Below are 226092 nucleotides of genomic sequence, written 5' to 3'. Positions count from 1 at the left end.
TCTCCAACGACGAGATCCTCAAGTCGGTGAAGGTGATTTCCGGTGGTGAACAAGGTCGCATGCTGTTCGGCAAGCTGATCCTGCAGAAGCCGAACGTGCTGGTGATGGACGAGCCGACCAACCACCTGGACATGGAATCGATCGAAGCGCTGAACCTGGCGCTGGAAAACTACCCGGGTACCCTGCTGTTCGTCAGCCACGACCGTGAGTTCGTGTCGTCGCTGGCCACGCGCATCATCGAGCTGTCGGCCGATGGTGTGGTGGACTTCAGCGGTACTTACGATGACTACCTGCGTAGCCAGGGTGTGCTGGTCTGATTGAAGGCCAAGGCCTGACCACCTTGTGTGGCTAGGCCTCTTCGCGGGCTTGCCCGCGAAGCCCCCCTCCCACCGACTGACACTACCCGACGAATAATTCGTTAGCCTGCTTTCTTTTACTTCGCGCACCAGCCATGATGGGTCCACGCCCAACCGCCCGCCCGCGAAAGAGCCCATGACCGCGCAACAACCTGCCCCCGCCAGTAACACGCTGCACATCACCCTGCAGATCCTGTCGATCGTTTTCTATACCTTCATTGCCTTCCTCTGCATCGGCCTGCCGATTGCGGTACTGCCCAGCTATGTGCACGACCAACTCGGCTTTGGCGCAGTAGTCGCCGGTGTAACGATTGGCCTGCAGTATCTGGCCACGCTGCTGAGCCGCCCGTTTGCAGGGAGGGTGGCGGACACCTTGGGAGGGAAACAGGCCATCCGCTTTGGCCTGCTGGGGATTGCCGGTTGTGGGGTGTTGACGTTGCTGTCAGCCTGGACCCTCACCTTACCGCTGCTGAGCCTGGCACTGCTGCTCGGTGGACGTTTGCTGCTGGGCATCGCCCAAGGGCTGATCGGCGTGGCCACCTTGAGCTGGGGCATCAGCCAGGTCGGCCCCGAGCACACTGCCAGGGTTATCTCGTGGAACGGTATCGCCTCCTATGGCGCGATCGCCATCGGTGCGCCAGTTGGCGTGCTGGCCGTGGACGGGCTGGACTTCAGCGTGCTGGGGCCGGCTTTGCTGGTGCTGGCAACCCTTGCCCTGCTGGTGCTTCGCAAGCGCCCCGACGTGGTCGTGGTACGCGGCGAGCGCCTGCCCTTCTGGTCGGCGTTCGGCCGGGTTGCCCCGTGCGGTCTGGGTTTGACCCTGGCCTCGATCGGTTACGGCACCCTGACCACCTTCGTCACCTTGTATTACCTCGAGCGCGGCTGGGCCGGCGCGGCCTGGTGCCTGAGTGCATTTGGCGTGTGCTTCATCATCTCGCGGCTGCTGTTCGTCAACGCGGTCAACCGCTTTGGCGGCTACAACGTGGCGGTCGCCTGCATGGCCACCGAAGTGCTCGGCCTGAGCCTTCTGTGGCTGGCGCCCTCGCCGCCCTGGGCGCTGGTTGGCGCCGGGCTGACCGGTTTCGGGCTGTCGCTGGTGTACCCGGCATTGGGCGTGGAGGCGATCAGGCAAGTCCCCAGCAGCAGCCGCGGTGCGGGGCTGGGTGCCTATGCAGTGTTCTTCGACATGGCCTTGGCCATTGCCGGCCCAGTGATGGGGGCCGTCGCTGCGCACCTGGGGTATGCCTCGATCTTCTGCGTGGCTGCCCTGCTCGCCTTGGCCGGGGTCGGCCTAACGTTGTTGCTGGCGCGGCGCGCCCGTCGCAGCTGAACGCTCAGCCGGCGCTGGCGCACCCAGCGCCTGGCTGAAGAACGCCGCCGTTTCTCGCTGCAGCGAGCGATGGATATGCCGGCGGTCGACGCCGTCGGCATCCTTGCACAGCGCCACCATCCGCGCGTACTGCTCGGCATCGCAACGGGCCATGAACACGAAGTGCCCGGCACCGGCCAACAGGCGGTAGTCCGGTGTGACCGGGAGTTTGCGGGCCAGAGCCTCGGCATTACGGTCCACAGCCACAAGCTGATCGCTGTCGCCACTGTAGATCAGCACGGGTACCTGCACCCCGGCCAAGGCATGGCGCCCGAACAACAGGCTCAGCGGCGCCATCAACATGACCGCACCCACCCGCGGGTCGGTCTGAGGCGCCAGTTCGCTGCGGTCGGCAATCAGTATGCCGTGGGTTTTGCAGGCGTCTGCGTCCTTCGGGCGCTCCAGGCAGTACCGATGCAGGCGGTCCAGATCAGGGCGTGCGCCAGACAGGATCAACGCGGTTTCTCCGCCGGCCGAGTAGCCGATAACACCCACCTTGCCTTCGTTCAGATAAGGCCCGACCACCCTATCAGCGCGCGCTGCGGTGATCGCCGCGCTGAGTTGTAGCGGCCGTCCATAAAGGTTGCTCAGGGTGCCAAGGCGACTGTGGTCGCGCACGTTGTCCCCCGGGTGCACAACCGCCACCACCACGAACCCTTGCCGCGCCAGCGACGTGGCCAGGTAATGCAGGGCCAATGGGCTGCCCGTATTGCCGTGAGACAGCACCAGCAACGGGAATCGGCCCATGGCGACGGGCGCCTCTTCGGCCACATCGACGGGATACCCGTCTATTCGGCTGCGACGGGTCTTGCCAATGGCCGGGTAGAACGCAAGCGCTTGCATTGGGCGGCTATCGACTGGGTCGGTCAAGGTCATAGGGTGCAGGCCGGCAACCCATGGCGCGGCCTCGGCGCGGGCCAACAGGCCGCCGAGCAGGACCAGCGCCAACACGCAGCGTGCAATGGTCATCGGCCAGCGGTTCCTTGCAGGACGAGGAGATAGCTCAGCATAAAGACGGCCGGGCTCGTGCCGGATGAAAACTGGATGAAACCGCCGTCATGCATGTTGCGCCGGCGCCCCGTGCATTTGCGTATCGTATCGAACCCGTGGCATAGATGCAGGTCCACGTTGTTACGTGACGTTCTCGCGCCATTGAAGGAGATTCATGCATGAGCAAGCCTGCCTATGTGCCACCCAAAGTCTGGCGCAACGACGCAGCCTCCGGCGGCCAGTTCGCCAGCATCAACCGCCCGGTAGCCGGCCCGACTCACGACAAGGACCTGCCGCTGGGCAAGCACCCGCTGCAGCTGTATTCCCTGGCCACGCCCAATGGCGTCAAGGTCACCATTGCCCTTGAGGAGCTGCTTGCCCTGGGTCACGCCGGTGCCGAATACGATGCCTGGCTGATTCGCATCGGCGAGGGTGATCAGTTTTCCAGTGGCTTCGTCCAGGTCAACCCCAACTCGAAGATTCCTGCCCTGCTCGACCGTAGCGTGGAGCCGCCGGTGCGGGTGTTCGAGTCAGGCTCGATCCTGCTGTACCTGGCTGAGAAGTTCGCAGCTTTGCTGCCAAAATCGCCGGCTGCGCGCACCGAAAGCCTGAACTGGTTGTTCTGGCAGATGGGTGCGGCGCCTTACCTGGGCGGTGGCTTTGGCCACTTCTACGTGTATGCACCAGAAAAGTTCGAGTACGCCATCAACCGCTTCACCATGGAGGCCAAACGTCAGCTGGACGTACTTGATCGTCGCTTGGCCGAAAGCCGTTATCTGGGCGGCGAGGAATACAGTATTGCCGATATTGCCGTGTGGCCTTGGTATGGCCAGCTGGTACGCGGCAACCTGTATGACGCCGCACAGTTCCTGGCGGTTGACGAGTACCCGAACGTACAGCGCTGGGCCGAGGAAATTGCCCTGCGCCCTGCGGTGCAGCGCGGTACACGGGTGAACCGTACCTGGGGAGATGAAAACAGCCAGGTGCCGGAGCGCCATAGCGCCGCAGACCTGGCCGGTTGACGCATACGGTGTGGGGGCGGCCTTTGTCAACAAAAGGCCGCCCCGGCAAAGGACCGCGTAATGCCTGTTAATGCCCCCCGACAATGCCCCCCTGCATAAAACCATTTGCCCCTGCGCAAACCTGCGCCCACCAAGCCCTTCTTGTACACTCCTCGCATTAGCCCCTACCTGCACATTTTTTTTTGGTGAACGCATGATCGAGGTAACCGAGGTTTCCATTGCCGAGCTGCGCGACGCGCTCGAGTCGGGCCGCACGACGGCGGTCGAGCTGGTCAAGGCCTACCTGGCACGTATCGACGCCTACGATGGCGCCGACACCGCCACTGCCCTCAACGCCGTAGTGGTACGCAACCCGGAGGCGCTGAAAGAAGCCGAGGCCTCCGACGCTCGCCGTGCCAAGGGCCAGGTGCTTAGCCCGCTGGACGGTATCCCCTACACCGCCAAGGACAGCTACCTGGTCAAAGGTTTGACTGCCGCCTCCGGCAGCCCTGCCTTCAAGGACCTGGTCGCCCAGCGCGACGCCTTCACCATCGAGCGCCTGCGCGCCGCCGGAGCCGTGTGCCTGGGCAAGACCAACATGCCGCCCATGGCTAACGGTGGCATGCAGCGCGGCGTCTATGGCCGCGCCGAAAGCCCGTACAACGCCAACTACCTGACCGCGCCCTTCGCCTCGGGCTCGTCCAACGGTGCCGGCACCGCCACCGCAGCCAGTTTCAGCGCCTTTGGCCTGGCCGAAGAAACCTGGTCCAGCGGCCGTGGCCCGGCGTCCAACAACGGCCTGTGTGCCTACACCCCGTCGCGCGGAGTGATTTCGGTGCGTGGCAACTGGCCGCTGACGCCGACCATGGACGTGGTGGTGCCCTATGCCCGCACCATGGCCGACCTGCTGGAAATCCTCGACGTGGTGGTCGCCGATGACGCCGACAAGCGCGGCGACCTGTGGCGCCTGCAGCCGTGGGTGCCGATCCCGGCTGCCTCGACGGTACGTCCGACGTCTTACCTTGACCTGGCGGCGGATGCCAGCGCGCTCAAGGGCAAGCGCTTTGGCGTACCACGCATGTATATAAATGCCGACCCCGAAGCAGGCACCTCCGAAAAACCGGGCATCGGCGGGCCGACCGGCCAACGCATCAACACCCGCGCTACGGTGATCGACCTGTGGCAACAAGCACGCCAGGCCTTGGAAGCAGCGGGTGCCGAAGTACTGGAAGTGGACTTCCCGCTGGTGTCCAACTGTGAAGGTGACCGCCCAGGCGCGCCGACCGTGTACAACCGTGGCATCGTCAGCAAAGCGTTCCTGCATGACGAACTGTGGGAACTGTCGGGCTGGGCCTTTGACGACTTCCTGCGCGCCAACGATGACCCCAAGCTTAACCGCCTGGCCGATGTCGACGGGCTGAAGATCTTCCCGCACGACCCGGGCACCTTGCCCAACCGTGAAGACGACCTGGCTGCCGGCATGGACGAGTACGTCAACATGGCCAAACGCGGTCTGAAGACCTGGGACCAGATCGAAACACTGCCCGACGGCCTGCGCGGCCTGGAGCAGACCCGCAAGCTGGACCTGGAAGACTGGATGGACAAGCTGGGCCTGGACGCGGTGCTGTTCCCCACCGTAGCCGACGTTGGCCCGGCCGATGCCGATATCAACCCGGTATCGGCGGACATCGCCTGGAGCAACGGTATCTGGGTAGCCAACGGCAACCTGGCAATCCGTCACCTGGGCGTTCCGACCGTGACCGTGCCGATGGGCGTGATGGCCGATATCGGTATGCCGGTGGGGCTGACCTTTGCCGGGAAGGCCTATAGCGACAACGCGCTGCTGAGTTTTGCTGCCGCCTTCGAGTCGACCGGCTCGCGCCGGATGATCCCGCCGCGCACGCCGGCGCTTGGCTGAGTCTTACAGGGCCCCTAAAAGCAGATCGCGAATTTCAACCATATGTGTAAAAATACACAAACAGTTGATTTTGCGATCTGCCATGCCTATCACCCCCAGCGAAGAACGCCAACTCACCCTCACCGTGCTCAAGGCCGCCATCCAGGCCCTGGGCAGCGTTGCCGCGCGCAACATGGAAATTCTCCTGCACGACCTTGACCACCCCGAGCACTCGGTGGTGGCGATCGTCAATGGTCATCTTTCCGGCCGCAGCCTGGGCAGCCCGATCCTCGCCGCACCGGAGCAGGACCAGGGTTTCAAGGCACTGATGCAGGCCTCGGCCGACCAGCACGGCTGTGAGCCGGTGGTGCTGCCCGATTACCCCACTACGCTCAAAGGCCGCACGCTACGAAGTGCCACGGCAATTTTCCGTGACAGCAGCGGCCACCCGTTCGCCAGCCTGTGCGTCAACACCGACGTCACCGGCCTCGATGCTGCCATGAGCTTTCTCCAGCAGTTGCAGCCGCTGGGGGCCATACCGGCGGTCAACGAACCAGCCGACATGGAGCTGCTGATGAGCGAGATCATCCAGGCCGCCCTGCATCGCAGCGGCCAGGGGCGAATGAACAAACAGGCCAAGGTCGAGGCCGTGCGCGTCATGCAGGAACGCGGCCTGTTCATCGTCAAGGGCGGCGTCGAGAAGGCTGCCAGCGCCCTCGGCGTGACGCGCTACACCATTTACAACTACCTCGAGCAACTACGCGGAGCCAGCCAATGACCTTGCACATTCATACACCCCTGATCGAATCGCGCCCGCTGTCGTTGGCTGCCGGCCGTAATATCTGGCTCAAGCTCGACGCCCTGCAACCCTGCGGTTCGTTCAAACTGCGCGGTGTAGGCCACGCCTGCGAGGTACACCAGGCGCTCGGTGCCCGGCACTTTGTGTCCTCGTCAGGCGGCAATGCCGGTTTGGCAGTCGCCTACGCCGGACGCAAGCTGGGGGTGCCGGTGACCGTGGTGGTACCCGAAACCACCACCGAACGGGCCAAGGAGCTGCTGCACCTGGAAAACGCCAAGGTGGTGGTGCACGGCAGTTCCTGGCAAGAGGCCAACGCCCTGGCACAGACACTAGTAGGCCCGAACGATGCCTTCATCCACCCATTCGACGACCCACTGCTGTGGGCCGGGCATGCCAGCCTGGTGGATGAAGTGGCCGAAGCCGGCCTGAAGCCGGACGCGGTGGTGTTGTCAGTCGGCGGTGGCGGCTTGCTCAGCGGCGTGGTGGAGGGCCTGAAGCGCAATGGCTGGGGCGACGTGCCGGTGCTGGCGGTAGAAACCGAGGGCGCGGCGTCGCTGCATGCGGCCATGCAGGCCGGCCATTCGGTGGAGCTGGAGCGTATCGCCTCGGTGGCGACGTCGCTGGGGGCCAAGCGTGTGGCTGATCAGGCGCTGATATGCGTGCAGCAGCATCCGGTGCACAGCCACCTGGTCAGCGATCGCGCAGCGCTGGAGGCCTGTGAGCGGTTCCTGCTGGACCACCGTGTGCTGGTCGAGCCCGCGTGCGGGGCGGCGCTGGCAGTGGCCTATGATGCCAAGGCACTGGGCGCCTTGCGCAATGTACTGGTGGTGGTCTGTGGCGGCGCTACCGCAACACTGGAGCAGATCAGGGCGTGGCTGCAGCAGGCAGACTGAAGCTGCCATCTGTCGGGGGTGATTACGACAGTCACATGCACCTGATCTACTAGGCTCGCCGCAACCGAAAAGCCCTCGCAATCGCGTCAACCCTGACGAAATGCGTATCCCGCCCTTTCGGTCTGCGGCAAGTGAAGGCACAATGCGTGTCCTTTTTTTGGCCGGCCTGGCCGGGGGCCTTTAAATGATCAAGACGCCGTATTACCTCATCGATAAAACCAAGCTGCTCAGCAACATGGAGAAGATCGCCTACGTGCGCGAACACTCCGGTGCCAAGGCGCTGCTCGCCCTCAAGTGCTTCGCCACCTGGTCGGTGTTCGACCTGATGCAGCAGTACATGGACGGCACCACCTCGTCCTCCCTGTTCGAGCTCAAGCTCGGCCGCCAGAAGTTCGCCGGCGAAACCCATGCCTATAGCGTGGCCTGGGCCGACGACGAGGTCGAGGAGATGCTTGAGAACTGCGACAAGATCATCTTCAACTCAATCGGCCAGCTGCAGCGCTTTGCCGAACAGTCCGAAGGCAAAGTGCGTGGTCTGCGCGTCAACCCGCAGGTCAGCAGCTCCGACTACCTGCTGGCCGACCCGGCCCGCCCGTTCAGCCGCCTGGGCGAATGGGACCCGGCCAAGATCGAGCAGGTGATCGAACAGATTTCCGGTTTCATGTTCCACAACAACTGCGAGAACGGTGACTTCGGCCTGTTCGACAAGATGCTCACGCACATCGAAGAGCGTTTCGGCCACCTGCTGCACAAGGTCGAGTGGGTCAGCCTTGGTGGCGGCATTCACTTCACCGGTGAAGACTATGCAGTGGACGCCTTCTGCGCGCGCCTGAAGGCGTTCTCGGAAAAATACGGCGTGCAGGTATACCTGGAGCCCGGCGAAGCAGCCATCACCAACAGCGCCTCGCTGGAAGTGACCGTGCTCGATACCCTGTACAACGGCAAGCACCTGGCCGTGGTCGACAGCTCGATCGAAGCGCACCTGCTCGACCTGCTGATCTACCGCCTCAACGCCAAGATGGCCCCCAATGACGGCGAGCATACCTACATGGTCTGCGGCAAGTCATGCCTGGCCGGTGATATCTTCGGCGAGTACCAATTCGACCGTCCGCTGGCCATTGGCGATCGCCTGTCGTTCATCGACACGGCGGGTTACACCATGGTCAAGAAAAACTGGTTCAACGGGCTGAAGATGCCTTCCATCGTGGTCAAGCAGCTCGACGGCAGCGTCGAAGTCGTCCGCGAGTTCGGTTTCGAAGACTACGTTTCCAGCCTGTCGTAAGACCGGCTTTCAAGTAAGGAGCAAAAGGTAAATTGAAGAAGAACGTTCTTATCATTGGTGCAGGAGGTGTCGCCAAGGTGGTGGCCCACAAGTGCGCGCAGCATAACGACGAACTGGGTCGTATCGCTATCGCGTCACGGAACATCTCCAAATGCCAGGCCATCATCGACAGCGTCAAGGCCAAGGGTAGCCTCAAGGTGCCCGCCGACATCCAGGCCTTCTCGCTCAATGCCCTCGATGTCGAGGCAACCAAGGCACTGATCCGCGAAACCGAATCGCAGATTGTGATCAATGTGGGTTCCGCCTTCCTCAACATGTCGGTGCTGCGTGCCTGCATCGATACGGGTGCCGCCTATCTGGACACCGCCATCCACGAAGAGCCGGGCAAGATCTGCGAGACCCCGCCGTGGTACGGCAACTACGAGTGGAAACACCTCGAAGAGTGCCAGGCCAAGAACATTACCGCCATTCTCGGCGTCGGATTCGACCCGGGTGTGGTGAACAGCTACGCCAAGCTGGCGCAGCAGCAATATTTCGACAGCATTGATTCGATCGATATTCTCGACGTCAATGCCGGTTCCCATGGCAAGTACTTTGCCACCAACTTCGACCCGGAAATCAACTTCCGCGAGTTCACCGGACAAGTGTGGAGCTGGCAGAACAGCCAGTGGACCAGCAACACCATGTTCGAGGTCAAGCGTACCGACGACCTGCCAGTGGTAGGCTCGCAAAACCTGTACCTGACCGGCCACGATGAAGTTCACTCGATTTCGAAGAACCTCAATGTACCGAACGTGCGCTTCTGGATGAGCTTCGGCGAGCACTACATCAACGTGTTCACTGTTCTGAAAAACCTGGGCCTGCTCAGCGAGCAGCCGGTGAAAACCGCCGAAGGCCTGGAAGTGGTGCCGCTGAAAGTGGTCAAGGCCGTACTGCCAGACCCAGCCTCGCTGGCCCCTGGCTACACCGGCAAGACCTGCATCGGTGACCTGGTCAAAGGCACCAAGGATGGCCAGCCGCGCGAAGTGTTCATCTACAACGTGGCTGACCACGAAGAAGCCTACGCCGAGACCGACAGCCAGGGCATTTCCTACACCGCCGGCGTACCACCAGTGGCTGCCGCCCTGCTGGTTGCCCGTGGCGAGTGGGATGCCAAGCGCATGGTCAACGTCGAGGAGTTGCCAGCCGAGCCGTTCCTCAAGGCGCTGGACGTGATGGGCCTGCCGACCCGCGTCAAAGATGAAAAAGGCGATCGTCCTTGGGACGCTGAAGCCTAAGCAACAAACAGAAGGGGCGCCACATGGCGCCCCTTCTGCTTTCCAGGTCCAGGATCGTCACAGGCCTGAAACAAGCACGTAACCTGTGGGAGATCACCCAGCCCTTCCGGGCTGCGCTGTCGCGCAGCAAACATGAGGTGTACGGCTTTAGATCCGCAGCGACGCTGACATTTTGAAAAAGAAAAGGCGGTTGGCCCGGTAGGGCCAGCCGCCTTTTGCTTTGTTAGGGTTCGTGTGCGCGGGACAGAGATCGTAGCCAGCACTGGTGTGTGTCCGCACACCCGCGTGGGAGAGTGATCCGCACGGTATCGGCGTGAAGTCCCTGTAGGCATCAGCTGATTCAGCTGTGACCACGTATGAGAGAGTGAACCCTTTCGCCACCGTGTGCCCCGCGCGCCCTTTATCCTGCGAGGATTCATCATGGCGCGCAAGCCTTCCAAGCAACGCTTTACCGTCGTCCATCCCGATTGCGCAGCGATCGATGTCGGTGGTCGAGAGCATTTCGTGGCGGTCGATCCCCGGCACGAAAATCCCGTCCAGTCGTTCACGTCCTTTACTGACGACCTGCTCAAGATGGCTAACTGGCTTGAAAGCCTGGGGATCAAGGTCGTTGCCATGGAATCCACGGGGGTTTATTGGATTCCAATTTACGAGATTCTCAGCGAGCGCGGTTTTGAGGTTTATCTCGTCAATGCCAGAGCAACTCGGCAAATCACGGGCCGTAAATCAGATGTGCTGGATTGCCAGTGGATTTGGCAGCTGATGACTCATGGACTGCTCAGAGGCGCATTCCGCCCCGATGATCTGACCTGCTGCGTCCGGTCATTGGTCAGGCAGCGTGCTTCCAAAGTGAAAGACCAGGCGCAGACGCTGAACCGGATGCAAAAGGCCATGAGCCAAATGAACATCCAGCTGGCCAATGTCATCAGTGATATTTCCGGCGTAACTGGCATGAAGATTTTGCGAGCCATCTGCGCAGGTGAACGGGACCCAGTGCAACTGGCTGAACTGACCGACCGCCGCATCAAGGCAGGCAAGGAGGCTGTCGCTCGGAGTCTTCATGGCAATTGGCGACGCGAGCATTTGCATGCGCTAACTCAGGAATTGGCTGCCTATGACTTCCTGGAGCAGCAAATTGCTGATTGTGACGACGCCATAAAAGCCGCGTTAGAGCAGTTGCCGGTGCTGCAAAACAAGCCAGAGCCATCCAATAAGCCTTTACGGAGCCCGCACCGAAACGGTGCCCAACAGACTGAACTGCATCAGACATTATGGAAAGTTCTTGGCGTGGACCTAACCGCAATTCCAACCATTGGGGTGGACACTGCATTAGTGCTGGCAGGGGAGATCGGTACAGATCTATCACGTTTCCCGTCCTCACAGCACTTCTGCTCTTGGTTGGGACTGGCTCCCCCTACTCGAATTTCCGGCGGTCATCGACTGGCAGGTGGTGGGCCAAAAATAGTCAATCGAGCAGCTCAAGCACTCAAGCAGGCTGCATCCAATGCCCGTAACGACAAGGGTTTCATTGGTGCATCGCACCGAGCCAGACTGACTCGAATGGATACCAGCTGCGCCATCAAGGCCACTGCGCATCAGTTGGCACGTCTGGTGTACAACCTTTTAACCAAGAAGCAGGCTTATGTTGAAAAAGGTCTTGAGGAGTTCGAAACCAGAAGCCAGGACCGGCAGGTCCGGGCTTTGCTCCGCAAAGCCCGGAAACTGGGGTATCAGCTGGTGGCCGCTTGAGTGCTTAGAAAACAGTGGGTTGTATTTTGTTTGATGAGAGCGGGCAAGCCCGCGAAGAGGCCGGCGCAGGCTTACCTCTACTTGCGGGCCTCCAGAATCAGGTTGAACGGCGTCTGCGTCGCCCGGCGGAACCTGCTGAACCCCGCCTCCTCGAAGACGGCCCGCAAGCGCGCTTCTCCGGCCTGTGCGCCCAGCCCGAGGCCCACCTCCTGCGACAGCGAATTCGGCGTGCAGATGAAGGTAGACGCGGCATAGAACAACCGTCCGACCGGTGTCAGGTTACCCTCCAGCGAGTCCTCGGCATAAGGCTCTACCAGCATGACCGTGCCATCCGCCTTCAAAGCACGGTAGGCATGCCGGGCTGCCCCGACCGGGTCACCCATGTCGTGCAGGCAATCGAAGAAACACACCAGGTCATGGTCATGCCCCGGATAGTCCTTGGCGCTGGCCTGCTGGAAGCTCACCCGCGCCTCCAGCCCCGCTTCACGTGCACGCTCGTTGGCGGTTGCGATCGAAGGCTCATGATAGTCGTACCCCACGAAGGTCGACGCCGGAAACGCCTGCGCCATCACCAGCGTCGAGGCACCATGACCGCACCCCACGTCCGCCACCTTGGCGCCCGCCTGCAGCTTGGCCACCACACCCTCCAGCGCCGGCAGCCAATCCGCCACCAGAAAGGTGCGATACCCCGGCCGGAAAAACCGCTCGGTACCACTGAACATGCACGGGTGGTGATCGCCCCAGGCCAGCCCGCCATCGCCACGCATGGCGGCTACCAGCTTGTCCTTGTCATGGAACAGCGCTGCCACCACTGCCGCGCCGCCGGCCATGTAGGCCGGGGAGTCCTCCAGCGCCAGGGCCATGGCCTGTTCCTCAGGCAGCACGAAATGGCCCTTCTCATGGACCATGTAACCCGAGGCCGCCTGGGCATTCAACCATTCGCGCACCAGCCGCGGGTGGCAGCCGGTCTTTTCCGCCAGTTGCTCCGGGGTGACCGCCTGGCTGTCCGCCAAGGCCCGGTACAGCCCCAGTTCATCGCCGAGGATGACGTTGGCCAGCGTCGCCGCTGCGCCCATGTCGCTCACCAGCTTGCCCATGAAATCGTGAAGCTTTGCCTCGTCCATGACCTGCCCTCCTCTGCAAGAAGGCCATCGCCAGCGAGGGACGTCCACTCCGGGGAGGCGGTGGTCGGTTCAAGGGTGTCGGTTCGCGGTACGATTCGCTACCGCGAGCTGTCAGTAAGTTTAGATGCTCTGCCTGGGCACCGTGGAATAACGGCCTCATGGCCCACGAAACATCCTTCAGGTAACAATTCCTAAACAACGATGTGACATTTTTTTTCAGCTTTCTTATCAAGGAGCTGTCAAATGAAGGTCACGGTTTTCGGAACCGGCTACGTCGGCCTGACCCAGGCGGTGTGTCTGGCCCAGGTGGGCCATTCGGTGCTGTGCATGGATGTCGATGCCGATCGGGTTGCCAGCCTGAGTGAAGGACATTGCCCGATCTTCGAGCCCGGCCTTGCGCCGCTGCTGAAGAAGAACCTCGCCTGCGGTCGCCTGTCCTTCACCACCGACGCCGCAGCGGCCGCCAACTATGCCAGGTTGCAGTTCATTGCCGTCGGAACCCCGCCGCAAGCCGACGGCAGCGCCGACCTGAAGCATGTTTTTGCCGTGGTCGACAGCATCCTCGAACATGCCGACGGGCCCAAAGTGATCGTCAACAAGTCCACCGTGCCGGTGGGTACGGTACACCGCATCAAGGCTCGCATCGCCCAGGCCGTGGCCGATACCAGCCGCTTCCAGGTGATCAGCAACCCGGAGTTTCTCAAGGAAGGCTCTGCGGTGGATGACTGCATGCGCCCCGAACGCATCATCATCGGCGGCGCAGAGGCGCCCGAAGTGGAGTTGCTACGCGAGCTTTACCTGCCGTTCAGCCGCAACCGCGAAAAGCTTATGGTCATGGACGCGCGCAGCGCCGAGCTGACAAAGTACGCGGCCAACTGCATGCTGGCCACCAAGATTTCCTTCATCAACGAAATCGCCAACCTGGCCGAGCACCTGGGGGCCGACATCGAAATGGTGCGCCGTGGCATCGGCTCGGACCCGCGCATCGGTTATGACTTCATCTACGCCGGCTGCGGTTTTGGCGGTTCTTGCTTCCCCAAAGACCTGCAAGCTCTGCGCCACAGTGCCGAGGCAGAAGGCTTCGAGACACAGTTGCTGCGCGCAGTAGAGTCGGTCAACGAGCAGCAGAAGGGCCGGCTGTTCAGCAAGATCCAGCGCCACTACCCCGGCGGCCTGCGGGGCAAGGTGTTTGCCCTGTGGGGGTTGTCGTTCAAGCCCAATACCAATGATATCCGCGAAGCCTCCAGCCGGGTCTTGCTGGAAGCGTTGTGGGCCGCGGGTGCGCGGGTCCAGGCCCACGACCCTCAGGCCATGGAAGAAATCCGGCGCCACTACGGCCCGCGTGCCGACTTGCAACTGGTGCCCTGCAAGGACGATGCATTAAAGGGCGCAGATGCCTTGGTGATCGTCACCGAGTGGCAGGACTACCGCGTACTCAATCTGGACAAGGTGCCGCAGCAGTTGACCGACCGGGTGGTGTTCGACGGGCGCAACCTGTTCGAGCCCGAGCACATGGCCGCCGCCGGCCTGACTTATTACGGGATCGGCCGTGGCCAGGTGCAGCCAGTATGCCCGTACTGATTACCGGTGTGGCAGGTTTCATTGGCTACCACGTGGCGCGGCGCCTGTGCGAGGCCGGCATCGAAGTGGTCGGTATCGACAACCTTAATGCCTACTACAGCGTCGAGCTCAAGCGGGCGCGCCTGCAGGCGTTGTTCGGTTTTTCCAGCTTCCACTTCCATACCCTCGACATCGCCAACCCTGCCGATTTGCAACCGCTGTTCGCCAGGCAGGCGTTCAGCGAGGTGATCCACCTGGCAGCCCAGGCCGGCGTGCGCTATTCACTGGACAACCCTGGTGCCTACGGGCAGGCCAACCTGGTTGGTTTCCTCAATGTTCTCGAGGCCTGCCGAGCGCAGCCACCACGCCACTTGATCTACGCCTCCAGCAGCTCCGTGTACGGGGCCAATGCCAAGCTGCCGTTCAGCATCGACGACCCGGTCGAGCAGCCAGTGTCGCTCTATGCCGCCAGCAAGCGCGCCAATGAACTGATGGCGCACAGCTACGCGCACCTGTACCGCCTGCCGACCACCGGCCTGCGTTTTTTTACCGTCTATGGCCCCTGGGGCCGCCCCGACATGGCGCTGTTCAAGTTCACCCGCGCCATGCTCGAAGGCCGGCCGATAGCGCTTTACAACAACGGCCTGATGGGCCGCGACTTCACCTACATCGACGACATCGTCGAGAGCATCGTGCGCCTGCGCCTGAAACCGCCCCGCCCGGTCGAAGGGAAACCACCCTGCCAACTGTTCAATATCGGCCGCGGTCAGCCGGTAAGGCTGCTGCACTTTGTCGACTGCCTGGAGGACGCCTTGGGTATCAAGGCCCAGCGCGACTACCTACCGCTGCAAGCGGGGGACGTACTGGAAACCTGGGCCGACGTAAGCTCACTGACACGCTGGATCGACTTCTCCCCTGGCACGTCGCTGGAACATGGCGTCAACGCCTTCGTTGGTTGGTACCGGGGTTTCTACCGGGTTTGATCCACGCACTCACAACACGATCACAGGTAGCCTCATGAGCGATCCACTTGACCTCTCGGTACTCATCCCCGCCAAGAACGAGGTCGACAACCTGCCGTCACTGCTGATGGAGATTCGTGCTGCACTCACGGCCGAAGACTACGAAGTGTTGGTGGTCGACGACGGCAGCAGCGACGGCACCCTGAACGTACTGCAACAACTGAAAAGCCAGGGCTACAGGCAATTGCGCATCCTGCGTCACGACCGTTCGCTGGGCCAGAGCACCTCGCTGTGGCATGCCGCCCAGGTGGCCCGTGGCCACTGGCTGGCGACCCTGGATGGCGACGGCCAGAACGACCCGGCAGACATCCCCGGCATGCTAGCCCTGGTGCGCGCCAGCCAGAACCTGGCCGGCGGCGTCAAGTTGGTGGCAGGGCACCGGGTCAACCGGCGTGACAGCGCCAGCAAGCGCTGGGCCTCGCGCTTTGCCAACGGCCTACGCAGCCGCCTGCTCAAGGATGCCACGCCCGACACCGGCTGCGGGCTGAAGCTGATCGAGCGGGCAGCCTTCCTGCACCTGCCCTACTTCGACCACATGCACCGCTACATTCCGGCACTGATCCTGCGCCACAACGGCCGCATGCTGGTGCACCCGGTCAACCACCGGCCACGCCACGCCGGTGTCTCCAAGTACGGCAACCTGGACCGCGCCCTGGTCGGCATCCTCGACTTGTTCGGGGTGTGGTGGCTAATCCGCCGCACCCGCCTGCACAGCCGCCCGCAGGAGCTTGAAGGATGACCCGCGAAACCCTCTGGCTGATCATCGGCTTCGCGGGTCAGGCCGTTTTCACCGGGCGCTTCGTGCTGCAGTGGCTGTACAGCGAACTCAAACGCCGTAGCGTGATCCCGGTGGGCTTCTGGTACCTGAGCATGCTCGGCAGCGCGCTACTGCTGACTTACGCCATCTACCGCCAGGACCCGGTCTTCATTATCGGCCAAAGCTTCGGCTTTCTGGTCTACCTGCGCAACCTGCAACTGATTGCCCGTCACCAGCACCTGAAGGAATAGCCCTTTGCCTAAGTTCAAGACAATCGGGGCCGAACGCCTGGCCCTGATCGCCCTCGCCGTGTTGCTGGTGGGCGCGGGAATCGGCTGGCGTCAGCCGATGAATGTCGATGAAGAACGCTTCCTCGGCGTGGCCCTGGAAATGCTCCAGAGTGGCGACTGGTTCATTCCGCACCGGGCAGCGGAGATCTATGGCGACAAGCCACCGCTGTTCATGTGGACCGTGGCGCTGTTCAGCTACCTGACCGGCGCACCCAAAGTTGCTCTCTACCTGCCAGGGCTGCTGTCGGCGGCGACCATCACCTGGGTGCTGCATGACCTCGGGCGGCGCCTGTGGAACCGGCGCACCGGCGTGATCGCTGCCTTGTTGTTCCTGGCCACCTACCAGAGCTACAGCATCCTGCGCACCGGGCAGATCGACAGTTTCCTGTGCCTTTGGGTTGCGCTGGGCCTCTACGGCATGCTGCGCCACTTGCTGCTGGGGCCCGCCTGGGGCTGGTTCTACCTGGCTTGCGCTGCCATGGGCCTGGGCGTTATCAGCAAGGGGGTGGGTTTTGTCCCGGCGCTGATACTGCTGCCTTATGCCTGGGCGGTGCGCCAGCGCTGGCGCGGCGTTGTCGCCATGCCCGGCCAAGGATGGCGCTGGAGCCTGGGGCTGCTGTGGTTACTCGCCGGTTGCGCCGTGTGGCTGCTGCCATTGTTGGTGTCGATCGCCCATGGCGGCGGCGCCGCAGAGCTGGCCTACCTGAAGGAAATCCTGCTGCGTCAGACCGCCAGCCGCTACGCCAATGCCTGGGACCATCGCGAGCCGTTCTGGTACTTCTTCGTCAAGGTCATCCCCAAGTACTGGCTACCTCTGATCCTGGCCCTGCCCTGGCTGATACCGGCCTGGCGCCGGCAACTGCAAAAGCGCGATGGCCGCTTCCTGCTACTGCTTGGCTGGGTGGCATTGGTGCTGCTGTTCTTCAGCCTCAGCACCGGCAAGCGCAAGCTGTACATTTTCCCGGCGCTGCCTGGCTTGATTCTGGCGATGGCGCCGCTCGTGCCGTGGCTGCTCAAGCGCTGGTGGCAGCGCCGGCCGGGCTGGCGCAAGGCGTTTACCACAGTAGCCCTGGTATGGTTCGCCCTGTGGTTCGCGCGTGGTTTCGTCGAGCCCGCCAAGGAGGGCCGCAACCCGCATGAGACGCTGATGAGCGACGCCGCACAGGCCACTGCTGGTGCCGAACTGGTGCTGGTCAACTGGCGCGAGGGGCATTGGCTGTTTGCCCGGCAACCCATCGTGCACTTCGGTTTCACCGGCCAATCCAAAGTGGATGCAGCGGTCTACTGGCTGCGCCAGCACCCCACCGCCTTCGCCTTGGTTCCTGCCAACCAACTGGGCCAGTGCTTTAGCGCCGACAAGGCCCGCAAGCTGGGTGAGACCTCGCGGGCCGAATGGTATGTAGTCGGTGCAGATGCCGACAACGGCCAGTGTCAGGCCAGTGCCCCCAACAACGTCTACCACTTCGCCTGGGCCGACACGGGGCACAGCCCGCCGGCGGTTGAGGAACGGACCGGGCATTGACCAGCCGGCCCCTGCCGAGTGGGTGTTCTGGCGAATGACGACTCAAGGTCGAACTCGCGCTCCCCCGCCCATGACGCTTGCAATCCATCAAATCTCAAAATACTGTATGAATATTCAGTATAGCGAGACACCGCCATGCAACTCATCGCCAAACTCGGCATCCTGGCAGACGCCGCCAAGTACGACGCTTCCTGCGCCAGCAGCGGCGCGCCCAAGCGTAACTCGCGTGGTGCTGACGGCCTGGGTGCTACCAATGGCATGGGTATCTGTCATAGCTACACACCTGACGGTCGCTGCGTATCTCTGCTCAAGGTACTGCTGACCAACTTCTGCCTGTATGACTGCCAGTACTGCGTCAACCGCCGCTCCAGCAACGTGCCACGCGCGCGCTTCAGCCCCGAGGAAGTGGTACGCCTGACCCTGGACTTCTACCGGCGCAACTGCATCAGCGGCCTGTTCCTCAGCTCCGGCATCATCCGCTCAGCGGACTACACCATGGAGCAGCTGATCCGTGTGGCCCGGCTGTTGCGCGAAGAGCACAGCTTCCGCGGCTACATCCACCTCAAGGCCATCCCCGATGCCGACCCGCTGCTGATCGAAGAGGCCGGGCGCCTGGCCGATCGCCTCAGCGTCAACATCGAACTGCCCACCGAGGCCAGCCTCAAGCGCCTGGCGCCGGAAAAGCAAGGGCGCACCATTCGCCAGGCCATGGGCGTGATTCATCAGGGCCAGCAGGCCGTGGCCAATGAGCCCAGGGCGCCGCGCTTTACCCCGGCCGGTCAAAGCACTCAGGTCATCGTCGGCGCCGACAGCACCGACGACAGCACCTTGCTGCGCAATGCCGAATCGCTGTACCAAGGCTACGGCCTCAAGCGCGTGTACTATTCCGCCTTCAGCCCGATCCCCGACAGCCCCGGCAGCGTGCCCCTCGCCGCACCACCGCTGCTGCGCGAACACCGCCTGTATCAAGCCGACTTCCTGCTGCGTGGCTATGGCTACAAGGCTGGCGAGCTGCTGGGCCACAGCGGTAACCTGGCACTGGACATCGACCCCAAACTGGCTTGGGCACTGGCCAACCGCGACGTGTTCCCACTGGACGTGAACCGCGCCGAACCGGCGTTACTGGCGCGTATCCCCGGCATCGGCCTGCGCAGCGTACAGCGCCTGGTCGCCCTGCGGCGGGAGCGGCGCATCCGTTATGACGACCTGATCCAGCTGCGCTGCGTGCTGGACAAGGCACGTCCATTCATCGTCACCAGCGACTACCGCCCCGCCCAGGCCGAACTGCGCAGCGGCTTGCTGCGAGCGCGCTTGAGTGAGCCGCCAGCGCCCGTGCAGATGGGGTTATGGGGGTGATCGCGCTCGACTGCGACGACCTGTTCGCCACCTGGCGCGATCAGGCCCGGGGCTTGTTGGGGCATGGCATCGACCCATCGGAAGTCACCTGGTCGCAAGGCCCGATGGCGGACCTGCTGGCCGTGCCGGCAGCGCCGCCTGAAGGGCCTGGCCCTTTCCGGGCCAAAGTCCCGGCCGCACTGCTGAGCCAGTTGGAGCAGGCCTCTCGCTACCGTGGCGAACAGCGCTGGAACCTGCTGTATGAAGTGCTGTGGCGCGTCGCCCATGGCGACCGCACGGCAATGTTGGCGGGTGACCGGCTGGGCAGTGAGCTGCAACGGCGCATCAAGCAGGTAACCCGCGAGGCGCATCACTTGCACGCGTTTGTACGCTTCGTGCCGCTGCCTGAGGAACTGGCTGAGCACTTGCAGCTCGACTTGGTGGCCTATCACGAGCCTGCACACGACATTCTGCAAAGTGCCAGCGCGCACTTCGCCGACCGCCTGGGGCGTTTGCGCTGGTTGATTGCCACGCCACAGGATGGCATTCGCTTCGACGGCCAGGCGTTCGACTACCAGCGCCATTGCCCCGAGCCCTGGCGCCAGTGGGCCCGCAACGCCGAAGACCCCGGCGCCGAACTCTGGCGCACCTATTACCGCCACACCTTCAACCCGGCCCGCCTCAACCCGGACGCCTTGCGCCTGCACATGCCAGGGCGGTTCTGGCGGCATTTGCCGGAAGGCATGCTGATACCGCAGCTTGAAGGCCTGGCGCGCCAAGGCAAACAGCGGGACGGCCAAGCCCTTGAGGTGGCCTCGCAAACCGGCAAGACCATCAGCAAGCCTGCGCGCTCGGTGTAGCCGCGGAGCCTGTTGCGGCCCCGTCTAGACACAAGGCCGCTGCTACGCCGAAGCCATTATCCTCAACTGAAGAGCCTGGCCAGGCAGGCCAGCTTCTTCTTGTACGAACGCCGCGCCTCCAGTGCCTGCTCCAGACTCACCGGCAGGAACCGCGCCTGCTGGTTGGGCTGCATCTGCCCGATCAGGTCGAGGTCGGCGCTGATCACCGTGCCGATCATGGCGTAGCCGCCCCCCGACACTGCATCGCGATGCAGGATGATCGGTTCCAACCCTGCCGGCACCTGGATCGATCCGATCGGGTAGCAGCTGTCGACGATATTGGACGGGTCCGACCCCGCACCGAACGGCTGCTCGCGCGGTTGGAAACTCAAGGCGCTGCCGCCTTTGTAGCGATAGCCGATACGGTCCGCTTCGGAGCCAACCGTCCAGGCGTCGGTGAAGAAACGTTGCGCTGCAGCTTCGGTCAGGCGGTGGAAGTACAGCCCAGGCACCACCCGCAACACCACCTCGCCCCCCAGGGCCTGACGCAGGGCCATGGGCAAGCTTGCACCGGCACGGGTCTTGCCGCTGGGCACGCCCACCGGCAGCAGGTCGCCCGCCATCAGTTTGCGCCCATGAAAGCCACCCAACGCGCCCAGCACGTAGGTGGACCGGCTACCCAGTACCTCGGGCACATCGATGCCTCCGGCCACTGCCAGGTAGGCCCGGGCGCCCGCTGTTGGAAACCCGAAACGCAACACTTGCCCCGCCCGCACGGCAAACGCAGTGTCCGGGCGCTGCTCGCGGCCATCGAGCAACGCTGGCATCTGCGCACCGCACACAGCGACCAGTGCGTCCTGCTGGAACTCCAGCTCCGGCCCCACCAGTGCACACTCCAGGCCCGCAGCGCCGGCCGGGTTGCCCACCAGGTGATTGGCTGCGCTCAAGGCGTACTGGTCGAGTGCGCCGGACGGAGGGATACCCAGGTGGTAGTAACCTTCGCGGCCCAGGTCCTGTACAGAAGTGGCCAGCCCCGGTTTGAGTACCTTGATCATGCCAGCACCTCCTGCAACGATTTGGGGTAGCCGACCGGGTCGGCGAGAAAGGCGTCCAGGAAAAACTCCACGGGACGAATGCGCAGGTCAAAACGGCCCTCCTCCACATCCGCCACCGCCTGGTCATAGGCACGGCGGTCGATGGGTTTGAACTGCACGATGTCACCCGGGCGGAAGAACACCATGTGCTCCTTGAGGTAGTTCAAGGTCTGTTGCGGGTCGTAGATCGGTGCCGGGGTGACGCCGAACATCTGGTAGCCGCCAGCCCCGCGCACCGAGTAGATGCAACCAAAGCAGCCGCCATGGCCCAGGGTGAGCTTGGGCGTGTCGGTACGGGGGCGCAGGTATTTGGGCACCTGCAGCTGCCGCTCGCGCTCGACCATCTGGAACATGAACGGCAGGCCGGCGACAAAGCCCACCATCGACACGAACCATGGCGCGCCACTGTGGGCGGCGATGAATGCCTCGACATCGGCCAGGCCGTTGATGCGCGCGGCGTACTCCAGGTCTGTGCTGGTCGGGTCCTGGTGGCGATCCCGAAAGCGCATCAGGGTTTCATGGGTCCAGGGGTCGTTGTACAGCACCGGGATCTCGATGATCCGCGTCTGCAACGAACGCTCGGCCACCGCCTGCGCCTCGGCGCCGCGCACGGCTTCAAGCAGTGCCTCGGGGGCGATACGGTCCGGGTCGAAGCGGATCTGGAAAGACGCGTTGGCCAGGCATACATCAAGCACGCCATCCAGGGCCAGCCGCTCCACCGCCCGGGTGACGGCCATACCCTTGAAAAAGGCCTCCAGCGACATGCTTTCGCTGACTTCGGCAAACAGGTGCTCGTCGGCGCCGAAGCTATAACGAATCGGGGTTGTAGCAAGCGGTTCGGCCATGACAGTTCCTTTTCTTGGAATCTTTATAGAAAGGCAGGCGAAAACAAAATGCACGGGCTCCGGCTTGTGTGTTTGCCGGATACCTGACGGGTTCAGCGCGGTGCACGCACCACGATGCCAGCCGTATCCAGGGCCTTGCGCGTGGCCTCGACCAGGTCCAGCGCGCCCGGGGTGTCACTGTGCAGGCAGATGGAGTCGAATTCGATGGCCAGGTCCTGGCCTTCGACCGTGCGCACCACGCCTTGGCGGCAAGCGCGCAGCACCCGCTCAGCGACCGCCTGGGGCTCGTAGCCCCGCACATTACGGGTAAACACGATCGACCCGCTCAGGTCGTACTCGCGGTCGGCGTAGAACTCACGAACTACCGGCTGGCCCAGTGCCTGGGCAATGCGACAGATCACCGAACCTGGCATGCAGAACAGCAGCAGTTCCGGCTCGATCACCCGCAGGTTTTCCACCAGCAAATGTGCGGCTTCTTCGTCACGCGCCAGGTGCATGTACAACGCCCCGTGCGGTTTGATGTGCTGCAGACGCACGCCCTGGGCACGGGCTATTTCGCGCAGCGCGCCCAGTTGGTAGAGCATGTCGTCGACCAGCTCCTGCGCCGGTGCATTGATGTGCCGGCGGCCAAAGCCGACCAGGTCACGGAACCCCGGGTGTGCACCCACCGCAACGCCCAGCGCCTTGGCGCGCTCGACGGTGCGGCGCATGGTGCCGGGGTCACCGGCATGGAAACCAGTGGCGATGTTGGCGCTGCTGATGTACCCCATCAGCTCATTGTCGACGCCATCGCCAATGGTCCACGGGCCAAAGCCCTCGCCCATGTCCGAGTTGAAGTCTACTGCTTGCATGACGGCATCTCCTGGCACTTGTGACTGCATGCAAGCCACGTTAGATTCTCCGCACCCCCTTGGGAAGATCTATAAACAGATGGGGTGTCTTCTGAAAATCAGATACTCCGGGAGCCTACCGTGTCACTCACCCTGCGCCAGGTCCGCTACTTCGTTGCCACCGCTGAAATCGGCCAGATCTCCCAAGCGGCGATCCACCTGAACATCTCCCAGTCGGCAGTGACCACGGCCATCAAGGAGCTGGAAGCGATGCTCGGTGTGCTGTTGTTCCAGCGCTCGGCCCAAGGCATGAGCCTGACCGAGGCCGGCCGGCACTTTTTGAACCGTGCCTACGTCATCCTGCGCAGTGTCGACGATGCGTTGAACAGCCCGCTTCCGGACGTGCGCGCCAGTGGCCTGTTGCGCCTGGCGGCAAGTTACACGGTGATCGGCTACTTCCTGCCGCACCACCTGCAACGCCTGGAGCACTGGCATCCGGGGGTGACCCTGGAGCTGTACGAGCAGGAGCGCAGCGCCATCGAACAAGGGCTGCTGGAGGGGCGTTTCGACATGGCGGTGGTGCTCACCGCCAACCTCACCCACCCCGACATCGTCTCAGAAACCCTGTTCAACTCCGAGCGCCGGCTGTGGTTGCCCGCACACCACCCGCTGTGCGAACGCTCGGCGGTGAGCCTGGCCGATGTGGCCTGTGAGCCGTTCATCCTGTTGACCGTGGATGAGGCCGAGCAAAGTGCCATGCGTTACTGGGAGCAGGCCGGGCAGCGCCCGGGCGTAAGGGTGCGTACCAGCTCGGTGGAGGCCGTGCGCAGCATGGTGGCCAATGGCAGTGGCGTGGCAATCCTGTCGGACCTGGTGCACCGGCCGTGGTCGCTGGAGGGCAAGCGCATCGAGACGGTGACCATCAGCGACCCGGTGACGCCAATGAGCGTAGGGTTGGCCTGGCACCGGGAACGGGCATTCAGCCCGGCGATGCAGGCGGTGCGCAATTACTTCCATGATGCGTTTCTGGCGCCGCAGCAGTTGTCGGCCCGGCGCTGAGCCTGCCTTTGCAGGCCCGGCCTCTTCGCGGGCGCGCCCGCTCCCACAGGTGCAGCGCAAATCTTCAGCGGTATGGGAGCCTGTGAGAGCGGGCAAGCCCGCGAAGGAACCAACCCCCATCTCAAGCCGAACGTTCAGGCCGCAATGCCGTCATAATCTGAGCCGGTGCCGACACGCAAAGAGGACGCGAAATGACCCAGCCTGACCCGTCATACGTCAAATGGCTCGAAGACCGCGCCATGCTCAAGGCCTCCCAGGACCGCGCCAGCCTGTACTCAGGCCAGTCGCGCCTGTGGCAACAACCCTACGCCGAGGCCCAGCCCCGCCGCGCCACGGAAATCGCCTCGGTGTGGCTCACCGTCTACCCCGACGCCATCATCGCCCCTGAGGGCTGCTCGGTGCTCGGTGCCCTGGCCCACGAAGCATTGTGGAAGCGCCTGTCAGAAATCGGCGTGCAGGGCCTGCACACCGGCCCGATCAAGCTGTCCGGCGGCATTCGCGGCCGCGAGCTTACCCCCAGCGTGGACGGCAACTTCGACCGCATCAGCTTCGACATCGACCCGCTGTACGGCAGCGAGCAGGAGCTGATCCAGATGAGCCGCATGGCCGCAGCGCACAATGCCGTGACCATCGACGACCTGATCCCCTCGCACACCGGCAAGGGCGCCGACTTCCGCCTGGCCGAGATCGCCCATGGCCCTTACCCTGGGCTGTACCACATGGTCGAGATCCGCGAAGAAGACTGGCCGCTGCTGCCCGAGGTGCCCGCCGGACGCGATGCGGTCAACCTGCTGCCCGCGCAGTGTGACGAGCTGAAGGCGCGCCATTACATCGTTGGCCAGCTGCAACGGGTGATCTTCTTCGAGCCGGGCGTGAAGGAAACCGACTGGAGCGCCACGCCACCGGTCACGGGCGTGGACGGCAAGACCCGCCGCTGGGTGTACCTGCACTACTTCAAAGAGGGCCAGCCGTCGCTGAACTGGCTGGACCCGACCTTCGCCGCCCAACAAATGATCATTGGTGATGCGTTGCACGCCCTGGACTGCCTCGGTGCCCGCGGCCTGCGCCTGGACGCCAACGGCTTTCTCGGCGTGGAAACCCGCGCCAGCGGCACCGCCTGGTCGGAAAGCCACCCGCTGTCGATCGTCGGCAACCAGTTGATCGGCGGCATGATCCGCAAGGCCGGCGGTTTCAGCTTCCAGGAGCTGAACCTGACCCTCGATGACATTGCGCAGATGTCCAGGGGCGGTGCCGACCTGTCCTACGATTTCATTACCCGGCCGGCCTACCAGCATGCGCTGCTGACCGGCGACACCGAGTTCCTGCGCCTGATGCTCAAGGAGATGCACGCCTTCGGCATCGACCCGGCCTCGCTGATCCATGCCTTGCAAAACCATGACGAACTGACCGTGGAGCTGGTGCACTTCTGGACACTGCACGCGCACGACATGTACCTGTACAAAGGCCAGACCCTGCCTGGCAGCATCCTGCGCGAACATATCCGCGAAGAGATCTACGAACGGCTGTCGGGAGAGCATGCCCCGTACAACCTGCGTTTCGTGACCAACGGCATTGCCTGCACCACCGCCAGCCTGATCGCCGCTGCACTGGGTATTCGCGACCTCGAACAGATTGGCGCAGCGGATATCGAATTGATCAAGAAGGTGCACCTGCTGCTGGTCATGTACAACGCCATGCAGCCGGGGGTAGTCGCCTTGTCCGGTTGGGATCTGGTCGGCGCCCTGCCCCTGCCCGCCGAAGCGGTTGCCGAACGCATGCTCGATGGCGATACCCGATGGATTCACCGGGGCGGCTATGACCTCGCCGGGCTCGACCCGCAGGCAGAGGCTTCAGTGCGTGGCATGCCGCGCGCCAGGGCGCTGTACGGCAGCCTCGACAGCCAGCTGGACGAGGGTGATTCATTTGCCTGCAAGGTGAAGAAACTGCTGGCTGTGCGCCAGGCTTACGGCATCGCTACCAGCCGTCAGGTGCTGGTACCTGAGGTGAGCAGCCCGGGGCTGCTGGTGATGGTGCATGAGCTGCCAGCCGGGCGTGGTATCCAGATCAGTGCGCTGAACTTCGGCCAGGACGCGATTGCCGAGGAACTGCTGTTGACGGGGTTCACACCTGGGCCGGTGGTCGACATGATCAACGAGACGGTTGAAGGCGATTTGACCGAGGACGGGCGCCTGATGGTGAACCTGGACCCGTACGAGGCACTGTGCCTGCGGATCGTCAACAGCAGCGGGCATGTTTGAATCTGGTGTGGCCCTGCCGTCGGCAAACCGGTTTCGCCCACAAGCACGCCGCCTGCCCAACGCTGGCGCCAGACCCGCAAGCCGGCTTGCCAACCAAGAAGCCGGTCTTGCATTTACTGCGCTACGGGCATAGCGTTCGGAAGTTTTCTTTTCCGTGCCCAGGAGCAACACCATGTACACCGGCATCGTCCAGGCCGTCCGCCCTCTGCTTGATGTGACCACCTATCCGGGCCACAACCAGTTCACCATCGACCTCACCCCGGAATTGCTCGACGAGCTGAAAATCGGTGCCAGCGTCAGTGTCGAAGGTACCTGCCTGTCCGTGACCGAAATCGACGGCAGCCAAGTCAGGTTCGACGCCATGACCGCTACCCTCGAGCGCACCAATCTGCGCAACTTCAAGCCCGGCCAGCACGTGAACATCGAACGTTCAGCGAAGATGAACGCCGAAGTCGGCGGTCACCTGATGGCCGGCCACATCGCCACCACCGCCGAAATCGTCGAGCTGTCGATCAAGGAAACCGGCGCCTTCATCAAGTTCCGCATGCCGCCGCAATGGGGCAAGTACGTGTTTCCCCGCGGTTTCATCGGGGTCAATGGCTGCAGCCTGACGGTCGCTGACGTGGAGGACAACGTGATCACTATCAATTTGATCCCGGAAACCCTGCGCCAGACCACCTTCGCCAGCTACCGTGCCGGTGAGCTGCTCAATATCGAGGTCGACCACCAGACCATGGTGCTGGTCGACGTGGTGGAGCGCACCATCAAAGGTACCCTGGCCCGCGAAAACCTGCTGCCCTGAGGCCTGCGCATGCTCCCTAACGCCCTCCCCGCGCGCACAGCCAGGCGTTTGCGCCTGCAGGTAATGCGTGGTCGCGTCGGCCTCGGCCTGGTCGCCGCCCTGTCGGTGCTGGCCGGCATGACCGATGCCATCGGCTTGCTGGCACTGGGCGATTTCGTCTCGTTCATGAGTGGCAACACCACACGCCTGGCGGTGGCCATCAGTGAAGCAGACCTGGCCCTGGTACTGCGCCTCAGTGGCGCCGTACTGGGCTTTGTCGCGGGCAATGCGCTGGGCGTGCTCCTGGCTCACGGATTGCGCCGTCGAGCCTGGCCGGTGCTGCTGGTGGTTGCCGCACTGCTGGCTTTCGCGGCAGCGTGGCCGTTACCAGCCACCTTCCCCGCGCTGTTGGCCGCCACGCTGGCCATGGGCATGATCAATGCGGTAGTCGAGCAGGTGAATGGCCTGCCCATCGGCCTGACTTACGTGACTGGCGCCCTTTCGCGTTTCGGCCGCGGCCTGGGGCGCTGGCTGCTGGGCGAGCGGCGCAATGGCTGGCGGGTGCAGTTGGTGCCTTGGGCAGGCATGCTGCTGGGCGCCGCACTCGGCGCCTGGTTGCAACAACACCTGGGCCTGCAGGCGCTGGCCGGCAGCTGCGCGCTGGCCTGCGTGCTGGCGCTGGTATCGCGGTTCATCCCGCGGTCCTGGCAGCGTGGCTACATGCCGCGCTGATCATTCGATACGCGGGTGCTGCAGGGCCAGTTTCTCGCGTTTGGCTTCCAGCTCGGCGATCTGCGCATCGATGTCCTCGATTTTCTGCTCGATGTTGTCGTGGTGCTCCTGCAGCAGTTCACGCGCCTCTTCGATGTCCGATGCCGCGGGTGCCGCGCCGCGCAGGGGCTTGTTGGCAGTTTCCTTCATGGTCAGGCCGGTGACCAGCCCGACAGCGGCGATCACCATCAGGTAATAGGCCGGCATGTACAGGTCGCCTGTGCTCTCCACCAGCCACGCAGCGAGGGTCGGGGTAAGGCCGGCGATCAGCACCGAGATGTTGAAGGCGCTGGCCAGGGCACTGTAGCGGATGTGCGTGGGGAACATGGCCGGCAGCGTCGAGGCCATCACGCCGATGAAGAAATTCAGCAGCACGGCAATGATCAGCAGGCCGGCGAAAATAAGCCCGAGCACACCACTGTTGATCAGCATGAACGCCGGAATGGCCAAGGCCAACAGGCCGACACTGCCGACGATGATGAACGGCCGTCGGCCGAACTTGTCGCTGAGCAGGCCGATCATCGGCTGCACGAACAGCATGCCGACCATGATCGCGATGATGATCAGCACGCCATGGTCTTCGCTGTAGTGCAGGTTGTGCGACAGGTAGCTTGGCATGTAGGTAAGCAGCATGTAGTAGGTGACGTTGGTGGCAATCACCACGCCGATGCAGGTCACCAGGCTGCGCCAGTGCTGGGTGGCCACTTCCTTGAACGACACCTTGGGCCCGGAGGCCAGGCCTTCACGATCGCCCTGCTCCAGCTTGTCGACGTGCTGCTGGAACGCAGGTGTTTCTTCCAGCGCATGGCGCAGGTAGAGGCCGATGATGCCCAGCGGCAGGGCCAGGAAGAACGGCAGGCGCCAGCCCCATTCGAGGAACTGTTCTTCACCCAGCACCGTGGAAATGAGCACCACCACCCCTGCGCCCAGCACAAAGCCGGCAATCGAACCGAAATCCAGCCAGCTGCCGAGAAAACCGCGCTTGCGGTCAGGTGCGTACTCGGCAACGAAGATCGAGGCGCCGGTGTATTCACCGCCCACCGAAAAGCCTTGGGCCATCTTGGCCAGCAACAACAGGATCGGCGCCCAGATACCAATGCTCGCGTAGGACGGTATCAGGCCGATGGCGAAGGTGCTGAGGGACATGATCACGATGGTCGCGGCGAGGATTTTCTGCCGCCCGAACCTGTCGCCCAAGGCACCGAAGAACAGCCCGCCAAGAGGCCGGATCAGGAACGGCACCGAGAAGGTGGCCAGGGCCGCGATCATTTGCACGCCGGGGTCGGCGTTGGGGAAGAACACCTTGCCCAAGGCATAAGCGACGAAGCCGTATACGCCAAAGTCGAACCACTCCATGGCGTTGCCCAGCGCGGCGGCTGTGATCGCCTTCTTCATCTTGGCGTCGTCGACGATGGTGATGTCCTTCAGGCCGATTGGCTGGACGCTTTTCTTGCGAGGTTTCATACCCGTATCCCTGTCGATGAATGCTCTAAGGGATCAGATACAACAGGACACTAAATAATTCAGCGCTTACTGTTTTTTTGTGCGTTTGCGGCACCACCAAACGGCGCCCAAAGAAAAGCCGCTGCAATGGCAGCGGCTTTCATGCCGAAGGCCTGGCTTCAGATACCTTCGCGCGCCAGGTCCATGGCGAAGTAGGTCAGGATCAGGTCGGCACCGGCACGCTTGATTGCGCCAATGCTTTCGCGCACCACCCGGCCTTCGTCGATGGCACCGGCCAGGCCGCCGAACTTGATCATCGCATACTCGCCGCTCACCTGGTACGCCGCCAGTGGCAGGCGCGAAGCGGCGCGGATGTCGGCGATCACATCAAGGTAGGCACCGGCCGGCTTGACCATCAGCACGTCCGCCCCTTCCTGCTCGTCGAGCAGCGACTCGCGCACCGCTTCGCGGCGGTTCATCGGGTTCATCTGGTAGCTTTTGCGGTCGCCCTTCAGGGCGGTGCCACCGGCCTCACGGAACGGGCCATACAACGACGAGGCGAACTTGGTGGAGTAGGCCATGATCGCGGTGTCGTGGAAACCGGCACCGTCCAGGGCGCTGCGGATTGCCTGCACCTGGCCGTCCATCGCCGCCGAAGGGGCAATGAAGTCGGCACCGGCAGCGGCGGCGATGACAGCCTGCTTGCCCAGGTTGGCCAGGGTGGCGTCGTTGTCCACGCCATGGTCATGCAGCACGCCGCAGTGGCCGTGGCTGGTGTATTCGCAGAAGCAGGTGTCGGACATCACCACCATTTCCGGCACGGTGTCCTTGCAGATACGCGACATGCGCGCAACCAGGCCGTTTTCGTTCCAGGTGTCGCTGCCATCGGCATCCAGGTGGTGCGATACGCCAAAGGTCATCACCGACTTGATACCGGCGCGGGCATAGCGCTCGATTTCCTGGGCCAACAGCTTCTCGGGGATACGATTGACACCGGGCATGCTGGTGATCGGCACGAAATCATCGATGCCCTCTTCGACGAAGATCGGCAGGATCAGGTCTTCAAGGCGGAACTCGGTTTCCTGGAAGATCGTGCGCAGGGACTCGTTCTGGCGCAGGCGGCGGGGACGAACGGACGGGAATTGGTTGGACATGACAGCTCCAGGGAATTTGAACGGCGTATACCTTATGCCTGTCGCGCGCCAGTGAAAAGGCTAAATGACGAGATTGTGTCTTGCGTCAATGGCAACGCCCGGGGTTTGCCTGTGTTGGCCTCTTCGCGGGTAAACCCGCGCCTGCAAATCCCGTAGGAACGGGTTTACCCGCGAAGCGGCCGGCACAGGCACTGAATTACTGCAGCCAGGGCGGCGTCACCTCCTCTGCCTTGGCCGGCCCATGCTCAGCTTCGGCGCGTGCTGCACGGCGGCGAGCGTCGTCCATCCGGGCGGCGTCGATCTCGCGCATCACCCCGGTTACGTCAGCCTCATGTTCATCATCCTCGAACACCCCGGTCAACGGGCTGTCGGGCAGCAACTCGCCGGCCTCGTACAACGCCCACATCTCCTGCGCATAGCGGGTGCTTTTCAGCTCCGGGGCAAAGCGCCCGAAATAATGGGCCATGTTGTCCACATCGCGCTGCAGCATGCTGAAGGCGTGGTTGTTGGCGGCGGCATCCACTGCCTGCGGCAGGTCGATGATCACCGGCCCGTCCGGGCCGAGCAGCACGTTGAACTCGGACAAATCGCCATGCACCATTCCGGCGCACAGCATCAACACGATCTGGCGAATGACGAAGGCATGGAACGCGCGGGCATCTTCAACTTCCAGGTGTACGTCGTTCAGGCGCGGGGCCGCATCGCCATCGGCATCGGTCACCAGTTCCATCAGTAGCACGCCGTCCTGGAAGTCGTAAGGCTTGGGCACCCGTACACCCGCACCGGCCAAACGGAACAGCGCAGCCACTTCGGCGTTCTGCCAGGCATCCTCGGCTTCTTTGCGGCCGTACTTGCTGCCCTTGGCCATGGCCCGGGCCTGACGGCTGTTGCGTACCTTGCGGCCTTCCTGGTATTCGGCGGCCTGGCGGAAGCTGCGCTTGTTGGCTTCTTTGTAGACCTTGGCGCAGCGTACCTCGCTGCCACAGCGCACCACGTACACAGCGGCTTCCTTGCCACTCATCAACGGCCGTAGTACTTCGTCGACAAGGCCGTCTTCGATCAACGGTTCGATTCTTTTAGGTGTCTTCATCAGGCTGCGTTCAGGGTCCTGGCTTTGTTGGCGGACATCCTCTCACAGCCTGATGCGACTTGCTCGTCTGTCTTCAGGCCAGACGAATCAGGCGCGCTGCCCTACGCCAGCAACCGCCGCCCCGCGCGCCCGGCGTCGGGTCACCAGCACCCCCGAGCACACCACCAACACCGCCAGCACCATCGTCGAGACCACTTCCAGGCGATGATCCGGGCGGAACAGCATCAATACCAGTACGCCGCTGATGAACAGGATCACGCCCCAGGTCAGCCACGGGAACAGCCACATGCGGTAACCGAGCGTCTTGCCCTGTGCCGTCAGGCGCTGGCGCAAGCGCAACTGGGAAATGGCGATGACCAGATACACCAGCAGGGCGATGGCGCCGGAGCTTGCCATGAGGAAGCCAAACACCTTGGCCGGCACCAGGTAGTTGGCGATCACCGCCAGGAATGCAGCCCCCGTCGACAACAACACGGCCACCACGGGTGTACCACTGCGGCTGGTTATCTGGGCACAGGCCGGGGCATCACCACGACGGCTAAGCGAATAGACCATGCGCGAGGCGGTGTACAGCGACGAGTTGAGGCAACTGGTCACCGAGGTCAGCACCACGAAGTCGATGATGGCCTTGGCATTTGGCACGCCCAGGGTGTCCAGCACCGTGACATAAGAGCCTTCGGTAGCTAGGCGTGGGTCAGTCCACGGTACCAGTGCGATGACGATGAAGATCGACAGGATGTAGAACAGCGTTATCCGCCAGATCACCGAATTGGTGGCCTTGGAAATATGCTTGCCCGCCTCGTCGGATTCAGCCGCAGCAATGGTCACCACCTCGGCCCCGAGGAACGAGAACATGGTGATCAGCATGGCGCTCAGCACCGCACCAAAGCCGTTGGGCATGAAACCACCGGTATCCCACAGGCGCGAGACGCCGCTGACGCCGGACCCAGGCAACAGGCCGAAAATGGCGCAAACACCCAGGGCGATGAAGCAGACGATGGCCACCACCTTGACCAGTGCCAACCAGAACTCGAACTCACCGTAGTTCTTCACGCTGAACAGGTTGGTGGCCGTTAGCAGCAACGTGATCACCAACGACAGCACCCAGATCTCCAGCTGCGGGACCCAGGAGTTGATGATGGTAGCGGCGATATTGGCCTCGATCGGGATGATCAGTACCCAGAACCACCAGTACAGCCAACCGATGGTGTATCCGGCCCATTTGCCGATGGCGAGGTCGGCGTAGGTTGAGAACGAGCCGGTGTCCGGAGAGGCAACGGCCATTTCGGCCAGCATGCGCATCACCAGCACCACCAGGCCGCCCGCCAGGATATAGGCCAGGATGGTGGCCGGCCCCGCTTCGGCGATGGCGCGGCCAGAGCCGACAAACAGCCCGGCGCCGATCACGCCGGCAATGGACAGCATGGTGACATGCCGTGATTTCAATCCATGACTCAAATTGTTCTTGTGGGTTTGCATGGCGCTACCTTGTTGTTTTTGTCATGCCCACGCAGGGGCCGCCGGCTGCACGTCACCGACGCAGGCGCGAAAAAGCCCGCCCTGCCCTGAATGGTGAGCAGGGCAGTACGGGTTGAGTAAAACGAAACCGCAGAAGGTGTTACCGGGCTGTCAGCTGGCAGCCCTCTGGCTGGCCGACAGGTCGGCCTTGGGGAAGTTGCCGCCCTGCAGGCCGACCTGCTCGCACACTTTCTCGACGATGTAGGCGCCGATCGGTATGGCCGAGGTAGCGGCTGGTGACGGTGCGTTGCACACGTTGACACTGCGTGCAGTGTTGACGAACAGGAAATCGTCGATCAGCTTGCCGTCGCGCGACACCGCCTGGGCACGCACGCCGGCCGGGTAAGGCGTGAGGTCGGCTTTGGTAATGCTCGGGCAGTACTTCTGCACCTGCTTGAGGTACCCGCCCTTGAACAGCGAGTTCTTCATCTCGATCAGGCCCGGGCGGAAGTTCTTCGCCAGCACCTTGAGGATGCCGGGCGTGGTCAGGGTCTGGAACAGGTCGCTGGGGCTGACATCGGTCTTGCGGTAGCCCTCGCGCTTCATCGCCAGGACGGCGTTGGGGCCTACGGTGACGGTGCCGTCGATCATGCGGGTAAGGTGCACCCCCAGGAAGGGCATCGACGGGTCGGGAATCGGGTAGATCAGGTGGTTGACGATCTGATTGTGCTGCTTGGGCAACAGGTAGTATTCGCCGCGGAACGGGCAGATCACGAACTCGGTACGCAGCCCGAGCATGCCCACCACGCGGTCGGCCATCAGCCCCGAGCAGGTCACCAGGAAACGGCTGCGCAGTTCATCACGCTGAGTGCGCACGATCACTTCATTTGCCTGTTCCTGCAGGCCGACCACTTCTGCGCCATAGCGGATTTCGCCACCGGCACGCTGGAACTCTGCGGCCATCGCAGCGGTTACCTGGGCGTAATTGACGATGCCGCTGGACGGTACGAAGATGCCCCCCATACCAACGATGTTGGGCTCACGCTCGCGCAACTCCTCAGCCGACAGCCAGTAGCGCTCCAGGCCATTGGCCGCCGTGCGCTCCCACAGCGCCTTCATGCGCTGCATTTCCAGATCGTTGGTGGCGACCAGCAGCTTGCCGCACTCATCGAAGCGGATGCCATGTTGGGTGCAGAAGGCTTTGGTCGCCTTGTTGCCTTCAAGGCAGAAGCGCGCCTTGAGGCTGCCGGGGGTGTAATACACGCCGGCGTGGATCACGCCGCTGTTATGGCCGGTCTGATGGCGGGCCGGGCCAGACTCTTTCTCCAGCAGGAGCATCTTCGCATCCGGGTAGACCTTGATCAGGTGCATGGCCGTGGACATGCCCACAATCCCGCCGCCAATAATGATGAAATCGTACACAGCCTTACCTCACACGCAGGCATTGCCTGGCAGGCTCACCAAGGCCCGCACGGGGCCTGGTGGCATTGTTATGTGCAAAAACGCATGGGCGGGCGCCCGCCCCGCGCCCTGTCATTATTGCCCGCGCTGGTACAGCGGCTTGGGGAAGGCGACGTAACCACGCTGGCGCATCAGTTCGCGGCGCAGGCCCTCGTGCGGGGTGAAGCGATCGCGGCCATGCAGCCAGAACAGGTTGTTGATCAGCAGGAAACTGCCTACGCCAACCGGCACCGAGACTTTCTTGCCGCTGCCTTCCAGCGACTCGGACAAGGCATTCAGCCAGATACCTTCCTCGTAGTTTTCCGGCTGCACGAACTGGTCAATGTAGCGCATGGTCGGCCGGCCTTCGGCATCGGTGTCGAATACCGAATGGAACACATCTTCGGCAACCTTTTTGCTCGGCGGTGCGGTCCAGCGCATTTCGCGGCGGGCCATCGGGTGACGGAAGAACGCCTCGCACTCCTCCCAGTCGTCCAGGTGCAGCAGCAGCGAGTTGCCCCCTTCCATGTTCTTTTCGTCGATCTTCAGCATCAGCACGTAGTCGGTGATCTGGTTCACGAACGTGCCGTCGTTGTGCAGCTCCATGACCCGGTGCGGCTGGCGCAGGTAGCTGTCGGAGTTGTCGCTGTTGACCACCACGAAGCGCGCATAGAACTGGCCACTCATGGCGTCATAGTTGGAACGGCCGATCAGGTGGGCGCAGGCGGTGGTGAACTTGACCATGTCTTCGGCCTGGCTCACATCATCCAGGCCGATCGGGGTAATCAGCATGCCACCTGTGGCGCGGTCGAGGATGGTGTTGAGCAGCACCGGGCGCAGCGTGCCCTGGCACAGCTCGTCAAGGATCTCGCCTACGCGAAAACGCAGGAACGACTTGTACTCCAATGCCTGCACCGGCCATTGGGCAACGGCCTGCATGAACGCTTCGACGGTTTCCCGGGCAAAGGTCAGTTCCAGCAGGCGCGGCGACTGTTTCGAGGGGGCGATGGTATAGCCCTGCGGTTCGAGTGGCAGCGGCATGACAAGTTCGTCGATCTGCGTAAAAGCGTTCATGGCAATGTCCTGGCTAAAAAAGTAGGTGGCGCCGTCCGGTCATGACCTGGATCAGTGCGGGCGAGGTAAAAATATCGTCACTAGATTAAAATGTCTACATTTTTATGTTTAGGCGACACTGCTTGCTTTTGTCCATTGTTTTTCGTGGGCAGAGGGTTTCGGTATGATCGGCAAAACGTTTTGAGGAACAGGATCTTGGAAGCGCTCGCCCCCCGACAAAACTCAGCATTCAGCGGGTATGAGAGGCTCAAACAGGACATCATCCGCGGGGTGTTCAAGCCCGGTGAAAAATTGCTGATGAGCGCCCTCAAGGAACGCTACGACCTGGGTGTGGGCCCGCTGCGCGAAGCGCTGTCGCAACTGGTGGCCGAGCACCTGGTCAACGCGATCAGCCAGAAAGGCTACCGGGTAGCGCCCATGTCGCTGGATGAGATGAACGACATCTACGACGCCCGCGCCAACCTGGAAGCGATGATCATTGCCCTGGCCATCGAGCGCGGCGACGACGCCTGGGAGGCGTCTGTGCTGGCTCACTCGCATACCCTGGCCAAGGTGGTGGAAGTGAAAACCCGCGAGCAGCGGCTGGATGTATGGGACGAGCGGCACAAGGCGTTCCACACTGCCATTGCCTCGGGCTGCGGCTCCAAGCACCTGCTGCAGGCACGCACCTACCTGTTCGACCAGGCCGAGCGCTATCGCCACCTGTGGCTGACGCAGACGGTGTTTTCCGAACAGGCGCTGGCACTAAAGCGCCAGGAGCATGCGGCACTGGTCGAGGTGATCCTCGCCCGTGATGCCAAACGCGCCAGTGCCATGATGCGTTCACACCTGATGACACCGGTGCCAATCATCGCGCAGATCATGCATGCCGAAGGCATTGGCGCACGCTAGATGAATTTTTCTTAAATCGCCGGTTGTCTATTCTTTGGCACAATCAAATCTCCATTAGATGCCCGGGAACCAGCATGCCTCGCGTACTGACCATCGAAGACGACGCCGTCACCGGCCAGGAAATCGTCGCCGAACTTACCAGCCACGGCCTGGAGGTGGATTGGGCCGACAATGGCCGTGAAGGCCTGGCCAAGGCCATTGCCGGCGGCTACGACCTGATCACCCTGGACCGTATGCTGCCCGAGGTCGACGGCCTGACCATCGTCACTACCCTGCGCAACCTCAAGATTGCTACGCCGATCCTGATGATCAGCGCCCTCTCCGACGTCGATGAGCGGGTGCGCGGCCTGCGTGCCGGCGGAGACGACTACCTGACCAAGCCGTTCGCCTCCGACGAAATGGCCGCGCGAGTCGAGGTATTGCTGCGCCGCAACAGCGTGCCCATGACCCAGACCCGCTTGCAGGTTGCCGACCTGCAGCTGGACCTGATCAGCCACGAGGCGCGCCGCGGTGACAATACCCTCAACCTGCTGCCCACCGAGTACAAGCTGCTGGAGTACCTGATGCGCCACAGTGGCCAGGTGATCACACGGATGATGATTTTCGAGGAAGTCTGGGGCTATCACTTCGACCCGGGCACCAACCTGATCGACGTGCACATCGGCCGCCTGCGCAAGAAGATCGACTCCCCCGGCCAGTCGCCGCTGATCCGTACGGTACGGGGCTCCGGCTATGCCATTGCTGAACCCGTCTAAGGGCTGGAGCTCCTCTACCAGCCGCCTGCTGGCACTCTACAGCTTTCTGTTCGTGGCCTGGAGCAGCATCCTCATGGGGGTGCTGTATTTCGAAGTGTCCAGCTACCTGAGCAAACTCACCCGTCACTCCATGCTGCAGCGCCAGCACCTGTTCGCACACATGAGCGGCAAGCAGCTGGACGATGCCCTGATTGCCAGCCAGGCCTTCGAGGAGCGCAGCTTTGACGCCTACGGCCTGTTCGACCCCCAGCTCAACCCGATTGGCGGCAGCGTGCGGGCCTTGCCCCCAGAGCTCAGGCTGGACGGCAAGATCCATGAGTTGAAACGCTGCCTGGATGCCGACGATCCTCGCATGCCTCGCGACAGCTGCGACGCAGTGGCAATCAAGGTACAGGATGGCCGGTGGCTGGTGCTGGTGCGTGACAACGGCTCGCTGTTCGTGGTTACCCGAATCATCCTGCACGCCCTGCTCTGGGGCATCTCGCTAACTCTGATACCGGGTTTTGCCGGTTGGTACCTGCTAAGGCGCAGGCCGCTCAAACGTATACGTGCGATCCAGGCCCAGGCCGAACTGATCGTCGCCGGCGACCTGACCCACCGCCTGCCTCTGTCGGCCCGCCGTGACGAGCTGGACATGCTTGCGGCGATCGTCAATGCCATGCTCGACCGTATCGAACGACTGATGCACGAGGTCAAGGGTGTGTGCGACAACATTGCCCATGACCTGCGCACACCGCTGACCCGCCTGCGCGCCCAGCTGTACCGTATTCGCCAGCAAAGCGCCGTGGATTCTGCGCAAGCCGAAGCACTGGACCAGGCCATCGGCGAAACCGACACCTTGATGGCGCGTTTTCGCGGGTTGTTGCGCATCAGCGAGCTGGAAGACCGCCAGCGCCGCGCCGGCTTCGTCCAGCTTGACCCGCATGAACTGCTGGTAGAACTGTACGATTTTTACCTGCCGTTGGCCGAGGATGGCGGCATTCACCTGCAATTGCACCAACCTGCGCAGCTACCGGCACTGCACGGCGACCGCGAACTGCTGTTCGAGGCCTTGGCGAATCTGGTGGGCAACGCGATCAAGTTCACACCCGAGGGGGGTCGTGTGCGCATAAGCGCTACGCTGGATGACAACGGCGTGCACATGGCGATCGAGGATAGCGGGCCTGGAATTCCCGAAGCAGAGCGAACGGCCGTACTGAAACGGTTCTATCGCAGCGATGAAGGCCACCGCCATGCCGGCTTCGGGCTGGGGCTGTCGATCGTGGCGGCGATCGTCGACCTGCATGGGTTCGGGCTGGAGATTGGCGAGAGCGAATTGGGTGGGGCCAGGCTGGTACTGCACTGCCCGCTTGCGGGTCTAGCGAAGTAAAAGCAGGGGCCGCTTTGCGGCCCTTCGCGGACACGCCCGCTCCCACAGGGATAGCGCACACTTGAAATGTCGCGCCAACCTGTGGGAGCGGGCGTGCCCGCGAAGGGCTGCAACGCAGCCCCAGTTACTTCAGTCAGCCAGACGCCAGGTAGTCGTGCCCTTGCTGTCTTCCAGCACTACACCCATGGCGGTCAGCTGATCGCGAATGCGGTCGGACTCGGCCCAGTTCTTGTCCGCACGTGCCTGCAGGCGCGCCTGGATCAAGCCCTCGACTTCAGCCGCATCGACCTTGCCTTCGGCACCGGCACGCAGGAAGTCATCGGCCTCCAGCTGCAGCACACCCAGCACATCCCCCAGTTCACGCAGTCGACCGGCCAGACCGGCAGCCGCTTCCGGGTCGCTGTCACGCAGGCGGTTGATCTCGCGCACCAGGTCGAACAGAACGGCACAGGCTTCGGGGGTGCCGAAGTCGTCGTTCATCGCCACGCTGAAGCGCTCGACAAAGGCTTCGCCACCCTTGGCCGCCACCCGTGGCAGGCCGCGCAGGGCGTGGTAGAAGCGCTCCAGTGCGCCCTTGGCATCCCGCAGGCTGTCTTCCGAGTAGTTGATCGCGCTGCGGTAGTGGCTGGCCACCAGCAGGTAGCGCACCACCTCCGGGTGGTACTTCTCGAGCACGTCGCGGATGGTGAAGAAGTTGTTCAACGACTTGGACATCTTCTCGCCGTTGATACGGATCATGCCGCAATGCATCCAGGCGTTGGCGTACTGCTTGCCAGTGGCCGCCTCGCTCTGGGCAATCTCGTTCTCGTGGTGCGGGAACTCCAGGTCGCTGCCGCCGCCGTGAATGTCGAAGCTCTCGCCCAGGCAGCAGGTGGACATCACCGAGCACTCGATGTGCCAGCCCGGGCGACCCGGGCCCCATGGCGATTCCCAGCTCGGCTCGCCCGGCTTGACGCCCTTCCACAGTACGAAGTCGAGCGGGTCCTGCTTGGCTTCGTCGACCTCGATGCGTGCACCGATACGCAGGTCTTCGATCTTCTTGCGCGACAGCTTGCCGTAACCGACGAACTTGCCGACCCGGTAGTACACGTCGCCATTGCCTGGCGCGTAGGCGTACCCCTTGTCGATCAGGGTCTGGATCATCGCGTGCATGCCGGCGATATGGTCGGTGGCACGCGGTTCCTGGTCTGGCGGCAGGATGTTCAGGCGGCGTTCGTCTTCGTGCATCGCGTCGATCATGCGAGCAGTCAGGGCGTCGAAACTTTCGCCGTTCTCGTTGGCCCGGTTGATGATCTTGTCATCGATGTCGGTGATGTTGCGCACGTAGGTGAGCTCATAGCCACTCTTGCGCAGCCAGCGGGTGACCAGGTCGAAGGCCACCATGCTGCGGCCATGGCCCAGGTGGCAGTAGTCGTACACGGTCATGCCGCACACGTACATGCGCACCTTGTTGCCATCCAGCGGCTTGAAGACTTCCTTGGTTTTGCTCAGGGTGTTGTAGATGGTAAGCACGGCGGTTCCTCAGCTGCCCCAGGAGTCACGCAGGGTGACAGTGCGGTTGAACACCGGGCGGCCCGGCTGGCTGTCTTTCAGGTCAGCGCAGAAGTAGCCTTCGCGCTCGAACTGGAAGCGGTCCTCGGGCTGCGCCTGGGCCAGCGACGGCTCGGCACGGCAACCGCTGAGCACTTGCAGCGAAGCAGGGTTGATGTTGTCCAGGAAGCTGCCGCCCTCCTCGGTCTTTTCCGGGTTCGGCGAGCGGAACAGGCGGTCGTACAGGCGCACTTCGCACTCGACGCTGCCCTCGGCCGGCACCCAGTGGATCACGCCCTTGACCTTGCGGCCTTCAGGGTTCTTGCCCAGGGTGTCCGGGTCGTACGAGCAACGCAGTTCGACGATATTGCCGTCTGCGTCCTTGACCGCCTCGTCAGCACGAATCACGTAGCTGCCGCGCAGGCGCACTTCACCGGCCGGTTCCAGACGCTTGTAGCCCTTGGGCGGTTCTTCCATGAAGTCGTCGCGGTCGATGTACAGCTCGCGGGAAAACGGCAGCACACGCACGCCCATGTCTTCCTTCGGGTGACGTGGCAGCTCAAGCTGCTCGACCTGGCCTTCCGGGTAGTTGGTGATGACCACTTTCAGCGGGCGCAGCACGCACATGGCGCGTGGCGCGGTGCGGTCCAGGTCGTCACGGATGCTGAACTCGAGCATCGACATGTCGACCACACCGTCGGAGCGGTTGGTGCCGATCATTTCGCAGAAGTTGCGGATCGAAGCCGGCGTGTAGCCACGGCGACGGAAGCCGGACAGGGTCGACATGCGTGGGTCGTCCCAGGCGTCGACATGCTTCTCGTCCACAAGCTGCTTGAGCTTGCGCTTGGAGGTGATGGTGTAGTTCAGGTTCAGGCGGCTGAACTCGTACTGGCGCGGGTGTGCCGGCACCGGCAGGTTGTCGAGGAACCAGTCGTACAGCGGACGATGCCCTTCGAACTCCAGGGTGCAGATCGAGTGGGTAATGCCCTCGATGGCGTCCGACTGGCCGTGGGTAAAGTCGTAGTTGGGGTAGATGCACCACTTGTCGCCGGTCTGGTGGTGGTGGGCATGGCGAATGCGGTACAGGATAGGGTCGCGCAGGTTCATGTTTGGCGAGGCCATGTCGATCTTGGCCCGCAGCACGCGCTCGCCGTCCTTGAACTCGCCGGCCTTCATGCGGGCGAACAGGTCGAGGTTTTCTTCCACGCTGCGCTCGCGGAACGGGCTGTTCTTGCCCGGCTCCTTGAGGTTGCCGCGGTATTCCTTGGCTTGCTCAGGGGTGAGGTCGCAGACATAGGCCTTGCCACGCTTGATCAACTCGACCGCCCAGTCGTGCAACTGGTCGAAGTAGTCGGAGGCATAGCGCACGTCGCCGCCCCACTCGAAGCCCAGCCATTTGACATCGCTCTGGATGGCGTCGATGTACTCCTGGTCTTCCTTGGCCGGGTTGGTATCGTCGAAACGCAGGTGGCAGACGCCGCCGAACTCCTTGGCCAGGCCGAAGTTGACGCAGATCGACTTGGCGTGGCCGATGTGCAGGTAACCATTGGGCTCCGGCGGGAAACGGGTGACGATGCTGCTGTGCTTGCCCGAGTCCAGGTCGGCCTGGATGATCGGCCGCAGGAAGTTCGCAGGGACAGCGGGGGCGCCTTTGGCAGCGGCGTTGGGCGCGTTGTCGGCAGTGGGCTTGCTCATAGGATCCTTGAATGCGTGTGTCCAGCCTGGGTAGGCCGATTGAATCAAAGGGCCTATCATAGCCGAAGCAGTCAAGCTGCTGACAGCCGCGCCCGGACAAACTGATGTGATTTATCACGGCTTTTTGCCGCAGCCTGGCAAAATGGCCGGTGCGCGCCATGTGTCGCGATCGCCTGATCCTGCGTCTGGTGATAACCCGCGCCCTGCGCACCCTATTTCTGATTGCCTTGAAAGAGCGAGTTTCAGCATGTCCAAAGTCAAACTGACCACCAACCACGGCGACATCGTCCTGCAACTGGACGCCGAGAAAGCGCCGCTGACTACCGAAAACTTCGTTCAGTACGTCAAGGACGGCCACTACAATGGCACCGTATTCCACCGTGTGATCAAAGGCTTCATGATTCAGGGCGGCGGCTTCGAAGCCGGCATGAACCAGAAGAAAACCCGCGCCAGCATCCAGAACGAAGCCGACAACGGCCTGAAGAACAAGAAGTACAGCATCGCCATGGCCCGCACCATGGAGCCGCACTCTGCCTCGGCGCAGTTCTTCATCAACGCCTCCGACAACGACTTCCTCAACCACAGCGGCAAGAACGTGCAAGGCTGGGGCTACGCCGTATTCGGCGAAGTGATCGAAGGCCGTGAAGTGGTCGACGCCATCGAAAAGGTCGCCACCGGTTCCAAAGCTGGCCACCAGGACGTACCGGCAGACGACGTGATCATCGAGAAAGCCGAGATCATTGAGTGATTCTGCTGATCTCTGATCTGCACCTGCAAGAAGAACGCCCGGATATTTCCCGGGCGTTTCTTGATCTGCTCGATGGCCGCGCCCGCCACGCCAAGGCCCTGTACATCCTTGGTGACTTCTTCGAAGCGTGGATTGGCGACGATGCCATGACGCCCTTCCAGCAGTCGATCTGCCAGGCCATGCGCCGGCTGAGCGACAGTGGCACGGCCATCTACCTGATGCATGGCAACCGTGACTTCCTGATTGGCCAGGCCTTTTGCGAAGCTGCGGGCTGCACGCTGTTGAACGACCCCAGCGTGATCGAGCTGGGTGGTGAGCAGGTGCTGCTGATGCATGGCGACACCCTGTGCACCCGCGACCTGGGCTACATAAAGATGCGCCGCCTGCTGCGCAATCCGCTGAGCTTGTGGATCCTGCGCCACCTGCCGCTGTCGGCCCGCTACAAGCTGGCACGCAAGCTGCGCAGCGAAAGCCGCACGCAAGTGCGGATGAAGTCCACCGAAATCGTCGACGTCACGCCAGAAGAAGTCCCCAAGGTGATGGCGGCGCATGGCGTGCGCACCTTGGTGCACGGCCATACCCATCGGCCAGCGATTCACAAGCTGATGGTCGACGGCCAGCCGGCCCGGCGCATCGTGCTGGGCGACTGGGACCGCCGCGGTTGGGCCTTGCAGGTTGACGAGCAGGGCTTTCAGCTGGCGCCGTTCGAGTTTTCCTGACGTTACACGGCCGGCCCTTTCGCGGGCAAGCCCGCTCCCACAGGCCCCTGTAGGAGCGGGCTTGCCCGCGAAGAGGCCAGCATGCCTTACTGCTGCGCAACTGCCCCCTTGTCCCGCTCACTGATCACCACTTCCCGATACTCCGGGTCTGCCTTGATCTGCGCCTCGGTAAACGGAATCACCGCCAATTGCTTGGCCGCAAATGCCTTGGTCTGGTCACTGGCATGCGCCGAAGCCTTCTCACTCGACTGGGAAAACGCCAGCAGGCCACGGGCTTCTGGCCCCTTGTCAGTAAAGCTGACCAGTTGCAGGTAGCTGGTGCCACTCACCACCAGCCGCTTGCCCTGCCCGTGCGGCACGCTGTAGATCGCGTTGTACACCCCTAGCGCCTGCGGGCCGCCCGGTACCGGCGTGCCATCAAGGGACTGTTGCACCTGCCCCCACCGTGCCTCTCCGGCAACGCCACTTTCACTGACCTGCTTGAGCGACGCCAGTGCTGCCTGATGTACCCGCCTGCTCACTACCGCCTGCTCGACAGCCAGGCCGCGCGGGGTGTGTTGCGGGTCGGCCGGGTTGAATGCCACTCGCCAGCTTTCCGGGTGCTCGGCCAGCGCACTGAACAGGTTCTGGAAGTGCACCAGGCCCATACCACTGTCGAGGTCGGCCTTGCCGTTCCAGGCGGCAAGGCTGCTGCACACGGCCTGCACATCTGCGCTGGCACCTTTGCACCATTGCAGCAGGTCTGGCAACACCAGGCTGGCCAGGTACACCTCGTCATCGGTGACCATGCGCTGCAGTTCATCTACTCCTAACCGGGCTTTGCCCTGCAGGCGCTGCAAGGCAAAGCGGCCACGCATACCCAGTGGCTGGTCATTGCGGCTGACCAGTGGTGAGTAGCCGGTCAGCGGCTGCGCCGGGTTGGCCATCCAGGCCGGGTCGTTGGAGTTCTGCACGAAGTCGTCTCGCTCCAGGCTTGGCAGCAGCCGCGCCGGGAAGATGCCCGGTTGCGCCGCCTGCGCGTCAACTTTCCACTGGCATGCACTGCGCGAGCCATCCAGCACCACCAGCTGCCCTTGCGCCTGCGGGTTGCTGCAAGCATCCAGCAAGTGCTGGTCGACGTAGGGCACCACCGACTGGTTCAGGTACAAGGCCCGCCCCCCTTCGTCCACCGCCAGCGTGTTGACCCATGGGATACCCTGCAACTGCTCGACCGATCCCCTCAATGCCGCCAGGTTGTCGGCTCGGTTGATCTGGTACCACTGCTGCAACACCCGCGAATTCTCAAGGTTGGCGTCTCGCACGCTGTAGGCCGCCCGCGCATCCCAGTCCAGGCGACCTGGCCATTGCACCACCGGGCCGAACTGCGAACTGTAGACCGGCCGCTCAATCTGGCTCAGGCGGCCATCCGCGCCCTTGACCGCAACACGGAGGGTTTGCCGGGCCATCGGCAGCGACTTGCCATCAAGCATATAGCGCGTCGGGTCTTTGGGGTCGAGTTGCAGGCGATAAAGCGTGAAGTGCTTGGAAGTGTCGACGGTGTGCGTCCACGCCAGGTGTTGGTTGAAACCAATGTTGACCACCGGCAGGCCCGGTAGCGCCGCGCCCATCACATCGAGCTGGCCAGGAATGGTCAGTTGCATCTGGTAGAAGCGCATGCCGCCCATCCACGGGAAGTGCGGGTTGGCCAGCAACAGGCCGCGGCCATTGGCTGAACGCTGTGCGCCTACTGCCACTGCATTGCTGCCGCGCTCTGCGGCGAACCGCGCCTGACGCGCCAAAGCGGCGGCAAAGCCCGCTGACGATTGCTGGCTGGTCAGCGTTGGCGGTTGCGCCCCCGCCAACGCCTCGACGAACTGCCCGACACCGCCCTCGGCCAGTAAACGGCGGGTCAGTTTGACCAGATCCTGGCTGCTGATGGGCCGCACCCACTCACCATCGCCACACTCGGCGGGCAGCCCTTGACGACGGCGTTCGGCCAACGCCCGGTTGTAGCCGCTGGCATAACCCGCCAGCAACGCCTGCACCGGCGCGGGTTGCGCCTGCAGGAAGGCATCGACCGCCGCTGGGCTATTGAGCCAGGTGAAGAACAGGTCGCTGGTCAGGTTGTCACGCTGCTCCAGGGTCTTGCCCTTGGCGCCGAAATAGCGTGAGCGCTCGCCGCTTACGGTCAGCACTTCATTGGCGAGCAGGCACAGGTTGTCCTGGGCGTAGGCATAGCCGACGCCATAGCCCAGGCCACGCTCATCCTTGGCCACGATATGCGGTACGCCGTAACGGGTGTAACGGATCTGGGCACTGGCGTCGGCTGGCGCGGGCTGCGCCTGCACACCGACGCTGAAGGCCACCAGGGCAGCGGCCAGGCCGGCGCAAGTCATGGGACGGCAAAATGGAAACACGGGCACTCCTCGGGTTCGGGGGTCATCCCGATCAGACGAATGGCCAGATGAATATTTTACGTATTACAAGGCGATGGAACGTCTTGATGAGAAACAGGCTTTTTTTCACGAATGGGTTGCAGTTTTTGCGTTCTCATTCGTCCTAGTAAGTGAGCCACCCACATTTCGGGTTCGTCCACGAAAAGGAGCATTCGCATGCACAACCCGCAAACCTCGATCCAGGCCGGGCGCGCGCCAGGCAAAGCGTCCAAGGGACAGGACGTATTTGCTGAAGAACGAATCGGCAACGAACAGATCCGCGAGCTGTTACGCACCTTCGGCCTGCGCACCAGCCTGATCCGCCTCAAGGTTATCGACGCCTTGCACGCCGCCGACCGCAATGGCCGCAGTATTGGCGTGCGCGGGGTGCACGCACAACTGGAACAACTGGATATCCCGCTGTCGTTCCTCAGTGTGCGCGAAGTGCTCAAGCGCCTGTGCACCGAAGGTGTCATACAACTGGGTAGCGACAAATGTTACAGGCTCAACCCCCAGGCGCGCGCCGTACTGGAGCAAACACCCTCGCGCTGAGCGAATGGCCGGCCATGCCTGGCCGGCCCGCGCAGATCAGGGCTTGACCTTGCGCCGCAGAATGCCGTTGATAACCACGACCACCACGGCAATGGCGATGGCCAGCATCTGGAAGGTCTGCTCACTGATCGTGCCCTGCTTCTGCAGGTGGGACAGGCCCAGCATCAGGCCCAGTACCACCAGGATGATCAGAAGTGAATATTTGAGGCGCTGCACATGTGTCATCGAATGTTCCTTGCAACATCAGGGGCAAATGGCTCGCAACGAGCCGCGCAATGATACAACGGTCACCGCCCCCGGCGCTGGATTTCCTGCTGGGTGGGGTGACGTCAGCCTGAAAGCATGGGGCTTCCTAGCACCCACGCCGGAGGCACCATGTACAAACCCCTGTTGTTCGCATCGCTGTTACTGACCCCGCTCTCCCTTCATGCACTGGACACCCAGCAGACGCCGGCCGAACACCTGCTCGAACTGGGCCGCGAGTTGGCCACCCATGCCGGTGCCAGCCAATGGCAACAACTGTGGCAGCGCGTACGCCAGGCCGGCTACCTGCAGCCCGATGCTGCACCGGTACATTTCAGCGTGCCCACTACCCGCTTGCCCGACCTGGCCCGACTGACACTGGCACAGGCCGACCAGGCACAGCCACTGCGTCAGACCCAGGTACTGTACCGCCGCCACTTTGCCGACCAGGTCATCGGCCAGCGCAACGGCCAGCCATTGCACGCGCTGTGCCTGCTGGTCGATTGGCGCACGCTGCCAACGGGCATGCGCGCCACCCCTCAAGCCTATCTGGGTAGCGCCAGCTTGCTGAGCAGCTACCCGTGCGATTGAGGGGTACCGCACCCACTGCGCGTCATTGCGAGTGACCCGACAGGAAACCAGGCGGCACAGACAGATGTCGACGCCATTTCCTACAGCGCCAGATATCGCTGCCTGCAAATCCTGTTCACCGAAACTACAACCCCCAACCCCTATGCCGCCTAGCGACGCGCCTCGGCTGTCGCACAGAATTTGCTCACACCTTCGACATAACGCCGCGGGTGATCGGGTCGCACATCCCATCTACCCCGAAGGAGCGCCATATGCAAAAGCCAGATTTGAGCCAGATCGATATCAGCCAACTGCCCCACTCGCTGCAGGCCCTGATCGACTGTATAGGCATCGAAAACGCCTACCAACTGACCTGCGCCTACGGTGGCAGGCCCAAGTACATCCCCAAGCACCGCGAGCGCACCAAGCTCGCTGACGTGCTGCCGGCCGAAGCGCTCGACGCACTGATCAAGCGCTTTGCCGGGGTCGCCCTGGAGATCCCCAAGGCTGACCACTTTCTGCGTCAGCTGCGCAACCAGCAGATCCAGAAGGAAAGCGCCAACGGTTTGTCCCGCAGCCTGCTGGCCAACAAGTACGGCCTGAGCCTGCGGCAGATCGGCAACATCCGGCGCCAGGAGCTTTGCACGCGCTGACGCCCGAACACCTTGGCTGCTATTTGCGGCTGACTTACCCCACTAGAGTGAGCTTCTCGATATGTCGTTAGATAACAGCCTTATAGGCTCCGTGATCAATGCCCTGCCGATGGACCGCATGATCGCCGGTCCCTTGCAGGCCATGGTCCAGGCGCAGGTAACCGCCAGCAAATCGTACGCCGACTTCCTGATGCAGGTATGCGTTCAGGATGGCAAGGCAGTCGCCATCCAGTTCGACTACGACGAAACCATCGTCGACGAACAGGGCGAATACAAAGGCGTGGTCAGCAAGACCATGAAAGTGCCGCTGATGGCGGCCATTACCCACCCGAACATTTCCATCGAAGAGGGTAATGTAGAGTTCGAGCTGGTTATCAACCAGATGTCGGAAGATGTTTCCAGCAAGGACATGAATGCAGAAGCTACCGGCTCACTGGGATGGGGGCCGTTCAGGCTGAACGTGAAAGGCAGCGTGAGCCACAAATCCACGCAAACCCGCAAAACAGATACCCGCGCCCGCTATGCCTTCAACACGACCCTGAAACGTCAGGAACCGCCCGAAGCGATGATGAGGGTAATCGAGTTCCTCACTGACGCCGCAACCAAGCCAACCGTTGTCCGAACCGCCGAACTGGAATGCCCGGACGAAATCTCCCAGGCGGATACCTTGAAACGACCTGCGCCTGCAAACCTGCCGACCCCGTAAACCGCTGGCGCTTGACCCGATTGCCCCTCCTGCCGGTTTTGGGAGGGGCACACCCTGGCCTGAGGAGTCGAATCGTTGCAAAAGCCCCCCGCCCCCATGACCTCCATTGACCTGCGTGAAATTACCCGTGGCCTGCAAGAAGCCGCCAGTGCCACCAATAGCCTGATTGCCCAGCAGTACATCAACCTGTTTGACCAGTTTTTCGAATGCGACACTGAAGCACTGGGCGCCCCCATGAAAGCCAAGATGGTCGAGGTGGCCATGGATGGGCAGCACATCATGCGCGTCCCCTTGTTTGCGCTGGTGTCACCGAAAGGCCTGGCCCTGGAGCGCATGCAGGTCGACCTGTCGGTAAGGGTCAAAGGCACCGAGGCGCAGCAGGCACTGCTGACCGCAAGCGAGAGCAAGACCGCAAGCTTCAAGGTCACCATTGGCGGCCAAGGCCGTCAGGGCGAAAACCGAGACCCGGACGAAGTGCAGATCCGCATGCAGTTCCAGGCAAGCGAACCGCCAGAGGCTCTGAACCGGTTGATCGAGGAATACACCAACCTGATCGTTCCGGTACGCGCCACCACTCCACCACCCTCACCCGACACCAACGAGTTCATCGAGGCGGCCACCGTCCGTTGATGGCCGCCACGCTGCGGGCTTAGAAGTCGCGTTTGTAGAAGATGTCCAGTGAGCTTGCCAGCCCACTGGCGGCCTCGAGGTAGACCTTCTTGCTTAGCTTGTAGCGCAACGCGATCGTGTTGGCCGGCTCGAACACCCCCACCCCGTAACGAAGGCTCAGCTTCTCGGTGATGTTACCGCTGGCGACCACGCTGGTGCTGTTGCCGGAACCTTCGGTATCCAGTTGAAAGTCGTCAATTCCCAGGCTCGACGCCAGGCTGCCGGTGATGCCGGCGCTCCCGGCAAGGCCCAGGCCCAGCGCTGCCTCGGCGAGCATGTTGTTATCTTCACCGGTATTGCCCAATGGCCGCCCCAATACCAGGTACGAAAGCGCCTGCTCCTGGCTCATGGCCGGCTCCGAGAACACTTTGGTCGTCGGCTGTTCGGCGCTGCCACTCAGGCGGATACCGGCTATCACATCGTCAACCTTGCGGATCGCTTCGATGTCCAGGTACGGCTGGTCGATCGGTCCGGCGAACAGCAGTCGCGCCCGCCGTATGGTGAGGCGCTGGCCGTAGGCACGGTAGCGGCCGTCCGCCAGGCTCAGTTCACCACGGGTATCGAGGTTATCGCCGATGTGCACATGGCCAAGCAGGTTGGCGGTAAGCCCGAAGCCGCTGAATGACAGCTTTTCGCGGCCCACTTCGACATCGATGTCCATGGCCATTGCCATGGGTGGTTTGCCTTCCTCGGTCTGGTGACCGACGATTACCGTGTCATCCGACACCTTGACCGTGGACGGCGGCAGCTCACGCACAGTGATCTTGCCCTTGGGCACCTGCACCTTGCCGGTCACCGCCAGCTTGTCATCGATCAGGCGCAACGTCAGGTCCGGGGCAACTTCCAGTGTGGCGTAGGGCTCGACCGCGACCGGCAGTTGCTGACCTTGCAGACGCACGTCCATGCCCAGTGCCTGCCCCCAGGTGAGGTTGCCGCTCAACTGGCCACGTCCCGCCTCGCCACTGCGCCAATTGCCGTTGAGCTGCACCTGCTCGCCGGCAATCAGCGCCTGCAATGACAGGTCCTGAAGGCTGGCCGGCAGCTCGGCACCACTGACTTCGCCACCGCTGAGCATCAGGTTGCCGTTGACCTGTGGTGCCAGCAAGGTGCCTGAAAGCCGACCACTGCCATTGAGCTGCCCGGCCAGGCGTTCGACCATGGGCACGAACGGACGGGCCACCGACAAGTCCAGCCCGGCCAGGCGGAAATCACCCGACAACGGTTTGTTCTTGCCCAGCGGATCGAGCCGGGCGTTGACGTTCAGCTCACCCAGGCGCTCACCGCGAAACGCCAGGCGCGTATCGATGCGCCGCGGTGCCAGCGTGCTGTCCAGGCGCAGGGCCTGATAAGGGAAATCGATCCAGCGGCCTTTGTCGCGCACGCGCAGGGTGCCGCCACTGGCATCGACAACGACAGTGCCCTTGGGGCCGCTGGCCGGGATGTCCAGGTTGATATCGGCATTGAGCAGGCCTTGCCAGGCAAAGTCCTTCGGCAGCCACTGGGCCAGGCTGCCCAGCGGGAACTGCTTGAGGTGGTAGCGCAGGCGCGGTTCGGGGGCGAGCCGCTGATCATCGCCACACAGGCTTGCCTGGCCGGAGCGCCAGCAGTGGGCCCCGAAGTCGAGCTGGCCGCTGGCCAGCCGCTGCAGACGTGCAGGCGCCTGCAACTGCCAGTCCTGGCCGCCGGCCTGGATTCGGCCCGTGGCAAGGCGCCCGCGCCAGTCACCTTTGTTCAACTGGCCATCCAAACCAAGGTCGAGCTTGAGCTGCGGGCCGTCCAGCGCCAGCGTCAAGGCCTGCTGGCGAATGTCGCCTTTGCCGTTGGCCTGCAACGTGCCCAAGGCTGTGTCACCCAGGTGGATACCGGTTGCCTTGAGCTCGAGTACACCGCGCTGGGCGCTGTCCAGGCGCGCATCCAGGTCCAACTGCTGCAGACGGTTTTCGGCCTGGGCCAAGCGCTGGCCCTGCAGGCTCAGCGTACCTTGCGGGGCCTGCAAGGTGCCGGCGACATCCAGCCGGCCCTTGACCCGGCCTTGCAACCTTGGCCACAGCTGGCCCAGGCGCGGCAGGTCGAGGTCGATTCGCCCCGCCAGGCGCTGTTGCAGGCTGCCACTGCCGTTGATGCGGTTGTCACCCAGCTGGATAGCCAGTGCGCCCAGGGTCCAGCTCTGCCCTGCCCCTTGGGCCTCGACCTTGAGTATGGCTGGCTGGCCACGCAGGCGGCCTTTGAGGTCAAGCTGGGCGTCGAGGGTAAGCGCATCGCCTTTCAGTTCGCCTTTGCTGCGCAGTGGCCCCGCCAAGGTACCGGGCAGTTCGGCCAGCCAATAGGCCGGGTCGAGCGCGGACAGCTGCAGGTCGACCTCCCAGGCCAGGGTGTCGGCAAAACGTAAGGCGACACTCCCGGCTGCCTTGCCCTGGCCGGCGGTCAGCGCCAACTGTGGCAGTTTCACCTGGGTGAGGTCACCTTCGAACGGGCTGGCTAAGCTGAACGCTCCCGCCGGGCCATCCAGGTCGCCCATGAAGGTGCCCTGGTAATTGCCATCGCGATAATGCACTTGGGTATTGAAGCGCTTGAGCGTGACCTCGGGGGGTGTTTCCAGTGGGTACAGGCGAAACCACGGGAAGTCCTGCCAGTCCAGCTGCGCATCGGCGCTCAGGCCTTGCTGCCAGTCAGCCGTGGCTTGCAGCTTGACCCGTTGGCTGTCGCTGGCGGTCAGGTCGAGGGCATCGAGCCTGGCCCCTTTACTGTCGACCAGTCCGGACAGGACCAAGGCGATGGGTGACTGCTCGGCCGGCAGGCTGGCCCTGCCAGACAGTTGATAGCCATCGAGCAGATCGCCCTTGGCATCGAGCTCGAGCGCGTTCAATTGCATGGTGTCAGGCAACGCACCAGCCGGTTTGAACGCCTCGGAGCGGATGCTCAAGGTCGCCGGCAGGTGCTCGGCCAATGCCTGCAACTGCCCACTCAATGTGGCATCAAGGTAACCACTGCTGGTGCCGGCGAGTTCCAACGTCTTCTGCAATTGGCCATTGGCCGTCAGCGCCAGTTGCCAGGGTTTTTCGTCTACCGCAGGCAACTGCAACTGCGCCTGCAATTGCACCGGCCAGTCGCCTTCGGGTTGCAGGTCACCCTGCAGGCTCAATTGCAGGTCGTCGCGCAGCAGCCGCAGGCTGTCGATGCGTATCCCGCTGTGGGTCCAGTGCGCAGCCAGTTGCAAGTCGCCAAGCAGGTCACTGCCATCCAGGCGCAACTGCCCGACCTTGACCTCGCCCAGTTCGATGGCCAGCGGCAACCGCAGCGTCGGCAATTGCAGCGGGCCGCTCTCGGCCGGTTCGGTGCTTGGCGCAAAGGCCATGTCAATGCGGTCTGCCTGCAACCGGTCAATGCACAAGGTAGCGCGCAGCAAACAAGCCGGCGACCAGGCCAGCAACGGCGCTTGTAACTCTACCTTGCTGCCGGCGTCGGCCCAGCTCAGCCGGCTGGCCTGCCAACTGCCCGCCAGGCGCCCCTGGAAGTCGGCCACTTCAAGCCCAGGCACCTTGCCCAGTGCCCAGCGGCTGCCAGCCTGGGTACCCAGCAGCAAGCCGAGCACCAGGCCCACGCTCGCGACGACCCCAAGCAGGCCCAGTGAAATATGTTTGATCACGCGTTTCACAGCTCGGGCCCCATGGAAAAGTGCAGGCGAATGCCCCCTTCGTCATCCAGCGCCTTGGCCAGGTCCAGGCGCAGCGGCCCGACCGGCGATACCCAGCGCACACCAAAGCCGACACCGGTCTTGAGGCTGGGCAGCTCCAGGTCGTTGAACGAGTTGCCTTGGTCGACGAACGTCGCGACCCGCCATTTTTCGGTCAGCGAATACTGGTACTCGACACTGCCTGCCACCAGATAGCGCCCACCAATACGGTCACCGTCGCTGTTCTTCGGCGACAGGGTCTGGTAGTCATAACCGCGCACACTCTGGTCGCCACCCGCGAAGAACCGCAGCGACGGCGGAATGTTGTTCTTGAAGCCATTGGTCGCACTGCCGCCAAACTGTACGCGCCCGAGAAAGCGGTGGTTGTGGCCGAGCGTGGTCAGGCCTTTGAGCAATACGTTGCCGTGTAGCAGGTTGGTGTCGGAAACCAGCCCTTCCTTGGCGACTTGAACATCGAACTGCAGGCGATAGCCGTTGTGCGGATCGATGCGGTTGTCACTGCGCAGGAAGGAATAGCTGACGCCCGGCATCAGCAGGTTGCTCAAACCGGAGTCGTCACCCAGGCGATATTCTTCGCGTTGGTACTTGAGCGAAATCACCCGCTGCCAGCCACTGGGCAGCTTGCTGTGCCACTCGGGGCCGACTGTCAACAGCTTGCTGAGCGAGTCGGTGCCGGCAAGCTCCTCATTCTGGTAGCCACCGGCAAAGCGCAGCTTGTCGGTCAGCGGCGGGTCGAGCGGAATGTCGTACCACAGGCCGACGTTCTGGCGCGGTGCCGACAGTTCGGTTTCCCAGCCATAGCTGTGGCCTTGCGGGTTGACCCAGTGGCGGGTCCAGTTGGCCTTGCCACGCGGCCCGACGTCGGTCGAGAAGCCCAGGCCAAGGCCCATGGTGCGAGGTTTACGGGTTTCCAGGTGAACATCCACCGGGATGTCTTCGCCCACAGCAGCAGTGGGCGCCGCATCAACACGCACGCCTTCGAAATAGCCGCTCGATTGCAGGTCGTTGTTCAGTTCTGCGATCAGTTCCGAGTCGTAAGGGGTGCCCGGCTGGAACGAAACCATACGCTGCAGCAGGTCCTCGTCCAGCGGCGTGTCGCCACCGAACGTGACGGCGCCCAGGCGATAACGTGGGCCACTCTGATAGACCAGGTCGATATCGGCCACACCGGCTTGCGGGTCGACGGCCAGGCGCTGGCTACTGAAGCGCCCACTGAAGAAGCCATAGCGCGACGCCTGGTTCTGGATCAACCGCTTGGCATCCTCGTAATGGCCGTGATTGAGCTGTTCACCCGCACGCAGCGCCTTGCTGTCAGGCACACGGAAGGCTTTCATTTCGCTGGCCGGGCCCTCGATGCGCACGGTCACGTTGCGCAGGCGAATCGGTTCGCCCGGGTTGATGCTGATGATCAGTTGTGGGGGATGGTCTGCGTCGCTGGCGGGCTTGACCTCGGTAACGATCTGCGCCTGATAGTAGCCGAGTGCCTGCGCCGCTTTGCGCGCCTGCTCCTCTGCCCCGCGACTGAAGCGCAAAAGTGCTTCTTCGTCGCGGTCACCCAAGGTACCTATATAGCCTTCGACATTGGCCTTGAGCGCCTTGTTGGCCGGCTTCACCTTCACCAACAACTCGCTCTGGCCCCATGCTGCGAAACTGGCAACCCAGAAAACCAGGCCCCAGGTCAATCTTCCTGAATACGTCATGCGGCGCATGCTACCAGAGCCAGGCGCTCAAGGGAGCCGCCTGGCGGCCTGTTCAGGCAAAAGCGGGTTTTGAAGAGACTGGATTAGGATGAAAGAACACCCTCTCTCGGATCGGTCCTACAGCTACCTCACCAATTTCCTCATAACCCTGGCGCTGGTAAAAAGCCAGGTAGTGCTCGTTACCGGTGTCCAGCACCACCCCTTGGGTACCCGGGTCCTCCGCGCACCAGTTGTGCACAGCTTGTAACAATTGCTCGCCGTAGTGCTTGCCCTGGAATTGCGGATGCACACCCAACAACGGCAGCACATGCACCTGGTCAGTGGGCAGGCAGGCGGCCAACGCGGCCTGGTAATCCATGTAGCGCCGCGTACAGCGCAGGCCGGTCCCCAGCATCATGCGCAGGCGCCAGGCCCAGCTGTCAGCCACGCCCAGCCGGCGCAGCGGCGGCACGATCAGGGCCAGGGCAATCAGGCGGTCCTCGACCAACAGGCCGATGGCGGGCAGTTGCAGGTAGAAGTGCTGGCGCACCCATTCGCGCACCATCACCCGCAGGCGCCGCTCATACCCCGGGCGCTGGGCTTCGAAGATATAGGCGAAGGTGGGCTCGTGGCGGTAGGCGTTGTACAGCAGCGAACGTGCCTCGCGGCTGTAACCATCGTCGAGCAGGCAGACACGGGCCGGGGCGGCTGTGGTTTCGGGCATTGCGGAAAGACCTCCTGGAATGGGCGTTCAGTGCCTTGGAGGTGCCCCAGCGCGCTTCGTTCACCCCCAACAGCACGTTAGCAGCAGGCTCGCCTGGCCGCCATGCTGGTGATGCAGGTCGATGTCGGCTAGCATCGCGCCTTTTACCGGGATTGTCTTTCCATGAAGATCGTCTGTTTCAACATCAACGGCCTGCGGGCCCGCCCGCATCAGCTGGCGGCGCTGATCGAAAAGCACCAGCCGGACGTGATCGGCCTGCAGGAAACCAAGGTCAGCGACGATCAGTTCCCGCTGGCCGACGTGCAGGCACTGGGTTACCACGTGCACTACCATGGCCAGAAAGGCCACTACGGCGTGGCCCTGCTGTCGCGCCAGGCGCCGCTGAGCCTGCACAAGGGCTTTGCCACCGACGAAGAAGATGCCCAGCGCCGCTTCATCTGGGGTACCTTCGCCGATGCTGACGGCAGCCCGATCACCATCATGAACGGCTATTTCCCCCAGGGTGAAAGCCGCGACCACCCCACCAAGTTCCCAGCCAAGCAGCGCTTCTACAGTGACCTGCAGGCACTGCTGGAAAGCCAGTTCCGCAACGACCATCCAGTGCTGGTGATGGGCGACATGAACATCTCGCCGCAAGACTGTGATATCGGCATTGGCCCGGACAACGCCAAACGCTGGCTGAAGACCGGCAAGTGCAGCTTCCTGCCGGAAGAGCGTGAGTGGATGGAACGTTTGAAAGGCTGGGGGTTGGTAGACAGCTTCCGCCACCTGTACCCGGACGTGACCGACCGTTTCAGCTGGTTCGACTACCGAAGCCGCGGCTTCGAGGACGAGCCCAAGCGCGGCCTGCGCATCGACCTGATCATGGCCTCGCAACCGCTGGTGCCGCGCATCAAGGCAGCGGGGGTGGACTATGAACTGCGCGGGATGGAAAAGCCGTCGGACCATGCGCCGATCTGGCTGGAACTGAGCTGATTCTGGTGGTGGGCCCTCGTTGCACACCTTGGGCCCACACTTACAACCCCAGCCTCAACGCCTCCCCCACCCCCGCTCCACGCACATCGTCCGCTGCGCTGACCAAGGCAAAGTTATAAGCCCCATGCGACCAGTACCGCGCCTCCAACTGGCCATCGACCCGTTGCCCGTCCGGCATGCGCCGATAAAGGTCGCCCGGCGAGCGCAGGAACAGGCTGATGCGCTGGCCCTTGCCATCCTCGAACACCAACAGCGCCGCCGGCCCTTGCTCGTTGCTGAGCAAGCGCGCGCCCACTGGCTTGAAGCCGTAGCCGGCCAGGTCCGGTAACTGGCCCACCCGGCTGAAATGGCGCCCCAGCCAGTCGCGCAGCTGCCCAGGATCACTGGCCTGGATATCCAGTGCTTCACTGCTGGCGAACAAACGGTGTGCCTGAACAGCATCAGCCATGGGCAGGTCGGCTCGTGCAAGGGTTGCATCGCGCGCTTGCCAGCCGCCCAAGCCCCCCACACCCAACGCCAGCATCACCACCGCCGCCGCAGCCCAGCGTCGCTGCCGACGCTGGCGCAGTTGCCGACGCAACTGGCCAAGGTCCAACTGCGCCGCGCCGGGCAGTTCGCCCAATCCGGCCAGCGCTGTGCGCAGCCTTCGGGCATCGGCGCGCCAGCCTTCCACCCGTGCCGCAGCTTGCGGGTTGGCCGCCAGCCAGGCCTGCACCTCGGCCCGGCGCACAGGTTCCAGGCGCTCATCGACGTAAGCGTGCAATTCATCATCGCTGGGGATCAGGCGCGTCATTTCAGTCTCCGCAAGGCCGGGGGCTGGGGGTTGTCCTCGGTCAGTTCGCGCAAGGCATTGCGCGCGCGCGAAAGGCGCGACATCACAGTGCCGATGGGGATGCCCAAAGCCTGGGCGGCCTCCTTGTAACTCAAGCCTTCGATGCTGACCAGCAGCAACAAGGCACGCTGCTCCGCCGACAGCCGGGCAAAGGCCTGTAGGTCAGCCTGGGCCAGGACGATGGCTTCGATGTTGTCACCCGCCGGCTCTTCGTCGCGCTCGTTGCGGCCGAACCAGGACAGCCAGCGCGCATGCAAGCGCTCGCGACGCTTACCGTCGAGGAACTGTCGATAAAGGATGGTGAACAGCCAGGCACGCAGAGCATCAGCGTCGCGCTGCTGGTCGCGGCGGCTCAGGGCCCGCTCGACCGTCGCCTGCACCAGGTCGTCGGCGCTGCCCGGCTCGCGGGTCAGCCACACGGCAAAGCGGCGCAGGCGGGCCAGCAGCTCGCGCCACTGGTGGTCGTCCAAATCGTGCATGGTCAGGTACCGGCCTCTGGGGTTGTCAGTGTAAAGGGCAGACGCCTCTGAACAAATTCTATTCCCGATGAGGGAATAACTTTTTCCCTGCCCCGTCGTACTGGCACCTTCACTGAACCGGACAATGACCATGAACACACCCTTGCACGGCCCGGCCAAAGCCTTGCGCCTGGCCGCCATTGGCGGCGTGATGCTGGCCGCAGGTGCCGGCTTTGCCTATGCCGCCGGCTGGCTCGGCGAACCCCGACTGACGCCACAGCGCATCATCGACACCTTCGAAGCCCAGGCCGGGCATTACCCCGGCTATCGCAAGAACCACGCCAAGGGCTTGTGCGTGAGCGGCTACTTCCAGGCCAGCGGGCAGGCCGCCAACCTGTCCACGGCGCGCGCCTTCAGCCAGCAACGGGTGCCGGTGGTGGGCCGTTTTGCCATCGGCGGTGCCAACCCGTTCGCCCCGGATACCGCTATACCCGTTCGCAGCCTGGCGATTCAGCTAAGCACCGACGACGGTCAGGTCTGGCGGACGGGCATGAACAACCCACCGGTGCTGGCAGTCAGCACGCCGCAAGCTTTCTACCAACAAGTACTGGCGAGCACACCAGACCCGGCTACCGGCAAACCGGACCCTGGCAAGCTGCAGGCGTTCTTTGCCGCCCACCCGGAAAGCGCGGCGTTTCGCCAATGGGCGGCGGGCTACAAACCCAGCGACAGCTTCGCCAACACGCAATACCACAGTATCAATGCCTTCCGCCTGATCGACGCAGCTGGCGCGGCCCACCCGGTGCGTTGGCAGCTTGAGCCACAAACTGCATTTGCGGCATTGCCCACCCAGGTTGATGACAAGCAATTCCTGCAACACGACTTGCAGCAACGCCTTGCCCAAGGCCCGTTGCGCTGGAAGCTGCGTCTGGTGCTGGCCGAACCGGGCGACGCCGTGGACGACCCTGCCCGGCCGTGGCCCACCGAGCGGCGTAGCGTGGACGCCGGCACCCTGGTGCTGGAACAGGTAGACGCCCCCGAGCAAGGGGCCTGCCGCGACCTCAACTTCGACCCGCTGATCCTGCCGCGCGGTATAGAGGCATCGGCCGATCCGATCCTCGCCGCCCGCTCGGCCGCCTATTCGGAATCGTTCAACCGCCGTAGCCGCGAATCGCTCAGCACCGGAGCCAAGCCATGAAACCTGAAGCCTTCCACCCTTTTGCCCGTTTGCTGCATTGGCTGATGGCCGTGCTGATACTGGCCATGTTGTTCATCGGTGTGAGCATGGTCGCCGACCTGTCGCTACGCCACCCGGTGCTGATCAGCCTGCACAAGGCCACCGGCCTGGCCCTGCTGGTGCTGGTGGTGCTGCGCATTGCTGCGCGCCTGACCCTACCTCATCCGCCCCTGCCGAACGACCTGCCAAAACTGCAGCGCTGGACCGCCGGAGCCTCGCATCTGCTGCTCTATGGCCTGATGCTGGCCATGCCGCTGCTGGGCTGGGCCATGCTGTCGGCCGGCGATTACCCGCGCCCGCTCGGCTTGCCCGCCATTGCCCCCCACAACCTTCAACTGTATGCCGTGTTGCGCCAGGCCCATGGCTGGGCGGGCTACCTGCTGTTCGCCACGGTGCTGGTGCATGTGGGTGCAGCCTTGATGCACGCGTGGGTGCGCCGCGACGGTGTGTTGCGTAGCATGTGGCCTGGCCCCCTGCGCCGCAGTGATTGAGCTGCAGCAGCCCAGGGATTCGACACTCGATAATAGTTCTTAATAATATCGGCTTTTATTTGCCGCACTGCCCTGGACCGCTCATGAACGTCGCAAAGGATCCTGCAACCCTTCTGCCTGCCAGCACCCTGGACTTGCGCCCGCTGCTGCTGGCCAACATGGCCTGCACCATGTCGATGATGGCCTTCGTCGCCCTGATCGGCCCGATAGCCCGCCAGCTTGGCATGGCCACCTGGCAAGCCGGCGCCGCCATAACCGTGGCCGGCGTGGTCTGGGTGCTGCTGGCCCGGCCCTGGGGGCGCGCGGCAGACCGCCTGGGCCGTCGGCGCATCCTGCTGCTGGGCAGCGCCGGCTTTACCCTGGCTTACTGGCTGCTGTGCCTGTTCGTCGAAGGCGCACTGCGCTGGCTGCCGGGGGCAACCTTGGCGTTCATCGGCCTTATGATCGCGCGCGGTTGCATCGGCGCCTTCTATGCCGCCATCCCGGTAGGCTGCAATGCGCTGATCGCCGACCATGTCGAGCCGCAACGCCGGGCGCGGGCCATGGCCTCACTGGGGGCGGCCAACGCCGTCGGCCTGGTGGTCGGGCCAGCACTGGCCGCACTGCTGGCGCGTCACAGCCTGAGCCTGCCGTTCCATATCATGTCGCTGCTGCCGGCCACTGCCTTCCTCGTGCTGTTTTTTACCCTCAAACCACAGGCGCTGCCGCACAGCCACGCCCCCAGTCCGGTGCGGCTGAACGACCCGCGCCTGCGCCGGCCGCTGCTGGTGGCATTCAGCGCCATGCTCAGTGTGACCGTGTCGCAGATCATCGTCGGTTTCTTTGCCCTTGACCGCTTGCATCTGGGCCCTGCCGAAGCCGCCCAGGCGGCTGGCATCGCCCTGACCACCGTGGGTGTGGCACTGATGCTGGCACAGGTGATCCTGCGCCAACTGGAGTGGCCACCGCTGAAGATGATCCGGGTGGGTGCCACGGTATCGGCACTGGGCTTTGCCTGTGGCTCACTGGCCACCACGGCCCCCTGGCTGTGGGCTTGCTATTTTGTTGCGGCAGCGGGCATGGGCTTCGTGTTCCCGGCGTTTTCGGCACTGGCGGCCAATGCCATGCAGGCCTCCGAACAAGGCGCCACAGCCGGCTCCATTGGCGCCGCCCAAGGCATGGGCGCGGTGATCGGGCCGCTCGCCGGTACCTTGGTGTATGCCCTTGATCCACGCTTGCCATTCTTGGCCGTGGCCGTGCTGTTGCTGCTGGTCGGGCTGTGGCCAATGCCGCGTGAGCAGCGGGTTTGAGAAGCACAGCGCGCAAGGGCGCAGAGTGTGTTTTAATGCGCATCGCTCATTATTATTGACACCTCTGATTACAAGGCGGCTATGGACACGGGGACGCGACTCAAACTGGTGCGTGAACGCAACAACCTCTCCCAACGGGAATTGGCCCGCCGCAGCGGGCTGACCAATTCGACGATCTCGCAGATCGAGCAGAATCGCGTCAGCCCTTCGGTCAGCTCCCTGAAAAAACTGCTCGAGGGCATTCCCATGAGCCTGGCGGAGTTTTTCAGCTTCGACGAGCCGGTGCGTGAGGAACGCTACGTATTCCGTGGTGGCGAACAACCCGACCTGGGCCGCAATGGCCTGCGCATGCTGCTGGTCGGCGCCAGCGTCGAAGGCCGGCAGATGCGCATGCTGCGTGAGCTGTACGCACCCGGCGCCGACTCTGGCGAGCCGATCGTGCATGCTGAAGGCGAAGAATGCGGGCTGGTCACCCGTGGTACCGTCGAGCTGTGGGTCGACGGCCAGGTCAGCGTGCTCAACTCGGGCGACGGTTACTACATCCCCACGACCCTGCCGCACAGTTTCAAGAACATCGGCCCGGATGAGGCCGAGATCATCAGCGCCAACACGCCGGCGAATTTCTGATCTTGATCCACAGACGTTCACTGAGCGCCCGGGATGTCTACCAGTGCCTGCGCAATGTGGCGCTTGGCGTGCATCACCTTGAGGTGGTTGCACGCCGCGAGGGCGGCTTGGTCGATGTCGGTATCCAGGGCTGGCAACTGACATTGGCCCTGGATACTGAGGGCTTGGCGCATTGCGTTCATTGCCAAGCCCCCGGCGGCGAACAGGCCGGGCTCGAGCACTGGCAGCGCTATGGCACCAACCCCACCGACCTGCTCAGCCTGTGGGAGATCACCCAGCCCTTCCGGGCTGCGCTGTCGCGCAGCAAACATGAGGTGTACGGCTTTAGATCCGCAGCGACGCTGACATTTTGAAAAAGAAAAGGCGGTTGGCCCGGTAGGGCCAGCCGCCTTTTGCTTTGTTAGGGTTCGTGTGCGCGGGACAGAGATCGTAGCCAGCACTGGTGTGTGTCCGCACACCCGCGTGGGAGAGTGATCCGCACGGTATCGGCGTGAAGTCCCTGTAGGCATCAGCTGATTCAGCTGTGACCACGTATGAGAGAGTGAACCCTTTCGCCACCGTGTGCCCCGCGCGCCCTTTATCCTGCGAGGATTCATCATGGCGCGCAAGCCTTCCAAGCAACGCTTTACCGTCGTCCATCCCGATTGCGCAGCGATCGATGTCGGTGGTCGAGAGCATTTCGTGGCGGTCGATCCCCGGCACGAAAATCCCGTCCAGTCGTTCACGTCCTTTACTGACGACCTGCTCAAGATGGCTAACTGGCTTGAAAGCCTGGGGATCAAGGTCGTTGCCATGGAATCCACGGGGGTTTATTGGATTCCAATTTACGAGATTCTCAGCGAGCGCGGTTTTGAGGTTTATCTCGTCAATGCCAGAGCAACTCGGCAAATCACGGGCCGTAAATCAGATGTGCTGGATTGCCAGTGGATTTGGCAGCTGATGACTCATGGACTGCTCAGAGGCGCATTCCGCCCCGATGATCTGACCTGCTGCGTCCGGTCATTGGTCAGGCAGCGTGCTTCCAAAGTGAAAGACCAGGCGCAGACGCTGAACCGGATGCAAAAGGCCATGAGCCAAATGAACATCCAGCTGGCCAATGTCATCAGTGATATTTCCGGCGTAACTGGCATGAAGATTTTGCGAGCCATCTGCGCAGGTGAACGGGACCCAGTGCAACTGGCTGAACTGACCGACCGCCGCATCAAGGCAGGCAAGGAGGCTGTCGCTCGGAGTCTTCATGGCAATTGGCGACGCGAGCATTTGCATGCGCTAACTCAGGAATTGGCTGCCTATGACTTCCTGGAGCAGCAAATTGCTGATTGTGACGACGCCATAAAAGCCGCGTTAGAGCAGTTGCCGGTGCTGCAAAACAAGCCAGAGCCATCCAATAAGCCTTTACGGAGCCCGCACCGAAACGGTGCCCAACAGACTGAACTGCATCAGACATTATGGAAAGTTCTTGGCGTGGACCTAACCGCAATTCCAACCATTGGGGTGGACACTGCATTAGTGCTGGCAGGGGAGATCGGTACAGATCTATCACGTTTCCCGTCCTCACAGCACTTCTGCTCTTGGTTGGGACTGGCTCCCCCTACTCGAATTTCCGGCGGTCATCGACTGGCAGGTGGTGGGCCAAAAATAGTCAATCGAGCAGCTCAAGCACTCAAGCAGGCTGCATCCAATGCCCGTAACGACAAGGGTTTCATTGGTGCATCGCACCGAGCCAGACTGACTCGAATGGATACCAGCTGCGCCATCAAGGCCACTGCGCATCAGTTGGCACGTCTGGTGTACAACCTTTTAACCAAGAAGCAGGCTTATGTTGAAAAAGGTCTTGAGGAGTTCGAAACCAGAAGCCAGGACCGGCAGGTCCGGGCTTTGCTCCGCAAAGCCCGGAAACTGGGGTATCAGCTGGTGGCCGCTTGAGTGCTTAGAAAACAGTGGGTTGTATTTTGTTTGATGAGAGCGCACTCAGCTGGAGAGGCTGTTGGCGCTCTGACGCAGCGCCTCCTCGACAAAGTCCAGGCGGTCCTGGCCGAAGAACATCCCATCACCGACAAAACAGGTGGGCGCGCCAAACACCCCGCGCGCCACAGCGGCCTCGGTCGCCTGCTTTAGCGCGGCTTTTACTTCGCTGTCAGCGGCCAGGGCATGAAAAACCTGCGGGTCGAAGCCTGCCTGCGCGAGTGTTTCATTCAGCACAGCGCTGTCGCTCAGGTTGCGGCGCTGTACCCACAGCCCGGTGAACAGCACCGTTAGCAATGCCTCGAACCGATCCGGTGAATGCAACTGGGTACCCGTCACGCCACGCATCAAAGTCAGGGTATTGACCGGGAAGCCCGGCGGCATCCCGAACGGCACTCCATAGCGTTCGGCAAAGCGGGCCAGGTCGGTGAACATGTAGCGCCCTTTGGCCGGGATCATGGCCGGCGAAGCATTGCCGGTAGCCTGGAAAACCCCGCCAAGCAGCATTGGCCGGTAGTGCAGCGCGGCCCCCTGGCGGGCGCACAGGTTCGGCAGTTGGGTCCAGGCCAGGTAGCTGGCTGGGCTGCCCAGGTCAAAAAAGAAATCGACAGACGTGTGCATGGTTACGGTCCTTGCGAGTTAACGGGGGTTTACCAGCGTTCCATCCAGGGGCGCAGGTCCAGCTCGAAGGTCCAGGCGTCGCGGGGCTGGGCGTGCAGGAACCAGTAACTGTCGGCAATGTGCGCCGGGTCAAGGATGCCATCCTGGTCCTTGAGGGCATAGCGCTCGGGGAAGCTGTCGCGGATGAAGGCCGTGTCGATGGCACCGTCCACCACCACATGGGCGACATGGATGTTGCGTGGCCCCAACTCGCGCGCCATGCTCTGTGCCAAGGCACGCAAGCCATGCTTGGCCCCGGCGAAAGCGGCAAAACCGGCTGCACCGCGAGTGCCGGCTGTAGCACCGGTGAACAGGAGGGTGCCACGCTCACGCTGAACCATGCGCCGGGCCACCGCCTGCGCGGTGAGGAAACCGGCAAAGCAGGCCATTTCCCAGATCTTGAAGTACTTGCGCGGGGTTTCCTCGAGGATGCTGCACGGTACATTCGCACCGATATTGAAGACAAATGCCTCAATCGGGCCTATATCACGCTCGATAGTCTCCACCAGCGCGGCCACCTCCTCTTCCTTGCGCGCATCAGAGCCAAAACCGTAGGCCCGGCCGCCAGCGGCCTGTATTTCCTCCAGCAGCGGCTGCAGTTTGTCGGCCTGGCGCCGGGTTACGCAGGCAATGTAACCCTCACGCGCAAAGCGCTTGGCGATTTCGCCCCCAGTGGCGTCGCCCGCCCCGATCACCAGCACGACTTTTTGTTGTTCTGACATGCCTGCCTCCATGGGTAAATGATCGTTTAGTAAACGAACGCTATGCTATGATCGCGGTCATCGTCAAGCCTGTCTGTCGAGGCATGTGAATGCGCTATTCCAACGAACACAAACAGCAAACCCGCGAACGGCTGCTGGCCAGCAGCGGCGCGCTGGCCAAGCGCGGGGGGTTTGCCAGTACCGGCGTGGCCGGGCTGATGAAAGCGATCGGCCTGACCGGCGGTGCCTTCTACAACCACTTCCCGTCCAAGGACGACCTGTTTACCGAGGTGGTACGCCAGGAGCTGAGCAACAGCCCCCTGATACGCCTGGCCTGCCAGGGCGCCAACCGCGAACGCCTTGGCCGCTGCCTGCAGCAGTACCTGAGCCTGGCCCACCTGCGCAATGCCGAAGGTGGATGCCCATTGCCGCCGTTGGGTGTGGAAATCGCCCGGGCCGACACACCGGTGCGTGAAGTGGCGGAGCACTGGCTGGTAGAACTGCACCAGGCCTGGAGCACAACCCTGGAGGATGAGCAACTGGCCTGGGTGCTGATCAGCCAGTGCGTAGGGGCATTGCTGGTCGGGCGCATGCTGGCCAGTGAAAGCGTGCAAGCGCAAGTACTGGGCGCCAGCCGCCAGTTTGTCGAACAGGCCCTGCATGAGGCGGATTAGTGCGCTGCTGGGGTTGCTGCTGGCCCTGCCAGCGCATGCCGAACAGGCCTGCCCGCCCGGGCAGTATCAGGTGTGCCTGATGGGCTGTTTCTGCGCCCCGATCGACCCAGGCCAGGCCGGGCAGATCCTCAAGGATGTGGAGGTCATGGCCTCGTCCAGCCTGACCTACGCCTTGCGCCAGGCCCGTGACGAAGCCACGGCCAGCGGTGTGCAGCCGATTCCGTTGCATATCCGGGCGCAGCTTGAACCTTGGTATGACTTTGCCGTGCTCGACGCGGCGCGCTTTCGGGTGGGGGATGAGCAACAAATGAGCGCAGCCAATGCGCTATTGCAGAACCCCGATGTGAACGCCGTTACACTGATCGACACGATCATCTTCCGCCGGGCCGCCGATGCCGAGGACAACGTTGCCTTGTGGGCGCACGAGCTCAAGCATGTGCAGCAGTATCAGGAACTGGGCGTGGAGGAGTTTGCCCGACGCTATACGCGCAACTTCGACGACCTGGAGGGGCCGGCCTACAAGATCGAGGCCGAAGTCGGCAAGGCGCTGCGCGAGCGTCGTTCAGGCCAGGCCCGCTGATCGCTGCCATTGCGCTCCTGCATGGGAGCGCGAAGGCGTTCAGGACACCGCCGAGGCTTCCACCGCCTGGTCACGGCTGGCATAGCGCTGCGCCAGCACAGCACACACCATCAGCTGTATCTGGTGGAACAGCATTAGCGGCAAGATCATCGCGCCAATGCCACTGCCCACGAACAACACCTGGGCCATGGGCACCCCCGTGGCCAGGCTTTTCTTGGAGCCGGCAAACAGGATGGTGATGCGATCCTCAAGGTCGAAGCCCAGCGCCTTGCCAAGCATGCGTGTGCCAAACAGCACCACTGCCAGCAGAATTGCGCACACCACGAACAACCCCGCCAGGTGCTGCGGCGATACGGTGTGCCACAGCCCGGTAACCACGGCCTCACTGAAGGCGGTGTACACCACCAGCAGGATCGAACCCTGGTCCACCACCTTGAGCCAGCGCGCATTGCGCTTGACCCAGGCACCGATCCAGCGCCGCGCGATCTGCCCGGCAACGAACGGCACCAGCAGCTGCAAAGTGATCTTCAATACCGCATCCAGACCGGACCCCGTATCACCACTGGCACCCAGCAACAACATCACCAGCAACGGTGTGAGGAAGATACCCAGCAGGCTGGAGGCCGCCGCGCTGCAGATGGCCGCTGGCACGTTACCGCGGGCCAGCGAAGTAAAGGCAATGGCCGACTGCACGGTGGCAGGCAAGGCACACAGGTACAGGATGCCAAGGTAAAGCTCGTTACCCACCAGCGGTACGAACAGAGGTTTGAACGCCAGGCCCAGCAGTGGGAACAATACGAAAGTACAGGAGAACACCAGTAGGTGCAGGCGCCAGTGCCCGGCACCGGTAATGATGGCTTCACGCGACAGTTTGGCGCCATGCAGGAAGAACAACAGGCCAATGGCCAGGTTGGTCAGCCAGCCGAAATATACCGCGCCATCGCCCGAGCAAGGCAGCACGGTGGCGATGAGTACCACACCGAGCAAGGCCAGGGTGAAATTGTCAAATAACATGCGCAAATACTTCATCACTGTATCCATCTTGTCATGGTGGCTGGGCAGACGATAAGTTCTTTGGCTCTCCGTCGCTAACGCCGGAACCCCGAGTGATATCGCTCAACGGACACGCTCCACAAAAGGACCCACCATGTTCCGCCCACGTCTGGCTGTACTTGCAGCCGCCATCACCCTCGCTTTTGGCCATACCAGCGCCCAGGCCGACGACCAGTTACAGGCCAAGGTCGACCAGATCATCCGCCCGCTCATGCAGGAACAAGGCATCACCGGCATGGCTGTGGCCATCTATGCACGCGACCACGCGCATTACTTCAGCTACGGCGTGGCCAGCAAGGCCGACAACGTACCGGTGAGCCGCGATACGCTGTTCGAGATTGGTTCGCTGAGCAAGACCTACACTGCCACACTGGCCGCGCTTGCCAGCGCCGAGGGCAAGCTTGACCTCCAGGCCCCGGCCAAGCGCTACCACCCGGCACTGGCCGGCGCCCCCATCGGCGACGCAACGGTGCTGGAACTGGGCGCCTATAGCGCCGACTGCCTGCCACTGCAGTTCCCCGAATCTGTGCAAACGCCGCAACAGGTAGTCGATTTCTTCCGCCACTGGCAACCTCGCGCCAAACCCGGCACCCAGCGCTGCTACTCGAACCCCAGCCTGGGCTTGTTCGGTGACCTTGCCGCCCGTGCGCAGCACCAACCGTTTTCCACGCTGATGAATGAGGGCCTGCTGACGAAGATGGGCCTGAAAAATACCTACCTTCAGGTTCCGGCCAGCGCCCAGGGCCTTTATGCCCAAGGGTATGACGCCGCCGACAAGCCGGTGCGCATGGGTCCGGGCCCTTACGCCGACGAGGCCTACGGCATCAAAACCAGCGCCAGCGACCTGCTGCGCTATGTGCGCCTGCACATGCAGCCGCAGGGCCTGCCGCCGGCCTTGGTGAAAGCCACCGCCATTACCCAGCAAGGCTATTTCCAGGTCGGCGCCATGACGCAAGGCCTGGGCTGGGAACGCTACCCCTACCCGGTCACGCTGCGCACACTGATCGATGGCAACAGCTCGCTGCTGATCCGTGAACCGCAGGCAACCACTCGCTTGCAGCCGGCCCTGCCCGCGCTACCGGCAGCCTGGTACAACAAGACTGGTTCCACCAATGGCTTCGGCGCGTATGCCGCGTTTGTACCCGCAGAACAGCTGGCAGTCGTGTTGCTGGCCAATCGGAATTACCCCAACCAAGCGCGGGTGCAAGCCGCCTTCGACATCCTTTCCGGCTTGTGACGCGAGCTGTGATTGTCGGACAAAACGACAGAATGTAGTGAGCAAAAAAAATCACTACAAAACGGTTGACGCCGTTCATCGCCCTTGGGCATGATGAAGCCGTCTCCCCGATCGGGAGCGGTGGCAAGGGTGTTCCAGACGGCCTGCGCGGTAACGCAGGCCGTCCGTGGAGAGGGAAACTGTCCAAAAGGCAGCGTGAGAAAGCCCCTGTTGCGATGCTGCTGTAGCAGCCTTGGTAGTGCGCTACACCGTGATAGCGCCAACTGTGAAAATCACCTATGAATGGGTAATGGGGGCTTTATGATGAACTTGAACAACAATCCGACTATCGACCAATTGGCCCAGCTGTTTGCCGTGCGCAAGGACAGCCTTGACGACCATCTGCTGTGGGTTAGCCAAACCGGTGAAGTGCGCCTCGACCGCCTGCCACCGAACACCGTCGAAGATGAATTTGAAGAGCACCTGCCCAGCATGCGTGCCCGCTTCAAGGTCTACCGCCGTGGCCAAGGCTACGTCGGCAAGAAAGCCGCCGCAGACACCGAATTCGTCGGCCGCGTGCTGCAGACCCTGCAACAAGAATGGCCCGCTGCCCGTGAGCAGCAGGCAGTCAAGGTGATCGAACCGCTGAATTGAGGGTTCGCACCCTTACCAAAGCCCGGCCCGCACAGGCCGGGCTTTTTCATGCCTGGCGCCGCTGCAAGCGGGTTTCCGGCAAAGGCAAGGCGCCCGTTGCCATCGCCCTGGCGCGGTCGACACCCCACACCAGCGCACGGGTCATGGTCTCGCCCGGCAGCGCCGGGTAATACTCTTCCAGCACCGCCCGCCCATCCCCGGCGTACACCCCCAGAAACAACTGCGTCGCCCCCAGGCGCGACAAGCGCACCTGCACGTCCAGTGTGGTGCCGTCGCTGAGTGCTTCGTCGTGGCAGCGGCTGTGCAACTGTGCGTCGGCCCACTGCCAATAGGTTTCTTCCCTGACTCGCATGAGCATTCAATCCTCCGTCGCTGGAATGCCGCGCCAGAAAACCACAGGCCGGGCCATCCGGCGAGCGCTACCGGGCAATACCATGAGGCGGATCAACGAATGGCAATAAAAACCCCGCCGTTGGGCGGGGGGCGTGTGCAGGCGCGGGCTCACTTCTTGATCGGTACCCGCGGCATGAAGCGGCCTTTTTTGCTGCGCTGCAAATGTGCAGGCTGGAGCTGTTCGGAATCATCCAGCGTCATGTGGGCGAAACCCAGGCGAAATGCCGCCTGGCCGCAACGCACCTGGCTGTTGATAGGGAACGCATCGTTCAGGTCTTCGAAAAAGGATTCGCTCATGCCCAGTGTCCCTCCGGTGGCGGTCGCGCCGGCAACCAGACAAGTTGCCCAGGAAACGCGGCCTGTGAGAGTGAGACTAGCTGGTCATTTGCGGACCGACCGGACAAGAACCTTGTAGCCGACCAGTGGCAGAAGGCTTTACCTCAGGCGTACTGCTGTGCCGGTAGCAAATACCACGACCATGCCACCCTGTACCGACGGCATGCTGATCTCAAAGTCCACCCCCACTACCGCATCGGCTTGCAACTGTCGTGCCCGGGCCTTGAGTTCTTCAGTGGCCTGCTCCCGGGCCTCGCGCAACGCGCTTTCCAGGGTTTGCGAACGACCGCCGAAGAAGTCGCGAAACCGTGTAAAGAAATCGCGCACGAAGTTGATGCCCTGCACCGATTCGGAACTGACCACGCCCAGGTATTCGGCAATCGGGCGGCCTTCGAGCTGGCTGGTGGTGGAAATGATCATGGATGCGCTCCGTTGGCCTGACAAAAAGAGGCCGATTCTAACAGAGCGCAGCTCAGCAGATTTAAGCGCCTACGCGTTGGCAGCTCGCAAGCGCTGACCGATGCGCGCACCGAATACATTCACCAGCAGCCCGGCCATCACCAGCAATGCGCCCCAGCCCTGAGTGGCGGTCAGGCGCTCTCCCAGCAGCAAAGCCGACGAACTCAGGCCAATCACCGGTACCAGCAGCGAGAACGGCGCCACCTTGCCTGCCGGGTGACGCGACAGCAACTTGCTCCACAGGCTGTAGCCGAGCATGGTGGCCACAAAGGCCAGATACGCCAGGGCCAGCACCGAACTCCAACTGATATTGGCCAAGGCATGGCCAATGCGGTCGGGGCCTTCCAGCCACCAGGACAGTGCCAGGAATGGCAGTGGCGGTATCAGCCCACCCCAGATCACCAACGCGACCAGGTCGACCGAGCCGAACCGCCGGGTAATGATGTTCCCCAGGCCCCACATTGCACCGCCACACAGGGTCAGCACCAACGCCAGCATGGGCACATGGCCGCCGTCTTCGCTGCCGATCAGTGCCAGGCCGCCGGCCGCCACCAGCAGCCCCAGCACGCTGGCCAGGCGCAGCCGCTCACCGAGAAACAACGCAGCAAAACCGAGGGTGAAGAAAGCTTGCGACTGCAGGATCAACGAAGCCAACCCTGGCGGCATGCCGCTGTACATGGCCTGAAACAGGAACGCGAACTGGCCCAGTGAAATGGTCGCACCGTAAGCGATCAGCCAGCGCCATGGCAGTTTGGGCCGTCTGACCAGCAAGATCGCCGGGAACGCCACCAGCAAGAAACGCAATGCCCCCAGCAGCATCGGCGGCAGCCCGTCGAGGCCAACCTTGATGACCACAAAGTTGACTCCCCAGGCGACAATCACCACCAGGGCGATAAGCAGGTCCTTGAGTGGCATTGCGACTTCCTTCTGCAGGCTTTTTTAGACATATTTCGTTACAGCATAAAGGCATTCCATAAAAACGGACCAGCACAGTTGAAACCAATGGTTGCACTACAGTGACTGTTCCGTCCGCCCGCTGTCGGCTGGACGTCAACGTTGCCAAATCAAAGAACAGGTTCAATCCTGATAACCAGGTGCCACCTTTTCCAGCATTCGCAACAATGCCGCCCACGCCAATTGCAGCGCATCCGGGTCGGTCAGTTCCCCCTGCTTCAAGCCTCTCCCCGGCGCGTTGAACTGCCGCTCGGTATGCCTGCACACTTCAGTCGACGGCAATATCAGTTGCCCAGCACTCTGCGCCGCCAATTGGATCTCGCAAGCCTTTTCCAGGTAGTACATGCGCAGGAAGGCTTCAGCCACACTGCGTCCCGTGGTCAACAGCCCATGGTTGCGCAGAATCATCACCGGCTTGTTGCCCAGGTCAGCCACCAGCCGTTGCTGTTCATCCATGTCCAGCGCAATGCCCTCGTAGCCGTGGTAAGCCACATTGCCGTAAAACTCCATGGACATCTGGTTGATCGGCAGCAAGCCACACTCCAGTGCGGCCACCGCGCAACCTGCTCGGGTGTGGGTGTGCAGCACGCACCGGGCATCCTCGCGGGCAGCGTGAATGGCACTGTGAATGACGAACCCGGCCGGGTTGACTGGATGACGGGCAGCGCCCACCGGCCGCCCTTGCAGGTCGATCTTCACCAGACTGGAAGCTGTAATCTCATCGAAGAGCAGGCCATAAGGGTTGATCAGGAAATGGTGCTCCGGCCCAGGCAGACGCAGGGAGATATGCGTGAAGATCAGATCGCTCATGCGAAAATGCGCGATCAGCCGGTAGCAGGCAGCCAGCTCCCGACGCAGGCTTTGTTCCGTTGCAGTCATCTTGTTTTCCTTTACCGAACGCTATTTGCTGGCCCAGGCGTTGAAGCGCTGCTCCAGTTCTTCGCCATGATCGACCCAGAATTCCACGTTCATGGCCAGCGCCCCTTGCAGGTTCTGTGGCGAAGTGGGTACCCAGTTGGCCAGCGCCGGGTCAAGCCTGGCTGCGGCCTGGGTATTGGTCGGCCCATAGGGTATCTGCTGCACATACCGCACCTGGGTATCCGGCTGATTGGCATAGGCAATCAGCCGCTTGGCCTGGTCGACATGCCGCGAGCCTTTGATGATCGCCCAATAGTCCATACCGTACAGGCTGCCAGGCCATACCACAGCCAACGGGCTGCCCTGCTGCGCCGCCACCGCAATTCGTCCGCTGTAGGTGGAGGTCATCACCACGTCGCCGGCTGCCAGCCATTGCGCGGGTTGAGCGCCGGCGTCCCACCACTGGATATGGGGCTTGAGTTCGCTGAGTTTGGCGAAGGCCCGCTCGACACCCGCCGGCGTGGACAGCACGCGGTAAACGTCCTCGACCTTGACCCCGTCAGCCAACAGCGCGAATTCCAGGTTGTACACCGCACGCTTGCGCAGGCCGCGCTTGCCTGGGTACTTGTTGATGTCCCAGAAATCGGCCCACGAGGCCGGCGCCTGGGCCAGCTTGTTGCGGTCATAGGCAATAGCCACGCTCCAGACCAGCGCGGCCGAACCACAATCCTGTGCGGCTTCCGGGATCAGTTCGGCTGCATGGCCCAGGCGCTGCCAGTCCAGGTGCTCGTATATCCCCTCGTCGCAGCCGCGCATCAAGTCAGGCCCTTCGATCTGCACCACGTCCCAATCGACGTGGCCGGTGTCAGCCATGACCTGGATCCGTGCCATTTCGCCGTTGTATTCACCCTGGATCAGCTGGCTGCCGTCCTGGGCAATGAAGGGCTTGAAAATTGCCTCATCCTGGGCCTTCTGGCCCGCGCCGCCATAACCGACCACGACCATCTGCTGCGCAGCTTGCGCATTGCCCAGGCCGAGGGCCAGCAAGGCTGCACAAAGGCCGGTCACTCCTGGAAATAGCTGCATCGTAGTTTCCTCCTGCCGGTGCCCGACGGGCCCGTTTTCTTGTTGTTCTGAGGTCACACCCTCGCCATGCGAGTGAGGAAAACCTAGACAGACGCCAGTAAAAAAACAAGTTGATTTTTTACTATTGCTACACTTTTATAAGAAAAAATAACAACCCTGTACCGGAGCCGCGTGATGCAGACCGCCTTCCCTCATCTGTTCGAGCCCTTGCAGATTCGCGGCAAACGTTTGAAGAACCGCATCATGTCCACCGGGCACGACACCTGCCTACCCACCGACAACCTGGTCAACGACAAACTGATCGCCTACCAGCGCGACCGTGCTGCCGGTGGCGTCGGCTTGATCGTGCTGCAGGTCGCCGGGGTGCACGACAGTGCCCGTTACACCTCGCATGTGCTAATGGCCACTGACGATGCCTGCATCGACGGCTACCGCCAGCTTGCCGAGGCCTGCCATGCGCACGGCACCGTGGTGCTGTCGCAACTGTTTCACCCCGGGCGGGAGATCATGGAGTCGGCAGACGGCCTGTTGGCGGTAGCCTACTCGGCCTCTGCGGTGCCCAATGAGCGCTTCCGGGTGATGCCGCGCGCGCTGGACCAGGCAATGATCGACGAAATCGTCCAGGGCTACGCCAGCGCCGCCCGCCGCCTGCACCAGGCCGGGCTGGATGGCGTCGAGGTGGTGGCCAGTCATGGCTACCTGCCCGCGCAGTTTCTCAACCCGCGGGTAAACGTACGCAGTGATGGCTACAACGGCGATCTGGATCAGCGCCTGAGGTTCTTGCGCGAAGTGCTGGCCGCGGTACGTGCCGCCACCGATGAGCAGTTCATCATTGGCCTGCGCATCAGCGCTGACGAGCGTGACAGCCAAGGCCTGAGCGAAGACGAGTCACTGGCTGCTGCCGTGGCCTTGCAGGGCCAGCTCGACTACCTGCATGTCGTCGCCGGCACCTCGGCCTCGCTGGGTGGCGCGGTCCATATCGTCCCGCCAATGGCTATCGAACCCGCGTACCTGGCCCGCGAGGCTGGCACCTTCAAGCGACAGCTGGCTATCCCCCTGTTCGTCACCGGGCGCATCAACCAGCCTCAGGAAGCCGAGCTGATCCTGGCTCGCGGCCAGGCTGATGTGTGCGGCATGACCCGGGCGCTGATCTGCGACCCGTTGATGCCAGTCAAAACCAAACGCGGCCAGGTCGAAGACGTGCGCGCCTGCATCGCCTGCAACCAGGCATGCATCGGCCATTTCCATCGTGGCTTGCCCATTTCCTGCATCCAGCACCCGGAAACCGGCCGAGAGTTACAGTACGGGCACCTTACGCCCACTTCCTCACCCAAGCGCATAATGGTCGCCGGCGGTGGGCCTGCAGGCATGAAGGCCGCGGCCGTGGCCGCTGCGCGCGGGCACCAGGTCACTCTGTACGAGGCGGGTCCGCAGCTCGGTGGGCAGGTGCTGCTCGCCCAGCTGCTGCCACGGCGCAGCGAGTTCGGGGGTGCCAGCACCAACCTGCAACGGGAAATGGCCTTGGCGGGGGTACAAGTGGTGCGCAACACCCGGGTCGACCGCGCACTGGTCGAACGTGAGCGCCCTGATCTGGTCATCGCTGCTACCGGCGCCATCCCCTACTGGCCTGCGTTCGAGCGTACCGGCGAACTTCAGATAGTGGACGCCTGGCAAGTGTTGCGCAACGAGGCGAAACCCGGGCGTTCGGTGCTGGTGATCGACTGGCGCTGTGACTGGATCGGCCCCGGTATCGCCGAACGCCTGGTGCGCGAAGGCCATCAGGTTCAGTTGGCGGTCAACGGCACTCATTGCGGCGAGAGCCTGCCGCTTTATGTACGTGACCAACTGGCCGGCGAGCTGCATCGCCTGGGTATCCCTGTCACCCCATACGCACGCCTTTATGGCTGCGACGACAACACGGTATACCTGCAGCACACCGCCAGCGGCGATCCGATGATCTTCGAAGATATCGACACCCTGGTGCTGTGCATGGGGCATCAACCTCAAGACCGCCTGGCCACTGAACTGGCTGGTGTGGTGGACGTGCGGCGGATTGGCGACTGCCTGGCGCCGCGCACGGCCGAAGAAGCGATTCACGATGGTCTGACGGTTGCCTGGGCACTCTGAGGCTGTACATACTGCGGCTTTTGCGATGGACCGACGTGCATGAGCCAACCCTCCCAGCCTCCCGCCAGCGAACCCGGGGGCGCCGCGCCGCAGTTCCTCGGCACCCGCATCCGCGGCCTGCGCAAGCGCCGCGGCATGACCCTGGCGGAGCTGGCCGCACACAGTGAACTGACCGCAGGCTACATCAGCCAGCTGGAGCGCAACCTCTCCTACCCGTCGATCCCGGCGCTGTTCAACATCGCCCGCAGCCTGGGCGTGACCATCCAGTGGTTCTTCGCCAGCGAGGCCACCACCGCGCCCGAAGACCAAGGCTATGTGGTGCGGCGCAACAGCCGCCTGAGCGTGCATTACGAAGATGGCATCGTCGATCAACTGCTCACCCCCCAGCCCAATCGCCAGCTGGAGATGCTGCACTCACGTTTCCCTCCGGGTACCTACAGCCAGCAAAGTTACAGCCACGACGGTGAAGAAGCCGGTTACCTGCTCAGCGGCACGTTTGAGCTGTGGGTAGGCGAGCGGCATTTCCAACTGAGTGAAGGCGACAGCTTCAGCTTCTCGAGCCAGGAACCTCATCGCTACGGCAACCCCGGTGAAGTAGATGCCGTGGTGATCTGGGTGATCACGCCGCCAACATTCTGAAGCACTCCAGCAAGCACTGGTAACACCGTTGACCGGCAACACGGTCTACCTTGTCCACCGAACTTCTAAGGAGCACAACCATGAAGCAGATCCTGATCATTGGTGCGGGCTTTGCCGGCCTGTGGAGCGCGCTCAGCGCCATCCGCCAGCTTGACCTCAACGCCAGCAAGGACGTCGAGGTCACCTTGCTCGCACCCCAGGCTGAACTGCATGTGCGTCCGCGCTTCTACGAGCCAGACGTGCATACCATGGCCGCACCACTGCAGGCACTGCTCGATGTTGTAAATGTCCGCTTCGTGCCGGGCACGGCATTCCATATCGATGAAGCGGCCCGCCGCGTGGGCTATCGCACCCGCAGTGGCACTCGGTGCGCCCTGCCCTACGACCGCCTGATCATGGCCTGCGGCAGTGTGCTCGATCGCCCTGACATGGTTGGCATCGAGCATGTCTTCGATGTCGACAAGCTCGACAGTGCCGCACGCCTGGAAATCCACCTGAAGTCGCTGGCCAGCCTGCCGAACACGCCGGCGCGCAATACCGTGGTGGTAGCCGGGGGCGGTTTTACCGGCATCGAAACGGCCACCGAACTGCCGGCCCGCTTGCGCGCGATACTGGGCGAAGACGCCGCGTTGCGCGTAGTGGTAATCGACCGCGGCGCCAGGATTGGCGCAGCCCTGGGTGACGGCATCCGCCCAGCCATCGAGCAGGCGTGCGAGGCCCTGGGCGTGGAGTGGGTTTGCGGTGCCACGGTGGTTTCGGTAGACCCTGCCGGTGTACAGCTGGACAACGGCCAGCGTATCGACGCCAGCACGGTGGTCTGGACTGTTGGCTTCAAGGCCAACCCGCTCACCGAACAGATCAGCGGCGAGCGCGACAACCGCGGCCGTTTGCATGTCGATGGCAACCTGAAGGTCAAGGGCAATGAGGCCGTGTATGCAGCTGGAGACGTGGCTTACGCCACCTGTGACGCGCTTGGCAATCATGCCGTGATGTCGTGCCAGCATGCGATTCCGCTGGGGCGCCATGCGGGCAACAATGCCGCTGCCGAGTTGCTGGGCGTGGCACCGATGGCTTACAGCCAGCCCAAGTACGTGACGTGCCTGGACCTGGGGGCCTGGGGCGCGGTGTACACCGAAGGATGGGACCGTGTGGTTTCGCCACCGGAGGACAAGACCGAAGCCAAGGCGCTGAAGCGCCAGATCAATTCAGTGTGGATTTATCCGCCAGCGGCTGACCGGGCAGCGGCCCTGGCGGCAGCTGATCCGCTTATCCCGGTGGCCTGAACGCTTCTACAGGTTGGAGTGGCCTTGTGCTTCGACAAGGCCACGCCTGCAACCAACCGCTCCCTTGATCAGGCAGCAGCAAACAGCTCGTTGGCGATCTGCGCCTGTGCAGCATCGATCGCCTGGCTGCGCTGCTCCGGGCCATAGGCCAGGCCGTGGGCGCGGACAATTTCCAGGTCGGTAATCCCAATGAAGCCCAGGAACACTTTCAGGAAGTCTTCATGCCCGGCGCCGGTCGGCTGGCCAGCGTGCAGGCCACCCGCGGTGGAAACCAGCACCACTTTCTTGTTGCCGCACAGGCCTTCCGGGCCTGCTTCAGTGTAACGGAATGTCTTGCCGGCGACGGCCACACGGTCAATCCAGGCTTTTAGCTGGGTCGGCACGGTGAAGTTGTACATTGGCGCGCCAATTACCACGGCATCGGCAGCCAGGAACTCTTCGAGCGTCTCTGCGCTGAGCTTGGCTTCGAAAGCCTGGGCCGCGTCGCGTACGTCTTCAGGGGTGCCTGCAGCCACCAGGGTGGCGGCGGAGAAGTGGGCAATGGCATCGGCAGCCAGGTCGCGGTAAATCACTTCAACGCTCGGGTCTGCAGCCTTCCAGGCTTCGACCACTTCACGGCTCAACTGGCGCGAGGCGGAATTGTCGCCCAGGATGCTCGAATCGATGTGCAACAGTTTCATGGGACTCTCCTGTGATTGAAGACCGCATCTGTGGGCGATCACGATGGGGTAGATCCTACCGAAGTGACCAATAGCTGATAAGTAAGCGAAAATGCGTTAGTTTGTCCCACAGATGGAACAGTGAGACATTCCCATGCAAGACCTCAACGACCTCTTCTATTTCGCGCGCGTCGTCGAAGCCGGCGGATTCGCCGCCGCCGGGCGCCAGCTGGGTATCCCCAAGTCGCGCCTGTCGCGGCGTATCGCCGAGCTTGAAGAGCGCCTTGGCACACGTCTGTTGCAGCGCACCACACGGCAACTCAAGCTCACCGCAGTAGGTGAACGTTACTTGCATCATTGTCAGGCCATGCTGCTGGAGGCCGAAGCCGCCGACGAAACCGTGGCCAGCATGAGCAGTGAGCCGCGCGGGCGTTTACGGGTTTCCTGCCCGGTGGCACTGGCACACGCCTTCCTGCCGGATGTGATCAGCCGCTTTCTTGAGCAGTACCCGCTGGTGCAACTGGACATGGTATTGCTCAACCGCCGGGTCGACCTGATTTCCGAAGGCATTGACGTAGCGTTGCGCGTACGCGACCTGGGCGACGAAGACCCGGCCCTGGTTACCCGCCGCCTGCGCCAGGCACAGATGCAACTGGTGGCCGCGCCCGGCTTTGCCGACCACATTCGCGAACCGGGCGAGTTGGCATCATTGCCAGTGCTGGGCGCAGCCGAAGCAGACCGACTGGTACACTTTCGCTTGATCGGCCCCCATGGCAAGCAGCAGGAAATAGCGCTGGAGCCGCGCTTGGCGATCGATGATTTCGTAGTACGTAATGCAGCTGTACGTGCCGGTCTGGGGTTCACTGCGCTGCCCAGCATGTTTTGTGAAGAGGAACTGGAACGCGGCGAACTGGTGCGCTTGCTGCCAGACTGGTCGCTGCCGGGTGGCTACCTGCAGGCGGTTTACCCACACCGGCGGGGCCTACTGCCTGCGGTCCGGGTGTGGATCGATCACCTGGCGGCGTCATTCGAGGCTTGTGGAGAGCGGTATGTCTGAACGGAAAATGAGCGAAGCCCAGGTGGCGGCATTTTGCCTGAGCCTGCCGGGTGCGCGGGAAGACTACAAATGGGGCGGCATCCGAGTGTTTTCGGTGGCAGAAAACAAGATGTTCGCGGTGCTCGACCTGGCGAGTGCCGGGTTGTCGTTCAAGGTGGCCGACGAGCTGTTTCTGGGTTATTGCGATCGCCCCGGGATACGGCCGGCACCCTACCTGGCGCGGGCGCGATGGGTCAGCATGGCGCCGCCCTACCCCATGGGGCGTGATGAACTGTGTGACCTGTTGCAGCACTCGCACCAGCTGGTAGTGCGTCGGTTGCCCAAGCGATTGCAGACGGGGTTGGTCATGTGATCTGGCTGTACCGGCCCTTTCGCGGCATTACCCGCGAAGAGGCCGGCACAACTGCACATCAACCAAAGGGCAGATAACGCCCCTCAAGAAACAGCCAGTCTGCCCAGAACACCTGATGCACCAGCACAATCCCCCAGCACACCAACTGGAACGAGACCTTGCGGGTCTTGTGCCGAAACAGTTGCTGCGCCAATAACGCCCCCGGCCAACCACCGAGCAGCTCACTGGCATGCAGCACTTTCTCGGATGTACGCCAGGCCTGCGTACGTGCCTGCTGCTTGTCCTGCCAATACAGCAACAGGCTGATCAGGCTCATGGCCGGGTACAACGCCAACGGCCACCAGGTCTGATCGTTCCAGGCCATGCGCGCCGCCCCCCAACCGGGCAACAGGCAAAGCACGCCCAACAGCAGCAGCTTCAGGCGCACATTGCGCACGCCTTCAGCCCGTTGCCCGCGCATTGCCTCAGCCATGAGCTGTGGACCAGTCAACCCAACCAAACTGCCAGGTCGCCAGAATGAGCAAGCCGAACACAATGCGATACCAGGCAAATGCCGCGTAGCTATGGTTGGCAATGAACTTGAGCAACGCCCGTACGGCGATCATGGCGAAGATGAACGAGGTCACGAAGCCGATCGCAAACACCGGCAGATCGCCGGGCTGGAACAGGTCGCGGTACTTGTAGCCCGAATACACCGCCGCACCGACCATGGTCGGCATTGCCAGGAAGAACGAGAACTCGGTCGCTGCCTTGCGCGACAGGCCGAACAGCAGGCCACCGATAATGGTCGAACCGGAGCGCGACGTGCCCGGGATCATCGCCAGGCACTGGACGAAGCCGATTTTCAGCGCATGGCTCCAGCGCATGTCGTCCACATGGTCTACCTGCACGCGGTGCTCACGGCGCTCGGCCCAGAGCATGATGACGCCACCCACCACCAGTGCCGCCGCCACGGTGACGGGGTTGAACAGGTATTCGTGAATAAGGTCAGCAAAAAGCACACCCAGTACCACCGCCGGCATGAACGCCAACAGCAGGTTGCCCGTGAAGCGGCGCGCCTTGGGCTGGTGGGTCAGGCCGAAGACCACTTCGAAAATCTTGCTGCGAAACTCCCACACCACCGCCAGGATCGCCGCCAACTGAATGATGATATTAAAAGCCATGGCCCGTTCGCCGCCAAAACCGATCAGGTCGGCGACGATAATCTGATGGCCCGTACTGGAGATCGGCAGAAACTCCGTCAGCCCTTCGACCACGCCTAAGATGATTGCCTGGAAGGCAGTCCAAAAATCCATCATTCCCCCGGATGAAGCGCTGCTTGTTGCAGGCCCCTTGTTCTTGATTTGCTTGAGATTGCCGTACATGGCCCGGCTGTTTTACAGCGACTGTTGGGCGCAACGCCAGTGGAAAAGTTCACGCCTGTTAAAGGTTTCATCTTGCGCGGCCGAAATCCTGACAGAGCCCCTTTGCAATCGCTTTACGCGACCTGCGGCAGACTATCACCAACATAGCACTTAGCCATTAGTCGGGTGGGGGCTCGCTGCAAAGCATGCTTCGATGCACCTCAATAAAAAGAACAATGCGGGAGCTGATGGATGAACACTCTGAGATCGATGTCAATCAGTCGGCGCCTGTGGCTGATCCTTGTAGTAGCGGTAGCCATGCTGGTGGTACTGGGCCTGCTGATGCTGCGGCAGATCCATGGTGACCTGTACCAGGCCAAGGCGGAGAAAACCCGCCATGTGGTGCAGACCGCCGCAGGTGTGTTGGCCTATTACCAAGGCCTGGAAGCTGCCGGCACGCTCAGCCGCGAAGCCGCCCAGCAACAGGCACTGCAGGTCGTGCGCGCGCTGCGCTACGACCATGACGACTATTTCTGGATCAACGACCTGGGGCCGAAGATGATCATGCATCCGGCCAACCCCAAGCTCGACGGCCAGGACCTTTCAGCCATCCGCGATCCCGATGGTTTCGCCGTGTTCAACGAAATGGTCGCCCTCGCCCGTCAGCAGGACGCCGGCCCCGTCAACTATCGCTGGCCCAAGCCCGGCGCCAGTGAGCCGGTAGCCAAGACTTCCTATATTCAGCTGTTCAAGCCGTGGGGCTGGATCATCGGTTCGGGCGTGTATGTGGATGATGTGCAGGCCGAATTTGCTCGCCAGTTGCGCGACGCTTCGCTGGTCGGCGTCGGCATTGCCCTGCTGATGGCGCTGGTGGTCATGCTGATTGCCCGCAGCATCGCCCGCCCGCTGCAGGAAGCGGTGCAGGCCATGGGCAACATCGCCAGCGGCGAAAGCGACCTGACCCGGCGCCTGGACACCCATGGCAGCGACGAAATCACCCACCTGGGCGAGCACTTCAACCGTTTCAACGGAAAACTCCAAGGCGTAGTCGGCCAACTGCAAGGCGCGGCCCACGCGCTGGCCCAGTCCGCCGGGCACGTCGGTGACAATGCGGGTGCCGCACAACAGCGCAGTGCCCAGCAATCGCTACAGATGGACCAGGTGGCCACTGCAGTCAATGAGGTGACCTACGCCGTGCAGGACGTGGCCAAGACCGCTGAACAGGCCGCCGGAGAGATGCGCACGGCACAACAACAAGTGACCCACGGCCAGCAGGCCATCCACGGCAGCCTGGCGCAGATCGACCGCCTGTCGCTGACCATCGATCAGGCCGTACAGGTGATTCGCGACCTGGCCGGGCACAGCACACGCATTGGCGGCGTGCTGGACGTGATTCGTTCCATTGCCGAACAGACCAACCTGCTGGCGCTGAATGCCGCCATCGAGGCGGCGCGGGCCGGCGAGCAAGGCCGAGGCTTTGCCGTAGTCGCCGACGAAGTGCGACTGCTGGCCCAGCGTACAGCCCAATCGACGGCCGAGATTCATACCATGATCGAGCACCTGCAGAGCCAGTCGGACGCTGCGGTCAAGGCCATCGATACCAGCAGCGAGGCATCGCGCCAGACCGTCGAACAGGCACGCGAGGCCGGCGCCAGCCTGGACGCCATCAACCAGGTACTTAACAACCTCACCGCATTGAATGCCTCCATCGCCAGCGCCACCTTGCAGCAGTCGCATGTGGTCGAAGAGATCAACCGCAATGTACTGGATACCGCCGGGTTGTCGCAGCAGACCGCCGATGCGGCGCGCCAGTCCAGCGATGCCGGGGTGGCGCTGGGGCAGTTGAGCGTGGAACTGGAGCAGTTGTTGCGCCAGTTCCGGGTCTGAGAACAAGCCCTTGTTGGGAGCGGGCATGCCTGCTCCTGCAGGTATCGAGTGACCTTGAGGCCTGCGCTGCGCCTGTGGGAGCGGGCATGCCCGCGAAGGAAGCAACGCGGTGGGCGGCACCGGCGCTGCCGGTGTTCGCGGGTGAACCCGCTCCTACCAGGGGGCATCCCGCCGCTGCGCCCTACACCTTCCGCGGCCGACCCGCTACAATCGCGCCCCTCCCCCGTAGCCTCCAAGGATCGCCGATGTCCGGCCTTGAACTCATTGCCGCCGTCCTCGGCGTAACCGCTGTCTGGCTCACGGTCAAGCAGAACGCCTGGTGCTGGCCTATCGGCCTGGTCATGGTGCTGATCTATGGTTGGCTGTTCTACGAGGTAAAGCTGTATTCGGGCATGTTGCTGCAAGTGGCCTACGCCATCCTGCAACTGTACGGCTGGTGGCAGTGGAAACGCCCCGACCACGCTGAAGACGCCCGCCAGGTCTCCCGCCTGCAACGCCCGGCATTGTTCACCGGCCTGACCGCCGGGGTGCTGCTGAGCGCCGCCCTGGGCGCAGCCATGGCCAACTGGACCGATGCCGCCCTGCCCTGGCTGGACGCCACCCTGACCGGCTTCAGCCTGGTGGCGCAACTGTGGATGGCACAGAAACGCCTGCAGTGCTGGCCACTGTGGGTCGTGGTCGACATCATCTATGTGGGCCAATACCTGCATCAGCAGCTGTATTTCACCGCAGGCTTCTTTGCCGTGCTCACCTTGATTGCTGTACGCGGCTGGCTGGAATGGCGCCGCGACCCGGCGCTGGTACAGCCATGAGTACGCAACAAGCCATGAAAGTGCTGGTACTGTGCGGCCCGGAATCCAGTGGCAAAAGCTGGCTTAGCGGGGTGATCCAGGCACATTTTGGTGGCGTGGTGGTGGGCGAGTACGTGCGCCACTTCATCGACCAGCAATGCCGTGACACCTGCTATGCCGATATTCCCGCCATCGCCCGCGGGCAATTGGCATGGGAGGACCGTGCGCGCGAGCAGGCGCCACCGCTGCTAATTCTCGACACCCACCTGCTGAGCAACATGCTTTGGAGCCGCGCGCTGTTCGACGACTGCCCAACCTGGCTGGAAGAAGCCCTGCTGGCACGGCGTTATGACCTGCACCTGTTGCTCAGCCCGCAAGGGGTGGACTGGATTGCCGATGGCCAGCGTTGCCAACCCGACCTCAGCGATCGTCAACGCTTTTTCGACGACAGCCTGGCCTGGCTGAAGCGGCATAACCAGCCGCGCCAAATCCTTAATGGCAATTGGCCGCAGCGCCAATTGCTGGCCTTGCAAGCGGTTGCTACGCTGCTTGGTGGCGATGCGCCAGCCTTCCCGACCGAGTGTTAAACCACTGATACATACCGCTGGGGCAAACCCCCCGAAATTGCGGGGTTCCCCCCCCGCCCAGGGCCAGTGTCAAGCGCGTGAAACACACTTGCAAAAACCCTTCCAATCAAGGCCGCTGCTGCCTTTGCCGGCAACGCTCAAGGCAGGCTGTTTCACTAATGAGACATGCAAGCGCCGTATTTTGTCAGCCTCTTGCCCTAACTATCTGACCTGAAAAGGATTCTAAAAAGCGGCACACCTTCTGCTCTGTCGTTCGCATTGCTGACCAGGGCCAAAGAAGGAGTTGCCGCCGTGAGGAAAAGTGACAAACGCCTCTATCACCTATTACTGGTGGGTTGTGTACTGGGGTCACTAAGCCTGACGGCTCAGGCGGACAAGGGGATCATCATCATCAAGCGCGATGTGCAGGTGCGCAACGCAACCATTCCCCCCCTGATCCCAGACCCAAGCCCTACCACCGTCAATGCCAACCCGTCGGCCTACGTGCTCAAGCAAACCAGCGAGCTGAGTGATGGCGACTTCGCCAGCGTCAGCAGTGGCGCAGGCATCAGCAACATGATCACCCAGCAGACCAACAACCTGGGTGGCAACCTCGGCAACCAGAACCAGCTTCCCAACTTGGCGGGCGGACGCGGTACGGGGTCGGGTAACGGTATCTCGAACATGGTCAACTCAAGCGTGCAGCGTGGCCTCGCGCCGCTGCAGATTCTGACCGGCGGGGGCAAGTGAGATGAAGCGCACATTGCTGATGCTGGCCGCCCTTTGCACTGCACCGGCCTTCGCGCAATCCCTGGTTCCCGTCATCAATAACGCCTATATCGACAGCTCCGGCAGCCGCTATCAGGGCAACCTCTCTGTCAACCAGGCCGCTGGCGACAAACAGCAGCAGGTCAATGCGCGTGCCATCGCCGTCGGCCCCGAAGCCCATGCAAGTACCCAGATCCGGCAACGGCTCAACACGCCCGCCGACCCCGCAATGGACGCCCGCTCGACCATCCAGGGCACCGCGTTCAGCAACGGCAGCGGCGCCCTGGGGGTCAACCAGAGTGCAGGCGCCAACACCCAGCAAGCCAACGCACTGAACATCAGCATTGGTGCGCAGCCGCAAAGCATCGACGACAGCGTCCTCATGCAACAGAACGTGGCGCTGATCAACAACTCCGGAGCAACTGACATTCCAGCAGGCTATCGCCAGGTCACCACCAGTGACCAGGCCTTCACCGGTAGCCGGGGGGTGATCCAGTTGAACCAGAGTGCCGGGGTGGGAAACCGAATGGCCAACACCTTGAGCATCCGGGTCGCGGATTGACCCTGCAGTTAAGAACGACACTTAACCTAATAGCGTACGGAGAATCACCATGAAACCCTCGATGGCAATCAAGCCTCTGGTTTTCGCAATTGCTGCGGTCATGGCTGTTGCTGTACAAGCTGGGCAAAATGATCGGCGTAATGACCACCATAACGGCCACCATAACAATGGTCATCACACGCCTCCACCCACCAAGATCCCTGTGTATGCAACGGCCAATGCCTGGGATACCCAGACCAGCACGCGTAACCGCATCACCAACCAAGGCACCATCAACGATGCCGAGATGAGTGACTCTGGCACCGGCTCCAGCGGCAACGTTGGCATAAACGTGGCGGCCGGTAACGGCAACCAGCAAGATAACGCCGCCGCCATTGCCAACGCAGGCTCCGACTCGAGCCTGGACAACAGCTTCGTGTTCGGCATGGCCAGTGCCACGGCTGACGTTGTGCAAACCAGCAGAAACAACCGGGTCGACAACTATTCGACCCAGTCTTCGGCTGTGATGAGCGGTTCAGCCAGCGGGGCTGAGGGCAACATTGGCATCAACATTGCCGGTGGCGACCTCAACCAGCAGAAAAACACCATGGCCATCGCCAACACCGGCGCCCCGTTGGGTAACGCCACCGCCACCGCTTCGGCCAATCAGGACGGCCCAGGCCTGATTGTAAACAACAGCGCTGACCGCACCTACCGTGTGGATACGATTACCATCACCAAGTCGGCCAGCGGTTCAAGCTCGCGTGATGGCTCGTTCAACTCGTCCGACGACCGCAGCTCGTCCTCGAGCTTCCGCCTTGCCGGTGCGCATAGCGCCAGCTCCAGCGGCTCCAGTGGCTGGAACTCCAGCGGCTCGCAATCCAGCAACGCCAGCGGCTCCCACAACTCGAGCGCAAGTGGCTCGAGCGGCTGGGGTGCCAGTGGCTCTGCCAGCGGCAGCCACAGCGCGTCGAGCAGCGCCAGCCTGTCAGCTTCGCTGGACGCTGCAGCCAACGCCACGAGTACCCATACCACCGACTATGGCCGTTACGAGCGCAGCCACACCAACTCCTTCGATGGTTCGCTGAGTGCGTCGCTGGATGCATCGGTCGACAAGTCGCACGAAAGTGCATACGACTCGTCGTTCGAGAAAGCATTCGACTCCAACTACGACAAGTCGCATCAATCGGCGTATGACAAGTCGAAAGACTCTTCGTATTCCAAGTCTCACGACTCTTCGTACGAGAATGCTTCAGCGTCCGATTTCTCGAAGTCTGGCGAGCAATCGAAACAATCCTCGAACGACGTTTCGAAGAGCTACAGCGAAAGCAGCGCTTACGACTTGAGCAATACTGTGTCCTTCCAAGTGCTGACCCCGACCGGCTGGGCCAACCCAGTTACCAACACTGCAACCCTTAGCGGTTCGGTGAATGGTGGCAGCGGTAACCTGGGCGTGAACGTAGCAGCCGGTGTGGGCAACCAGCAAAGCAACTCGCTGGCCATCTCCAACACCTCGTTCTGACCGCTGTGCTTGAGGCCCCCTTCGGGGGGCCTTTCTTCAACACACCGTAAGGCACCCGATCATGCGTATTTTCGCCTTGGCGTTTTTGCTGTGCCTGGCCAGCGTGAGCGAAGCTGCACAAATGCCCCTGTCCGTCCTGCCGGGCGGCGCCGTGGTGTTCAAACCGATCCAGAGCTTGCGTGAACGCAAGTTCGCTGACCTGGTGCAACAAAAGACCGACTTCAGCTGCGGCGCCGCCGCGCTGGCAACCATCCTGCGCCAGGCCTACTGGCTGGATGTGGACGAACATCAGATCATCGAAGGCATGCTGGCCCACGCCGACCAGGACCTTGTGCGCACGCAAGGCTTCTCGATGCTCGACATGAAGCACTACGTCGAAAGCCTGGGGATGCGTGCCCGCGGTTACCGGGTGGCGCCCGAAACCCTGCACAGCGTGCGCATTCCCGTCGTGGTATTGATGGATGTGCGCGGCTACAAGCACTTCGTGGTCATGCAGAAAGTCGACAAAGGCTGGGTGTACATCGGTGATCCGGTGCTGGGCCACAAACGATACAAGGTCGATGATTTCCTCAAGGGCTGGAACGGCATCATCTTCGCGGTGATCGGCCAGGGTTACGACAAGAACAACATCCTGCTCGACCCGCCCATGCCACTGACCGCCAAGGGCCGGGTGAACAACTTCACCCCCGTGCAGGACTCAGAGTTGCTGGACTTCGGCTTCATCAGAAGCGACTTCTTCTAACGACTGTTCTAATGACAAGGAGCATGATGCTCCAGGGAGCATTTCATGAAGACTTCATTGTGGTTGGCCATGGCCTGTCTGGCAGCCAGCCTGCCCAGTCACGCAGAGGCATTCAAACCCATCGAACTGAAGGACCAGGAGCTGGCGAACCTGCGGGGCCGCTATGTGATGCCCGGACGAATCGTGAGCTTCGGTATCATCATGTCCAGCACCTGGCAAAATGCCAAAGGGGATGTGATCGGGGCAACGTCCACGCTGCAGGTTCAGCAATCGACCATCAAGCCCCAGTTCTATGTATCGATGATTGATAAAAAAGGCGCAGGTACGGCACCGAACAGCGCTTCTGCTGCCGGGACTGGCGTGGTAACGGGCGGCAACGGCCTGACCACCACCGAAGGTGTGACCCAGGTGGTGCGTGCAGCCGGTGACAACAACGCCGCTTACAACAACGTCGATATCAACGTGACCAAAGCCAACCACGCCCCCGCCGTACAACAGCACGGCCAGGTACTGGCCGCCGGCCAGACTCTGGTCGGGGAGAATGGCGCCGGCGCACTCAGTGTGTCTTCCAGCGGTGTGGGCGTGCAGCTCAACATCAATGCCAGCAACAACCAGGGCAGCAGCGTGCAACGCCTGGCCCAGGGTGGCTTGCTGCAGAACTCGACGCTGCTCGGCAACGGTAACCTGGTCAACAACGTCACCAGCCTGAACGTTGTCATGCGTGAGAGCGTGCCTACAGCGGCTTCGCTCAGCGGTAGCCTCGACCAGCTCAAAGGTCTTCGCACCTTCGGATACTGATCTACGCTCAGTCTCATCGAAAGTAGTTGGAAGGGACGGCAACTCCATGTACCGATCTTTTACGCTCAGAGCTTTTGTGTGCTTGACTGCCTTGGCCCCAGCCACAGCACTTTACGCAGCCGCCGACCCACAGGTCGAAGCGCTGAAACAGGAACTGATTGAACTCAAACGCCGCTATGAGGCACAACAACAGGCACTGATGGTGCTGGAGCAACGTGTGCGCCAGGTCGAGGAGACCCCTGCTGCAGCGCCGCCCAGACGCCTGGTCAGGTCTCCCGCCGAGGGGGTAAAAGGTGCGCAAACCGTCGCTTCTGGGGCTCCGGGCACTACAGGTAGCTCCTACGGCCAGGCGCTGACGGCCGACTCCCAGCCGGCGCAAAGCGTTACCAACCTGTATGACGAAGCCAGCGGATTCTTTGGCGGGGGCAAGTTCAGCTTCGAAACCGGCCTCACCTATACCCATTACGATACCCGTGCGCTGACCCTCAATGGCTTCCTGGCACTGGACTCGATCTTCCTCGGCAGCATCAACCTCGACCGGATCAAGGCTGACAACTGGACCCTGGACATGACCGCGCGCTATAACCTGGCGCAGCGCTGGCAGTTCGATATCAACGTCCCCGTGGTCTACCGCGAGTCCACCTATTCGTCTGGCGGTGCAGGGGGGGCCGGGGCAACCACTTCCGATGCCACCGTGACCCGCGACCCGGAAATCGGCGATATCAACGTCGGAGTGGCCTATAAATTCCTCGACGAGGACGAAACCTGGCCGGACGCTGTGGCTACCCTGCGAGTAAAGGCACCGACCGGCAAGGACCCCTATGGCATCAAACTGCGCGAAGTGGACGGCAACAACAACCTCGCGGTACCGGAAAGCCTACCGACGGGCAACGGTGTATGGTCGATCACACCGGGCATCTCACTGGTCAAGACCTTCGACCCGGCTGTGCTGTTCGGCAGCCTGTCCTACACCTACAACATGCAAGACTCGTTCAGCGACATCAGTCCACAGGTGAACAGCAAGGTGCCGGGTGACGTCAAGCTCGGCGACTCATGGCAGATCGGCGGCGGCATCGCCTTTGCCCTGAACGAAAAGATGAGCATGTCGTTCTCGGTGTCCGACCAGTTCGCCCGCAAGAGCAAGATCAAACCTGATGGCGGCGACTGGCAATCGATTTCCAACAGTGACTACAACGCCGCCAACTTCAACATTGGCATGACCTTCGCCGCCACCAACAACCTGACCATCGTACCCAACCTGTCCATTGGTCTGACCGATGATGCACCTGACTTTTCCTTCAGCCTGAAATTCCCTTATTACTTCTGATAGTTGCCATCGGCCGGGGCTGTGCGAACAACCCCGGCTTTGGTTACCAACCTTGTAATCGACCGCCTTCCCTGCCCTGGCCTGTTATCATCAAGCACAGATGCATGACGATTTAATGGCAAAAGGGAAGTTTTTGTGAAGAACCTGTCCGACCACCCACGCACCCGGTTTGCCGCTTTGGCGGCCCTGGTGTTGGTGATCCCACTGGGTACGCGCGCCATGCTGGGTTGGTCCAACCCGTTCGGTTACCTGTCCGACCTCGCCCTTGGCAGCCTGTTGATCGTGCTGCTACACCGCAGGCCGTGGTGGCTTGCGCTGCCCGTGCTGCTGGCCTGGGCGGCGCTGTGGGTGGCCTCGGCCGAACTGGTAAGCGCAGTGGGCCGACTGCCCACCAGCGCCGACCTGAACTACCTGTTCGACCCGCAATTCATGGAGAATTCAACCGGTGGCGGCCTGGCCCATGCCTGGCTGCCCTGGGCCCTGGGTGGCGGCTTGCTGGCTTGGCTGGCCTGTGCGTGGCGCAGCCGTGCACAGGCCAGCCAGCCACTGCCGCGCACGGCCTGGGCCATACCCGTACTGCTGTTTGGCGCGCATTGGGGCAGCCAGCAGTTGCTACCTTCCGATGCCGACCAGTGGCGGCAATACAACCTCCCCCACCAGTTGATGTCTGCCGGGGTCGGTAACCTGCAACGCCAGGTCGAAGGCTGGATGGGCCGCACACAAACCTTCACCCCGCTCGCCAGCAGCGGCCTGACTCAATCCGACCTGCATGGGCAAAGGCTGCTTGCCGGCCCGGGAAGCGCCCGCAACTTGCTGGTGATTACCATGGAAGGCATCCCCGGCGCCTACCTGCGGCCTAACCGCCAGGCGCTGAACAGTCGTTTCAATGAGGACTTGATGCCCAGGCTCAGCAAGTGGGCCGAGCGCGGCATGAACACCCCAGACTACGTGCTGCACACCCACCAGACCATCCGTGGCCTGTATGCGATGCTGTGCGGCGATTACGACAAGCTGGCCAATGGCACGCCCAAGGGCGTGGAACTGCTGACCCAGAACGAACGCAACCAGGCCTGTCTGCCGGCACAATTGCGCCAGGCCGGTTTCACCACCCACTACCTGCAAGGCGCGGGCCTGCGCTTCATGGCCAAAGACCGCATCATGCCGCACATCGGTTTCGATTCGGTGCATGGTCAGGAGTGGTTCAGCAACAAGAACTACCTGGACTTCCCATGGGGCAAGGATGACCGCGCCTTCTTCGAAGGCGCCCTGGGCTATGTGGGCCAGTTGCAGAAGCAGGACAAGCCATGGATGCTGACGCTGCTCACCGTGGGCACCCACCAGCCCTATTCGGCGCCGGCCGAGTACCTCAAGCGCTACGACACACCGAAACAGGCAGCGGTCGCCTACCTGGATGACGCGGTCGGGGCATTTCTAGACAATCTCGAGCGCCAGGGCGTCCTCAAGGACACACTGGTGGTGCTGACTTCCGACGAGTCCCACGGCATCGATGGCGTGCGCCTGGCCTCGTCCTGGGGCTTCAACCTTACCCTGGCGCCAGAGCAGGCCCAACTGCCAACCATCAAGCGCGGTACTTACGGTCACATCGACCTGGCCGCCTCGCTGCTCGACTACTTCGCACTGCCCATTCCTGTCGCGCTTGGCGGCCGCTCGTTGTACCGCGACTACGACAGCGGCCGAGAGATGATCTCTTACACCAACGGCATGCTGCGCTACCACAACGGCCAGGGCCTGTTCACCGAATGTGACTTCCAGCAGCGCTGCCGGCGTTATGCCAGTGAAGGCTTCATCGCCGACCAGGCCCGCTACCTCGGTCCGGCCGACAGACTGCTGGGCCAGCAGATCAGCGCCCTGGCCGGGGTGCTCGACCAATCCTTGCTGCAAACCCCGCTCAACCTGCGTTACCAGTTCGGCGGCCCTTCACCGATCAAGTTGCGCAAGCGCATTCACGATGACTGGGCCGACAACCTGATTGGCGCCCAGTACCTGGAAATGCCTGAAGGCTCGCACACCCGCGTGCGGGTCAAGGTACGCTCGCTGGACCCCAAACGTGTGGCCTATATCCGGCTCAAGGCCAAGCAGTTGGAACAAGACGTGCCGCTGGGCCTGCCAGAAGAGGTGAAGGTCACCGCCGACGCGCCCCTGGAGATGGAGTTCAGCTTCGACAACCCGACCGAGCGCAAGGCGTTTTCCTTCCATTTGCTGGGCTATGGCGGCGGCAAGGTAGAAGTCAGCGACTTCAGCGTAATCACCGCCCTGCCTGGCGAGGATGACGGCGCCGATGAACTGGCCGAGGGGCATATCGCCCATTCGGGCTGAGCCGGTACCGCTCATCGCCCGGCCACCGGTGCCTGTCGATTCGACCCGGTCGTACTCGACCAAGGTGTGAATCCCCAGCGAGGAGACAGCACCATGAGCACCAGCGCAAGCAGGCACCCGGTGGTTTCCCGCAGCCAGTGGCTGGCGGCTCGCCAGCAACTGTGGCTGCACGAAAAAGCGTTTACCCACCACCGCGACGCGCTAGCTGCAGCCCGTCGCGCCTTGCCTTGGGTAAAGGTCGAGCAGGATTACCGCTTCTTCGGGCCAGACGGCGCGTTGAGCCTGGCCGACCTGTTCGCAGGCCGCAGCCAGTTGCTGCTTTACCACTTCATGTTCGCCGAGGGCTGGAGCGAGGGCTGCCCCGGCTGCTCTTTTCTGGCCGATCACTTTGACGGCGCCAACCTGCACCTGGCACACCACGATGTGTCGCTGGTGGCGGTGTCTCGGGCGCCGTATGCCGAATTCCAGGCATTTCGCCAGCGCATGGGCTGGCAGTTCCCGTGGTATTCGTCGAATGGCAGCGACTTCAACGAGGACTTTGGCGTCAGTGTCGGCCGTGAAGGCCAGCGGCAGTACAACTATGAGCCGTATGAGGGCAATGAAAGCGAGCTGCCCGGCTTGAGTGCATTTTTCCGCGAAGCCGACGGCAGCGTCTACCACACCTACTCAACCTACGCCCGCGGGCTGGACATACTGGTCAACACCTACAACTTCCTCGACATTGCGCCACTGGGGCGCAACGAAGGTGGGACCATGGACTGGGTGCGGCACCATGACCGCTATGAAGGGCACCCGGAAAAGCCTCACTGTTGTCACAGATGATGCAGGCAACACGCACCTGTGGGAACGGTTTTACCAGCGAACACCGGCAGAGCCGGTGCCATCCACCGCGTTGGTTTCTTCGCGGGCATGCCGCAGGGTTAGGCATTAACGCTGATGGTTGCCCGCAAAAACGCGTGCATATTTACCACATGTTGCACCGGGACAGGTTCGAGGGCGTACTGGCCGCAAGCGAACAGTTGCCGCTTCACGCTGAACTGGCGGGGGCCAAGAGCGGCGCTCTTCTCCCTCGCCAGTCAAACGCTGCTGGATACCTTGATGCAGGTGCACGCTGACGCGCCGCCAGCCGAATTTACCGGGAGGATAATCGGGCTGCCCTTACCCACCTGAGTGGTAGAACAATCAACGGAGCCACCAGTTGCTCGCCGAAAGTCAACACACTGCGCGTTTCGCGACAATACAGAAAATAGACGTTGTATTATTCAGCGTCCACTTTGCCGTATTGAAGCAGATGCAACCATCTTATTTTGGCATTGGTGCCTATCCATCGTATCTCCCGGACGCCTTTGGGTAGACTAGTAGGTACATCCGACAGCAACGGCACCTCAAAGCCATCACCTTCAAAGTCTTTAGAGATGATGTATTGCCTGAAGCACAGCAACCCCAACCCGCCAAAGGTAATCAACCTGTTACGATTGTACGGCCGCGCCGCGAAACGCACGCTTCCGCCCTCGTTGCTGATGGCGGTTTCCCTCCAGAGTGGAATCAACGAACCGAAAGGTAATTTTTTGCGGACCGGGTCACCGTCAAATAATGGCAGTGGATACATATTCACGTTGACTCGCGCCCCAACGGGTGGTTCCACTTCATCGCCTTCGTCGCGCCGTGAAATATTTGCGAGGTTTTGATTGACAATGGAGTTGACATACCCCGGCGTCACAAAATCCAGCAATACCACCTGCGGGGCACTCCAGTTAGCCGGGTAGCTATTAAGATTGTGTGCCAGTTTTTCATTGATGACTTTCGCCATTTTTTCGACCGAATCCGCCCCGCTCTGCGGGGTGCGAGTCCAGTTGAGCATGAAGCCGACGCCATATTCACCCGGCACATGCCTTGCCCACTTACCCAACTGATCTTCAATCACAGCATCTGTGTCTTTCGAATTAGCGTAGTCATCCACAATTTGATACGCATCCCAAGAATTTGGACCCTTTGTTTTTCTATAAAAACCTGAGTCAGGCGCATCCATCAACCCTTCACTGACCACCAGCATTTTCCCGCGCAAATCCTCCAGGATAAATTGGTTCACCGGTTTGCGCTCACCCGGTTCGGCACTGACTTTGTGCAGACGATTCGCATGGCGATTAATCATCGTTTGAATGGCTGAGACGTCAGCGTCGGGTATATGCGTGAAGCTCAAGATCACGAACTCTCCGCGATTTTCTGTCAAGAACGTGTCAACGGAGGTGAGTACTTCGTCGAGCGTCGCGCCGTCGCATCCCGGCCCCGCGCCGGTGCCTGTCCGATGGTAACAAAGCAGTTGACCATCAGCGCGAGCGACCCGGATATCCAGGTAACGAACACCCATCCGGAGTTGCTCCGCAATGGAGGCGCGTTGCGCTCTAGATGCTGCCTCACCAAAGCCTCCCCCGGTGCAATTATGCAGTGGGCCATACATGCCAGCGTTATGGCTGCCGGGAAGCACCATATCTTGCACGCGAGTCGTACCTATCAATCTGGTCATCCACGCCTCGGTGGGCAGCGCATTTAGCGATCCCTCGTATACGAATATTTCGTCGTCCGTGAGCGGCTCTCCGCCGCGCTGAAAATACATCGAGGCATCAAACTCCCCGTACGGCGTCGGCGCCTTACCCTCCACTCGAACCCAACGCTTACCATCGTCCGGGTTGCGGGCACCAATGGCGCCGAACCACCAGTTATTTGATGTTCCTGTATGACCTTGAGCGATGAAAACGTCCTTGAATACCAGCGTTTGGTCCATGCCACTGAAACTACCGCCCGTCACGGTCAGTTTCAACGTGCCTTTGAAACCAAAATTGAGTTTATCGGGAGCATGCCCGAACGTATTCTCGGAATCACTGATGTAGCTACTGAACCAGTTCGCGACAGCGTCCGTACCGTGCCGCCCCACCTTGAAGCTCATAGTTCCATTGCTGGAGAAACTTCTTGTAAACGGTGGGTCGATATAGTTATCAGGATCTTGGCCACTGGAAACCTTCGCCGACGTAATTTCGTAGGAGCCGTAAACAATCTCGTTAGCCGTTCCAAAGGGTTGGCCATATTTGGACCGGAAATGCACCTTGTTATCGTGATACGTCTGCTCCACGTCTGCCTGCGGTTGAACTGCCTCGGCTCGCGCCTTTTTCCCGGCGCGCAGTACCAAAGGTCGAAATGCCCAGGTCGCGCCAAGCGTACTCAACTCTTCAAAATTACAAGCCCCGTGGACAATTCTATCCTCAGCATCCCTAATCCAATAGGGAAGAGCGAATTCATAGTCCGAAAGATCACCTGTAAAACCATCAGCGTACAGACTGAACCTGACACCTGACCCGTCGTGATATAAAATCTCCCAACCATCGGCGTATTGTGCTTCTGACTGACCGTCAGTCTGCAGACTGTGCTTCACGAAGGGTGAATTGGTATCGCTCAACGGAGCACTTTCACTAGCTGCGAAGGGTGCTGCATTCATTGTGGGCCTGGCCGTTCCAATCCTTCGCCTCCAACGGCCATCAGGGTTGGTAAGTGTCACTACCTCCATGTCAAACATACCAGGCCTGACAAGCATGGCCGGACGTTCAATTTCTTCGAATTCGCCCCAGTCCACCGGGTCTGTACATTGCTTAGGGGTGTAGACACGGATGAGCACGTCCCCGGAGGGGCTGATATAACTGATCTCTTCGAATTCGTCGCTCGCCAATTCAGTCATGACCATCCACCTGCTTCCGTTATAGGGGATGTCAGCATTGCACTCGGCAAGCACAGGCTGCTACTGGCAAAAATATCAGTTCTGGGGCTGGGAAATAGCAAACGCGAAGACGAAAAAAACCCCGGAAAGCCTTGAGCTACCGGGGCCCGTGCCCTTGGCCATCGACAAGCAACTGTTGCCAGCGTTGGCGCAGTTCAACAAACGCGCGTAATTCATTTACCACCGGTCCCTTCGCGGGACAAGCCCGCAGGGACCTCGATCTGTCAGGCTCGCGCACCCAGCATCCCGCGCTCGACGATAAAGTCGATCACCGCCTGCAACCCCTCGCCCTTCTTCAGGTTGCTAAAGGTCCAGGGCCGCTGCGGCCGCATGCGCTGGGTGTCGCGTTCCATCACTTCCAGTGAAGCCCCTACATAAGGGGCCAGATCGGTCTTGTTGATCACCAGGAAGTCGGACTTGGTAATGCCTGGGCCGCCCTTGCGCGGGATCTTCTCGCCCTCGGCCACGTCGATCACGTAGATGGTCAGGTCGGCCAGCTCCGGGCTGAACGTAGCGCTGAGGTTGTCACCGCCGCTTTCCACGAAAATGACTTCGAGGTTACCGAACTTGCGCGCCAGCTCTTCGACTGCCGCCAGGTTCATAGAGGCGTCTTCACGAATGGCCGTGTGCGGGCAGCCGCCGGTCTCCACGCCGACGATGCGCTCCGGCTCAAGGGCGCCGGCCTCGGTGAGAATACGCTGGTCTTCCTTGGTATAGATATCGTTGGTAACCACGGCAATCTGGTAGTGATCGCGCATGGCCTTGCACAGCGCTTCCAGCAGTGCGGTCTTGCCAGAGCCGACTGGGCCGCCGACACCGACGCGCAGGGGTTGTTGATAGCTTTGCATGCAGGCAGTCCTCAGGAACGGAACAAACGGGTGTATTGGGTTTCGTGACGCGATGAAGCGATGGCCAGCAGCGGCAGGCCGCCGCCAAGCTGGTCATCGCCCAGGGCCAGTGCCTGGTCCAGTGCAGCGGGCAAGTCGGCGCCGAGATCGCGCAGCAAGGTCTGGGCAGCCTGCTGGCCGAACGGCACCAGCTTGACCCCGGCCATGACTGCGCCCTCCAGCCAGGCAAAGCCATGGCCCAATGCCAGTTGGCGCAACGGGATGGCCCAGTGCGCGGCCAGCCAGGCCATGCCGCCCAACTGGGTCAGCTCAAGGCTGGTGCGCCAGGCCGGTGCCTGGCCCAGTTGCCAGCCGTCAAGCAACCGCGCCAGCGCCGCGCCGCGCTGCTGTTCTTCCAGGCGCAGCTCGGCGGTTTCGCGGTTGGCCAGCAAGAACCGGCTCCAGTGGCCGAACGCTTCGGCGTCCTCGGCCTGGCAGGCGTGATACAGACGCGCCAACACCGGCCAGTCAAGGCAAGCCAAGGTGTCGTGAAGCTGCTCACGCTGCCAGCCGGCAAAGCTGTCCACGCCGCGAACCCAGCCGGCCTCAACCGCCCACTCCAGGCCTTGCGAATAGGTAAAACCACCCACTGGCAAGCCGGGGCTGGCCAACTGCAGCAGGCGCAGCAGCGCCAGGTCGCTGTTCATCAACCGGCCAGCACCAGCGCGGCGCCGGCCAACAGGCCACCGCCAAAGGCCTTCTGCAGGCCGCTGTGGCGGCGCAGCAGGCAACCGATTGCAAAGCCTGCCGCCAGCAGCAAGCCGCTGACCGCGACAAACCCCGCGCTGAATTGCCAGAAAGCGCTCGGCGTGGCTTCCACGCCATGGGCCCAGCCATGGAACAAGGCGAACACCGGCATGGCCATGGCCAGCAGCAACTGGCGGCTCGGCAGCAGTACCGCCCCGGCAGCCACCAGCAGCGACACGGCAATCAGGGTCTCCATGCCCAGCACATCGCCGAACAGGTGACCGCACACGGCACCACCGAACATGGCCGCCAGAGTAGCCAGGGGCAACGTCAGGTTGCGCCGGGTCAACGCGGCGAGCACGCCGGTGCCCAGTAGCATCAGCAGGTGATCAAGCCCGGTCAGCGGGTGCAGCAGGCCGTCCTGCAGCGGGTTGCTGTCATGGCCTGGGTGGGCGAAGGCTGGCAGTGCCAGCATCAACAGAAACAGGGCGAAAGTCTTTTTCATCGGTTGCTCCAGGGCAGTTCAGGAATGGGCAGGCAGGCGAACGAACGGGTGATCGTGGCCATGGGCATGACTGTGGCTGTGGCCATGCGGTGCACTTTGGTAGGCGCCCGCTTCAGGCTCGAACGGGGCCTGTTCGGCCTCTACCGTCAGGCCCAGCCCCCGCAGCATGTCGTCCAGCACATGGTCGTGCTGGAAGCGCAACAGCCCGGGTTCGATCTGCAGCGGCACATGGCGGTTACCCAAATGGTAGGCGGCGCGGGCCAAGAGGTGTGGATCGGTACAGCGCACCGTGGACACCGCTTCGGGCGCCGCCAACACGCGGATCAGCTGAGTGCCCTCGGCATCGGCCAGCAATTCACCTCCGCGCAGCAGGTGGCCGCGCTCCAGCATCAGCCCGGCTTCGCGGCCATCGTCCAGGGTTACTCGCAGGCGGCTCTTGATACGGCTGTCCACGTCGAGGGTGACAGTGCCACTGACAACCCGCGTGCCGGGTTCGGAGATACGGCGGTTCAAGACAATCATGGGTGCTCCTCAGAACAGGAAATAGCGCTGGGCCAGCGGCAGTTCGCTGGCCGGTTCGCAGACCAGCAGCTCGCCATCGGCACGCACCTGATAGGTCTGCGCATCGACTTCGATCAGCGGCTGCAGGGTGTTGTGGACCATGTCCGGCTTGCGTACCCGCCGGCAGCCGTTGACCACCCCAATCAGGCTGCGCAGGTTCAGCTCCTCGGCCAACCCGCGGTCCATTGCCGCCTGAGGCAGGAATGTCATGCGTGTGGCATGCCGCGCCGCACCCAGCGCGCCGAACATCGGCCGATAGTGCACCGGCTGGGGGGTGGGTATGGAGCCGTTGATGTCGCCCATGGGTGCGGTAACGATCATCCCGCCCTTGAGCACCAGGGCCGGCTTGACCGCAAAGAACGCTGGCGACCACAGCACCAGGTCAGCCAGCTTGCCGACCTCCACCGAGCCCACTTCGTGACCGATGCCGTGGGTGAGCGCCGGGTTGATGGTGTACTTGGCGATGTAGCGCTTGACCCGGAAGTTGTCGCTGTAAGGGGTGTCTGGTGCCAGCGGCCCGCGGCGCAACTTCATCTGGTGCGCCACCTGCCAGGTGCGCAGCACCACCTCGCCAACCCGGCCCATGGCCTGGGAGTCGGACGAGGTCATGGCAAAGGCGCCCATGTCGTGAAGGATGTCCTCGGCAGCGATGGTTTCGCGGCGAATGCGCGACTCGGCAAAGGCCACGTCCTCGGCGATGCTCGGGTCCAGGTGGTGGCAGACCATGAGCATGTCCAGGTGCTCGTCCACGGTGTTGATCGTGTAAGGCAGGGTCGGGTTGGTCGAGGATGGCAGCACGTTGGCCTGCCCCGCTGCACGGATGATGTCCGGGGCATGGCCGCCTCCTGCACCTTCGGTATGGAAGGTGTGGATGGTGCGGTCGCCGATGGCCGCCAACGTGTCTTCGATACAGCCCGACTCGTTGAGGGTGTCGGTGTGAATCGCTACCTGGATATCCATTTCCTCGGCCACGCCCAGGCAGCAGTCGATGGCCGCTGGCGTAGAGCCCCAGTCTTCATGCAGTTTGAGCCCGACAGCACCTGCGGCAATTTGCTCGCGCAGTGCCTCAGGCCGTGAGGCATTGCCCTTGCCGAGCAACCCGATGTTGATCGGCAAGCTGTCGGCGGCCTGCAGCATGCGCGCAAGGTACCAGGGGCCGGGCGTGCAGGTGGTGGCATTGGTGCCGGTAGCCGGCCCGGTTCCGCCGCCGATGAACGTGGTGACACCGCTGTTCAATGCCTCGTCCACCTGCTGCGGGCAAATGAAGTGGATATGCGAATCGACGCCCCCGGCGGTGACGATCTTGCCCTCGGCCGCGATTACCTCGGTCCCTGGCCCGACCGGCACGTTCACGCCCGGCTGCACATCGGGGTTGCCGGCCTTGCCGATCAGCGCGATGCGTCCATGCTTGATACCGATGTCGGCTTTGACGATGCCCCAGTGATCGATGATCAGCGCATTGGTCAACACCAGGTCCATGGCCTCGGCCGCCAGCATCTGGCCCTGCCCCATGCCATCGCGAATGACCTTGCCGCCGCCGAACTTCACCTCTTCGCCGTAGATGGTGAAGTCTTTCTCGACCTCCACCCACAACGCAGTGTCGGCCAGGCGCACGCGGTCTCCAACCGTGGGCCCGAACATGTCGGCATAGGCCTGACGGGAAATACGGCTCATGCCCTGCCCTCCAGCGCGCCCATCACTTTGCCCTGAAAGCCATAGACCTCACGCTTGCCGGCGTAAGCCACCAGTTGCACGGTACGCGCCTGACCCGGTTCGAAGCGCACGGCAGTGCCGGCCGGAATGTCCAGGCGAAAGCCCAGGGTAGGCGCACGGTCGAACACCAGCGCGTCGTTGACCTCGTAAAAGTGGTAGTGCGAGCCGACCTGCACCGGCCGGTCGCCATGGTTGGCCACGCTGACGCTGACCGTTTCTCGGCCACTGTTCAACTCGATGTCGCCCGCGGCGACCTGGATTTCACCTGGGATCATGCAATGCTCCTTGGCGGTTTCAGACGATGGGGTCATGCACGGTCACCAACTTGGTGCCATCCGGGAAGGTCGCTTCGACCTGCACGTCGTGAAGCATCTCAGCGATACCGGGCATCACCTGCTCACGGGTCAACACTTCGCGCCCCAGGCTCATCAGTTCGGCGACTGTGCGGCCATCGCGGGCGCCTTCGAGCACTGCGGCGCTGATCAGCGCCACGGCCTCCGGGTAGTTGAGCTTCAGGCCACGGGCCAGACGCCGCTCCGCCAGCAGCGCAGCAGTGAACAGCAGCAGTTTGTCTTTCTCTCTCGGGGTAAGCTCCATGGCGCTCTCTCAGGTAGCCCAGATACGCGGCGGGCAGGCTGGCAGGCCGAGGATGGCCGGACGCAGCACATGCCACAGGCGTTGCAGGGTGCGTTGCAGGTGTTGGTTGTCATGGTCGAGCAGGCGGATCACCAGCAACGACCCAAGCAGGGTCGCACCGGCCGGGTTGCCCAGTTCATCGAGCAGCGGGCGAACCTGCTCCAGCACGGCCTGATCGGCCGGTGCGGCACAGAAGGTGGCGAGTAGCGGATGCCCACCAAGCTTGTCCAGGTGCCCGCCTTCGAGACGCAGGCGCTCATGCAGGCCTACCTCGTCAGGCAGTACGATGTGCAAAAGGCTGTCGAGGGCGCCGTGGTCGAAACGCTCGTGCATGACCGGGCGGCCCAGGCACAGGGTTTCCCAGGCCAGCAAGCGGGCGCCCGGCTCAAGGGTAAAACGGCTGGCGAGGCTGGCGCGGGCGCCTGAGAAGAAGATGCTGTCCTGCGGCAGCCACTCCAGGGTGCTGCCCGCGGCCAGGTGAAAGCGCTGGGCCAACCGCGCGGTCGGGCCGATGCTGCGATAGAACTTGCTGGCGCCAGGCATGGTCAGCAGCGCATGGCTACCCGGCTCCAGGTGAATGTCCAGTTCCAGACGGTCGCCGGCGACGATGCCGCCCGGCGGGTGCAAGACATAGACATGGCATGGCGCACCCTCCGGATAAAAAGGCCGCTGCACCAAAAGAGGTCCAAAATGCCTCCACGCACCAAGGCGGGTCACGCTGTCACGCTGCACAAAGCGCAACTGCAGGTGAGCACTCCAGCCTGCATCGTCTTGTTGTTGTTCGATCTGCTCCGCGAGCGACATCCTGCGGCCCCTGAAATCCGTGGCCTGCTGGCCGTTTAGAGGGTCTGGCGCGGGCGGCTGCTAGCGCGCACGGCCTGACCACTCGATCAAATTCGCAGGCTGGATATAGCAGGTTGCGGGCCAACTCCGCAGGTGAAGGATGATGAAACTTATGCTGCGGCCGCTCTGGCATCGGGCATACGGGGGGATGGCGCACAAAGCAGGGGCGTGCGCCGGCCCTGTTTCGGTGCCGGCGCCCGTGAGAATGGGGCAGCTTTGCAGCCCCTGAAAATCAAACCTCAGTAATCGAAGCGGTCAACGGCACGCCGACGCTCGTTGTCATCACGCCGGTCATAGATGGCCGTGGTCTGGATATTGGCATGGTGCGCCAGCTTCTGCGCAATCGACAGGTCGTGCTCTTCGATCACCCGGGTGATAAATGCCCGGCGAAAATCGTGCGGCATGATCTTCACCCCCACCTGCGCGCCGCGCTGGCGGGCAATGTAGTAGATCGCATGCTTGGTAATGCGCGCACGGGTAATGTGGCTGCCGCGACGGATGCGGTTGAACAAAAACGGGTCGTCCTCCGCCCCGGCAGGCAGGTCCTGGCGGCGCAGTTCAAGCCACGCCTGCAGCTTCTCGAATGCCCACGGCGGTGCATACTTGACCAGCTGGTGGTTGCCCTTGCCCACCACTTGCAGGCTGCGCGCCTCGAAGTCGACCTGGTCGAGGTCGATGTCGACCGACTCCGACTTGCGCATGCCGGTGCCGTACAGCAAGGCAATGATCGCCGCATCACGTACCCCCTGTGGCCGCGGGTCTGCTGCGCACACATCCATCAGCTCGCGGATCAGGCTGCGGCGCAGGTTGCGCCCTGGCGGCAGACGGGAGCCTGTGGCCGGCTTGACCTCGCGAATGCGCAACAACTGCTCGTGGTCGATCAGGCCCTGACGCCAGGCCTCGTTCATCACCCCGCGAATCGCGTTGACGTACAGCGACGAGCTGTTGGGCGCGTAACCATCAGCACGCAGGGCTGCCACCAGTGCAATCACATGGCCCGGCTCAAGCCGATGCCAAGGCACATCGACGATGTTGCAGTCGACGAAACCTAGCCGGTCGGCGGCGTCCTGAAGAATGTAGCGCATGGTTTGCTGGCTGGATGGGGCCAGACGGGCCATGTACTGCAGCAGCGGATTTTTCGAGAGGTCGGACAAAACGTGAATCCTGTAGCGAAGCGTCAGCCGGCACTGAACCAGGCAAACCCTGAAGCAAGTCAAAACGACATACAAGCCAGTCCGAATGACTGCAAAACGCGCATGTCATTCGGACCCTGAGAAGTGCCATCACCTTGATATTCAAAGGCTTTGCAACTGGCACGGATCGTGATCTTACCCCAATTGAGGCCTACTGAACGAACCAAGGACCGCCCATGCTCTTGCAACCCACTGCTTCACGCCCGCGCCAAGCCATCTGGGGTTTGGGTTTTCGCCCGTTCTTCCTGGGTGGCAGTTTGTTTGCGCTGATCGCCCTGCTGTTGTGGGCCGGCGTACTGGCCGGGGCACTGGCCCCTGCACCGCCCGGCGGCATGCTCGCCTGGCACCGCCACGAGATGCTTTACGGCTTCGCCGCCGCCATTATCGCGGGTTTTCTGCTGACCGCCGTGCAGAACTGGAGCGGCATCCCAGGCTTGAGCGGGCGGGCGCTGCAGGGTTTGTTCCTGCTTTGGCTGCTGAGCCGGCTGAGCTGGTTTCTGCCACTACCGGGTAGCATGCTGATACTGGTCGAGGGCAGCTTCCTGCCATTGGTGGCACTGAGCCTGGCACGACCGATCGTGCAACGGCGCCTGCGCAACAACTACCCTATCGTGGTACTGGTGCTGTTGATTGCCGCCTGCCAGTGGTTGACCTTGGCCGGCTGGTTGCAGCAGGACGAACTGTGGCAGCGTCGTGGAATATTTGCCGGACTGTGGCTGGTGACGGCGATGATGACCGTGCTCGGCGGCCGGGTCATACCATTTTTTACCCGCCGTGGCCTGGGTCACCTTGGCGCGGCCCCCGCCCGTCCATGGCTGGACCGTGCCTGCCTGTTGCTCAGCGTGGCAGTACCGCTGGCGTTTGCCACCGGCCTGGCCGATAAGCCCCGTGCCAGCCTGGCGGTGCTGTTTTTTGCCTTGTTCGCGCTGCACGCGGCCCGACTGCTGCTGTGGCACGATCGTGGCCTGTGGCGCGTACCGTTGCTGTGGTCGCTGCACCTGGCCTACGCCTGGATCGCCCTGGCCTGCCTGGGCATGGCGCTGTGGCACAGTGGGGTGGCCCTGAGCCCAAGCCTGGTGACCCACGCGCTGACCGTTGGCGCCATGACCGGGCTGATCCTGGCCATGATGGCGCGGGTCGGCCTGGGCCACACCGGCAGGCCATTGCAGGTACCGACCAGCATTGCCTGGGCCTTTGCCCTGATGCAACTGGCGACCCTGGCCCGGGTGATTCTGCCGCCGTTTACATCGTTGGGGGTAAGCGTTTCTACACTGTGCTGGAGCCTTGCATTGCTGCTGTTCCTGCGCCATTACCTGCCCATCCTGCTGCGGCCCCGGGCAGACGGAATGCCTGGTTGACGCGCTTGGGCCGCCTTGCGGCGGTGTGCCATGAGGGGAGCTGGGTGGGTGGTTTGCTCACCCTCCTGATTGCGACCGATCGCCAAAAGCGAAAGACCGCTAGACAGTAGCCGCCGCCCACCACCCTGGAAACATCTGCTGCACCCGCGTCTCGGCGAAGCGTTCGTCAATCAGCACCAGTACACCACGGTCCTGGTCACCCCGAATAACCCGGCCCGCCGCCTGGATCACCTTGCGTACGCCCGGGTAGAGGTATGCGTAATCGAAACCCGCACCAAATTGCCGCCCCAGGCGCTGTTTGAACTGCTCGTTGACCGGGTTGACCTGAGGCAGCCCCAGGGTGGCAACAAACGCGCCAATCAGCCGCGTGCCGGGCAAATCCACCCCTTCGCCGAAAGCGCCGCCCAATACGGCAAAGCCCACACCTCGGCCATCGGCGACAAAGCGATCGAGAAATGCCTGGCGGGCCGCCTCGTCCATGCCCGGCTCCTGTGACCACAGGGGAATCTGGCCATGCTGCTCGGCCAACAGCCCTGCCACCTGTTGCAGGTATTCGAAGCTGCTGAAGAACGCCAGATAGTTACCCGGCATGCGCTCATACTGCCGGGCAATCAGGTCAACGATCGGCGCCAGGGAGGCTTGGCGCTGCTGGTAACGGGTGGACACCTGGCTGGCAATGCGTACCTCCAGCTGTTCGGCACGGAACGGCGCGGCCACGTCCAGCCAGGCGGTATCGGCTGGCATGCCCAACAGGTCGCTGTAGAAGTGCCGTGGGCTCAACGTGGCGGAAAACAGCGTCGCACTGCGCGCCGCCTGCATGCGTGGTGCCAGCAGCCGCGCCGGGATGACATTGCGCAGGCACAGGGTGGCCAGGCGCCGTTTGCGCGGGCCCTGGCGTTGGCTGATGTCGAACAGAAAGTGCTCGTCGAACAGCTCGGCAACCCGACAGAACTGCAAGGCCTGATAGAAGAACTGCAACACCTGAGGGTCCATGTGCGTGGGCGCCTGGTTCATCTGCTCCTGAATCAGCCCGACGCACTGCTGCAGGGCACGCAGCAGCCCTTCAGGCAGCGACTCGCTGGCCTGGTACGGCGCGCGCTGCTCTTTATACAACGCGTTCCATTGCCTGTTGAGGCGGTCCAGCGCACTGACCAGCCCAGGCGGTTTGCTCTGGCGCAACGCCAGCAACTGGCCCTGGTCAAGGCTGGCGCTGTACATGCCGCGCCCACGCTCGACCAGGTTGTGCGCTTCGTCCACCAGCACTGCCACTCGCCACTGGTTGAGCTGGGTCAGGCCGAACAGCAAAGCATGCGCATCGAAGTAGTAGTTGTAGTCGGCGACCAGCACGTCGACCCAGCGCGCCATCTCCTGACCCAGGTAGTACGGGCACACCTGGTGCGCCAAGGCCACTTCACGCAGGTTGGCGCGGTCGAGCAACGGCACTGCTGCAGCAGCCTCGCGCGCAGCCGGCAAACGGTCATAGAAGCCTGCGGCCAAGGGGCAGGACTCACCATGACAGGCCTTGTCCGGGTATTCACAGGCTTTGTCGCGAGCGATCAGCTCCAGTGTGCGCAAGGCAGGTTGCGGCGTGGCATCGGTGATCTGGCGCACGGCGTCCAACGCAAGCGCCCGGCCCGGTGTCTTGGCGGTGAGAAAGAACAGCTTGTCCAGTTGCTGCGGCACCATGGCCTTCAGCAACGGGAACAAGGTACCGAGGGTCTTGCCAATGCCGGTGCTGGCCTGGGCCATCAGGCAACGGCCGGTGCTAACCGCCTTGTACAAGGTTTCAGCCAACTGCCGCTGGCCCTTTCGGAACTGTGGGTAAGGGAAACTCAGCGCCAGCAGGCCTTGGTCACGTTCGGCCAAGCGTTGTTGCTGCAATCGGGCCCAGCCCAGAAAGCGCTGGCACTGGGTTTCGAAGAAGGCCTGCAACTCGGCAGCCGAACAGTGCTCAGTGAACAGCGTCTGGCTGTCGCTGTCCACGTCGAGGTACACCAGCGCCACCTCGATGGCGGGCAGTTGTCGTGCCTGGCACATCAACCAGCCATAGACCTTGGCCTGCGCCCAGTGCAACTGACGGTGATTGGCCGGTTGACGCGCCAGATCGCCACGGTGCGTCTTGATTTCCTCCAGGCGATTGCTGCCAGGGTCATAACCATCGGCACGGCCCCGCACCGTCAGGGTTTCGAACTGGCCTTCAAGGGTGATTTCCGACTCGTAGCCAGCAGCCCGCCGTGCCACTACCCGCTGATGTCCCTCGATACCCTCCTGAGCGGAGGGCGACGGCGTGAAACGCAGGTCCAGGTCGCCAACCTTGGCGCTGAACTCACACAAGGCGCGCACCGCTACGCTGTAACTCAAGGCGATTCGCTCCAGCGCACGTGGCACACCGCGACCGGCAGGCCGTGTTGCCGGCAGAACTCCAACCAGCGCAGTTGATTGTCCTGCAGGCGATCACCGGGCCCCTTGACCTCGACCATGCGATAACGGCCCTGCTCGGGCCAGAACTGGATAAGGTCGGGCATACCGGCACGGTTGCTGCGAATGTCCTGCAACAGGCGCAGGAAACATTGCTTGAGTGCAGCGGCCGGCAAGCAAGCCAAGGCCTGCTCCAGCAGTGCCTCGCTGAGCATGGACCAGAACACGAACGGCGACTGCAACCCCTGTTTGGCCACGTAGCAGTCGAGAATCGCCTGGCGATGGCTGCCATCGTCGAGCCTCCCGAGGCAGCGTTCGAACAGTGCACTGCGCCGTTGCTGGAAGTCGCTGTCGTGCAGGTCCTGTGGCGCGGCCTGGAACGGGTTGAAGAATGCGCCGGGCACCGGGGCGAAGATGGCCTCCCAGCACAACAGGCCAAACAGGCTGTTGAACAGCGTGTTTTCCACGTAATGCACCTGCCCCCCCTCTTGCATCAGGTGCTGACGCACGGCTTCTTCAACGCCCAGCGCAGCATGCCCGCGGGGCAGTTCGAGCTCGATCAGTTCCAGCGGCGTGGTGCGCTTGCGCCGCTGGGGCGGGCCGCCGAGTTTGCGCGCCAGGCGTGGCAGCATGCGCTGCAGCGCCTGCTCCTCCAGCGCGTTGGCGGGTGCCGCAGCCAGTTGCAATGCCAGTGCATGGGCCTGGCCCCACTGTTCGCTGCGCTCCAGCACCCTCACCTGGCGAATGCGCGCCTGGGGATGGTTGCACTGCGCATACACGGCCGTGGCCAGGTCCCATTCACCCAGGCGCTCGCATTGTTGGCCCACGGCGAATTGCAGCCGCGCATGGCGCCGGGCCAGCCAGGGGTTGTCGCTGTGCAGGCCCTGCAGGGTGGCAAGGATCGGCTGCGGGTCGCCGCCCTGCTCCAGGCGCTCGGCGCACTGGTGCAGGGCCATGGCCAGGTCGACATCGTCACGTTGCTGCAGGGCGCGAGAATCGGAGCTGAATGGTACCTGCTCGTAACGCAGCAAGCCCAGGTCGGCGAGGACAAAGTCTGACCAGTCCTGGTACAGGTTGCCGAAGAACAGCAGGCGCATGCGGTCGCACAGAGGTTGCAGGCACCACTGCAGAATGCGCACCTCGCTGTCGGGGAACCATTCGGCCAATGACCGCGCCGCCAGGGCCAGGGGTTGCAACTGTGCCAACAGCTCATGCTTGGCTGCGCGCGGGCGGCTCAGTTGCCGGGCGAAGCAGCGGGCCAGCTCTTCTTTGCGCAGCAACGCGAACAGCTGTTCAAGCTCCAGTTGCTCGGGCTCCCTTACCCAGCCAAGGGCCAGCAACGGCTGCAGCGCCAGCGCGGTATCGCCGATTTCGGCGTAGTCGAGCCGATCGCTGCGAAACAACTCGCCTTTGCGCATGACCATACGCACCATCAAGGCCTGGGCTGGCGCTTGCAACTGACTGAAGGCACGGATGAAGGCCAGTTCCTGGTCATCGAGCAGGTCCTGGTAGCGCTGTTCGACCCACGACACTACCTGGCGGAAGTTATGCAGGTAGTAGAACGGGTCGTCGACGGAATGGGCAATCACGGGATGGCATCAGGTAGCAAAAACAGACACTGGTTATACATACAGAAAAGCGTACCTGACAAGAGCCGCGGGTCAGCCCGGTGACTCGTTCATTTGACTTGTCGTCCCCTTCGCAGCAACTGTCAGCGCCTGCAAGCGTCTTGGTTTCAACTCGAGAAGCGGATATTTCGCCCGCAGTGCACCTCAAGCGCCTGCGCCAGTCGCCTTACCGCCCGCTGCAATTCATCCGGGTGCCCGCCCAGCCAAATCAGCGCGAGGTGTTGGGGGTAATGCCCCTGCAGGCCGAACTGCTCGCCCGGTAGCGCATGCAATGCAGAGCCGGCCAATGCCAAGGCAATACCGTCCCACGCCAGCGGCTGGCGGAAACTCACCCACAGCATTTGCCCTCCTTGCGGCAGCTCGAAGACCACCCGCTGGCCGAATTGCGACTGCAGCACATGCGCCAGGTATTGCGTGCGCCTTTGCAGGTCTGTGCGCTGTTGAACCAGTTGCGTTTCGATTTCCCCCTTGCCGAGCATGTGAGCAAGCGCCTGCAAGCGTAGCGGCGCAAGCCGAAACGCTCGCTCGGCGAATGCCTTGGCCAACACGGTGTCACGACTCAGTAAATAGGCATACGGCGCCTCTGCCCCCACCGCGGCCTCGAACGTGCCCATCACCAACAGCCAGCGCGGGTCGATCCAGTCACGCAGGCGTGTGCTCGGCGGCCCGTCGTAACAAAGCTCGCTGTCCAGGTCGTTTTCCAGCAACCATACCGGGTGTTGGCCAAGCAACTGCCCAAGCTGCTGCTGAAAATACGGTGAAACCAGCCGCCCTTGTGGCATGCCCAGGCAAGACGGCATGACCAACAGGTTTATCGGCTCGCTAGCAAGCAGCTTGGCCAAAGCGTGCAGCTCGGGGTTGCCACGGGAATCCTGTGGTACCTCCAGCACGCGCATGCCGACACGCCCCAAGGCGCGCAACACTTGCCAGCAACAGGGTGAATGCACCAACGCGGTACCACCTTGCATGGCCAGTGCGGTCAGCAGCGTCTCCAGCAACGCCAGCACATCGGGGGCCAACTGGACATCATCGGCATGCCAGTACTGGTTGGAGCAGCGGGTGTATCGCTCAGCCACAGCATTGCGCAAACGGGCGCTACCAAGCGCTTCCCAGGACGCAACCCTGCGATCACGCTGACGGGCCAAACGCCGTTCATGACCAAGCAGAATGCGCTCCAACAGTGGCTGTGTCGGCAAGGGAGGCTGCCGGGCCACGGCCACAGTCTGATCTTTGCCACCGTTTTGTACGTAATAACCCGACCTCGGCAGACAATGTACACGGCCCTCCTCCTCCAGCAGGCTGTAGGCACTCTGTACCGTGGCCAACGACACCCGTAACCGCCGGGACAGCTCACGCAATGACGGCAAACGGCATGTGCCAACGCCTGCAGCCTGGTCGATCAACGCTTCCAGGTAGCGATACACCTTGCGATACGCGAACTCGCCTGGGGCCGCTCGCCCCATCAAGGCAGCCCCGCAGCACCACGCCGCCGCCCCACCGCCTGCTGCGGTAGCAACCTCAGGTGTACATCCCGACGGGCCAGGTGGTTAAGCAGGCGCCATCCCGTCAGCGGTAACTGCCCATCATAAATCTGCCGCAGTTGCCCCAACGGCAGGCCACTGGTGTTCACCAGCCAGGCTTTGACTGCATCAGGGCAGGGTTTGCCTTGCAAGGCCCTGTGCAGGTACGGCAACGCCACTACCATGTCGGCATGCCGGCACTGCAAGAACCGCTCGAGGTTTTTCCCCTGCCTGGCAAACGGGCTGAACAGCAGGCACACCAGTTGGGCCTGATTGATGCCGTAGACTTTGCCAAATAGCAACGGGGTGGCGTTACGCTGCTTGCTGTCACCCCCCTGCCCTGCCAGCGTCAGCGCTGGGCGCCCGGCCTGCGGCTCCAGGCTGCGGGCACGCAGTTCGTGCAACTGTGCCGTGGCTAGCGAGTCGACGAATTCAGACAGCGACAAAGCATCCGTAGCAGCCTCGAAGTGACAACCCAGCATCGCGTCAATCTGCTGGTCTTCAAGCAACTGCGGCAACAGGTCATCAATAGCAATCAGCCGCACTGGCGCACGCCCCGGTACGGCGCCCGGTACCGGCCCGTGCTGGCCAACCGGTGCGCCCCCAACAGCGCCGTGCAATCGGCTCAGACCTTGGGCCAGTGCCGCCAGGCACTGGTGCACTGCATGCGGGCCGCACTCGCTGGCCAGGCGCAGGCTACGCCGGGCCCAAGCCAGGTATCGGCGCCGGTGGAACCCGGGCACGGCAGTGACCAATGCATCGGGAGGCACCGCTGACTGCAGCGCATTATCCACGGCCCCCGCCAGCTCCAGGTGCAAGCGGCAACCCAGCAGGGCTTCAGGCCTGGCATCGATCATGTGGCCGAACATCAACAACGCATCCCTGGCGAGCCCCCAGCGCTCAGGCATTACCGATAGCCGACGACTGAACGGCACCACTGCGCGCCCCTCGATCATCTGCAATTGCACCCTCGGATCATCCTGCATGAACAGGGCGCTAAAACTGCGCTCATGAGCTTCCAGCGTGGCGCTGTCGGCAACCGGCAGGCTGACCACCAATACCCGCAGCTGAAAGGTTACCGGCGAACGCAGGGCAATGCTCAGTTGCGCGGCACGCAACATGGCCAGCAGCCGGCTGCTATGGCGGTCGCTACCTTGCAATAGCTGCAAGCTGAAAGTACCGATGTACTCGGGCCCGCCTGCAGCAACCAACAGGCGTTGTATCAACAACTGCAAGGAAGCGCGCTGCGCCTGGGACATGTGGTTCAACAAGCGCTCAAGTACTTGCTGGTAGATATAATGCATCGCCTGGTCGTGAATAGCAGTCACGCAATCACCTCATCAACTTCATGCAGCCAGCGCATGCCGTACCAACCATTTCAACTTGAACATGCGCCAAACTTACCCAGAAGAAAATTCCTACAACTTAAATGAAAGTAATGACGTAACCCTTCACTGTCGCCAGGCCATCGAGAAAAAACCACCACTGCGATGGCCTGTCGCTTCCACATGCTGCTCTATACCAGGCATAGCCATGCTCATCCCACGTTCCTTGCACAAACTATCATTGGGCCATTATCGAGAGGGAGGCAGCGCGATTTGAAGACACAGTTCACGGTAAAAAAACCATTCAGCGGCCGTGTCAGCTCACAGTGGCTCGCAAGGGAAAAGCGTTCAAGGCTGAATATTTGGCGGGATATTTCTGAAACCCCAAAGACCGCTGACTTATATGTAGTCCGCGTCGCAACTTATTGTAGGAACAGTCCTACTTTAAAAGTTGAATCACTTTACCCCGCGCACAAAAAACCCGGGGCCTGCCCGGGTTTGCTGGTCATTTCAGTAACCGTCAGTGTTGCGCCATGTCCAGCACCACCCGCCCGCCGCACGGGCATTGGTCCATGTAACGATGCGCCTCGACCACCTGTTCGAACGGGTACACCTTGATGATTTGCGGCGTCAGCAGTTGGTCGGCGGTGAACTGGTTGATATCGCGCAAGGCACGCTGCAGTGCCACCTGGTCCTGGCTGATGCCAAGCTCTGGCTTGCCGGTGAAATTACCGATGCAGTGCACATAGAACTGAATGTTTTTCTGGAATGCCGCACAGGCCGGGAACGGTGTCTGGTTGCCACCTTGCAGGCCGTACAGCACCAGGCTGCCACGCGGCGCCAACACATCGCCCAACAGCGACATCTGCGGGCCACCCATGCCATCGAGCACCATGTCAACGCCGCGGCCATCGGTGTACTTGCCAATCTGCAACAGCAGGTCCTGCTCTTCAGTGACAATCACTTTGTCTGCGCCCAGACCCAGCAGGTACTCTCGCTGCGCCGCATCCTTGGTGGCGGCAAACACTTTCAGCCCCAGGGCCCTGCCCAGCTGCACGAAGGCAGGCCCGGCGCAATGGCTGGCATCGGTGACCAGTGCTGTCTGCCCGGCCTTGGCCCGTGCCAGGTCGACGTAGGCGAAATAGGCAATCAGCAGCGGGGTGTAGTGCACGCTGGCCTCAATCGGGGTAAGCACATTCGGATAGCGAGTAATGGCTGTACGCGGCAGTACGATGACATCGCCATATACCGGGTGGTCGTTGGCGCTGGTGGCCGGGAAACTGGCAACCCGGTCACCGACGGCAATGTCATCGACCCCTTCACCGACCGCCGTCACCACCCCGGCCATTTCGTGACCGATCCCTGCTGGCAGACGTGCCTGGGACGGTGCCAGATTCTGGCGCCAAAGCACGTCATACCAGCTGACGCCAACCGCTTCGACGCGGATCTGCACCTCGTCGGCAGCGGGTGACGGTTCGGCCTGCTCTTCGCAACGGAGCACGTCAGCAGCGCCGAACTTGTGGAAACGGATCATGCGGGACATCGCATACCTCGCCTTTGTGAACCTCTAATTACCACTGACTCTATCCGGGCTTTGCCCGTTAGACCATCAGTGGGCATTAATAGTCGACATGCTTGTCATCGATTGGGCACCTGACTTTCCCTGCGATTGGTCCCCCTAAACCCGTGCAGGGTAACAGCCTTTGGCCTTAAGATTCACCTCTGCCCCACATTAGGCGAAGCGCACCGATGAATCGAAACGACCTGCGTCGTGTAGACCTCAACCTGCTGATTGTGTTCGAGACGCTGATGCACGAGCGCAGCGTGACCCGCGCCGCAGAAAAACTGTTTCTCGGCCAACCGGCCATCAGCGCGGCGCTGTCGCGCCTGCGCAACCTGTTCGATGACCCGCTGTTCGTGCGCACAGGGCGCAGCATGGAGCCATCGGCACGGGCCCACGAGATCTTCGCCCTGCTGTCACCGGCACTGGATTCGATTTCCACTGCAGTCAGCCGCGCTGCCGAATTCGACCCGGCCACCAGCAATGCGGTGTTCCGCATCGGCTTGTCGGACGACGCCGAGTTCGCCTTGCTGCCGCAACTGCTCAAGCGCATTCGCGCCGAGGCGCCCGGTATCGTGCTGGTGGTGCGACGGGTCAACTACTTGCTGATGCCAACCCTGCTGGCCTCGGGCGAGATTTCGGTGGGTGTCAGCTACACCAGCGAACTGCCGGCCAACGCCAAGCGCAAGGTGCTGCGCCGCAGCATGCCGAAACTGCTGCGCGCCGACAGCGTACCCGGCAGCATCACCCTGGATGACTTCTGCGCGCGGCCCCATGCGTTGGTGTCGTTTGCCGGGGACTTGTCCGGTTTCATCGACGAAGCCCTCGAGGAAATCGGCCGCAAGCGCCACGTGGTGCTGGCGGTACCGCAGTTCAACGGGCTGGGGAGCTTGCTGGCAGGCACCGATATCGTGGCTACGGTACCGGACTACACGGCGGATGCACTGACGGCCGCCGGCGGCTTGCGGGCCGAGGATCTGCCGATACCCGTGCGCAGTTTCGAACTGCACATGGCCTGGCGCGGGGCACAGGACAATGACCCGGCGGAGCGGTGGTTGCGGTCGCGGATACAGATGTTTTTTGGCGACCCTGAGAGTCTTTAGGGGCCGTCGGGCAGGCTGTTCAACTGATCACTTCTGTCTTTTCATAGACCGTGAAGCTCCATTCACTTCCAGTGGATTGCTACATTAGGGGCACATCTGAGGGTATGCTTTGGATGGTTTGAAAATGATGCCCCCAATGTAAGGTCCAACTGTAAAGGGCCGGCGCCATATCCACGGGAATGCGCGCAGACGCGCAATCTTGGAATGCCCGGCATCGCTCCCACGGGTTCATCTCCATGACGATGTCAGTCAACAGCAAACCGCAACAGGTACCGATGCCATTCCTGGCATTGGAGCCCATGCGCCTCAAAATCACCTGCACACAGTGCCAATGCAGGTATGGCGTGATTGGCTCCGCCTACTTCTGCCCTGCGTGTGGTCACAACGCCGCAGACACCAGTTTGAGCAAAGTATCAGTGGGATCAAGAAGACTATTGAGCAACTGGATGTCGTCAAGTCAGCCAGTCCCGACCGTGATGCAGCGGAGTACACCACTCGACTGCTCATCGAAAATTGCCTGCAGAATGCAGTGACCGCCTTCCAACATGTGATGGAAGCACTCCATGGCTCGCTCAAGCTTGGACACCAAGTGAGGCGAAATGCTTTCCAGAATCTTGTTGAAGGTAGCCAGCTTTGGGCTGACGCAATCGGCACCCGCTATGAGCAGCTCCTACCAATCGAGCGTCTTGAACGGCTGACAATCTTGTTCCAACAGCGCCATCTGCTGGCCCACACCCAGGGCATCGTCGACGAGGACTACGTAAAAAAGAGCGGGGACAGCCGTTATCGAGCGGGCCAGCGCATTGTGGTCAACAGTGATGATGTTTCGGAGATTGTCAGTATTCTTGAGCAACTGACCACCAGTGTGCGCAAGGCTATTGAATCGATTCCATCCCCCACTGCTAACGAGGCGGAGGGGAGCTCTCAGGGATAAACGTTCCAACCCGGCCCATTCATTTCTGAGATAGGTACAGCCTGAGGTGGTAGGCCACGAAGGCGTCACCCTTTGGATGCAAAACACACAGAACCGATCTAAGCCGATTCACGCAGGGACGCCTCACTTGCCGCAACGCTACTGCTGCACGCCGAAGCTCACTCGTGTACCCCGTCCACCTCAACACCACTGCCATCTCGTTCTCGGGAGCAGCTACGGTTGCCAGAGCACCTCGTCCTTGGGAAAAACACAAAGCGGTTTTCAACGGTCTACCTGGGTTATTCGTCACGCCGCCACCCCACTGAGTACAAATGTTCTCCTATCGGGTCTCGCAGGATATACTGTATGTATCAACAGTAAGTCAACCTGTCGCACCTCCCCCCATCCGGCTCGCCACATGGGGCTGCCGTTGATAGAGCGCAGATGACTCTAGCGCAGTGGGTTCAACGTGAAGGTCACTGAAGACACATACAGATGGAGGAACCGTCAATGTCACTTAAGTCGTCGTTCGCCACCGTACTCAAGACGCTTAGAAGCAAGCGAAATATCTCGCAGCGCAACTTCGGCGACACGAGTCGCACTTATCTGAGTAAGCTTGAAGGCGGTCACTGCAGCATTACGCTGGACAAGCTTGACCAACTCAGCCAACGGGCTGGAGCTGAGTCCATTGACAATGTTGGCACTCACCTTGAGCCTGGAGTCTGGCAAACCTGCAGTCGAGCTCATTGATCACCTGCGGTTGGAGATTGAAGACCTGGAGAGCGATGGAGGTATCCCAGGACTGGAACAGGCAATGCGTGGTCTTTCTGCTCGTCTGCCTCACATAATCCAGCCCTCCCATGCTCCCCAGGCGCTGCCATCAGAGATCTGCTTTCCAGCGTCTTAAGCTACAGGGCACCATACTCGTGCCACGGGCGCCCTGTAAAAAACGCACATCGCTGTGATCCCCGCGATACCCTGGTGAATCTGCTGCCCCCCCCTGCCACCCTGCGACAGCGGCATAAAGCCCATTTCAAGCATGGCGGGATCTGCTGCCCGCTCAATCTGGACAATTACACGCTCGTACTGCGTGCCTTGCATGGCACGCGTCCCTAGCCACCGCCCATCTAGGGCAAGTAAGCTCCAGAGCAGATAGCCAAATGCCATATTCTGCTAAGGAAGACAGGATGCTAGATACACGCCGCTCCATGCCTGCCGTGCTGGATCGCCACATCGAGAAAGAAGAGGATGACGCCTTCGGGCACCGGCACTACGCGCAGGCCCTCCGGAGCTTGATTGAAGATGAAGGTCATCAGCCACCATTCAGCATCGGCTTGCTAGGCGGCTGGGGCACCGGTAAGAGCTCCATCAAAGAGATGTATACGCACGCCTTGGCTGATGACACCTCGACAGCGGGTGGACGCCGCCCGCGCAGTCAGCGTTTCAAAAGCATCACGTTCAACGCTTGGAGATTTGGTGGCAAGGAACAAGACATCAAGCGCGCCCTCCTACGGCACGTGTTCCTGGAGCTGGGTGGCGATGAGAGCAAACTTCATGATGACCTCTACCGCAATGTGACCCACACAGAGACGGTCAACAAGGGTGTCGGTGAACTGACCAAGCAACACCTGATGAGCTGGGTTGCCCCTGTACCGGCGTTCCTGATCGCAGTGATCACCTATCTGCTCTTCGTAGCCGCAGGCTTGAAATGGCTACCGCTGGAGAATGCCATCGTCCAGTCGCTTTTCGTTGCTGCGGTCACTGGGATTTATGCTTACCTGATCAAGGTGATGAAACCGACGGCAGTCAGCCCCTTTAATACCGTCACTCGCGTCCATCTGCCCAGCGCCAGTGCTGAGCAGTATGAAGAGATGCTGTTGCAGCAGTTGCGCAAGTTCAAAGCGTCGAGAAGTAATGCGGTACCCTACGAGCGCCTCGTCATCTTCGTGGACGACCTCGACCGACTCTCAGCGGAAGAAATGGTCTTGGGCCTGGATGCCGTGCGTACATTCATGGAGATCCCGGTCAACAAGCTTCCGGACAACCTCGGCCTGGTATTCGTGATTTCATGCGATGAGGGCAAGGTTGCGGATGCGCTCTCGCGCCGACGCGGCAACCCTGAGCAACCAGGCTCAGTGTTCAACCCCACCGATGCTCGGCGTTACCTTGATCGCATTTTCCAGTTCAGGCTGGAGATTCCGCCTCCGCCGCGAAGCGACATGCGCCAATTCGCGCTTTCCAAGCTCAAGAACTTCCCAGACCTGGTGAAAGACATCTCCGATAGAGGCGCCTCGGTTGAACAGGTGGTGGATCGGATGATTCACATCAACGTCACCGATCCGCGTAATGCCCTTCAGATCGTAAACGCATTCACCCAGACTTGGTGGCTTGCAAAAGAACGCGAGCTTGGCGCCATTGGCAGTGAGCGACCTGGCGGCCTGCATGAGGGTGCCGTCACAAACTACCCGGTTGCGCTAGGGGCATTGAGTGCCGCACGTGTGAGCTTCCCGGGATTTTACCAAGACCTGCAAGGTGACCCGCAGCTGCTGGAGCGCCTCACGAACTTGATGGTCAGGCAGGCGCTGCTCGATGACGAGCCTCTCGAAACTCGCCATGTACTTAAGCGCTATGTGACTCAAGAAGAGGGAGCGGAAAAAACCAGCGTGCTCGATGGGCAGCGCGATCTGCGTCAGTTCCTGGCCAGCCTGGTGGGCATTCAATGGCCGGGCTCGCTGCAGAGCCTGTTGTTGCTGTCCGAGGACTTCGCGACAAGACAATACGGCCCCCATGCTGCGCGGATCTATGGCTACCTGGTCTCCGGAGACACACAGGGCTTCCTGGAGGCCCTTTCTCCTCGTGCCAACGAGTCCTTGAGCGATCAAGAGACTCAGCTGTTGCACGGCATGCTAAGCGAGCTGCATCGCACTGAAGACACGCTCAAGTTCAACGCGATGCGTGTTGTGGCCGACATCATTGATCGCTTGCCGCCGCGTACCCGCGATCTGGTGCTGGGGATTCTGAGCAACGACATCGTGACCTCTGACAGTCTTCGCTCACTGCTTGGCGTAGAGAAGATCGGTCGGATCACCGCTATCTCGAATCCAACGGATCAAAAGCAGATAGCCTCGGTGTTGATCGACGAGCTGCTGACGCCTGACAAAGCCTGCACCATGCGCCTCCAGTCGGGTCAGATGCCCAATCTGGAAGAAACCATCATCATGGTTGAAGGCGCATCGCAGATAGTGCTCAGCGTGTTTTCCGCTCATGGTCTTGGGCCGGCAGCGAAAGACCGGCTCATGCAATGGCTGTCCAGACGCATAGTAAAAACGGGCTCTGGCTCAATCACCCTCCCGTTTAGCCACCTGCAACGCTGGATGGATGAGTTCGAGACGTCGTTGCTACCGGAGATCGGAACGGCGTACGTAAATCAGTTGATCACTGCGCTACACGGCCATGAAGAACCGCACGATGAAGACGATCTGATTGACGGGCTGGATATGCAGCAAACGACTGACAGGATCAACTCCGTCTGGGATCGCATGTCCAGCGAAGGTGATGAAAGCCGTGATGAGCTTTGGGAGCAGGTGACCAACCTTTCGAACATGAGCGCACCGCTCATCATCGGCTGCGTGATCCGAGCACTGGAGCAATACGTTCCTTACTCAGACGAAGAGCAGTTGCTGAAGTGCCTGGCTAGATTCAGCATCCGAGTAGCTGACCTCGATAACGAGACCATTGATTACCAACGCGCATTCCGGTTGATTGTGGATCTCGGTGCTGAGCGCAAACCGTACTTCAACGACGAATGGCGGGAGAGCTTTACCGATTTTGCGATCTCGTTGAGTACCACTGATGGCTATGCCGATGATGCTGCTGAGGTGCTACGCAAATTTGTGGTGGATCATCCGCGCAGCCTTGCGAGAGTGCTCGATCATTGGATCAGGAGACCCCTTAGCGCCATTCCTGGCGTATGCCGCAATCAGCTGTTTGAGGTATTCGGATCACTCTACGAGCACGACCAAACCTCGCTCGTCAATCAACTGACCACGCTCGTAAGCAGCCAAGAGCTGGATGATGCGCAAGGGGCGCTCTACACAGACGCAGCCACGCATATCCCCTTGCAATACTGGAGCGACAAACTGCTACGCCCTCATGTGGATGCGCTGATGTTGGCGGCCCCAAGCAAAATAGCCTCATGGGACAACGTGCTGCGACAGCTTGTCCCAGGCATTTCACTGGTGTTCATGCAGGCCACTCCGACAGTGTTGGGGCCAGCGCTGCAGAAATTGTTCAGTGGTGCCAAGGGACACAAGCATGCCTTCGAGAGTCTGCACAAGCACTTCTGCGGGCGTTGGCCAACGATTGAGCAGCTTCCCCACGGCTACTCTCCTCAAGCGCTCTTCAACGAAGCAAGGCAGCAGGCCTCATCATCACCAGGCATGGTCGGCAAATACACGCTAGCGTCCATGGAAAGCATGATCACCGGCGGTATCGTTCCATCGACACAAGGTGCTCAACTGGTGGACACAGCATGTGCCGTCTGGCAACAAAATCCCGCACAAGCCATCGACTCCCTGACATCCGGGCATGTAAGGCTCAGCAGCCCTCAGCTCACTACGCTGGCTGATGGTGTCGACTTCAACAAAGCAGTACAGGTTGAGATGCTTGAACGCGCGTGGACGGCGTTGATTCCCGAGTTGCCGGTGGACGAATACGTGAGCGCTGGCAAAGCAGTATTGCTGAAAGGCCCACGGGGCAATGTGAACGACCCTGATCTTGCCTTCTCCATCTGGTGCCGCGCGCTCAAAATCGAAGCATTCAACAACCTAAAATCCATGCTGTTGCACAGCGAGATCACTGATGAGCAACGCAAAAGGGTTTACGGTCACATTTTCCGCGCCTACATGGATGAGAAGGAGTCGAAGGAGCTGCCAGCACTGGCACTTCAACTGCTGAAGATTCCGGAGAGCCCTCTCACTTGGACAGCCGTCAATGGCCTGCGCTCTGAAATCAAAGATCGGCTGCCTAGTCATGAAGAGCGATTGGCATATGCACGTCTTCTGCTGCGTGAGATTCCGAATGCGGCTTCAGATACGGCCAAAGGACACATTGCTGCCTGGGCAAGAGCGTTCGGAACCGAAGCGCTGCTCAAGGAGCTTGATCCGGCACGGTTATCAGAAGCCGATCTGCAAATCATCAACACTGCTTTTGGCACAAGCAAGCCTATGGCTGGCCTGCTGAAGCGCTGGCTCAACCGGAACTGAAAAGCCGACAGCTCCAGATGGGCGGGCAACCTATGCCCGCCCTCGCCGTCGACTAGTGATCGATCAGGATCTCAAGGGTTGTAGCCCACAAGTTTTTCATCTGTATCAAAATCGACCCACTTGACCTGGTGAATTCGGATCTCCTCCCGATCCAGAGCCAGTGCAGGTTTGTAGCGAGGTACCGGAGGAATCTCATCCCACCAGCTCGGCTGATCCTCGCCCTTCTTCTTGGCCGCCCAGATCTGTGGACTGTAGTACTCACCCTCATCTACAGGTTGCCGAAGGGAGGCGAACTCAGCTTTGTACTTAGAGTCGGTATGGTGCACACCGGATGCCTTATTAAAGAGGATCACGTTGTGTCCAGGTGCGACATCATCACGCTTACCCAGCTGGATTGACGGGAAGTAGATGCCGTCCAAGTTGAGCGTAGGATGCATCGACAGGTAGTCGGCGATCGCCTGCGTAATCAAGTAGCCGTGATCCGCCAGATCCGGCATCACTGGTATCAACAACTGGTTTTTCAGGCTCGCTAGAAAAGCGGCTCGCTTCGCCTGCTCGACGCGTTGGGGGTCAAAGTAGCTGAGCCGACTATCAGGACGCGTTTTGTTCAACGCACCCAAATTGAGCAACCGCAGTGGGCGAGTCACCTGGAACGCGGCGGTTACCACATAGCTTCCAACAGGTGGTCGAACCTCAGCAATGGCGGTTCTGTCGTTTGTAGCGCCATAAAACACTGAGACGCCTTTGGCATTCATCCGTCCTGCGGCCCCTACTCCCGACGGAGGTGGCCCTAAGAAACGCTCAGGATGGAGCAATGCTTCCTCAACACTGCTATCAGAGGAAAACACTCTCGCCCGTTTAAAGGTATGCAGGGGTTGGCCAGGGCCGATCGTGAATATGGCTGAGCGTGATCCGCGAAGGTGCAATTGATCGACGTTGCCAAAGACCTGCTCAAGTACACGCGTGACAGCTGGGTTCACGAACCGTGCTTCCTCGCGGAGGCTACGCTCCATCTCCCTCCACTCATACGTCATGTCGATGCTCGCTGAAGCGCCCTCTCTGAAGTACGGATCCTCATCTCTCCAGCCGTCCCAAAGGACTTCACCGATATCGTTTATCAGCTCATCCGAACAGCCAAGTACACGGTGAAGCACGTCCGTCCAGTGCTCCCCGATCGGCGCGTGGTTGTGGAGGTAAACCGAACGCGGCTGTTCGACGACCTCAAACGAAGAAAGCGCAGACTCCCGACACTGCTCGATGAGCGCCTCAAGCGGCACGACACCACTCTCCTTCTGACAGTAGCTACACTCGTCGGTATCATCGAAGTCCAAGTAGTCTTGGAGATAGCGTTCAACAACGCACTCTGAGCATACAAATTTCAACACACTGCCTCCCTTGGCCTTAAGCACACTTGGGCCCCAAATCTGCGATACTACTGGATCACGCTATTAAAGACTGCTCATCAATTTTCGTCGTTTACCGCGCACGGGCTAGGCAACAGCCCATTGCTACAACCTTAAGTGCTTGGTAAGCAGCGGTCATGGCAGTGACTACTCTAACTGTTCGACCACTCTAGAATGAGTACATCTATGTCTGCTTCAAAGGCATCCGCTTAACCATCTTGCTGTTCATCGTCAAACAGGCTCCCGACTCGGAAGCCCATCTAGACAGATCCGTGCCCTCTAAAGATTTTGGGCACAGCAACGTAACACCACCCAAAGTAAAAAGCACAAGCCCTTCTACTACCGGATAATTCCTTTTCGTAACAACGTTCCCCCAGCTCCTATCAAAATCTTCTGCAGCATAGGTTTCCTTCAACATATAAGGAAACACCCGCACATCCTTAATACCTGCTAGAACTGCAGCCTGATCGACCGCAGCGGGCACAGCTGACGGCACAATAACGAGCGTACCAATTATCAGAGCCACAACACCAAAAAATGCGTTGCGCACCCGAACAAAGGTCTCACCCCTTGACACATAGAATGCGATAGCGGGAACAAAACCAAGGATGGTAATAAATATCGAAATAAAAACAGCCTTACTCACACCGCCTTGACTGTAAAACAACGAAGGCGTGCTCAAAACAGCTAGCATTGGAAAAGTGGCAGCGATCGCTGCCACCCAGGTAGCCATAGCCAAAGCAGACATGTGCTTCAGGTGGATAACCCCAAAGCAATGGACAGCCTTATCACCTGAAATAGCCTTATCAAGCAGAACAGTGAACTTGGGAATGAAAAACAATACAAGCATACCTATCACCACCCATACAGCGGAGTCGACAAACACAGGGACTACACTTGTATTATGAGTCAGCAAGGTCGAGCAAACTGTCGCGACAACGCCAGCAAGCGTGGGGATAAGCAGATAGCCCGCCATCGCACGCTGGACGTCCGGTGTTTTTTTGAACAGATTGACGGCAACTGCGTATGAAGCCGTAGTTAAGAGAAGAAGCAGCAGATAAAAAATCAGCAAAAGACTTGACACAACGACCCAAGGCCATACCTCCGAAGGTGCCGCCAAAGCCTTACCTATCAATTCGGGCGATCCAATTTCATGCAAATAGGCAAAAATAACGACGAAAGCTGCAAGCGCCCCCACAGCTGTCACTGTAGCGCTTGCTGACACCAGACTCCCCAACGCCCTCCAAACATTAATACCTTGAAGACTCGTGGGAACTCCGCTCTTTAAATCCGACATTACTAAATTCACCTCCATTCAATTAATTCCACCACGCGCCCAAAAAAAACCAATGAAAACCACCTCTCACAAGTTCATTGGGCGCACGGTAAAGAGACCGATCCGATACGACGGATTGACATGGGTAGCTACGCCCTATCCCTTAGATGGGAATAACTTTGTAGCAGTCCGAACACAAATGTACTCCTCACTGCTAGCCAACTGCGACGCTCACAAATTCTCGATATTCCCCGAACCGCTCAAGACCTGCACACCACGCTAGAATGAGATCGCTTCCCCACCTCACGTGGTGATGAGTACCCGTTCGCCCTGCACCGTGACTAACCCCACCTCCGTGCGGATATCAAGATACTCATAGATCGCACGGACTTTGCTCACGAAAGCTGCGTCGCCACTGAGCAGAACATTGGTGAATATCGCCGTAGACGCATGCGCCGCATCGCTGATTGACGCGATGTGACGGTTTTCCTTGTCTAGACGGCTATCAGGGTTGTACCCAATGACGTTGAGGACGTTATAGATGCTAGTCACTTTCTCGAACCGGTAGAGCTCGCGACCATGGATCGGACTGGCTGAAATGCCGAGGAAGTTTTCGATCGTGAACCCTCTGTCCTTGTAGCCGTCAAGGTTCTGGTAACGTGCCCAGATTTTCTTGATGACATTGGGCGCTTCAATGTTGTTCAGTTGCACGGGCCCCGCCCCAACTGCTTCACGGTACCCCTGGATACCAGATTTCGCACCCGATTCATCGATGTGCTTGGTCATCTCCTGCGCCGACAGTTGCGTGGCCTTTTCGTACGCCCTTTGGGTGATCTCAATATACTGATCGGCTGCAGCGACCAGTTCCGGATGTGTGTCCGCCAAGGCTGCCGCTCCGTCAGCGACCATCTTCATCAACCCTTTGAATGCCTCCGTTTGTTCGGCGGCGATGTCCTCAAAACTGTTGTCTTTGCGTCCACCGAACATCTTCAGAGTGGTCTGATGAGCTGAGGCAAGCATCTGATCGAAGAATGGTGCAGTAGCGACGTACTGCTCAAAGGCAGCTACGGGAGGCGTTGAGGCGAGAAACATCTGCCCTGTCGGCTGGAACGCGCTATCAACGTCATGCTTGAGGATCATGGCATTGAACCTGGACAGAACCTCCAAGAACTTGTCAGGCTGCCCACTGCGTTTTATCTCCCGCAGCGTATGGTCGGAATATACGATCTGAAAGTCTTTGGAGAACTGGGTGAAAAACGCCGGATCTCTCTGCTTAACGGCCAGATCGATTACATTTTGATCAAAGTAGACCGTGGGTCTACCGTTGTACATAGGCCATTCTTGCTGCTCATCCATACCCTTACCCCTCATCCTTTATTAGCGCGTCTGCCGCGCAACCCTAGCCGTAGACCTCAGTGGGAGGAAGCCCAAGCCTTCCAGTCAGTCATTCATATCATGAAAAACCGTCGTGGTTATGGATGACGCGGAGGGTCGTTAGACACCTCATAAATAAAGCGATTGCAAATGGTCACCGGCAAGCCGCACAGCGGGCCAGCGCACAAAGCCCAGCGCACGTCCTTCATAACCCACCCGCAAACCACTCGACGAGCGCTCAATTTCGCATCAGCAACATACCCACAATGACGATTGTGAACGCAACAACGCTAAAGCTACTGCCTCACGCCCTCGCTTGGAGCTCTGAATCAGCCTCTAAAATTCACAAATATCGATTCCTCACTATTCACGCGAAATTTTTTTAAGGTATAATCCCGCCATTCGAAATCCGAGAACCTCCATTCATGACCAAAACCCGCCAACCCACCATTCCCGAGCTGTTGATTCACCATGTCCCTCGCAACCTTGCCATGGGTATCGAGGACGCATTTGAAGCAGGTGCGCTCCGCGCGTACCTGGATACTAAAGACATGGACGACAACCACCGGAAGAATGCGCTGGGACAGATGCGGGCCTTCCGCATGAACGAGTCCTTTGAAGAGACGTTGCGTGCCGCCGACGCAGTCCATACGCCCCTCAAGGGTAACGGAGTCGTCTTGGGCCACGCCGGCATCTTCAAGTTCGGTCGGGTGAACATGTGCTCCACGCTGTGGAACAACATCCGACGGGGTGCTATCCGACGGCAGCTTGCAGAGGCAAACCAGGCCATGACGCAGCTGGTTCAGCCATCACTTTTTGCGCCGGAACCTATCACCTCCGGTACGTTCTTTTTCGTAGCGTGCTTCAGCGGCTCACTGACCCAACTGCCCGAAGCGCCTCTGGAAATTCACATCGCGGTGCCAGATGCGAAAATGAAGGGTTGGCTTTTCCGAGAGCCTTTGAGTAAGTTCCTCGCTCGTTACGATGAAGCATCTGAGCAAATCGACAAGGCGAAGCCGAAACTCAAAACAGGCGTGCTCGAAACGGGCCTACCCGAAACAGGAAAACATACAGAATCATGAGTCGTGGAATCACAGGGTTTGAGTCGGGGCGGCTGGTACAAGCGCTCGCGGCTCGCGGCCTTTCTCAAGTCGCACTTGCAAGCATGGTGGGGGTCTCCCCTGCCACGATTAGCAAGTGGAAAACTGGGCAGCAGTGTCCCGAGGCCGAAGCCTTGGCCAATCTCTCCAAAGTCATCAATGTTACCCCGGAGTGGTTCACCCGCCCTTTACCTGAGAAGTGCTCTCTTCCCTTGTTCCGAAGCAATGCCTCGGCGCATGCCAGCGCACGAACAATGCTCGAAGCACGCCTTGAATGGGCGCAGGACATCGCAATTGCGCTGGGTGAGTTCGTGGACTTTCCCGATGTGAACCTGCCCAAGCGTACCTTCAAGGATCCTGAGCAGATCACCAATGCCGATATCGAAGAAGCTGCCGATGAATGTCGCGAGCTTTGGGGCCTGGGTCGACGTGCAATACCTGACCTGGCAATGGCGGTTGAAGGCGCCGGCGTTATCTTGGTGCGCGAGGAAACCGGCGTTGCAACCATCGAGGGGCTGTCGGCATGGAGTGAGGTGTTGAACCGCCCACTCGTGCTGCTTTCCGCTGACAAGCAAAACGGCTTCCGCAGTCGCTTCGACTTAGCTCATGAGCTCGGCCATCTGATCTTGCACAAAGGAATTGAGCGGTCGACTGACCCTGTTCGTCACAAAATGATGGAAGACCAGGCGCACCGTTTTGCGGGTGCTTTCCTGCTGCCTGCAGAGACGTTCGCCGCCGAAGTCAGGAGCCCAGTTACCCTCGACAGCCTATTGTTGCTCAAGCAACGCTGGGGCGTTTCTGTGGCTGCCATGGTCATGCGCCTCTGGGCATTGAAGGTGATCGATGATGATGCAAAGGGTCTGCTTTTCAAGCGTCGCTCAGCTCGCTGGGGCGTCAAAGCGGAACCAGGTGATGAAGGTCGCGCACCTGAACAACCTCGCCTCCTCAAACGCACCATCGAGCTGTTGGCCTCCTCAGGCGTTTTGCCTGTGAACGGCGTCGCTGCCTACATCGGGTTAGCAGCAACGGATATCGAGATGCTGACAGGCTTGCCCAACCGCTACCTCAGTGGCATTGCTGAAGTGGTGCACTTGGCCAAGCTTAAGAGTAACAGTACCTCCGTGACTCCCGTGACTGTTGTTCACAACGCACCAGACGCAGGGATAGTGGTTCCGTTCAATCGCGGCAAATGATTGCTCACGGAGGCCAGTCTTGGCCTCCGCTGTTCAACCCCCTCAGGCGCTGATGTGGCATGTAGCTTGGCAAATACTGCCCAAGCGCCGCTGGCCTCATCTCATGCACTCCTGCCGGTCTGACTAACCCAGAGCCATCTGTTCGGCTTGGCATATCATCCCCTAGCCCCAAGCCAATGCCGCGATTATCCAGAACCTCGTAACCTACATTGATCAGATAGGGTGAACAGAAATGGGACGCAAGTGGCTCACTCAAGAGCGACGGACTAGATAACAGCATCTCTTCTTTGCGAGAAAATGGAGGGCTGTTGCTGGTGGACTGGCCTGTGATCCCATCCAGCGCAGCGATCTAACTTCATACTACGCCTCCATCGGTCGCCGCATTTCTCAGTCCGGCCTACGCAGTCCACATGGGGGTTGCGATTACCTCCAAGGTGGACTTCACGTGACTTACACCGTGATCAGTCGGCCCATTCAAGCCTGATGAAATCCTCGATGCTTTTTGCCCGAGCTAAAACCATATCTTCTGTCCAAGAACCAGCCTCATGAAGCTGGTGGCCGACATGGATCGTTGCAATCAATCCGCAGCTTCGGTAGACGTCGATCTTTTCAACTGGAGGCTTCGCTTTGAGTGAAGAATTTGTTCCAGGTGGCAGCATCGTTAAATTCCCGAGGTGATGCGTCCACTCGGCGCCACTGCTTTGTGGCGCAATATGTTCGATGGAGTTAGCGGCATCCTGCTCCCATATCTTGCCCCACTGACTCTCATTGAGCTTCTGCCCCGCGAGCTTTGCCAGGTGCTCGTCATAACGGTTCAGCACATAGCGGAGCTGATTTTGCCAGCCTTCGTAGCTGCTTACCCAATCAATATTGTTCAAGACCTCGTCAATCGAATAACCTTTGGAGAGTTTTTCTAGCCCACTGAGAATTTGGTCTTTATCCAGGTTGCTGCGGTAGATTTCATAACCAAGACGGATGTATTCTCCAACCTTGTGACGGCTATCCCGGCCCGCCAGCTCGTAGATTCTGAACGTGGCGCGTTCCCATTTACCCAGCAGCTTGTGCTCTGTCTTCTTGTCGAATTTCCTCAGGAGGATCGCTGCTGCGACAAACCGAGCATGCACAATCCGCGTTACAGCCCGAAGGCGCGGGTCTCGGAACAAGCGTAGGTTCGCTTGAACTACAGCCTCGAGTTCATGACCAACCTCGGCAATCGTTCTTAACTGCGTGCCCGCCTTCAAGGTGAGCAGTGCGGTCGAGTCTGCTTCACTGGGAATCCGATTGGGTCGCGCGTCAGAGGCCCATGCTCCTGCGAAGCGGAGAGCTTCATCTCCGATTCGTGTACTGTCTTCCAGCGAGCGGTAAATACCCCGCCAGACATCTTGCATCTCAGACACCGCCTCATCGCGAGTGCCACCCTCAACGTGCTCGAAAATGAGTGCCATCAGCTGGCTTTTAAGCTTATCGATCCATTTGACATCCAGCCCACGGCTATTAAGAACCTCGAAGACTCGATATACCGTAGCCTCTTCAGAGATCTCATGGTAAATGATCGTGAGCTTATTCCTGATGGTCACCAACAGCTCAAAGATAGTATCCCCACGAGCCAACCATTTGCTCACAAAGAGCTCGCAGTCACGGGCAGCATCCACCAAATTCTGATCTGCAGCAGTTTTTGCTGAGCCTTCCTCCACCACCCCCTTTCGGATGTAGTTGGTGAAAACCTGACTTGCGTCATGGTTTGTCTGGAGCAGAATCAGGGAATGGTCGTCTCCCTTTATAAGCAGCTCACCTAGCTCCCGTCGCACTTTGGCTTGCGTAGCATCATCGTTGTCTAAAGCTTTCTCAATCGCCTTCATCAGGATGATGAGCGTCGTTACACGTTGTTGACCATCCACCAACTCGACAGTCTTGAACTCATCAACGCCGATAAGGCGGGTTTCTTTCTCCTTGGCCAAGGCGACCAAAGTAGCCATGAAATGCTCCCGACCAGATCGAAATGCCTCCTCGATGTCGCCGAAAAGGTCTTTACGCTGGCGAGATTTCCAAGAGTATGCACGTTGGTATTCTGGGATTCGAAAAAGCCTGCCCTCAAGCAAACCAGCAATCTTGAGGTGTAGAGGATTGAGCTTCATGCGCGTTCCTTGCTGTAGAAATGATGAGATAATAGCCATTAGCCATTAAAAATAGCTAGAGCTCACCCTGCCAGCTCTACCTGACAGAAGGAACACGACATGAGTCTACGTACCAATGTATTGGATGCAGTAATCGACGGTCACCTTGGCAAAGGCCTCGTTGTTACGAGGCAAGCTGTAGTCCAGTTTTTCAGCGACGTTGCTGAATCCTACACAGGCGTCTTCCTATCCAATTCTGAGATGACCACTGGCGTTAGCAGCCCAACCTATGATCACTTCACGCAACGGATTGGGGTAGGCACTTATCGCATTCATCCTCAAGCGCTTTTGGTTCGTATGACTGAAAGAGGGTTGGCTTAGAATTCCTTGGTCTCGCCGACAATGGCTACCGATCGAGTGGCCATACTCGCCTTGTACGGCTGGTAGTCGATGACGGTTTTATACAGGTGCTCAGTTTCATCACGGAGGCTTTCGATCTCCTCTGCGGGTCCCCCCCTCCAGCGCTTTCTGGTTGGCCCAGACGACTTGGTGACATTGCCAGAAGACTGAGCACTCCGGAGGAGTACATCTGTACTCCTCAAGCCTCAGCCTCTGACTGATCAGCGCAGGTACTCAGATCAACCTTCTGCCCCGCTGACCCGTGTTACGGCGAACCTCACCGCACATCTTCGACAATTCCCTCAGCGCCGGCATTGATACATGCTTGATCACACGGAATGGATGTTCAACCTTCGCTCGCGTCTGCGCTTTGACCTTCTCGATCTTGCGTCTGGCTTGGTAGAGCATGCTGCGTTTGCTCAAGTGCTTGTAGGTGCTACGGCGAGCGGCAATCTGCCAGATCACCGGCCTTCCTTCATGCTCTGGCCGCTTCTCCATGCCGGTATAACCCGCGTCGGCACAGATAACATCTTCATCGCCATGCAACAGCTGAGCGACCTCCGTTACATCGGCCACATTCGCCGCTGTGCCGTGGACGTGGTGCACCAGGCCCGACTCAGCATCGGCACCGATATGCGCCTTCATGCCGAAGAAATACTGATTAGCCTTTTTTGTCTGATGCATTTCAGGATCGCGTTTACCTTCCTGGTCGAACTGGGTGCGTGGATGATGGTTGCGTCGACAATGGTGCCCTGGCGCAACGACAGGCCCTTGTCTCGCAGGTAATTGTTGATGGTTTCCAGAATCCCCGACGCCAGTTGGTGCTTCTCCAACAGGTGCTGGAAATTCATGATTGTCGTGTCTTCGGGGATCGGTGCACTGAGCGTCAGCCGAGCCAACCGGCGCATCGAAGTGATCTCGTACAGCGCCTCTTCCATGGCTGGGTCGCTCAACGAGAACCAGTTTTGCAGCAGGTCGATGCGCAGCATGGTTTCCAGTGGATACGGCTTGCGACCACCGCCGGCCTTTGGGTAATGCGGCTCGATCAATGCCAGCAAACCGCTCCACGGTACCACCTGCTCCATCTCGGCCAGGAACCGCTCGCGACGGGTTTGCTTGCGCTGACCGGCGTACTCGCAATCGGAAAAGCTCATCTAACTCATGGGATGGGGAGCTTGTAGAGGGCTGTTGGACGGAGGGCTATTTCAGCACAGGTCAGACGGCCTGTGCTGACTTGATCGGAGAATCCCTTGCGGGAGAACAGGTGAGCCCATCCAGTTCATGTCCTTCAAGTTCCCTGATCCTTAGCACCTGGGACTTCTCTTGGTTGCGCTACAGCGCAATACTGCTGGCCATCTGTCTTGAGCCAATGGAAGCATCGTGTCCCTGGAAGTGGTGTAACTCATCTTGCGGCGCTATTGAGCGTCCTCCCCGCCTATGCTTGATCAGCAGAAAACCAGATTGACCGAGTAAGGATTATTCCTTACCATCCGATCAATACATCCGGGAGAACACTCATGCCTGCCATCCACGAAATCGCCACGTTGACCTCTAAGGGACAGGTCACACTGCCCAAATCCGTTCGCCAGCTTTTGGGCATTGACACTGGTGGCAAAATTGCATTCGACGTGCGCGGGGGTGAAATCGTGGTCAGCCGCGTAGAAACCACCCACGAAGACCCTGCCATCGGTGCGTTCCTGGGTTTGCTGGAGGCTGATATCCGAGGCGGCCGCAACCTCACCACTCTGCCGGAAGACTTGGCGCAAACCCTGCTCGCCAACGCAAACCACCCTGTAAACCTGGACGAAGATATCGATGGTGAGGTCGCGATCTGATGCTGCGACATGGCTGGACACTGTTGTTCCATGAAGGTGTGACTTTACAGCTACGCAAATTGCAAGAAGCCGCCGCCCGGGCTGAGCAGAACGACCCGCAAGGTTTTGAGAGCAACGCCAACGTCAAGCTGTTTCGGGCATTGAGCCATCTGATCATGGAGGCCGTGCCTGCCGACCCGGGCCGTGATGAGTTCCGCCAAGGCAACACGCTGGGCACCGCCTACCGACATTGGCGGCGAGCAAAGATCGGTAGGCGCTTTCGGCTGTTCTTCCGCTACGACTCAAGATCCAAGGTCATCGTCTATGCATGGGTCAACGACGAAAATACCCTCCGGTCTGCAGGCAGCAAATCCGATCCCTACGCCGTATTCGAGAAGATGCTGGGGCGCGGCAACCCTCCTGATGACTGGGACGCGCTGACTGCTGCGACGCTTAGCGACTGGGACGAGCCCAAAGCATAAGTTGTGCAAATGGGCGAGGGAATTGCACGTTCTGCGCCAGCCCCGGGGCGTCCACTGTAATCCACTCGCAGCTGCTGTAAAAAGGGGTACATCTGCGGGTACAAATCCAATTTCTCATTCATAACCATTTGATTTATATGAATGTCCAAATGTTCTTTGGGGACCCTGAGAGCCTTTAGAGGATCGTGTCCCTGGAAGTGATGTAACTCATCCTGCGGCGCTACTGAGCGTCCTCCCCGCCTATGCTTGATCAGCAGAAAACCAAGATTGACCGTGTAAGGATTATTCCTTGCCATTCAATCAATACATCCGGGAGAACGCTCATGCCTGCCATCCACGAAATCGCCACGTTGACCTCGAAGGGGCAGGTCACAGTGCCCAAGTCCGTTCGCCAGCTTTTAGGCCTCGACACGGGTGGCAAGATCGCATTCGACGTACGCGCCAAGGAAGTCGTGGTCAGCCGCGTAGAAACCATCCATGAGGACCCTGCCATCGGTGCGTTCCTGGGTTTGCTGGAGGCTGATATCCGAAGCGGGCGCAACCTCACCACCCTGCCGGAAAACCTGGCGCAAACCATGCTCGCCAATGCGGGCCACGATGTAAATCTGGACGAAGATATCGACGGTGAGGTCGCGATCTGATACTGCGACATGGCTGGACACTGTTGTTCCATGAAGGTGTGACTTTACAGCTACGCAAATTGCAAGAAGCCGCCGCCCAGGCCGCGCAGAACGACCCACAAGGTTTTGAAAGCAACGCCAACGTCAAGCTGTTTCGGGCATTAAGCCATCTGATCATGGAGGCTGTGCCTGCCGACCCGGGCCGTGACGAGCTCCGCCAAGGCAACACGCTAGGCACCGCCTACCGACATTGGCGGCGGGCGAAAATCGGTAGGCGCTTTCGGCTGTTCTTTCGCTACGACTCAAGGTCCAAGGTCATCGTCTACGCATGGGGCAACGACGAAAATACTCTGCAGTCCGCAGGCAGAAAATCCGATCCCTACGCCGTATTCGAGAAGATGCTGGACCGCGGTAACCCTCCTGATGACTGGGACGAGCCCAAAGCATAAGCTGCGCGACTGGGTGAGGGATTGCACGTTCGACTCCCCCCCTTGGTGCTTCCACTGTAATCCACTCGTAACGCACATTGCGTTTCTGCGCCCCCTCATTCGACGGTTTGCCGGGCGACACCCGAGTGCTGCTGGACTGTCTGTCTCTACCACTAACCGGCAAGGCTTGACTCTACCGTAAGGGGCAGACTTTACCCTTGGCACTTCATTACCCGGAGTTTGTCATGAAGCGCAAACGCATGCTCGTAATCCTCGGCCACCCTTCGAACAACAGCTTTTGCGGCGCTGTGTCCGAACGTTATGTCGAGGCCGCCACGCAAGCAGGCCATGAGGTGCGCCTGCTGCGCCTGGACACCCTGGATTTCGATCCGGTCTTGCACGATGGCTATAACCAGATCCAGTTGCTTGAGCCCGATTTGATCGACGCACAGAACGACATTACCTGGGCCGAACACCTGACATTGGTGTACCCGATCTGGTGGGGCGGCATTCCGGCGTTGCTCAAGGGGTTCTTCGACCGCGTGTTTCTGCCCGGTTTTGCCTTCAAGTACCGCAAGGGCTCGCCCTTCCCGGATAAGCTGCTCAAGGGCCGCACGGCTCATCTTTTGGTGACCATGGACACGCCGCCGTGGTACTACCGGTGGGTGTATCGCATGCCGGGCCTGCACCAAATGCGCAAGACCACCCTGGAGTTCTGCGGCATAAAACCCCTGAAAACCCTGACCTTCGGTCCGGTATTGGGCTCCAAGCCGCAACAGCGCGAAGCCTGGCTCAAACAAGTCCAGGCAGTCGCCAGCCGCTGATCGGCCCCGGTCGGGCCGTGCCCCTGCGCTGCGCAGCCGAGCCTCCCTGCTGTGACACCTTGTCCAGGCTTCCCACACCCTGATGCTCGTGCAAAGATGTCGCGCGCCTGTACGAGCACGCGACATCTTTTCGCTTCTGATGCGTCAAAAAAGGGACTTTCATGTACATCGGCAAAGCGGCCCAGCTGTCGGGCACCACCGTCAAAAGCATTCGACATTACGAAGAAATCGGCCTGCTGCCCCCACCGCAGCGCGAAGGCAAGTACCGCATCTACAGCCAGCAAAGCGTAGAGCTGCTGACCTTCATCAAATGCGCTCAGCAACTCGGTTTCAAACTCAAGGAAATGCGGGCCATTCTGCAGGATCATCACGACCAGGAGCTGCCCTGGGATCTGGCCATGCAGGCCATCGATAACAAAAAGCAGGAATTGATGGGGCAGATCCAGACATTGCAGCAAGTGCATGACGGCTTGGTTGAGTTTGAGCTGAGCCTCAAAGATGCTCAGATGCAATGCCAGTTCGAACACCTGGAAAGAGCCCGCTGAATCCACTCCGCTGCCCCTGAACGGCCATAGCGCACGGTGCCGTTTTCAGCAGGCAGGCGCCCCGGCGATTTAGCCTGGCACAGCCCCCCCGGCTGCTCACCCTCTTGCACTGCTGGCTGCGGCACAATCGCGGCAAAGAACCACGGCGAAATCAGTGTGACCAGCAAAATGCTAATGAAGCCGCCGGATGACAGCGCCAGTATCACCAATACACCCAGGTCAATGACGGGTTTGTAGGCGCAGAACAGTAGCGCGACAAAGCCCATCGAGAAGATGAATCTGGTTGAGCGGTTTTTCTCAACGCTGAGCGAGAAGTGAATCAAGCGGCAGGCACATGTCAGCGTTAAGGATCTGGAGGCGTCGATCGAGTACTACCTGGAAACCTACAACCAGAACCCGAAGCCATTTCGGTGGCACAAGAAGGCCGAGGACATCCTTGCCTCAGTCGCTCGCGCGGCGCGAGCGCTGGGCAAATGATTTTCAGCGGTATTTGTGAAACACCACACTAGAACTCCACCTTGCCCCGCCCCATCTTGATAGTGCTGCGTCTGGCTTTTCCTTCGAGCCGGCGGGTCTTCGAGCCGAGGGTCGGCTTGGTGGGGCGGCGTTTTTTCTCGGTCTTGCCGGCAGCGATGATCAACTCGGCAAGACGCGCCAGTGCGTCAGCGCGGTTCTGCTCCTGGGTGCGGTACTGCTGGGCCTTGATGATCAACACGCCGTCACCGGTGATGCGACTGTCACGCAACCCTAACAGCCGCTCCTTGTAAAACTCGGGCAGCGACGAGGCCGGGATGTCGAAGCGCAGGTGCACCGCGCTGGACACCTTGTTGACATTCTGCCCGCCCGCGCCTTGCGCGCGAATGTATGTCAGTTCGATGTCGGCATCCGGCAGATGCACGTTATTGGTGATGGTCAGCATGACATGGCCCTTGTAATTGCCCCCCATTATTACAGCCTGCGCCGCTATCCCATAGCACCACACACAGTTCCTTGAATCAGCGCCGAAGTCTACCATTGCTGACCTCATGCACTTGTCTGGTTGCCATCCTCGGTATGTATCGAGGCATTCTTGAAATGCTGCCCTACAACGCGCTGAACTTTCAGACGGCAATACTGGAAAATACGCGCAAGGACCAATACCCTGCCAAGGATCCAACCTAGACGAGTTGATCATGTCAGGGACTACACCGTTTCAAACCCCGCGCTGGATGCGTGACCTCGTCCGCTTCCTGCCACTGAAAAGCCAATTCGTCCTGTCGGGCAACATCCGCGACCTCCAGGCTTGTGAGGTCGTTCCTGGCACGGTCACGGCCCAGAGCTTCAACCAGACCCTGTGCAACGCCTTGCTCGACACCGGCTATGGCCATGTGCTGGCTTGGGACCCGGTGGCTGGTTTTCGTGTGCTTGGCAAGCCCGGCAGCGACCCGGCACCTGGCCAAGCCCTGCTCCAGGAACTCGGCCTGACCCCGGTGAACGGCGCCGCGTCTGCGGGTATCGACCTGCTGGCCGCCACCATGCAGCGGCTGCTGGCCCGCACCGATACGCCTGTCGCCCTGATCATCGACTTCGCCTCGCGCCTGGCGGTACGTAGCGATTCCCTGAACGCGGCCGAGCATCAGCTGTTCACTCAGGCCTTGGTGCATGCCCACCAGGCGCGCAGCAGGCCCCAGCCACAAACGCGCAAGCCATTCTTCAATACGCTGCTGTGGCTGGTGGAGAAAGAAGGCGACCTGCCGGACTGGCTGCTGGTCGACAACCCCCGGATTCGCCACATTCCCGTCTCCAAACCTGACCAACTGGCCCGCCGCGCCCTGGCGCCGGCGCTGCTCAAGGGGCTCGCCGGTAGCCAGGAGGCGAGTCAGGACGCGCTCGCTCAGGCTGCGGACGCCTTCGTACAGAATACCGAGGGCCTGCTGCTGCTCGACCTCAGCGCCATCGCGCAACTCGCACGGGTCGAAGGTGTGCCCATGGTGCAGATCGCTGATGCCGTGCGCCGGTATAAAGTGGGTGTCACCGAAGACCCCTGGCTGCGTATCGATCGCCAGCGCATTCGCAAGGGCGAAGAACTGGTGCACCAACGGGTAAAAGGCCAGGACCACGCTGTGACCCACATGCTCGACATCGTCAAGCGGGCGATGACCGGCGTCGGCGCCAGCCGCAAGGGTAACCGTCCACGTGGCGTAGCCTTCCTGGCTGGGCCGACCGGGGTGGGCAAGACCGAGCTGGCCAAAACCATGACCAGCCTGCTGTTCGGCGACGAAAGCGCTTATATCCGTTTCGACATGTCGGAATTCAGCGCAGAGCATGCCGACCAGCGCCTCATCGGTGCACCACCCGGCTATGTCGGCTACGACGTCGGTGGCGAACTGACCAATGCGATTCGCGAGAAACCCTTCAGTGTGGTGCTGTTCGACGAAATCGAAAAAGCCCACCCGCGCATCCTCGACAAGTTCCTGCAAATTCTTGACGACGGCGTACTGACCTCCGGTCGCGGTGACCGGGTGTACTTTTCCGAGGCACTGATCGTGTTTACCTCCAACCTGGGCATCTACCGCCTGGGCGAGAATGGCGAGCGCGTTGCCAACGTGCTGCCGGGTGAGCCCTACGAGCAGGTTCGGGAGAAAGTCCACAGCGAGATCGACCGGCATTTCAAGCAGGTGCTCAATCGTCCGGAGATCCTCAACCGTATCGGCGAGAACGTCATCGTGTTCGACTTCATTCGTGAAGCGGTCGGCCAGCAGATCTTCGAACAGATGGTCGACGGCACCTTCAGGGACCTGCAGCAGCAGAAACTGCACGTGGCCATCGCCCCTGAGGCACGCCAGGCATTGCACGCTTTGTGTCTGCACGACCTGTCCAACGGCGGCCGTGGCATCCGCAACCAGCTCGAGGCGCATCTGCTCAACCCGCTGGCGCGGGCCTTGTTCGACCAGGACGCTCAACCTGGCGAGCATTTCACCATCAGCCGTCTGGGTGTCGGCGGATTGACCCTGGAACGTCGCTGACCATGGAACTGAGCCTGTCCCGTGTGCACTTCCCGATCACCACCCTCGGCCCAGGTCGTCGCCTGGGCATCTGGCTTCAGGGCTGCAGCATCCGCTGCCCCGGCTGTATTTCCGCCGACACCTGGGGGCCAGGCAAGCGCCGTGTGGCCATCGCACAGTTGCTCAAACAACTGATGCCCTGGCTGGCCGAGGCTGAGGGCATCACCGTCTCCGGCGGCGAACCCTTCGACCAGTTCCCCGCCCTGCTTGCCATGCTCCAGGGGCTTCGCCAGTCGAGTGCACTGGACATTCTGGTGTACAGCGGCTACTCGCTGGAGCAACTGCAACCCCAACTGCAACAAGCCGAAGGCCTGATCGATGCGTTGATCAGCGACCCCTTCGACCAGCGCAGCGAACAATCCCTGGCCTTGCGTGGCAGCGACAATCAGCGCCTGAACCTGCTGACCCCGCTCGGCCATGAACGCCTTGCCAGCTACCAGCGCCCCCTGCAACCCACTGACCAGGCCCTTGACCTGATGTTCGACGAGAACGGCAGCGTGTGGATGGCAGGGATCCCTCGGCGTGACGACGTACTGCGTCTGCGCGACCTTTTGAACGCGCAAGGCCACCAGGTTAGCACCAGCGCGCACCGCCCCTGACCGGAATTCGCCCAATGATTCGCTATTGCCCAAACTGCAACACCGCACGCCCGGTACAGGAAATGTTCTGCGAGGGCACCGTCGACCAGCACCCTTGCAACTGGGACCTGGCCGGGGAGCCGATCCACGCTGACGGCTGGCGCCCGCAGATCATCCATACCGTGGACAATCTCCCGCCGACGGACACATCTCCGGCGCCCGGCCTCGTCTGTGAAAACGGCCATGCCATGGACCCCGGCGACCTGATGTGCCTGCTGTGCGATGCTTCGCCGGCCCAGTCTGCAGCAGCCAACGGTGTGCCGGCTGCCCCGGTCAACGATGCGCCCGCAGCCAGCGAAACCTTGATCGACGGCTGGTCGCTGATCCGCCAGATCAGCAATACCGACGGCGTCCGCGAGCGTTACCTTGCAGTGCACCAGGAAACCGCTCGCCAGGCGGTACTCACCCTCTATCGACCAGGCGCGGAGCCGGACCCTGCGGTCTATGACGTGATCCGCCGTCTGCCCCGCGACCATGTGCCCGAGATCATCGCCACCGGCCGCTGGGATGGCCGCGCATTCGAAGTGGTCGAGGAACTGACCGGCGGCAGCCTGGCCGACCTCGGCGGCGTGATCCGTGAAGCCCACAGCGTGCGTCATATGCTGCGGGAGCTGGGCCAGGCACTGCATGCCTTCAACGAGGCCGGCTTGCGCCACCGAGACCTGCGCCCGACCAGCCTGCTGGTACGTGCCCATGAGCCACTGGACCTGGTGATCAGCGGCTTCGGCTCGGCGCGCCTGTCGGAATTCGACCTGGACATCGTCTCGCCCCTGGAAACCAGCCGCTACATGGCCCCTGAAGCCATCGCCGGCGGTGTGGCGGCCGCCTCGGACTGGTGGAGCCTCGGCATGATCCTGCTCGAGCAACTGACCGCGGGGGCCTGCTTCGAGGGCATCCATGCCAATGCCTTCCTCATCCATGTACTGGCCAATGGTGTCCCGATTCCCGACGACCTCGACCCACAGCTGAACCTGCTGTTGCGCGGCCTGCTGGCCCGCGACCGGCACCAGCGCTGGCAATGGCCCGAGGTCGAGGCCTGGCTCGACGGGCGCCCGGTGCAGGCGCCGGCTTCAGCCTTCACCGAACGCGACGACGGCGAAGGTGCTGCCTTGCAACTGGGCGATGCGCGCTACCACAAGCCGGCGGTCTTCGCCCTCGCCGCCGCGCACGCCGAGCACTGGCAGCAGGCGCTCGACCATCTGTTGCGCGGCGTCATCGTCACCTGGGCCGAGCAGCTCGGCCTTTCCCCTTCATTGCTCGCCGGCCTGCGCCAAGTGGTGCAGCATGACGGGCTGGAGGACGATTTCCGTTTGATGCTCGCGCTGAAACTGCTGAACCCGGAAATCCCGCTGATCCACCGCGGTGAGATCGTCACCCCGGGCTGGTTGCTGGAGCATCCGCTGGAAGGCTACCGACTGATCAGTGGCTCGGTGCCCGACCTGCTGGAGCAACTGCAGACCGACAACTGGCTTTCTCGCCTAAAACTGCGCGCCGAGCAGGTGCGTCAGCGTGCCCTGCATCAGCAGATCGAACTGGTCGAAGAGACGTTGAGGGTATACCTGCTGTCAACCTCGCGGGCAAAGCTGGCCAGCGAATGGCAGGCGCGCCAACGCCTACTGCCGGATACCACGCACCCCGGCCTGCTGGCGTTGGCAGAACGACGGATCATCGCCGAGGAAGACCTGATCGTGTTGCTCAGCGCTTCGATCGGCCAGTTCCGCTCGGTGGAGGCGATCATCCAGGAAGCGGCTGAGCTGGCGAACAGCGTCGAAGTCGGCTGGTTCGACAACGACGCTGCCACAGCGCTGCTTCAGTCCCCGCGCCAGGATCTTTACCACAGCGTCGATGAGCGCATACGCGGGTTCGCCCGCTGCGGCGTTGCCGAAGTGGATGCATGGGCCGAGCAGTTCCGCCTGGAACGGCGCATGCCGCTGGCCCAGGTCTTGGTGCTGCTGGCCATTCCGGCAAGCCAGTGGCTTGAGCCGCAAAAGCAGCAGTATGTGTCACAGATTCTCGAGTTCTTCGAGAAGAAGGTGGTAACCGCAGTGATGCGCGGCCCGCTGGTGCGCATGACCATCGGCAAGACAACCGCCCGGATCGATCTCAACGAACTGCACAGCGAGCGCCACCCTGCGGCAGCCTTGCTCGACCACCTGCTGCTGCGCAACGAACGGCCCGTGAACCTGGACCCGGAATGCTTCCAGGCCATGCCGCAGATTGCCTCGCGCCTGCACGCGCTACACCGGCAGAGCGCATTGTACAAACGCGACACCGGCATCGACGGCCTGTACCTGGGCTTCCCTTTCCTGCTCAGTCGCGACCCGCGCGGCACCACGCGTACACGCATCATTCCGCTGCTGTTGTGGCCGGTGAAGCTGCTGCTGGAAGTGGGCAACCGCGGCCTTGCGGCCCTGGCCTTCGACAGCGAACGCGAGGAAGTGCGCCTGAACCCGGCGCTGGAAAGCGTCCTCGGGGCCGAGGCATGCAAGCGCTGGCGCAAGACGGCCGATGAGTTGCTTGGCCGCTCTTCGATCCGCGCCAGCGATGTGATGGATGCGTTCGGCATGCTTGCCACCGCACGCTCGCGCAGCATCGTCGGACTGCCGGCCAGCAGCGTGGAAGTGGTGCCTTACCAGGAGGAACTGGCATGTGCCGGCGTGTTGTTTCACGTCACCTTCATGGGCCAGGCCATCGGCGAGGACCTGCGCCAGCTGAAGTCACTCTCGCCTGCCGGCAGCGGGCTCGAGACCGCACTGCGGCTCAGGACCGACGAGGAGGACGAGGCCGTGGCCCCGCCGGCCGAACTGCACCGCTACTTCACCGTCGCCAGCGACCCCTCCCAGGAGGCGGCCGTGCTGCAAGCGCGCCAAGGCCCTGGTTTGCTGGTGGAGGGGCCACCGGGCACAGGCAAGAGCCAGACCATCGTCAACATGGTCGCCGATGCCATCGGCCGCCAACGCAGCCTGCTCATCGTCTGCCAGAAGCACGCGGCGCTGGAGGTGGTGTACAAGCGCCTGGTAGCCGAAGGGTTGGGGCAGCGTATCGTCATGCTCAACGACGTCAATCGCGACCGCGAACCGATCATCCGCAGTATTCGCGAACAGCTGGAAACCCTGTTCATCGGTGGCGACGAAGGCCAGAGCCTGCTCCGCCAACGCGAACAAATGGCGGCGCGCATCGAGACACTTGAAGGCGAGCTGGACCGCTTCCACCAGAGCCTGCACCGCCCGGACCCGGCAACCGGTTTGAGCTACCGGCGCCTGCTGGGCGAACTGATCGAGCTCGAAGACGGGCCGCCACCGCTCGAATTCCCGGCGTTGCGCCAGCGCCTGGCCGTGCTTGACGTTGCCAGCCTGACACGCCTTGAAGAAAACTGTGCGCCGCTGATACGCCTGTGGCTGCCTGCCCGCTACGAAGGCAGCCCTCTGGTGCAGTTGCAGCCGTTCGCCACTGACCGCTCCACTCTGCTGGCCTTTACCGACAGCCTGCAAGCCTTCAGCCAGGCTGAGCTACAGCGCCAGGCAACCCTGCAAGCACACCCGGCCAGCTTCGAGATCGACGACCCTGCGCCGTACCGGGCATGGATGGCCACCCATGTGGCTACCTTGCTCGGTCTGAGCCAGGAGCAGCGACTGCGCCTGGCCCGCTGGCTCCCCCTGTTCCGCAGCAAGGACGGCGAGCAGCTGCCGCGTGGCGAAGCGATGCTGAATGAGCTGCGGCAACTGCAGCAGCAGCTCGACCAACTGCCCGAAGGCGATTACCTGACAGCACTGTCGCCTGCCTTGAGCCTGGTAGACAGCAAGTCGCTGCGCGGCCTGGAAAGCGATTGCACCAAGGTCATGGCCGCTCGCTCCTGGCTAACGCGCATGAACCCGATGCACCTGCTCAGACGCAAGCGTCTGCACGATTTCCTCGAAGCTCAAGGTAATGACCGTGTGGATGAAGCCCTGCCAGGGCTGCGCGCGGCCATCGAACTGGAACAGCGATGGCGCCCCCTGCGCGCCGAACTGGCTGCACTTCACCAGGCCCTGGCCCTGGACAGCGTTGCCCCGCAGGCAGGCCTGGAGCTGGCGGCCTTGGTAAAGGCTGATATCCATCAGCTCGTCGAAGTCCAGGCGTTGGCGCAGGCACTGGCACAGTCGCCCCGCGCACGCCAGGCAGACGACGCCGTGCTTACCGGCGACAAACAACACCTGGAGGCCTTGCTCGGAGACCTGGATGCCTCGCTGCTGCGCCAAGGCGTGCGCCAGTCCAGCCTTGACCAGCTCAAGCGGCTCGAAGACTGGCTCGGCAACGAACTGGCTCAACAGCTGCGGCATGCCGTGGAACACAACCTGAGCAACGAACTGGCGCTCAGCCGCCTGCACGACGCCTTGCCCCACCTGGCGGCCTACCAAGGCTTCCGCGCCCGCGCCGGGCAGCTCGCCGAGGCTGACCTGGAGCTGCTCGCCCTGCTGCGCCAGCGCCAGGCGCAACTCGACCTGCTGCCCTCAGAGCAGCTCGACGCCGCCGTGCGCCGCCTGCTCAACCGCGAAGCGCGGCTGGGCTGGAAACACCGCATCGAACAGGCCAACCCGGAGCTGCTGTTCAGCCAGGAAGAGGCCCAGGCCAAGGTTGCCAGCCTGGCTCAAGCCGATACACGGATGCGTGAGCTCAACCGCCAACTGCTGGCCACAGGTATCGACCCCACGCGCCTGGGCAGCCGCAAGCAGTGGGAGGATGTGACCCGGCTGACCGGCAAGCGCTCGCGCCGGCTGCGTGAATTCCTCGAACTGGGTGCTCCGCTGGGGCTGATGACATTGCGCCCGGTATGGCTGATGAACCCGGACGTGGCCAGTCGGGTGCTGCCACTGAAGAACGGTCTGTTCGACACGGTAATCTACGACGAGGCATCACAGATGCCGGTGGAGTTTGCCCTGCCGACGCTGTTCCGCGGCCAGGTCACCGTGGTCAGTGGCGATGAAAAGCAAATGCCGCCGACGGCGTTCTTCTCCAGCCGGGTCGAAAGTGACGAGGCCGAACTGTTCGATGGCGATGAGCCTGACGAGGACGCTGACGAAGAACAACGCGAAGCCTTCGAAGACACCTGGAACCGCCGCGAGATCAAGGACTGCCCAGACCTGCTGCAACTGGCGCGCAACGCCCTGCCCAGCACCACGCTGCAGATCCACTACCGTTCGGCCTACCGCGAACTGATCGGTTTTTCCAATGCCTCGTTCTACGGCAACCGCCTGAACGTGCCGGTGCGCCACCCCCAGGCGAGCATTCGTCAGCTCAAGCCACTGGAACTGATGCAGGTCGAGGGCCTGTACCAGAACCAGAGCAACGCAACCGAAGCCGCGCGTGTCGTGCAGTACCTGGAGGCGCTCTGGCAGCTGCCTTACGCGCAGCGCCCGTCAGTGGGTGTGGTGACCTTCAACCGCAAGCAGGCCGAGCTGATCGAGGAGCACCTGGAAGCCCATGCCACCGAAAACGAAGCCTTCCGCGCCGCGTACGCCCAGGAGCGCGAACGCAGCGAGGGCGGTGAAGACATGTCGGTGTTCGTCAAGAACGTCGAGAACGTGCAGGGTGACGAGCGCGACGTGATCGTGTTTTCCTCCACCTTCGGCCGCAACAGCCAGGGCACCTTCCGCCGTCACTTCGGGGTGCTCGGACAGACCGGTGGCGAACGCCGCCTGAACGTGGCGGTGACCCGTGCTCGGCGCAAGGTGGTGATGATCACCTCGATGCCCATCGCCGACATTTCGGACATGCTCAACACCCAGCGCGCGCCGGCCAGCCCGCGCGACTACCTGCAAGGCTACCTGGAATATGCACGCGCGCTGTGTGCCGGCGAGTTCGACTACAGCGGCAAGCTGCTGGGCCGCCTGCAGACGGACCGCAGCACGCAGGTGCATGGGCACGACCAGGGCCACGACGGCTTCGCCAGGATCGTTGGCGCGTTCATCGCGTCCCTGGGCTGGAATGCCGCCCCGGCCAGCGAAGGCGACGCGTTTGGCCTGGATTTCGCCATCGCAAGCCCGCAGACCGGAACCTATGCCATCGGCATCGAATGCGACGCGCCCAGCCACGCCCTGCTCGAGCGCGCCCGGGCCCGGGAAATCTGGCGGCCCTCGGTACTGCGCCGGGCGATTCCGCAGATCCACCGCGTCTCGTCCCAGGCCTGGTATCACGATGGCGACAACGAGCGCGCCCGCTTGCGCGCGGCCATCGAGGACGCCATGCAGGCAGGGCAGCCGGTGGCCGCATCCAACGACAAGGAGACCTGCCAATGAGTGGCCCAAAGGTGGTGCGCATCGTCACCCGTGAAGAAATCATCGCCCTTTGCGAAGGCCATCTGCGCCGCCTTGATCAGACTGTGGCCCGCTGGGAAGCCCAGGCTGAAAAGCTTGGCCAGCTGAGCGAGCAGGAACGCGCGGCCACGCGGGCACGGCAAGCGCGGTTGCGCGCCTTGCTCACTGAGGACCAGTACCAGGCATTGCAGAAAGCCGTCCCCATCGAGATCGAACACCTGCGGCGCGACCAGCTTGCCCGCGAAGAGCGCGCTATTGAGCAAGCTACCGAGCAGCGCCAGCATCAACGCCGCATGAAGGAAAATGCAGCGCTTCTGCTCAAGGCCCTGGTCAGCCGCACCGACGCCGCCCCGCAGATGGTGCAAGCCCTGACAAAACTGGCCGATGGCGCCCAACTGGACAATGCCGAGCAACTGCTTGCCCAAGGCTTCGCCCAATTGAGCAGCAGCAACGAAGCGCAAACTCTGGACGAACAGCAACGCGCGCTGGCTCGGCGGCTCATGGATGACGCCCCCACGCCCAACCTCACCACGTGGCTGGCCGAGCGAGCACAAGCGACCCGCGACCCACGCCTGCAGCATATCGACCGGCACATCGCCGAGCTGCATCTGTTGCAAGGCACAGCCTGTGCTGAGCCCTTCGTACAAGCGTTGGCCCGGGCCGAGGCGCAGCCCCAGGCGCAACAGCGCAACTTGCTGCTCGACAGCCTGGTGATCGAGTTGGCTGACAAAAGCCGCGACTTCCAGCTGAGTCGCGATTCGCTCGCCAAGCTCCACGAACTGGCAAACGAAGTACAAACCCGCCTGGGCGCTGGGAACGAGGCCTTGCTCGAGCAGGTCCGCCTTTGCACGACCACCAGCCCGCAAGCCACGGTGAGCGAGCTGACGAGCCGCTGCGAAGCATTGCTCGCCATGCATGTGCAAGCGCAAGCCGCCCTCGCCCGTCGCGAAGCCATGCTCAAGGGCCTGGCCGAACTCGGTTACGAAGTGCGCGAAGGCATGACCACCGCCTGGGCTGACGCGGGCAAGATAGTACTGCGCAAGTCGGCCACGCCAGGCTATGGCGTGGAGCTGGGCGGCAAGGCCGAGAATGGCCGCATGCAGGTGCGTGCGGTGGCATTGAGCCGTGATCGCGACACGCAGCGCGACAAGGACATCGAGACGATCTGGTGCAACGAGTTCGGGCGCCTGCAGGCGATGCTTCACGGTAATGGAAGCGAACTGCTGATCGAGCGAGCGATGGGGGTGGGAGAGACGCCACTCAAGGAAGTGCTTGGCGCTGAAGACGAAGACATGGCTGCTGCCGGACAGCTACGGACGAAGTCATCATGAATGGGCACGATCTGTATGCCGATCTCAAGGATGTGCTGAGTCGTTACCGAATAAACGGGTAACTAGCCTGGGCTAATCCTGGAGCCGTTTTTCCATTACGATGGTGCGCTCAGCCCCATGAAACTCGTCGCGGATTTTCTGATAGCCCAGGGCGGCGTAGAACTTCTCAGCGGTAATCGACGATGGCACACGTACAGCCCCAATGCCGGCGTGGGCAGCGGTCGCATGAATGACATCCATCAGATGCCGGCCAATGCCGCCTTTTTGGTGAGCCGGGTCAACGAAAACACTTCTGACCACATCACCGTCAAGACCGGCAGTGCCAACGATGTTATCGCCCAGCAAGGCTACGAAAACCCTGCGCTTGGCAAGTTGTGCAGTGACGACTTCAGGAGCAAAGCTCCGCTCAACCTGAGCGATCACATCGGGCGGGTAGTCCTGTGAATTTGACTCACGCAGGGCGGCTAGAACTACGCGGCTAATCGCTGCTGCATCGTTGCGTGTGGCGGGACGAACGCGATATTCCATGCGCAGACCTCAATGCTAAAGGATCGCCGGTTAGCCCATCGCATTGGGCCTTCCCCGGACGTTTTCCAACAATTTCCTTCTTTGCTGTTCCCAACCAGCGCCGAGCGCTATCCGATCAGCTTGGTGGTCTCTCCATGAGGGCATCACCATCCCGCCCTTCGATCTCCCTTGCCAAAAATCGGCCCGCCGACTGAGCGCCCGCTCCTCCCTGCTTCAATGGCAACCGCTGCCCTGTAACCGAGCTACGTTCTGATCGATGCGGCCTTGGATCGTGCGCAAGGTGTCTGGCGTAATGACCTGTGGGTACAGGTTCTCGGCGATGCTTGAAAACTGGCTAGCCACCTCACAAATGCCGTCAATCATTCTGCCTGCAACCTCCGGGGGCACCTCGGCTTCCTCGGCAAGCCGAAGCATTTGTGTACGGGTAATCGACAGGGCCTCCCCCATTACATCCATCTGGTGATATCCACCTGGCCCCTCGCAAAAGGTCACATCGTAGGCCGGCGACAGTCTCCAATGACCGTCCTGCGACATGACGTAGGCAAAGTTCTTGGGATGATCATCTCTGTTGTTGAACGCTACATTGAAGACGGCACGTTCGAAGGCCACCGCCATCTCTCGCACGTCGTTGGTACACATCTGGGTTGCCCGCAGGAAATTGACGTAGTCCAACACGCCTGGAGACCGGTAACTCGCCCCCGTGAAGGCCGCGAGGCTTTGCATGGGCACGCGCAGGCCATCCTGACGATCAAATCGCTTGCTGGCAAACGCCGCCAACCCATCAGGCAGGCTGAAGTACTGCGTGTCAGGGGTCTCGATACCGCACATGCGCAGGCATTCGGCGTAGACCATTTCGACAGCGCACACCTCGGCATGCTCTTCCTTGGCCGGGAACTTGACCAGCCAGGCCTCAAAGCCCGCCGTCACGGCAGTTGTAAACCGGCCAGTTTCGGGATCACGATAGACGAGGGCCTTAGGCCTTGCACCTTGAGGCGAGCCACCCACCAGCAGCAACCTCTGCAGGAACTCACCGCCGTCTCCATGGAGCACTTCCTGCACTTCGGCGGCTAGCTGCTCCAGCGGGATGTGGACTTCAGACGCCTGCCCTTCGGGCGCCACGGGTTCAAACGTCATGGCCCCCATGGCATTACCACCGATATAGGCCAGCCGTTCCAGTGAGCCGATGCGCGCTGTGGTGAGCCCGCGGCGCCTGAACATACGGTCCATCAGCAACATGCCCCATCCGTCCGGCAAGGCGTCGTAAACAGGCCCTGGCAAGTACAGTTGGTGGTCTGGAAAGTCTCGGCGCAGTTGAGCCCCCTCCAGCGGCAGCGTGTAGGACGACAGCTCCAAGCCCCTTTGCCTGGCTTCATTGCTGTACTCGAACACAATCAGTGGACGACCGGTCAGGGCAGTCGTGGAGACCAGCGTGCCCCATTGCCATCGCTCCCCCCACCCTTCGTAGAAGACGTTCACCTGCTCAAGCATTGCCGGGCTTCCTCTTGGTACGAAGACGATTGGCGCTGTTTTCGTAGCGCCGGATATCCTCGATACTGTCCAGTTTTGGCAGGAACAGGCCTTCCAGTTCCTTGGTCCGGCCAAGCGCCATCGCCACCCGAACAACGTTCTCGAATCCGACATTGCGCCCGGCTTCAAGGTTGGACACTGTGTTTGTAGCGATGCCGGCACGCCCGGCCAAGTCCGCCTGTGTCATGTCCCGCGCCAAGCGCTCTGTGCGCAAGCGATCGCAGAGGCGCTTCACGACCTCACTCGGCTTGCTGAAGCTTAAATCCAACATAGTGTATACCTAGCCCGCTCTGTGCCAGTTAATCCACAAAATTATAGAATTAACGCCCGGCCCTATCAAGCGAGCTAATTCCCTTAATTTGCGTCTTATCGCTTGGTTTCTACATTTACCCACAATTTAGTGGATTTACGGACGCTTTGCACAGAGGCTTCGTCGGCGGTTTGAAATGGTTTGCACGATCCATTACCCAAGCCAACCCGAACCTTTTATAGCGCCACGTGCATGTGGGCATGAGGGCAGTGTCGCACGCCGTGTTGATGGTGTTCGCGCAGAGCATCATGGGAACCGCTGAAACCGTCTACCCTGCCCCGCAGCCAAAGGCTTAAGCCTTGCAAACTGACCACGCGGCCCCTTGGGAGCACTGTACATGTCTATCGACTTCAGACCCGCTCGAGTCTCGGACGCGCATGATATTGCGCGCTTCTTTCAACTGACATCGGAGGGCATGGCCGATTACATATGGAGCAAGCTCGCTGCCCCCGGAGAAGCACTGCTGAGTGTCGGTGCGTCTCGCTATGCCAGAGAACAGGGCGACTTTTCATACAAGAACTGCCTGATGGCCACTTTCGAAGGGCGCGTCATCGGCATGATGCATAGCTATGTCTTGCGCGCGACGCCTGACAGGCCAGCCGAGACCGACCCCGTCCTCGCGCCTTATTCCGACATGGAAATACCCGATACCTTGTACATATCCAGCCTGGCACTGGATGAGGCCTGGCGGAGCCAGGGGCTGGGCGCCCAGTTTCTTCGCCACGCCCAGCAGCGCGCTGACGACGCTGGCCTCGATGGGTTGTGCCTGATCGATTACGCAGAAAACCACGGTGCACGCCGCTTCTACGAACGTCATGGATTTCAGATCGTGAAAACCTGCCAGATCGTTCCGCACCCGATGCTCGGTGTAACCGGTGAAGCCTATTTAATGTATCGCCCTACTCACAACGTGCTCGAGAAACAGCCATGAACCAGAAACTGACCGTGTTCCGCGAACTGGATATCCAACCGCTGCGCGACCTGCCCTTCTTTGAAGAAGTTTTGGAAGGTACCCCTCACACGCTGACGTCCAAGTACTATCACGATGAACAGCAAGGTCGTATTTCCGGAGAATGGGAAGCCAGCACCGGGGCGTGGCGTATTGACTACAAAGTCTGGGAGTTCTGCCACGTTTTAAGTGGATGCTGCATCATCGAGCTTGAGGGTTGCGCCCCGGTCAAACTGGCCGCTGGCGACACGTTCATTATCGAACCGGGCGCCAAGGGCAAATGGACCGTAGTGGAGGACATGAAGAAGAACTTCGTGATCCTCTTGCCCGCGAACTAAGCCACTGAATGCTGGCTGAAGCCGACTATGCTGGTAGCAATCCACACGCCGGCACAGGGGCTGTTAAATGGGCAAGAAGCGCAGGTTCGGACGGGCTGCTTGGCTATTGCTACTGACCCACTTGCTGTTCTCGCCCCTGCTCCATGCGGACACCCCTCAGTCCGGGCCAGAGGTCGAGGGTGTGATTGCCGAGCCCGCTCCGCTGACCGTCATCAACCGCACGGTGCTGGTCTTTCGTGCGACGCTGCTGGGCGAAACACCCAAGGTGCGCGCCCAGCGCGCCAAGAAGGTCATCGAGGAAACACTCCAGGAAACAAACGACCTGGAGGTTCGCGTAGACCCTATTCTGCACAGCTACCTGGTGCTGCTGGGCGGGCGCCGTGCATTCATCGTGACGCCGCTGGATGCTGCGGCCGATAGCATTACAGCAGGCGAAGCTGCCGAGCAGGCCGCCGAGAACCTGCGCCTTGTCGTCGAGGAAACCCGTCAGGCGCGTAGTCTGCGCTTTTTGCTCACTGCGATAGGCTACAGCGCTGCGGCAACCCTGGTGTTCTTCATGCTGGTAAAGGCCGCAGGCTACTGTCGACGCAAGCTCTTGGGACTGCTGCCCAAACTGATGGGCAAACACTCCGAGCGCCTCAAGGTCGGCCATACGCAACTGTTCGACCTGCAGAACCTGTACTACCTGATCGACCGCTCACTCTGGCTGCTGTACTGGTTGGTCGTGTTGTTGTTCTGCTACCAGTGGCTGGGCTTCGTGCTGTCCCAGTTCCCCTACACAAGGTCTTGGGGTGAAAGCCTCAATATCCACCTGATGGAACTGCTCAACTACCTGGTCAGCGGCATTTTACGTGCCATGCCCGGCCTGGTAGTTGCGCTGTCGATCTTCTTCATCGCCCGTGGTATCAGCGCCTTCTCCAAACGTGTGCTAAGGCGCATGGCACGCCCAGGCACGTTGAAATGGCTGACCGCCGAAACCTTGCAACCGACCATGCGCCTGACGTCGCTGGCGATCTGGCTATTCGCCCTGGTGATGGCCTACCCCTATCTACCCGGCTCGGGTACCGATGCCTTCAAGGGTCTCTCGGTGTTGCTCGGTCTGATGATTTCACTGGGGGCGACCAGTGTCATCGGCCAAGGGGCCGCCGGATTGATCCTTACCTACACACGCACGATGCGCGTCGGTGAGTTTGTACGTGTGGGCGATTACGAGGGCACGGTGACCGAAGTGGGCATCTTCACCACAACCATACGCACCGGGCTTGGCGAAGTGCTGACACTTCCCAATTCAATGATTACCGGCTCGGTGACCAAGAACTACTCGCGTATCGTGGAAGGGCCAGGCTATGTGGTCGATACCGTGGTGACCATCGGCTACGACACCCCCTGGCGTCAGGTCGAGGCGATGTTGCTGGAAGCGGCTCGGCGCACCGAAGGCGTGCTGCAAACGCCCGCGCCCCAGGTATTCCAGACGGCGCTGTCAGACTTCTACCCCGAGTATCGATTAGTGGCACAGGCCATTCCATCTGAGCCCAGGCCACGCGCGCAGCTACTGAGCCTGTTGCACGCCAATATCCAGGACGTGTTCAACGAGTATGGCGTGCAAATCATGTCGCCTCACTACCTGGGCGATCCCGAGCAACCTAAATGGGTGCCCAAGGAGCAGTGGCACGCGGTCCCGTCCAAACCTGAAAACACCGCGTGAGCAATGAGGCCTCGGGTGCCGGTCGATCACCGGCCTATAGAGCGCCACCAGGGCATTGGAGACGGTGAAACCGATAGGGGTCCAAAGCGTGCCGAGCAGCGCCCCCATCACCAACCCGCTATGCACCCAACCACTTTGAGCACGGCGCAGAACCAAACTCAAAGGTCCAGCGCCCCTCGGAGCAAGGCGTCAAGCACGCGCGCGACGTCAGCACCATGCTCGTCCAGCAGGCACACCGGCAGCCCGTGCAAGGCAGCCTGCACACCGGCCAGCCCCTCGCCTGTCAAGGCCAGCGGACAAGCAATTTCCATCTGCAGCGAGCGCAAGCGCTTGGCCAAGGCAAGGCTCACCGGTGGCTGCAGCGCGATCACCAGTGCCGCAGGCTGCATCGCCGCACACAGCAGCGGGAGCTCTTCCAGGGGCTGCCCGCAGCCGAGCACTTCGATGCGTTGTCGCTCGCTGCTCAACAGCAGCCCGGCGCACAACACCTGGCATTCGGCTTGCCCCTCGGTACCTGCCAGCAGCACCCGTGGCGCATCGGCCTGGTTCATCTGCAAGCGCAGCAGCAGGCGGGCGCGCAAGAACGTATCGAGAAACAGCCATTGGCTACGCTGGCCTGGCGCAGTGCCTGAAGCCAGCTCATGCCAAACCGGCATCAGCACGTCCTGCAGCACAGTGGCCTTTGGCAAAAGTGTGAACAGCTGTCCATGTATAGCTTCCAGCGCCTGCGCATCGAATGCCTTGGAGGCACGCGCAACGGCGGCGCGCCAGTCGTCAAAGGCCGAGGGCTGCTGCACAGGCGCCACAGGCTGGCCGGCGAGCCTGTCGCCAACCTTGCTGATGGGCAGGCCGTTGGCGGTCCAGCGCAAGATGTCACGTATGCGCTGCACATCCTGGGCCGTGTACAAGCGATGGCCGCCCTCGGTGCGCTGCGGGTGTATCAACCCATGACGCCGCTCCCAGGCACGCAAGGTCACCGGATTGATGCCGGTCAGGCTGACCACATCGCGCATGGGTAGCAATTCGGGTGGGGTGGCGTCGGTCATAACGAGGGGTCATCCAGGTGGTTGCATATTCTAAACCCAGATGCACCTTCTGCGGCGAGCCTCCTTGGTTCATCATGCAACAAACAGCGCCAAAAGCTTCTGCACTGAAGCCTTCGGCGCACATCGCATACGAAATGTCTGTAGGTGAGCCCCATGATCAACGCAAAACTCCTGCAACTGATGGTCGAGCATTCCAACGATGGCATCGTCGTCGCCGAACAGGAAGGCAATGAGAGCATCCTTATCTACGTCAACCCGGCCTTCGAGCGCCTGACCGGCTATAGCGCCGACGATATCCTTTATCAGGACTGCCGTTTTCTTCAGGGCGAGGATCACGACCAGCCGGGCATCGCAATCATCCGCGAAGCGATTCGCGAAGGCCGCCCCTGCTGCCAGGTGCTGCGCAACTACCGCAAGGACGGCAGCCTGTTCTGGAATGAGTTGTCCATCACACCCGTGCACAACGAGGCGGACCAGCTGACCTACTACATCGGCATCCAGCGCGATGTCACAGCGCAAGTATTCGCCGAGGAAAGGGTTCGCGAGCTGGAGGCTGAAGTGACGGAACTGCGCCGGCAACAGGGCCAGGCCAAGCGCTGACAAAAAAACCTATACAAGAACGTTGACTTGTATAGATTAAGGCTTAGGCTTCAGTTATACCTGTACAGCAATACGATTTTGTACAGGATTGTCTGGAGCCCAGTATGTCAGCGTACTTACAGCAATTCGCCGAGCGCTTCGCCCGCCTTGATGGGGCTAACCTCGACACGCTGGAAAAACTGTACAGCGAAGATGTCACCTTTCGTGACCCCCTGCACCAGATACAGGGGCTGCAGGCCCTGCGCGCCTACTTCGAGCAGTTGTACGCCAACGCCAGCGATATCCGCTACGCCTTCACCAGCGCTGACGAGGTAAGGCCCGGGCAGGGCTACCTGCGTTGGACGCTACAGTTTTGCCACCCGCGCCTGGCCGGCGGCCAGCCGATCACGTTGCAAGGCTGCAGCTGCCTGCATTGGCGCGACCGTGTGCATTTTCACCAGGACTATTTCGACGCCGGTACCCTGCTTTATGAGCACCTACCCGTCATGGGCACTGCGATCCGCTGGCTCAAAGGCAGGCTGGCATGAGCCGCTGCTGGCTGACCGGCGCCAGCAGCGGGATCGGTGCCGCGCTCGCGCAAATCCTCCTGGAGCAAGGCCACCAGGTGGCCTTGGGCGGGCGCAACGCCGACCGCCTTGCCCCGCTGGCCGAACGGTTTCCCGGGCAGGTATTGCTGGCGATTGGCGATCTTGACAACCCGGAGCAGGTCGCCGGCATCGCTGCGCATATCGAGCAGGCCTGGGGAGGCCTGGACATGGCCATTTTCAATGCCGGCACCTGCGAATACCTGGAGCCGGGGCATTTCGATCCGGCGTTGGTCGAGCGCGTCATGCGCACCAACCTGCTGGGCGTCAGCTACTGCCTGGCGGCGGCACTGCCCTTGCTTCGCGCCGGCCAACGCCCCCACCTGGTGGTGATGGGCAGTTCGGTAACCTGGCTGGCCTTGCCCCGTGCTGGCGCCTATGGCGCGTCCAAGGCCGCGGTGCGCTATCTGGTGGAGTCGCAGCGAATCGACCTGGCTCGCGAAGGCATCGCGGTCACCCTGGTAAGCCCAGGCTTCGTAGACACACCACTGACCCGCCGCAACGATTTCCCCATGCCACAGCTGTGGTCTGCGCAGCGTGCCGCCCGGCATATCGCCAGGCGCCTGCCCCGCCGCCCCCTGGAAATCAACTTCCCCGGTCTTTTTACCTGGGTGTTGCGCCTGCTCGGGGCGCTGCCCGCGCGCCTGCGCCTGGCGCTGGGCCAACGCCTCGCCCGTCATGAACAGGAATGATGATCCATGCGTATAGCAATCATCGGCAGTGGCATCGCGGGGCTGACCTGCGCCCATTTGCTGTCACGCAAGCACGAAGTCACGGTTTTCGAGGCCGAGCAATGGATTGGGGGGCACACACACACCCTTGATGTGGTCTGGAAAGGCCAGCGCCATGCAATAGATACCGGTTTCATTGTTTTCAACGACTGGACGTACCCGCACTTCATCCGCTTGCTCGACCAGCTCAAGGTCCCTTCGCAGCCGACCGAGATGAGCTTTTCCGTGCATGACCCGATCACGGGCCTGGAATATAACGGCCACGACGTGAACACACTGTTCGCCCAACGCAGCAACCTGGTGTCCCCAGGGTTCTGGGGGATGATCCGGGACATTCTGCGTTTCAACCGTCAGGCACTGGCCGACCTGGACAGCCAGCGTATCGATGCCAGCACCACGCTGGGCGCCTACCTTCAGGCGAATCACTATGGGCAGCGCTTCATCGATCATTACATCGTGCCGATGGGGTCGGCGATCTGGTCGATGTCTCGCGCAGACATGCTCCACTTCCCGCTTGAGTTCTTTGTGCGCTTCTGTCGCAACCACGGCTTGCTGTCGGTCAACCAACGCCCACAGTGGCGGGTGATCAAAGGCGGCTCGCGCAGCTATGTCGCGCCGCTGTGCCGAACGTTCTCTGAGCGCATCCGCCTCAACTGCAAGGTTTACCGGGTCAGCCGCGACGAAGGTGGCGTGACCCTCGTGAGCGCGGCCGGCACCGAACGCTTCGACAATGTGGTGTTCGCCTGCCACAGCGATCAGGCCCTGGCACTGCTGGAAAGCCCCAGTACCCGGGAGCGCGCCGTACTCGGCGCCATCGGTTACGCCAGTAACGACGTGGTGCTGCACACCGATACTCGTCTGCTGCCACGCCGCCAGCGCGCCTGGGCCAGCTGGAACTACCGCCTGGGCGGCCCAGAGCAGGCTCCTGCCGCGCTGACCTACAACATGAACATTCTGCAAGGTATCCAGGCACCGACAACCTTCTGCGTGAGCCTCAACCAGACCGCACTGATAGACCCGGCACAGGTCATCGCCCGCTTCCAGTACGCCCATCCCCAGTACAGCGTTGCAGCGTCCGCCGCGCAAGCGTGCCAGGAGCAACTGCAAGGGCAACAGCACAGTTATTTCTGCGGTGCCTACTGGGGCAATGGCTTTCATGAAGACGGGGTGGTCAGCGCACTGAAAGTGGCCGCGCATTTCGGAGAGCAACTGTGAACAGCAGCCTCTGCCTGGGCTGGATCAGCCACCGTCGGCTGACGCCGCGGGTCCACGCGTTTCGCTACCGGATCGGCATGTTCTACCTGGACCTGGACGAACAAACCTGGCTGATGGGCCTGTCACGCTGGCTGGGGCGCTGGCGCCTGGCGCCGTTGTGCTGGCGCGAGACCGACTACCTGCCCGCTCAGACCCGCCAAGGCGAATCGCTGGCCCAGGCTGCACGCTTGCTGGTGGGGCAGGCGACGGGGCACCTGCCCGAAGGCCGGGTACAGCTGCTCACGCAACTGCGTTGCTGGGGGCTGTCGTTCAACCCGGTGAGTTTCTATTTCTGCCATGACCGAGACGGGCGCCTGACCGCGATCCTGATGGAAGTGCGCAACACGCCCTGGCGTGAACGCTTTCATTACGTGCTACCGGTGCAAGGCAACCTTGCCAGGCCCTTCAGCGTCGGCAAGGCCTTCCATGTGTCGCCGTTCATGCCGCTGGACATGGACTATCGCCTGCGCTTTTTCCTGGACGCGGACCATGTGCGCATTCACATGCAGAACTGGCAAGGCGGCACAAAGGTGTTCGAAGCCGACCTCGCCTTGCGCCGCACGCCACTGGATGGAACCGCGCTGCGTCGGTATGTCCTGAACTTCCCGTGGATGAGCCTGCGCACCGTCTCGGCCATCTACTGGCAAGCGCTCCGTCTGTTACTCAAACGCACGCCCGTGCATGACCACACCGCCTGCCAGGGTGACCTGGCGCTTGGCCAACCTTGCGAGGACCTTGATGATGTCGAATCCCACCCTGAGCGTTAGCAAGTTCGCAGGCCTTGCGCCACTGCTCGGCGGGCTGGCACGAAGCGCCGTGCTCGCCCAGTTGGGCAAGCTGCGTCACGGCCACCTGCGCCTGCTCAGCCACGGGCAGCAGTGGAGTTTCGGTGATGCCGACAGCCCGTTGCAGGCCGAGGTGGAAATCCTCGATGACGCCACCTGGAGCCTGATCGCCGGCAATGGCTCGATCGGTGCGGGCGAAGCCTACATTCACGGCTATTGGCGCAGCCCCGAGCTGGCGCTGGTGACCCGCCTGTTCGTCGCCAACCTTGAAGTGCTCGACGCGCTCGAGGGCGGCCTGGCCCGCTTGGGCCGCCCTGCCCTGCGCCTGCTGCACCGGCTCAACCGCAACGACAAGCGCGGTGCCCGGCGCAACATTCTGGCGCACTACGACCTGGGCAATGCCCTGTTCGAGCGGCTGCTGGACCCCACCATGATGTATTCGGCTGCGCAATTCGAGCACCCTGACCAATCACTGGAGCAGGCTCAGTTGCACAAGCTGGAGCGCATCTGCCAAAAACTCGAGCTGAGCCCTGACGATCACCTGCTGGAAATAGGCAGCGGCTGGGGCAGCCTCGCTATCCACGCAGCCACCCGTTACGGCTGCAGGGTCACCACCACGACGCTCTCCGAGGCGCAGTACAGCCATACCCTGAAGCGCGTTCAGGCCCTGGGGCTGGAGCAGCGTGTGCAAGTGCTCCGCGAAGACTACCGCGACCTTCAAGGCACGTTCGACAAACTGGTTTCGATCGAGATGATCGAAGCGGTTGGCCATCGCTACCTGCCGGTATATTTCCGCCAGTGTGCCTCGCTACTCAAGCCTGAAGGCCTGATGCTATTGCAGGCGATCACCATCCGCGACCAGCGCTATGCCCAGGCGCAGCGCTCGGTCGACTTTATCCAGCGCTACATCTTCCCCGGTGGCGCCCTGCCTTCGCTCAGCGTGTTGCTCGACACCGCCAGCCGGCACACTGGCCTTAACCTTGTGCACATGGAGGATTTCGGTCAGGACTATGCCCACACCCTGCGGCACTGGCGCGAAAACCTGCGTCAGGCTCGCACCGCGCTGACGGACCTTGGCTACGACGACATGTTCCAGCGCCTGTGGGAGTTTTACCTTTGCTACTGCCAAGGCGGTTTCGAGGAGCGCGCCATTGGCGTAGCACACCTACTCTGGGCAGCGCCCCAGGCACGCCGCGCGCCCTTGCCTGGCGGTGCCTGATGCCCAGCCGCTGGCTGATCGGCAATGCCCTCTGGCTGCAAGCCGGCTGGTGGATCTGCGTGCTGGGCGCCGAGCGGCCCTTGCTGTTGCTGCTGGTGATTCCGGGCGTGGCTGTGCACCTGCGCCTGTGCCCGGACATCGATGCCGAGGTCAAGGCTCTGTTGCGCGTTACCTTTATCGGCTGCGTGCTCGACAGCGCGCTGGGAGCACTGGGTGTGTTCAGTTTCGACGCCAGGCCCCTGCCGTTGTGGCTAGCGCTGCTGTGGTTGGTGCTGGCCAGCGGTATGCGTCACAGCCTGGCATGGGCCGGCAGGCACTGGCGAAGCGCTGCACTACTGGGGGCGATTGGCGGCCCTCTGGCCTATGTAGGCGGCGCCAGGCTGGCAGATGTCGCCTTGCCATTGGGCGCGCTGGAAACCGGCCTGCTACTGATGCCGATATGGGCTTTGGCCTTGCCGCTGCTGGTGCGGGTCGCGGCGAGGCGCTGACCGGCGGCATCGCTCGGAACAGTAGCGCACCTGCTCCCAGCAACGAGCCCAACGCTTGCGCCAGTTGAATGGCCGGCCACACACCACGCAAACCTTGCTGGGCAGAAAGCTCTTTTTCATAACGCCTGCCCCGCATCAAGCCGCGCCAACAAAGACTGGCCACGTAGCCACACGGCATCGCGACGGCCAGGGGGCATGCCATCGAGGCTGCGATAGACCAGGGCCAGGCGCGGGTTAGCCGAGAGCTGGGGGCGATGGCGAATGAGAAAATGCCAATACAAGGCATTGAACGGGCAGGCATCCTCTTCGGTCACCTGGTCAACCTTGTAACTGCAAGCCTTGCAATGATCGGACATGCGCTGGATATAACGACCACTGGCGCAATACGGCTTGGACCCCAGGTAGCCGCCGTCGGCGTGCATCACCATGCCAAGCGTGTTGGGCAGTTCGACCCACTCGAAGGCATCCATGTAGACCGCCAGGTACCACTCACAAATCGCGGTTGGCACGATACCGGCCAGCAGGGCGAAGTTGCCGGTAACCATCAACCGCTGAATATGGTGAGCGTAGCCCAACCGCAGGGTTTGCCCGATGGCTTGCGCCATGCAGCGCATGCGGGTGCGCCCGGTCCAGTAGAACGCTGGCAGCGCCCGGTCGTTGTTCAGGTGATTGAGCCCGGCATACGCCGGCATGCGCTGCCAATAGATGCCACGCACATACTCACGCCAGCCGATCAGCTGGCGAATGAAGCCTTCGGCTGCATTGAGCGGCACACGCCCCTCGCGCCAGGCTTTGTCGACGTCGTCGCACAGACGACGCACATCCAGAAGCCCAATGTTGAGTGCCGCACTGATGCGCGCATGAAACAGGTACGGCTCGCCTTCGGCCATCGCGTCCTGGTAGTCACCGAAAGCCGCCAGGCCGAAATCCAGAAAATGCTGCCACAACTGTTGTGCCTCGGCGTGGGTCACGGGGTAGTCGAAACCGTCGACGCCCCCGTAGTGGTCGCTGAAGCGCTGACGCACCAAGGCCACCACCGCTGCCGTGATGTCGTCCTGCGCGAAATGCGCAGCGAACGGGCCACGCAGCTGCCGTGGCAATGGCTTGCGATTGTCGCCATCGAAATTCCAGGCCCCACCTGCCGGGCTGCCGTCAGGCTCCATGAGCAGGCCGGTTCGCTTGCGCATGCCACGGTAGAAGTGCTCCATACGCAGCTGGCGACGTTCTGTGGCCCAGCGCCCGAAGGCTTCACGGGAGCACAGAAAACGCGTGTCGCGAAACCACACAAGCGGCAGTGCGGCATCACGCAAGGCCTGCTCCAGGCGCCACTCCCCGCACTCGGTCAGGTGGATGTGGGTGGCGCCCAAGGTTTGTTGCCAACGACGCAACTCACCCACGATGCTGCCGCTGTTACCCTCGGCGTCCAGCTTGACATAGTGCACCTGCCAACCCCGTTCACGCAGGGCCTGGGCAAAATGGCGCATGGCGCTGAAGATGAGAACGATCTTCAGCGGATGATGCGGTACGTATCTGGCCTCCCCCTCCACTTCCGCCATCAGGACCGCATCGCGAGCAGGGTCAAGGGACGCCAAGCTTGCCAGGTCGAACGACAGTTGGTCACCCAGCACCAAGCCCAGGCGCATCGTCCGGGCTACCACTGGCTGGTGAGCGTTACCGGTACGCGCAGCGGTGCGATGGGGCCGTCACGTTGCCCGCACATCTCATCGTGCACCACCTGCTGCACCAGCATGCACGGCACCGGCGGTAGGTCGGCCAGCAACTGCCGCAGTTCGGTCGTGGAGCGCACGCGCACGGGCTGCCCCTGGGCATCGCTCAATGTCACGGGGCCGGCGTCGGTCAAGGCACGCAGGAGATAGAAGCCCCCCTCCAGCGACAGCAGTTCAAGTTCCTTGGCTTCGCCGGTCGAAACCAGCTGGGTCAGCGCGTTCAGGTTCATGGTGTGCCCTCTGGCAGGCGGCGGAAGAACAAGGTGATCTGACCAATCTCCACGCCCAGTTTGCTCATGCTCGAGCGGTTGATCAGGGTGTCGTCATCCATGAGGTACATCCAGTCGTCCAGGTCTACCTGCCAGTGCCGCCCATCGACCGGCAGGTCCAGTTGGTAACGCCATCGCAGCGCGTTGCCCGCCACTTCGCCACGCGCCTCGCCGATCACGTCCCCCGCTGTTCCCCGCCAGCGCCCGGGGCCGTCCGGCACCAGCGTCCAGGTCCGCTGCTGGCGTGTACCATCGCTATAGAGAAAATGTTCGTCGAGGATCAGCCGCTCACCCTCGCGGCGGCTGTCGATGCGCACATGGAAGCGCTTGACCACCTCCCCGGAACGCTTCTGGAACATCCCCCACGCCTGAACCGGGCGCGAGAAGAACGCCGCCAGGTCCAGCTTCGGCTGCTCCTGGGCATAGTGCTCGACACCGACATTGCCACAACTGCCCAGAAGCAGGCAGGCAGCCAGCAACAGCGCTTTGTACATGTTCAGGCTCCTCGGTCATCGCCAGCCAGCCCAAGCAGCCGCTGACGCAATTGGGGGTCTCTGGCCCGCGGGTCGAGCCAGATGGCGAAGAAGGCCCGGGCGAACACCGGATCGTTGATCGCGTGGCTCAGTTTGCCGTCGACGTAAAAGCGGCAACCCTGCCCCGGCAGGTACAAGCCCGTGATGCGCATGCCAGGGCTCACGTCCACGAATGCCTGCTCAATCGCCCTGGTCCATGCCGCGCGTTGCTGTGCCGTCATGCTGCCGCCACCCAGGCGTTGCATTTCCTCGAGGCTGGCCTTGACCAGCGTGTCCCTGGACAATGAACGGTGATAAAGCAGCTCAAGGGCGAACGGCTGGTTCCAGTCCTGAACCGGGCCAACTGCCCATAACCGGGCGGTATACAGCCGCAGGCCAAACCAGGTGAAATCACCGGCGCCCAGCCGTTGCGCCGCAGGCAGCTCCGCTCGCCAGTCTGCCGCCGACGACATGGCGGCTAGCAGCAGGCACAGACAGGTCCAACGTGCAGGGTGCGCCATTCTGACCTCGAGCACTTTGCTAAATACTATACAATAGTAGACGCTTGTACAGATATTTGACGAGCCATGTATAGTTTTTAATGCCCAGCATGCATATTTCTGCAAGCCTCGCGCCCCGTTATCGAACACCCATGAAAGTCGAGATAGAAGGAATTGCTCATGCTGTACGTCGTCATGCTCGGTGGACGCCACCCACGGGCCAATATCGAGGTCCACGATGTGTTGTTCACCCAGGCGGACTCACTTGAACAGGCCTACCCACATTTGCGCCAAGCCTGGTTCGGGAGCCGAACGGGCTTGCACATCGACGCATGGATGGAAGTCGACGGTATTGACCACTACCGCCTCGAATTCAGTCAGGTAGCGCCTGGCCCACACGATCCCAGGTTGTTCTTCATCAACCTTGGCGGCTACGAGCCCGGGGTGTTTGGCGAGGCACACCGCTACCTGCTGGTGGTGGCGAAGGACAAGGCCGAGGCCAGGCAACTGGGCAAACAGCGCCTGCAGGCAGACTGGCTCAAGCCGCATACCGACGCGGTACTGGACGTCGACGATTGCCTGCCGATCGACTGGGTGAACGACCGTTACGTGCACTTGATCGAAGGGTCCCATGACGGCTTACGGCAGTACAGCGACTATATCCTGCTGTGAGCTCGCCCCTGCCATGTGCAAGAACGTTGGCAGGCATCACAGGACGAAGCGCCAGCGCCCAGCCAAGAGGACACGCCGATGAGCCTGATCAACGACCTTCACACACCCGCCAATGTGCTGGTCTGCGGGGCCAGCCAAGGGATTGGCCTGGCATTGTGCACGCAGTTGCTGGCGCGCGATGACATCGGGCTGGTGTTCGCCGTTTCGCGACGCGCCACCACCAGCCCTGCGCTGGATACCTTGTTCACAGAGCACGGGCGACGGTTGGTTCGCCTCGATTGCGACGCCCGATCCGAGCAGGCACTGCACACTCTGGCAGCACAGGTGGGCGCCTGCTGCGACCAGCTGAACCTGGTCTTCAGCACGCTTGGCGTGCTGCAAGAAGGCCCGGCGCGGGCTGAAAAAGCACTGACCCAGCTAGACATGGCGGGGTTGCTGAGCACTTTCACAACCAACTGTTTCGCCCCTGTTCTGCTGCTCAAGCATTTGCTGCCGCTGCTGCGTCGGCAACCGATGGCCTTCGTCGCCTTGTCGGCGCGGGTTGGGTCGATCGGCGACAATCACCTGGGTGGGTGGTACAGCTACCGTGCCAGCAAAGCCGCGCTCAATCAGCTTCTGCGCACTGCAAGCATCGAGCTGAAGCGACTGAACCCCGCATCAACGGTACTTGCATTGCATCCCGGCACCACCGACACCCAGCTTTCCCGACCCTTTCAGGGCAATGTGCCGCCGGGCAAACTGTTCTCGCCCGCGTTTGCCGCCACCTGCATCCTGGCACTTGTGAGCCGTCACGGCCCGGCGCAGAGCGGAACGTTCTGGGCGTGGGATGGCACGCCGATTCCCTGGTGACGCGCGCGGAGAGTTGCAGGCCAAGTCGATGAACCAGCCCTGAGCGAGAACGGTCAACCCTTTATCTGACAACGGCAGAAGGAAGGGTGGAACGAATGGTTTCGTTTGATCTGCAACGGATGCTGATAGGCGACTTCCCTTTTACCTTTCTGCTGGAAGTTGCTGTGCGTGTTTCAGCGGCCTTCCTGGCCGTGTTCTTCTTTCTGAAATTCAGTGGCCGGCGCGGGATCAGACAGCTGTCCCGGTTCGAGCTCGTGGTCATTCTCACCCTGGGCTCAGCTGCCGGCGATGTGACCTTTTACGAGGACGTACCGCTGCTTCCGGTGGCCTTGGTTTTCCTCACGCTGTTCATGCTTTACCGAGGAACGGTCTACCTCATGAGGCGAAACAGAACCTGCGAGGCCTGGATCGACGGGCTGCCGATCACGGTAGTGAAAGATGGCATGTACGAAATCCATTCGCTGCGTCACATGAACATTTCACCGAATGAGCTGTTCATGGAGCTACGCCAGCAAGGTGTCGAGCACCTGGGCCAGGTTCGACTGGGCCTTCTGGAAACCGATGGCGATCTCAGTTTGTACTTCTACGATCAGCAAGACACACGCCCAGGCCTGTCAGTGCTGCCGGTCGAGCATCGCCCGGAGTACACATCGCCGCCCGGCGCCGGGTTGCATTGCTGCGTGAGCTGTGGTTTCCCGGCCTACCATGAGCCTCATGACACCCTGGCATGTTCACGTTGCGGTCATACGGTCTGGTCGCCTGCATTGGATACCGTGCGCAACCGTTAGCAGGTTCTCCCCATACCGCCAGGCATCGAGCAGGAACTTTGCTTGCTGTTTGCAGGCCCTTATGAAAGGCCTATCAGCATGAGGAGAAAATGATGAGTGCACAATTGAACGGCAAGCGCGTGGCCTTTCTGGTCACCGATGGCTTTGAACAGGTGGAACTGACCGGCCCGCGTGAAGCCTTGGAAAACAGCGGCGCGGTAGTCGATATCCTGAGCGAGAAAGAAGGCACGGTACGTGGCTGGAACCATGACGAACCCGCCGACGCGTTCAGCGTGGATGCGACTTTCGACAGTGCGCAGCTTGACCTCTACGATGCCCTGGTGCTGCCCGGCGGTGTGCAGAATTCGGACACGATTCGCTTGATTCCCGGCGCGCAGAAGCTGGTTAAAAGCCACGATGCGGCCGGCAAGCCGCTGGCGGTCATCTGCCATGGCGCGTGGTTGCTGATATCGAGCGGGTTGGCCAAAGGCAAGCGAATGACCAGCTACAAAACCTTGCAAGATGACATTCGTAATGCGGGCGGTACGTGGCTGGATGAACAAGTGGTGGTCGATGGCAACCTCATCACCAGCCGCCAGCCGGATGACATCCCCGCCTTCAATGAGCAGTTGATCAAGGCATTGGCAGGCTGAGCCTGATTCTCTTCAGCGCGTGCTGGTCGCCCATGGCACCGACCAGCACGCGCTGATCACGCCAGCTGGATGAAAACCGAATAGCTGCCCAGCAAAACCCAGAAGCACAGGAAAATCCAGGGCGTGCGCAAGGAAAACAGCAGCGATTTACGGTGCCCTGCCTGAGAGGTCTCGGCCTCGCAGAACAGTGGCGACTCGTCATAGGCAAGGCCCATCATCGGCTCGCTGCGCAGCAGGTGGCTCTGCTTCATCTGCCAGTGCTCGATAATCCGGAAGGCCGCGCGGATGCCAGGCCAGGCGTTCAGTGTACTGAGCACGCCGAGCAGTGCGAGAAAAGCCGGCACCATCAAGGTGAACATCTCGCCCCAGCCTGGGTTCAGGTTGCCCATCGATGACACATAGGCAATCACCAGGAACGACTGGGCAGCAAGATAAGCGTCAGTGCGGTTGGCCAGGATGGTGGTCTCATACTGAATTTCGCGCCGATAGAAATCCAGCCGCTCCTTGGGCGTACCGAACATCCTTTCATTCCTCTGGTCGATCTCATGTTCCGGCGTGGAAGGCGTGATGATTCGAGGCACTGCAGACTCCTTGATAACGTGGGCCTCACCCATGCCAGCAAGCCCCGTCAGCGGTAGAGCCATGCGGTTGGTAAAAATTCACTGGAAGTGGGTGCATCAACCGCTCGTCGCTCAGCACGAAGATCCACTTCAACACTGGCTTGCCGCGCCTTTCGAACGGAAATGAGCGTTTCAACCTGCAGGAGCTTCCAGCATGAGCGACTACCCTACCCCTCCATTCGCCTCCCAACCGCAAAGCGTTCCAGGTTCCCAGCGCAAGATGGAGCCGTATCCGGACTGTGGCGAGCAGAGCTACACCGGCAACAATCGCCTCGAAGGCAAGATTGCTTTGATAACTGGTGCTGACAGCGGCATCGGCCGTGCGGTAGCGATTGCCTATGCCCGGGAAGGCGCTGACGTAGCCATTGCCTATCTGAATGAACACGAAGATGCGCAGGAAACAGCGCGCTGGGTCAAAGCGGCTGGCCGCCAGTGCCTGCTGCTGCCCGGCGACCTGGCACAGAAACAGCATTGCCATGACATCGTCGACAAGACCGTGGCGCAGTTTGGTCGCATCGATATCCTGGTCAACAATGCCGCGTTCCAGATGGCCCATGAAAGCCTGGACGACATTGACGACGATGAATGGGTAAAGACCTTCGATACCAACATCACCGCCATTTTCCGCATCTGCCAACGCGCTTTGCCCTCGATGCCAAAAGGCGGCTCGATCATCAACACCAGCTCGGTCAACTCTGACGACCCGTCACCCAGCTTGTTGGCTTATGCGGCCACCAAAGGGGCCATTGCCAATTTCACTGCTGGCCTTGCGCAATTGCTGGGCAAGCAGGGCATTCGCGTCAATAGCGTCGCGCCCGGCCCGATCTGGACACCGCTGATACCGGCCACCATGCCTGATGAGGCGGTGAGAAATTTCGGTTCCGGTTACCCGATGGGGCGGCCGGGTCAACCTGTCGAGGTGGCGCCAATCTATGTCTTGCTGGGGTCCGATGAAGCCAGCTACATCTCGGGTTCGCGCTACGCCGTGACAGGAGGCAAACCTATTCTGTGAACGTGCTGCCGGGGCTTGCTGACGCGGGCCTCGGTGCCTCTGGCAGAGCGGTATCAAGCCCCGCCCCTGAAGCGCACCCTGCCAGACGTCATCGCCATTGAACCCTGCCGCCCACTGCCACTCAACTCCATGCAAGCCATTTTTCATTCGCCCGCGACGAGGTGACACCATGAATGCTATCGACCTGCTGGTTCAAGACCATAAATTGGTCAAGAAGCTGTTGGAAGAGCTCAGTGCGACCACAGAGCGTGCCGTAAAGAAGCGCGCCGAACTGCTGCATCGCATCGAGCAGGAACTGCAGATCCACACCGCTCTGGAGGAGGACATTCTCTACCCGGCAATCAAGAAAGCCGGTGGTAAAGAGGAAGCCAAGATGTATTACGAAGCCAAGGAAGAACACCGGACTGTCGACGCCCTGGTGCTGCCTGATCTGCTACATACGCAAACAGGCACCCTTGAATTCGCCGGTCGGGTCAAGGTGATGAAGGAGCTGCTTGAGCATCACATCGAGGAAGAGGAAGAAGAGCTCTTTCCCACCGCGAAAAAGCTGCTCGGAAAAGACCAACTGGACGAGCTGGGGCTCGCCATGCAAGCCCAGAAAAAACTACTGAAGGGTGAGCAACGGGCCGCGTGAATCAAAGGCGCCAGGCCAGGTCGGGCACGATCGACCCGGCCTGGCGCCATGGATTAATGTTTGGGACTCGCTTCGATGGAGAGCTGGATCGACTTACTGGAGTGGCCAGCCATGCTGGTCACGGTGGTGGCAGCCTGGTGTATCGGGTCGCACCGTCCAGGACGGCGCATGGTGGGCTTCTGCTGTTTTATCGCCAGCAACATACTGTGGTCAGTCTGGGGGTGGCATGCCCAGGCCTGGGCTTTGATTGTGCTGCAGCTTGCGTTGTGTGTCATGAACCTGAGGGGATGGCGCAAGAATAAAAGCGCTTCAACGAAAGCGCAGGTCACACTTGCCGAGCATCCCTTCGCACCGCCTGAGGAGGGACGCCAAACCCACGGATGAACACCTCGCGCATGTGCCGGCGGTCCCTGAACCCGGTTTCCTTGGCCACCACCTCCAGGCTGTGCCGGCTCTGCTCGATCATCAGCCGGGCAGCCTCGAGCCGCAGGCCCTCGATGGCCTTGGCGGGTGATTGCCCGGTCTCGGCAGTGAATACACGGGTGAACTGCCGAGGGCTCAGGTGCGCCACCTGGGCCAGCTCTTCCACGCTCAATGGGCGGCTGAGGTGACCGCGCGCGTAATCCAGCGCGCTCTGGATACGGTCAGTCCTGGGCGACAGCGACAACAACTCGGAATGTTGGGACTGCCCACCAGAACGGCGTTGATGCATGACCATCTTGTGCGCCACCGACCTGGCCATCTCGTTGCCCAGATCCTTTTCCACCATGCCCAGGGCCATGTCCAGGGCGGCGGTCATGCCGGCGGACGTCCATATCGACCCATCGACGATGAAGATCCGGTCTTCCTCGACGTCGATTTTCGGGTGCAACTCACGCAACTTGTTCGCGTAGGCCCAGTGGGTTGTAGCACGCCGCCCATCCAGCACCCCGGCCTGTGCCAGTACGAAACAGCCGGTGCAAAGACCCGCAGTGCGCCGCGCAGCGTCGACGAAGCCCCGCACGCTGGCCAGCACCTCTTCACCAGGCGGTGTCAACGGCGTCAGCGTACCCGTCACCATCCAGGTGTCAGCCAGACCAGGGGCGGCCAAAGGCAGCGTCTCGACAGACATCCCCAACGAGGAGCGCACCGTGCCGCCACCGACAGAAAAGTTCTCGAGCCTGTAAACCGCTTTGCCGGCGACGATGTTGGCAAACTCGAACACGGTTTGCGTTGCCAGGGACATGATCTGAAAGCCTTCGGTTAACAAATAGCCGACCCGGTGCATGGTTGAACCTCACTGAGCAATGTCCTGAAACACTACCATATACGTCCTTTAAGACAACAACCGTCTTCTGCATCATGGCTCCACCCACTCAAAGCAACGGAGTATCACCATGGCACAGGCATTCAAAGGCACCGCGCTTGTTACCGGCGCTTCCACCGGCATCGGTTCGCTCTACGCAGAGCAGTTGGCACGCCGTGGTTATGACTTGGTACTGGTGGCCCGCAACCGGGAACGCCTTAACGCATTGGCGGGCCGGCTTACTAGCGAAACCCGGCAGAATGTGGAAGTGTTCCCGGCCGACCTGGCCAATACAGATGACCTTGCCAAGGTAGAACGCAAACTGCGCGAAGATGCCAGCATCAGCATGCTGGTGAACAACGCCGGCATCGGCACCCATACCAGCCTGCTGGAAAGCGATGTCGAGCGCATGGCCGAAATGATCAGCCTGAACGTGACCGCCCTCACCCGCCTGACCTATGCGGCTGTACCTGGCTTTGTGGCGCGTGAGCGGGGGGCGATCATCAATATCTCGTCCATCGTCAGCCTGGCGCCAGAACTGCTCAACGGCGTCTACGGCGGCAGCAAGGCGTACGTCACTGCGTTCACCCAGTCCTTGAACAAGGAGCTGGAAGGCAAGGGGGTGCAGGTGCAGGCGGTACTGCCCGGGGCCACCGCCACTGACTTCTGGCAAATCGGCGGCTTACCGGTCGAAAACCTCGATCCCGGCATCGTGATGTCGGCCCAGGACTTGGTGGACGGTGCGCTGCAGGACTTCGACAACGGGGTGCTGATCTCCTTGCCGTCAATGCAAGATCTGCAAGCCTTCGACCAATACGAAGCTGCCCGCCAGGCCTTGTTCGGTCAGTTGTCCAGCAACCAGCTAGCACCGCGGTACAGCGCCAGCTGACCGTTGCGCGTGAGGCGCTTACACTTGGTAACGAGCGCCTCACACCATTTTCACTGTAGGAGAGAAAGTCTTGCGCTATTTGGCCAGTTTATCGCCTTAATCGAAACGACTAGCCTGAGCTCACTTTTCCCCTACCCAAGAGGTTGCGCCAATGAAGGCTGTCGTTTACACCCAACCCGGTTTGCCGATCCAGGACCCGCAGTCGTTGTATGACGCGCAGTTGCCCGAACCCAAGCCGGGAGCCCGGGATCTGCTGGTCGAGGTAAAGGCCATTGCTGTCAACCCGGTCGACACGAAAATCCGCGCGAGCCGCGGCGGTGAGCAACCACAGGTTCTCGGCTGGGATGCGGTTGGCGTTGTTCGCGAGATTGGGCCAGAGGTCACGTTGTTCCAACCTGGCGATGAGGTTTTCTACGCCGGTGCCATCGACCGTGCTGGCAGCTACAGCGAGCGCCATGTGGTGGACGAGCGTATCGTCGGACACAAACCCCGCAGCCTGGACAACGCCAGTGCCGCAGCCCTGCCCCTTACTTCCATCACCGCATGGGAGCTACTGTTCGACCGCCTGGGTATTGAGGAAAACGGGGGCCAGGGCCAAAGCCTTCTGGTGATCGGAGCCGCCGGCGGGGTGGGCTCGATCCTGGTCCAGCTCGCCAGCAAACTCACACAGCTGGTTGTCATCGGCACCGCTTCAAGGCCTGAAACCCAAGCCTGGGTCAAGGAGCTGGGGGCGCATCATGTCATCGATCACACCAAACCGATCCCCCATCAACTGGAAGCGCTCAAGTTGGACCCGGTCGATCATGTGATCAGCCTGACCCATACCGACACCTACCTCCCCCAACTGGTCGAAGTGCTTCGTCCACAAGGCAAGCTCGCGCTGATCGACGACCCGGCACAACTGGATGTCATGCCGCTCAAGCGCAAATCCCTTTCCCTGCACTGGGAGCTCATGTTCACCCGTTCGCTGTACCAGACCGAGGACATGATCAAGCAGCATCAACTACTCGATCGCATTTCACAGCTGGTCGATGATGGGGTGCTCAAGACTACCCTCGGCGAGCACTACGGCACCATCAACGCCGAGCACCTCAAACGCGCTCACGCCTTGATCGAGAGCGGGAAAGCACGCGGCAAGATTGTTCTGGAAGGCTTCTGATAGCGTTCCGGTTCCGAGGCAAGGCTCAGCTTTCATGACCACCCCGTACTCCGCTTCGCGAATGCACAAGCCGTGAACCATTACCTGAAAGGAACGTTTCACGGCGGCTGCCGGCATTCTCAAGGCTTTGCAGTGCGCCCTTTTTTCCATTGCGCCCTGGAGACACCTTCAGAGTAACCGGTGACACCGATCGCTACCTGCTGAATGCGGCCGCCATGCTGAAGGAAGGCCTCGACCTGCTCGCAGATGCGCACATGGGCTTTTTGGGCCGCGTTGGGGTACGTCTGGGACATGTTGGCCTCTCGGTTATGAGCCACTGAACGACAGTCACCCGAGCAGGCACTATACACCCTGCATTGCCATCAGGGCCTGAAGCCTGCCAAAACCCTGCTTTTGTCGACCGGAGGGGCCATGGCCATGCTGGGCTGCATGTGCCCACGCCCAAGAATGCTTGCCTGTACATATGGTAATACGTATATTCGGTTTTCCATATATTCAGGCGCCCCCATGATCACTCCGCCCGATGTCTTCAAGAGCCTCTCTGACGAAACCCGCGCTCGCGCCACCCTGCTTATCGCCAGCCTGGGCGAACTGTGCGTCTGCGAACTGATGTGCGCGCTGGACGACAGCCAGCCCAAGATCAGTCGCCATCTGGCACAACTGCGCAGCAATGGCATGCTGCTGGACCGCCGTCAGGGCCAGTGGGTGTATTACCGCCTGAATCCGGAGCTGCCTTCCTGGGTTCACGAGATGCTGCAGGTCACCTTGCAAGCCAATTCGCAATGGCTGGCAGACAACGCCCTTCGGCTGAAGAACATGGACGGCCGCCCCGTTCGTGATTCGGCCTGCTGCTGATCATCACCAAGCGAGATATTCATGCTGCCCGCCATTGCTGTCTTCGTGTTCACCCTCATATTGGTCATCTGGCAGCCCAAGGGGCTCGGGGTTGGCTGGAGCGCCGCGCTAGGCGCCCTCATTGCCCTGGCTACAGGCGTGGTTTCGCTGCATGACATCCCTGCCGTATGGGCCATTGTCTGGAACGCCACCGCCACGTTCATCGCGATCATCATCATCAGCTTGCTGCTGGATGAGGCAGGTTTCTTCGAATGGGCCGCATTGCATGTGGCGCGCTGGGCAAACGGCGGTGGCTACCGCCTGTTCGCCTTCTGCGTACTGCTCGGCGCCGCTGTATCGGCCCTGTTCGCCAACGACGGTGCGGCGCTGATCCTCACCCCCATCGTCATGTCGATGCTGCTCGCGCTGCGCTTCTCACCTGCTGCGACACTGGCCTTTGTCATGGCAGCAGGCTTCATTGCCGACACGGCAAGCCTGCCGCTGGTGGTTTCCAACCTGGTCAACATCGTCTCCGCCGACTACTTCGGCCTGGGCTTCGCCGAATACGCATCGGTGATGGTGCCGGTGAATATCGCCAGCGTGGCGACCACCCTGCTGGTGCTTTTTCTGTTTTTCCGTCGTGATATCCCCAAGCAGTACGCGCTCGATGCGCTGAAGGCGCCGAGCGAGGCAATTCATGACCACGCCACCTTCAAAGTCGGTTGGTGGGTGCTGCTGGTGTTGCTTGCAGGCCTGTTCGTACTGGAACCTCTGGGCATCCCGATCAGTGCGGTGGCCGCCGTCTGCGCCGCAATCCTCTTTGCCGTGGCCGCTCGTGGTCACCGCATCTCAACCCGTCGCGTGCTGCGGGAAGCGCCGTGGCAGGTGGTGATCTTTTCTCTGGGCATGTACCTGGTGGTGTACGGCCTGAAGAACGCCGGCCTTACGGACATGCTCACCCATCTGCTGGACTGGCTTGCCGGGCAGGGACTGTGGAGCGCGGCCATTGGCACCGGGTTGATCTCCGCGCTGCTGTCCTCAGTCATGAACAACATGCCCAGCGTGCTGATCGGCGCATTGTCGATCCAGGCCAGCGGCGCAGAGGGCCTGGTACGTGAGGCGATGATCTACGCCAATGTCATCGGCTGCGACCTTGGCCCGAAAATCACCCCGATCGGCAGCCTCGCCACGCTGCTTTGGCTGCATGTGCTGGCGCGTAAAGGCATGCGCATCACCTGGGGTTACTACTTCAAGGTCGGCCTGCTGCTCACGGTACCGGTTTTGCTGATCACCCTTTCTGCTCTGGCACTGCGCCTGAGCCTCTGACGTTCGCCACCCAGCGGAGGAGCCCTCCATGCGAGTCCTGTTCATGTGCACGGCCAACAGCTGCCGCAGCATCCTTTCCGAAGCAATGTTCAACCACCTGGCACCGCCCGGTTTCGAGGCGGTCAGCTCTGGCAGCTTCCCCAAGGGCCAGGTGTTGCCACGCAGCCTGAGCACGTTGCAGCAAGCCAATATCTCGACCAAGGGCCTGAGCAGCAAAGGCAACGATGCGTTCGAGGGCAACCCGCCTGACATCGTCATCACCGTCTGCGACAAGGCCGCGGGCGAAGCCTGCCCGGTGTATTTCGGCCCTGCGCTGAAGTCGCATTGGGGGCTGGAAGACCCGTCCGATGTCGTGGGTGACGAAGCTTCGGTCGATGCGGCGTTCCGGGCCACACTGGCCCGCATCGAATCTCGCTGCCAGGCCTTCTTCGCACTGCCGTTCGATCAACTCGACCGCGCGCAGCTCAAGCACGCGCTGGATCGCATCGGCTCGCTTTGAACAGGAAAAATACATGTCCGAGCAACTGCCTAACCTCGACCTCACGCTGTTCGACCTGCCACCTTCGGCAACCCCGACCAGCGAACACAAACCACGTATCCTGCTGCTGTACGGGTCTACCCGAGAACGCTCCTTCAGTCGCTTGCTGGTAGAAGAAGCCGCACGCCTACTGGAGCACCTCGGTGCCGAAACCCGCACCTTCGACCCGTCGGGCCTGCCGCTGCCTGACGATGTACCCGTAGAGCATCCCAAAGTGCAGGAGCTGCGTGACCTGGTGCAGTGGTCAGAAGGCCAGGTGTGGTGCTCGCCGGAGCGCCATGGGGCGATGTCGGCGGTGTTCAAGGCACAGATTGACTGGATTCCCTTGGCGCTGGGTGCGCTGCGTCCCACCCAAGGCAAGACCCTGGCCGTGATGCAGGTGTGCGGCGGCTCGCAGTCGTTCAACGTGGTCAACCAGTTGCGCGTGCTGGGCCGCTGGATGCGGATGTTCACCATCCCGAACCAGTCTTCGGTTCCCAAGGCTTATCTGGAGTTCGACGACGCCGGACGGATGAAGCCATCGCCCTACTACGATCGGGTGGTTGATGTCATGGAGGAGCTGGTGAAGTTCACCGTCCTGCTACGCGACCGTCAGGCATTCCTGGTGGACCGATATTCAGAACGCAAGGAAAGCGCCGAGCAGCTATCTGAGCGGGTCAATCAGCGATCAATCTGAAGCAACCTCGGTTCAAGACAGTGGAAACGACAGGGTAGCGGCCAGCCCGCCAGCCGATCTGTTTTCAAGACGTACCTGCCCACCCATGCGGCCGATGATGGTCGCGACGATGGAGAGCCCGAGGCCAGCACCATTTGGGCTATTGCGGCTATAAAAGCGTTCGAATACACGGGACAGGCTCTCCTCATCGATACCCGTCCCTTCATCCTCGACGACCAGTTCGACGCTGCTGTCCAGGCGCCGCAGTGACACGGCTATGCGCCCACCAGGCGGTGAGTGTTCTACCGCGTTGGACACAAGGTTCTGTAGCGCAATGCCCAGCGCGCCAGCGTCGATCTGCAGGTGGTGGTCCCCTTCGTCGATGTCCAGCGAGGGTTCCAGGCCACGGTCCAGTATCCATGGCGCCAGTTCAGCCAGGGTTTCGGTGACGACTTCGGCAAGGTCGACCCGGGTGCTGGCTCGCTGCCCCAGTTTTGGCTCAACGCGGGCCAATGTCAGCAACTGGTTGACCACCCGTGTCAGCCTATCGACCCCGCCCACAAGAAAGCCCAAGGCTTTCTCGCGCTCGGCATCATTGCTGGCGGCCAGCGCGTTCTGCGCGTGCAGCCGCAGTACGGCCAGAGGCGTACGCATTTCGTGGGCAGCATCGGCAATGAAGCGATGTTCACGTCGCAGCAGATCGTCGATTTGCGCCAGCAGGCGATTGATGGCCGCCTGCATGGGCTCCAGTTCAGTGGGAAGCGGTACCAGTTGCAGCGGCTCCAGCGAATCGGCATGGCGCCTGCGGATGACATTGGCCATGTTCTGCAGTGGCCGTAGCCCCCAGCCGATCGCAGCCCACACCAGCAGTGCCAATGCCAGGCTGCCAAGCAGGAACGGGAACAGCGTGTGGCGAACGATGCGGTCGATCAGGTCGTAGCGCACATCATCACGCTCACCCACCCATATAAGCCAGTGTTTTTCCGGCACCGGCAAAACGAAACCGCGCCATTGTTCACCACCACTGGAAAAGTCGTAGAACCCTGGAGCAGTGGGTGGTGGGTCAATTGACGGCGCACTGGGTGTATGTACCAGCAATGCCATGCCTTCACCCCAGACCTGGAACGCCAGCTTGCTTTCGTAAGGGTGGCCCACCTGGTGCCGCCCCGCTTTGCCCAAGGCATCGTTGAAGGCCTGATACAGCGCCTCACGCGAGCCCTCTTGTACCGGCATGCTCATGACGCCTTGCAGCAAACGCGCATTCTGGGCGAGATGCGCGTCATACACCTCGTTAATTTCGTGGCTGCTGTCATGGTAGTTATAGAGCGCAAGCAGGCCGGTGCCGAGTAGCAGCAAGAGCATCACACGCCACAGCGTACGCTGGCGTAGCGAGCTCATGCCTTGACCTCGACCAGATAGCCAATGCCGCGCACCGTGCGAATCAGGCCGTTGAACAGCTTCTTGCGCAGGTGGTAGATGTTCACCTCCAGCGTGTTGCTCTCCGGCTCTTCATCCCAGCCATACAGCAGTTGAGTCAGGCGTTCACGCGTGAATACCTTGCCGGGATGTGCCAGCAACTCATGCAGCAGCACATACTCTTTGGGGGTGAGCACAACTTCGACGCCATTGTAGTGCACTTGCTGGGTGGCCGGGTCCAGGCTGACCCCGGCATGCTCGATCAGCACCTTGGCGCGCCCTACGCTGCGCCGCAGCAAGGCGCGCAAGCGCGCCTTGAGCTCGTTGAGGTCGAAAGGCTTGACCAGGTAATCATCGGCGCCGGCATCCAGGCCGGCAATGCGATCATCGAGAGCATCCCGCGCGGTGAGGATCAGCACCGGCAAGCTGTCGCCGCCTGCGCGTAATCGCCTGAGTAGCTCGATGCCATCCATACGGGGCAATCCAAGATCCAGGATCAGCAGGTCGAAGGTCTCGTGTTGCAGCGCATGCAAGCCACTGACACCGTCACACAACCAGTCGAGGGTGTACCCCTCCTGGCGTAAGCCGTCGCAAATCCCCTCCCCCAGTGCAATGTCATCCTCAACCAGCAACAGCCGCATGTTCAGTCCTGTTTGTCCTTGATGGCCTTGAGTAAAGCATCGATATCGGCACGCCGGCCCTGGTCAGCCAACTCACGCCCCGGCCGGGGCGGTGCCTGCAAGGCTTTCTGCAGGGCTGCGGTAGCTTCAGGGTAGCGCTTCTGCCGATACAGATGATCAGCCCAGAAATAGTTGCTGTCGATACCGTTGGGGTTGATCTGCAAGGCTTTGCGCAGCATCTTGTCGGCCATTTCGGTATCACCGAAACCGATAGGCCAGCCTGGCACCTGATCATACAGCGTACCCAGGCTGGTGTAGGCCGAACCTTGCAGCGCGTTGGGCTCCAGCTTCATGGCCTGCTCCAGGCTGGCTTTCGCCGCCTTGACCTTGCCCAGTGCACTGAGGCCACCCGTCGCCCCCGCCCAACTGCTGTTGATGATGCCCTCCCAGATCAAGGGTTCAGGTGTGCCGGGATACTGATGAACAAATGTTGCTGCATCGCCTGCCAGCTTTTCGAAGGCGTCGGCACGCTTGTCCTTGGGCATTTGGTACTGAATCTGCGCCCAGCGCTGCTGCAAATCGCTCAGGCGCTGGCTGCCTGCCTGGTCCAAAGCCCAGGTGAAGGGTGCGAATGCCAGCAAGCTGGCAATGAACAGACGCTTCATTTGTTCGACTCCTTGGAATGGCTGCCGATATAGCGGCGAATGACAGGCAGTTGCTTGCGCAGTGCGCGATCGACCATGCCCGGCAACATGCCGTTGATACGCACGAAGAGCTTTTCCGGCCACCCCAGATAAAGCTCGGTGCGCTCGGATTGCACCGCCTGAAGCACAGCACGAGCGACGTCCGCAGGGTCGTCCATGCCAACTTTCAGCGCTTGATTGAGCGCAGTCGCGGCGCTGCTGTTCATCGTTGTACGGGTTGCCCGTGGGGCGGCATACAGCACGTTCACCGTGGTATCGGCCAACTCGCGGCGCAGCGCTTCCGAAAAACCACGCAGCGCAAACTTGCTGGCGCAGTAGGTGGCGTAGCCGGGGTAGCCGATCGAGCCATAGGTTGACCCGACATTGACCACCAACGCCTTGGGCTGAGCGCGCAGCAACGGCAGGCAGGCGCGTGTCAGTTGCAAAGGCGCCTTCAGATTGATGTCCAATAGCTCGTCCAGCGCATGCTCATCCAGCTGGTCGAGCAGAGCGAAGCGATTCACGCCAGCCGCGTTGATCAGCACATTGACAGCCCCCATCTCGCGTGCCCGCTCGATGACGTGTTCGCGCCCTGACTGGCTGCGCAGGTCGGCTTCCTGCCAGCGCAGACGATCAGGGTACCGGTTCATCAGGCCAGCCAGCTTGCCCATATGCCGGCTGACCGCCAACACCTGGGCACCGGCAGCGCAGAGCTGTTCAGCCAGTTCCAGGCCTATGCCCCCACTGGCGCCGGTGAGGATCACCACGGACTCAGCCAAACGCATGGTGCACCTCTTGCTGCCCGACACGCGGCAAGCCCTGGAACATCTCGGTATACAAGCGGTAGACGACCTTGGCCGCGTGGAGGACGGCCTGCTGGTCACCGGCATCGTCGAGGCGGTCCATCAACTGTTTGTAGGTCACCATGTGGTCCTGATCGAGCGCACCGTGCGAGCTAAGGTAGCTGAACGCCTGGTCAGGCAGTGCCAATGTGTTCTGGATAACGCCCGCCGCCTGGGTGGCCAGGGCGATGCTGGTGCCTTCGAGCACGTTGACCATGCCGAACAACCCGACCGGGTTGCCGCGTGCGATCAAGTCGTACAGGTAGGCAACCATCAGCTCGATGGATTGCACCGGCTGGCCATCGCGCACGGCCTCCCAGTCACCGCCGCACGCTTTGATGTCGTTGAGGATCCACTGTTCGTGGCCGTATTCCTCCTCGATGTATTCGCAGACCGCGCCGCGCAGCCACTCCAGCCGTAGCGGCAATCGTGCCCCACAGGCCATCATCAGCGGCACGGTATGGCGCACATGGTAATAAGCCTGAGTCAGGAACGCGACGTAGCTGTCCAGGCTGACCTGGCCGGCCAGGGCCTCGCGGATCACCGGTACGGCGAACAGCGCCTGACGCTCTTGGGCGGTTTGTACTTGCAGGGTGTCGAAAAAGGACATTGTGAACCTCACAACGAGATGTCGGATAACAGGGTGTGGTAACGCTGCAAGATCGCCTCACGTCGCGGGCGGCCATTGGCAGTCAAGGTTTCGTCAAGCGTGCTCAGAGGCACAGGTAAACGGCGCCAGGCGTGTACCCGGGCGTAATCGGGCAACCGCGCGTTGCATTGCTGTACGGCCTGTTCGATGGCCTCGTCGCTGATGCCGGGATCCAGGGGCCAGAGCAAGGCAAGGTTGTTTGGCAGGGCTTCGCCATGCACGAAAGCCTGGGCGATCACGCCACTTTGGCTCAGCTCGGCTTCCACCCACTCCGGGTTGACGTTGCGCCCGAAGCTGGTAATGAACTGGTGCTTCTTGCGGCCATCCAGATACAGGTAGCCCTCCTCATCGAGGTGGCCTACATCGCCTGTTGCCCACCACTGCCCGGTTACAGGCGGCTCTCCCAGGTAGCCCAGCAATATCGAGCCGGCCACCAGAACTTCGCCATCCTCGGCGATGCGCACCTGCACATGCGGCAACGGCTTGCCAACGCTCCCCGGGCGTACAGCCCCTGTGCGATTGAGCGCCACTACCGAGGCGCACTCGGACAAGCCGTAACCTTCGAACACTGGCAAACCGACCGCCTCGGCCCGCGCGAGCAGGCTTGGCGATACCCGAGCACCGCCTACCGCCACCAAACGCAGTGGGCCGACCCGCATCAGGCCACGCTCGATCGCTGTCACCAACCCCATCAGCAGCTGCGGCACCAGGATCAGGCTCTGCGCACCACTGAGGGCGATTGCGCCCAGCAGGCGCTTGAAGTCGACCTGGCTTGCCCCTCCCATCCCCAACTGCTGCTGTGGATAGAGCTGCACACAAGCGCCAGCCATGAGCGCAGCGTAGACGCCCAGGTTTTCCAGCAAAACACCCAGTGGCAGTACTGCCAGGTATCGCTGCGGCTCGGCTGGGCGGCTGGCGGCCTCCAGCTCATGCGCCACACGCAGCATGGTTTCAGCGCTCAGGCACACGCCTTTGGGCGTACCGGTGCTACCGGAGGTGTAAGTGATCTTGGCAGTGCCCTCAGGCAGCGCCGGGGCGACAACACTTTCACGCAGCCAGACATTAGCTGGTGCCTGCCGGTCAAAGCCAAGCGCAGTGAGCTGATCAGCCCACTGCGCCTCGCACACGACCGTTGTCACTCCGCTTTGCTGCAAGCAGTGCTGGAACTGGGCTGCGCTGAAAAACGACGGCACTATCACACTGGCACGTTCAGCGAACAGCGCCGCCAGATCCCAGAATAGCGCTTCGGGCCCGTTTCCCAGCACCACGGCGAAGGTTCCCGCAGGTTGGTTGCGCAGGCTGGCCGCGCGAGATTCGACTTCGTCAAGCAGTTGCTGGTAGGTGTAACGCTGCGCATCTCCCTGGACGGCCACGGCGTCAGGATGTTCCACGGCGTGCTGGCGCAACAGTGCCTGAAAGGCAGTCAGTTCATGCCGCATGGCCGGTCTCCAGGGCTAACATGGGAAACCCAAGCCGCTCGAACATGCCCGCCTGTTTCAGGGCATCGAAGCCAAAGCCTATGTTGCCGGCAAATACCTGTGGTCGCTGGTCGTAGTAGGTCCCCCACTGGTCCACTTGGCCCTGCATGCGAGCAGGATCCGCTGAGGCCAGAACAGTGGGCACCAGCCCCAGTCGCCGGAAACTGTTGAACAGTGTCGCGGCGCCCGTGAATGCCACCCACTCCAAACCGCGCATGGCCAGCAACCACGTCACGGCGATGATCATTATTCGAGCGCTGCCGGCGCTGAGCGAGGCCAGGTTGCCTACTTCTACCATGCAGTTGCGATCCGGTGAGGCACCGGTTACCCGTGAAACAGCAGATTCCAGAGGCTCGTCCAGATACCGCTCAAGGAAGAGCGGCCCTTCGCTGGCCGGTCGCATGCCTGCCGCCGCGATCAGGCGACCGTGGCTACCCTGCAAGGCAAGCAGTTCCGGCAGGTAATGCTGCACATCCGCCTGGTGCACGCTGGCAAAGCGCTCGTGTATGAAGTGCTCCAGCTCGCCGCGCCCTTGATCGTCGCTGAGGTGAAGAGAAAGATGCGCCTGATGATCGGCATGGCTACCGATGGGTAACGGAAGCAAACTGTGCCATTGATGAGATTGAGTCATGAAATTTCCCCGCCTGGGTGCGACGGAGGGAATTATCAGGGCCGAATCTGAATGCAATCTGAAGTCGACTACCGTCGAAGCGCATCAGCCAGGCATTCGTTCATGTGCTGGATTGACTATGACCGAGCACGACGCGTACCCAGCTCGATCCAGACGGGTGCATGGTCGCTGGCCTTGGCCTCGTTACGCACCCACGCATCGACACCCGCCCGTTTCAGATAAGGCGCAAGCTCGGGGTTGAGCAACAGATGATCGATTCGCAACCCGGCATTGCGCGCCCAGTGGTTACGGAAATAGTCCCAGAAGGTGTAGACACGCTCGTCCGGGTACAGATGGCGTATGGCATCGAGCCAGCCCTGGTCAAGCAGTCGTTGGTAACACGCTCGCGACTCAGGTTGCAGCAATGCGTCCTTCATCCAGGAACGCGGGTTATAGATGTCCATGTCAGTGGGCACGACATTGAAATCCCCTGCCAGCAGCGTGGGGTGGCCACTTTCATAGAGGCTGCGTGCATGCTTGATCAGGCATTCGAACCAGTGCAGCTTGTAATCGAACTTGGGCCCGGGCTGCGGGTTGCCGTTCGGCAGGTAGAGGCACGCGACCAATACCCCGTGTGCCGCAGCTTCCAGATAGCGGCTCTGGCCGTCCTCTTCCATGCCGGGCAAGCCGCGGCGAACCTCAAGCGGATCGCTGCCCCGCACCAGAATGGCCACGCCGTTCCATGACGGTTGCCCATGATGAAGGCTGCCATAGCCTGCCGCCTCAAGCTCCGCACGAGGGAACTGCTGATCGGCCGCCTTCAGCTCCTGCAGGCAGGCGATGTCAGGTTGCTCCCGCTCCAGCCAGGCCAAGAGCGCCGGCAGACGGCTGCGGATGCCATTGATGTTGAAGGTGGCAATCTTCAGCGCTTTCATGCGTCCGGGTCGCTCACATGGGCCTGCACGGCATCTTCCAGCGCGCGGATATGCGCTTCATCGGCCAGCGCCTTGAGCGCCAACCAGTCGTCCCAGTCGATGGCACCGTCGTCGCGCAGGGCCTCGGCAGTGCGGAGCAGTTCATGGTGGTAGGCATCCGGTGACTCGCGCCGGTAACTGATGTCGTCGTACTGGGCGTACCAGGCTTCAAGCTCGGGAATGTTGCGTTCGATGCTCATGAAAGCGTCCTCGCCGTACCCTTTGCTTGTCAGAACCCGGGCACAGCGCGACGTTCAATCAGGTGTCACTGAAAGTAATGGGGATACAGTGCCATGTCGCTCTCCAGTTTGTCCGCATCGGCTGCCCTCTTGCGCACTTCGGCATAAAAAAGCTGGCACTGGTTCTGAAACCTTGTGAAATCGCGGTTGGCGGTTTCAATGGCACTGCTCAGGTCGATGCCCTCAAGGCCTTCGACAAGCCGCTGTGACAAGGTATACGCCTGCCAGCAGGCTTCAACCTGCTGCAGCCCCTTTGCAAGGTTCTCGGTGTCGATAGTCGCCATTGCAGCACCCTCTTTGGACCGAGCATGGTCCGTCGGTGTGAATCGCCAGAGCGACGATATCGGGATGAAGCCTGTAACGACGCGCTTCGGCTCAGAGCGTAGACCATTCCAGCGCAGATGACGCAGGGTCAACGCAGATAGTCCTGAACCCACTTCACCCAACAATCAGCGCCAATCTTCACCAACGCATCATTGAAATCGTAGTGGGGGTTATGCACCGAGCAACCATGGAACTCGCCCGTGCCATTGCCCAGCATGAAGTAACAGCCAGGCCGCGCCTGCAACATGTAGGCAAAGTCTTCGGTGCCCATGACCTTCTTGGGCATCTTGTCCAGCAGCGCGCCGTCGGCGAACAACGGCCTCAGGCTTTCACGCAGCAACTCACTTTCGTCATCGCTGTTGCACAAGGCGGGCGCCAGTTGGGTGAATTGCACGTCGATCTCCACGCCAAAGCTTTCAGCGTGCCCCTTGGCCAGGGCGTCAATGCGGCTGTTGATCTTCTGCTGGGTCTGGGCCGTGTCGGTGCGCACGCTCAGCAACATGCAGGCCTCGTCAGGGATGATGTTGTAGACAGTGCCGGCCTGGATCATGCCGATGCTGATCACGGCGTAGTCCTCGACGCTGAGGTTGCGCGACTTGATGGTCTGGATACCACTGATCAGGCTGTTCAACGCCATCACCGGGTCTACCGACAGTTCCGGCATCGCCCCATGCCCGCCTTTGCCGGTAATCCGAATGCTGACACGCTCGGAGGACGCCATGGTTGGCCCCGCCTGCACCACGCAAGTGCCCACCGGCAGGCCGGGCATGTTATGCAGCGCATACACCGAGTCGCACGGAAAGCGCTCGAACAGGCCGTCGTCGATCATCGCCTTGGCCCCCGCCAGGCCTTCCTCGTCGGGCTGGAATATCACGTTCAACGTGCCGTTGAACTGGCGTGTAGCCGCCAGTTGCGCAGCGGCTGCCAGCAGGATCGCGGTATGCCCGTCATGGCCACAGGCATGCATGCGGCCGGGGATCTTGCTGGCATGCGCAAACGCATTCTTTTCGCCCATGGGCAGTGCGTCCATGTCTGCACGCAAACCGATGCTGCGCGGGTTGTCCCCCACTTTCAGCACGCCGACCACACCATGCCCGCCCACATTGCGATGCACTTCGTAGCCCAAAGCTTGCAGCTTGTCGGCTACCAGGGCCGCCGTATCCGGGGTGTCGCCGCCAATTTCCGGCGCAGCGTGGATCTGCCGGCGCAGCATGACGAACTCTTCCAGCTCGGCGGCTGAGCCCGGTGTTTGATTGCTCTGCAAAATACCCATATCACTCGCATCCTTTGTTTTCGGGGAAGTACCTGAGGCAGGCCAGGCTTACAACACCGCCGGCCAGCAAAAAGTAGGCAGGCGCCAACGGCGTGCCCAGCGCTGCAATCAACCAGGTGGCCACCAACGGCGAAAAGCCACCGAACAAGGTCACACCCAGGCTGTAGCTGACCGAGGTGCCGAAGGACCGCCTGGCTTTCGGGAAGCCCTCCATGATCAGCGCGAAGAACGCACCGGCACCGATACAGGTCGGCAAGATCAGGATCGCCACGCCCATCATGGCCAGGCCCATGTGCTGCACGTGCCCAAGCAGATAGAACACTGGCAGGGTCAACACCACCGGCGCGGCGACCGTCCACACCAGCAGGCGTTTTCTGAGCTGATACTTGTCGGCGAATTTGCCGGCCAACGGGCAGATGACTGCCATGCAGCCGCTACTGATACAGGCAATCGCCATGGCGCTGCCGGGTGGGTAATGCAAGGCCGTGGTCAGGTAGGTCGGCATGTAGAACACGAACAGGTACATGCCAATGGTCGAGCTGGCCATCAGGCCGATGCCTTGGGCGATGCGTTTGAGCAGTTCGGCATCCAGCCCCTGCTCCCCTTTCTGCGCCGGTGCGGCCTCATGGGTTTCCGGCAAACGCGTGCGTATATACCAACCGACCGGCCCGATCAGCAGGCCAAAAATGAACGGTATGCGCCATCCCCAGCTTTCCAGCGCCGCGGAATCGAGTAACTGGCTGAGGGCCAGGCCAAAGCCGGCCCCCACCAAGGCGGCATAGCCCTGGCTGGCGGCCTGCCAGCTGACGCTCTGGCAGCGATTGCCGACCGCACTGGATTCCATCAGGAACACTGACGCGGTACCGACCTCCCCGCCAGCCGACATGCCCTGGATGAGCCGGCCGGTCACCAGCAACAGCGTGGCGAAAATCCCGATCTGTGAATACGTGGGCGCAAAGGCAATCATTGCGGTGCCCAGGGTCATCAGCCCGATGGTCAGGCTCAAAGCTGCCTTGCGTCCATGCCGGTCAGCATAGCGACCGATGACCATCGCCCCGACCGGACGCATCAGAAAACCGACACCAAAGGTGGCCAGCGACATCAACAATGACGCCATTGCCGAGTCGGAGGGAAAGAAATGCTTGCCGATCAGTACAGCGAAGAAGCTGTAGATCGTGAAGTCGTACATTTCCAGCGCATTGCCCAGGGAGCAGGCGATCAAGGTTTTACGGGAGGACGATACCTGCGCGGCTGAATGCGCACCCTTTTGCAGGCTCGGCGATGTGGGGAGCGGTCTGATCATTGTTATCTCCGTTGGCAAATCGCGGCGTGCAGCGAATATCAGCCAATCGGGCACTCAATACACTTGCAGTTTCGGCATAGGGATAACCAATGGTTAATTAACCGGAACGATCGTTGGCCAAATTGCCCTGCGCTGGCGCACAGTTCGCCCTTGCTCCGCACGCGGCCCCAATAACGCCCACAAATCAGCAGCCGTAGCGCAGCGTTGACGCTTGTTCAAAGCCCGTCTAAAGCGGATGCGCTCGCCAATCCACATGCCGCGCCGGTCCTTGATTAACCAAACGGCATGACCTGACCGAATAAGCAATCACGCTGCAACGTTCTGTTCACCGACGCTAGCGCCACCACATCACTGTGCTGGCCAGGAGTCGTGAATGAACACTCGCATTACGTCGTTGCTGTTGATGATCCAAGGGGCTTGCCTTGCTGCGCAGGCAGAGGCAGAGGGTTTTCCGACGCTCGCGCGGATTGCGCCGGGTTTTGGTTATTACGGGCTGGATTACGGCTTCGATGACACGCTCAAGGTGTACGGCACCGTGGATGCATTCGCCAGCTATCACGACTCACAGCACCACTCGGGTTTCAGGCTGGCCGGTGGCGGCGCCTGGACCAACAAGCTCGGGCTGTACGCACGCAAGGCGCTTGACCCCGATACCGTGGTGGAGCTTGACGTCGAGGAGGGTTTCAACCTCAATGGCGAGGCCCTGGAGGGCACCTGGGATACCGTCGGCACCCTGCGCCTGGCGACAGTCGCCCTGCGCTCGCGCACCCTGGGCAAGCTCGAGTTCGGCAAGACCTACAGCATGGGCACGCCCACCTATGCCGACCCGTTCCTGGCCACCTATGGCTCGCCTTACACCTACCTGGCCCTGCCTGCCGCCGGCAAGGGCGCCTTCTACCTTGACCTGCGCCCCAAGCACACCCTGGCCTACACCAGCCCGACCCTCAGCGGCTTCAGCCTCGGTACCGCGCTAAGCTTCGGCTTCGACGATGCCGCCAGCTCGGGGCGCACCGTGCGTGGCGGTGGTGCCCGGCTGCAATACCGCAACAGCCGGGTGATTGCGCTGGCCTCCTACAACCGCTACTACAGCGACCCATGGGACGACGGCGGCGTCTCACGCCAGACCGCCAACGATTTCAAGAGCCTGTCGGCGTTCTACGATTTCGGCCCACTGGCCACCAGCCTCACCTGGCAACGCCAGGACGTGGACCAGGCCGGCACACCCAGCACCACACTGTACACATTCGGCATGATGACGCCGGTGGGCGAACTGGACGTGCTGCGCTTGGCGGTGATGCAACGCCAGGTCAGCGCCCGCGACAAGGACGCCTGGGGTGTGATGATCGGCTATGACCACTTCATCAACCCCCGCTGGGCCATTTATGGACGCCTCGGCATGATCGCCAACCAACGCGCCTCGTCGGTCACCTACGCCGGCACCCCGGTGGAGCAGGCTGGCGATAACCCAGGCAACGTCTCGCTAGGCATGTACTACCACTTCTGAAACCACGGGGCGGGTCTGCTTGAGCACCTGCCCGCGCAAGCTGTGGAACAGCTCCTGGGCAGGTGCCGTGAGGCTGTGGCGGTCAATGCAGACCAGGTTGATGGGGTAATCCGGAATCAACTCCTGCACCGCCATGGCTACGAACTCGCAATCGATACCGTAGGTAAACCCTTGGTCCACCGCCAGTTCGCTGATGGTCATCAACGATTCAGTGTTCTTCAACAGCTTCAGCGCCATCATCACTGACGTACATTCAACGGTGTTCTGCGGCACCCGAAGGCCGTTGGCTTCGAACAATTGGTGAAACTGCGAAGCCTGGTCGGACAACTCGTCCAGGCTGATCCAAGGTGCGTATTGCAAGGTGCGCAGTGACTGGCTGAACTTCTGCTGATTCGACGCATGGCAAATCACCGTGCCCTTGATACTGCCCAGTGCCTCCCAGTCCAGGTTCAGCCGACTCAGCGGTTGCTGCGAAGTAATGGCAAAGTCCAGGCTGCCATCGCGCAAGCGCTGCAGGATCTGACTGGGGCGCAAGTCGGTGATGGTGATCTTCACCCGCGGGTACTTGCGCCGAAAGGCCAGAATGCTTTCATCGACGCCATCGAGCATCGCCGTCAACGACGTAACCCCGATCGACACGGCGCCCAGCGCCGCATCCTGAATGCTCGCCGCTTCGATCTGCAGGCGGCGTATGCTCTCTACCACGAGGTTGGCATGGCGGATGACACGCTTGCCTTCGTCGGTAAGGGCCATGCCTTTGTGCGACCGCTGCAACAGGGTAAACCCCACCTCTCGCTCCAGCTCCTTGATCGAACGGCTCAGTGCGGGCTGAGTAATGTGCATGAGCTTGGAGGCTTCGAGGATGCTGCCTGCGTTATGAATGGCGACCAGCGCCCGGAGTTGGTGAAGTTTCAACCGTCTGTACCTTGTTGTTAGCGGCCGGTTCGAAAGGTGTTCTGGCAGCCCTGACAGTCGTTGTCGGCAAGGCCTGAAAGGTATGGCTAACGCAACACAGCCAGCATGCTGGCCGCATCGCTGACCTCGAACTTGCCGGGGCTTTCAACCGCAATGTACTTGACTATCTGGTCGTCGACCAACATCGCATACCGCTGCGAGCGCCGCCCCAAACCGCGTGCCGAAAGGTCCTGGGTCAGGCCCAGCGCCTCGCTGAATTCGCCATTACCATCGCCGATCATTTTCACCGCGTCCCCGACCTGCAAGCTATTGCCCCAGGCGTTCATGACAAAGGCATCGTTCACCGAGATGCACAGGATTTCGTCAATGCCAGCCGCAAACAACGCAGGGGCCGCCGTTACATAACCGGGAACATGACGTTCAGAGCACGTAGGCGTGAATGCACCCGGCAACGCGAAGATCAGCACCTTCTTGTGCTTGCAACGCTCGCGAATGGAAAAGGCCTTGGGGCCGATCGCGCAGGCGCCTGCGTCGTTGTTGTATTGATAAAGGGTAACGTCGGGCAATTGATCGCCGGTTTTGATCATCGCTGTCTCCTGGGTGAGGTGAAGGCCAGGCAGCCATGATGCCGCAGTCGACCAGGCAACGCATCATGAGCAGGGCTAAAAAACCTGTGAAATAACTTCAATATCATTCATGCAGCGCCCCACCTAGGATACGCCTCAATCAAACACATCAAGATTACGCTGTGAACGACTCAGCCTACGCAACTGACCAGCACTGGATCGCTCACACTCAGGCACCTGGAAGCCGTTACCATGGATAAAGCGCCAACATTCACCGTCAAGCGCATTGCGTTCGACGAACATTATCGCCCCGCCGAAAACACCCGCATCACGACCAACTTCGCCAATTTGGCACGGGGTGCAAACCGCCAGCAGAACCTGCGCAATACCCTGACGATGATCAATAACCGTTTCAATGCGCTGGCGCACTGGGACAACCCCGAACATGATCGTTACCGCGTAGAGCTGGACATCATATCGGTGGAAATGAACCTTGAAAGCGCGCAGTACGGCAATGCCCTGCCACTGATCGAAATATTGAAAACCTATATTGTCGACCGCAAGAACAATACTCGCCTCGAAGGCATGGTAGGCAATAACTTCTCCTCGTACGTGCGCGATTACGACTTCAGCGTACTGTTACTTGAGCATAACAAGCATCGGTCGACCTTCAGCACACCTGATCATTTCGGCGAGCTGCACGGCAACCTGTTCAAATGCTTCGTCAACTCGCAAACCTACCAGGAGCATTTCAGCAAACCACCGGTTATCTGCCTGAGCGTATCGAGCAGCAGGACTTACCTGCGCACCGAAAATCAGCACCCTGTGCTGGGGGTTGAATACCAGCAGGATGAATACTCGCTGACGGATGAATACTTCAAGAAAATGGGCTTGAAGGTGCGCTATTTCATGCCGCCGAACAGCGTCGCCCCGCTGGCGTTTTATTTTGCCGGTGACTTGCTCGCTGACTACACCGACCTTGAGCTGATCAGCACCATCAGCACCATGGACACCTTCCAGAAGATCTACCGCCCCGAGATCTACAACGCCAATTCGCCTGCAGGCAAGGCCTACCAGCCCAGCCTGAACAACCAGGACTACTCGCTCACGCGCATTGTCTACGACCGGGAAGAGCGCAGCCGCCTGGCAATCGAGCAGGGCAAATTTGCCGAGGAGCAATTTGTCAAACCCTACCAGGCCACACTAGCGCAATGGTCCGCTCAATACCCACGTTGAACATTCAAAGCACAAGGTCACTGTTCATGAACACATTGCTACCCACCTCCACGGCCGGCAGCCTGCCTAAACCCGCCTGGCTTGCTCAACCCGAAACACTTTGGTCACCGTGGAAGTTGCAAGACGAGCAACTGATCGAAGGTAAACAGGATGCCTTGCGCCTGGCCTTGCAAGAACAACAACACGCCGGTATCGACATCGTCAGTGACGGTGAACAAACCCGGCAGCACTTTGTCACCACATTTATCGAGCACCTCAGCGGCGTGGATTTCGAGCAACGGAAAACCGTCAGAATCCGAGATCGCTACGATGCGAGCGTGCCAACGGTGGTGGGTGCTGTCGCTCGACAAAAGCCGGTGTTTGTCGAAGATGCCAAGTTCCTCCGTCAGCACACCACACAGCCGATAAAGTGGGCGCTGCCCGGCCCCATGACCATGATCGACACACTGTATGACAATCATTACAAAAGCCGCGAGGAACTGGCCTGGGAATTCGCCAAGATTCTCAATCAGGAAGCCAGAGGACTGGAAGCTGCGGGCGTAGACATCATTCAGTTCGATGAACCGGCATTCAATGTTTTCTTTGACGACGTGAATGACTGGGGCGTGGCTACCTTGGAAAGGGCCATCGAGGGCCTAAAGTGCGAAACGGCCGTCCATATTTGCTATGGCTATGGCATCAAGGCCAACACCGACTGGAAAAAGACCCTCGGTTCAGAATGGCGGCAATATGAACAGGCCTTCCCCAAACTGCAGCAGTCCAGCATCGATATCATTTCGCTGGAATGCCATAACTCCCATGTTCCGATGGACCTGCTCGAGCTGATTCGCGGCAAGAAAGTCATGGTCGGCGCCATCGATGTGGCCACCCATGCCATTGAAACACCCGAACAGGTCGCCGCCACCCTGCGCAAGGCACTGCAATTCGTCGATGCCGACAAGCTCTACCCTTGCACCAACTGCGGCATGGCACCCCTGCCTCGCCAGGTAGCCAGCGGCAAGCTCAAGGCGTTGAGTGCAGGCGCGGCAATTGTCCGCCAGGAACTCGCTAACGCACGCTGAAATGAATGCAGCCACAGGACCTACCATGTTGCTTTCCGGTACGGCGATCGAGCCGTCGACTTTTCGCCAGGCACTCGGGCACTACGCATCCGGCATCACGGTGATTACATCGCACCTTGAGGGCGAGCCGATCGGCTTCACCTGCCAGTCGTTCTACAGCGTGTCGATGAGCCCGCCGCTGGTGTCATTCAGTGTGATGTCCAGTTCGGCCAGCTACCCGAAAATTCGCCAGGCTGGGCGCTTCACGGTCAACATCCTGTCAGGTGAGCAGGTCGGCATTTCCAACCAGTTTGCACGGCGCGGCGCCAACAAGTGGCACGGCGTCGAATGGCAAGCATCGCCGTTGGGCAACCCGATCATTGCCGGCAGCCTGCACTGGCTTGATTGCGAAATTCACGCCGAACATGCCGCCGGGGACCACCTGATCGTGATTGGCGAAGTCAAAGCGTTGAACCTGCAGGCCACTGCTGCCACGCAGCCGCTGCTGTATTTCAAGGGGCAGTACTGCAACCTCGCCGCGCCTCACGCGGCTTGAGCCTCACCCCACTCACGGAAACCCAAGCAAGGGAATTGTCAGGATCACGCAGCAGTGAAGAAAACCCGCCATTACTGCGTTGATCCGCCATTTTACTCATGATCGATTTACGCCACCTGCGAACCCTCCACGCGCTGCGTGAAACCGACAGCCTGCACGAGGCCGCCGAGCGACTGCACCTGACACAATCAGCCCTGTCGCACCAGTTCCGCGATATGGAAGAGCGCATCGGCATGCCTCTGTTCGTGCGCAAATCCAGGCCGGTGCGCTTCACCAGCGCCGGGCTGAAGCTGCTGCAACTGGCCGATCAGGTGCTGCCTCAGATCCGCAATACCGAACGGGACCTGGGCAAACTGGCCGGGGGCTGCGCCGGACGGCTGCACATCGCCATCGAGTGCCACAGTTGCTACCAGTGGTTGATGCCTTCAGTGGATGAGTTCCGCAGCGCCTGGCCTGAGGTGGAACTGGACCTCGCCTCCGGCTTTTCCTTCGCGCCACTGCCAGCCCTGGAGCGCGGCGACCTGGACCTGGTGGTGACCTCCGACCCAGTGACACTGCCAGGTATCAGCTACGTGCCGTTGTTCAGCTACGAGGCGCTGCTGGCCATCGACAACCACCACGCCATGCGCCACAAGCCGTACCTGGAGCCCGCCGATATCGCCAGCCAGACACTGATCACCTACCCGATCGAACGCACCCGCCTGGACATCTTCACCCGCTTCCTCGACCCCGCCGACGTCGAGCCCGCACAAGTACGCACTTCAGAACTGACCGTGATGATGATGCAACTGGTTGCGTCCGGGCGCGGCGTCTGCTGCCTGCCCAACTGGGCCGTGCACGAATACAGTTCGCGCGGCTATGTAACCGCCAAGCGCCTTGGCGAACACGGCCTGCAAGCAAACCTCTATGCGGCACTGCGCAGTGACATGCTGGAGGTGCCGTACGTGAGTGATTTTCTGCTGACGGCCAAGGACATCTCGTTCACCACGCTGGCAGGTGTCAGCGTGCCTTCAGGCCCGGTTCTCTGAAAGCCGGGCGTGCGTTTGCGAACCTCTGTGCCGGCCATGGCGCGCCATGCCCCTACGGCCAACGAATCAGCTAGCCTTCGCCAATTGCACTTGCAGAAACGCCATCAGTGCCCCCGCCACAGGTGACAAGCTGCGCCCTTTGCGGGTGAGCATGCCGATATGCCGTTCTACCTTGGGCTCCACAAGAGGTACGAACGCCAGTTTTTCGTTCTCCTGCGGAAAAGCGAGGTACGGCAAGGTACTGATCCCTACCCCCTCCTCCAGCATGGCGATCAACGAAATCATGTTGGAAATGAACAGCCGGCTATCGGCCAGCAAACCCTCGGCCTCGGTACCCGCCAGTAATTGCGAGGTACCGTTGCGGATCATCGGCACGCCCAGCAACTGCGCCCAATGCAGCTGCCCCCCCGCCTGCGCCAGCGGGTGGTCGCTGCGGCACACCACGCCAACCTGATCATTCACGATGGGGGCGAATTCAAGCTGGTCATCGTCCACCCACAGGCTGCTGATGCCGAAATCCACTTGCCCTTGAGCGAGCAACTGCTGCACACGTTCGGCCGTACCGTCCTGAATGCTGACCTGCACATTGGGGTGCGCGGCCACGAAGCGGGCCAGCGGCCCTGGCAGCATTCGGCTGGCCACAGAAGGCACGGTGGCGATACTGACCTGGCCAATTTCATGCCGGGCAAACAGCATGACTTCACGGGCAATACGGTCATGGTGCTCCATCAAGCCACGAAACAACGGGAGGCAATGCTCGCCAAATGGCGTCAGCTCTACCCGACCACCGCCCTTTTCGACCAGTGCCTGCCCCAGCTTCTGCTCCAGTTCACGCAGGGCCAGGGATATCGCAGGCTGGGTGCGAAAGGCCTGGCGGGCGGCCGCGTGGAAACTCTTATGTTCGGCGACCAGTACGAAGTAACGCAACTGCGCGATTTTCAGCTCGGGCAACATGGTTAGCATTCCTTATCAAAGCATTTTTTTTATTAATTTTTATTTGCTGCATATTGCTCGCATGATGAATGCCATGCAAACGGAGGCGTTCATCCATGTCACACAAGACCTACAACAACTACATCGATGGCCAGTGGTGTGAAGGCCACGCCACTTTGGGCAACTACAGCCCCTCGGACACTGGCGACCTGATCGGCCAGTACCATCAAGCAAGCGCCGAACAGGCCCGCCAGGCCATCCAGGCCGCCCGCGCCGCTCAACCCCTGTGGGCTGCCAGTGCTCTGGAAAGCCGCCAACAAGTGCTGATGGCCATCGGCGACGAGTTGATCGCCCGCAAGGAAGAACTCGGCGAACTGCTGTCGCGAGAAGAAGGCAAACCCTTGGCCGAAGGCATCGGCGAGGTCAACCGCAGCGGCCAGTTCTTCCATTACTACGCCGCCGAAGTGCTGCGCCAGATGGGCGAGACTGCCGCCTCGGTGCGCCCAGGGGTCGACATCGAAGTGCATCGCGAACCGGTGGGTGTGGTGGGCATCATTACCCCATGGAACTTCCCCATGGCCACCGCTGCCTGGAAAATCGCCCCGGCCTTGGCCTTCGGCAACGCCGTGGTGTTCAAGCCGGCCAACCTGGTGCCGGCCAGTGCCTGGGCGCTCACCGAGATCATCAGCCGTCAGGGCCTGCCTAGCGGCACCTTCAACCTGGTGATGGGCAGCGGTGCTGACGTCGGCGAGGCCCTGATCCAGTCCGCCGAGATCGATGCCCTGACGTTCACCGGTTCTCTGCAGACGGGCCGACGCGTAGCGGTTGCCACCGCCGGTAACCTGGTGCGCTGCCAACTGGAAATGGGTAGCAAGAATGCCCTGGTAGTCATGGACGACGCCGACCTCGAACTGGCCGTGGAATGCGCGCTCAACGGGGCCTTCTTTGGCACTGGGCAGAAATGCACTGCGTCGTCACGGCTGATCGTCTGCGACGGCATCCACGACCGCTTCGTCGAGGCGCTGCGCCTGCGCATGCGCCAGCTCAAGGTCGGCCATGCATTGGAGGCTGGCGTACAGATCGGCCCGGTAGCTGACGCGCGCCAGCTGGAACAGAACCTGGCCTACCTGCAACTGGCCCAGGCCGAAGGCGCCACCCTGATCGAAGGTGGCGAGCGCCTGCAACTGGCCTCCGATGGCTACTACATGCGCCCTGCCCTGTTCATCAACAGCCGCAACGACATGCGCATCAACCGCGAGGAAGTGTTCGGCCCCATCGCCTGCGTGATCCGCGTGCGCGATTTTGAAGAGGCGCTGGCCACGCTCAATGATACCGAGTACGGCCTCACAGCCGGGATCATCACCCAGTCGCTGCGCCACGCCAGCCACTTCAAGCGCCGCGCCCAGACCGGCTGCGTGATGGTCAATCTGCCCACCGCCGGGACCGACTACCACGTGCCATTCGGGGGCCGTAAAGCCTCGAGTTTCGGTCCCCGGGAACAGGGGCAATACGCTCGCGACTTCTACACCGTGGTCAAGACCACCTACCTGCGGCCCTGAAGGAATACATGCCATGCACGACCTTTTAATGATCGATGGCCTGCAGTACTCCAACTGGAGCCAGGAAATATTCCAGCAGATGCAGGCCGGTGGCCTGAGCGCGGTGCACGCCACCATCGCCTACCACGAAAACGCCCGCGAAACCCTGTCGCGCCTGGGCGAGTGGAACCGCCGCTTCGAGACATGGCCCGAGCTGATCCGCCCGGTGCGTACGGCCAGCGACATCCGCCTGGCCCACGAGGAGGGCCGGGTGGGTATCTTCTTCGGCTTCCAGAACTGCTCGCCGATCGAGGACGACATTGCCCTGGTAGAGGTTTTCCGCCAGCTCGGGGTGCTCGTCATGCAGCTGACCTACAACAACCAAAGCCTGCTGGCCAGCGGCTGCTATGAGCGCGAGGACAACGGCATCAGCCGCTTCGGCCGCCAGGTGATCGCCGAAATGAACCGCGTCGGCATGCTCATCGACATGTCTCACAGCGCCGAGCGAAGCACGCTTGAGGCCATCGAACTGTCGAGCCGACCGGTGATCATCTCCCACGCCAACCCTGCCAGCTTCCACGCCGCCAAGCGCAACAAGTCCGATGCGGTGCTACGCGGGATCGCAGAGTCCGGCGGGCTGCTGGGGTTCAGCACCTACCCGTTCCATCTCAAGGGTGCCTCGGACTGTAGCCTGGAAAGTTTCTGCGACATGGTCGCGCGCACCGCCGACCTGATGGGTGTGGAGCATATCGGCATCGGCACCGACCTGTGCCAGGCGCAACCCTTGTCGGTGCTGGAATGGATGCGCAACGGCCGCTGGAGCAAGGACAAGGACTACGGCGAAGGCTCCAGGGACAACGCCAACTGGCCGGCGCCCTTGCAGTGGTTCCGCGACAGCCGCGACTTCCGCAACATCGCCCAGGGCCTGCGCGCCCGCGGCTTTGCCGAGCAAGACGTGGGCAACATCATGGGGCTGAACTGGTTGCGCCTGCTGGAAACCGCCACCACGGCACAGGCCTGAACCCTTTGCACGGACAGCATCAACAATAAAAACAATCGCAGGTTCCGGAGGTTTCATGAAAAACCCAACCACCTTGCAGGCCGACGGCCAGGCCATGGGCCTGCCTATGGCACGCGATATCGACTGGCCGTTGTTCCTGATCAGCGGCGGATTCCTCGGCGCCTTCCTGCTGGCGGCGCTGATCGACATCGACACCGTGTCGGCGCTGGTCAATACCCTGTTCGCCTGGTCGACAAAGGCCTTTGGCCTCTATTGGCAAGTGCTGATGCTGGCAACCTTCGCCGTCAGCCTGTTCATCGGTTTTTCCAGATGCGGGCGTGTACGCCTGGGCGGGGTCACCCAGCGCCCGGACGTCAGCACCTTCAACTGGATCGCAGTGATCATGTGCGCCTTGCTGGCAGGTGGTGGCGCCTTCTGGGCCGCTGCCGAACCCTTGATGCACTTTGCCAGCCCACCGCCCTTCTTCGCCGGCCTGCAACCGCACAGCGAAGCAGCGGCCACCGCGGCACTGGCGCAATCGTTCGTGCACTGGGGTTTCCTGGCCTGGGCCGTGCTGGGTAGCCTGCTGGCGATCGTGCTGATGCACCTGCATTACGATAAAGGCCTTCCGCTGGCGCCGCGTACCCTGCTCTACCCCCTGTTCGGCAAGCGAGCGCTCAAGGGCCCGATCGGCACCTTGGCCGACGCTGCCTCGATCATCGCGGTAGTGGCCGGCACCATCGGTCCGATCGGTTTCCTTGGCCTGCAGATCAGCAGCGCCATGCACGCCGCCTGGGGGTTGCCCAACACTATCGTCACCCAGTCGCTGACCATCGTCCTGGTCACCGCGATGTACACTGTCTCGTGCCTGGTGGGCCTCAAAGGCATCCGCTTTGTCAGCGAAATCAACGTCTGGTTGATGATCGGCCTGGCACTGTTCATGGTGGTATTCGGACCGACGCTGTTCATCCTCAGCGGTTTCCCGGCGGCCTTTGCCCTGCACGTGGAGCACTTCATCCCACTGACGATGTTCCGCGCCGACCCCAAATGGCTGGACTGGTGGACGGTGTTCTACTGGGGCTGGTTCATCGGCTATGCGCCCATGGTGGCACTGTACGTCGCGCGGATCTCGCGGGGCCGCACCATCCGCGAGATCATCATGACGCTGTCGATCATCGCACCGCTGGTGACCATGTTCTGGTTCACCGTGGTGGGCGGCACCGGGATCGGCCTGGAGCTGCAAACGCCAGGCAGCGTCACCGCCCATGGCGCCAAGCCTGAAGACCTGTTGCTGGGAGTGACGCAGAACCTGCCACTGGGTGGCCTTGTCAGCGCGCTGTTCCTGTTCCTGAGTTTCATCTCGGTGGCCACCAATGGCGACGCCATGGCCTTCACCGTGGCGCTGGCGATGTCCAGCGACGATAAACCGAAGAAGTGGTTGCGCGGTTTCTGGGCAATCGGCATGGGCCTGGCGGCGGTGGTGCTGATCACCATTGGCGCAGGCGGTGTGACGGCCCTGCAATCCTTCATTGTCATCACCGCGGTGCCGGTGTCGCTGGTGATCCTGCCAGCCCTGTGGGATGCCGTGCGCATCGCTCGACACATGGCCCGTGAACAAGGCGTCTGAACATGATCCATCCAGGTACAACAACAATGCCCAACAGCGTGCCTGCAATACCCGCGTTGCGCCCTGCCAGCCAAGTCATGGACCTGGCCCGGCTGGGTAGCCACTTCCAGAGCCCGCTAAGCTTCGTGCGCAGCAGCATGCGGCGGATGATGCAGCAGCGCTGGCATATCCGGCGCAGCTGTTTCGACCTCGATGGCCAAGGCTTCGGCACTGCGATCTACCGCATCGAAACGCCAAACGGCCATTACCACTGCGTGATCTTCTCGGCCTACCTGCCGCCGGAAAAGCGTAGCGATCGGGTCATCGCCGACCAGTGGGACGTCAGCTTCGTGCTGGTGGCCGGCGATGTCGACATAGCACAACTGGCCGACCTACAACGCAACGTGCCGCTGCAGGAAGCCGGCCGCTTCGATGCTCGCGTGCTGGTGTTGTCGCGGGCCAACCGTAGCTTGCGCAATTTCGACCGGTTTCTGGCGGCGCTGGCAGAAGGTCGCCAGCCCGATCCAGAACAACTGGCTGAAGTCGGCTACCTGTATCGCACCACCGCGGTTTACGGTAACGGCAAGTTCGGCATCGCCGATTTTGGTTGCCTGCAAGATAACCCGGACTTCAAACAACCGTTCAGCGCGCAGATGTTCACCGTCTACCTGCTGCGTCACTTCAGCATCGAGCAGATCAACCACATGGCCCGGGCACTCGCCCCGCAGCGGGCAGTGCAACTGGCCCCGGGCCTTCAACGTTACTTGGGGGTAGGCAACGCGACCGGGCTGGGAATGGCCCCTTTTCTGCTCAACCACCCTCAACTGGTGGAGCACTGGATCAGTACGCGGGAAACGGCCCTGGCCCTGGTGCTGGCGCAGTCGGCGGAGCCCGCCCCGTTGGCGCGCCTGCAGCAATTGCTGGCGCGCGCCCAGTTGCACCTGAGCCAGTCCCGGACCGAAGACCAGCGCCAGCATGAGCAGAACCTGCAAACCTTGGCCGAGCTTGCTTTACTGGCCACCTGGCTTGGCACGCAAGCCGACGGCGCGGGCCTTTGGCCGCGCCTGCTGGCCTGGGCGCAATTACATACGGGGGTGGGCTGCCAGGAGCTTCTGGTCAGCCTGCTGCTGGAGCTGTACCCCGAGCAGGTCACGCCCCTGGCCGAGCACATGGGGGTCAACGAAAGCTGGCAGCTGGACGCCCAGATGCCCCTTGAGCACCTGCGCCAGCTCATCGAGCAGCAGTATGGCTGGGCGTTGCGCTACGACTTCAGTGCTGCCGATGCGGAGCACTTCTTCTGGTACCGCTCAGCTGAAAAAGAAGAGCCGCGCCTGGGCATTCGCGCAGAGGAGCCGGGGGCCGAAAAAGAAATGCAACTGGGCATTGCCCGCAATATCCAGCAGTGCCATGGCGCACTGCTGGAGCACCTGCAACTGCAGCCCCAGGCGTTGACCGCTCACTTCCTGATCGCCCAACCGATGTTCAAGGGTACGGTACGCCGCCTGCAAGGCATGGCAAAAACAAACTTCGGTGAAATCCGTGCCAATCTGCTGGCCCGGGACATGCTGCCGATTCACCTGCTGCGCTGCAAACTGGCATTTTTCGGCGCGGGGAAATTCGACCCCAAGTCAAGCCGCTGGGTGCGTATCACACTGTTCCAGGGCGCGCCGCTGGTCAGCGACATCGGTCAGCCGTTCGCAGACGACTGGAATTTCGCAGTCATGCCGCAAAGGGAGCTTTGACCATGCGCGTATCGCTTAACGAAATACAGGTGATGTGCCGCAAGGCATTCGAAGGCATGGGCTTCGCCCCGGGCGACTGCGAGGATGCCGCCGAACTCGTGGGCTGGTTGCAACTGCAGGGGCTCGATGGCGTCGGTGCACTGGAAAAGGCGTTGCGTTATCTGCAAGCCGAAGCTGCACGGCCATACGCCTTGTGCCATGAGGATAACGCCCTGCTGGTGATCGACGCCAAGGGCCAGAGCGTGTTGCGCTGCGCCGCCACGGTGGTGGAACTGGTGGCAGCCAAGGCCATGCGCTGTGGTCAGGCCGAACTGCGCATACGCCACTGTCACAACCGTTTGCTGTTGCTGGGCTACCTGAGCCGGGCAGCTGTGCAGGGGCTGCACGTGCAAGCCCGCTGGGAGGACGCCCGCCAATGCCACCTGGCCGATTTTACCGCCGGCATGCCGCGCCCGGAACTGAGCAGTGAAACCCGGCCCCAGGCCATTGAAGCGGCCGCGCAAGACGTAACGGTGCTGTTCACCCGAGCAGGCCAGACAGCCCAGGCAATAACCGACCCGCAGCGCACACTGCAGCAAGGTTTTACAGTCAACGAACATACCTGGCAAAGGCTCAGGCAGCTGGCCGAACACATCCTTGTCGAGAGCACCGATGCCTCACGTCGCCACGGTGCAGGCGGCGGCAGCGACGCCGACTGAAAACCCTTGCCACTGAGGAAACAACCCATGAAGCATGCGATAAAGACCGAGCTGTTCGCCTCCAGGGCGCCACTGGAATGGGCGGTCGTCGGCAACGGTACGTTGTACACTGCGCAGATCCCAATCGATACGCAGGGCCAGGTGGTTGCCGGCGGCATCGAGGCACAGACCCGCCAGACACTGGACAACCTGCGCCACACCCTGGAAGCCGCTGGCAGCTCGCTGGATGCCGTGACCCAGGTACTGATCTACGTGACCGACCGCCGCTATTTGGCAACTGTAAATGCTGTGTACGCCGAGTATTTCCAGGCGCCCTACCCCAACCGCGCGGCCGTAGTGGTGGCGGGCCTCGCCCGGGAAGAAATGCTGGTGGAGCTGGTGGTCTACGCCTGCCTCTGAGGGCCTGAAGGCGCTCGCCTCGCGATATTCAGCGTTTGTTCAATCGGGTGCCGCCCGCGCGGCACTCGATGCATGCCCCCTTCCCCCCAAGTCATGCACCCGGAATATTCCCTTTTTCTCCCGCCGGGCACCGGCCGGTGCCCCATTTCGATTCAAAACCCGCGCCCGAATCAAAAGCGCCCTTTTTTGATGCGCCGGCCCTTGCTGCCAGGGGTGTGCCCCTCACATTTCCTGCATCCCCAGAACCGCCAGGCGTATTCGGCACTTTTATTGCAAAGACTGATTGTGCTCAACGCACAGGCAATCTACCGAGACCGAGGTTAACGCGAGACACAGCTCCCACTTACCCCAGCAAGGCAGCACCCTGAAAGACGCAGATGAACCGCAATGAAGCTGCCGGCAACGGCGGCAAGGAGTGGGTATGTCCCGGGCTTTTTTCAATGAAATGTACGAAGCGGACGGCAACTGCCGCCCGCATTACCAGGAGTTCGCCCGCTGGCTGGCCAACACCCCGCTGGAGTTGCTGGAACAGCGTCGGCGCGAGGCCGACCTGCTGTTTCACCGCGCTGGCATCACCTTCACCCTGTATGGCGACAAGCAGGATACCGAGCGCCTGATCCCTTTCGATATCATCCCGCGCAGCATCCGCGCCAGCGAGTGGCGCACGGTCGAGCGTGGCTGCATTCAACGGGTACAGGCGCTGAACCTGTTCCTGCAGGACATCTACCATGACCAGCGCATCCTCAAGGCCGGCATCATCCCGCCAGAGCAAGTGCTGGCCAACGAGGGCTACCAGATCGCCATGCAGGGCCTGGACCTGCACCGTGGGCTGTATGCGCATATTGCCGGTGTCGACCTGGTACGTGACGGCGATGGCAGCTATTTCGTGCTGGAAGACAACCTGCGCACCCCCAGCGGCGTCAGCTACATGCTCGAAGACCGCAAGATGATGATGCGCCTGTTCCCCGAACTGTTTGCCGCCCAGCGTATCGCGCCCATCGACCACTACCCCAACCTGCTGCTGGACACGCTCAAGAGCGCCAGCCCCTTGGACAACCCCACCGCGGTGCTGCTCACGCCCGGCCGTTTCAACAGCGCCTATTTCGAGCATGCCTTCCTGGCCCGGGAAATGGGCATCGAGCTGGTCGAAGGCGCCGACCTGTTCGTGCGTGATGAGCATGTCTACATGCGCACCACGGCCGGCCCCCAGCAGGTGGACGTGATCTATCGCCGCCTGGACGACGACTACCTCGACCCGCTGTCCTTCAACCCTGATTCGATGCTGGGCGTGCCGGGGCTGGTCTCGGTTTACCGCGCCGGCAATGTGGTGCTGGCCAACGCCGTCGGCACTGGCGTGGCCGATGACAAATCCATCTACCCCTATGTCGACGACATGATCCGCTTTTACCTGAGCGAAGAGCCCATCCTGAACAACGTGCCGACCTGGCAGTGCCGCAAGCCGGCGGAGCTGTCCCATGTACTGGCCCACCTGCCCGAACTGGTGGTCAAGGAAACCCAGGGCTCCGGCGGCTATGGCATGCTGGTCGGGCCTGCGTCGACCAAAGCCCAGATCGAGGACTTCCGCGGGCGCATCAAAGCCCGCCCGCACGCTTATATCGCTCAACCGACGCTGTGCCTGTCAACCTGCCCGACTTTCGTCGACAGCGGCATCGCACCGCGTCACATCGACCTGCGCCCGTTCGTGCTGTCGGGCAGTGAAACCCGCCTGGTGCCCGGTGGCCTGACGCGCGTGGCGCTCAAGGAAGGCTCGCTGGTGGTCAACTCGTCGCAAGGCGGCGGTACCAAGGACACCTGGGTGGTGGAGGACTGAGCCATGCTTTCGCGAACCGCTTCCGACCTGTACTGGATGTCCCGCTACCTGGAACGTGCAGAAAACCTCGCGCGCATGCTCGAGGTCAGCTACTCGCTATCGCTGATGCCCCAGGCCGGGCGCAGCGACGGCCATACCGAACTGGCAATGTCGCTGATGGCCTCGGGCATGCTGGACGACTACCTGCGTCGGCACAATGAACTCGACACCGAGCGCATGCTGCACTTCTTCGCCCTCGACGCCACCAACCCCAGCAGCATCTATTGCTGCCTGCAGGCCGCCAGGACCAATGCCCATGCAGTACGCGGCCGTATCACCGCCGACATGTGGGAGAACATCAACGCCACCTGGATCGAAATGCGCAACATTGCCAGCAATGGCCTTGGTCGCTATGGCATCAGCCAGTTCTGCGACTGGGTCAAGGAACGATCGCACCTGTTCCGCGGTGCGACCTCCGGCACCATCATGCGCAACGATGCCTACAGCTTCATTCGCCTGGGGACCTTCCTGGAGCGGGCGGACAACACCCTGCGCCTGCTCGATTCGCGCTATGAAATGTTCGGCGAGGCCTCCGAAGAGGTCAGCGACGACTCCGCCCGCGGCTATTACCAATGGAGCGCCCTGCTGCGCGCGCTGACCTCGTATGAGGCCTTCAACGAGCTCTATCGCGCCGCGCCCAGTGCCCGGCCGGTGTCCGAACTGCTGCTGTTGCGGGTAGACGTGCCGCGCTCGCTACATGCCTGCATCGAGGAGCTGGACCTGATCCTGGCGGGCCTGCCGGGCAGTACCGGGCGTGCCGCCCAGCGCATGGCCGCCGAACTGAATGCGCGCCTGCGCTACACCGCAATCGACGAAATCCTCGATGCCGGATTGCACCCCTGGCTGAGCGACTTCATTGGCCGCATCAACCAACTGGGCCAGGCCGTCCATCACTCCTACCTGGAGGTTGTATGAAACTGTCCATTCGCCACGACACGACCTATAGCTACGCCAGCGACGTGTGCAACAGTATCCAGTTCCTGCGCCTGACACCGCGCAGCAGCGAACGCCAACGTATCAATCAATGGCAACTGGACCTGCCCTGCAAGGTGAAGGGCCAGATCGACCCTTATGGCAACATCCTGCACGTGCTGACACTGGACAAACCCCATGGCCACCTGGCGCTTACCGCACACGGCCAGGTCGAGATCGACCCGGATTGCGAACACGAAACCGAGAGCCAGTCGCCCCTGCCGTTCCTGCGCGGCAGCCACCTGACGCAGGCCGACGACACCCTGATTGCTTTCGCCGCCCGGCAATGTGGCAGTCACCGCGACCGGGCAGCGCTGATCGGGCTGATGCAAGGCCTGGCCGAGCACATGCCCTACAGCCCTGGGGCCACGTCGGTGGGCACCACGGCCATCGAAGCCTTCAGCGGTGGCGCGGGCGTGTGTCAGGACCACACCCACGCCTTCCTGGCCTGCGCACGCAGCCTGGGGGTGCCGGCACGCTATGTGTCCGGCTACCTGTGCACCGAGGACGAACAACACCTGGCCAGCCACGCCTGGGCCGAAGCCTGGGTCGACGATGCCTGGTACAGCTTCGACATTACCAACCGCCTGACCCGGCCAGAGCGTCACCTGAAGCTGGCGGTGGGCCTGGACTACCTCGACGCCTGTCCGGTCAGGGGCGTACGCCGCGGCGGCGGCGCCGAATCGATGCAGGCCAGTGTCCACGTGCATCGCCAGTGACAGGCTGGCTTCAGACCGGTCTTGCCGCGCGAGTGCGGCAAGACCCTTTCACACGCAACGCAAGGGAAACCGCATGACTTACTGTGTCGCCATGCACCTGGAGGACGGGCTTGTCTTCATCAGCGACTCACGCACCAACGCCGGCATCGACCAGATCTCCACGTTTACAAAGTTGTTCGTCTTCAGCGTGCCGGGCGAGCGGCTGATCGTGCTGCAGACCGCCGGCAACCTGGCGACCTCGCAGTCGGTGATCAACCTGCTGCAGCAACGCACCCAAGGCAACGGCCCCCACCTGCTGAACGTTGCCACGCTGTACGATGCAACGGTGCTGGTCGCCGACACCCTGCGCGAGGTGGTCAGAAGAGACCGCAGCAAGCTCACGGCCGATATCGACCTCAGCAGTTCATTCATCGTCGGCGGCCAGATAGCCGGCGGCCCCATGGCCATCTATAACGTGTATGCGCAAGGCAATTTCTTCCAGGCCACGCCGGACACCCCGTTTCTGCAACTGGGTGAAAGCAAGTACGGCAGGCCAATACTCGACCGCAACCTGGATTACCGCACGCCGCTCGATGAAGCGCTGCGCTGCGGCCTGATTTCGTTCGACTCCACCATCCGCAGCAACCTGTCGGTGGGCATGCCGCTGGACTTGCTGGTGTACCGCGATAACAGCCTGGAAAGCATGACGCGCAAGCGCATTACCAGCGACGATGCCTATTACCAGCAGATTCGCAGGCAGTGGAGCGACGGCTTGAAAACCCTCCTGGCCGAACTGCCAGCGCCGCCTTATGGCTGAACAAGCAAACGGTTCAGATCCTTTGCCTGTACCGGCCCCTTCGCGGGCTTGCCCGCTCCCACAGGTACTGCGCAAGCCTTTAAGGCTGGGATGTCCTGTGGGAACGGTCGAGCCCGCGAAGGGGCCGGTACAGGCAACACCTCAGTAAAGCCAATGTGTAATGTTCGAGACTCCGTGGGTTATCCTGCCCCTTCCCCCTGTCACGAGACTGCTGCAGGCGGACAACAGACTGCCTGCAGGTGAAATCATGATTCACGGAAAAACCCTGGAAGCCTGGCAACAAAGCCATCCGATCATCGCCGATCTGGTTGCCCTGAAGCAGACCAGCTGGTTCAACCCGGGTATCGCCAAGGCTGCAGAAGCCCTGCACGATGTGGGCCTGACGGCTGCCGACGTGCAAGCGGCCAGCGCGCGGCTGCAGCGGTTCGCGCCTTACCTGGCCACTGTGTTCCCCGAAACAGCCGCTGCCGGCGGGGTCATCGAGTCGCCTGTCATCCCGCTGCCACAGCTGCGCCGGGTGTTTGTCGAAGAAGGATCACTGCAGAACGCAGGCAACCTGTGGCTCAAGGCGGACAGTGACTTGCCCATCTCCGGCTCGATCAAGGCCCGGGGCGGTATCCATGAAGTGCTCAAGCACGCCGAGGACCTGGCCCTGGCGGCCGGCTTGATCACGCCAACGGATGACTACACCCAACTGGCGAGCGACCAGGCCCGCGCATTTTTCAGTCAGCACACGATCGCCGTGGGTTCGACCGGTAACCTGGGGCTGTCGATTGGCATCATGAGCGCCAAGCTGGGTTTTAAGGTGAGCGTGCACATGTCCTCCGACGCCCGGCAATGGAAGAAGGACAAGCTGCGGGCCAACGGCGTGTCAGTGGTAGAACACGCGTGCGACTACAGCGTAGCGGTCGAGCAGGGTCGCCAGCAGGCGGCCTCAGACCCCAGTTGTTATTTTGTCGACGACGAAAACTCCCCACAGCTGTTTCTCGGCTATGCCGTCGCCGCCGAACGGTTGGCACGGCAACTCGACCAGGCTGGCATTCAGGTGAACGCAGACCATCCGTTGTTCGTGTATCTGCCCTGCGGCGTAGGGGGCGGCCCGGGCGGTGTCGCATTCGGGCTGAAGCTGATGTTCGGCGATGCGGTGCACTGCGTCTTTGCCGAACCCACCCACTCCCCCTGCATGCTGCTGGGTGTCTATACCGGCCTGCATGATGAAACGAGCGTGCAGGACTTCGGCATCGACAACATCACCGCCGCAGACGGCCTGGCGGTCGGGCGCCCATCTGGGTTTGTCGGCAAAGCCATGCAGCGGCTGATCGATGGTTACTACACCGTGACCGACGAAGAGCTGTACCGCTTGATGGTCATCGCCCATGAGCAGGACAAGGTCAAACTGGAGCCCTCTGCCCTGGCCGGCGTACCGGGTATGCTACGGGTGCTGCAAGCCGACGAGTACCTGGCCCGCCAACGCTTCACCCCAGCCCGGCTGCGACAGGCCACCCACCTCGTCTGGGGAACGGGGGGCAGCATGGTGCCGGAAGAAGAGTTCAACGCTTATCTGGCCAAAGGGCGCAGCGAGCAGGCAAACGTGTAACCGAAGCGCCGGTTCGCAGCGCCGTTGCAGTGCTTCAGGCCATCAGCAAGGAATGCCCGCCAGCGGCCACACAGGTGCTGGCGTCGCTTTGACCATATTGCGTTTTCGCGCCCACTGGGTCAGTGCGGCCATCAGGGCAAAGCCAAGCAGGATCATCACCGGATAGGCCAACAGCAACTCGGTCAGCGAATACTTCCAGGCCAGTGGCCGACCGACGCCCAGCATCGCTGCATATAACCAGGAAACACCTGACAGTGCACCAGAAAACAGCGCAAACATCCGCACGCCTATATTCAGGTCAAGCAAAGAACCGGCCTTGAGCAAGGCAGGTAATACATAACGATGCAACAACATGCCATTAAAGGTCAGGAGCAAGACAATAATGACTTTTGCGTGAAGTTTGGGATTGGCGAAATAACTCATGCCCTTTTCAAGATAATCGATACCAATGACCGCAGCACCGGTAAGCCACAAGAATATCAAGGCATTGGCAACGGACGCCTGCAATCGCGCCATGTGCTTACCGTCATGGCTGGCCTGTTGATGCCCCTTCAACAAGGCCCTGACCATCTCGGCATCGCTGGTAAAGACCAGGCCGATGGCGATACAACAGGCCAGTAAATGAACATAAATGACCGACAGCCGCACCAGTTCCATGGATTCTTTCTGCCCGAACAGGCTAATAATTGTATTAAACTCCACGTCGAATTCTCCACGTAATGCATCAGCGCTAGATGGCCTTGCAACGAACATGCGTACGACTTGATCGCACTAGGAAGACCAAATTCATATCGTTAATTGAAACATCGAATGGTTACTCAATTGCACACAGTGGCTCAACCGTTGAGCCTCGGTTGGGCATGGCGTTACTCCATCGTCAGAGGTAAAAATGCCCCGTGTGCATCCCTGCGATTCAGATCAAGTTGAACGTCCATTACGTTCTGGGGAGAGGTGCGAAGTGCGCTGCTTGAAGCACACACTTGCTGGCAAATATGAGCGACCCACGGGTAAATCGTTCATTTCTTGAGCAAAAGCACCGACCAGCGGTATTTAAAGTCGTATTAGTTAGTTTACTAACTGCTTGCAAGCTGACCGAATGGTAAGTTTTAAAGGCCCGTGGATCCAAACTTCGCGACAGGCCATTTAAGTGCTCTATTTCGCCGACTGGTGAACGACTACCCGGTCAATGCACCAGGAGCAACTGGCTCAACACCGCCCGCAATTTCCCGGGTTTCACAGGTTTGTTCAGTAGCGGCGCCCCTAGCTTCTGCAAGCCACGCCGGCACTGATCGCTGCGGTCTGCGGTAATGATCACTGCCGGTATGGCAGTCGCAAAATGCTCACGCAGGTACCTCACCACCTCGCAACCCACCACGCCATGGTCCAGGTGGTAGTCGGCCAGGATCAGTTCCGGGGCTCGCCCCTGCAACGCCAGCAAGGCGCCCTCCTGGTCGGTAGCCGTAACCACTTCGCACCCCCACTGCCCCAACAGCGCGCCCATGCTCTCGAGTATGCTCACTTCGTTGTCCAGCACCAGCAGGCGGCGGCCCGGCAGCGGATTACCGGCGCTGGGCAGCGGCACAGCCTGATGAACAGCCAGCGGCACTTCTTTGCCAAGAGGTACCTCGATGCTGAACACCGAGCCACGCCCCGGCCACGAGCGCACTTCGATCCGGTAACCGAGAATCTTGGCGATCCGTTCAACGATGGCCAGCCCCAGGCCAACACCCTTGCGATCGGCAGCACGGCCAACGTCCAGCTGGTTGAACTCGAGAAAAATGGCCTGCAGCCGATCCTGCGCGATGCCTCGCCCGGTATCCCACACCTCCAGCCGCAACTGGCCGCCGCGGCGCCTCGCCCCGAGCAGGATCCGCCCCTCGTCGGTGTACCGGCAAGCGTTGCTGAGGAAGTTGCGCAGAATGCGCGTCAGCAGCCGCAAGTCAGTGCTGATGGCGTAATCGGCTATGCGTGCATGCAGCTTCAGGCCTGCAGCATCGGCCACCGAGCTGAACTCCGAGACCAGCGGCGCGAACACCTCGTCCAGGCGGTACACAGCCACGTCCGGCCTGACGGCAGCCTGGTCGAGCCGGGAAATGTCCAGCAGGTCGGTCAGCAGGTCTTCCGCGCCCTCCAGGGCCTGGTGGGTACGCTCCACCAGCACATGCTCGGCCTCTGGTAATGGCCGCTCGCGCAAGGTCGAGATCAGCAAGCGCGCGGCGTTCAACGGCTGCAGCAGGTCATGGCTGGCGGCAGCGAGGTATTTGTCCTTGCTGCGGTTGGCGGCTTCGGCGGCATCACGGGCCTCAAGCAATTCATCGGTACGCGCAGCGACCCGTTGCTCCAGTTCGTCATTGAGCTGTTGCAGGCGTTGCTGGGCCAGCTTGCGTTCGGTGATGTCGGCAACGAACCCCTCCACCAGCCCTTCATGGCCGGGTTTTAGCAGCAGGTTCATCAGCACATCGAGATGGCTGCCGTCCTTGCGCCGCAAACGGGTTTCGTAGCCGTGCAGGCTGTGCTCACGGGCGAGCACCGCCGTGATCGCCTGCAACTCCTTGGCACCGCCATCAAACAGGTTGGCGGCCAGGTCAGTCAGGGAAAAAAGCACCGCTTGCGGGTCGTCGTAGCCAAGCATGCGGGCCAGCGCCGGGTTGGCGGCGCGCATGCCGTCCTGAAGGCTGGCCTGGAAAATCCCGTGCACGGCGTTTTCGAACAGCCATTTGTAACGGTTGCGTTCGGCCTCCAGCTCGTCCAGGCGGGCGGACAGCTCCGGATAATGGCTTTTGCGCGCCGAGTGGTCACCCAGCCCCAGCAGCCCGGCCAACGCCCGCTGCTGCTCGTCAGAGGGCCTCGCCATAGACGACCTCGACATCACGCTGGCTCGACGCACGGGGGTTGGTGAGGATGCACGGATCGTCCATCGCGTGTTGCGACAGGAACGGGATATCGGACGTGCGCACCCCATGCAGGCCCAGGGTTTCATGGAAGCCAATGGCATGTTTCAGGGCAGTCAAGTGCTCCACCAGGCGCCCACAGATCTGCCGGTGATTGAGACCACGGCAGTCGATCCCGAACACCTCGGCGATCACCTTGAAACGCTCCGGCGCCGAGCTGTAGTTGAACGCCACCACATGTTCCACCAGCACCGCGTTGCACAAGCCATGGGGCAAGTCGAGGAAACCGCCCAGGCTGTGCGACATGGCGTGCACTGCGCCCAGGATCGCATTGGAGAACGCCAGCCCCGCCTGCATGCTGCCGAGCATGATCTTCTCGCGCAGCGCAATATCGGTGGGGTTGGCGATCATCTCCACCAGGTTGCCATTGATCAGGCGCATGGCTTCCAGCGCATGGGGGTCGGTCAACGGCCCGTGGCCGGTAGACACGAAGGCCTCGATGGCATGCACCAACGCATCGATGCCGGTGCAGGCCGACAGGAACGGGTCCATGCTCAGGGTGGTCTGCGGGTCGATCAGCGACACGTCCGGCACCACCGCCTTGCTGACGATGGAGAACTTCATGCGTTCCTGCTGGTTGGATATGATCACGAACTGCGACACGTCCGCCGAGGTGCCGGCGGTGGTCGGGATCAGGATCAGCGGCGGGCTGGGCACGCGGATCATGTCCACGCCTTCGAATTCGAGGATGCTGCGTCCATGGGCCACCACGATACCGATGGCCTTGCCGCAATCCATCGGGCTGCCGCCGCCAACGGCGACGATCACGTCACAGTGGTTCTGCCGATAGATTTCGGCGCCGAGCATCACCTCTTCGACCCGCGGGTTGGGTGACACGGCGGTGTACAGGCAATAGTCGATGCCCTGGGCCTGCAGGCTGGCCTCCACATCCGCCACCCAGCCGGCGGCGATCACGCCAGGGTCGCTGACCACCAGTACCTTGCGCGCACCGAAGGTTTTGGCGTAATTGGCCACATTGTGCCGGCAGCCGGCACCAAAGATGATTTCAGGCGATACGAACTTGCGAAGGGGGCTGAAACTCTGGCTCATCGGTAAGCCTGTTCTTATTGTTCTGGAAGATAAACGCCAGCGTAAAGCATCCCACCACGAAAGCAACCAGACCAAAGCGGGGCTACCGGTCATTCTATCCAGGATTTGGCGCGGGCCACCTCCAAAAATGCCAGCACGTCCTCTTCGAGCTCCGGTACATCGGGGAAGCGTTGTGCCAGGCGGTCGATGACCGTTGCCACGGTACTGTGGCCGTCCAGCAGCTCCAGGACCCAGCCGGCACTGGCATTGAGCTCGATGATGCCCCCGGCGTACAACAGCACGTGGCAACCCTTCTGTGGCGCCCAGTCCAGGCGCAAGCCTCGCCCCAAGGCAAGGGCTTGCTGGCGATCTATCAGGTTCACAGGCGCATACTCCAGGAGGATCCGGCCACCGTGGCGATGGCCGGGCCGTCATCAACGGTTGGCGAAATACATCGTCACTTCGAAGCCAATGCGCAGGTCGGTATAGGCGGGTTTAGTCCACATAGGGCAAGTCCTCTTCTTGTGCCGGAGGATTCCGGTAGAAGCATTAATGCACGGGGGTGGACCGGACCGAATGCTACTTTGGAACGAGCTTGCGGGGTGCGTTGGTACGGGTAGGCCATGCATGTGCCGGCCCTTTTGCGGGCTCGCCCGCACCCACAGGTTCTTCACCGGTTCTGGAACCAGCGGTGAACCTGTGGGAGCGGGCGAGCCCGCGAAGGCCGCGACGCGGTCTAGAAGAAGCCCAGCGGATTGATGTCGTAGCTCACCAGCAGGTTCTTGGTCTGCTGATAGTGGTCGAGCATCATCTTGTGGGTTTCGCGGCCAACACCGGACTTCTTGTACCCCCCGAACGCCGCATGCGCCGGGTACAGGTGGTAGCAGTTGGTCCACACTCGCCCGGCCTTGATCCCGCGTCCCATGCGATAGGCGCGGTTGATGTCGCGGGTCCACAGGCCGGCGCCCAGGCCGAATTCACTGTCGTTGGCGATAGCCAGCGCTTCGGCTTCGTCCTTGAAGGTGGTCACGCCCACCACCGGCCCGAAGATTTCTTCCTGGAACACGCGCATCTTGTTGTTGCCCTTGAGTAGGGTTGGCTGAATGTAGTAACCGCTGGCCAGGTCACCCTGTAGCCGCTCGGCACCACCGCCGGTGAGCAACTGCGCGCCCTCCTCCCGGGCAATCTCCAGGTACGAAAGGATCTTGTCGTACTGTTGCTCGGACGCCTGGGCACCCACCATGGTTTCGGTATCCAGCGGGTTGCCGCGGGTGATCTTGGCGATCTTCTTCATCACCTCGGCCATGAACGGTTCGTAGATCGACTCCTGGATCAGCGCCCGTGACGGGCAGGTACACACCTCGCCCTGGTTGAAGAACGCCAGCACCAGGCCTTCGGCAGCCTTCTCGATGAACGCCGGCTCGGCCTGCATGATGTCTTCGAAGAAGATGTTCGGCGACTTGCCACCCAGTTCGACGGTGGACGGGATAATGTTCTCGGCCGCGCACTTCATGATGTGCGAGCCCACCGGGGTGGACCCGGTGAAAGCGATCTTGGCGATGCGCTTGCTGGTGGCCAGCGCCTCGCCGGCCTCACGGCCAAAGCCCTGGACGATGTTCAGTACGCCTGCAGGCAACAGGTCGGCGATCAGCTCGGCAAAGACGGTAATCGACAGCGGCGTCTGCTCCGCGGGCTTGAGCACCACGCAGTTGCCAGCGGCCAAGGCCGGGGCAAGCTTCCAGGCGGCCATAAGCAGCGGGAAGTTCCACGGGATGATCTGCCCCACCACACCCAGCGGCTCGTGGATGTGATAAGCCACGGTGCCTTCGTTGATCTCACCTACGCCACCTTCCTGGGCACGGATGCAACCGGCGAAATAGCGGAAGTGGTCGGCTGCCAGCGGCACGTCGGCATTCAAGGTTTCGCGTATGGCCTTGCCGTTGTCCCAGCTTTCGGTAACCGCCAGCACCTCCAGGTTCTGCTCGATGCGGTCGGCAATTTTCAGCAGTACCAGGGCGCGGTCTTGCACCGAGGTCTTGCCCCAGGCTTCGGCGGCGGCATGCGCGGCGTCCAGGGCGCGGTCGACGTCCTGGGCCGTGGAGCGCGGGAATTCGGCAATCGGCTGGCCATTGACCGGCGAGCTGTTGGTGAAGTACTGGCCAGCCAACGGCTGCACGAACTCGCCATTGATGAAGTTGCCATAACGGGGTTTGAAGGATACGACGGCGCCTGGAGTTCCGGGTTGTGCGTAGATCATGCTGAGCCTCTGCGGGTCGGTGCCTGTCCCACGACAGGCGATGCACCGATGGTAAGAAGCCCCGCGTGCCGGGCGAATGCATCGTTGGCAGCGGGGCTCTCGTCATTTGGTAGTAGGGCCGCTTGTCACCGGATCAGCGGCGGCAAGCGGCAGTAGGCAGGCGTTAGGGCTTGGTGCTCGCTGTTTGCTGCAACTGCTTGGGCAACTTGAAGGTCCAGAGCATGCCGCCCTGGTTGAAGTCCTTGACCCGTTTGGCCACTTCGCCACCCCACAGCGGCACCGCGCCGCCCCAGCCGGAGACCACCGAAACGTACTGCTCGCCGTCCATTTCCCAGGTGATGGGCGAGCCCAGCACGCCTGACCCGGTCTGGAATTCCCAGACCTTGTCGCCGGTCTTGGCATTGAATGCCTGCAGGAAGCCCTCTGGCGTACCCGTGAACACCAGGTTGCCCTTGGTGGTCAGCACGCCGCCCCACAGCGGCGCGTAGTTCTTGTGGCGCCACACTTCCTTGCCGCTGATCGGGTCGATGGCGCGCAGCACGCCGATGTAGTCTTCGTTGAGCGGCTTGATGGTGAAGCCGGCACCGAGGAACGCCGCGCCCTTTTTGTAGGCGATGCCTTCGTTCCAGATGTCCATGCCCCACTCGTTGGACGGCACGTAGAACAGCCCTGTGTCCTTGTTGTAGGCCATCGGCATCCAGTTCTTGGCGCCGAGGAAGGCCGGGGCGACGAACACCGAGCTGCCCTTGGCCTCGCTGCCTGGTGCGCCCGGGCGGCTGGCGTCGTTGTAGATCGGCCGGCCGTCCTTGTCCAGGCCCGTGGCCCAGGTGATCTTGTCAACGAACGGGAAGCCGCGGATGAACTTGCCGTTGGTACGATCGAGCACGTAGAAGAAACCGTTGCGGTCCGCCGTGGCGGCAGCCTTGACCTCCTTGCCGCCGTCCTTGTAGTTGAACGAGATCAGCTCGTTGACGCCGTCGAAGTCCCAGCCGTCATGCGGCGTGCTCTGGAAGTGCCACTTGATGGTGCCGTCGTCCGGGTTCAGCGCCAGGCGTGAGGAAGAGTACAGGTTGTCACCGGGGCGCAGGTGCGAGTTCCACGGGGCCGGGTTGCCGGTACCGAACAGGATCAGGTTGGTTTCCGGGTCGTAGTAACCGCCCAGCCAAGGCGCAGCGCCGCCGGTCTTCCACAGGTCGCCAGGCCAGGTCTTGCCCGCCTCACCGCCGGAAATGCCGTTCTCGATCGCCTTGCCGTCCTTGTACACATAGCCCATGTGCCCTTCCACGGTGGGGCGCATCCACAGCAGCTCGCCGTTCTCCGGGTTGTACGCCTGGATCTTGCCCACCACGCCGAACTCGCCGCCGGCAACGCCTGTAATCAACTTGCCATTGACAATCATCGGCGCGGCGCTGATGGAGTAGCCTTCTTTGTGGTCGGCGACCTTCTTGCTCCAGACCACCTTGCCGGTGTCCTTGTTCAGGGCCACCAGCTTGGCGTCCAGCGTGCCGAAGAACACCAGGTTGCCGTAAAGCGCGACGCCGCGGTTGATCACGTCGCAGCAGGGGCGGATGTCATCCGGCAGACGTGCATCGTATTGCCACAGTTTCTTGCCGGTGCGGGCGTCCACGGCGAACACCCGCGAGTAGGAGCCGGTCAGGTACATCACCCCGTCCTTGATCAGCGGCTGGGCCTGTTGGCCGCGCTGCTTCTCGCCGCCAAAGGAGAACGCCCAGACCGGGCGCAGTTCCTTGACGTTATTGACATTGAGCATATCCAGCGGGCTGTAGCGCTGGCCCTGCACGCCCAGGCCATTGGTCACGATCTGCTGGGGGTTCTTCGGGTCCTGGAGGATGTCTTCATTGCTGACAGCGGCGTGAGCCGCGCCGGCAAGCAGCATGGCGCTGAGCACCAGGCTCACGGCGAACAAGGGGCGACGTGGGGATCGGGTCATGACGGCTACCTTTGGTTTTTTTGTTGTGCCCGGGAAAATTTCCCGGTGTGTCGGGAATTCTTGGTCCCGACCCGATTGCCAACAATTGCCCGCAGTGCGGAGTTTTCTAGTTCCTTGGTAGGGGCCTGAGCGATGGGTGGGTGCAGACACAGAGCGCTGTGTGGGCGGCACGGGGGCTGACAGGCACAAACAATGTCATGGCAAGCGCCGTAACTGCTGGCGCTCATACCGGGGGTACAGGTGACTGACACTGCGGATCAGCTCATAACGCGTCAGGCTGATCCCGGCAAACCGTTCAGGAATGGGGCTGCGGATCATCTCGGCCATGTCGTCACCGCGCGCCGCGCCATCACGCATCAGGCCATCGAGCCAGCCCAGGTAGTCACGCATCTGCACGAACGGCTGCGCATCACTGGCCACCGGGCCATGCCCGGGTACCAGCTGCTTCCAAGGCAGTGCCTGCAGGGTATCCAGGTCCTTGAGCCACACGTCCAGCCCTGGGCTGTTAGGCGTGGTCAGGGCGCGTTGGTAGAACACCAGGTCACCGGCGAACAGTACGCCGGTCTTTTCATCGAAAATCGCCAGGTCGGCCCCCGTGTGCCCGCCCAGCCCCAGCAACCTCAGGCGGTGCCCACCCACCTCATGCACACCCGGCTGCAACACCCGGGTCGGCAGTACCACTTCGGTACCGCGCATCCAGTCGCCAACCAGGCGATACATGTTCTCGGCCATGGCATCGCCCTGCAGGCGCAGCAGGTCGCGGGTGCCGGCCAGGGCACCGATCGGCACATCGGCAAAGGCCTGGTTGCCCAGTACATGGTCAGGATGATGATGGGTCAACAGCACTTCCACTACCGGCTTGTCGGTGAGGGTGGCAATTGCCTTGCGCAACGCCTCGCCATAGCCCTTCGACGGCCCGCTGTCGATCACCACCACACCGCTGTCGGTGACGATGAACGCGGTGTTGACCACATTGCCGCCATTGGCCTTGGCGAAATTGTCGGTGCTGCCTTCCAGCAACCAGGTGCCCTCGGCGATCTGCCGCGGTGTGAGCCGGTACGCCAGATCAGCCTGGGCTGGCAGCCCCAGGCACAGCAGCAACAGCAGGATCCAACGCATGACAGTGCCTCGGGTCAGGGGGGAATCAGACAACGCGCTCAGGGCAGCGCCGCCTCGAACTGGTTGCCGCTGTTGTCCCGCAGCAGCAGCCGGGTTGGACCAGGGCCCTGAATGTCAAAGCCAAGGTTGGGGTTTTCGCTGACCGCCGGGTACAGCTCCAGGCTGGCCAGGCGCTGGCCATCTGCACCTTGCAACTCGGCATGGTTGAGAAAGAATTCAGGAATGCCACTGACCAGGCCGTTATCCATCGGGTGGGCCACCTGCAGGCGCAGGCGGCTGCTGTCACCACGCGGGTAGCGCCCGCCCAGCACCTCACCGAGGTGCTCCTCCCAGCCGGGCTGGGTGCGCACCACGCTGGGTGCGGTACAACCGCCGCCGGCAGCATCGATCAGGGTAGAACCGACGTGCCACAGGCCATCGCGTGTCAGTACGGCGGCGCGCAACGGTGTGGCCTGTTCGATGCGGATGCGGATCGACAACCAGGGCAACACGCGCTCGCCGGGCTGAAAGTCGACGATGCGCGGCAGAGGGTTCAGCTCTGCCCAGGCGATTATCCGCACCACCTCGCCTGTGAACGCCCGGGCGTCGATCTCCAGCGGCACCTGCCGTGCATCCTCGGCAAAGGGTGGCGCCAGAAGCTTCACACGGTCATCGAACACGAATGCAGCCTGGGCCAGCAACTGCTTGTGGTAGAAGTCCCACATCACGGAAGGCACCGGGTCTGTGGAGGTGCCTTGTGTCGCTGCCTGGGCGGCCCAGGGCATCCAGCAGGCCAGCAGGAAAGTTGCTCGCCAGTTCATGGCCACTCCTATTGATACATCTCCGGGACCTCGTAACGCAGGCCGTATGCGGCATACATCGCCTTGAGCCGGCCATCGCGAATCATCTCCTCCATGGCCTCCTCCACCGCGTAGGCCAGCTGCCGGTTGCTTTCATGCACGGCCATGCCGATTTCCCAAGCCTGTTTACCGAGGTTCGGGTAGGCGTTTTCTGCCAAGGCCAGTTGCGGGTCGGCGGCCTGGTGCAGCTGCCAGTCAACCTCGCCGCGCATCGCCATCACAGCGTCTACCTGGCCGGCCTGCATCGCAGCAAATGCCTGCTGCACGCTGGGGTAATGGTGGGTCCTGGCGCTAAGCATGCCGTTGAACACCGACGTCAGGTAAAACGACGGCACGCTGTCCACCTCGACCCCGACAGGATGCTGCTGGAATACCGCGACACTGGCCACCGACGGCAGGCGACGGCGATCGTAGGCCACCTGCCAACGCTCCTGCTGATAGGGGCCGAACATCACCACCTGGGCGTTTTCCAGCTCCCCCAGCTCGTTGCGCCGCTGCGCGTAGGCGCGATCGTAAGGCACCCGCATCATCAGGTCGGCCAATTGCTGATGACGCAGCGGGCTGCCACGCCAGATGTAGTCGCGCAGGTCATCGTCGAGCTTTTCTCCGGGTGGCGCCCAGATCAGTTGCAGGCGTACCCCCAAGGCCGTGGCCAGGGCCTGCGCCAGCTCCACATCGACACCACGCGGCTGGCCGTGGTCCTGAAAACTGTAGGGGGCGAAATCCTTGTACACCGCCACCTTGAGCTCGCCGGCAGCGATGATCGCGTCATAGTTGCGCACCTGCGCCTGGGCCGCCGCGCAACACAGCAGCAGGCCACTCAACAGCACCGCCCACAGACGCATGGCCGTCACTCCTCGACGTGCACGCTGTCGAGGTAGGTGCGCACCGCCCACAGGGCTTCCTGACTGAGGTAATCGGCCATCTTCGGCATGTACACGCGGCCGTCGCGAACCGCGCCGTGGCGCACCCGCTCGACGAACCATTCATCGCCAGCATCACCTGCATCGAGCATGCGCAAGTCAGGGGCGATACCACCAGACTTGGCCTCCAGGCCATGACAGGCGGCGCAGTTCTGGTTGTAGGCCGAGGCGCCGATTTCCACGGCCTTGTCGTGCTCGGGTGAGCTGCGGTACGGGTTGACCGCCGCCCAGCCGTCGTCGTCCAGGCTCACGCCAGCGTCCTTGATCGGGGTCAGGCCCTTGGTCTCCACTGCCTGGGGCACCACGTTGCCATGGGCCCAGGCTGTACCGGTCAGCACAGATGCGGCCAGCAACCCAGCAGCAAGCAACACATTGCATTTTGTTGTCATTGTTATGCCCTCACCATTGCACACAAGGCCTCAACCACAGAGGCCGTGCCGCCATCTTAGAAACACCCTGCGGGCGACCGAATGCTGCTTTGGTGGCCGGGCCGTCATCCCTTGGTAGTAGGGCTTGTGGCGAAGGGCCAATTGAGGTGCCGTGCGGGAACTTTTCCCGGCAAGGGCGGGACTTTTTCCGTATCCCGCGATAGCCGCTGCGCCCCACCCTGTGCAGGCCAAAACCTCCACTGGGAACTGCAACCATGACAATAAGATCGCTACCCGCCCTTTCCCCGCTGGCCCTGAGCGTGCGCGTCCTGCTGATGGCCGGTAGCCTGGCCCTGGGCAATGTGGCAACAGCGGCCAGCACACCCGCTGCACCTGCCGGCAAGAACGTCACCTGGGAAGACATCGCCAATGACCACCTGACCACCCGGGACGTGCTGCAGTACGGCATGGGCACCAATGCCCAGCGCTGGAGCCCGCTGGCCCAGGTCAATGACAAGAACGTGTTCAAGCTGACCCCGGCCTGGTCCTACTCCTTCGGCGACGAGAAGCAGCGCGGCCAGGAATCCCAGGCCATCGTCAGCGATGGCGTGGTCTACGTCACCGGCTCGTACTCACGGGTATTCGCCCTCGATGCCAAGACCGGCAAACGCCTGTGGACCTACAACCACCGCCTGCCCGACAACATTCGTCCCTGCTGCGACGTGGTCAACCGCGGGGCGGCGATCTACGGCGACAAGATCTACTTTGGCACCCTCGATGCGCGTGTCATCGCCCTCGACAAGCGCACCGGCAAAGTGGTGTGGAACAAGAAGTTCGGCGACCACAGCGCCGGCTACACCATGACCGGTGCGCCAGTGCTGATCAAGGACAAGACCAGCGGCAAGGTGCTGCTGATCCACGGCAGCTCCGGCGATGAATTCGGCGTGGTCGGCCAGCTGTTCGCACGCGACCCGGACACCGGCGAAGAAGTGTGGATGCGGCCCTTCGTCGAGGGCCACATGGGCCGCCTGAACGGCAAGGACAGCACCCCGACCGGTGACGTCAAGGCGCCGTCCTGGCCAGACGACCCTACCACCGAAACCGGCAAGGTCGAAGCCTGGAGCCACGGCGGCGGAGCCCCTTGGCAAAGCGCGAGCTTCGACCCCGAAACCAACACCATCATTGTCGGCGCTGGCAACCCCGGCCCTTGGAATACCTGGGCGCGCACGTCGAAAGACGGCAACCCGCATGACTTCGACAGCCTGTACACCTCCGGCCAGGTCGGCGTCGACCCGAGTACCGGCGAGGTCAAGTGGTTCTACCAGCACACCCCCAACGATGCCTGGGACTTCTCCGGCAACAACGAGCTGGTGCTGTTCGACTACAAGGACAAGAACGGCAACGTGGTCAAGGCCACCGCCCACGCCGACCGCAACGGCTTCTTCTATGTGGTCGACCGCAACAACGGCAAGCTGCAGAACGCCTTCCCCTTCGTCGACAACATCACCTGGGCCAGCCATATCGACCTGAAGACCGGCCGCCCGGTGGAAAACCCCGGCCAACGCCCGGCCAAGCCGCTGCCGGGTGAAACCAAGGGCAAGCCGGTGGAAGTCTCGCCACCGTTCCTGGGCGGCAAGAACTGGAACCCCATGGCCTACAGCCAGGACACCGGGCTGTTCTACATCCCCGGCAACCAGTGGAAAGAGGAATACTGGACCGAGGAAGTGAACTACAAGAAGGGCTCGGCTTACCTGGGCATGGGCTTCCGCATCAAGCGCATGTACGACGACCACGTCGGCACGTTGCGCGCCATGGACCCGTCCACCGGCAAACTGGTGTGGGAACACAAGGAGCACCTGCCGCTGTGGGCCGGGGTGCTGGCAACCAAGGGCAACCTGGTATTCACCGGCACGGGCGACGGCTTCTTCAAGGCCTTCGACGCCAAGACGGGCAAAGAGCTGTGGAAGTTCCAGACTGGCAGCGGCATCGTCTCGCCGCCCATCACCTGGGAGCAGGACGGCGAGCAGTACATCGGCGTGACCGTGGGCTACGGCGGTGCGGTACCGCTGTGGGGCGGCGACATGGCCGAGCTGACCAAACCGGTGGCTCAGGGTGGTTCGTTCTGGGTGTTCAAGATCCCGAGCTGGGACAACAAGACTGCACAGCGTTGACCTGCAGCGGGGAGCGGCTTGCGCCCCTCCCCGCTTCTGCCCTTCTCCTGCCCAGAGGCTTTCGCCATGAATTACCTGCCCTTTACCTTGCTGCTGGCGCTATCCCCCGCCCTGGCAGTAAACGCCGACGACGCCGGCAACGATGCCCCCTTGACCATCAACGGCTGCGTGATTGCCGAAGCCAGCCAGTGCCCGGGGGCCAACCTGCGCGGCGCCAAGCTGGCCAACCAGGACCTGCGCAAGATGAACCTGGCCGGTGCCGACCTGCGCGATGCCGACCTGCGCCATGCCCAGCTGGACCTGGCAAACCTGGAAAAAGCCCGCCTGCAAGGGGCCAACCTGACCCGCGCCAGCTTGCAACAGAGCAATCTGCGCCTGGCCGACCTGAGCAACAGCAGGCTGGTGGCCATTCAAGGCTGGGGCTTGTTCGCCCAGGGTGCACAGTTTGAAAAGGCCGACCTGCGTGCAGCCTACCTGCAGTTCGCCAGGCTGTCCGGGGCAAAGCTGCAGCGGGCCAACTTGCAGGCGGCGGACCTGGAGATGGCCTGGTTGAGCAAGGCTGACCTGCAAGAGGCCAACCTGGGCGATGCCAACCTGCAGGAGGCCAAGTTTGGCCAGAGTAACCTGGCACGCGCCGATTTGCGCGGGGCGCGGCAGCATTACGGGAATTTTCAGGAGGCCAACATGGAGGGGTGCAAGGGGTGCCCTGAAACCTGGGACAAATGAGCGAAGGGTTCGCCTTGGCAGGTTCGGCGCCTGTGAAATCGAGCGCCGCCCGCGCGGCGCATCGCGAGCTGTGCTCGCTCCTACATTTGTTTCGGGCCAGTATCGTCTGTGCCAGCGCGCGCGACCGCCTTGTTCGTCCGACGCGATGTCGAGCCATGCACCCAGGCGCTCGCGCGCAAATCCCACAGGAATAACTGGCCCGAAACAAATGTAGGAGCGAGCACAGCTCGCGATGCGCCGCGCGGGCGGCGCTCGATCTCACAGGCGCCGAACCTTCAAAACCAGAACACTTACCTCACCCCGCCACCCGCACCACCCCCAGGTCAATCCCCAGATGCACCAGCTCGGCATGCGAACTGACCTGCAACTTGCTCTTGAGCAAGGTCAGGTGGTTGGACACGGTCTTGGCACTGATACACAACTGCTCGGCAATCACCCGCGCCGGGGTACCCTTGGCCAGCATCGTGAATATCTCCAGTTCGCGCTGGGTCATGCGCTGCAACCGGGGGTCACTGGTGCTTTGCTGTGACAGGCAAGCCAGCTGGGTGGCCAGGGGCTGCTCGATGTAGGCATGCCCGGCCAACACCCGCTGCACCGCCTCGATCAGCACCTCAGGCGCCGAGTTCTTGGTCAGGTAGCCCGAGGCACCCGCATCCAGCGCCTGGCGCACCAGCGGCAGCTCGTCGTGCATGCTGAAAAACAGCACCCGCAATTGCGGCAGGCGCTGGCGCAGGCGCCGGGTGGTTTCCAGGCCACTGATACCGGGCAGGCCAAAGTCCATGATCACCAGGTTGGGCACCTGCTCCTGTACCCTGGCCAGCGCCTCTTCACCACTGGCGGCCTCACGCACCTGCACCAATGGCAGCACCGCCCGCAGCAAGCTGGCGTAGCCTTGGCGGACCACGGCGTGGTCATCGACCAACACGATATTCATCGCACCTCCTCGGGAATGTTAAGGGCCAGCGCCCAGCCACCGCCCGGGCGGCTGAAAATGCGTAACTCCCCCCCAAGGCTGCGGGCGCGCTCGGCCATCGAGTGCAGGCCTACCCCTGGGCGCTGGGGCTGGTGGGCGCCGCAGCCGTTGTCGCGAATGAACAGGCGCAAGCCCTTGGTACTGCGCTGCAGGCGCACCCGCACCTGGCTGGCACCGGCATGCCGGGCGACGTTGGTCAACGCCTCCTGCAGCAAGCGGTACAAATGCGTTCGGCTCGCCCCAGGCAGCGCCGGCAAGTGCTCGCCAACCCGCAGCCGGCATTCGATGCCCTGGCTGGCCTGCCACTGGCTCACCAACAGCCCGAAGGCCTCGGCCAACGGCATGTAGTGCAGCGCCACCGGATACAGGTTGTGCACCAGCGCGCGAAAACCCTGCTGCAGGCGCTCGCAATTGAATTCAAGGGCCTGCGCCGTCTGCGTCACCACTTCAGGCTGTTCGGCCACCATACGCAGCAGGCATAGCTGGGCTCGCATGCCTGCCAGGTATTGCCCCAGATCATCGTGCAGGGTCTGCGCCAGCTGGGTACGCTCCTGCTCCTGCACCGCCAGCAGGGCCTGGGTCAGGTGGGCATTGTCGGCCTGGGCCTGCTCCAGAGCTGCGGCCATGCGGTTGAAGTGTTTGGCCAGCTGGCGCGCTTCCGGCAGGCCGGCTTCGCGCAGGCGTGCCGTCAATTGCCCGCCTGAGACCTGGTGCAAGGCGCCCAGCAGCTCATCCAGCAGGCCCATGGCCCGCCGTACCGCCCAGCGGATGGTCAACAAGCTCAGCAACAACGCCAGGCCACAAACGCCAAGCAGTTGTTGCAGGGAGTCCCAGACTTCATCGATTTCATCCCGCGCATCCACGGCAATCAACACGCGGCGGCCATCACTCAAGTCCAGCAGCCGACTGCTGTGGTAGCGCTCGCCGAACAACTGGCGGCCAAGCCAGGCATCCATACCGGCCTCTTGCGGCAGCCTTGGCACCTCACCCGCTGCCAGCCAGTGCACCCGCACATGGCGCAGGCTCTTGGTCAAGCCGGGCTGCAGGTTTGCCGGGTCACGTTCGGCGGTGTCGCCCAGGTATGCCACCACGGCTTCGGCTGACTGCAACTCACGCTCGACGTCGGCCACCGCTTGGTGCAACAGCACCCCGGCACAAGCCAGCGTCACCAAGGCGAAGCATAACGTGACCCAGAGGTTGACTCGCCACAGGGCCGACAAGTTGACAAGGCGCACAAGCGGTTCTCCTCAGGCCGTTGTGGACCATCGTAAAACTGCGGCCCCCGCACTGAATTACTACCTTGGTACCGGCCGAGCGCTACTTTCTGCATATTTCCCCCTCCCGGCGGGCTTCCTATGCTGGCGCCATCTGCCGTGGAGTGTGTTATGCGCCAGCCTGCCCACCTTGCCTTGACCTGCCTGCTGGCCTTGGCCGCAACGCTGGCTACGCCTCTGGCGCCCGCCGCTCAGGGCCAGGCCGCAGCCCCGCTGCACATACGCATCGGCTACCTGGGCTATCGCCCCGCCGCTGGCCCGCTGCTGTCCAATGTCATCCCCGAACCCGGCGATGCCGGGCTCCAAGGTGCCGAACTGGCCATTGTCGACAGCAACAGCACCGGGCGCTTCCTGAAGCAGCAATTTCAGCTGACCAGCGCCAATGTCGACAGCCCCGAGGCCCTGCTGCAAGCCGCCAGGGCCCAGCATGAACAAGGCCTGCGCCTGTTCGTGGTGAATGCCCCGGCCGCCAGCCTGCGCGCGCTGTCTACCGCCCTGCCCGACAGCCTGCTGTTCAACGCCGGCAGCCCCGACGACAGCCTGCGCAGCAGCCAGTGCCTGGGCAATGTCCTGCACAGCCTGCCGAGCCGGGCCATGCTGGCCGATGCCTTGGCGCAGTTCCTGGTACTGCGCAAATGGCAACGGGCGCTGCTGGTGGTCGGCCAGACCCCGGACGACCAGGCGTACGCCGCTGCCCTGCGCCGGTCGGTGAAGCGTTTTGGCATGCAACTGGTCGCGGAAAAAACCTGGACCTTCGATAACGACCAGCGCCGCAGCGCCCAGGCCGACATGCCGCTGTTCACCCAGACTGCCGAATACGACGTGGTACTGGTGGCAGACGAGCGCGGTGACTTCGGCGAGTACCTGCCCTACCAGACGTGGTATCCACGCCCGGTGGCCGGTACCCAGGGCCTGACCCCCACGGGCTGGCACAAGACCGTGGAAACCTTCGGGGCGGCGCAGTTGCAAAAACGCTTCGAGGCCCAGGCCGGGCGCTGGATGAATGACCGTGACTTCGCCGCCTGGATGGCTGTACGCAGTGTCGCCAGTGCGGCCAGCAAGCTGCGCCTGGCCGAACCTCGCGCGCTGCAGCAACTGCTGCTCAGCGAGCAGTTGCCGCTGGACGGCTTCAAGGGGCGCAAGCTCAGTTACCGCCCGTGGAACGGCGAACTGCGCCAGCCGATCCCGTTGGTTCAGCCCCGCGCCCTGGTCAGCACCTCGCCGCAGGAGGGCTTTCTGCATCCCTTCAACGAAATGGACAGCCTGGGCTACGACAAGCCCGAAGTGACGTGTAGCTACCCCTGACCCGACAACCACAACAATAAGGAATTCGCCATGCGCCGCCCCCTCTTCCACCGGGCCCTGATTTACCCCAGCCTGCTGTCGGGCGCCCTGGCGCTGGCCAGCAGTCACGCCATGGCTGCCACCGCCTGGGTCTCAAACGAGAAGGACAACAGCCTCAGCCTGATCGACATGCAAACGCTGGAAGTCACCGAAACCCTGCCGGTGGGCCAGCGCCCTCGTGGCTTGCTGCTGTCGCACGACAGCAAGCTGCTGTATATCTGCGCCAGCGATTCGGACCGGGTGCAGGTGATGGACGTGGCCACCCGCAAGATCATCAAGGAGCTGCCCTCCGGGAAGGACCCCGAGCAGTTCGCCCTGCACCCCAACGACCGCTGGCTGTATGTGTCCAACGAGGACGACGCGCTGGTCACCGTGATCGACACCGTCACCGACAAGGTACTCGGGCAGATCGACGTTGGCATCGAACCCGAAGGCATGGCGGTCAGCCCTGACGGCAAGTGGGCGGTCAACACCAGCGAGACCACCAACATGCTGCACTGGATCGACACCAGCACCCAGACCCTGGCCGAAAGCACGCTGGTCGACCAGCGCCCGCGCTTCGTCGAGTTCAGCAAAGACGGTTCGCACCTGTGGGCCTCGGCAGAGATCGGCGGCACGGTGACCATACTCGACGTGGCCACGCGCCAGGTGCTGAAAACCCTGAACTTCCAGATCAAGGGCGTACACCCCGACAAAGTCCAGCCAGTGGGCATCAAGCTCAGCGCCGATGGCAAGTACGCCTTTGTCGCCTTGGGCCCGGCTAACCACGTGGCGGTGGTCGATGCCAAGACCTTTGACGTGCTCGACTACCTGCTGGTCGGGCGGCGGGTCTGGCAGCTGGCATTCACCCCGGACCAGCGCCAGTTGCTGGCCACCAACGGTGTCAGCGGTGACGTTTCGGTCATTGATGCAAAGAACCTCAAAGTGCTCAAGTCGGTGAAGGTCGGGCGCTACCCCTGGGGTGTGGTGGTGACACCATGAACGCCCTCGATGTCAGTGACGTGAGCTTTGCCTATGGCCAGCGCGAGGCACTCAGGCAGGTCGGTTTCAGCCTGGCACCCGGGCGCTTCGCCGCATTGCTGGGCCCCAATGGTGCCGGCAAGTCGACCTTGATCGCCCTGCTCACGCGCCTGTACGACCTGCAGCATGGCGACATCCGCGTGTGCGGCTGCTCGCTACGCAACGCTGCACGCCCGGCCTTGCGCCAGCTGGGCGTGGTGTTTCAGCAAAGCACCCTGGACCTGGACCTGAGCGTTGAGCAAAACCTGCGCTACCACGCCGCCTTGCATGGCCTGTCGCGGCGCCAGAGCAACCTGCGGGTCGAAGCCGAACTGGCCCGCCAAGGCCTTGGTGAACGCCGGCGCGATCGTGTGCGTGAACTGAACATCGGCCATCGGCGGCGGGTGGAAATTGCCCGAGCGCTGCTGCATGAACCGCGCCTGCTGCTGCTGGACGAAGCCAGCGTCGGCCTCGACCCGGCCAGCCGCCTGGCGCTTAACCAGCACCTGCGCCGGTTGTGCCGCGAGCAGCAGCTCAGTGTGCTGTGGGCCACTCACCTGCTGGACGAAGTGCAGCCTAGCGATGACCTGTTGATTCTGCATCAGGGGCGCCTGGTGGCCAGTGGCACCGCCGATGCGCTGAGCCTTGAGCACGGCGGTGACCTCGATAACGCCTTTGCCCGCCTGACCAACGCCCCCTCAGGAGCCAACGCCCGATGAACGCTTACTGGCAATGTTTCAACGGCATCATGCTGCGCGAGTGGCTGCGCTTCGTGCTGCAGCGTACACGCCTGCTCAGCGCGCTGGTGCGCCCGTTGCTGTGGTTGCTGGTATTCGCTGCCGGGTTTCGCGCAGCGCTGGGCATTGCCATCATCGAGCCCTACGACACCTACATCCCCTACGAGGTGTACATCATCCCCGGCCTGGCCTGCATGATTCTGCTGTTCAACGGCATGCAGGGCTCACTGTCGATGGTTTACGACCGCGAGATGGGCAGCATGCGCGTGTTGCTGACCAGCCCGCTGCCACGCCCGTTCCTGCTGGGCAGCAAACTGCTGGCAACTTCGTTGATTTCCCTGCTGCAAGTCTATGCCTTCCTCGCCATCGCCTGGTTATACGGGGTACAGCCACCGGCTGCGGGCTTGCTGATGGCGCTGCCAGCGTTGCTGCTGGTGGCCTTCATGCTCAGCGCCCTGGGGCTATTGCTGTCGAACGCGATCCGCCAGCTGGAGAACTTTGCCGGGGTGATGAATTTCGTGATCTTCCCGCTGTTTTTCCTGTCTTCGGCGTTGTACCCGCTGTGGAAAATGCGCGAGGCCAGTCAGTGGTTGTACTGGCTGTGTGCTGTGAACCCGTTCACCCATGCCGTAGAGCTGGTGCGGTTTGCACTTTATGAGCGGTTGAACCTGCTGGCGCTGGCGGTATGCCTGGGCTTGACCGCATTGTTCACCCTGCTGGCGATACTCACCTTCAACCCCCAGCACGCGGCGCTGCGCAAACCACGCTGAGCGGCCACAAGCCGAAGGTTCATGTGGAGAGGCGCGCAGCGCCCTTTGCGCCCGGCCATCTACTACTTTAGTACCGCCTTTGCTGTCTAATCGTCGCATTCACAACGCACCGTCCCTGGCATGTAATGGGCCTATAACAAGAAGGATAAAACCATGCCACGTGCCCCGCGCCCTTTGTTGGTTGCCCTTGCGCTGAGTCTGTCGCTGGGTATCGCCCACGCCGACACCACGCCGCTGTTCTCCGCCGACGGCTATCGCACCACGCACTATCGCAGCCCGACCCCGCAACAGGTCGAAGGCGGCCAGGTCATCGACACCGCCACACTGCAAGGCCTGCTGGGCCAGACGCCGAGGCCGGTGCTGATCGACGTCTATCGCCGTCAATGGCTGCAAGGTCGCTTCATAGAAGACGAACCGCACAGTAACCTCCCCGGCAGCCTGTGGCTGGCCAACACCGGCAACGGCGCACTGAGCCCGGCATGGCAGGACTACTTCGTGCGTAACCTGCAAAGAGCCACGGCCGGTCACCCGGACCAACCGCTGGTCTTTTACTGCCGCTCCGATTGCTGGTTAAGCTGGAACGCGGTAAAACGCGCGAAAGCCTTGGGCTATAACAACCTGTATTGGTACCGCGACGGCCTGGATGCCTGGCAGCAAGCCAACCTGCCATTGCAGCCGGCACAACCGGTACCGTTCCCCTGAAATGCCTGCATATGCGTGCCCCGCTCCATCCAATAAAAACAAGGTGAAAAGGCCATGTACAAAATTCTGATTGCCGACGATCACCCCCTGTTTCGCGAAGCCATCCACAACGTCATCAGCGATGGTTTCCAGGGCAGCGAGGTCATGGAGACCGCCGACCTTGAAAGCGCCCTGGCCCTGACCCAGGCGCATGACGACCTCGACCTGATCCTGCTCGACCTGAACATGCCCGGCATGCACGGCCTCAATGGCTTGATCACCTTGCGCAACGAGGCGCCGACCACGCCGGTGGTCATCGTTTCGGCCGAGCAGGAAAAGCAGATCGTGCTGCAGGCCATTACCTATGGTGCCGTGGGCTTCATCACCAAGTCGTCGCCACGCTCACAGATGATCGAAGCGATCGAGCAAATCCTCAATGGCAATGTCTACCTGCCGCCAGACATCATCCGCGCGCAGAAAAGCAGTACCAGCCGGCGCCATAACGATGCACCGAGCTTCCCGCCGGAAATGCTCCAAGCCCTGACCCGTAAGCAACTGCTGGTGCTCGAGCGCATGACCAAAGGTGAATCGAACAAGCAGATCGCCTACACGCTGGACATCGCCGAAACCACGGTCAAGGCCCATGTTTCGGCGATCTTGCGCAAACTCAATGTGCACAACCGGGTACAAGCCATTCTCAGTGCCGGCGATATCGATTTTGCTGATTATCTGCGCCGTTGATCCCTGCCCGCCGTTTCGCGGATAAACCCGCGAAGCGGCCACCCGTTATGCCACGCCACTGGCCAGCAGATGGCTCATCGCCGTCTTGAGTTTCATCGGCCTTACGGGCTTGTGCATCAGCGTGTGACCCAGCTCGCGGATCTGCTGCTTGAGATCGTTGCTGTAGTTGGCAGTGATCATCAGCGCCGGTAGCGGCTGGGCACGGCGGGCATTGATCCGCGCTACGGCGTCGACACCATTGCAGTCGTTGTCCAGGTGGTAGTCGGCAATCAGCAGGTCGGCCTCGGCGTGGTAGTTGTCCACCTGGCGCGCCAGGTCTTCCTCCGACAGCGCAGTGACCACCCGACAGCCCCAGCCTTCCAGCAAGGTGCGCATGCCCGCACAAATCGCCGCATCGTTATCCAGCACCCACACCCGCGCCCCGCGCAGGCGTTCGAGCATCGGCTCGCATATCGCCTGGCTCGGCTGGGCTTTGGGGGCGGTGGCGCTCAGCGGTACCTCGACTGCGAACACTGACCCTTTGCCCAGCCATGACCGCACGCGGATCCGGTGGCCGAGGATGCCGGCGATCTTCTCCACGATCGCCAGGCCCAGGCCCAGCCCACGGTCCTGGTCCGGGCGCTGCACATCACCACGCTTGAACTCCAGGAACATGTCTTCCAGATGTTCTTCGGCAATGCCGATGCCGCTGTCCCATACTTCAATCCGCACGCCACCGCGCTGGCGCCGACACCCCAGCACCACGCGCCCACTGCGGGTGTAGCGAATGGCATTGCTGAGCAGGTTGCGCAGGATGCGCGCCAGCAGCTGAATGTCACTGCGCACCACGGCAGAACACCCCACAAAGTGCAGCGCCAGCCCTTCGCTACGCGCCACCTGGGCGTATTCGGCGGCCAGGTTGTCCATCAGCTCGCTGAGGGCGAACGGGGCGACATCGGCCTTGATCACGCCAGCATCGAGCTTGGAAATATCTACCAGCGTGCCCAACAGGTTTTCCACATCCTCCAGCGAATTGCTGACATTACGCACCAGGTGGGCAGCGTTTTGCGGCTCGTCGCGTTCGAGCAACGCGCTGGTGAACAACCGCGCCGCGTTCAGCGGTTGCAACAGGTCATGGCTGACCGCAGCAAGGAACTTGGTTTTCGACAGGTTGGCCTGCTCGGCCTCGCGCTTGGCCTCGCGCAGACGCGACTCGGCCTGGCTGCGCTCTTCAATTTCACGCAGTAACTGGTCGTTGAGGCTGGTCAGTTCGGCAGTGCGTTCGCGCACCCGTTGCTCCAGGTGCTGATAGGCCTGGTGTAAGGCCTGTGCGGTGTTGCGGCGCTCGGTGATGTCGCGAATCAACACGAAGATACCCACCACTTCGCCACTGGCCAGGCGGTTCGGTACGTAGGAGCGCAGCATATAGCGTTCCTGACCGTTGATATTGGTTTCGGCAAATTCAAACGTCACGCTCTCCCCCGCCAGCGCCCGTACCACGTAGCCTTCCAGGCGCTGGTAGTGCTGCTCGCTGTGGGCCGCGCGCAGGCTCTGGCCCAGCATCACGCCATGCGGCCAGCAATACCACTCTTCGTAAACCTTGTTGGTGAATTCGTAGACCAGATCGGCGTTCAGGTAGGCGATCAGCGCCGGGACGTTGTCGGTAATCAGGCGAATCTGGTGCTGGTGGGCCGTCTCGGCCCGTTGCCTGGCCTCGCTGAGCAGGCGGTTGACGGCCTTGAGCTCGGCCATGGCCTGGTTCAGCGCATCAGTGCGTTCGCGCACCTGCTCGGCCAGCACCACCGAATGCTGGAACGCGGCGTATGGGTCATTGCCCCGGGTCACACCCGACTCGATGCGCTCGATCAATGCGTCATTGATGCGCTGCAGCTTGTGGTTCTGGTGCTGCAGCCGAGTCAGCTCGGCCTGCAGTTCAGCGACCGACAGGAGGCCGGTTGCGGGCAATGGCGACCCCGGTGAAGGTCTGGTTGATGTGCATGCCATTGAACTGTTCTCCGTAGGTGTTGAAACCGATCACCCGTTGCTCGCGCAGGAACGCGCCGACCGGCTCCAGGCCGTGATGGGCCTCCAGTTCCAGCCGCCGCAGGAAACAATCACAACCGATGGTCAGCAACAACGGGCCGAGACGCTGGTGCAGGCCATCGAACAGCTGGTGCAGGTTCGGCAACAGCGGGCCCGGGGT

215 protein-coding genes and 4 pseudogenes (2 of these 219 only partly in view) are annotated in these 226092 nt (G+C 61.6%); 123 read left to right on the top strand and 96 right to left on the bottom strand.

Translation table 11 applies throughout. The features are described from left to right. Together ACE4QZ_RS12255 and ACE4QZ_RS12250 are read left to right on the top strand one after the other, a co-directional pair. Nucleotides 1–317, top strand: partial view of an ABC-F family ATPase gene (locus tag ACE4QZ_RS12255; RefSeq protein ID WP_003248141.1) — the final stretch only. The gene continues 1270 nt to the left of window position 1, outside the view; the window shows 317 of its 1587 coding nt (coding positions 1271–1587); its start codon lies beyond the left edge, outside the window; the stop codon is at nucleotides 315–317. Between the two features lie 175 nt (nucleotides 318–492). Then, nucleotides 493–1686 (top strand): MFS transporter, encoded by a 1194-nt coding sequence (locus tag ACE4QZ_RS12250; protein ID WP_279934743.1) that lies wholly within the window; start codon nucleotides 493–495, stop codon nucleotides 1684–1686. Here the strand turns inward: ACE4QZ_RS12250 and ACE4QZ_RS12245 are convergent. Further along, nucleotides 1648–2694 (bottom strand): alpha/beta hydrolase family protein, encoded by a 1047-nt coding sequence (locus tag ACE4QZ_RS12245; RefSeq protein ID WP_279934744.1) that lies wholly within the window; start codon nucleotides 2692–2694, stop codon nucleotides 1648–1650. The genes ACE4QZ_RS12250 and ACE4QZ_RS12245 overlap by 39 nt on opposite strands. A 200-nt stretch (nucleotides 2695–2894) precedes the next feature. On the opposite strand from ACE4QZ_RS12245, the gene yghU reads away from it, so the two are divergent. The 7 genes from yghU to ACE4QZ_RS12210 all read left to right on the top strand — a co-directional run bounded on the left by yghU (nucleotide 2895) and on the right by ACE4QZ_RS12210 (nucleotide 11613). Further along, on the top strand, nucleotides 2895–3737 hold the full coding sequence (gene yghU / locus ACE4QZ_RS12240; protein WP_021782419.1) for a glutathione-dependent disulfide-bond oxidoreductase: 843 nt from the start codon (nucleotides 2895–2897) through the stop codon (nucleotides 3735–3737). A 193-nt stretch (nucleotides 3738–3930) separates the two neighbouring features. After that, nucleotides 3931–5634: an amidase gene (locus tag ACE4QZ_RS12235; RefSeq protein WP_021782418.1), complete on the top strand. Its 1704-nt coding sequence runs from the start codon at nucleotides 3931–3933 to the stop codon at nucleotides 5632–5634. Nucleotides 5635–5716: 82 nt separating this feature from the next. Further along, nucleotides 5717–6391 carry a transcriptional regulator gene (locus ACE4QZ_RS12230; RefSeq protein WP_021782417.1) on the top strand — a complete coding sequence of 225 codons (675 nt, stop codon included), beginning with the start codon at nucleotides 5717–5719 and terminating at the stop codon, nucleotides 6389–6391. Then, nucleotides 6388–7305, top strand: coding sequence for a pyridoxal-phosphate dependent enzyme (locus tag ACE4QZ_RS12225; protein WP_275966969.1), 918 nt, complete (start codon nucleotides 6388–6390; stop codon nucleotides 7303–7305). The genes ACE4QZ_RS12230 and ACE4QZ_RS12225 overlap by 4 nt, the downstream gene beginning before the upstream one ends. Nucleotides 7306–7489: 184 nt before the next feature. Beyond that, on the top strand, nucleotides 7490–8587 hold the full coding sequence (nspC, locus tag ACE4QZ_RS12220) for a carboxynorspermidine decarboxylase (protein ID WP_003248125.1): 1098 nt from the start codon (nucleotides 7490–7492) through the stop codon (nucleotides 8585–8587). 32 nt (nucleotides 8588–8619) lie between these two features. Beyond that, nucleotides 8620–9864 carry a saccharopine dehydrogenase family protein gene (locus ACE4QZ_RS12215; protein ID WP_021782415.1) on the top strand — a complete coding sequence of 415 codons (1245 nt, stop codon included), beginning with the start codon at nucleotides 8620–8622 and terminating at the stop codon, nucleotides 9862–9864. A gap of 420 nt (nucleotides 9865–10284) precedes the next feature. Beyond that, on the top strand, nucleotides 10285–11613 hold the full coding sequence (locus tag ACE4QZ_RS12210) for an IS110-like element ISPpu9 family transposase (RefSeq protein ID WP_230064507.1): 1329 nt from the start codon (nucleotides 10285–10287) through the stop codon (nucleotides 11611–11613). A 77-nt stretch (nucleotides 11614–11690) separates the two neighbouring features. Here ACE4QZ_RS12210 and ACE4QZ_RS12205 read toward each other — a convergent pair whose 3' ends face one another. Next, nucleotides 11691–12737: a class I SAM-dependent methyltransferase gene (locus ACE4QZ_RS12205; RefSeq protein ID WP_021782414.1), complete on the bottom strand. Its 1047-nt coding sequence runs from the start codon at nucleotides 12735–12737 to the stop codon at nucleotides 11691–11693. A gap of 243 nt (nucleotides 12738–12980) precedes the next feature. On the opposite strand from ACE4QZ_RS12205, the gene ACE4QZ_RS12200 reads away from it, so the two are divergent. From ACE4QZ_RS12200 to ACE4QZ_RS12170, 7 genes are all read left to right on the top strand, one after another. Then, nucleotides 12981–14318, top strand: coding sequence for a UDP-glucose dehydrogenase family protein (locus ACE4QZ_RS12200; protein WP_021782413.1), 1338 nt, complete (start codon nucleotides 12981–12983; stop codon nucleotides 14316–14318). Further along, nucleotides 14306–15280: an NAD-dependent epimerase/dehydratase family protein gene (locus tag ACE4QZ_RS12195; protein ID WP_021782412.1), complete on the top strand. Its 975-nt coding sequence runs from the start codon at nucleotides 14306–14308 to the stop codon at nucleotides 15278–15280. Before ACE4QZ_RS12200 ends, ACE4QZ_RS12195 begins: the two co-directional genes overlap by 13 nt. Nucleotides 15281–15314: 34 nt before the next feature. Next, the gene (locus ACE4QZ_RS12190) at nucleotides 15315–16058 is read left to right on the top strand and encodes a glycosyltransferase family 2 protein (protein WP_021782411.1); all 744 of its coding nucleotides are present in this window, start codon (nucleotides 15315–15317) and stop codon (nucleotides 16056–16058) included. Continuing rightward, nucleotides 16055–16327, top strand: a complete 273-nt coding sequence (locus tag ACE4QZ_RS12185) for a lipid-A-disaccharide synthase N-terminal domain-containing protein (protein WP_021782410.1) — start codon at nucleotides 16055–16057, stop codon at nucleotides 16325–16327. Before ACE4QZ_RS12190 ends, ACE4QZ_RS12185 begins: the two co-directional genes overlap by 4 nt. Before the next feature lie 4 nt (nucleotides 16328–16331). Continuing rightward, nucleotides 16332–17888, top strand: a complete 1557-nt coding sequence (locus ACE4QZ_RS12180) for an ArnT family glycosyltransferase (RefSeq protein ID WP_103462426.1) — start codon at nucleotides 16332–16334, stop codon at nucleotides 17886–17888. A 135-nt stretch (nucleotides 17889–18023) separates the two neighbouring features. After that, nucleotides 18024–19244, top strand: a complete 1221-nt coding sequence (locus ACE4QZ_RS12175) for a putative DNA modification/repair radical SAM protein (RefSeq protein ID WP_021782408.1) — start codon at nucleotides 18024–18026, stop codon at nucleotides 19242–19244. After that, nucleotides 19235–20083: a TIGR03915 family putative DNA repair protein gene (locus ACE4QZ_RS12170; protein WP_021782407.1), complete on the top strand. Its 849-nt coding sequence runs from the start codon at nucleotides 19235–19237 to the stop codon at nucleotides 20081–20083. Before ACE4QZ_RS12175 ends, ACE4QZ_RS12170 begins: the two co-directional genes overlap by 10 nt. A gap of 62 nt (nucleotides 20084–20145) precedes the next feature. On the opposite strand, the gene ACE4QZ_RS12165 is transcribed toward ACE4QZ_RS12170, so the two are convergent. The 3 genes from ACE4QZ_RS12165 to ACE4QZ_RS12155 form a co-directional block, all read right to left on the bottom strand. Beyond that, on the bottom strand, nucleotides 20146–21117 hold the full coding sequence (locus tag ACE4QZ_RS12165) for a biotin-dependent carboxyltransferase family protein (RefSeq protein ID WP_021782406.1): 972 nt from the start codon (nucleotides 21115–21117) through the stop codon (nucleotides 20146–20148). Further along, complete coding sequence (locus tag ACE4QZ_RS12160; RefSeq protein ID WP_021782405.1) at nucleotides 21114–22001, bottom strand: 5-oxoprolinase subunit B family protein; 888 nt, start codon at nucleotides 21999–22001, stop codon at nucleotides 21114–21116. Before ACE4QZ_RS12160 ends, ACE4QZ_RS12165 begins: the two co-directional genes overlap by 4 nt. A 92-nt stretch (nucleotides 22002–22093) precedes the next feature. Continuing rightward, on the bottom strand, nucleotides 22094–22852 hold the full coding sequence (locus ACE4QZ_RS12155) for a 5-oxoprolinase subunit PxpA (RefSeq protein ID WP_021782404.1): 759 nt from the start codon (nucleotides 22850–22852) through the stop codon (nucleotides 22094–22096). 120 nt (nucleotides 22853–22972) lie between these two features. On the opposite strand from ACE4QZ_RS12155, the gene ACE4QZ_RS12150 reads away from it, so the two are divergent. The 4 genes from ACE4QZ_RS12150 to ACE4QZ_RS12135 all read left to right on the top strand — a co-directional run bounded on the left by ACE4QZ_RS12150 (nucleotide 22973) and on the right by ACE4QZ_RS12135 (nucleotide 27661). After that, a complete protein-coding gene (locus ACE4QZ_RS12150) occupies nucleotides 22973–23890 on the top strand; it encodes a LysR family transcriptional regulator (protein ID WP_021782403.1) in 918 nt (305 codons plus the stop codon). Nucleotides 23891–24081: 191 nt separating this feature from the next. Then, a complete protein-coding gene (gene treS / locus ACE4QZ_RS12145) occupies nucleotides 24082–26148 on the top strand; it encodes a maltose alpha-D-glucosyltransferase (protein ID WP_021782402.1) in 2067 nt (688 codons plus the stop codon). 172 nt (nucleotides 26149–26320) lie between these two features. Further along, the gene (locus tag ACE4QZ_RS12140) at nucleotides 26321–26950 is read left to right on the top strand and encodes a riboflavin synthase (RefSeq protein WP_021782401.1); all 630 of its coding nucleotides are present in this window, start codon (nucleotides 26321–26323) and stop codon (nucleotides 26948–26950) included. Between the two features lie 9 nt (nucleotides 26951–26959). Beyond that, entirely contained in the window at nucleotides 26960–27661 is a 702-nt protein-coding gene (locus ACE4QZ_RS12135; protein WP_028697209.1) for a YoaK family protein, read from the top strand. On the opposite strand, the gene proP is transcribed toward ACE4QZ_RS12135, so the two are convergent. The 6 genes from proP to glaH form a co-directional block, all read right to left on the bottom strand. Next, on the bottom strand, nucleotides 27662–29164 hold the full coding sequence (gene proP / locus ACE4QZ_RS12130; protein WP_021782399.1) for a glycine betaine/L-proline transporter ProP: 1503 nt from the start codon (nucleotides 29162–29164) through the stop codon (nucleotides 27662–27664). Between the two features lie 158 nt (nucleotides 29165–29322). Continuing rightward, a complete protein-coding gene (gene hemB, locus ACE4QZ_RS12125) occupies nucleotides 29323–30297 on the bottom strand; it encodes a porphobilinogen synthase (protein WP_010953815.1) in 975 nt (324 codons plus the stop codon). A gap of 196 nt (nucleotides 30298–30493) precedes the next feature. Next, nucleotides 30494–31387, bottom strand: a complete 894-nt coding sequence (locus ACE4QZ_RS12120; RefSeq protein ID WP_021782398.1) for a PA4780 family RIO1-like protein kinase — start codon at nucleotides 31385–31387, stop codon at nucleotides 30494–30496. A gap of 87 nt (nucleotides 31388–31474) precedes the next feature. Then, complete coding sequence (gabP, locus tag ACE4QZ_RS12115; RefSeq protein WP_103444505.1) at nucleotides 31475–32866, bottom strand: GABA permease; 1392 nt, start codon at nucleotides 32864–32866, stop codon at nucleotides 31475–31477. Between the two features lie 150 nt (nucleotides 32867–33016). Continuing rightward, nucleotides 33017–34267, bottom strand: a complete 1251-nt coding sequence (lhgO, locus tag ACE4QZ_RS12110) for an L-2-hydroxyglutarate oxidase (protein WP_021782396.1) — start codon at nucleotides 34265–34267, stop codon at nucleotides 33017–33019. A 114-nt stretch (nucleotides 34268–34381) separates the two neighbouring features. Next, nucleotides 34382–35359 carry a glutarate dioxygenase GlaH gene (gene glaH / locus ACE4QZ_RS12105; RefSeq protein ID WP_021782395.1) on the bottom strand — a complete coding sequence of 326 codons (978 nt, stop codon included), beginning with the start codon at nucleotides 35357–35359 and terminating at the stop codon, nucleotides 34382–34384. A 195-nt stretch (nucleotides 35360–35554) separates the two neighbouring features. Between glaH and csiR the strand changes: the two genes are divergently transcribed. The 3 genes from csiR to ACE4QZ_RS12090 all read left to right on the top strand — a co-directional run bounded on the left by csiR (nucleotide 35555) and on the right by ACE4QZ_RS12090 (nucleotide 38374). After that, nucleotides 35555–36250 (top strand): DNA-binding transcriptional regulator CsiR, encoded by a 696-nt coding sequence (gene csiR, locus ACE4QZ_RS12100; protein WP_021782394.1) that lies wholly within the window; start codon nucleotides 35555–35557, stop codon nucleotides 36248–36250. A gap of 74 nt (nucleotides 36251–36324) precedes the next feature. Next, a complete protein-coding gene (locus ACE4QZ_RS12095) occupies nucleotides 36325–37005 on the top strand; it encodes a response regulator transcription factor (RefSeq protein WP_003248078.1) in 681 nt (226 codons plus the stop codon). Then, nucleotides 36983–38374, top strand: a complete 1392-nt coding sequence (locus ACE4QZ_RS12090; protein WP_274101615.1) for a sensor histidine kinase — start codon at nucleotides 36983–36985, stop codon at nucleotides 38372–38374. The genes ACE4QZ_RS12095 and ACE4QZ_RS12090 overlap by 23 nt, the downstream gene beginning before the upstream one ends. Before the next feature lie 129 nt (nucleotides 38375–38503). On the opposite strand, the gene cysS is transcribed toward ACE4QZ_RS12090, so the two are convergent. Together cysS and ACE4QZ_RS12080 are read right to left on the bottom strand one after the other, a co-directional pair. Beyond that, on the bottom strand, nucleotides 38504–39886 hold the full coding sequence (gene cysS, locus ACE4QZ_RS12085; protein WP_021782392.1) for a cysteine--tRNA ligase: 1383 nt from the start codon (nucleotides 39884–39886) through the stop codon (nucleotides 38504–38506). Between the two features lie 9 nt (nucleotides 39887–39895). Then, nucleotides 39896–41599 (bottom strand): glutamine--tRNA ligase/YqeY domain fusion protein, encoded by a 1704-nt coding sequence (locus ACE4QZ_RS12080; protein WP_021782391.1) that lies wholly within the window; start codon nucleotides 41597–41599, stop codon nucleotides 39896–39898. 247 nt (nucleotides 41600–41846) lie between these two features. Here ACE4QZ_RS12080 and ACE4QZ_RS12075 point away from each other — a divergent pair, with 247 nt between their 5' ends. Further along, nucleotides 41847–42347, top strand: coding sequence for a peptidylprolyl isomerase (locus ACE4QZ_RS12075; protein ID WP_021782390.1), 501 nt, complete (start codon nucleotides 41847–41849; stop codon nucleotides 42345–42347). Next, nucleotides 42344–43066, top strand: a complete 723-nt coding sequence (locus tag ACE4QZ_RS12070; protein WP_103444507.1) for a UDP-2,3-diacylglucosamine diphosphatase — start codon at nucleotides 42344–42346, stop codon at nucleotides 43064–43066. Before ACE4QZ_RS12075 ends, ACE4QZ_RS12070 begins: the two co-directional genes overlap by 4 nt. An 86-nt stretch (nucleotides 43067–43152) precedes the next feature. Here the strand turns inward: ACE4QZ_RS12070 and ACE4QZ_RS12065 are convergent, their stop codons facing one another. Continuing rightward, a complete protein-coding gene (locus tag ACE4QZ_RS12065; protein WP_101196648.1) occupies nucleotides 43153–45462 on the bottom strand; it encodes an acylase in 2310 nt (769 codons plus the stop codon). Nucleotides 45463–45657: 195 nt separating this feature from the next. On the opposite strand from ACE4QZ_RS12065, the gene ACE4QZ_RS12060 reads away from it, so the two are divergent. Then, entirely contained in the window at nucleotides 45658–46032 is a 375-nt protein-coding gene (locus tag ACE4QZ_RS12060; protein ID WP_021782387.1) for a fe2+ zn2+ uptake regulation protein, read from the top strand. Between the two features lie 36 nt (nucleotides 46033–46068). Here ACE4QZ_RS12060 and ACE4QZ_RS12055 read toward each other — a convergent pair whose 3' ends face one another. Continuing rightward, nucleotides 46069–46257 (bottom strand): hypothetical protein, encoded by a 189-nt coding sequence (locus ACE4QZ_RS12055; RefSeq protein ID WP_003248064.1) that lies wholly within the window; start codon nucleotides 46255–46257, stop codon nucleotides 46069–46071. 150 nt (nucleotides 46258–46407) lie between these two features. On the opposite strand from ACE4QZ_RS12055, the gene ACE4QZ_RS12050 reads away from it, so the two are divergent. From ACE4QZ_RS12050 to ACE4QZ_RS12035, 4 genes are all read left to right on the top strand, one after another. Then, entirely contained in the window at nucleotides 46408–46866 is a 459-nt protein-coding gene (locus tag ACE4QZ_RS12050) for a hypothetical protein (protein ID WP_103444508.1), read from the top strand. Nucleotides 46867–47117: 251 nt separating this feature from the next. Beyond that, entirely contained in the window at nucleotides 47118–47498 is a 381-nt protein-coding gene (locus ACE4QZ_RS12045; RefSeq protein WP_021782385.1) for a Mor transcription activator family protein, read from the top strand. Between the two features lie 61 nt (nucleotides 47499–47559). Next, a complete protein-coding gene (locus tag ACE4QZ_RS12040) occupies nucleotides 47560–48204 on the top strand; it encodes a DUF2589 domain-containing protein (protein ID WP_021782384.1) in 645 nt (214 codons plus the stop codon). A 75-nt stretch (nucleotides 48205–48279) separates the two neighbouring features. Beyond that, a complete protein-coding gene (locus ACE4QZ_RS12035; RefSeq protein ID WP_021782383.1) occupies nucleotides 48280–48834 on the top strand; it encodes a DUF2589 domain-containing protein in 555 nt (184 codons plus the stop codon). Nucleotides 48835–48853: 19 nt separating this feature from the next. Here the strand turns inward: ACE4QZ_RS12035 and ACE4QZ_RS12030 are convergent, their stop codons facing one another. Genes ACE4QZ_RS12030 through ACE4QZ_RS12020 form a run of 3 tightly spaced genes read right to left on the bottom strand, consistent with a single transcriptional unit; the run spans nucleotide 48854 to nucleotide 54970 of the window. Beyond that, nucleotides 48854–52528, bottom strand: a complete 3675-nt coding sequence (locus tag ACE4QZ_RS12030; RefSeq protein WP_410480447.1) for a translocation/assembly module TamB domain-containing protein — start codon at nucleotides 52526–52528, stop codon at nucleotides 48854–48856. Beyond that, nucleotides 52525–54267, bottom strand: a complete 1743-nt coding sequence (locus ACE4QZ_RS12025; RefSeq protein WP_103463139.1) for an autotransporter assembly complex protein TamA — start codon at nucleotides 54265–54267, stop codon at nucleotides 52525–52527. Before ACE4QZ_RS12025 ends, ACE4QZ_RS12030 begins: the two co-directional genes overlap by 4 nt. Before the next feature lie 52 nt (nucleotides 54268–54319). After that, a complete protein-coding gene (locus ACE4QZ_RS12020) occupies nucleotides 54320–54970 on the bottom strand; it encodes a GNAT family N-acetyltransferase (protein ID WP_103444510.1) in 651 nt (216 codons plus the stop codon). A 162-nt stretch (nucleotides 54971–55132) separates the two neighbouring features. Here ACE4QZ_RS12020 and xthA point away from each other — a divergent pair, with 162 nt between their 5' ends. Beyond that, nucleotides 55133–55945, top strand: coding sequence for an exodeoxyribonuclease III (xthA, locus tag ACE4QZ_RS12015; RefSeq protein ID WP_020192971.1), 813 nt, complete (start codon nucleotides 55133–55135; stop codon nucleotides 55943–55945). 40 nt (nucleotides 55946–55985) lie between these two features. Here the strand turns inward: xthA and ACE4QZ_RS12010 are convergent, their stop codons facing one another. Continuing rightward, nucleotides 55986–56738: an anti-sigma factor family protein gene (locus ACE4QZ_RS12010; RefSeq protein ID WP_275966977.1), complete on the bottom strand. Its 753-nt coding sequence runs from the start codon at nucleotides 56736–56738 to the stop codon at nucleotides 55986–55988. After that, nucleotides 56735–57256, bottom strand: a complete 522-nt coding sequence (locus ACE4QZ_RS12005; RefSeq protein ID WP_275966978.1) for a sigma-70 family RNA polymerase sigma factor — start codon at nucleotides 57254–57256, stop codon at nucleotides 56735–56737. The genes ACE4QZ_RS12010 and ACE4QZ_RS12005 overlap by 4 nt, the downstream gene beginning before the upstream one ends. 124 nt (nucleotides 57257–57380) lie before the next feature. Here ACE4QZ_RS12005 and ACE4QZ_RS12000 point away from each other — a divergent pair, with 124 nt between their 5' ends. The 6 genes from ACE4QZ_RS12000 to ACE4QZ_RS11975 all read left to right on the top strand — a co-directional run bounded on the left by ACE4QZ_RS12000 (nucleotide 57381) and on the right by ACE4QZ_RS11975 (nucleotide 62805). After that, complete coding sequence (locus ACE4QZ_RS12000) at nucleotides 57381–58433, top strand: catalase family peroxidase (protein WP_103462420.1); 1053 nt, start codon at nucleotides 57381–57383, stop codon at nucleotides 58431–58433. Then, nucleotides 58430–58963 carry a cytochrome b gene (locus ACE4QZ_RS11995; RefSeq protein ID WP_021782375.1) on the top strand — a complete coding sequence of 178 codons (534 nt, stop codon included), beginning with the start codon at nucleotides 58430–58432 and terminating at the stop codon, nucleotides 58961–58963. Before ACE4QZ_RS12000 ends, ACE4QZ_RS11995 begins: the two co-directional genes overlap by 4 nt. Nucleotides 58964–59046: 83 nt before the next feature. Next, entirely contained in the window at nucleotides 59047–60252 is a 1206-nt protein-coding gene (locus ACE4QZ_RS11990) for an MFS transporter (protein WP_103462419.1), read from the top strand. Nucleotides 60253–60333: 81 nt separating this feature from the next. Then, nucleotides 60334–60879 carry a cupin domain-containing protein gene (locus ACE4QZ_RS11985; protein ID WP_003248033.1) on the top strand — a complete coding sequence of 182 codons (546 nt, stop codon included), beginning with the start codon at nucleotides 60334–60336 and terminating at the stop codon, nucleotides 60877–60879. Between the two features lie 68 nt (nucleotides 60880–60947). After that, complete coding sequence (locus tag ACE4QZ_RS11980) at nucleotides 60948–61232, top strand: hypothetical protein (protein ID WP_410480457.1); 285 nt, start codon at nucleotides 60948–60950, stop codon at nucleotides 61230–61232. A 244-nt stretch (nucleotides 61233–61476) separates the two neighbouring features. Continuing rightward, nucleotides 61477–62805, top strand: a complete 1329-nt coding sequence (locus tag ACE4QZ_RS11975; protein WP_230064507.1) for an IS110-like element ISPpu9 family transposase — start codon at nucleotides 61477–61479, stop codon at nucleotides 62803–62805. A gap of 45 nt (nucleotides 62806–62850) precedes the next feature. On the opposite strand, the gene ACE4QZ_RS11970 is transcribed toward ACE4QZ_RS11975, so the two are convergent. Beyond that, entirely contained in the window at nucleotides 62851–63465 is a 615-nt protein-coding gene (locus tag ACE4QZ_RS11970) for a 2-hydroxychromene-2-carboxylate isomerase (protein ID WP_103462418.1), read from the bottom strand. Nucleotides 63466–63494: 29 nt separating this feature from the next. Beyond that, entirely contained in the window at nucleotides 63495–64226 is a 732-nt protein-coding gene (locus ACE4QZ_RS11965) for an SDR family oxidoreductase (RefSeq protein WP_103469743.1), read from the bottom strand. An 89-nt stretch (nucleotides 64227–64315) separates the two neighbouring features. On the opposite strand from ACE4QZ_RS11965, the gene ACE4QZ_RS11960 reads away from it, so the two are divergent. Together ACE4QZ_RS11960 and ACE4QZ_RS11955 are read left to right on the top strand one after the other, a co-directional pair. Next, nucleotides 64316–64879, top strand: coding sequence for a TetR/AcrR family transcriptional regulator (locus ACE4QZ_RS11960; protein WP_021782370.1), 564 nt, complete (start codon nucleotides 64316–64318; stop codon nucleotides 64877–64879). Then, nucleotides 64866–65459 carry a DUF4157 domain-containing protein gene (locus ACE4QZ_RS11955; RefSeq protein WP_021782369.1) on the top strand — a complete coding sequence of 198 codons (594 nt, stop codon included), beginning with the start codon at nucleotides 64866–64868 and terminating at the stop codon, nucleotides 65457–65459. Before ACE4QZ_RS11960 ends, ACE4QZ_RS11955 begins: the two co-directional genes overlap by 14 nt. A gap of 39 nt (nucleotides 65460–65498) precedes the next feature. On the opposite strand, the gene ACE4QZ_RS11950 is transcribed toward ACE4QZ_RS11955, so the two are convergent. Further along, on the bottom strand, nucleotides 65499–66500 hold the full coding sequence (locus ACE4QZ_RS11950; RefSeq protein ID WP_021782368.1) for a bile acid:sodium symporter family protein: 1002 nt from the start codon (nucleotides 66498–66500) through the stop codon (nucleotides 65499–65501). A 106-nt stretch (nucleotides 66501–66606) separates the two neighbouring features. Here ACE4QZ_RS11950 and ampC point away from each other — a divergent pair, with 106 nt between their 5' ends. Beyond that, nucleotides 66607–67749, top strand: coding sequence for a class C beta-lactamase (ampC, locus tag ACE4QZ_RS11945; protein ID WP_021782367.1), 1143 nt, complete (start codon nucleotides 66607–66609; stop codon nucleotides 67747–67749). A 300-nt stretch (nucleotides 67750–68049) separates the two neighbouring features. Then, entirely contained in the window at nucleotides 68050–68382 is a 333-nt protein-coding gene (locus ACE4QZ_RS11940) for a hypothetical protein (protein ID WP_003253895.1), read from the top strand. 46 nt (nucleotides 68383–68428) lie between these two features. Here the strand turns inward: ACE4QZ_RS11940 and ACE4QZ_RS11935 are convergent, their stop codons facing one another. From ACE4QZ_RS11935 to ACE4QZ_RS11910, 6 genes are all read right to left on the bottom strand, one after another. Beyond that, nucleotides 68429–68740, bottom strand: coding sequence for a hypothetical protein (locus ACE4QZ_RS11935; RefSeq protein ID WP_021782366.1), 312 nt, complete (start codon nucleotides 68738–68740; stop codon nucleotides 68429–68431). Between the two features lie 143 nt (nucleotides 68741–68883). After that, nucleotides 68884–69072, bottom strand: coding sequence for a hypothetical protein (locus ACE4QZ_RS11930; protein ID WP_021782365.1), 189 nt, complete (start codon nucleotides 69070–69072; stop codon nucleotides 68884–68886). Between the two features lie 138 nt (nucleotides 69073–69210). Continuing rightward, nucleotides 69211–69531, bottom strand: coding sequence for a YbjQ family protein (locus ACE4QZ_RS11925; protein ID WP_021782364.1), 321 nt, complete (start codon nucleotides 69529–69531; stop codon nucleotides 69211–69213). A 69-nt stretch (nucleotides 69532–69600) separates the two neighbouring features. Continuing rightward, complete coding sequence (locus ACE4QZ_RS11920; protein ID WP_021782363.1) at nucleotides 69601–70485, bottom strand: EamA family transporter; 885 nt, start codon at nucleotides 70483–70485, stop codon at nucleotides 69601–69603. 162 nt (nucleotides 70486–70647) lie between these two features. Continuing rightward, complete coding sequence (locus tag ACE4QZ_RS11915) at nucleotides 70648–71403, bottom strand: class II aldolase/adducin family protein (RefSeq protein ID WP_084850762.1); 756 nt, start codon at nucleotides 71401–71403, stop codon at nucleotides 70648–70650. A 21-nt stretch (nucleotides 71404–71424) separates the two neighbouring features. Further along, complete coding sequence (locus ACE4QZ_RS11910; RefSeq protein WP_103462416.1) at nucleotides 71425–72468, bottom strand: ABC transporter substrate-binding protein; 1044 nt, start codon at nucleotides 72466–72468, stop codon at nucleotides 71425–71427. 174 nt (nucleotides 72469–72642) lie between these two features. Here ACE4QZ_RS11910 and ACE4QZ_RS11905 point away from each other — a divergent pair, with 174 nt between their 5' ends. From ACE4QZ_RS11905 to ACE4QZ_RS11895, 3 genes are all read left to right on the top strand, one after another. Beyond that, entirely contained in the window at nucleotides 72643–74595 is a 1953-nt protein-coding gene (locus tag ACE4QZ_RS11905) for an FAD-dependent oxidoreductase (RefSeq protein ID WP_053870399.1), read from the top strand. Nucleotides 74596–74634: 39 nt separating this feature from the next. Further along, the gene (locus ACE4QZ_RS11900; RefSeq protein WP_017147667.1) at nucleotides 74635–75234 is read left to right on the top strand and encodes a helix-turn-helix domain-containing protein; all 600 of its coding nucleotides are present in this window, start codon (nucleotides 74635–74637) and stop codon (nucleotides 75232–75234) included. Nucleotides 75235–75314: 80 nt separating this feature from the next. After that, a complete protein-coding gene (locus tag ACE4QZ_RS11895; RefSeq protein ID WP_021782359.1) occupies nucleotides 75315–76517 on the top strand; it encodes an NAD(P)/FAD-dependent oxidoreductase in 1203 nt (400 codons plus the stop codon). Between the two features lie 68 nt (nucleotides 76518–76585). Here ACE4QZ_RS11895 and ACE4QZ_RS11890 read toward each other — a convergent pair whose 3' ends face one another. Next, nucleotides 76586–77197, bottom strand: coding sequence for an FMN-dependent NADH-azoreductase (locus ACE4QZ_RS11890; protein WP_021782358.1), 612 nt, complete (start codon nucleotides 77195–77197; stop codon nucleotides 76586–76588). Between the two features lie 133 nt (nucleotides 77198–77330). Between ACE4QZ_RS11890 and ACE4QZ_RS11885 the strand changes: the two genes are divergently transcribed. Both ACE4QZ_RS11885 and ACE4QZ_RS11880 read left to right on the top strand, forming a co-directional pair. Continuing rightward, complete coding sequence (locus ACE4QZ_RS11885) at nucleotides 77331–78233, top strand: LysR substrate-binding domain-containing protein (protein ID WP_021782357.1); 903 nt, start codon at nucleotides 77331–77333, stop codon at nucleotides 78231–78233. Continuing rightward, nucleotides 78226–78585 carry an MmcQ/YjbR family DNA-binding protein gene (locus tag ACE4QZ_RS11880; RefSeq protein WP_084850763.1) on the top strand — a complete coding sequence of 120 codons (360 nt, stop codon included), beginning with the start codon at nucleotides 78226–78228 and terminating at the stop codon, nucleotides 78583–78585. The genes ACE4QZ_RS11885 and ACE4QZ_RS11880 overlap by 8 nt, the downstream gene beginning before the upstream one ends. Before the next feature lie 58 nt (nucleotides 78586–78643). On the opposite strand, the gene ACE4QZ_RS11875 is transcribed toward ACE4QZ_RS11880, so the two are convergent. Further along, complete coding sequence (locus tag ACE4QZ_RS11875; RefSeq protein WP_279934761.1) at nucleotides 78644–79057, bottom strand: DUF1294 domain-containing protein; 414 nt, start codon at nucleotides 79055–79057, stop codon at nucleotides 78644–78646. Continuing rightward, complete coding sequence (locus tag ACE4QZ_RS11870) at nucleotides 79050–79880, bottom strand: undecaprenyl-diphosphate phosphatase (protein WP_028697222.1); 831 nt, start codon at nucleotides 79878–79880, stop codon at nucleotides 79050–79052. The genes ACE4QZ_RS11875 and ACE4QZ_RS11870 overlap by 8 nt, the downstream gene beginning before the upstream one ends. A gap of 300 nt (nucleotides 79881–80180) precedes the next feature. Between ACE4QZ_RS11870 and mcpP the strand changes: the two are divergent. The 12 genes and pseudogenes from mcpP to ACE4QZ_RS11810 form a co-directional block, all read left to right on the top strand. Further along, nucleotides 80181–80894 (top strand): annotated as a pseudogene (gene mcpP / locus ACE4QZ_RS11865) (methyl-accepting chemotaxis protein McpP); the annotation flags it as partial. A gap of 186 nt (nucleotides 80895–81080) precedes the next feature. After that, nucleotides 81081–81815: a methyl-accepting chemotaxis protein gene (locus ACE4QZ_RS11860; RefSeq protein WP_407726699.1), complete on the top strand. Its 735-nt coding sequence runs from the start codon at nucleotides 81081–81083 to the stop codon at nucleotides 81813–81815. Between the two features lie 245 nt (nucleotides 81816–82060). Further along, nucleotides 82061–82627 carry a nicotinamide riboside transporter PnuC gene (gene pnuC / locus ACE4QZ_RS11855; RefSeq protein ID WP_021782352.1) on the top strand — a complete coding sequence of 189 codons (567 nt, stop codon included), beginning with the start codon at nucleotides 82061–82063 and terminating at the stop codon, nucleotides 82625–82627. Beyond that, nucleotides 82624–83193 carry an AAA family ATPase gene (locus tag ACE4QZ_RS11850; protein ID WP_021782351.1) on the top strand — a complete coding sequence of 190 codons (570 nt, stop codon included), beginning with the start codon at nucleotides 82624–82626 and terminating at the stop codon, nucleotides 83191–83193. Before pnuC ends, ACE4QZ_RS11850 begins: the two co-directional genes overlap by 4 nt. A 291-nt stretch (nucleotides 83194–83484) precedes the next feature. Then, complete coding sequence (locus ACE4QZ_RS11845; protein ID WP_021782350.1) at nucleotides 83485–83922, top strand: hypothetical protein; 438 nt, start codon at nucleotides 83485–83487, stop codon at nucleotides 83920–83922. Nucleotide 83923: 1 nt separating this feature from the next. Then, complete coding sequence (locus tag ACE4QZ_RS11840) at nucleotides 83924–84502, top strand: adhesin (protein ID WP_103444514.1); 579 nt, start codon at nucleotides 83924–83926, stop codon at nucleotides 84500–84502. 49 nt (nucleotides 84503–84551) lie between these two features. Next, nucleotides 84552–86003: a heme utilization protein gene (locus ACE4QZ_RS11835; protein ID WP_103444515.1), complete on the top strand. Its 1452-nt coding sequence runs from the start codon at nucleotides 84552–84554 to the stop codon at nucleotides 86001–86003. A gap of 61 nt (nucleotides 86004–86064) precedes the next feature. After that, on the top strand, nucleotides 86065–86745 hold the full coding sequence (locus tag ACE4QZ_RS11830) for a C39 family peptidase (RefSeq protein WP_021782347.1): 681 nt from the start codon (nucleotides 86065–86067) through the stop codon (nucleotides 86743–86745). Nucleotides 86746–86790: 45 nt separating this feature from the next. Next, on the top strand, nucleotides 86791–87543 hold the full coding sequence (locus ACE4QZ_RS11825; RefSeq protein ID WP_021782346.1) for a hypothetical protein: 753 nt from the start codon (nucleotides 86791–86793) through the stop codon (nucleotides 87541–87543). A gap of 46 nt (nucleotides 87544–87589) precedes the next feature. Beyond that, a complete protein-coding gene (locus tag ACE4QZ_RS11820) occupies nucleotides 87590–88870 on the top strand; it encodes a hypothetical protein (RefSeq protein WP_028697226.1) in 1281 nt (426 codons plus the stop codon). Nucleotides 88871–89005: 135 nt separating this feature from the next. Continuing rightward, nucleotides 89006–91207: an LTA synthase family protein gene (locus ACE4QZ_RS11815; protein ID WP_279934763.1), complete on the top strand. Its 2202-nt coding sequence runs from the start codon at nucleotides 89006–89008 to the stop codon at nucleotides 91205–91207. A gap of 93 nt (nucleotides 91208–91300) precedes the next feature. After that, complete coding sequence (locus ACE4QZ_RS11810; protein WP_021782344.1) at nucleotides 91301–92029, top strand: DUF899 domain-containing protein; 729 nt, start codon at nucleotides 91301–91303, stop codon at nucleotides 92027–92029. 436 nt (nucleotides 92030–92465) lie between these two features. Here the strand turns inward: ACE4QZ_RS11810 and ACE4QZ_RS11805 are convergent, their stop codons facing one another. From ACE4QZ_RS11805 to xerC, 10 genes are all read right to left on the bottom strand, one after another. Beyond that, nucleotides 92466–94934 carry a phosphatidylinositol-specific phospholipase C domain-containing protein gene (locus ACE4QZ_RS11805; protein ID WP_223271106.1) on the bottom strand — a complete coding sequence of 823 codons (2469 nt, stop codon included), beginning with the start codon at nucleotides 94932–94934 and terminating at the stop codon, nucleotides 92466–92468. Between the two features lie 263 nt (nucleotides 94935–95197). After that, entirely contained in the window at nucleotides 95198–95821 is a 624-nt protein-coding gene (gene ureG, locus ACE4QZ_RS11800) for an urease accessory protein UreG (RefSeq protein ID WP_279934764.1), read from the bottom strand. Between the two features lie 11 nt (nucleotides 95822–95832). Then, nucleotides 95833–96507: an urease accessory protein UreF gene (locus ACE4QZ_RS11795; RefSeq protein WP_021782342.1), complete on the bottom strand. Its 675-nt coding sequence runs from the start codon at nucleotides 96505–96507 to the stop codon at nucleotides 95833–95835. Then, nucleotides 96507–97052, bottom strand: a complete 546-nt coding sequence (locus ACE4QZ_RS11790) for a HupE/UreJ family protein (RefSeq protein WP_021782341.1) — start codon at nucleotides 97050–97052, stop codon at nucleotides 96507–96509. Before ACE4QZ_RS11790 ends, ACE4QZ_RS11795 begins: the two co-directional genes overlap by 1 nt. An 18-nt stretch (nucleotides 97053–97070) precedes the next feature. Continuing rightward, nucleotides 97071–97574 carry an urease accessory protein UreE gene (gene ureE / locus ACE4QZ_RS11785; RefSeq protein WP_021782340.1) on the bottom strand — a complete coding sequence of 168 codons (504 nt, stop codon included), beginning with the start codon at nucleotides 97572–97574 and terminating at the stop codon, nucleotides 97071–97073. Nucleotides 97575–97583: 9 nt separating this feature from the next. Beyond that, nucleotides 97584–99287 (bottom strand): urease subunit alpha, encoded by a 1704-nt coding sequence (gene ureC, locus ACE4QZ_RS11780; RefSeq protein WP_053870397.1) that lies wholly within the window; start codon nucleotides 99285–99287, stop codon nucleotides 97584–97586. Continuing rightward, a complete protein-coding gene (locus ACE4QZ_RS11775) occupies nucleotides 99284–99601 on the bottom strand; it encodes an urease subunit beta (RefSeq protein ID WP_010953752.1) in 318 nt (105 codons plus the stop codon). Before ACE4QZ_RS11775 ends, ureC begins: the two co-directional genes overlap by 4 nt. Before the next feature lie 19 nt (nucleotides 99602–99620). Further along, nucleotides 99621–99923, bottom strand: a complete 303-nt coding sequence (locus tag ACE4QZ_RS11770) for an urease subunit gamma (RefSeq protein WP_003253929.1) — start codon at nucleotides 99921–99923, stop codon at nucleotides 99621–99623. A gap of 9 nt (nucleotides 99924–99932) precedes the next feature. Further along, nucleotides 99933–100766: an urease accessory protein UreD gene (locus ACE4QZ_RS11765; RefSeq protein ID WP_021782338.1), complete on the bottom strand. Its 834-nt coding sequence runs from the start codon at nucleotides 100764–100766 to the stop codon at nucleotides 99933–99935. 278 nt (nucleotides 100767–101044) lie between these two features. Beyond that, entirely contained in the window at nucleotides 101045–101959 is a 915-nt protein-coding gene (gene xerC, locus ACE4QZ_RS11760) for a tyrosine recombinase XerC (protein ID WP_021782337.1), read from the bottom strand. A gap of 215 nt (nucleotides 101960–102174) precedes the next feature. On the opposite strand from xerC, the gene ACE4QZ_RS11755 reads away from it, so the two are divergent. Further along, the gene (locus tag ACE4QZ_RS11755; RefSeq protein ID WP_103444517.1) at nucleotides 102175–103356 is read left to right on the top strand and encodes an NnrS family protein; all 1182 of its coding nucleotides are present in this window, start codon (nucleotides 102175–102177) and stop codon (nucleotides 103354–103356) included. Between the two features lie 99 nt (nucleotides 103357–103455). On the opposite strand, the gene ACE4QZ_RS11750 is transcribed toward ACE4QZ_RS11755, so the two are convergent. From ACE4QZ_RS11750 to ACE4QZ_RS11730, 5 genes are all read right to left on the bottom strand, one after another. After that, on the bottom strand, nucleotides 103456–105717 hold the full coding sequence (locus tag ACE4QZ_RS11750; protein ID WP_028697231.1) for an ATP-dependent DNA helicase: 2262 nt from the start codon (nucleotides 105715–105717) through the stop codon (nucleotides 103456–103458). Continuing rightward, complete coding sequence (locus ACE4QZ_RS11745; protein WP_103444518.1) at nucleotides 105714–107363, bottom strand: VRR-NUC domain-containing protein; 1650 nt, start codon at nucleotides 107361–107363, stop codon at nucleotides 105714–105716. The genes ACE4QZ_RS11750 and ACE4QZ_RS11745 overlap by 4 nt, the downstream gene beginning before the upstream one ends. Nucleotides 107364–107509: 146 nt before the next feature. Further along, the gene (locus ACE4QZ_RS11740) at nucleotides 107510–108865 is read right to left on the bottom strand and encodes a GntR family transcriptional regulator (RefSeq protein WP_103444519.1); all 1356 of its coding nucleotides are present in this window, start codon (nucleotides 108863–108865) and stop codon (nucleotides 107510–107512) included. Continuing rightward, nucleotides 108865–110250 (bottom strand): hypothetical protein, encoded by a 1386-nt coding sequence (locus tag ACE4QZ_RS11735; RefSeq protein ID WP_103444520.1) that lies wholly within the window; start codon nucleotides 110248–110250, stop codon nucleotides 108865–108867. Before ACE4QZ_RS11735 ends, ACE4QZ_RS11740 begins: the two co-directional genes overlap by 1 nt. Before the next feature lie 517 nt (nucleotides 110251–110767). Then, a complete protein-coding gene (locus ACE4QZ_RS11730) occupies nucleotides 110768–111790 on the bottom strand; it encodes a zinc-dependent alcohol dehydrogenase family protein (protein WP_103444521.1) in 1023 nt (340 codons plus the stop codon). Nucleotides 111791–111996: 206 nt separating this feature from the next. On the opposite strand from ACE4QZ_RS11730, the gene ACE4QZ_RS11725 reads away from it, so the two are divergent. The 3 genes from ACE4QZ_RS11725 to ACE4QZ_RS11715 all read left to right on the top strand — a co-directional run bounded on the left by ACE4QZ_RS11725 (nucleotide 111997) and on the right by ACE4QZ_RS11715 (nucleotide 119088). Continuing rightward, nucleotides 111997–112911, top strand: coding sequence for a LysR family transcriptional regulator (locus ACE4QZ_RS11725; protein WP_014591302.1), 915 nt, complete (start codon nucleotides 111997–111999; stop codon nucleotides 112909–112911). A 199-nt stretch (nucleotides 112912–113110) separates the two neighbouring features. Continuing rightward, a complete protein-coding gene (locus ACE4QZ_RS11720) occupies nucleotides 113111–113845 on the top strand; it encodes a hypothetical protein (RefSeq protein WP_135192464.1) in 735 nt (244 codons plus the stop codon). A gap of 1166 nt (nucleotides 113846–115011) precedes the next feature. After that, complete coding sequence (locus ACE4QZ_RS11715; protein ID WP_181004848.1) at nucleotides 115012–119088, top strand: P-loop NTPase fold protein; 4077 nt, start codon at nucleotides 115012–115014, stop codon at nucleotides 119086–119088. Nucleotides 119089–119159: 71 nt separating this feature from the next. Here ACE4QZ_RS11715 and ACE4QZ_RS11710 read toward each other — a convergent pair whose 3' ends face one another. From ACE4QZ_RS11710 to ACE4QZ_RS11700, 3 genes are all read right to left on the bottom strand, one after another. Further along, the gene (locus ACE4QZ_RS11710; RefSeq protein WP_103444525.1) at nucleotides 119160–120473 is read right to left on the bottom strand and encodes an RES family NAD+ phosphorylase; all 1314 of its coding nucleotides are present in this window, start codon (nucleotides 120471–120473) and stop codon (nucleotides 119160–119162) included. Between the two features lie 202 nt (nucleotides 120474–120675). After that, nucleotides 120676–121788, bottom strand: a complete 1113-nt coding sequence (locus ACE4QZ_RS11705; RefSeq protein WP_135192986.1) for a hypothetical protein — start codon at nucleotides 121786–121788, stop codon at nucleotides 120676–120678. A 282-nt stretch (nucleotides 121789–122070) separates the two neighbouring features. After that, nucleotides 122071–123123, bottom strand: a complete 1053-nt coding sequence (locus tag ACE4QZ_RS11700) for a hypothetical protein (RefSeq protein WP_223271202.1) — start codon at nucleotides 123121–123123, stop codon at nucleotides 122071–122073. Between the two features lie 443 nt (nucleotides 123124–123566). Between ACE4QZ_RS11700 and ACE4QZ_RS11695 the strand changes: the two genes are divergently transcribed. Further along, a complete protein-coding gene (locus tag ACE4QZ_RS11695) occupies nucleotides 123567–124223 on the top strand; it encodes a hypothetical protein (protein ID WP_103444527.1) in 657 nt (218 codons plus the stop codon). Next, complete coding sequence (locus ACE4QZ_RS11690; RefSeq protein ID WP_103444528.1) at nucleotides 124220–125434, top strand: XRE family transcriptional regulator; 1215 nt, start codon at nucleotides 124220–124222, stop codon at nucleotides 125432–125434. The genes ACE4QZ_RS11695 and ACE4QZ_RS11690 overlap by 4 nt, the downstream gene beginning before the upstream one ends. A gap of 461 nt (nucleotides 125435–125895) precedes the next feature. Here ACE4QZ_RS11690 and ACE4QZ_RS11685 read toward each other — a convergent pair whose 3' ends face one another. Next, nucleotides 125896–127569: a DUF262 domain-containing protein gene (locus ACE4QZ_RS11685; RefSeq protein ID WP_103444529.1), complete on the bottom strand. Its 1674-nt coding sequence runs from the start codon at nucleotides 127567–127569 to the stop codon at nucleotides 125896–125898. A gap of 99 nt (nucleotides 127570–127668) precedes the next feature. Here ACE4QZ_RS11685 and ACE4QZ_RS11680 point away from each other — a divergent pair, with 99 nt between their 5' ends. After that, nucleotides 127669–127929, top strand: a complete 261-nt coding sequence (locus ACE4QZ_RS11680; protein WP_103444530.1) for a hypothetical protein — start codon at nucleotides 127669–127671, stop codon at nucleotides 127927–127929. A 342-nt stretch (nucleotides 127930–128271) separates the two neighbouring features. On the opposite strand, the pseudogene ACE4QZ_RS11675 reads toward ACE4QZ_RS11680, so the two are convergent. Then, nucleotides 128272–129101 (bottom strand): annotated as a pseudogene (locus tag ACE4QZ_RS11675) (IS5 family transposase); the annotation flags it as partial. 363 nt (nucleotides 129102–129464) lie between these two features. On the opposite strand from ACE4QZ_RS11675, the gene ACE4QZ_RS11670 reads away from it, so the two are divergent. From ACE4QZ_RS11670 to ACE4QZ_RS11645, 6 genes are all read left to right on the top strand, one after another. Then, on the top strand, nucleotides 129465–129782 hold the full coding sequence (locus ACE4QZ_RS11670) for a type II toxin-antitoxin system PrlF family antitoxin (RefSeq protein WP_027915519.1): 318 nt from the start codon (nucleotides 129465–129467) through the stop codon (nucleotides 129780–129782). Beyond that, nucleotides 129782–130243, top strand: a complete 462-nt coding sequence (locus ACE4QZ_RS11665) for a type II toxin-antitoxin system YhaV family toxin (protein ID WP_103444531.1) — start codon at nucleotides 129782–129784, stop codon at nucleotides 130241–130243. Before ACE4QZ_RS11670 ends, ACE4QZ_RS11665 begins: the two co-directional genes overlap by 1 nt. A gap of 323 nt (nucleotides 130244–130566) precedes the next feature. Continuing rightward, nucleotides 130567–130884 carry a type II toxin-antitoxin system PrlF family antitoxin gene (locus ACE4QZ_RS11660; protein WP_021782330.1) on the top strand — a complete coding sequence of 106 codons (318 nt, stop codon included), beginning with the start codon at nucleotides 130567–130569 and terminating at the stop codon, nucleotides 130882–130884. Further along, on the top strand, nucleotides 130884–131312 hold the full coding sequence (locus ACE4QZ_RS11655) for a type II toxin-antitoxin system YhaV family toxin (protein WP_028697233.1): 429 nt from the start codon (nucleotides 130884–130886) through the stop codon (nucleotides 131310–131312). The genes ACE4QZ_RS11660 and ACE4QZ_RS11655 overlap by 1 nt, the downstream gene beginning before the upstream one ends. Before the next feature lie 224 nt (nucleotides 131313–131536). Then, nucleotides 131537–132115 carry an NAD(P)H-dependent oxidoreductase gene (locus ACE4QZ_RS11650; protein WP_209966493.1) on the top strand — a complete coding sequence of 193 codons (579 nt, stop codon included), beginning with the start codon at nucleotides 131537–131539 and terminating at the stop codon, nucleotides 132113–132115. 161 nt (nucleotides 132116–132276) lie between these two features. Beyond that, nucleotides 132277–132660 carry a MerR family transcriptional regulator gene (locus tag ACE4QZ_RS11645; RefSeq protein WP_279934968.1) on the top strand — a complete coding sequence of 128 codons (384 nt, stop codon included), beginning with the start codon at nucleotides 132277–132279 and terminating at the stop codon, nucleotides 132658–132660. An 83-nt stretch (nucleotides 132661–132743) separates the two neighbouring features. Here ACE4QZ_RS11645 and ACE4QZ_RS11640 read toward each other — a convergent pair. Next, nucleotides 132744–132935 (bottom strand): annotated as a pseudogene (locus ACE4QZ_RS11640) (hypothetical protein); the annotation flags it as partial. Between ACE4QZ_RS11640 and ACE4QZ_RS11635 the strand changes: the two are divergent. Next, nucleotides 132934–133137 (top strand): annotated as a pseudogene (locus tag ACE4QZ_RS11635) (IS630 family transposase); the annotation flags it as partial. The pseudogenes ACE4QZ_RS11640 and ACE4QZ_RS11635 sit on opposite strands and share 2 nt — an antisense overlap. Before the next feature lie 28 nt (nucleotides 133138–133165). Here the strand turns inward: ACE4QZ_RS11635 and arfB are convergent. Beyond that, nucleotides 133166–133579 (bottom strand): alternative ribosome rescue aminoacyl-tRNA hydrolase ArfB, encoded by a 414-nt coding sequence (arfB, locus tag ACE4QZ_RS11630; RefSeq protein WP_021782324.1) that lies wholly within the window; start codon nucleotides 133577–133579, stop codon nucleotides 133166–133168. Nucleotides 133580–133832: 253 nt separating this feature from the next. Here arfB and ACE4QZ_RS11625 point away from each other — a divergent pair, with 253 nt between their 5' ends. Genes ACE4QZ_RS11625 through ACE4QZ_RS11610 form a run of 4 tightly spaced genes read left to right on the top strand, consistent with a single transcriptional unit; the run spans nucleotide 133833 to nucleotide 143966 of the window. Continuing rightward, entirely contained in the window at nucleotides 133833–135665 is a 1833-nt protein-coding gene (locus ACE4QZ_RS11625; RefSeq protein ID WP_274101575.1) for an AAA family ATPase, read from the top strand. Between the two features lie 2 nt (nucleotides 135666–135667). Continuing rightward, entirely contained in the window at nucleotides 135668–136303 is a 636-nt protein-coding gene (locus ACE4QZ_RS11620) for a 4Fe-4S single cluster domain-containing protein (RefSeq protein WP_279934967.1), read from the top strand. A gap of 14 nt (nucleotides 136304–136317) precedes the next feature. Further along, nucleotides 136318–142617 (top strand): AAA domain-containing protein, encoded by a 6300-nt coding sequence (locus ACE4QZ_RS11615; protein WP_279934966.1) that lies wholly within the window; start codon nucleotides 136318–136320, stop codon nucleotides 142615–142617. Next, complete coding sequence (locus ACE4QZ_RS11610) at nucleotides 142614–143966, top strand: hypothetical protein (RefSeq protein ID WP_279934965.1); 1353 nt, start codon at nucleotides 142614–142616, stop codon at nucleotides 143964–143966. The genes ACE4QZ_RS11615 and ACE4QZ_RS11610 overlap by 4 nt, the downstream gene beginning before the upstream one ends. A 72-nt stretch (nucleotides 143967–144038) precedes the next feature. Here the strand turns inward: ACE4QZ_RS11610 and ACE4QZ_RS11605 are convergent, their stop codons facing one another. The 3 genes from ACE4QZ_RS11605 to ACE4QZ_RS11595 form a co-directional block, all read right to left on the bottom strand. Further along, nucleotides 144039–144494, bottom strand: coding sequence for a GNAT family N-acetyltransferase (locus ACE4QZ_RS11605; RefSeq protein ID WP_279934964.1), 456 nt, complete (start codon nucleotides 144492–144494; stop codon nucleotides 144039–144041). 213 nt (nucleotides 144495–144707) lie between these two features. After that, nucleotides 144708–145982 carry a type II toxin-antitoxin system HipA family toxin gene (locus tag ACE4QZ_RS11600; protein ID WP_021782302.1) on the bottom strand — a complete coding sequence of 425 codons (1275 nt, stop codon included), beginning with the start codon at nucleotides 145980–145982 and terminating at the stop codon, nucleotides 144708–144710. Then, nucleotides 145975–146292 (bottom strand): helix-turn-helix domain-containing protein, encoded by a 318-nt coding sequence (locus tag ACE4QZ_RS11595; RefSeq protein ID WP_021782301.1) that lies wholly within the window; start codon nucleotides 146290–146292, stop codon nucleotides 145975–145977. The genes ACE4QZ_RS11600 and ACE4QZ_RS11595 overlap by 8 nt, the downstream gene beginning before the upstream one ends. A 376-nt stretch (nucleotides 146293–146668) precedes the next feature. On the opposite strand from ACE4QZ_RS11595, the gene ACE4QZ_RS11590 reads away from it, so the two are divergent. The 3 genes from ACE4QZ_RS11590 (at nucleotide 146669) to ACE4QZ_RS11580 (ending at nucleotide 149323) form a co-directional block, all read left to right on the top strand. Further along, nucleotides 146669–147262 (top strand): GNAT family N-acetyltransferase, encoded by a 594-nt coding sequence (locus ACE4QZ_RS11590; RefSeq protein ID WP_021782299.1) that lies wholly within the window; start codon nucleotides 146669–146671, stop codon nucleotides 147260–147262. Continuing rightward, entirely contained in the window at nucleotides 147259–147618 is a 360-nt protein-coding gene (locus ACE4QZ_RS11585) for a cupin domain-containing protein (RefSeq protein WP_021782298.1), read from the top strand. The genes ACE4QZ_RS11590 and ACE4QZ_RS11585 overlap by 4 nt, the downstream gene beginning before the upstream one ends. 67 nt (nucleotides 147619–147685) lie before the next feature. After that, nucleotides 147686–149323, top strand: coding sequence for a mechanosensitive ion channel family protein (locus ACE4QZ_RS11580; RefSeq protein ID WP_021782297.1), 1638 nt, complete (start codon nucleotides 147686–147688; stop codon nucleotides 149321–149323). A 158-nt stretch (nucleotides 149324–149481) separates the two neighbouring features. Here ACE4QZ_RS11580 and ACE4QZ_RS11575 read toward each other — a convergent pair whose 3' ends face one another. Continuing rightward, complete coding sequence (locus ACE4QZ_RS11575) at nucleotides 149482–150369, bottom strand: MerR family transcriptional regulator (RefSeq protein ID WP_021782296.1); 888 nt, start codon at nucleotides 150367–150369, stop codon at nucleotides 149482–149484. 153 nt (nucleotides 150370–150522) lie between these two features. Between ACE4QZ_RS11575 and ACE4QZ_RS11570 the strand changes: the two genes are divergently transcribed. From ACE4QZ_RS11570 to ACE4QZ_RS11540, 7 genes are all read left to right on the top strand, one after another. Next, nucleotides 150523–150969, top strand: a complete 447-nt coding sequence (locus tag ACE4QZ_RS11570; RefSeq protein WP_021782295.1) for a PAS domain S-box protein — start codon at nucleotides 150523–150525, stop codon at nucleotides 150967–150969. Nucleotides 150970–151073: 104 nt separating this feature from the next. Then, nucleotides 151074–151496: a nuclear transport factor 2 family protein gene (locus tag ACE4QZ_RS11565; protein ID WP_279934963.1), complete on the top strand. Its 423-nt coding sequence runs from the start codon at nucleotides 151074–151076 to the stop codon at nucleotides 151494–151496. Next, entirely contained in the window at nucleotides 151493–152245 is a 753-nt protein-coding gene (locus ACE4QZ_RS11560) for an SDR family NAD(P)-dependent oxidoreductase (protein WP_274101561.1), read from the top strand. The genes ACE4QZ_RS11565 and ACE4QZ_RS11560 overlap by 4 nt, the downstream gene beginning before the upstream one ends. Before the next feature lie 6 nt (nucleotides 152246–152251). After that, the gene (locus ACE4QZ_RS11555; RefSeq protein WP_021782292.1) at nucleotides 152252–153499 is read left to right on the top strand and encodes an NAD(P)/FAD-dependent oxidoreductase; all 1248 of its coding nucleotides are present in this window, start codon (nucleotides 152252–152254) and stop codon (nucleotides 153497–153499) included. Beyond that, nucleotides 153496–154305, top strand: a complete 810-nt coding sequence (locus tag ACE4QZ_RS11550; RefSeq protein ID WP_021782291.1) for a DUF1365 domain-containing protein — start codon at nucleotides 153496–153498, stop codon at nucleotides 154303–154305. The genes ACE4QZ_RS11555 and ACE4QZ_RS11550 overlap by 4 nt, the downstream gene beginning before the upstream one ends. Beyond that, entirely contained in the window at nucleotides 154280–155542 is a 1263-nt protein-coding gene (locus ACE4QZ_RS11545) for an SAM-dependent methyltransferase (RefSeq protein ID WP_021782290.1), read from the top strand. The genes ACE4QZ_RS11550 and ACE4QZ_RS11545 overlap by 26 nt, the downstream gene beginning before the upstream one ends. Beyond that, on the top strand, nucleotides 155542–156030 hold the full coding sequence (locus tag ACE4QZ_RS11540) for a DUF2878 domain-containing protein (protein ID WP_021782289.1): 489 nt from the start codon (nucleotides 155542–155544) through the stop codon (nucleotides 156028–156030). The genes ACE4QZ_RS11545 and ACE4QZ_RS11540 overlap by 1 nt, the downstream gene beginning before the upstream one ends. On the opposite strand, the gene ACE4QZ_RS11535 is transcribed toward ACE4QZ_RS11540, so the two are convergent. The 5 genes from ACE4QZ_RS11535 to ACE4QZ_RS11515 are packed head-to-tail and all read right to left on the bottom strand — an operon-like array spanning nucleotide 155968 to nucleotide 159059. Then, nucleotides 155968–156150: a DUF2256 domain-containing protein gene (locus tag ACE4QZ_RS11535; protein ID WP_080671086.1), complete on the bottom strand. Its 183-nt coding sequence runs from the start codon at nucleotides 156148–156150 to the stop codon at nucleotides 155968–155970. The genes ACE4QZ_RS11540 and ACE4QZ_RS11535 overlap by 63 nt on opposite strands. Continuing rightward, nucleotides 156147–157673, bottom strand: a complete 1527-nt coding sequence (locus ACE4QZ_RS11530) for a cryptochrome/photolyase family protein (RefSeq protein WP_279934962.1) — start codon at nucleotides 157671–157673, stop codon at nucleotides 156147–156149. Before ACE4QZ_RS11530 ends, ACE4QZ_RS11535 begins: the two co-directional genes overlap by 4 nt. Before the next feature lie 8 nt (nucleotides 157674–157681). Further along, nucleotides 157682–157987 carry a DUF6482 family protein gene (locus ACE4QZ_RS11525; protein WP_021782287.1) on the bottom strand — a complete coding sequence of 102 codons (306 nt, stop codon included), beginning with the start codon at nucleotides 157985–157987 and terminating at the stop codon, nucleotides 157682–157684. Beyond that, nucleotides 157984–158520 (bottom strand): DUF3833 domain-containing protein, encoded by a 537-nt coding sequence (locus tag ACE4QZ_RS11520; RefSeq protein ID WP_019751189.1) that lies wholly within the window; start codon nucleotides 158518–158520, stop codon nucleotides 157984–157986. The genes ACE4QZ_RS11525 and ACE4QZ_RS11520 overlap by 4 nt, the downstream gene beginning before the upstream one ends. Before the next feature lie 2 nt (nucleotides 158521–158522). Then, nucleotides 158523–159059 (bottom strand): chalcone isomerase family protein, encoded by a 537-nt coding sequence (locus tag ACE4QZ_RS11515; protein WP_279934961.1) that lies wholly within the window; start codon nucleotides 159057–159059, stop codon nucleotides 158523–158525. Nucleotides 159060–159218: 159 nt separating this feature from the next. Here ACE4QZ_RS11515 and ACE4QZ_RS11510 point away from each other — a divergent pair, with 159 nt between their 5' ends. The 4 genes from ACE4QZ_RS11510 (at nucleotide 159219) to ACE4QZ_RS11495 (ending at nucleotide 161979) form a co-directional block, all read left to right on the top strand. Then, a complete protein-coding gene (locus ACE4QZ_RS11510; RefSeq protein WP_103444540.1) occupies nucleotides 159219–159710 on the top strand; it encodes a DUF1543 domain-containing protein in 492 nt (163 codons plus the stop codon). Nucleotides 159711–159788: 78 nt separating this feature from the next. Continuing rightward, nucleotides 159789–160559, top strand: a complete 771-nt coding sequence (locus ACE4QZ_RS11505) for an SDR family NAD(P)-dependent oxidoreductase (protein ID WP_103444541.1) — start codon at nucleotides 159789–159791, stop codon at nucleotides 160557–160559. A 95-nt stretch (nucleotides 160560–160654) separates the two neighbouring features. Then, complete coding sequence (locus ACE4QZ_RS11500) at nucleotides 160655–161347, top strand: DUF421 domain-containing protein (RefSeq protein ID WP_275966643.1); 693 nt, start codon at nucleotides 160655–160657, stop codon at nucleotides 161345–161347. 92 nt (nucleotides 161348–161439) lie between these two features. Beyond that, nucleotides 161440–161979: a type 1 glutamine amidotransferase domain-containing protein gene (locus tag ACE4QZ_RS11495; protein ID WP_028697242.1), complete on the top strand. Its 540-nt coding sequence runs from the start codon at nucleotides 161440–161442 to the stop codon at nucleotides 161977–161979. Nucleotides 161980–162035: 56 nt separating this feature from the next. On the opposite strand, the gene ACE4QZ_RS11490 is transcribed toward ACE4QZ_RS11495, so the two are convergent. After that, nucleotides 162036–162560, bottom strand: a complete 525-nt coding sequence (locus ACE4QZ_RS11490; RefSeq protein WP_103469753.1) for a hypothetical protein — start codon at nucleotides 162558–162560, stop codon at nucleotides 162036–162038. A gap of 193 nt (nucleotides 162561–162753) precedes the next feature. Here ACE4QZ_RS11490 and ACE4QZ_RS11485 point away from each other — a divergent pair, with 193 nt between their 5' ends. From ACE4QZ_RS11485 to ACE4QZ_RS11475, 3 genes are all read left to right on the top strand, one after another. Continuing rightward, nucleotides 162754–163611: a glucose 1-dehydrogenase gene (locus ACE4QZ_RS11485; protein ID WP_021782280.1), complete on the top strand. Its 858-nt coding sequence runs from the start codon at nucleotides 162754–162756 to the stop codon at nucleotides 163609–163611. Nucleotides 163612–163780: 169 nt separating this feature from the next. Next, nucleotides 163781–164245, top strand: a complete 465-nt coding sequence (locus tag ACE4QZ_RS11480) for a hemerythrin domain-containing protein (RefSeq protein WP_021782279.1) — start codon at nucleotides 163781–163783, stop codon at nucleotides 164243–164245. A gap of 75 nt (nucleotides 164246–164320) precedes the next feature. After that, entirely contained in the window at nucleotides 164321–164629 is a 309-nt protein-coding gene (locus tag ACE4QZ_RS11475; protein WP_103444543.1) for a hypothetical protein, read from the top strand. Here the strand turns inward: ACE4QZ_RS11475 and ACE4QZ_RS11470 are convergent. Further along, nucleotides 164571–165512 (bottom strand): GlxA family transcriptional regulator, encoded by a 942-nt coding sequence (locus ACE4QZ_RS11470; RefSeq protein WP_275966642.1) that lies wholly within the window; start codon nucleotides 165510–165512, stop codon nucleotides 164571–164573. The genes ACE4QZ_RS11475 and ACE4QZ_RS11470 overlap by 59 nt on opposite strands. A 109-nt stretch (nucleotides 165513–165621) precedes the next feature. Between ACE4QZ_RS11470 and ACE4QZ_RS11465 the strand changes: the two genes are divergently transcribed. Together ACE4QZ_RS11465 and ACE4QZ_RS11460 are read left to right on the top strand one after the other, a co-directional pair. Then, nucleotides 165622–166419 carry an SDR family NAD(P)-dependent oxidoreductase gene (locus tag ACE4QZ_RS11465; RefSeq protein ID WP_275966641.1) on the top strand — a complete coding sequence of 266 codons (798 nt, stop codon included), beginning with the start codon at nucleotides 165622–165624 and terminating at the stop codon, nucleotides 166417–166419. A 151-nt stretch (nucleotides 166420–166570) separates the two neighbouring features. Continuing rightward, nucleotides 166571–167578: a zinc-binding alcohol dehydrogenase family protein gene (locus tag ACE4QZ_RS11460; RefSeq protein WP_279934960.1), complete on the top strand. Its 1008-nt coding sequence runs from the start codon at nucleotides 166571–166573 to the stop codon at nucleotides 167576–167578. 119 nt (nucleotides 167579–167697) lie between these two features. Here the strand turns inward: ACE4QZ_RS11460 and ACE4QZ_RS11455 are convergent, their stop codons facing one another. Further along, the gene (locus ACE4QZ_RS11455) at nucleotides 167698–167871 is read right to left on the bottom strand and encodes a hypothetical protein (protein WP_021782274.1); all 174 of its coding nucleotides are present in this window, start codon (nucleotides 167869–167871) and stop codon (nucleotides 167698–167700) included. A 214-nt stretch (nucleotides 167872–168085) separates the two neighbouring features. On the opposite strand from ACE4QZ_RS11455, the gene ACE4QZ_RS11450 reads away from it, so the two are divergent. Genes ACE4QZ_RS11450 through arsH form a run of 4 tightly spaced genes read left to right on the top strand, consistent with a single transcriptional unit; the run spans nucleotide 168086 to nucleotide 170952 of the window. Further along, on the top strand, nucleotides 168086–168433 hold the full coding sequence (locus tag ACE4QZ_RS11450) for a metalloregulator ArsR/SmtB family transcription factor (RefSeq protein WP_021782273.1): 348 nt from the start codon (nucleotides 168086–168088) through the stop codon (nucleotides 168431–168433). A gap of 21 nt (nucleotides 168434–168454) precedes the next feature. Further along, nucleotides 168455–169738: an arsenic transporter gene (locus ACE4QZ_RS11445; protein ID WP_021782272.1), complete on the top strand. Its 1284-nt coding sequence runs from the start codon at nucleotides 168455–168457 to the stop codon at nucleotides 169736–169738. 28 nt (nucleotides 169739–169766) lie between these two features. Next, on the top strand, nucleotides 169767–170237 hold the full coding sequence (locus tag ACE4QZ_RS11440; RefSeq protein ID WP_021782271.1) for an arsenate reductase ArsC: 471 nt from the start codon (nucleotides 169767–169769) through the stop codon (nucleotides 170235–170237). Between the two features lie 13 nt (nucleotides 170238–170250). Next, entirely contained in the window at nucleotides 170251–170952 is a 702-nt protein-coding gene (gene arsH / locus ACE4QZ_RS11435) for an arsenical resistance protein ArsH (RefSeq protein WP_103444544.1), read from the top strand. Between the two features lie 12 nt (nucleotides 170953–170964). On the opposite strand, the gene ACE4QZ_RS11430 is transcribed toward arsH, so the two are convergent. The 12 genes from ACE4QZ_RS11430 to ACE4QZ_RS11375 form a co-directional block, all read right to left on the bottom strand. After that, the gene (locus ACE4QZ_RS11430) at nucleotides 170965–172329 is read right to left on the bottom strand and encodes an ATP-binding protein (RefSeq protein ID WP_021782269.1); all 1365 of its coding nucleotides are present in this window, start codon (nucleotides 172327–172329) and stop codon (nucleotides 170965–170967) included. Beyond that, a complete protein-coding gene (locus tag ACE4QZ_RS11425) occupies nucleotides 172326–172988 on the bottom strand; it encodes a response regulator (RefSeq protein ID WP_021782268.1) in 663 nt (220 codons plus the stop codon). Before ACE4QZ_RS11425 ends, ACE4QZ_RS11430 begins: the two co-directional genes overlap by 4 nt. A 2-nt stretch (nucleotides 172989–172990) precedes the next feature. Next, complete coding sequence (locus tag ACE4QZ_RS11420) at nucleotides 172991–173632, bottom strand: hypothetical protein (RefSeq protein WP_103444545.1); 642 nt, start codon at nucleotides 173630–173632, stop codon at nucleotides 172991–172993. Beyond that, complete coding sequence (locus ACE4QZ_RS11415; protein WP_103462402.1) at nucleotides 173629–174435, bottom strand: SDR family oxidoreductase; 807 nt, start codon at nucleotides 174433–174435, stop codon at nucleotides 173629–173631. Before ACE4QZ_RS11415 ends, ACE4QZ_RS11420 begins: the two co-directional genes overlap by 4 nt. Then, a complete protein-coding gene (locus tag ACE4QZ_RS11410) occupies nucleotides 174422–175102 on the bottom strand; it encodes a TenA family transcriptional regulator (RefSeq protein WP_021782265.1) in 681 nt (226 codons plus the stop codon). Before ACE4QZ_RS11410 ends, ACE4QZ_RS11415 begins: the two co-directional genes overlap by 14 nt. An 8-nt stretch (nucleotides 175103–175110) precedes the next feature. After that, entirely contained in the window at nucleotides 175111–176580 is a 1470-nt protein-coding gene (locus ACE4QZ_RS11405) for an AMP-binding protein (protein WP_279934959.1), read from the bottom strand. Then, complete coding sequence (locus tag ACE4QZ_RS11400; protein ID WP_028697243.1) at nucleotides 176570–177250, bottom strand: thermostable hemolysin; 681 nt, start codon at nucleotides 177248–177250, stop codon at nucleotides 176570–176572. Before ACE4QZ_RS11400 ends, ACE4QZ_RS11405 begins: the two co-directional genes overlap by 11 nt. Nucleotides 177251–177366: 116 nt before the next feature. Continuing rightward, on the bottom strand, nucleotides 177367–178164 hold the full coding sequence (xth, locus tag ACE4QZ_RS11395; RefSeq protein ID WP_021782261.1) for an exodeoxyribonuclease III: 798 nt from the start codon (nucleotides 178162–178164) through the stop codon (nucleotides 177367–177369). After that, nucleotides 178161–178403, bottom strand: a complete 243-nt coding sequence (locus ACE4QZ_RS11390; RefSeq protein WP_021782260.1) for a hypothetical protein — start codon at nucleotides 178401–178403, stop codon at nucleotides 178161–178163. The genes xth and ACE4QZ_RS11390 overlap by 4 nt, the downstream gene beginning before the upstream one ends. 65 nt (nucleotides 178404–178468) lie before the next feature. After that, nucleotides 178469–178726: a hypothetical protein gene (locus ACE4QZ_RS11385; RefSeq protein WP_021782259.1), complete on the bottom strand. Its 258-nt coding sequence runs from the start codon at nucleotides 178724–178726 to the stop codon at nucleotides 178469–178471. A 128-nt stretch (nucleotides 178727–178854) separates the two neighbouring features. Beyond that, nucleotides 178855–180039 (bottom strand): M20 aminoacylase family protein, encoded by a 1185-nt coding sequence (locus ACE4QZ_RS11380; protein ID WP_279934957.1) that lies wholly within the window; start codon nucleotides 180037–180039, stop codon nucleotides 178855–178857. Between the two features lies 1 nt (nucleotide 180040). Beyond that, entirely contained in the window at nucleotides 180041–181342 is a 1302-nt protein-coding gene (locus ACE4QZ_RS11375) for an MFS transporter (protein WP_021782257.1), read from the bottom strand. Between the two features lie 373 nt (nucleotides 181343–181715). Between ACE4QZ_RS11375 and ACE4QZ_RS11370 the strand changes: the two genes are divergently transcribed. Beyond that, nucleotides 181716–182846: a porin gene (locus ACE4QZ_RS11370; RefSeq protein ID WP_103444548.1), complete on the top strand. Its 1131-nt coding sequence runs from the start codon at nucleotides 181716–181718 to the stop codon at nucleotides 182844–182846. Here the strand turns inward: ACE4QZ_RS11370 and ACE4QZ_RS11365 are convergent. Continuing rightward, the gene (locus ACE4QZ_RS11365; protein ID WP_021782255.1) at nucleotides 182823–183761 is read right to left on the bottom strand and encodes a LysR family transcriptional regulator; all 939 of its coding nucleotides are present in this window, start codon (nucleotides 183759–183761) and stop codon (nucleotides 182823–182825) included. The genes ACE4QZ_RS11370 and ACE4QZ_RS11365 overlap by 24 nt on opposite strands. A gap of 86 nt (nucleotides 183762–183847) precedes the next feature. Continuing rightward, a complete protein-coding gene (locus ACE4QZ_RS11360) occupies nucleotides 183848–184348 on the bottom strand; it encodes a peroxiredoxin (protein ID WP_103444549.1) in 501 nt (166 codons plus the stop codon). A 231-nt stretch (nucleotides 184349–184579) separates the two neighbouring features. Here ACE4QZ_RS11360 and ACE4QZ_RS11355 point away from each other — a divergent pair, with 231 nt between their 5' ends. The 4 genes from ACE4QZ_RS11355 (at nucleotide 184580) to ACE4QZ_RS11340 (ending at nucleotide 188187) form a co-directional block, all read left to right on the top strand. Beyond that, entirely contained in the window at nucleotides 184580–185563 is a 984-nt protein-coding gene (locus ACE4QZ_RS11355; protein WP_279934956.1) for a DUF1852 domain-containing protein, read from the top strand. Nucleotides 185564–185589: 26 nt separating this feature from the next. Next, the gene (locus ACE4QZ_RS11350) at nucleotides 185590–186624 is read left to right on the top strand and encodes a methionine synthase (RefSeq protein ID WP_279934955.1); all 1035 of its coding nucleotides are present in this window, start codon (nucleotides 185590–185592) and stop codon (nucleotides 186622–186624) included. Between the two features lie 25 nt (nucleotides 186625–186649). After that, the gene (locus ACE4QZ_RS11345; protein ID WP_252459237.1) at nucleotides 186650–187159 is read left to right on the top strand and encodes a flavin reductase family protein; all 510 of its coding nucleotides are present in this window, start codon (nucleotides 186650–186652) and stop codon (nucleotides 187157–187159) included. Nucleotides 187160–187257: 98 nt separating this feature from the next. After that, nucleotides 187258–188187 carry a LysR family transcriptional regulator gene (locus ACE4QZ_RS11340; RefSeq protein ID WP_021782250.1) on the top strand — a complete coding sequence of 310 codons (930 nt, stop codon included), beginning with the start codon at nucleotides 187258–187260 and terminating at the stop codon, nucleotides 188185–188187. A gap of 66 nt (nucleotides 188188–188253) precedes the next feature. Here the strand turns inward: ACE4QZ_RS11340 and ACE4QZ_RS11335 are convergent, their stop codons facing one another. Continuing rightward, a complete protein-coding gene (locus tag ACE4QZ_RS11335) occupies nucleotides 188254–189141 on the bottom strand; it encodes a LysR substrate-binding domain-containing protein (protein ID WP_021782249.1) in 888 nt (295 codons plus the stop codon). A 95-nt stretch (nucleotides 189142–189236) separates the two neighbouring features. Between ACE4QZ_RS11335 and ACE4QZ_RS11330 the strand changes: the two genes are divergently transcribed. From ACE4QZ_RS11330 to ACE4QZ_RS11280, 11 genes are all read left to right on the top strand, one after another. Continuing rightward, on the top strand, nucleotides 189237–190679 hold the full coding sequence (locus ACE4QZ_RS11330; RefSeq protein WP_103444551.1) for an aldehyde dehydrogenase family protein: 1443 nt from the start codon (nucleotides 189237–189239) through the stop codon (nucleotides 190677–190679). 13 nt (nucleotides 190680–190692) lie between these two features. After that, a complete protein-coding gene (locus ACE4QZ_RS11325; protein WP_103444552.1) occupies nucleotides 190693–191679 on the top strand; it encodes a dipeptidase in 987 nt (328 codons plus the stop codon). A gap of 55 nt (nucleotides 191680–191734) precedes the next feature. Then, nucleotides 191735–193285 carry a BCCT family transporter gene (locus ACE4QZ_RS11320; protein WP_021782247.1) on the top strand — a complete coding sequence of 517 codons (1551 nt, stop codon included), beginning with the start codon at nucleotides 191735–191737 and terminating at the stop codon, nucleotides 193283–193285. A 26-nt stretch (nucleotides 193286–193311) separates the two neighbouring features. Next, complete coding sequence (locus tag ACE4QZ_RS11315; RefSeq protein ID WP_021782246.1) at nucleotides 193312–195006, top strand: hypothetical protein; 1695 nt, start codon at nucleotides 193312–193314, stop codon at nucleotides 195004–195006. Nucleotides 195007–195008: 2 nt separating this feature from the next. Next, a complete protein-coding gene (locus tag ACE4QZ_RS11310) occupies nucleotides 195009–195704 on the top strand; it encodes a DUF3726 domain-containing protein (protein WP_103444553.1) in 696 nt (231 codons plus the stop codon). A gap of 27 nt (nucleotides 195705–195731) precedes the next feature. Then, nucleotides 195732–196103, top strand: coding sequence for a RidA family protein (locus tag ACE4QZ_RS11305; RefSeq protein WP_021782244.1), 372 nt, complete (start codon nucleotides 195732–195734; stop codon nucleotides 196101–196103). Between the two features lie 421 nt (nucleotides 196104–196524). Further along, nucleotides 196525–197934, top strand: coding sequence for a circularly permuted type 2 ATP-grasp protein (locus tag ACE4QZ_RS11300; RefSeq protein WP_103444554.1), 1410 nt, complete (start codon nucleotides 196525–196527; stop codon nucleotides 197932–197934). Nucleotides 197935–197937: 3 nt separating this feature from the next. Continuing rightward, a complete protein-coding gene (locus ACE4QZ_RS11295) occupies nucleotides 197938–198888 on the top strand; it encodes an alpha-E domain-containing protein (RefSeq protein WP_021783993.1) in 951 nt (316 codons plus the stop codon). Next, nucleotides 198885–199664, top strand: a complete 780-nt coding sequence (locus ACE4QZ_RS11290; RefSeq protein ID WP_021783994.1) for a transglutaminase domain-containing protein — start codon at nucleotides 198885–198887, stop codon at nucleotides 199662–199664. Before ACE4QZ_RS11295 ends, ACE4QZ_RS11290 begins: the two co-directional genes overlap by 4 nt. 73 nt (nucleotides 199665–199737) lie before the next feature. Continuing rightward, nucleotides 199738–200460: a proteasome-type protease gene (locus ACE4QZ_RS11285; protein ID WP_021783995.1), complete on the top strand. Its 723-nt coding sequence runs from the start codon at nucleotides 199738–199740 to the stop codon at nucleotides 200458–200460. Between the two features lie 247 nt (nucleotides 200461–200707). Beyond that, entirely contained in the window at nucleotides 200708–202057 is a 1350-nt protein-coding gene (locus ACE4QZ_RS11280; protein WP_410480446.1) for a D-serine ammonia-lyase, read from the top strand. 42 nt (nucleotides 202058–202099) lie between these two features. Here ACE4QZ_RS11280 and ACE4QZ_RS11275 read toward each other — a convergent pair whose 3' ends face one another. The 11 genes from ACE4QZ_RS11275 to pedF form a co-directional block, all read right to left on the bottom strand. Continuing rightward, nucleotides 202100–202714 (bottom strand): hypothetical protein, encoded by a 615-nt coding sequence (locus tag ACE4QZ_RS11275; protein WP_103462392.1) that lies wholly within the window; start codon nucleotides 202712–202714, stop codon nucleotides 202100–202102. A gap of 526 nt (nucleotides 202715–203240) precedes the next feature. Next, nucleotides 203241–204911, bottom strand: a complete 1671-nt coding sequence (locus ACE4QZ_RS11270) for a NahK/ErcS family hybrid sensor histidine kinase/response regulator (protein WP_103462391.1) — start codon at nucleotides 204909–204911, stop codon at nucleotides 203241–203243. Beyond that, a complete protein-coding gene (gene ercA / locus ACE4QZ_RS11265) occupies nucleotides 204895–206058 on the bottom strand; it encodes an alcohol dehydrogenase-like regulatory protein ErcA (protein WP_053870448.1) in 1164 nt (387 codons plus the stop codon). The genes ACE4QZ_RS11270 and ercA overlap by 17 nt, the downstream gene beginning before the upstream one ends. An 89-nt stretch (nucleotides 206059–206147) precedes the next feature. Then, the gene (gene pqqD / locus ACE4QZ_RS11260) at nucleotides 206148–206420 is read right to left on the bottom strand and encodes a pyrroloquinoline quinone biosynthesis peptide chaperone PqqD (RefSeq protein ID WP_021784000.1); all 273 of its coding nucleotides are present in this window, start codon (nucleotides 206418–206420) and stop codon (nucleotides 206148–206150) included. 51 nt (nucleotides 206421–206471) lie between these two features. Next, nucleotides 206472–206543 carry a pyrroloquinoline quinone precursor peptide PqqA gene (gene pqqA / locus ACE4QZ_RS11255; protein ID WP_003243383.1) on the bottom strand — a complete coding sequence of 24 codons (72 nt, stop codon included), beginning with the start codon at nucleotides 206541–206543 and terminating at the stop codon, nucleotides 206472–206474. A gap of 230 nt (nucleotides 206544–206773) precedes the next feature. Continuing rightward, on the bottom strand, nucleotides 206774–208294 hold the full coding sequence (locus tag ACE4QZ_RS11250) for an aldehyde dehydrogenase family protein (protein ID WP_021784001.1): 1521 nt from the start codon (nucleotides 208292–208294) through the stop codon (nucleotides 206774–206776). A gap of 163 nt (nucleotides 208295–208457) precedes the next feature. Beyond that, on the bottom strand, nucleotides 208458–210245 hold the full coding sequence (pedH, locus tag ACE4QZ_RS11245) for a PQQ-dependent alcohol dehydrogenase PedH (RefSeq protein WP_021784002.1): 1788 nt from the start codon (nucleotides 210243–210245) through the stop codon (nucleotides 208458–208460). 195 nt (nucleotides 210246–210440) lie between these two features. Beyond that, complete coding sequence (locus ACE4QZ_RS11240; protein ID WP_021784003.1) at nucleotides 210441–211364, bottom strand: quinoprotein relay system zinc metallohydrolase 1; 924 nt, start codon at nucleotides 211362–211364, stop codon at nucleotides 210441–210443. Between the two features lie 38 nt (nucleotides 211365–211402). Further along, entirely contained in the window at nucleotides 211403–212164 is a 762-nt protein-coding gene (locus ACE4QZ_RS11235) for a quinoprotein dehydrogenase-associated SoxYZ-like carrier (protein ID WP_021784004.1), read from the bottom strand. Between the two features lie 8 nt (nucleotides 212165–212172). Beyond that, nucleotides 212173–213048, bottom strand: a complete 876-nt coding sequence (locus tag ACE4QZ_RS11230; protein WP_021784005.1) for a substrate-binding periplasmic protein — start codon at nucleotides 213046–213048, stop codon at nucleotides 212173–212175. A gap of 5 nt (nucleotides 213049–213053) precedes the next feature. Next, nucleotides 213054–213515, bottom strand: a complete 462-nt coding sequence (gene pedF / locus ACE4QZ_RS11225; protein WP_021784006.1) for a cytochrome c-550 PedF — start codon at nucleotides 213513–213515, stop codon at nucleotides 213054–213056. 254 nt (nucleotides 213516–213769) lie between these two features. Here pedF and exaA point away from each other — a divergent pair, with 254 nt between their 5' ends. Continuing rightward, on the top strand, nucleotides 213770–215665 hold the full coding sequence (exaA, locus tag ACE4QZ_RS11220; protein ID WP_031322488.1) for a quinoprotein ethanol dehydrogenase: 1896 nt from the start codon (nucleotides 213770–213772) through the stop codon (nucleotides 215663–215665). Nucleotides 215666–215731: 66 nt separating this feature from the next. Beyond that, entirely contained in the window at nucleotides 215732–216391 is a 660-nt protein-coding gene (locus ACE4QZ_RS11215) for a pentapeptide repeat-containing protein (RefSeq protein WP_279934953.1), read from the top strand. 295 nt (nucleotides 216392–216686) lie between these two features. On the opposite strand, the gene ACE4QZ_RS11210 is transcribed toward ACE4QZ_RS11215, so the two are convergent. Both ACE4QZ_RS11210 and ACE4QZ_RS11205 read right to left on the bottom strand, forming a co-directional pair. Beyond that, on the bottom strand, nucleotides 216687–217325 hold the full coding sequence (locus tag ACE4QZ_RS11210) for a response regulator transcription factor (protein WP_003254098.1): 639 nt from the start codon (nucleotides 217323–217325) through the stop codon (nucleotides 216687–216689). After that, a complete protein-coding gene (locus tag ACE4QZ_RS11205; RefSeq protein ID WP_279934952.1) occupies nucleotides 217322–218599 on the bottom strand; it encodes a histidine kinase in 1278 nt (425 codons plus the stop codon). Before ACE4QZ_RS11205 ends, ACE4QZ_RS11210 begins: the two co-directional genes overlap by 4 nt. A gap of 150 nt (nucleotides 218600–218749) precedes the next feature. On the opposite strand from ACE4QZ_RS11205, the gene ACE4QZ_RS11200 reads away from it, so the two are divergent. From ACE4QZ_RS11200 to ACE4QZ_RS11175, 6 genes are all read left to right on the top strand, one after another. Beyond that, complete coding sequence (locus tag ACE4QZ_RS11200; RefSeq protein WP_279934950.1) at nucleotides 218750–219943, top strand: ABC transporter substrate-binding protein; 1194 nt, start codon at nucleotides 218750–218752, stop codon at nucleotides 219941–219943. Nucleotides 219944–219973: 30 nt separating this feature from the next. Beyond that, on the top strand, nucleotides 219974–220963 hold the full coding sequence (locus tag ACE4QZ_RS11195) for a YVTN family beta-propeller repeat protein (RefSeq protein WP_021784011.1): 990 nt from the start codon (nucleotides 219974–219976) through the stop codon (nucleotides 220961–220963). Then, entirely contained in the window at nucleotides 220960–221700 is a 741-nt protein-coding gene (locus ACE4QZ_RS11190; protein ID WP_014591391.1) for an ABC transporter ATP-binding protein, read from the top strand. Before ACE4QZ_RS11195 ends, ACE4QZ_RS11190 begins: the two co-directional genes overlap by 4 nt. Next, complete coding sequence (locus ACE4QZ_RS11185; RefSeq protein WP_010953586.1) at nucleotides 221697–222488, top strand: ABC transporter permease; 792 nt, start codon at nucleotides 221697–221699, stop codon at nucleotides 222486–222488. Before ACE4QZ_RS11190 ends, ACE4QZ_RS11185 begins: the two co-directional genes overlap by 4 nt. A 153-nt stretch (nucleotides 222489–222641) precedes the next feature. Further along, nucleotides 222642–223190, top strand: a complete 549-nt coding sequence (locus tag ACE4QZ_RS11180; RefSeq protein WP_028697255.1) for a PQQ-dependent catabolism-associated CXXCW motif protein — start codon at nucleotides 222642–222644, stop codon at nucleotides 223188–223190. A 54-nt stretch (nucleotides 223191–223244) separates the two neighbouring features. Beyond that, nucleotides 223245–223910, top strand: a complete 666-nt coding sequence (locus tag ACE4QZ_RS11175) for a response regulator (RefSeq protein WP_003254108.1) — start codon at nucleotides 223245–223247, stop codon at nucleotides 223908–223910. 45 nt (nucleotides 223911–223955) lie between these two features. On the opposite strand, the gene ACE4QZ_RS11170 is transcribed toward ACE4QZ_RS11175, so the two are convergent. Together ACE4QZ_RS11170 and nosP are read right to left on the bottom strand one after the other, a co-directional pair. Further along, on the bottom strand, nucleotides 223956–225854 hold the full coding sequence (locus ACE4QZ_RS11170) for a NahK/ErcS family hybrid sensor histidine kinase/response regulator (protein WP_021784014.1): 1899 nt from the start codon (nucleotides 225852–225854) through the stop codon (nucleotides 223956–223958). Then, nucleotides 225823–226092, bottom strand: the 3' portion of a protein-coding gene (nosP, locus tag ACE4QZ_RS11165; protein WP_003254110.1) for a nitric oxide-sensing protein NosP. Its footprint extends 894 nt past the window's final position; only the last 270 of its 1164 coding nucleotides appear in the window; its start codon lies off the right edge, out of view; it ends in the stop codon at nucleotides 225823–225825. The genes ACE4QZ_RS11170 and nosP overlap by 32 nt, the downstream gene beginning before the upstream one ends.

It is taken from the genome of Pseudomonas sp. DCA-1, assembly GCF_046523955.1.
GTDB lineage: Bacteria > Pseudomonadota > Gammaproteobacteria > Pseudomonadales > Pseudomonadaceae > Aquipseudomonas > Aquipseudomonas putida_Y.
This window is presented reverse-complemented; position numbering and strand designations above follow the sequence as displayed.

Coding starts and splice junctions, on each gene's coding strand:
- ACE4QZ_RS11210 (WP_003254098.1), bottom strand. CDS start 217,325: ATGAATATCGTGTTGGTCGATGACCACGCCGTGGTCCGCCAAGGCTAC.
- ACE4QZ_RS11585 (WP_021782298.1), top strand. CDS start 147,259: ATGAACCAGAAACTGACCGTGTTCCGCGAACTGGATATCCAACCGCTG.
- ACE4QZ_RS11480 (WP_021782279.1), top strand. CDS start 163,781: ATGAATGCTATCGACCTGCTGGTTCAAGACCATAAATTGGTCAAGAAG.
- glaH (WP_021782395.1), bottom strand. CDS start 35,359: ATGAACGCTTTTACGCAGATCGACGAACTTGTCATGCCGCTGCCACTC.
- ACE4QZ_RS11545 (WP_021782290.1), top strand. CDS start 154,280: ATGTCGAATCCCACCCTGAGCGTTAGCAAGTTCGCAGGCCTTGCGCCA.
- ACE4QZ_RS11840 (WP_103444514.1), top strand. CDS start 83,924: ATGAAGCGCACATTGCTGATGCTGGCCGCCCTTTGCACTGCACCGGCC.
- ACE4QZ_RS11835 (WP_103444515.1), top strand. CDS start 84,552: ATGAAACCCTCGATGGCAATCAAGCCTCTGGTTTTCGCAATTGCTGCG.
- ACE4QZ_RS11200 (WP_279934950.1), top strand. CDS start 218,750: ATGCGCCAGCCTGCCCACCTTGCCTTGACCTGCCTGCTGGCCTTGGCC.
- ACE4QZ_RS11360 (WP_103444549.1), bottom strand. CDS start 184,348: ATGATCAAAACCGGCGATCAATTGCCCGACGTTACCCTTTATCAATAC.
- ACE4QZ_RS11950 (WP_021782368.1), bottom strand. CDS start 66,500: ATGGATACAGTGATGAAGTATTTGCGCATGTTATTTGACAATTTCACC.
- ACE4QZ_RS12185 (WP_021782410.1), top strand. CDS start 16,055: ATGACCCGCGAAACCCTCTGGCTGATCATCGGCTTCGCGGGTCAGGCC.
- ureE (WP_021782340.1), bottom strand. CDS start 97,574: ATGATTGTCTTGAACCGCCGTATCTCCGAACCCGGCACGCGGGTTGTC.
- pedF (WP_021784006.1), bottom strand. CDS start 213,515: ATGACAACAAAATGCAATGTGTTGCTTGCTGCTGGGTTGCTGGCCGCA.
- ACE4QZ_RS11660 (WP_021782330.1), top strand. CDS start 130,567: ATGCCTGCCATCCACGAAATCGCCACGTTGACCTCGAAGGGGCAGGTC.
- ACE4QZ_RS11420 (WP_103444545.1), bottom strand. CDS start 173,632: ATGAAGCGTCTGTTCATTGCCAGCTTGCTGGCATTCGCACCCTTCACC.
- ACE4QZ_RS11795 (WP_021782342.1), bottom strand. CDS start 96,507: ATGAACAGCGACCTGGCGCTGCTGCGCCTGCTGCAGTTGGCCAGCCCC.
- exaA (WP_031322488.1), top strand. CDS start 213,770: ATGACAATAAGATCGCTACCCGCCCTTTCCCCGCTGGCCCTGAGCGTG.
- ACE4QZ_RS12165 (WP_021782406.1), bottom strand. CDS start 21,117: ATGATCAAGGTACTCAAACCGGGGCTGGCCACTTCTGTACAGGACCTG.
- ACE4QZ_RS11620 (WP_279934967.1), top strand. CDS start 135,668: ATGGAACTGAGCCTGTCCCGTGTGCACTTCCCGATCACCACCCTCGGC.
- ACE4QZ_RS11530 (WP_279934962.1), bottom strand. CDS start 157,673: ATGCGCCTGGGCTTGGTGCTGGGTGACCAACTGTCGTTCGACCTGGCA.
- ACE4QZ_RS11525 (WP_021782287.1), bottom strand. CDS start 157,987: ATGAACCTGAACGCGCTGACCCAGCTGGTTTCGACCGGCGAAGCCAAG.
- ACE4QZ_RS12190 (WP_021782411.1), top strand. CDS start 15,315: ATGAGCGATCCACTTGACCTCTCGGTACTCATCCCCGCCAAGAACGAG.
- ACE4QZ_RS11280 (WP_410480446.1), top strand. CDS start 200,708: ATGATTCACGGAAAAACCCTGGAAGCCTGGCAACAAAGCCATCCGATC.
- ACE4QZ_RS11370 (WP_103444548.1), top strand. CDS start 181,716: ATGAACACTCGCATTACGTCGTTGCTGTTGATGATCCAAGGGGCTTGC.
- ACE4QZ_RS12205 (WP_021782414.1), bottom strand. CDS start 12,737: ATGGACGAGGCAAAGCTTCACGATTTCATGGGCAAGCTGGTGAGCGAC.
- ACE4QZ_RS11305 (WP_021782244.1), top strand. CDS start 195,732: ATGAAGCATGCGATAAAGACCGAGCTGTTCGCCTCCAGGGCGCCACTG.
- ACE4QZ_RS12160 (WP_021782405.1), bottom strand. CDS start 22,001: ATGGCCGAACCGCTTGCTACAACCCCGATTCGTTATAGCTTCGGCGCC.
- ACE4QZ_RS11470 (WP_275966642.1), bottom strand. CDS start 165,512: ATGCACCGGGTCGGCTATTTGTTAACCGAAGGCTTTCAGATCATGTCC.
- ACE4QZ_RS12090 (WP_274101615.1), top strand. CDS start 36,983: ATGCCATTGCTGAACCCGTCTAAGGGCTGGAGCTCCTCTACCAGCCGC.
- ACE4QZ_RS11240 (WP_021784003.1), bottom strand. CDS start 211,364: ATGCGTTGGATCCTGCTGTTGCTGCTGTGCCTGGGGCTGCCAGCCCAG.
- ACE4QZ_RS11345 (WP_252459237.1), top strand. CDS start 186,650: ATGTTGCTTTCCGGTACGGCGATCGAGCCGTCGACTTTTCGCCAGGCA.
- ACE4QZ_RS11505 (WP_103444541.1), top strand. CDS start 159,789: ATGAGCCTGATCAACGACCTTCACACACCCGCCAATGTGCTGGTCTGC.
- ACE4QZ_RS11685 (WP_103444529.1), bottom strand. CDS start 127,569: ATGAAGCTCAATCCTCTACACCTCAAGATTGCTGGTTTGCTTGAGGGC.
- ACE4QZ_RS11730 (WP_103444521.1), bottom strand. CDS start 111,790: ATGTCCCGCATGATCCGTTTCCACAAGTTCGGCGCTGCTGACGTGCTC.
- ACE4QZ_RS12000 (WP_103462420.1), top strand. CDS start 57,381: ATGACCATGAACACACCCTTGCACGGCCCGGCCAAAGCCTTGCGCCTG.
- ACE4QZ_RS11270 (WP_103462391.1), bottom strand. CDS start 204,911: ATGGCGAGGCCCTCTGACGAGCAGCAGCGGGCGTTGGCCGGGCTGCTG.
- ACE4QZ_RS11355 (WP_279934956.1), top strand. CDS start 184,580: ATGGATAAAGCGCCAACATTCACCGTCAAGCGCATTGCGTTCGACGAA.
- ACE4QZ_RS11380 (WP_279934957.1), bottom strand. CDS start 180,039: ATGGGTATTTTGCAGAGCAATCAAACACCGGGCTCAGCCGCCGAGCTG.
- ACE4QZ_RS11615 (WP_279934966.1), top strand. CDS start 136,318: ATGATTCGCTATTGCCCAAACTGCAACACCGCACGCCCGGTACAGGAA.
- ACE4QZ_RS11455 (WP_021782274.1), bottom strand. CDS start 167,871: ATGTCCCAGACGTACCCCAACGCGGCCCAAAAAGCCCATGTGCGCATC.
- ACE4QZ_RS11580 (WP_021782297.1), top strand. CDS start 147,686: ATGGGCAAGAAGCGCAGGTTCGGACGGGCTGCTTGGCTATTGCTACTG.
- ACE4QZ_RS12060 (WP_021782387.1), top strand. CDS start 45,658: ATGCACAACCCGCAAACCTCGATCCAGGCCGGGCGCGCGCCAGGCAAA.
- ACE4QZ_RS11775 (WP_010953752.1), bottom strand. CDS start 99,601: ATGATCCCAGGTGAAATCCAGGTCGCCGCGGGCGACATCGAGTTGAAC.
- ACE4QZ_RS11330 (WP_103444551.1), top strand. CDS start 189,237: ATGTCACACAAGACCTACAACAACTACATCGATGGCCAGTGGTGTGAA.
- ACE4QZ_RS12245 (WP_279934744.1), bottom strand. CDS start 2,694: ATGACCATTGCACGCTGCGTGTTGGCGCTGGTCCTGCTCGGCGGCCTG.
- ACE4QZ_RS12045 (WP_021782385.1), top strand. CDS start 47,118: ATGCAAAAGCCAGATTTGAGCCAGATCGATATCAGCCAACTGCCCCAC.
- ACE4QZ_RS11425 (WP_021782268.1), bottom strand. CDS start 172,988: ATGCGGCTGTTGCTGGTTGAGGATGACATTGCACTGGGGGAGGGGATT.
- ACE4QZ_RS11215 (WP_279934953.1), top strand. CDS start 215,732: ATGAATTACCTGCCCTTTACCTTGCTGCTGGCGCTATCCCCCGCCCTG.
- ACE4QZ_RS11410 (WP_021782265.1), bottom strand. CDS start 175,102: ATGTCCTTTTTCGACACCCTGCAAGTACAAACCGCCCAAGAGCGTCAG.
- ACE4QZ_RS11870 (WP_028697222.1), bottom strand. CDS start 79,880: ATGGATTTTTGGACTGCCTTCCAGGCAATCATCTTAGGCGTGGTCGAA.
- ACE4QZ_RS11705 (WP_135192986.1), bottom strand. CDS start 121,788: ATGTCGGATTTAAAGAGCGGAGTTCCCACGAGTCTTCAAGGTATTAAT.
- ACE4QZ_RS11320 (WP_021782247.1), top strand. CDS start 191,735: ATGAAAAACCCAACCACCTTGCAGGCCGACGGCCAGGCCATGGGCCTG.
- ACE4QZ_RS11955 (WP_021782369.1), top strand. CDS start 64,866: ATGAGGCGGATTAGTGCGCTGCTGGGGTTGCTGCTGGCCCTGCCAGCG.
- ACE4QZ_RS11820 (WP_028697226.1), top strand. CDS start 87,590: ATGTACCGATCTTTTACGCTCAGAGCTTTTGTGTGCTTGACTGCCTTG.
- ACE4QZ_RS11250 (WP_021784001.1), bottom strand. CDS start 208,294: ATGATCTACGCACAACCCGGAACTCCAGGCGCCGTCGTATCCTTCAAA.
- ACE4QZ_RS11975 (WP_230064507.1), top strand. CDS start 61,477: ATGGCGCGCAAGCCTTCCAAGCAACGCTTTACCGTCGTCCATCCCGAT.
- ACE4QZ_RS11960 (WP_021782370.1), top strand. CDS start 64,316: ATGCGCTATTCCAACGAACACAAACAGCAAACCCGCGAACGGCTGCTG.
- ACE4QZ_RS11475 (WP_103444543.1), top strand. CDS start 164,321: ATGGAGAGCTGGATCGACTTACTGGAGTGGCCAGCCATGCTGGTCACG.
- ureC (WP_053870397.1), bottom strand. CDS start 99,287: ATGAGCCGTATTTCCCGTCAGGCCTATGCCGACATGTTCGGGCCCACG.
- ACE4QZ_RS11915 (WP_084850762.1), bottom strand. CDS start 71,403: ATGACTGCAACGGAACAAAGCCTGCGTCGGGAGCTGGCTGCCTGCTAC.
- ACE4QZ_RS11535 (WP_080671086.1), bottom strand. CDS start 156,150: ATGAAAAAGAGCTTTCTGCCCAGCAAGGTTTGCGTGGTGTGTGGCCGG.
- hemB (WP_010953815.1), bottom strand. CDS start 30,297: ATGTCCAACCAATTCCCGTCCGTTCGTCCCCGCCGCCTGCGCCAGAAC.
- ACE4QZ_RS12005 (WP_275966978.1), bottom strand. CDS start 57,256: ATGCACGATTTGGACGACCACCAGTGGCGCGAGCTGCTGGCCCGCCTG.
- ACE4QZ_RS11570 (WP_021782295.1), top strand. CDS start 150,523: ATGATCAACGCAAAACTCCTGCAACTGATGGTCGAGCATTCCAACGAT.
- ACE4QZ_RS12010 (WP_275966977.1), bottom strand. CDS start 56,738: ATGACGCGCCTGATCCCCAGCGATGATGAATTGCACGCTTACGTCGAT.
- ACE4QZ_RS12140 (WP_021782401.1), top strand. CDS start 26,321: ATGTACACCGGCATCGTCCAGGCCGTCCGCCCTCTGCTTGATGTGACC.
- xth (WP_021782261.1), bottom strand. CDS start 178,164: ATGAAAGCGCTGAAGATTGCCACCTTCAACATCAATGGCATCCGCAGC.
- ACE4QZ_RS11925 (WP_021782364.1), bottom strand. CDS start 69,531: ATGATCATTTCCACCACCAGCCAGCTCGAAGGCCGCCCGATTGCCGAA.
- ACE4QZ_RS11970 (WP_103462418.1), bottom strand. CDS start 63,465: ATGCACACGTCTGTCGATTTCTTTTTTGACCTGGGCAGCCCAGCCAGC.
- ACE4QZ_RS11670 (WP_027915519.1), top strand. CDS start 129,465: ATGCCTGCCATCCACGAAATCGCCACGTTGACCTCTAAGGGACAGGTC.
- ACE4QZ_RS12210 (WP_230064507.1), top strand. CDS start 10,285: ATGGCGCGCAAGCCTTCCAAGCAACGCTTTACCGTCGTCCATCCCGAT.
- ureG (WP_279934764.1), bottom strand. CDS start 95,821: ATGCAAAGCTATCAACAACCCCTGCGCGTCGGTGTCGGCGGCCCAGTC.
- ACE4QZ_RS11695 (WP_103444527.1), top strand. CDS start 123,567: ATGACCAAAACCCGCCAACCCACCATTCCCGAGCTGTTGATTCACCAT.
- ACE4QZ_RS11665 (WP_103444531.1), top strand. CDS start 129,782: ATGCTGCGACATGGCTGGACACTGTTGTTCCATGAAGGTGTGACTTTA.
- ACE4QZ_RS11175 (WP_003254108.1), top strand. CDS start 223,245: ATGTACAAAATTCTGATTGCCGACGATCACCCCCTGTTTCGCGAAGCC.
- ACE4QZ_RS11650 (WP_209966493.1), top strand. CDS start 131,537: ATGAAGCGCAAACGCATGCTCGTAATCCTCGGCCACCCTTCGAACAAC.
- ACE4QZ_RS11565 (WP_279934963.1), top strand. CDS start 151,074: ATGTCAGCGTACTTACAGCAATTCGCCGAGCGCTTCGCCCGCCTTGAT.
- ACE4QZ_RS11690 (WP_103444528.1), top strand. CDS start 124,220: ATGAGTCGTGGAATCACAGGGTTTGAGTCGGGGCGGCTGGTACAAGCG.
- ACE4QZ_RS12230 (WP_021782417.1), top strand. CDS start 5,717: ATGCCTATCACCCCCAGCGAAGAACGCCAACTCACCCTCACCGTGCTC.
- arfB (WP_021782324.1), bottom strand. CDS start 133,579: ATGCTGACCATCACCAATAACGTGCATCTGCCGGATGCCGACATCGAA.
- ACE4QZ_RS11900 (WP_017147667.1), top strand. CDS start 74,635: ATGAGCCAACCCTCCCAGCCTCCCGCCAGCGAACCCGGGGGCGCCGCG.
- ACE4QZ_RS11315 (WP_021782246.1), top strand. CDS start 193,312: ATGCCCAACAGCGTGCCTGCAATACCCGCGTTGCGCCCTGCCAGCCAA.
- ACE4QZ_RS12095 (WP_003248078.1), top strand. CDS start 36,325: ATGCCTCGCGTACTGACCATCGAAGACGACGCCGTCACCGGCCAGGAA.
- ACE4QZ_RS11385 (WP_021782259.1), bottom strand. CDS start 178,726: ATGGCGACTATCGACACCGAGAACCTTGCAAAGGGGCTGCAGCAGGTT.
- ACE4QZ_RS11790 (WP_021782341.1), bottom strand. CDS start 97,052: ATGAAAAAGACTTTCGCCCTGTTTCTGTTGATGCTGGCACTGCCAGCC.
- ACE4QZ_RS11880 (WP_084850763.1), top strand. CDS start 78,226: ATGTCTGAACGGAAAATGAGCGAAGCCCAGGTGGCGGCATTTTGCCTG.
- ACE4QZ_RS11965 (WP_103469743.1), bottom strand. CDS start 64,226: ATGTCAGAACAACAAAAAGTCGTGCTGGTGATCGGGGCGGGCGACGCC.
- ACE4QZ_RS11940 (WP_003253895.1), top strand. CDS start 68,050: ATGATGAACTTGAACAACAATCCGACTATCGACCAATTGGCCCAGCTG.
- ACE4QZ_RS11645 (WP_279934968.1), top strand. CDS start 132,277: ATGTACATCGGCAAAGCGGCCCAGCTGTCGGGCACCACCGTCAAAAGC.
- ACE4QZ_RS11590 (WP_021782299.1), top strand. CDS start 146,669: ATGTCTATCGACTTCAGACCCGCTCGAGTCTCGGACGCGCATGATATT.
- ACE4QZ_RS11825 (WP_021782346.1), top strand. CDS start 86,791: ATGAAGACTTCATTGTGGTTGGCCATGGCCTGTCTGGCAGCCAGCCTG.
- ACE4QZ_RS11185 (WP_010953586.1), top strand. CDS start 221,697: ATGAACGCTTACTGGCAATGTTTCAACGGCATCATGCTGCGCGAGTGG.
- ACE4QZ_RS12195 (WP_021782412.1), top strand. CDS start 14,306: ATGCCCGTACTGATTACCGGTGTGGCAGGTTTCATTGGCTACCACGTG.
- ACE4QZ_RS11515 (WP_279934961.1), bottom strand. CDS start 159,059: ATGGCGCACCCTGCACGTTGGACCTGTCTGTGCCTGCTGCTAGCCGCC.
- pedH (WP_021784002.1), bottom strand. CDS start 210,245: ATGACCCGATCCCCACGTCGCCCCTTGTTCGCCGTGAGCCTGGTGCTC.
- ACE4QZ_RS11405 (WP_279934959.1), bottom strand. CDS start 176,580: ATGCGGCATGAACTGACTGCCTTTCAGGCACTGTTGCGCCAGCACGCC.
- ACE4QZ_RS11180 (WP_028697255.1), top strand. CDS start 222,642: ATGCCACGTGCCCCGCGCCCTTTGTTGGTTGCCCTTGCGCTGAGTCTG.
- ACE4QZ_RS11910 (WP_103462416.1), bottom strand. CDS start 72,468: ATGCAGCTATTTCCAGGAGTGACCGGCCTTTGTGCAGCCTTGCTGGCC.
- ACE4QZ_RS11555 (WP_021782292.1), top strand. CDS start 152,252: ATGCGTATAGCAATCATCGGCAGTGGCATCGCGGGGCTGACCTGCGCC.
- ACE4QZ_RS12025 (WP_103463139.1), bottom strand. CDS start 54,267: ATGACGTATTCAGGAAGATTGACCTGGGGCCTGGTTTTCTGGGTTGCC.
- ACE4QZ_RS11325 (WP_103444552.1), top strand. CDS start 190,693: ATGCACGACCTTTTAATGATCGATGGCCTGCAGTACTCCAACTGGAGC.
- ACE4QZ_RS11300 (WP_103444554.1), top strand. CDS start 196,525: ATGTCCCGGGCTTTTTTCAATGAAATGTACGAAGCGGACGGCAACTGC.
- ACE4QZ_RS11850 (WP_021782351.1), top strand. CDS start 82,624: ATGAGTACGCAACAAGCCATGAAAGTGCTGGTACTGTGCGGCCCGGAA.
- ACE4QZ_RS11460 (WP_279934960.1), top strand. CDS start 166,571: ATGAAGGCTGTCGTTTACACCCAACCCGGTTTGCCGATCCAGGACCCG.
- ACE4QZ_RS11625 (WP_274101575.1), top strand. CDS start 133,833: ATGTCAGGGACTACACCGTTTCAAACCCCGCGCTGGATGCGTGACCTC.
- ACE4QZ_RS11920 (WP_021782363.1), bottom strand. CDS start 70,485: ATGCCACTCAAGGACCTGCTTATCGCCCTGGTGGTGATTGTCGCCTGG.
- ACE4QZ_RS11595 (WP_021782301.1), bottom strand. CDS start 146,292: ATGTTGGATTTAAGCTTCAGCAAGCCGAGTGAGGTCGTGAAGCGCCTC.
- nspC (WP_003248125.1), top strand. CDS start 7,490: ATGATCAAGACGCCGTATTACCTCATCGATAAAACCAAGCTGCTCAGC.
- ACE4QZ_RS12040 (WP_021782384.1), top strand. CDS start 47,560: ATGTCGTTAGATAACAGCCTTATAGGCTCCGTGATCAATGCCCTGCCG.
- ACE4QZ_RS12225 (WP_275966969.1), top strand. CDS start 6,388: ATGACCTTGCACATTCATACACCCCTGATCGAATCGCGCCCGCTGTCG.
- ACE4QZ_RS11285 (WP_021783995.1), top strand. CDS start 199,738: ATGACTTACTGTGTCGCCATGCACCTGGAGGACGGGCTTGTCTTCATC.
- ACE4QZ_RS11350 (WP_279934955.1), top strand. CDS start 185,590: ATGAACACATTGCTACCCACCTCCACGGCCGGCAGCCTGCCTAAACCC.
- ACE4QZ_RS11995 (WP_021782375.1), top strand. CDS start 58,430: ATGAAACCTGAAGCCTTCCACCCTTTTGCCCGTTTGCTGCATTGGCTG.
- ACE4QZ_RS11495 (WP_028697242.1), top strand. CDS start 161,440: ATGAGTGCACAATTGAACGGCAAGCGCGTGGCCTTTCTGGTCACCGAT.
- ACE4QZ_RS11195 (WP_021784011.1), top strand. CDS start 219,974: ATGCGCCGCCCCCTCTTCCACCGGGCCCTGATTTACCCCAGCCTGCTG.
- gabP (WP_103444505.1), bottom strand. CDS start 32,866: ATGCAAACCCACAAGAACAATTTGAGTCATGGATTGAAATCACGGCAT.
- ACE4QZ_RS11930 (WP_021782365.1), bottom strand. CDS start 69,072: ATGAGCGAATCCTTTTTCGAAGACCTGAACGATGCGTTCCCTATCAAC.
- ACE4QZ_RS11805 (WP_223271106.1), bottom strand. CDS start 94,934: ATGACTGAATTGGCGAGCGACGAATTCGAAGAGATCAGTTATATCAGC.
- arsH (WP_103444544.1), top strand. CDS start 170,251: ATGTCCGAGCAACTGCCTAACCTCGACCTCACGCTGTTCGACCTGCCA.
- ACE4QZ_RS12075 (WP_021782390.1), top strand. CDS start 41,847: ATGTCCAAAGTCAAACTGACCACCAACCACGGCGACATCGTCCTGCAA.
- ACE4QZ_RS11560 (WP_274101561.1), top strand. CDS start 151,493: ATGAGCCGCTGCTGGCTGACCGGCGCCAGCAGCGGGATCGGTGCCGCG.
- ACE4QZ_RS11755 (WP_103444517.1), top strand. CDS start 102,175: ATGCTCTTGCAACCCACTGCTTCACGCCCGCGCCAAGCCATCTGGGGT.
- ACE4QZ_RS12170 (WP_021782407.1), top strand. CDS start 19,235: ATGGGGGTGATCGCGCTCGACTGCGACGACCTGTTCGCCACCTGGCGC.
- ACE4QZ_RS11375 (WP_021782257.1), bottom strand. CDS start 181,342: ATGATCAGACCGCTCCCCACATCGCCGAGCCTGCAAAAGGGTGCGCAT.
- ACE4QZ_RS11725 (WP_014591302.1), top strand. CDS start 111,997: ATGAATCGAAACGACCTGCGTCGTGTAGACCTCAACCTGCTGATTGTG.
- ACE4QZ_RS11340 (WP_021782250.1), top strand. CDS start 187,258: ATGATCGATTTACGCCACCTGCGAACCCTCCACGCGCTGCGTGAAACC.
- xthA (WP_020192971.1), top strand. CDS start 55,133: ATGAAGATCGTCTGTTTCAACATCAACGGCCTGCGGGCCCGCCCGCAT.
- ACE4QZ_RS11430 (WP_021782269.1), bottom strand. CDS start 172,329: ATGAGCTCGCTACGCCAGCGTACGCTGTGGCGTGTGATGCTCTTGCTG.
- ACE4QZ_RS11450 (WP_021782273.1), top strand. CDS start 168,086: ATGATCACTCCGCCCGATGTCTTCAAGAGCCTCTCTGACGAAACCCGC.
- ACE4QZ_RS11445 (WP_021782272.1), top strand. CDS start 168,455: ATGCTGCCCGCCATTGCTGTCTTCGTGTTCACCCTCATATTGGTCATC.
- treS (WP_021782402.1), top strand. CDS start 24,082: ATGACCCAGCCTGACCCGTCATACGTCAAATGGCTCGAAGACCGCGCC.
- ACE4QZ_RS12175 (WP_021782408.1), top strand. CDS start 18,024: ATGCAACTCATCGCCAAACTCGGCATCCTGGCAGACGCCGCCAAGTAC.
- ACE4QZ_RS12235 (WP_021782418.1), top strand. CDS start 3,931: ATGATCGAGGTAACCGAGGTTTCCATTGCCGAGCTGCGCGACGCGCTC.
- ACE4QZ_RS12050 (WP_103444508.1), top strand. CDS start 46,408: ATGTACAAACCCCTGTTGTTCGCATCGCTGTTACTGACCCCGCTCTCC.
- ACE4QZ_RS12200 (WP_021782413.1), top strand. CDS start 12,981: ATGAAGGTCACGGTTTTCGGAACCGGCTACGTCGGCCTGACCCAGGCG.
- ACE4QZ_RS11275 (WP_103462392.1), bottom strand. CDS start 202,714: ATGGAACTGGTGCGGCTGTCGGTCATTTATGTTCATTTACTGGCCTGT.
- pnuC (WP_021782352.1), top strand. CDS start 82,061: ATGTCCGGCCTTGAACTCATTGCCGCCGTCCTCGGCGTAACCGCTGTC.
- ACE4QZ_RS11600 (WP_021782302.1), bottom strand. CDS start 145,982: ATGCTTGAGCAGGTGAACGTCTTCTACGAAGGGTGGGGGGAGCGATGG.
- ACE4QZ_RS11810 (WP_021782344.1), top strand. CDS start 91,301: ATGAGCACCAGCGCAAGCAGGCACCCGGTGGTTTCCCGCAGCCAGTGG.
- ACE4QZ_RS11770 (WP_003253929.1), bottom strand. CDS start 99,923: ATGGAGCTTACCCCGAGAGAGAAAGACAAACTGCTGCTGTTCACTGCT.
- ACE4QZ_RS11765 (WP_021782338.1), bottom strand. CDS start 100,766: ATGTCGCTCGCGGAGCAGATCGAACAACAACAAGACGATGCAGGCTGG.
- ACE4QZ_RS11190 (WP_014591391.1), top strand. CDS start 220,960: ATGAACGCCCTCGATGTCAGTGACGTGAGCTTTGCCTATGGCCAGCGC.
- ACE4QZ_RS12135 (WP_028697209.1), top strand. CDS start 26,960: ATGCTCCCTAACGCCCTCCCCGCGCGCACAGCCAGGCGTTTGCGCCTG.
- ACE4QZ_RS11290 (WP_021783994.1), top strand. CDS start 198,885: ATGAAACTGTCCATTCGCCACGACACGACCTATAGCTACGCCAGCGAC.
- ACE4QZ_RS11860 (WP_407726699.1), top strand. CDS start 81,081: ATGGACCAGGTGGCCACTGCAGTCAATGAGGTGACCTACGCCGTGCAG.
- ACE4QZ_RS11905 (WP_053870399.1), top strand. CDS start 72,643: ATGCAGACCGCCTTCCCTCATCTGTTCGAGCCCTTGCAGATTCGCGGC.
- ACE4QZ_RS11895 (WP_021782359.1), top strand. CDS start 75,315: ATGAAGCAGATCCTGATCATTGGTGCGGGCTTTGCCGGCCTGTGGAGC.
- ercA (WP_053870448.1), bottom strand. CDS start 206,058: ATGAGCCAGAGTTTCAGCCCCCTTCGCAAGTTCGTATCGCCTGAAATC.
- ACE4QZ_RS11890 (WP_021782358.1), bottom strand. CDS start 77,197: ATGAAACTGTTGCACATCGATTCGAGCATCCTGGGCGACAATTCCGCC.
- ACE4QZ_RS11295 (WP_021783993.1), top strand. CDS start 197,938: ATGCTTTCGCGAACCGCTTCCGACCTGTACTGGATGTCCCGCTACCTG.
- ACE4QZ_RS11875 (WP_279934761.1), bottom strand. CDS start 79,057: ATGGCTGAGGCAATGCGCGGGCAACGGGCTGAAGGCGTGCGCAATGTG.
- ACE4QZ_RS11520 (WP_019751189.1), bottom strand. CDS start 158,520: ATGTACAAAGCGCTGTTGCTGGCTGCCTGCCTGCTTCTGGGCAGTTGT.
- ACE4QZ_RS11715 (WP_181004848.1), top strand. CDS start 115,012: ATGCTAGATACACGCCGCTCCATGCCTGCCGTGCTGGATCGCCACATC.
- ACE4QZ_RS11400 (WP_028697243.1), bottom strand. CDS start 177,250: ATGACTCAATCTCATCAATGGCACAGTTTGCTTCCGTTACCCATCGGT.
- ACE4QZ_RS11335 (WP_021782249.1), bottom strand. CDS start 189,141: ATGTTGCCCGAGCTGAAAATCGCGCAGTTGCGTTACTTCGTACTGGTC.
- ACE4QZ_RS11740 (WP_103444519.1), bottom strand. CDS start 108,865: ATGGGGCGAGCGGCCCCAGGCGAGTTCGCGTATCGCAAGGTGTATCGC.
- ACE4QZ_RS11700 (WP_223271202.1), bottom strand. CDS start 123,123: ATGGATGAGCAGCAAGAATGGCCTATGTACAACGGTAGACCCACGGTC.
- ACE4QZ_RS11990 (WP_103462419.1), top strand. CDS start 59,047: ATGAACGTCGCAAAGGATCCTGCAACCCTTCTGCCTGCCAGCACCCTG.
- ACE4QZ_RS11500 (WP_275966643.1), top strand. CDS start 160,655: ATGGTTTCGTTTGATCTGCAACGGATGCTGATAGGCGACTTCCCTTTT.
- ampC (WP_021782367.1), top strand. CDS start 66,607: ATGTTCCGCCCACGTCTGGCTGTACTTGCAGCCGCCATCACCCTCGCT.
- ACE4QZ_RS11465 (WP_275966641.1), top strand. CDS start 165,622: ATGGCACAGGCATTCAAAGGCACCGCGCTTGTTACCGGCGCTTCCACC.
- ACE4QZ_RS12250 (WP_279934743.1), top strand. CDS start 493: ATGACCGCGCAACAACCTGCCCCCGCCAGTAACACGCTGCACATCACC.
- ACE4QZ_RS12080 (WP_021782391.1), bottom strand. CDS start 41,599: ATGAGCAAGCCCACTGCCGACAACGCGCCCAACGCCGCTGCCAAAGGC.
- ACE4QZ_RS11440 (WP_021782271.1), top strand. CDS start 169,767: ATGCGAGTCCTGTTCATGTGCACGGCCAACAGCTGCCGCAGCATCCTT.
- ACE4QZ_RS11605 (WP_279934964.1), bottom strand. CDS start 144,494: ATGGAATATCGCGTTCGTCCCGCCACACGCAACGATGCAGCAGCGATT.
- ACE4QZ_RS12055 (WP_003248064.1), bottom strand. CDS start 46,257: ATGACACATGTGCAGCGCCTCAAATATTCACTTCTGATCATCCTGGTG.
- ACE4QZ_RS11230 (WP_021784005.1), bottom strand. CDS start 213,048: ATGCGTCTGTGGGCGGTGCTGTTGAGTGGCCTGCTGCTGTGTTGCGCG.
- ACE4QZ_RS11390 (WP_021782260.1), bottom strand. CDS start 178,403: ATGAGCATCGAACGCAACATTCCCGAGCTTGAAGCCTGGTACGCCCAG.
- yghU (WP_021782419.1), top strand. CDS start 2,895: ATGAGCAAGCCTGCCTATGTGCCACCCAAAGTCTGGCGCAACGACGCA.
- ACE4QZ_RS11235 (WP_021784004.1), bottom strand. CDS start 212,164: ATGAACTGGCGAGCAACTTTCCTGCTGGCCTGCTGGATGCCCTGGGCC.
- ACE4QZ_RS11310 (WP_103444553.1), top strand. CDS start 195,009: ATGCGCGTATCGCTTAACGAAATACAGGTGATGTGCCGCAAGGCATTC.
- ACE4QZ_RS11935 (WP_021782366.1), bottom strand. CDS start 68,740: ATGCTCATGCGAGTCAGGGAAGAAACCTATTGGCAGTGGGCCGACGCA.
- proP (WP_021782399.1), bottom strand. CDS start 29,164: ATGAAACCTCGCAAGAAAAGCGTCCAGCCAATCGGCCTGAAGGACATC.
- ACE4QZ_RS11885 (WP_021782357.1), top strand. CDS start 77,331: ATGCAAGACCTCAACGACCTCTTCTATTTCGCGCGCGTCGTCGAAGCC.
- ACE4QZ_RS11540 (WP_021782289.1), top strand. CDS start 155,542: ATGCCCAGCCGCTGGCTGATCGGCAATGCCCTCTGGCTGCAAGCCGGC.
- ACE4QZ_RS12155 (WP_021782404.1), bottom strand. CDS start 22,852: ATGCAAGCAGTAGACTTCAACTCGGACATGGGCGAGGGCTTTGGCCCG.
- ACE4QZ_RS11610 (WP_279934965.1), top strand. CDS start 142,614: ATGAGTGGCCCAAAGGTGGTGCGCATCGTCACCCGTGAAGAAATCATC.
- ACE4QZ_RS11680 (WP_103444530.1), top strand. CDS start 127,669: ATGAGTCTACGTACCAATGTATTGGATGCAGTAATCGACGGTCACCTT.
- ACE4QZ_RS11485 (WP_021782280.1), top strand. CDS start 162,754: ATGAGCGACTACCCTACCCCTCCATTCGCCTCCCAACCGCAAAGCGTT.
- ACE4QZ_RS11575 (WP_021782296.1), bottom strand. CDS start 150,369: ATGACCGACGCCACCCCACCCGAATTGCTACCCATGCGCGATGTGGTC.
- ACE4QZ_RS11510 (WP_103444540.1), top strand. CDS start 159,219: ATGCTGTACGTCGTCATGCTCGGTGGACGCCACCCACGGGCCAATATC.
- ACE4QZ_RS12120 (WP_021782398.1), bottom strand. CDS start 31,387: ATGAAGACACCTAAAAGAATCGAACCGTTGATCGAAGACGGCCTTGTC.
- ACE4QZ_RS11415 (WP_103462402.1), bottom strand. CDS start 174,435: ATGCGTTTGGCTGAGTCCGTGGTGATCCTCACCGGCGCCAGTGGGGGC.
- ACE4QZ_RS11985 (WP_003248033.1), top strand. CDS start 60,334: ATGGACACGGGGACGCGACTCAAACTGGTGCGTGAACGCAACAACCTC.
- ACE4QZ_RS12020 (WP_103444510.1), bottom strand. CDS start 54,970: ATGCCCGAAACCACAGCCGCCCCGGCCCGTGTCTGCCTGCTCGACGAT.
- ACE4QZ_RS11830 (WP_021782347.1), top strand. CDS start 86,065: ATGCGTATTTTCGCCTTGGCGTTTTTGCTGTGCCTGGCCAGCGTGAGC.